Raw genomic sequence first — 230,686 nt, 5'->3', positions numbered from 1 at the left:
CCAGTACGTGCGGCTGTACACGGCTTCGAGCGAGGCCGAGTGGCGTTCAAACACGCACATCGTGCCCGGCGACACGGCCAATGCCGGGGCCACCACCCGCGCCAACCAGCGCATGGCCGCCTTCACGGGCAGCGCGGCCAACATCCAGCAGCTGCGCGACCTGCTTACGCACCGCGACGAGCTGAATGGCCTGCAGGTGAAGCAGCTCGAAACGGCCCTCTACAACGCCGCCAACAACCCCCAGACGGTGGCCGACGTGGTGAAGGCGCGCATCAAAGCCGAAGCGGCGCAGACCGAGAAGCTCTACGGGTTCGACTACAAGTACGCCGGCAAGTCCGTCACGACCAACGACCTCGATGAATTACTGCGCAAGGAAACCAACCCCGCCAAGCGCCAGCAAGTGTGGGAGGCCAGCAAGGCCATTGGCCCCACGCTGAAGGATGGCCTGCTGAACCTGCGCGACCTGCGCAACCAAACCGTGCAGGCCCTCGGCTACCCCGACTACTTCACCTACCAGGCCAGCGACTATGGCCTGACGCGCGACGAAATGATGGCGCTGGTGCGCAAAATCAACACCGAGCTGCGCCCGCTCTACCGCGAGCTACACACCTACGCTCGCTACGAGCTAGCCAAAAAATACGGCGTGCAGCAGGTGCCCGACTACCTGCCCGCCCACTGGCTGCCCAACCGCTGGGGCCAGGACTGGGGTTCGATGGTGGAAGTGAAGGGCCTGAACCTCGACGCGGTGCTGGCCAAAAAAGGCGCCGAGTGGCAGGTGAAGCAGGGCGAGCGGTTCTACCAGAGCCTGGGCTTTTCGCCCCTGCCGGCCTCGTTCTGGGAAAAAAGCAGCCTCTACCCGCTGCCCAAGGGCGCTACCTATAAGAAGAACAACCACGCCTCGGCCTGGCACATGGACCTGAACCAGGACCTGCGCAGCCTGATGAGCGTGGAACCCAACACCGAGTGGTACGAAACCGCCCACCACGAGCTCGGCCACATCTTCTACTACCAGAGCTATTCGAACCCCGAGGTGCCGCCGCTGCTGCGCCAGGGCGCCAACCGCGCCTACCACGAGGCCATCGGCTCGATGATGGGCCTGGCCGCTAAGCAGAAACCCTTCCTAGCCGGCCTGGGCCTGATTCCGGCCAACACCAAAACCGACCAGACCCAGCAGCTCCTCCAGGAAGCGTTGAGCTATGTGCCGTTCATCCCCTTCGCCTCGGGTGTGATGAGCGAGTGGGAAAACAGCTTCTACGCCGACAAGCTGCCCGCCGACCAGCTGAATGCCAAATGGTGGGCGTTGTGCAAGCAGTACCAGGGCATGGTGCCGCCCACCACGCGCGGCGAAAACTACCTTGACCCGGCCACCAAAACCCACATCAACGACGACCCCGCCCAGTACTACGACTACGCATTGAGCTACGTCATCCTGTTCCAGCTGCACGACCACATTGCCCGCAAAATCCTGCACCAGGACCCGCACGCCACCAACTACTACGGCCACAAGGAAGTGGGCGACTTCCTGCGCGACATCATGCGCCCCGGGGCCAGCCGCGACTGGCGCGTGGTGCTGAAAGAGAAAACCGGCGAAGACCTCTCGGCCCGCGCCATGGTCGCCTACTTTCAGCCGCTGATGACCTATTTGCAGCAGCAGAACAAGGGCCGTAAATACACGATGTAAACTGCTGCCTGGCAGGCTTGTCAGCAGCGCATCGTCCAAAGCAGAACGTCATGCTGAGCTTGTCGAAGCAGCTCTACCGCGCAAGTAATTTGATTTAGTACTGCGGTAGAGCTGCTTCGATTGCGCTTAGCAGGACGTTCTGTTTTTCTTTCTTTTGCTCCGTCTACTGCCGACTCAGCCCCAGCACCCAGTCGCGCACCGCATCGAGCATGGCGGCCGAAACAACCGGGTCCACCGTGCCGTCGGCGTTGGGGATGAGTTCGGCGGCGGGCGTCTGGAACCAGTGCTGCACGCCGGGCAGGCGGCGCGTCGTTACGCGCTTGTTGGTTTTGAGGCCTTTTTCGAGGGCCGTGAGGTTGGTAGCGGCATTCACCTCTGCGTCGTCGGTACCGTTGAGTAACAGTACCGGGCACTGCACTTGGGCCAGCGTGGGTTGGGGGTCGAAGGTGAGGTAGTAGCGGTACCAGGGCGTAGTCAGGCCCTCTACCCGGCTGCGGGTTAGCGCGGCATCCTGCTCCGGATAGCGCTGGCGCAGCATGTTGGCCACGATGGCCTGGGCCTGCTCGCGGTTGGCCGTTTGCCGCACAATTTCGAACATAGCCCGCCGAAACTTAAGCATGGCCTCGGCCTGCTTGCGCTCGGCACTGCGCAGCTTCAGCGTCTGCTGGGCTACGTAAGTATCTATCTGAGCCGAGTTGGAACCGCTGGCCCGCAACTCTTTGGCCTTGGCAGCAATATCGGCCAGAGCCTGCCGACGGGCCACGCCGGCCCGGGCCGTATCGGCGGGCGTGGCGGGCTCGGCTTGGGCGGCCAGCAGTTCCAGCCCGCCCAAGCCGGCTGCCGCCAGGCCCACCACGAAGCTGGGCGGCTGCGGCTGGGCGGCCGCCAGCAGCGCCACGTTGCCGCCCTCGCCGTGGCCGATGAAGCCCGTGCGCGCCGGGTCGATGCTGGACCGCACACGCAGGTAGCTTAGGGCGGCCTGGGCATCGCGCACCAAGTCGGCAGTAGTAGCCTGGCGGCTGTCGCCGCCGCTCTGGCCCACGCCCCGGTCGTCGAGGCGCAGCACGGCAATGCCCTGCCGGGCCATGCTAGTGGCAATATCGGCAAACAGGCGGTAGCGGCCCTGGCGGGCATCCCGGTCCTGCCCCCCCATATCGGATAGCAGCACGGCGGCCGGAAACGGCCCGGGGCCGTCGGGAATACTGAGCGTGCCGGCCAGCGCCACATTTCCGGCCGGGCTGGTCACCGTCACCGCTTCAATGTGGTAGGTAGTCGCTACCGGGGCGGCAGCCGTTGCGCCGGCACCAGCCGGCTGCACGGCCGCGCGGCGTAGCGCCAGCGGCACGCGCAGGCCCGGCTGCACCCAGGTGCCGCGCAGCTCCTGGCCGCCATTGGCCAGCACGCAGGCGTAGCGGCAGTTGGCTTTGGCCGCAAAAAACACCACCGAATCGCCTTTCAGCGTTACCGAAACGGGCAGCCGGCTCATGCGTCGGGCCGGCAGGTCAAGCGTGGCAATAAGCTTGTTGGCCGCCGGCTGCTGCACGGCAAAAGCCACCGGCAGGCTCCCGCCCGGAATCGACAGCGGCCCCTGCCACAGGCCTGCCAGCCCGGGGGCATCGGTGGCCGCAGCCGGGGCGGCCGGTGTTTGGGCCAACCCAGCCCGGGCAATGGCCAGCAGCGCCAGCAAACAGGTGTACTTCATTTGGAATGCAGGACCATTGCCCGGTAGCGGAAACTGGCTTCGCGGGCCGGACAAGGGCGGGCAAACAGGTTTAATAGCAGATAACAGAGGCCGGGTTAGGGCCGCAGCACGCGGTCGATGACGTGCACCACGCCGTTGGTGCACTGCACGTCGGGAATGGCCAGGTTAGCGGGGGTCGAAATTCCCCTCGATTTAATTGTGAGCACACCGTTGCTGAATGTGCCCAGTTGCAGGCTGCCGCCTCCGAAGGTGGTAACGCTGGTACCATCGGGCAGCTCCGGCGAGAACTTGTTGCCTAAGTTGCCCGCCAGCACGTGGTTGGCCAATACGCCCGTCAGGGCCGTTACCTGCGCCGGGGTCAGGTTGTTGATGTAATCGACGGTGGGGTAGCCGGCATCGCGGAACGCCTGGTCCGTTGGCGCAAATACCGTGTATGGCCCGGGCTGCGACAGCAGCCCCGCCAAGTTGCACTTCACCACGGCGGCCACCAGCAGCGTCAGCTCGGGCTGGGTAAACACCTTAGCTGACTGCAGCGCCACGGCCGATTCCACCACGTTGCCGCCGGTGGCAATCATCACCTTATCAATGGGATGTACCAGCCCATTAGCCGCCTTCACATCCGTGCCCAGAATTTTCGAGCCGTTCACGTATTTGCTGCCATCGGCGCGCGTGATGATGCGGCGCGTGGGCCCGAGCAGCGAGGCCGACGTGCTGCCCGCCGCGAGGGCGCTGCCCGCCAGCGAACCACTGTACACGTGGTAGAGCAGCGTTTTGGTGAGAAAGTCGGGCTGCAAAGCCGTCAGGTCGACGGCCTCGCGGACGCCGAGGCGGTTGAAGGCCGCGTTGTTGGGCGCGAAAACCGTGTAGTTGCCCTGCGGGTCGTTGGGGTTTTTGTTGCCCAGCGTGATGGCCACGCCGCCGCGAATGGCGGCATCTTCGAGCAGCTGAAAATCGGGGTTGGTAACGGCGATGTTGGTGATGGAGGGGTCGACGTCTTTATTTTTTGCGCAGCCGCCACCGGCCAGGGCCAGGCCGAGCAGCAGCACACCGGTTTTCAAAGGGGTAATAATTTTCATCGGGTAAAAAGATGGGTTGGTCGAAGATATTGGAGCGTTGAACTCAATTCACTGATTACAAACGGCTTTCCGGGCGCTTCGGATTGCGCTAAGCTAAATCCAAAGTTTCAGATTGCGCCGTAAGTTGCGCACTCTGCCCGTTTTCGGAACCCATTTAAATAGTTCCCAACCGGTTTTCAGCTGCCGCTTTTCCGCTACTTTTTATTCCCTCTGTACGTTTTATATGAAACAATTTTCCACGCTGCTGCTGAGCACCCTACTTATGGCCGGGGCCACCCCGGCGCTGCGCGCGCAAAGCATCGTTAGCGGCTTCATGGCCGGCAAAGGCCACGGCTCGGTGGTCGTATCGGGCACGGCCGAGCAGTACACCAGCGCCTACCTGGCTCCCGATAAAGTATCGGGCGTGCCCGTGTTTCAGGAAGTGCACGTCAACTCCGTCAACCTGTACGGCACCTACGGCCTCACCGATAAGATTGACGCCATCGTGAGCCTGCCCTATATTCAATCGAAAGGCCAAGCCTTCGGCACCACCATCAGCGACCTCAACACCCTCTACCCGGCTCAAGGCTTCGCCAATACCCGCCAGGGCTTCCAGGACCTGACGGCGGTGCTCAAGTTCAAATCCTACACCCGCGAAATCGGCAGCAGCATCCTCGACCTGCTGGGCGTGGTCAGCGTGAGCACGCCCGTGAGCAACTACCAGACGAACACCGGCCTGGGATACATCATCGCCATCGGCAACCGGGCCACCAAAACCACGGCCCTCGGCGTGGCCCATCTCAAAACGGCCTCTGGCGTGTTCGCCACCGGCCAGGTGGGCTACAGCCTGCGCACCGGCGACGTGCCCAACGCCCTCGTGGGCGAGGCCAAGCTGGGCTACGCCGGCCCCAAAAACTACTTCGAAGGCTACGCTTCGTTCCAGGAATCGAACGGCGGCACCGACATCACCGAGCAAGGCTTCGACGGAACCTTCACCGCCACCCGCGTCAACTACGTGCGCATTGGTGCCAGCGGCTACCGGCCCATCACCAACGGTTTCGGCCTCACGCTGGGCATCAGCACCTACGTGGCCGGCCGCAACATCGGCAAGTCGACGGGCGGCTCGGCGGGCATTACCTATAATTTCTAGTACCATTCAAGCCACAAGCTGTAAGCTCCCGGCCGCAAGCTTCTTGCCCAATACATCGGACGAGAAGCTTGCGGCCGGGAGCTTACAGCTTGTGGCTTGCCTATAGCTTATAGCTTAATAGTTGGCTTCCGACGACGGCAGGTCAATCAGGATGAACTGCGCATCGGTGGAAGCGCGGATTTGCACCACGTCGTCGTCGGTCATGCGCGCCTGGTCGTTGGGGCCAAGCTCGGTACCATTCACGAAGATGGTGCCCTCTTTCACGTAGATGAAAGTGAGGCGAATGGGGAAGGTTTTGAATTCGATTTCCTTCTCGGCGCTCAGGTTCGACCAGTACACGGTGCTGTTCGAATTCATATACACCACGTCTTCGAGCACTTTTTGGCCGGTTACCAGCGGCACCAGCTCGTTTTTATTGCCGCTGAGGAAGCCGAGGTCCTTCTGCTCGTAGCTGGGGGCTAGGCCGCGCTGGCCGGGCAAAAACCACAGCTGGTAGAGGTGCAGGGGCTTGTCCTGGCGGTTGAATTCGGAGTGGGCCAAGCCGGTGCCGGCCGTCATGCGCTGCACCTCGCCGGCCTTGATGGTCGTTTTGTTGCCCATCGTGTCCTGGTGCGTGATTTCGCCGTCGAGCACCAGCGTCACAATCTCCATTTCGGAGTGCGGGTGCTGCGGAAAGCCCGATTGCGCAGCCACGCTGTCGTCGTTGAACACGCGCAACGGGCCGAAGTGCATGTTGGTACGGTCGAAATAATCGGCAAACGAAAACAGGAAGTAGCTGCTGAGCCAGGCAGCAGGCGCGGCGTGGTGGCGGTCGGCGGAGGAGATGTACTTGAGCATCAGAAAGGCGTTAGAAAGTGAAGGAAAGGGCCGCGCGCAGGGGCGGCGAACTCCATACGCAGGTGGCCGGCCGGGGTTGGCTTCAGCAACTGGGCGCAACAAAGCCCGGCCGTAACGAACGGCCGGGCTTTGTTGATGTGGGAAAGCAGACAATTTTATAGGAATCCGCCGTTTTGGCGGCCGAATTGAAAATATCGGGGTACTCCGTCCTAAGCCCGCTTGAGGAGGGCCACCTGCTGCTGCAGGTCGAGCACGAGGCTGGCCACGCGCTCGAGCGAAAGCTCGGCAATGGGGAAGGTGCTGCTGATGTAGCTTTTAGCTTCCCAGATTTCGAGCACGTCGTCGGCCTGCACGTCGTATGGCGAGAAGTGCGGGTTATCGGAATGCAGCACGAACATGGAGCCCGAGCGCAGCTTGTTGTACACACGCTTGAACACGATGCCGTCGCGCGAACTCACCACGATGCACGGCGTGCCATCCTTGATGCTCGACCAGTCTTCGACGTAGCGGCCCACGATGACGGTACCGCTGGCAATGGGCAGCATGGAGTCGCCGGCAATTTCGAAGGCCCGGTACGTGCCCGTGTTCGAAAGCATGGGCAGGCGGAACTTGGGCAGCACCTCCAGGTATTCGCGGTCGGCGTAGCCGTTGAGGTAGCCGGCGGCGGCTTTCTGGGGCACCAGTTCGATGTTCTCGTTCTGGTCCTTATCGACGGTGAAGGCCAGCACACGGAGCTTGCCGCCGGCGGCCGGGGTAGGCGGCTCGGGGTTGTCGTCGGCATCGGTGGCCAGCGCATTGGGGTCGGGCTGGGGCAGCGAGCCAATAATCTTGGTGTTCTTCTTCTTGCTGAAGTCGGTGGTGACAAGCTGGTCGAGCGTGATGCCGAACAAACGGGCCATGTTCACCAGCGTGGCAATGCGGGGCTCGGCGCGGCCTTCTTCGTAGGCCCCCACCAGCGAGCGTTTGATGCCGAGCTTTTCGGCCATCTGGGCCTGGGTGAGGGCAAGCTCGCGCCGGCAGAATTTCAGGTTCGTATTAATCATGGGGAGGGGGCAGCAGCCGGGAATAGCGTTTGCTTCAACGCAGATTCGGCTGGTGAAGTTAGCAACGCAGGCGCGAAGATACTAATTCACTTAGCTAATAATTTTCTGCCCACCACTTTAGCGTTTAGCCACTTGCTTTTCGGCCCACCATTCGTCGTTCTGCCAGTAGGTATTCCAGCCCACGCGGGCGTAGCGCGGGTTGAGATGGGCGTCGCGGTCGCCAATCTGAAAGCGGGTGAGGACCTGGTGCGCCACGGCCATGCCCTGCTTCCAGACGGCCGGCACGGGGTCGCCATCGGGGCCGTCGCGCCACTCGCCGTCGAAGAGCAGGCCGCCGCGGCGGGTGAGGGCGTTGGTGGTGTATTCGGCCAGGGCGGCGCGCCCGCTGCTGCCCACTTGAAAGTCAACGCCCAACCGCCCATCAAAGCGTCCGCCCAAGCCGTGGCTGCTGGTGGCTTGTAGCGCGAAGCTCCCCGTGGCGCAGTACACGGCCCGCGCTTTGCCGGTGCCGTCATCGCCCACCGCTTCGGCCGGCAGGCGCTGTACCTGCTGCACCTCCACGCTGCCCCGAAACGGCGTCACGTCGCCGTAGCAGCGAAACTTTCCGGCCACCAGGTAGCGCCCGGGGCTTTTGGCATCGGCCTGCACGCTCAGGAACACGAATTCGAGCCGCCGTCCATCGTAGCCAAAAACGCCATTGAGCACATCCTCGGTGCCATTACTGGCCTGATGCTGCCACAAGCGGCCTAGGCTGGCGCGGGCCAGCAGTGCCGTGCGAGTAGCATTGGAGAGCACCGCGCCGGGTGCGACCAGCGGAGCAGTAGCGTGGGTGGGGCCGGGAGTGGCCGGCCGGCGAAGGGGCCGCGCCGCGCCGAGCAGCAGCGCAGGAGCCGCCAGCAGCAGGAAGTATCGCATGGGAACCGTGAAAATTGGAAACGCGCAGGACGGATATATTGCCGGATAGCGCTTCTGTGTTTTCAACGGTGAGCGGGTTGGTTTTAGTATCAAAGGCTGAGCTGGGGCTTGGGGGATTTGGCCCACCACTCGTCGTTTTCCCAGTAGCTATTCCAGCCAAAATGGGCCAGGTTGGGGCTTACTTCATCTCCGCGACCACCTGGCCGAAGGAATTGAAGTGCATTGGGAATGGCCGCCCAGTATTCTCCGGCGAAGGCTACGGGTTGACGGCGGCCAGTGGCATTGCTCACCTGTGTTCCCCGGAAGAGCAGTCCGCTGCCGAGCGTTGGATTTTTGGCGCTGGTGGTTAAGTTGGCAGTAGCCTGCACAGGTTGCTTGTGCTGATTGAGGTAAAAGTCGAGTAGCGCTTTTCCCGAATAACAGCCTGCCCCCTTCGTTGTCGGGTCTTCACGCAGGATAAATTGCCCGTTCGCTGTGAAGGCATTAATCAGCGAATCGGGGTCATCCAGATAAGGAGCGTATGTAAAAGGATGAATCTGGCGCACCGTAATGGTGCCTCTGAAGGGCGTGATGACTTTTTTGTAGCGGTCGAGGCCGGTGACGTGGAACAGATTGGGCTGGGCCGGGTCGCGTTCGACGCTGCTGAAATAGAAGGAAATGCGGTAAGGCGAAGTCCCGAAGAAGCCCTCCATGGCCGACTGAGCCGCTTTGCCTTCGGCCCGGTTGGCCCAGAGCGGGGCCAAGTTGTATTGGCGCAGCATGGCTCGCGTAGTCGGCGACAGGGAGTCGGTGGCAGCGGTGGCTAGCGCAGCGGGTTGAGGCGTTGGCCCCGCGGCAACCACAGCATCGGCAGCAGCCGGAGGGGTGTGCTGGCAGGCGGTAGCGGCCAAAGCCAGCAACAGGGCGAAACCTTTGGTTTTCATGATTGGAAAGCAACTAGTGTTACAAAACAAGTTTGGGCTTGGGAGAGTCGGCCCACCACTCGTCGTTTTCCCATTTTTCGGTCCAGCCCAGGTGGGCATATTTGGGATTCATCTCGCCCCCGCGGTCGCCAATTTCGAAGTCCTTGTACACGTCTGGCGCGGCAGCAAACACGTTGTCGGCCAGCACAAACTGCTTCACTTGCCGGGTACTGATGTTGAGGCGGCTGCCGTTTATCAGCAGATAACCGGCGTTGTACAGCCCGTCGGTGCTCCGAAACGGCGACCGCAGGTAGCCCAGGCGCTGGTTGGATTTCACGTAAAACTGCAGCGCCGCCGCGGCCAGCATTTCCCCGGCATTGGCCAGCGGCGCTTCCTTGATGCGCAGCTCGGCCCGCACTTCGCGCGGGTGCGCCAGCAGGACCTTTTGCTCATACACCGTACCGGCCGAGTCGGAACCAACGGCTTCGGACTGATTGGGCGCATCGTTGTCGGCGTCTTCGAACTCGTAGGGCGGCTCCAGGTCGGCTACCTGCCGGATGAGGAGCGTGCCGGTGAAGGGGCGCACGTTTTTGCGGTAGTGGCATTTGCCGCGCACGTGGTAAAGCGCGGGGTTGGCGGCATCGCGGTGCACTTCGGTAAAGGCCAGTTCAAACCGGTAGTGGTCGGGGCCAAAAAACCCTTCCAGCACCGAAGTACTCTGTGGCCCGCTCGTGGCGCCCTGCCACAGCGCGGACAGGTCGTAGCGGCGCAGCATTTCGCGGGCTGCGGCTGTTAGGGTGTCGTGGGGGGCAAACACGGCGGGCAGCACCGCCGATACAGCGGTGACTTCGGCTGGCGGCGGGGTGGCAGCTACCGGCTGGTGGGCGGTTTGCGCCTGAGGCTGACAGGCGGCCAGGCCCAGCAGGAACAGAAAGGCAGGAAGTTTCATGTGAAGTGCGGACGAACTCACAGGTTGAGTTTGGGCTTGGGCGAGTCGACCCACCATTCGTCGTTTTCCCAATAGTTATTCCAACCCAACTTGGCATACTTGGGATTTACCTGTGCCCCCCGGTCACCGATGCCAAAGTCCTTTATCAGACCAGGCGACAGTAGGAAAACATCACTGCTTACTAAGAATGGCCGGCCAACCTTGTCGGCCGCATTCTGCCAACGACCCGAAAGCAATAAGCCGCTGCCTTTAGTTGGCGCTTTTTCGAGTATTGCACCCTCAGCAGGAGAATGTATCAAGCCGGTAATGCCTTTATCCGTTAGCCAGAAATCAAGTAAGGTTTCACCCACAAGCACGTAGGATGCTGGGGCCTCGCTCAGCAGTCGGAAGGTAGCCGAAGCAGAATAGGCGCGGGCATTAATAATGTTGCCCGCTTCGCCAACTGTATCCTGAACAAAGCTTTCTTCGCCTTGCGACAGCAATAGACCTTGGTCGAAATAATCGGATAGACGCGTGAAGCAGATGTCTCCCGTAAAGCTGGTCACTTGTTTTTGCCAGCGCGCCTTACCCCGAATGTGGACCAGTTCGGGCCGCAGGCTGTCGCGCGAGGCCTGCAGGATGGCTAGTGACAGCCGTTGTGGATTCGTACCAAAGAACCCATCGAGGGCCATGCTAAATCCGGGCTGCGGCGCTAGCAACAGCTTGCTTAAGTCTACCTGCCGGAGTGTGGCGCGCATTTCCACAGTCAACGAATCAGCAGGAGCTACTGCCTGAGCCACTGGTTTAGAAGCAGCTGCCGATAACCCTGCATCAGGCGGGGCTAGTGAAGCAGAAGCAGTTTGGCCAGTTGGCTTTTGCTGCTGGCATGCGGCCGTCAGCAAGGTCAATAAAAACGGGTAGAACGTTCTTTTCATACCGCCAATTTAGCCCGCAAATCCGGCATAAACTCCCGCAGAAAATACCGCCCCAGCCCCACTTCCAGCAGGATTTCGACCAGCACCAGATTGCCCACCCACGACAGCCACGTTACCGTCAAATATGTCTCAATGGGCTTGGTTTCGAACACGTAATACATCACGTAGCTCTCGCCGCGCAAGGCCAGGGCGGCCAGCGTCACGGCGAAGGAGCGCAGCATCCAGTCCACGTGCAGGCTCCACTGGCGCTGGCGGGCGGCGCGGTAGGCGCGCCAGGTGCACAGCCACCACACAAGGCATTGCAGCGTGAAGCCGACCTGTGCCGCCAGCCCGCCATTAGCAAACCGCGCCAGCACGAGGCCCGACGGCGCCGCCAGCGCCAGAATGCCCACCACGTAGCACTTGCCCAACTGCCGGTGCAGCCCCGGCCCGCGCCGCGCCAGCACCGGCAGAAACTGCAGCAGCCCGGCCACCAGCACCAGCAGGCTGGTGGTGATGTGCACGTAGAAACCAGCCCGAAAAACCGGGTTGTCGTTGGTTTCGTCGCTCTTGGTAGTGAGGAAGTGGATGCCCTTCTCGAAGGTGTAGTAGGGCAGCGTTTTGGTGAGCATCAGGCCCGCAAAGGCGGCGATGAACAAGGCCGCGAGGGCGAGGAACAGTTTGCGCAGCATGGGGGTCATGAACCAGAAAATGATGCCGTTATCTTGCAAGGAAATTCACCGTTTTCCATTTCCACATGTTTACTCCTCGTGCGTTAAAAATTGCGGCCATTCTAGCCATGGCCCTCTCAGTAATTGGACTGCTTTTAAGCCTTTTGTTGATTGGCAAATCGGGCAGCTTTATTATGGGGATTGTCTCGTGGAGCTTGTTGATTTGGGCTAGCTACATTGGCTTCCAGCTCGCCTCTTACAAGCTATATGAGGAAGAATACAAGAAAGTGGGCTTCCGTATTTACGCCATTATCGCCGCCTTTATTGCCTTCCTGACTTTCGGATTTATTATCGGATTGGTATTGGCAGTCGTATTACTTGCCAGCCTCTGGGGGCTCAAAAAGAACTACGACGAGTGGACCAATACCCAGCCCATTGAAGACCCAAACGCGGAATCCGTTTAAACTAACGGGGTACTCCTAACCCAGCCGTTTTGGCCGTAAATGTGGCCCGGATTCGCTTGTCGTGTTATGCTCAGCATCTGCAAGTAAAGAAAGCCCGCTTTGCATACCGGCGGGCCTTCTTTACTTGCTACTGCCCGCGCAAGCGCTTGTGGTACAGCGCGGCCATGCGCAGCTGGAAGTAGTCGTACTTCTCGCGTAGGTGGTCGAACAGGTCACGCAGCGTGGGGTCGCCGCCGAGCTGGGCGCGGGCAGTGAAAATTTCGGCCAGCTCCGCGTCGCTGACGAAATCGTGGATGCGCAGCTCGCGGCCCTTGGCGTAGGCATTGTAAAGGTGCGTTTTCACGGTGCTCAGGGCCAGGCCGCGGCGCTCGGAAATATCCTCCGGCGTGAGGCCCATCTGGTGGAACTGGATGGTGGCATCCTCCGAGTCGCTCACGGTTTTGTCGGCCTTGTTGGGCAGCGACAGGCGCGGGCGCGGCTCCTGGAACAGGTTGTCGGAATCGGAGGGCACGGCCCCGCCGCCTTCCTCCAGAATGAGCTTGATGAAGGCCTCGCCGTACGTTTCGAACTTCTTCATGCCCACGCCCGACACGCCCAGCATGCCCACGCGGCTCACGGGGCGCTCAGCGGCCATTTCCTGCAGCGTGGCATCGCTGAACACCACGTAGGGCGGCACGCCCTGCTCATCGGCAATGGCTTTGCGAAGCTTGCGCAGCTTGTCGAACAGCTGCGCCTCGGGCGAGCCAATAGTGGCGCTGGCAGCAGCACTGGCGGCTTTTTTGCCGGCACGGGTGGGCTTCTCGGCCTTCTCGCTCGGCTGGAACTTGCGCAGCGGCAGCGTCAGCTCGCCTTTGAGCACCTGGTGGCCGCGCTCGGTGATTTTCAGGGCGTAGCCTTCCTCGTAGGCGATGTAGAACAAGCCGTCGTTCAGCATCTGGTGAATGTAGCTGTACCAGTCGAGGTAGGGCAGGTCGCGGCCCGCGCCGTAGGTTTTTATCTGGTCGTAGCCGCCCTGCAGCACGGCCTGGTTGCGCATGCCGCGCAGAATGTCAATCAGCAGATTGATAGCCACTTTCTCGCGGCTGCGGAACACGGCTGACAGCGCTTTCTGGGCAATGAGGGTGCCGTCGAACGTGGTGGGCGGGTTGCGGCAGATGTCGCAGTTGCCGCAGTCCTCGGCCAGGGTTTCGGAGAAGTAGTTGAGCAGGATTTTGCGGCGGCAGCTGGCGGCTTCGGCAAACTGCTGCATGCGCTCGAGCTTGGCGGTGTTGAGCTGGGCCTGGCGCGCGGGCACGTCCTTTGTTACCATCTCGCGCATCTGCATCACGTCGGCGAAGCTGTAGAACAGGATGGCGGTGCTCGGCGCGCCGTCGCGCCCGGCCCGGCCGATTTCCTGGTAGTAGCCTTCGATGTTTTTGGGCAAATTGTAGTGCATCACCCAGCGCACGTTGCTTTTGTCGATGCCCATGCCAAAGGCAATGGTGGCCACAATCACCTGCACGTCGTCCTGCAAAAAGGCTTCCTGGGCCTTGCCGCGCTGCAGGGGCGTGAGGCCAGCGTGGTAGTGCGCGGCCTTAATGCCCTTGGCCAGGAGCTTGGCCGAAATCGTTTCGCAGGTTTTGCGCGAGAGGCAGTAGATGATGCCGGGGTCCTGCGGGTGGCGGCCGATGTAGTCGATGACGGAGCCCACGCGGTCCTGCCCAGGGCGCACGTTGAGGTTGATGTTGGGCCGGTCGAAGCTGGAGAGGAATACTTTGGGCTCGCGCAGGTTGAGCTGCGTGATGATGTCGCGCTTCGTCAGGCGGTCGGCCGTGGCCGTGAGGGCGATGATGGGCGTGCTCGGGAAGTGGTTCCGCAGCTGGCCCAGCTGGGTATACTCGGGCCGGAAATCGTGGCCCCAGCTCGAAATACAGTGCGCCTCATCGATGGCAAACAGGCTGATGTTGACCCGCGTGAGGAACTGCATAAACCCGTCGCTCAGCAGCTTCTCCGGCGATACGTAGAGCAGCTTGAGGTAGCCGCCGGTGGCGGCGCGGGCAATGTCGTTGGCCTCGTTCTGGCCCACGCTGCTGTTGATGTAGGCGGCCGCGATGCCGTTGGCTTTCAGGGCTTCCACCTGGTCCTTCATCAGGGCAATGAGGGGGGAAACCACCACGCAGGTGCCCTCACTCACCACGGCTGGAATCTGAAAGCAAACCGACTTACCGCCGCCGGTGGGCATGAGCACCACGGTGTCTTTCCCGTTGAGAATGTGCTGGATGATGTCGCCCTGCATAGGGCGGAAGTTGTCGTAGCCGTAGTACCGTTTCAGGGCCTGGCGGGCGGCTTGCAGTTGCGGGGCGGGGGCGGTAGTCGCGGTATCAGACATGGGACAGGAAGAGGTAAGCTAAAATAACGATGCTGGTCGGGAAGTTCCAAGCAGATTAGTTTCCGGCCGGCGCCGAGTCCGTCCGGGGTTCCCGCCGGCTCCCCCGGTACAGCTCATACTTCAGCAGCCGGCAGTCAATCGGCCCGTTGAACAGCGGCGTCCGCCGCGCCGGCTTCAGCCCGATGCTTTTGGCAGCTTCCAGATTGCCGGTAAACACAAAGGCGCTGTATCCCTGAAAATTCGACTTCAGCGAGTCGCCAATCGTCTTGTATAGCGCGGCCATCTGGGCCTCCTCCCCTATCCGCTCGCCGTAAGGCGGGTTGGTGAGAACGATGCCGGGCGCCTCCTTGGCAGGCGCGGTGGCGTCCTTCACGTCGCGCACCGACAGACGGATGCAGTCTTCCAGGCCGGCGGCGGTGATGTTGGCGGCGGCCATGTCGATGGTTTTGGGGTCGAGGTCGGAGCCGGCGAGGTAGGCCTGGGGCTCCTCCAAGCGCTGGGCTTGAGCTTCTTCGCGCACCTGGTTCCAGAGCTCGGGGTCGAAGTCGTACCAGTTTTCGAAACCGAACTTGCCTTGGTGAAACAAGCCGGGCGCAATGCGCTGGCTGATGAGGCCGGCCTCGGTGAGGATGGTGGCCGAGCCGCACATGGGGTCGATGAGGGGCTTTTTGCCATCCCAGCCCGAGAGCATGACCAAGCCGGCGGCCAGCACCTCGTTCAGTGGGGCTTCGTTGGTGTGCTGGCGGTAGCCTCGGCGGTGCAGCGAGTCGCCGGCCGCGTCGAGGCTGAGGATGACTTCGTTCTCCGTCATGCGCAGGTGCAGGCGGATGTCGGGCGTGCGGGTGTCGATGCTGGGCCGCTCGCCGGTGCGGGCCCGGAACTGGTCTACGATGGCATCTTTGGTGAGCTGGGCCACGAACAGCGAGTGCTCAAACGTGGAGCGGTTCACCACGGGCGTGATGGCGAAGGTCTGGCCGGGGCCGATGAAATCCTGCCAGTCGATGCGGCTGACCTCACGGTACAGCGCCTTTTCATCGGCGGCGTAAAAAGCGGCAAAAGGCCGCAGCAGGCGCATGGAAAGCCGGCTCCACAGCGCCGTTTCGTAGAGCAGGCGGTGGTCGCCGATAAACTCCACGGCACGGGAGCCCACGTGCGTGATGTCGGCCCCGAGGGCGTAAAGCTCGTCGGCGAGCAGTTCTTCCAGGCCGAACTGGGTGGTGGCGGTGAGGTGCATAAAGTAGCGCGGACTTTTAGTCCGCGTCCGCAAAGGTCGGGAATAGCGCGCGGGTACAGTTCCCCGGCCTTGCGTCTTCTTTTTTTCTCTACCTGCGTGCCCCGGCCATCGTCAGGCTGGTTCAGATAATTCGCTGCAACTTGTAGCTTTAGCAGCCCACCGACTAACCTGAATGCTGATTGAATGGGCACGCGTTTAATTACCACCCTAAAAATGCCCTGCAGAATCCCGCTGGTTGCCGTATCACTAATGGCTGCCACGCTTGCAAGTTGCGGCAATTCGCCAACTTCAAAACCAACCGCTGTAATCATCCTCCAGCAGCAAGCAGGCGCTGACAGTGCCAGGTCCGCATCATTAGTAAGCTCGCCAAAATCCGGCACCGCGCCCCGCCTAAACCCGGACAGTGTTGAACTCACGGCGTTGGTGAGAAACGCCTACGAGTGGCACGTAACCAAAGACCCAGGTTATGGATTCCCGCTAAAAATCACCAATCCCGCCGATAGTCTGTTCACCGGCATCGACTGGGCCGCATACAACAAGGATTATGCAGTCTTAAAGAAGACCGGCTTTTTCTCCGATGATTTTCTGGCCAGGCACCGGGCAATTGCCATGACGATTGATTCCTCGGTCAGACAAGCCAGTGCTGACTGGCGAAACGCAAACGATGGGATTCCACTGTGGTACTCCGATTCGGATGACTGGTGTAACTGCCAAGACAATCCTGACAATTACTGGCAGCGGCTTACCCTCAGCAATTTGAAGTTTGGCGATAACACGGCCGCATTCAACTGGACCTGGGATAAAAAAGACGGCATCGACCCGCCTCTCAGCTATGCGATGAAAGCGAAAAAAGTGAACGGTGCCTGGAAAATAAGCCACCTGGAAGGGTTCCAGAATTACGGTACGGTGGCCGATTACAACAAGAGAATGAAGCCTAGCCGGCGGTAGTGCAGTTGCCGGCAGCTGCTCGCCAGCAGCAGCCATTCAGCAGTTATTGCTTGTACGTGGGTTGGATTTGCAAAGCCGGCTCGCTCGCTTCATCACTTAATCCTTCCTGACAGCCGGCCCGATGTGGCCGGCTTTTTTGTACCTTCCGCCGCGTATGGCTATTCCAGTTTCTTCAGCGGCATCCACCGCCGCACCCGCTCGCTCCTACGCCGGCCCCATGGTGCTGATGACCACCCTGTTCTTCCTGTTCGGGGCCGTCACCAACTTCAACGACGTGCTCATGCCCTACCTCAAGGACGTGTGCCAGCTCACCGATTTGCAGTCCTCGGCCGTGCAGTCGGCCTTTTTCGGGGCCTACTTTCTGATGTCCTTGCCGGCGGGCTGGGTGCTCAAAAAGCTGGGCTACCAGCGCGGCATCGTGGTGGGCCTGCTGGTGATGGCGGCCGGCGCGCTGCTCTTCATTCCGGCCGCTGATTCGCGGGCCTTTGCGCTGTTTCTCACGGCGCTGGCGACGCTGGGCGCGGGCATTACGCTGCTGCAGGTGGCGGCCAATCCGTACGTGAGCATTCTCGGCCCGGCGCGCGGCGCGGCGGCGCGGGTGAGCGTGGTGGGCGTGGCCAACAACTTCGGCGGGAGCCTTTCGCCGCTGGTGGGCGGGCTGGTGCTGTTCGGCGGTTCGGTGGCCCTCAAGGCGCGGCTGGCGGCGCTGCCGCTCAACGAGCGGCTGGCCGAAGAATCACAGCTAGTGAAAGGGCCTTACATCGGCCTCGCGGTGTTTCTGGTGCTGCTGGCGGCGCTGTTTTTCTTTCTGGTGAAGCTGCCCGACATTGAAGGCATTCCCGAAGAAGCCGCCGAGGAGGCCCGGCCCATGGCGGCGGGGCGCACGTCGGCGCTGTCGTTTCCGCACCTGGTGCTGGGCGTGGTGGCCATTTTCGTGTACGTGGGCGTGGAGGTGGGCCTCGGCTCCTTCCTGATTCGCTACGGCGAGTCGCAGGGGATTCAGCAGCTTTCCAGCTTCACCCAAAGCCTGGTGCGGGGCCTCAACGTGGCCACCAACTACGTGGGCGTGCTGTTCGGCCAGCAGCCGGCCCCGATTGATACCGCGGCCGGCTTCACCAAAGCGGTGGGCGCGGTGCTGGTGTCGTCGTACTGGTTCGGCTCGCTCATCGGGCGCGTGGTGGGCATTCCGCTGCTGCTCAAGTTCCACAACCGCGTGCTGCTGGTGGCGGTGTGCGCGGCCGGCACGGCGCTGGTGGGCGCCAGCATCCTGAGCACCGGCGAAACGGCGCTCTGGCTCATCGTGCTCTGCGGCTTGATGAACTCCATCATGTGGCCCGTCATTTTCCCGCTGGCCATCACCGGGCTGGGGCCCTTCACCAAGCAGGGCTCCTCCTACCTGATTATGGCCATTGTGGGCGGGGCGCTCATTCCGCCACTCATGGGCTGGCTGGCCACGCACGGCGGCGGCTTGCGCGTGGCCTTCGTGGTGCCGGCGCTGTGCTACCTGTACCTGCTGTTTTATGCCGTGAGCGGCTACCGGGTGCGGTAAGTCTGGGCAACGGAACAATAAAAAAGCACGTCATGCTGAGCGCAGTCGAAGCATCTCTGTCGGGGAAGTAATCATAATTTACTGCTGCGGTAGAGATGCTTCGACTGCGCTCAGCATGACGTGCTTTAACCCTCTTGCCCCGACCCATGCCCACTCCGCCCGCTCCCCGCTCTTACCGCCTGCTCAGCGCCGGCAACGTGGCCCTGGTTTCGGCGGCCGTGGTGGTGGTAACCACGGTGGCGGTGTGGCTACTGGGGCTGGGGCAGCACCGCACGTTATTTGCCAATTCACTGATTTCGACCAGCATATTATTTGGCGCCTTTTTCCTGTTCACCGCCGTGGGCCTCTACCACGGCGTGAAGCTGCGCGACGACGTGGGCCGCCTCACCGACCGCATCAGCCGCAAAAACTTCCCCGGCACCAGCGGCCTCGAAAGCCTGCCCGATTTCGATTTTTCCGAAGGCCACGGCATTCTCGGCATCCTGGCCGCTATTGTGATGGCCGTGGTGGTGGCCATTCTGGCCGTGTTCGTCATCTGGCTGGTGGGCGCGCTGCTCTGGACGGGCATTCTCATCTTCGCCGCCCTGCTGTACTGGGTATTTTTCCGGGCGTTGCGGCTGGTGTTCAAAAACTCGAACCGCTGCCGGGGCCGCTTAGGCGCCAGCCTTTGGGAGGGCTTCTGGTATGCCTCCCTCTACACCTGCTGGATTTACGGCATCATCATGGCCGCACATTATCTGGGCTGAGCGTATTTCGCACTAAGCCGGCAGCTTATCCGTTAAAAGCCGCACTGCCATGCCTCACCACCACGCCGGCAGCTTGTTTCTCATGAAAAAATCCCTGTTCGCCCCTGTCCTCTTTGTGCTGGCCCTGCTGCTCGGCACCGTCGGCTGCAAAAAAATTGCCGACCTGCTTACCTTTCAGATTAACGATTCCAGCACTTTTCAGCTGCCGGCCACCGGGCCGGTGCCGGGCGGCGTGGGGCCGGTTATTACCCTGCCGGGCGTCACGGTCAACTCCACGTCCAACAGCACTTTTCAGAACAATAACACGGCCGCCGAATACATTCAGGACGTGACCCTCGACCGCCTGGCCCTCACCATTACCGACCCGGCCGGGCAGAATTTCGACTTCGTGAAGAGCATCAGCATTTCGATTGCTTCCGATGCGGCTGGCACGAATAAAGTATTGCTGGCCTCGCTCAGCCCCGTGCCCACCGGCCAGACCACCATCAACCTCACGCCCTCGGGCCAGAAGCTCGATGCCTACCTGCGCAGCGGCAACTACACCCTTTTCACCACCGTGGAAATGACCCAATTGGGCCTGAGCAAGGCCACCACCGTGCGCGCCGACTCGCGTTTCAACGTGAAGGCTAACCCGAAGTAGCGCACTGTAGCGTGGGCTCTGCGAGTCCGCGTTTGCATGGAATAGCCTCGCCCAGAAGCAGACTGGCAGGGTCCGCGCTACAGTGCGCTACGGCCCGGCCGCTACCTTTGCGGCATGATGCCTACGCTCGAAGAAAACGTTTCCCTTCGCCCCTACAACACTTTCGGCCTCGATGTGCGGGCCCGCTACTTCGCCCGCTTCGCCTCGGCCGATGCGCTGCGCCAGCTACTGCAGCTGCCGCAGGTGCGGGCCGCCGACAAGCTCATCCTCGGTGGTGGTTCCAACCTGTTGTTCACGCAGGATTTCCCGGGCGTGGTGCTCAAGAATGAGATTCGCGGGCTGGAAATTCTGAGCGAGGACGGCGACAGCCAAACCGCACTGGTGCGCGCCGGGGCCGGCGAGAGCTGGCATGGACTCGTCGAATACGCCCTCGACCAGCAGCTGAGCGGCATCGAAAACCTTTCGCTCATTCCCGGCACGGTGGGCGCCGCCCCGTTGCAGAACATTGGGGCCTACGGCGCCGAGCTGCGCGACACCTTCGACCACCTCGAAGCCGTGGAAATTGCCACCGGCGCATTGCGGGTATTTTCGGCGGCCGACTGCGGCTTTGGCTACCGCGAAAGCGTGTTCAAGAACGTGCTCAAACACCAGTTTGTGGTGACGGCCGTGGTGCTGCGCCTGCACCGCCAGGCCCGCCCCAACGTGCAGTACGGCGCCATCACCGAAACGCTGGCCGAGCTGGGCATCGGGGGCGAGCCCACGCCGCAGCAGGTGAGCCAGGCCGTGGTGCACATCCGCCGCTCGAAGCTGCCCGACCCGGCCGAAATCGGCAACGCAGGCTCGTTCTTCAAGAACCCCGAAATTTCCCAAGCCGCCTTCGACCGCCTCAAAAGCCAGTACCCCGACCTGCCCGGCTACCCCGTGCCCGGCGGCGTGAAAGTGCCCGCCGGCTGGCTCATCGAGCGCGCCGGCTGGAAAGGGCTGCGGCGCGGCCCCGGCGCGGGCACCCACGGCGTGCACGCCCGCCAGGCCTTGGTGCTGGTGAACCACGGCGGGGCCACGGGCAGCGAAATCCGGGCGCTGGCCGAGGAAATCATTGCGGCCGTACGGCAGCAGTTTGCCGTCGAGCTTCACCCGGAAGTTAATATTTTGTAAAGATTGAACTGAACGAATCCAAGCAAGAATTTTGCCTTTGAGGTAGCGGAAAATGAATATTTTATCCTGAACTTTGCGAGGGCAGCCTCGTTGTCAGTCTGTTTATTTTCCAATTACCCCGAGCATGACTTCATTCTTACTTCTCGCCGGTCTCCTCACCGGGTTTGCATCCGAAACGCCCACTCCGCCCGGCCCGGGCACGCCCCCGGTGCTCACCATCAAGGCTGCGCGGGCGCTGCCGCCCGGTAGCACCGTCACGGTGCGTGCCGTGGTGATTAACGGGCCCGAAATGGGCAACATCCGTTACGTGCAGGACGCCGACGCGGGCCTGGCCCTGTATGCCCAGCCCACCAAGCTCGCGGGCTTTGCCGAACTGCGTTCCGGCGACAGCATTCAGGTAACCGGCCAGTTGAAGGTGTACAACGGCCTGACCGAGATGGACCCCATTGCCTCCTTCCACAAGCTGGCCAGCGGCGTGCGCGTGCGCGCGCTGCAGGTGCCCGTCGAGCGCGCCACCGAGGCCTTCGTGGAAGCCAACGAAAGCCGCCTCCTGGAAATCAAAGGCGTGACGCGCCTGACCACGCCCACCGGCACAGTGGCCACCACCCTGGCCGGCAACTCCAACTACCTGCTCAACGGCCAGAGCGGCGGGCTGGTCCGCGTCATGTCGGCCAGCAGCGGCCCCGAGGGCTTGGTTGATGCCACGCCGCCCACCAGCGAGCCGTTCGACGTGCGCGGGGTGCTGAGCCAGTTTGCCCCCAGCGGGGTGGGCGGCTACCAGCTGATGCCCCGCCTGGCCACCGACCTGGTGCGCGGCGGCGGCCTGCCCCGCCTCACCGAAGAGCCGGTGCCGGTGAACGTGACGGGCAACGGCTTCACGGTGGTGTTTTCGACGCTGAACCCCGGCGACACCCGCGTGCGCTACGGCCTCGACCCCAAGCAGCTCAAGGAAAGCCTGGTTGACCCGGCCCTGACCACCCGCCACAGCCTGCCCATTACCAACCTCATTCCGGGCACCACTTACTACGTGGAGGTGAGCTCGCGCAACGCCGCCGGCACCGAAACGGCCCCGCCCGTGCCCTTCATCACGGGCAACGGCAAGCGGGTGCGCCTGAGCGGTAAGAATTAAGAGCCGCAAAAAATCAACTTCTTGCAAAGCCGGGCACTTCCGGCGGCTCTTCACGGTTCGTTCAGCTGAAGTTCAGCATCTTTGTCCTTCGGCTTCGACGCAACCCTATTTCATTTCATTCCCACTCAGTTCTTTTTACGCATGAAAAAATTTACTCTGCTGGCGTTGCTCGCAGGTATGCTCACGGGCGGCTCGGCGGCTGCCCAAACAGTTATTACCATTGCGCAGGCGCGGGCCCAGGCCCCCACCGCCAACAACGTGGCGGGCCCCACGGTCACGGTGCGCGGCATTGTGACGAACGGCGCTGAGCTGGGCTCCTCGGTGAGCATCATCCGCTACATTCAGGATGGTACGAATCCGAACTCGGGCGTGGGCGTGTACTCGACCGATGCCGGCGCGTTTGCCAGCACCCTCAACACCTTGTCGCTCGGCGACAGCATTCAGGTAACCGGCGGCCTGAAAATGTTCCGCGGCCTGCTCGAAATTGACCCCATCACCTCGCTGACTGTGCTGGCCGGCAACCGGCCGCTACCGGCCCCCAAGGTCTTCACGGCGGCCAATGCGGCGTCGGCCTACGACGAGCAATACGAAGGCATGCTGGTGCGCATCAACGGCCTGACGTCGGTGAACACCACGGGCGGGGCTTCGGTGACGTCGTTTGCGGCCAACACCACCTACCGGCTGAACAACAACTCGACGCTGGTAACCTACGTGCCCACCAACTCGAACGGGGCCGATGGCCTGATTGGCAAGCCCAGCCCCACCGGCACGTTCGATGCCGTGGGCATCGTGAGCCAGTATTCGGCCTCGGCTACCGCAACCACCGGCGGCTACCAGCTGCTCAACCGCAAGTACGCCGACTTCATCCAGGGCCTCACGCCCAACCTGACGACGACGCCGGTGCCGAGCAACATCACCACCACGGGCTTCACCGTGTCGTTCAACACCTCGAACACCGGCGATACGCGCCTCTCGTACTCGACGGTGCCCAACCCCACTAGCGCCCAGATTACGACGATACCGGGCAGCACAACCCTCAGCAACGCGCATAGCCAGACGCTGACGGGCCTGCAGCCGGCCACCATCTACTACGTGCAGGCCGTGTCGGTGAACAGCGTGGGCCGCTCCGAGTCGCGCCTCGTACCTATGATTACGGCTTCGCTGTCGTCGGGCGTTATCAAAAACTACTTCAACAATCCCGTGGATGCCTCCCTGGCGCTGCCCGGCAACACGGCCGTGTACACGCCCAACGGCAGCGCGGCCGATACGCTGGCGAAGTACATCAACCGCGCTACCCAGACGCTGGATATTGCCATCTACAACTGGAACAGCACGGTGATTAAGGATGCCGTGATTGCCGCTAAAAACCGCGGCGTGCGCGTGCGCATCGTGTACGAAGACGACAACGCCAACGTGAGCGTGGGCCAGTTGCCCGCCAACATTCCCCGCGTGGGGCGCCCGGCCCAGGCCGGCAGCAGCGGCAGCGCCATCATGCACAACAAATTTGTGATTATTGATGCCGAAAACGCCAACCCCAACATTCCGTGGGTGTGGACGGGCTCGATGAACTGGACCGGGGCCCAGTTGGCCACCGACCGCAACAACGTGATTGCCTTGCAGGACCAGGCCCTGGCCCGCGTGTACACCGTAGAGTTTGAGGAGATGTGGGGCTCGAAAACCGATGTGGCCGGCACCATCCTGTTTGGCTCGCGCAAGACCGACAACACGCCGCACTTCCTGATGATTGGCGGCCGCTCGGTGGAGTCGTACTTCTCGCCCACCGACAACGTGAACGGCCGCCTGCTCACCGCCATTGCCTCGGCCGATAACGACCTGCACTTCGAGTCGATGCTCATCACCCGCGCCGACCTGGGCCGCGCCCTGGCCAGCCAGGTAACGAGCCGCAACATTGCCGCCTGCTCCGACGGCCTCGTGAACGACACCAGCGGCACGGCCGGGTACGCCTTCCGCCTCATCAAAGCGGGCATGGGCAACCGCGTGCTCATCAAGAAAACCAGCGGCATCATGCACCACAAAACCCTGATTGTGGACGCCGGCGCCAGCCAGTCGGACCCGACGGTGTTCGTGGGCTCGCACAACTGGACCGCCTCGGCCGATACCGAGAACGACGAGAACACGCTGGTGGTGCACGATGCCAAAATCACCAACCGCTACTACCAGGAATACGCCGCCCGCATTGCCGAGCAGGCTGTGCCCGGCGTGGTGGTGTGCCGCCTCACGCTGGCCACCAAGGCCGGCAGCATTCAGGCCAACACGCTGCAGGCCTACCCCAACCCGACGCGCGGCAGCTTCCAGCTGCACCTCACCGGCACGGCGGCCCGCACCGCCACGGTGGTGCTGCGCGACGTAACCGGCCGCGTGGTGATGACCCAGACCCAGCCCCTGAACGGCGCAGACCTGACCATCGACGCCACGACGCTGAAAGCCGGCCTGTACATGGTGCAGGTAACCACCCCCGAGGCCGTACAGACGAGCCGCGTAGTGGTGCAGTAAGCAGGTAGTTAAAAAATGAAAAGGCAGCTTCCGAATCGGGGGCTGCCTTTTTTTATGCCGAAGGGGAAGGGTTCAACGGCGCCTTTTCAGGCAGGATAGCGGCGGTCGAGTAAGTTCAGCGCCGGGCCGGCCATGCAGGTGGTGGCCAGGGCCATGATGACCAGCATGGCGAAGATGGCCGGGGTAAGGATGCCAAGGTCGTACCCAATGTTGAGCACCACGATTTCCATGAGGCCGCGCGTGTTCATCAGCGCGCCGATGCGGAGGCTGTCGGGCCAGTTGTGGCCCACGAGGCGGGCCGCCAGGGCGCTACCCAGCAGCTTGCCGGCCACCGCCACCACGATGATGAGCCCGCAAATGCCCCACAGGTAGCCAGAGTTGAGCAGCCCGATTTCGGTGCGCAGCCCGGTGAACACGAAGAACAGCGGCAACAGCAGCACCACGGCCACATCCTGCACCTTGCTGCTCACGAACTCGCGCAGCTGATTATCGGTGGGCATAATGGCCCCGGCCAGAAACGCCCCGAACAGCGCGTGAATGCCAATGGCTTCGGCCGCAAAAGCGGAGAGCATAAGCGTGAGAAAGAACACCGGCAGGGCCGCTTTTCTGGGGCGGCCGCTGGCGTGGTGCGGCAGGCCGATGCGGGCCAGCAAGGGGCGCACGCCGCCCACCATCAGCAGCACGTAGGACAGGGCCAGCAGCAGCAGAAAACCGGCACTGCCCGGCGAGCCGGCCTTCACCGAGGCAACTACGGCGGCCAGCAGGCACCAGGCGGTCACATCGTCGGCGGCGGCGCAGGTGATGACGAGCGTGCCAAGCGGCGTGCGGTGCAGGCCGCGGTCGCGCACAATGCGCGCCAGCACCGGAAACGCCGTGATGCTCATGGCAATGCCCAGAAACAGCCCGAACGAAGCAAACCGCACGCCGGCCGGCGCAAACCCATCGTAGAGAAAATACGCCAGCCCCAGCCCCAGCCCAAACGGCAGCGCAATGCTGGCGTGGCTGATGATAACGGCCTGCCGGGCCTTGCCGCGCAGGGCGCGCAAATCCAGCTCCATGCCTACCACGAACATGAACAGAATCAGCCCAATCTGACTTAGAAACTTAATGTTATCGAGCGAAGCCACCGGAAACAGCCGGGCCGAAAACTCCGGAAAATAGCGCCCCAGCAGCGACGGCCCCAGCAGAATACCGGCCGTCATTTCGCCCACCACCGCGGGCTGGCCAATGCGGCGGCACAGGGCTCCCAGCCCCCGGGCGGCCAGCAGAATGGCGACCATTTGGGCCAGCAGCAGGGCCAGGGGCGAATGCCAGCCCTGGTGCAGCGCGGCCACAAAATCGGCCCAGGCGGTGCCGCTGCTGGCCGCCGCGGCTTTTACGCTGGCCGTTTCGAGGTGCGCACCGGCCCGCAACAGCCCGGCAATGAGCGTCAGAAAACCCAGTAGTACGGCCGCGTAGAGGCCCGTTTCCCGCCGCTGGCTCATAGCGAGCGGCCGGCGGCCGGCCGGCGGTGAAAGGCGGGGACGAAAACAGGTTGACCGAGAGACATAAGAAGGCAGCGGCGGCTTAAAAATAGCCCGCCCGCAGCCCGCAAAAGTAGCGCGAACGCTGCCACCATTGCACTCCTCGCGCCCGTTAGGCCTGCAGGCGGTGGGCGGCGGTGCGCATACGCCGCAGGTGCCACCCGGCCAGCAGCAGCCCGGCCGCCAGCAGCAACAGCGCGCCGCTGTCGATGGGTGTGGCGGTGGGCTGCACCTGGTCGTTTTCCACGGTATCGAGCGAGGCGTTGGCGGCCAGCGTCTGCTCTTGTTTGCGGTGCAGTGCGGCTTTCTGGGCGTCGTTTTCGAGGGCCAGGAAGGAGGTGAAGGGCGTGAGAATGCCCGCCCGAAAGCTGGCCTGAATGAAGGGCACCCGCTCGCGGTCGGTGATTTCGGGGTGAAAGCTTTGCCACTGGCCGTAGCCGCGCAGCAGCAGGCCCGCCAGCCAGCGGCTGGGAGCTGGGGCTTCGGCCGTGGGCACGGTGGGGCGGCCGGTCACGACTACGGCCGGCTCGGGCGTGGCGGGCAGGTAGACGCGCGGGTGGGCGGCATCGGGCCAGGCGCGCACCGGCGTGGATGCACCCGGCGCAGGCAAACCGGCCGGCGAGGCTGATGAAAGCGGCTGCCGGGCCGCGTGGCGCAGCGAGTGCGGCACCAGTTGGCCGTCGGCGCCCAGCACGTAGAACACGTCGCTTTCGGGATAAGCACTCTGGAAGTTCTCGAAATCCGCATCCAGCACGGCGTTGTTGAAATCGTCGGTTACGACTACCAGCACCGGGTAGGTGGCGCCGGGGTGCTCCTGGGCCTCAAACAGCACCCGCCGGATGGCTCCGCCGAGGTAGAAGCCGCCGGTGCCGGTTTTGCCCACGGCCGCGGCCCAGTCGTTGCCAGCGGGCACGGGCGTGGTGGCCGCGTTCACCAGGCTGAACCGGGCCGGCGCGCCGTTGGGCAGCGGCCGCGCCAGCTGGCCTGCCAGACGCTCGCGAAAGGCGTTGGCCGGGTCGGCCTGACTAGCCGAAACATCGAGCAGAAAATGGTAATAGGGCCGGCGCTGCACCAGCGGCAGCTGCTGCTTGGCCACGCCGCTCACGTAGGCCACGCCGCTGCCGGGCACGGTGATGGGCGCCGTGACGAGCGCGGCATCGGCGCTGTCGCCCAGGGCCAACGTGCGGCCATCTACTGTCAGCGCAATGGGCTCTTTGTGCAGGAACTGGATGCTGGTATGGCGCGCTTCGGCCGCCGACACGGGGTAGACGCGCACGGCAATTTCGTGGGGGCCGCGGTAGGCCAGCAGGCCGGGGTCGCGGGAGCTGTTTTCGCTCAGAATCTGGGCAAACACCCAGGTGGCGGCCTTTTTCTCAGCCAGGATGCCGTGCTCCTGCCGGTTGCCGATGGTGAGGGTATAGTCGCCCACCCAGCAGCCCTCGGGCAGCCAGATGGCGGTGCTGTACTCGCGGTTCTGGAAGCCGGGGTTGGTATTGGCCACTTCCAAATCGACCCAGCTTACCCAGGCCTGCTGGCGGGCATCGTAGCGGCTGCGCACGGCGGCATTGCGCAGTTGGGGCGCGCCAGGGTCCGGCGCGGGGTCGTCGAAGCCGTCGAGGTTGGCGCCGGAGAAGCGCCGGGTGGTGGGCGACGTGCCGGGCGCGGGGGGCGGCGGGGGCGGCGGGCCGTTGAGGTTGGCCCACAGGTAGCTGCGGTTTGCCGCCACATCGCCCGTAAAAATCAGCTCCAGCTCGTTGATTTTATGCTCCGAAAGCATCAGGTTGTCGAGTACCAGCCAGTTGAAATACGTGGACAGGTACGGCTGCTGCGAACCGAAAAACAGGTCAAAATTTCGGTCTTTGTTGAGCCGCACCTGGGCCAGCGTGGCGGCCAGCGCCTCGGCATCGACGCGCGGCGGCTGGGTGTAGTCGGGCGTGTATACGTAGGCCAGGGCCTCGTGCAGCACCTGCCGCCGGTGCCAGAAGCTGCCCGTGAAGTACAGCGGCAGCACCGCCAGCCCGGCCAGCAGCGCCGCCGTCACCAGCCGCGGGCGATACACGGTGCGCAGGGCGGCCACGTCGTCGGCCAGCTGGCGCACGTGCACCACGAACAGCAGCAGCGGCGCCAGCAGCAAAAAGCCCGTCCCAATCAGAATAATGGCCGGAATCGCCAGCGGCAAAAACGGCAAGAATACCAAGAAGAAGTAGAACGTGAAGCCAAACAGCGCACTGCGGCCCAGCAGCTGCGCCAGCCGCAGGCCGGGCTGCTCGCTGTCGGGCAGGCACAGCAGCGCCCCGTTCACGATGGTGAGCACGTAAAACCACGGGCTGCTGAAATTGCCGAAAATGCCGCCCGCCTCGTGAAATCCCTGGCCGAAAAACAGGCCGTTGTTCAGCCCCAGCCCCAGCAGCGGCAGCACAATCGTGACCACCAGTTTCCACACCAGTCCGCCATCGGCCCAGCTTCGCTCCCGCCGGCGCGAGCTGATGAACAGCGCCCGCGTGAGGAAAAAGAAGAAACTAAGCGTGCCTACCACCAGCGACGCCACGATGATAACCGTGCCCACCGTTTCTGTGCGCGATGGCCCGGTGTATACCTCCGGGCTCGTGCCACGCAGCAGGCGCCCCAGCCACGTGAGCACCTCGAACACCAGCGCCCAGCCCATGGGCACCACCACCGCGAACAGAATGTTGGGAGCCACCTGGTGAGGCCGGTCGTCGGGCGTGAAGCGGGCCACCAACGCCAGCATGGCATGCGCCAGCGTGGGCATCAGGAAGGTCCAGGCCATAAGGATGGGGTTGGTGGGCACCATCCAGGCGGGCACGCTGCGAGGCAGCAGCGCCTCGCCGTGCGTGGTGAGCAGGCACAGCCACAGGCTGAACGCCAGCAGCACCGCCCCACTGTACCACGCCGCCACCGGTTGCCGGCGCGCCAGCTGCCAGGCCGCATAGCCGGCCCCGCCCAGGCCCAGCAGCGCCAGCGCCGCCCCAAACGCCTGCCACTCCCCCACGCTAGCCGCCGGCAGCAGCGTCCGAATTACCGAAAACTCGCCGGCGCACACCAGCAGGTACACCAGCAGCGGCGCGGTGCTGGCCAGGAAAATCCATTTGGGAGAACGCAGACTTTGCATAAGCGGGCGGCCGAAAACCGCGGATTGAAGTTGGAAAATGGCGCAGGCAATTCTGCCCAGCCACGCAACGCGGCCGGCAGCAAAGCCCATCTATCGGGGACACAGCAAATGTATTTTAAAGAACTTTGTATTTCAAAGCTTATGGCTAAAAAGCAGTTGCCAATTCACGCAAAATGCCGTTTCTGAACCAGAAACGGCATTTTAATTTTCACCCATTGAACAGCTTATGCCGTTTTATCGGCTTGCCCTGCCGCAGCCGGGCGGCGTGCCAGGCGGTGGGCACGTCGTTGGTCCACCGCCGCAGGAGCAGGATAATGGCCCCGATTTCCAGCCGGCTCAGCACGCCGAGGTAGAACGAGGCCTCGAACAGCGCACCGGCCTGGCAGGTAACGATAATCTGAACCAGCGCGGCAAACGACACCAGCACCCAGGCCTTGGCCGCCCACGAGTGCGTGGCAATTTCCTTGCGAAATTTCAGGTAGCACAGCGCGTAAGTGAGCACCTCCAGCCCCAGCAGCAGTAGTAGCTGCGGGGCGTGCTGGCGGAAAAAACCGGGGCAGGCCAGCCAAGTTGCGCCCACCACCGAAGCCCAGAAAACCTGGTCGATGGTAGAATCAAGCCGACGCAGCTTTTCCGTCGACACGCCCAAGTGGCGGGCAATGATGCCGTCGAAAACGTCGGTGAGCAGGCCCACCGTAATCAACGCCACGGCCAGGGCGGCAAAGTGCGACACGCCCCCCGCCGCCAGCGCCAGCAGCAGCAGGCCCAGCGCGAGGCGGGCATACATCAGCCCCAGCGGCAGGTGCCGGATGGCTCCGTAACGAGCTTCCATGAAAAATCCGGGCCGTTGCAATTAGCCCAGCGAAGCCGGTTCCGCAGGCTCCCGCTTCAGGGTGTCGCGGGTATTTTTCTGCACGGCGATAGCGGCAAACAAGCTCAGCACGAAAGCCATAGCGTAGAAGCCTTTCTCGCTGAGCGTGAGCGTGGCATTCCACAGCCCTACGGCCAGCAGCAGCACTGTGAGCAGCACCGACACCCAGCTGATGCCGTAGTACAGGTTCGTGACCGGGATGCCTTCGAGGCGGTCGCGCACACTTTTCTGCACCGAGATGGCGGCAAACAGGCCGTACATCAGCACCGTGAAGTAGTAGCCTTTCTCGTTCAGCGCCATCGTATTGGCATTCCAGAGGCCGATGTTGAAGGCCACAACGCCCAGCAGCAACGCGACCCAGGAGGCGGCAATAAAGGCAGCGGATGTTTGCGGAGGGTTCGGCGTGGTGGTTTGGGGGTTCATGCGACGGGAAGGTTGGGAAATGATGCGGACGGCGGCAAGCTACTACGGCCACTGCCGGAAGCCGCTGCAAACGTAGCGGCCGCAGTTGCGGCGGCCCAACCAATATTCGCGTCTATCAGACTTTTCAAAATTTAAATCTGCACACCTCTCACCTCCCGGAATCTTCCTAAAAACAAACCCAGACCTTGTTTGGGCCTGGGTTTCGCTTATAAACATGGGACTTTACTCCTCGCCCAGCACCACACTAGGCACTCGAAAAAAGGAGTGCAGCGGTTGCTACTGCGCTTCGCCAGCCTCAAGCTTTCGCCGCCGAAACTTCGAAATGCCCCACCAGCCGGCCGCCAACCCCAACGTCAATTCCAGCGCAAACGTGAGAAAGGCCTCCTTTACCTCCAGATGCAGGCCCGGATTGGCCGACAGCGCGGCCCGCAGGCGCAAGGCCTGAGCCAATGCCTTCAGGCTATTGGAGAACATGGCCAGAGCCACAAACAAACCCAATAGCCCGGCCAGCACCCGTCCTGCTTTTCCGTTGCGGCCAGCCACCTACTTCAGCACGGCAATGGTGACGCCGTCCCCGCCCCTATCGGCGTGCTCGTCGGCCACGCTGGCCACGGCGCGCTGCGAGCGTAGGTAGTCGCGCACCACTTGGCGCAGCACGCCATTGCCGCGCCCGTGCAGGAACTTGATTTCGGGCATGCCCAGCATCACGGCGTCGTCCACGAAGCTCATGGTTTTGGTGAGGGCGTCTTCGGCGCGCTCACCGCGCAGGTCGAGCGTGGGGCTGAAGCCGGCCATGCGGTCGGTGATGTTGACGCTGTTGCCGCCGTTGGTGCCGCTCCCGCCGAGGCGGCCGGCTTTGGATTTAGCAGCCTGCTCCCGCTCTCGGATTTCGGCCCGGCCTAGCTTTTCGAGCTGGCTGAGCTTGGTCAGCGTCTTCATGCCGCCGAACATGACTTCGGCCGTCTGGCCTTTCACGCTGAGCACTTCGCCGTGGCCGTCCTGGCCGAAGAGGGCCACTTTGTCGCCGGGCTGCACGGCACCGGCCACGGCCCGCTCCCGGGTGGGCTTGGGCTTGGGCGGCTCAATCTGCAGCTCCTTTTTCACGAAGTTGTCGAGCTTCTCGCGGGCGGCTTTGTTGGTTTCCTTCTCAGCGTTGCCCCGGCGGATTTCGCCGATGGTAGCTTCGATTTGCTGGTTGGTGTTTACCAACAGGGCCTTGGCCTGCTGCTTGGCGGTGCGCAGGGTTTCGAGCTTGGTGTCTTCGAGGTGCTGCTTGAGGTCCTGGTACTCCTGGGCGGCGCGCTTGAGGCGCTTTTCGGCCTTGGCGGCCTCGGCGGTGCGGGTTTCGAGCTCGGTTTTCTCCTTTTCGAGGCCTTCGAGTAGGCGGTCGTAGCGGATTTTATCCTTGCCCACGAGCTGGGTGGCGCGCTCCACGACCTCCTTTGGCAGGCCGATTTTGCGGGCAATTTCGATGGCGAACGACGAACCCGGCTTGCCCACTTCGAGGCGGTAGAGCGGCTGCAGCTTCTCGGGGTCGTAGCGCATGGCCCCGTTCACGAGGTGCGGGGTGCGCTCGGCAAAGTTCTTGAGGTTGGTGTAGTGCGTGGTGATGACGCCGTACACGCGGGCCTTATTCAGCTGGTCAAGCACGGCCTCGGCGATGGCGCCGCCGAGGCTGGGCTCGGTGCCGGTGCCGAATTCGTCAATCAGCACCAGGCTTTTCTTGCCGGCCAGCAGCATGAACTGCTTCATTGCCAGCAGGTGCGAGGAGTAGGTCGAGAGGTCGTTTTCGAGGCTCTGCTCGTCGCCAATGTCCAGGAAAATGTCCTCGAACACGCCGGCTTCGGAGTTGTCGGCGCAGGGAATGAGCAGGCCCATTTGCAGCATGAACTGCACGAGGCCCACGGTTTTCAAGCTCACGGATTTGCCGCCGGCGTTGGGGCCGGAAATGACGAGGATGCGCTGCTCGTGGTTCAATTCTAAATCGAGCGGGACGACTTCGCGCGGGTCGCCGTTGTCGCGCTTATGCTGGGCGAAGGCCAGCTGCAGCAGCGGGTGGCGCACTTTCTCCCACTTCAGCAGGGGCTTGTTGTGCAGCAGCGGCAGGCGGCAGTCGAGCGTGACGGCCAGGCGGGCCTTGGCGCGGATGAAGTCAATCAGCCCGAGGTAGGAATAGGCCTTGCGCAGGTCCGGAATGTGGGGGCGCAGCTGGTCCGTGAGGGCCGTGAGGATGCGAATGAGCTCGCGGTGGTAGGCGTTGTCGAGGTCCTTGATGTCGTTGTTGAGCTCGAACACCTCGGCTGGCTCGATGTACACCGTCTGGCCCGAGGCCGACTCGTCGTGAATCAGGCCCTTCACCTTCCGCTTGTGCTCGGCAATGACGGGCAGCACCAGCCGCCCGCCCCGGATGGTGGGTTCCGAGTCGCTGGGAATCCAACCTTCGTTTTTGGCGTGGCGCAGGATGCCGGCAATCTGCCGGCGCAGCTGGCCCTGGCGGGCAATGAGCTCCTGCCGAATCTGGCGCAGCAGCGGGCTCGCGTCGTCGCGCACGGCCCCGTCGTCGTCCACCACCTTGTCCATCGCGGCCAGCAAATTGCGGTCGACCTGGATGCCGATACCCAGCAGCCGCAGCGTAGGATACAGGCCGGGTTCGGCGTCCGAAAAGAAGCTCAACGCCTGCCGAATGGTGCGCAAGCTCATCTTCACCTCGAAGAAGGCGGCTACGTCGAGGTAGGCCCCGGGCAGGGCGGCGCGCTTGAGGTGCACCTGGGCATCGTGGTAGTGCGAGGCCGGAAAATCGGCTCCCGAGCGCAGCAGATAGGCAAATTCGTCGGCCTGCTGCAGCAGCTTCAGCAGCGGCTCGTGCTTGGTCTGGAACTCCATGCGGGCCACGTAGTGCCGGCCGAGCGCCGAGAGGCAGTTGGCTTCGAGCTGCTCGCGCAGGGTGGTGAAGCCGATTTTTTGTTCGAAGTGTTGGGGTAACAGCAAGTAGGTCGTCTTTCGGTAATTGGGTACGAAGGTAAACAGCTAAGCGGGCGGGAAGATTCGCCCGTTTGCCAATACCGCATTCACCGAAGTGCTACGATGACAGTTTTCGCCGCTCGTGCTGCCACATCAAGGTATAAATCGTGAACAGCAGACCGGTCAGCAGGAAGCCGCCCCACGCGCCTTCGCTGGCAAACGGCTGCCACGCCCGCCACCCCAGCCAGCCTACCAAGACCGCAAACACTACCAGCCAAACCGTAGCCAGCGGCCGGTTGAAAAACCCCAGCTTCCGAATCGGCAGGTTTTCGGGGCGCTGCCGCTGGTATTCGGCGACGGCCATTTCGAAATGGCGCTGCATGGCCAGTAGGGGCATCCAGCCCTGCGGATGAATTTTGTGGTTCAGATGCAGCACCAACTTCGGGCCGTGGTGCAGGCGCACGTTGAAGTCATCGCCCAGGTCGGTGTAGTAAGTGGCGATATCGGCAAAATTGATTCGCCGTGAGGTTTCTCTTTCCCCGTACTGCACCGTGAGGCCTGCTTCATCGATGGTGACCACGGCAAAATCAGTGGCAAGCTTTCGCATGATGATTTCGGGCAGAAAAACCAGCCCGGCCATTACGGCCAGCCCCATCGGCACGCCCAGCCAGAACCAATGCGCGAGCAAGGTTGCGGAGCCGACCAGCAACAACACGGTAGCGGCAACAAAAGCCAGCGCCAGGCCGGTGGCTTTCCAGCGGTTGGTCAGAGTCAGATGGAATTGCTTTTCCATTGCGATTTTCTTTCCACCAATTTGTTTGGCAGCCCTTATCTACTTCATGATTTTTGCGAAGGCCTGGCAACGGTATACCATATTCCTAAAAAGGAAATATAGCTGCCTACCAAATTCAATAGATTGGCATAATTGGGTACCTCCCGGCAAAGCACTACCCCAACGCCGTAAACCACGCCGCAGGTTGCCAGCACTGGAACGAGTTTCGCAATGGGCTTTTCGAAAAACGTTCTTATCCGCGGCAGTTCAGGCAGGCCCTGTGCCTTTCGGTAGTGTTGCAGCGCATTTTTTACTGCTTGCACAATGCCATCATCCGCGGGTTCATGGTTCACCCAGGTATAAGCGTCAAGCCGTAGCGTCCGGCCATCTGATTGCATTAAGTATAATTCTTGCGAACCGCGGTACACATTGACGCGGTAAGATGCAATTGCCGAAAATGGCACTACCTCCCTTGCGCCAGTCTTTTGCACTTCGATTATCAATTCATTAGGAGAAACTAGGAGCAAAATCGCCTGACTAGCCCATTTCTTCTGTAGCACAGTCGCGCAAAATATTCCACCGCCTATTGTTGCAAGCAGCCAAGATATGCTCCACCAAAACCCGTGCATAGGCAGCAGCCACAGCAACCCGGTCACGGCGAGCGTAACACCTCCAATTATTCCTCCCAGAATACAGATGACAGCTACTGTCTTATTAACCCGCAATAAATTAAACTGCTGGTGCATGTATTTCGGCTTTTACGAAGGCGTTAACCCTGTCTTTATCGAGCAACTCGCTCGTGCATTACCAGCCAAGCGTCAGAATTAATACTTAATTTTTAAACAGTTAATTATTATCCACCCCGCTCCAAACAGCGCGAAGTCGTAATTCACCGGGCGCGAGCGGCGGGGCCGGTTCTTCTACCACCGCCTCACGCGAGGGGCCGAAGATGCGCTGCTGCTGGTGGTGGCGGGGCCGCAGGGGGCGGGCTAATGGCGCAAAACTGTGTACGTAATTTAGCGCAATGTCCTTTCTGCGCGTTACGACGACTTTTCTTGCCACCCTGCACGATGCCCGCGTGGAGTATTTCGCGTTTGATGACTCCCGGGGCCGCCTGCTGCTAACGCTTCTGCTCGATGCCGATGCCGGCGTTGCCCATTGCCAGCAGTTGGTCGTGCTTTCCGGCATTCGCCATAAGATGAACGTAGCGCGGGTGCAACGGGCAATTGATGCTGAACTGGCCGCTACGAACCGGCCGAGCCTGGGATACCGGCTGAACGAATTCCATCTGCTGCCCAAGGAGGCTTCAGCAAGCCCCACCGGCCTGCTCAGCATACGGCTTGCCATCGACCATCTGCCCTCGCTGCAATTGTGCTGTCAGAAAATCACGCACCGGCAAGTAACGCCCCCCTAAAACCGCCCGCCGCCAGCCGATTCCACTACCCACTATGCGAAAATAGAAGTCCTGCAAAATACCGGCGCGTAGCTATTGCATTATCTGGCACGCCGCCCGTAGCTTTGGCAGGTCTACCATTGCGCATACATGAAAAAACTATACGGGTTGTTGAGTCTGGGCTTGCTGGCAACGGCCGGCTGCCAGCAGGATAAATACATTTTCGACTCCTACTCGACCATGCGCTTCGATGCGCTGAAGCTGCCTGCGGCGGCCGATACCATGGCGCTGCGCACCGTCGATTTCGTGTCGGCGGCGCAGGGCTACGTGGGCGGCGACCAGGGCGCCTTCTTCGCCACCACCGACGCGGGCCAGACCTGGACGCGGATGGCCTCGCTCGGCACGCGCACCGTGCACAAATTGCTGTTCACCTCGCCCACCGCTGGCTGGGCCGGCACCGACGCCGGCCTCTACCGCACCACCAATGGCGGCCAGAGCTGGGCCTACGTGCCCACCTACAACGGCTACGGCTCGGCGGGCGGCAGCATCCTCGACGTGCAGTTTGTGACGCCGCAGGTGGGCTACGCCGTGGGCACGCAGGGCGCCATCAGCAAAACCACCAACGGCGGCGCCACCTGGACCACCACGCACCGCTACTACTACAAGGTCTACACCTTCCGGGCCGTTTCGTTTAGCTCCGTCGATTCGGGCACCGTGGTGGGCGACGAGTACGCCAAATGGACCACCACCAACGGCGGCCAGACCTGGAGCGTGCTCGACGGCTCGCCGGCCGGCTCGGGGGTCGACCGGCAGTACGACGTGCTGCGCTTCAACGAGAAAAGCTACCTGCTGGCGCTGGCCGGCGGCCTGCAGGCCTACGCCCCCGCCTACTCCTACGGCCAGCGGCCCGACGACGGCTTTGGCTACCCGGCCTACGGGCTGGCCACGGCCGGGCCGCGCGGGCCGGTGGTGGCCGTGGGCGAGCGCACCATCATCCGGCAGCGCGCCGCCGATGCCGCGCCCGACAGCGCCCCCTGGGTATACGTGCACGCCCCCGACGGCACGAGCTTCACCGAGAAGTTTTACGCCGCCGACTTTGCCGACAGCGGCACGTTCTACGCCGTGGGCGCCCGCGGCCTCATCTACCGTTTTCACTACCAGTAAGCCATGAGGGCACTTTTTATTGCGCTGGCGCTGAGCGTCGGCGGCGTGGCTGCCCCCGGGGCGCAGGCGCAGGTCAGCAAGTTTCACGGCAGCCTGGGCGGCAGCGCGGTGCCGCTGCACGCCCACTACATCGAGCAGGCCAACCCCTACGGCTACTCGGGCACGGCCCCCGGCTACGTCATCAAAAACATTGATGCCATGCCGCTGGTGCTGGTGGGCAACCTGGGCTTTGATGCGCCGCTGCTGCAGTTTAGCGGCGGCGAGCAGTCGCTGGGCGTGTCGCTGAACGCGGCGGCCGGCCTGATGGGCTCGAAGCAGGAAGGCACCGACGGCTTCAACGAGCAGGTTATTCTCGATTTTCCGCAGTACGCCACCTACCGGTTCGGGGCCAAAGCCAGCAAGCACTCGAAGAAGGATTTCGGCGTGGGCGTGGGCGTGGGCTACCGGTTCTGCCGGTTTTTCCTGCCCTTCAGCGCGCCCAGCGCCATGCTGGAGGGCGTGTACGCCACTTCCGACACCGACTGGTTTCTGCGCGTGAGCGCCGACCTGCGGGCCACGCGCTACTACACCTACCTGTCGAGCGAAGGGCCGGTGGAGGCGCTGCGGCTGCGCGCCTTCACCGTGCTGGTGGGCAAATCTTTTTAGGGCGCGCCGGCTCTTGCCGAAAAGAGCGTCATGCAGACAGAGCGCAGCATAGAAAAACGTCATGCAGAGCGCAGCGAAGCATCTCGCGTGCAGTCACTAATCCTGCCGATTGAGTTGCGCTGCGCACGCGAGATGCTTCGCTGCGCTCAGGATGACAGGCTTTTCAAAACCAGTCTCTCCCCCTCCTACCCCAAACCATTCCATCCCCACGATACCCATTTTCTCCATTTCCTTTTCCATGAAACACCTTTACCCTTCGCTGGCGGCGCTGCTGCTGGCGGCCGGTGGGGCCGCCGCGCAGGCGCCCGTTACCCTGCAAACCGTGCAAACCGTGAGCCTGCCCGCGCGCGGCCTGCTGGGCGGCACCGTGAACCTGCCTAACCACAACACCCTGCTACTGCTCACCGATGCGGCCACGCCCGACGTGACGGCCCAGTGCCTGGCCCCCGACGGCCGCACGCTCTGGAAAACCACCGTGTCGCGCATTCAGCACGCCACCGAAAGCAGCTATTTTCTGGATACGCGGCAAATTGCCATCGGCAGCCAGGCCCGCGAAGACAAGCAGCGCCGCAAAGACCGCACCGCCGCCCAGCTGTTCCCGGTGAACGTGTTCAGCGACGGCAACAGCGTGGTACTGGCCGAGCGCCTCGACGGCGACGCCATCAAGGGGCTGCCCAAGGACCAGGCCCGCCTGCTGAAAGAAGGCCAGACCAACGTGCAGCGCATCGACGAGCAGGGCCACCTCACGCAGGTGCTGTTCGACCCGCGCCCGGCCCCGGAATCGAAAAAGACCGAAGCCATTGCCTTCGGCCGCTACGCCGATGCCAACGGCTACGCCGAAGTGGTGCGCGAAACCAACAAGCGCGAAGAAACGCTGGTGTTCTGCACCATGCACTACGACCTGAAAACCAAGGCCGTGCGCCGCACCCCCCTGGAGCTGCCCGCCACCCCCGAGCACATCAGCGGCATGACGCGCTTCCGCTACTGGTACCAGGAGTGGGCCTACCTGGGCCACCGCCCTAACCAGACGTACTTCTGCCGCCGCACGCTGGTGAGCGGCCCCAAAGACAAGCCCGGCAAGCAGCCCATCACCTACCAGGTGTACATCGTGGACGACCAAGGCAAGCAAACCGGCGGCTTCAGCACCACGCTGGGCCTGAACACGGGCACGCTGCCGGTGTTTTCGGGCCGCATGCCCAACCCCGGCGAGCTGAATCACATTCCGAACTACTACACCGTGTCGGCGGGCCGCAACAGCTACGTGACCTACGACGAGTGGAACACCTCGTCGGGCGGCACCGGCTCGTTCTACCTCGACCATGCCACCGGCGAAGTGCTCATCTACGGCGAGTACGGCGCCGGCGACCTGCCCGACCTGACCCAGGACGAGCTGCTGGGCTTTTTTGAGCGCCGCTACACCCCCGATGGCCGCACGGTGGCCCAGGTGCAGGGCCCCTACAGCGAAGCCATGCGCGCCAACAAGAAAAACGCCAGCTTCCGGGGCCGCTACACCCGCAGCACCCGCTTCCACCTCGACCCGCTCACCGGCCAGAGCCAGTTCAGCTTCTCGCCGCTGGTGATTTACGGCCGGGGCGAAGACTTCGACCTGCTGATGGACCGTGACCTGAAGCCCCAGCGCTACGACTACCTCTCGGCCAAGGACAAGGACGAACGGTCGTACTCCTACGTGGTGTACGCCCAGCCCTTCAACATTACCTCCGGCTACGGCCTCACCGACGACATCCGCATTTACGAGCACGCCGGCAAGGGCGACCACCCCGTGTACACGGCCATCGAAAAGCTGCGCCGTTCCACCGGGCCCGACGCCCCCAACTACCAGTTCTACCTCAGCCCCACGGGCCCCGATTCGGGCCTTATCATCGAGCAGAAGGACTCACCCGGCGGCACGCTGCAGGTGTATAAATTCTAATGAGGCAGCTGGTTGCCGGCCGTGGCTATTCCCAATCTGTTTTTATGAACCTGACCTTTCCGCTGCTGTTCGGGCTGCTGGCTGCCGGGCCGCCCCCGCCTCCCGCGCCGCCGGCCGCTCCGGTGCGCACCCTTGAGCTGGCCAAGGGCGAGATGCTGCACGCCACCATTACGCTGCCCAACCACAACACCCTGCTGTTTATTCCGGCGCTGCGCAAGAGCACCGTGCGGGTGGTGGCCCTGCAGCCCGATGGCGCGCCCGCCTGGGAAACCACCCTGCAAAAAGCCCAGGTGATGCGCACCAGCGCCATGTCGGTGCTGTCGAGCAACATGCCGCCCGAGGAAAGCCTTATCACCACCATGCCGCTGTTCCTGACCAGCGCCGAAAACACGGTGTACACCGTGGAGCCCATCAGCGACGGCGCGCCCGAGCAGGGCGTGCCGCGCAATGCGCTGGTGGTGCAGGCGCTGTCGCCCACCGGCGACACGCGGGGCAAGGTCTTTACCGTGCCCGAAGTGTCGGCCAAAACCGGCCGCGCCGTCATCACGGTATTTGCCGAGCCGGGCGTGGTGTACGTGCTGGCCCGCGAAAGCAGCATTCGCGAAAAAACCTCGCAGCTCTACCTCGACCGCTGCGACCTGGCCACCGGCAAGCTCACCCAGCTGGCCCTGAACCTGCCGCCCGCCGCCAAACCTCAACACGCCGAGGATTTTTACCTCGACTGGGTGTTCGCGGGCTTTCGGGCGGGCACCTGCCACTTCTACCGGGCGCTGCGCGGGGCCGATGCCAAAGCCGATGCCCGCCGCACGCCCGTCGAGTTCGAGGTGCTGCGCGTGGCCGTGGCCGACGGCCACGCCCTCGGCGGCTTCACCACCCGGCTGCACCAGAACCTGCCCGAAGCCCACTACCTGCAGGGCGGCGTGTACCTGCCGCACACCGGCATTGCCTGCGCCCCGCCCACGCTCGACGCGGCCGGCAAAACCGTCAGCCTCAACCGCACGCTCAACCTCGAAACCGGCGGCGACTGCGAAGTGCTGCTCGACGAGGCCACCGGCGACTATGTGTTTGCCGGCTCCTACACCAACCACGTGGCCTCGCTGGGCGGCAACGGCCTGCCCGGCCTGGGCACCTTCGCCCAGCGCTACGCCGCCGACGGGACCTTGCTCAAAGCCAGCATTGCCCCCTACGCCGGCGTGCGCGGCTACGACGAAGAGCAGCTGCGCCCCCGCAGTGTGATGCTCGTGCGCATTCCCGGCATGCTGCTGCCCTCGCCCTTCACCCAGGAGCTGAGCTTCGGGTTCAGCACCCGCGACGGCGACCTGATGACCTCAAGCTTCGATGCCCAGCTGAAAACCAGCCCGCCGCAGCTGCTCTCGTTCGAGGGCCACAAGAACTACCGCGACCCCGTGTTTTTCAGCGGCCCCACCTACCTCGAAAGCCCCGACAACACCACCGGCGACGCCCAGCGCCACCTGCTGGTGGGCGGCCTGCTGGCGTCCTCGTCCGAGATGTACCGCAAAATCGGCCAGGTAGCCGAAGACTACGCCACCGACAAGGCCCACAAAAGCCGCATGTTCTACCAGTACACCGCGTCGGCCACCGGCCCGGCCTCGGCCCTGGTCATCGTGCAGCCCTACGAGCAGGGCCGGGCTATTGACATCTACCGGGTGCAGTAGGTTTGGAGGAACCTGAGAAAAAGCCGTCCAACTGCAGTCATTGCGGTTGGACGGCTTTTTTTGATGGCATCTCACGTGCGCGAGCGGCGGACTTAGAACTTCTATTATCGCCCTGCACCGCCGAAGCTGCGCTGCTAGTGGTGGCGGGGCCGGCGGGCGACATAATAACCTATCCATCGATAGCCTATATGATTTCATTTTCCTGACACACGTCCACTATTTCATTATTTGCGCCCATTATTTTAATTAAGTAGTGGTCAACAAAATGATGGATTTTATACACTTTAATGTATGTGTAGGAGGCTCCGTCAGAACCAACAACGGCGCGATAAATTCGAACCTGTAATCGACCTTTTTTGGAAACAGCCGATTTTTTAAATAAAGAAAACTCCCGATAAGCAATTAGCACGATGGCGACTCCATTCGCATGTTGGCTACGCCAAAACGCTGGAAAATCAGTTCCTGGAAAGCATTTCCAGAAGGGTCCACTGATATTCGCTTCTGCTTCGCTCTGTCCTGTCAGATAAAAATGCTCGGCTTGCGGGTAACGCTTCGCTACCACCTCGCTCGCAAAATAATTGAATGCGGTTTGCTCCAAAGAAGGAGTATCAACCGACGAGAACGCAGAAGCAAGAATGAAGAAGTACATGGATTGTTGATATGGGCATAAACGGCTTCAGTAAAAATGATGCACACCGCCGCCCGTTTCCATAACTCTCCCTTTTCCGACGCGCGCCAGCTTCTACCCTACTTATCCACCCCCGCCCCAAACAGCGCGAAGTCGTACTTCACCGGGTCGGTGGGGTCGAGCAGGCGCAGGTTGGCGGTGAGCTCCTCGGCGGCTTGCCAGTCGACGATTTGGCGGGTGAGCAGGCCCAGCGGGCGGGCCTGGCGCTCGACGTGCACGTCGATGGGCATGATGAGGTCGGCGGGCGAAAGGCGGGTCCAGAGGCCGAAATCGACGCCGTGCTCGTCGCGGCGCACCAGCCAGCGCAGGTACATGTTCACGCGCTTGCAGGCCGATTTGCGGGCCGGCGTGGCCGCGTGCTTGCGGGTGCGGGCGGGCGCATCGGGCAGGCTGAAAAAGCGCTGGTGGAAGTTGATGAGCCGCTCGCGCTGCGAGTGCCCCACCAGAAACGCGGTTTCGAGCGAGTCGTGCTGCCCGTACCAGTCGCGCAGGAAATGCACGAAGTACAGCAAATCGGTGTCGCAGAACGTGCGGTGGCAGAAGCCCAGCAGGCGCTTCAAATCTTCGTCCTGGTGCTGCGTCACGAACTGATGGGGCGCATCGTCCATGCGCCGCAGCAGGTCATTGCACTTGTTGATGATGGTGGGCCGCTGCCCCCAGGCCAGCAACGCCGCAAACAGCGCCGCAATCTCAATATCCTGCCGCTGCGTGAAGCGGTGCGGTATTTGAATGGGGTCGTTTTTGATGAATTCCGGGCGGTTGTAGCGCAGGTACTGCGCATCGAGCTGCCGACGGAGCTGGGGAATGTTCATGGCAAGTGATAGGGTTTGGGGTAGATTGAACTGCTAAAAGCAGAACGTCATGCTGAGCGCAGTCGAAGCATCTTTACCGCAGTAGTAATTACTTACTCTTCGCGGTAGAGATGCTTCGACTGCGCTCAGCATGACGTTCTGTTTCTCCAATAGCGGCCCTGCCTATTGCTCCGGAATGTAGTTCGTCTCGACCCGGAAGCGGGCGTCGCCGGTGCCGAGCTTCTGCACGGCGCGGGGCGAAAGGCGCACCAGAATGTTGTTGTTCTCGCCGGTATTGGGCAGCTTGCCGATGACGCGCACGTACACGTACAGCCCGTTCATGGCGTTTTTCACCTGCATGATGGTGCCCACGGGGGCCGTTTTGTGCAGGGCCAGATACTTCTCGGTGGTGCTGTTTTCGATGGACGCGCCCAGGCCCGACTCCACCACGCGGCCCAGCAGCTCGCCGGCGCGGGTGGGCGTGCGCTCGGTTTTTTCCTCACGCTCCTCCTTCTTCTCCTCGCGGTCGGCCGGTTTTTCGGGCGTTACGGTGGCTACCTGCGCGGGCTTGTCGGGGGCGGGTGCACCGGGCGTTTTGCCGGCGGGCACGGCTTCGGTTTCGGCCGGACGCGCGGCAGCTTTGGCCGGGGCGGCCGCCTCTTCGGTAGCGGCCAGCAACAGCTGCTGCCCCACACGCACGGTGCCGGCGGCGGGCAGCTTGTTCAGCTTAATGAGTTCTTCGGGCGACAGCTGGTAGCGGTTGGCAATGCCAAACAGGGTTTCGCCCTTGCGCACCGTGTAGCGGGCCGGTACCGGGCCGGGCGCGGTGGCCGTTTTACTGGTTGCAGCAGCCGGGGCCGATGCACCGGCGCGGGCCGCCGGGCGAGGCACGTACACAATCTGGCCGATGCCGAGGCCGTTTTTAATCTGCGGGTTGGCGGCGTTGAGCTGAGCCAGCGTGACTTTGTAGCGGCGCGTGAGGGCAGTGAGGGTTTCGCCCGGGCCCACGCGGTGCTTCACGAAGCGCTGGCCGCCGCGCATTTCCTGGCCAATGGAGTCGGGCGGCGCGGCGTGGGCGGCGGCGGGTTTGCCGGGGCCGGGGCTGTTCAGGGCCAGCACCGTCAGCAGCGAAAGAATTACAGTCATGATTTGTAGCCTTGCAAAAGTCACGTTCCCCCCGCCCGGGAGGGCCGGGCGCGCCGCCCGACAAGGCAAAATAACGCAAAAACCGGCGGGAAATTGGCTGGCGATGATTGAAGGGCCATCCAGCGGGCTTTCTTTGCGGCCGCAAGGCAGTTTTATTCGCCTCGGCGGTCATTCCGACGCAGGAGGAATCTGAGTCAATTCGGCAGTGACCTTTTCCCAAATTCCTCCCGCGTCGGAATGACAGGCAGCTTCACTTTCCTACTTCCTACTCCTCTCCTATGGTTCTCGGCCTCATTCCTGCCCGCTACGCCTCCACCCGCCTGCCCGGCAAGCCGCTCGTCGACCTCGGCGGCCAGAGCATGATTCAGCGCGTGGTGATGCAGGCCCGCCAGGCCAACCTGGCCCGCGTGGTAGTAGCCACCGACGATGAGCGCATCCTGCGCCACGTGCACGACTTCGGCGGCGAAGCCGTGCTCACCCGCCCCGAGCACCCCAGCGGCACCGACCGCCTCTGGGAAGCCTTCCAGCAGCTCGGCGCGCCGGCCGACGTGCACTGCATCGTCAACATCCAGGGCGATGAGCCATTCATCCACCCCGCCCAAATCAACGCTTTGGCCGATTTATTCACCAATCCGGCCACCGCGCCCGCCATTGCCACGCTGGTGAAGCCCGTGGTTTCGGCCGAGGAATTATTCAGCCCGCACCTGCCCAAAGTCGTGCTCGATGCCCGGGGCCACGCCCTGTATTTCAGCCGCCACCCCCTGCCCTACCAGCGCAACCGCCCCGAAGCCGACTGGCTGGCGCACCACCGCTACCTGCGCCACCTGGGCCTCTACGCCTACCAGCCCGCCGTGCTGGGTCAGCTCACGCAGCTCCCCGTGTCGCCGCTCGAAGCTGCCGAGAGTCTGGAGCAGCTGCGGTGGCTCGAAGCCGGCTACCAGATTCGCTGCGCCGAAACGGAGCTGGATGCGTTCGGAATTGATACGCCCGAAGATGTAGCGAAAGCGCGGGCAAGGCTGGGGGTGTAGCGTGGACGCTGCGAGTCCGCGCATGCACGCAACCGTTCAACGGCTCCTAAAACGCGCGGACTCGCAGCGTCCACGCTACGGCTAATCGGCCCGCTCCACCACCGGCTTCTCGGCGCTGTGCGTTTCGCCCCGCTCCTCCTTCATTTCCCGCGACAGGAAATAGTTGAGCGCCGTGCGAATCACGGCAATGGCGCCGAGCTTGCCAATCTGCTCCCAGCTTGGCGCAATGGCCGTGCTCAGAATATCTGCCCCGAGCTGGAATTCCAGCGCCAGGGCCAGATAGCGCGCCAGCGCCAGCCGGATGGCCGTAAAATCGGCCGTTTGCCGCCGCAGCAAAGCCTTCACCAGCAGCCAGCCAGCGCTGAGAATGCCCAGCGCGATAATTGTCGCGCCCACGGTTTCCACGCCCAGCTTCAGCCAGAGCACGCCCTCAATCACGGCGCTTTCGGCCCGGCCGTGCACGGAGGTCACGTCGCGGGCCGTTTCGGGCAGGGCGATGAGCAGGGAAATCAGAAGCGGAAATACGGCCACGATAGAACTGAGAAAGGGTGAATAAGCGGCATGATTGCGAGTTAGCCGCCGGCTTTCTTGGCCTTGTAGCCTTCTTTCAGCAGCACTTCCAGCACCTTGTCGCGGAAGTCGCCCTGCACCACTACTTCGCCGTCTTTGGCGCTGCCGCCCACGCCACATTTGGTTTTCAGCAGCTTGCCCAGGGTTTGCAGGTCGGCCTCGGTGCCCACAAATCCGGTCACGAGCGTCACCTGCTTGCCGCCGCGCTGCTTTTTGTCGAGCTGCACGCGCAGCTGCTGCTGCTGGGGCGGCAGCGTGGTGGCTTCGGCGGGCTCGTTGTTCTGGTAGGTGAAATCGGGATTGGTGGAGTACACCACACCGGTACGGTTCTGTTTCATGGTTTTAGTTGTCAGTTGCTCGTTGTCCGTTGTTAGCGCTATTACAGATTCATCGAGTTGCTGACAACGAACAACGAGCAACTGACAACTAAAAATCTACACCGCCACGGCCAGCGCCAGCGGCAACAGGCTCACCTCGAATGCAGTAGCATGCCCCAAATAGTCGCCATCGACGTGAAAGCCGATGGGCGCTTCGGCCACCACCCGCCCGCGCGGCACCCGGAAGTATTCAGCGGCCTTGCTTTGCGGCAGGTTGCCCAGGGCCATCGCCAGGCTCACCCGCAAGGCCCGCATGGCGGGCAGCGCATCAATCAGGCACACGTCGAGCAGGCCGTCGCGCAGGTCGGCGCGGGGCGCGATGTAGGCGTTGTTGCCGTACTGCGAAGCATTGGCGAAAGCCAGCACGTAGCAATCAGTCGTGATTTCCTGTCCATCGAGGTTGGCCTGCACCGCCACCGGCCGGTAGCGGCGGTACTCGCGCAGCGTCACCTGCAAGTAGGTGCTTAGGCCGCGCGAGCCGGCCATGGCGAAGTGCTGGCTCACGTGCGCATCGAACCCCAGCCCGGCCGTGCAGAAAAACTCGTGGCCGTTGATAACGCCCACATCCATGCGGCTGAAATCCGGCGCGGCCAGCCGGCGCAGCGCGTCGGCCAGGCCCAGCGGCACCTTCAGGTGGCGGGCCAGGCCGTTGCCCGAGCCCTGCGGAATGATGCCCAGGGCCGTGTCGGTGCCCAGCAGGCCGCGGCCCACTTCGTTCACGGTGCCGTCGCCGCCCACGGCCGCCACCACCGCGAAGCCCTCGGCGGCGGCGGTGCGGGCCAGCTCCACGGCATGCCCGGCGTACTCGGTGGGCCGGATTTCGTAGTCGGCCTCCCGCGTGCCGAAGTAGCGCGCAATCAGCGCCGGCATATCGTGGCGCTGGCTGGGGCCGGCTTTTGGGTTCAGAATAAAGCAGGTTTTGGGCATAATGCACACCCGGCGCGGGCTTGGCGGAATGTTGGTTTTTAGTAGGCAGTAATTCGATTTACGAAGCTATGGTGCAAACATTTCTGACTGCTGACTCTCTACTTCCGACTACTTATAAATAAAAGCGCCGCCCGCCTGCCACAAAAAGGCAACGCGGACGGCGCTTTTTACGCGAGCGGCAATTAACCGTTCATCTGCTCGCCGAGCTTCTGAATGAGGTCGGCGGTGCGGGTCGAGTAGCCGGTTTCGTTGTCGTACCAGCCAATTACCTTGGCCAGCGTCCCGTTGGCCGACGTCAGCTCCGAATCGAAGATGCAGCTATGGGGGTTGCCCACGATGTCGATGCTCACAATCGGGTCGGTGGTGTACTCAATGATGCCTTTCATGGGGCCTTCGGCGGCCGCCTTAATGGCTTCGTTGATTTGCTCCTTAGTCACTTCCTTTTTCAGGATAACGGTCAGGTCGGTCATCGAGCCATCCGGCACGGGCACGCGCATGGCGAGGCCGTCGAGCTTGCCCTTCAGCGTAGGCAGCACCAGGCCCACGGCCTTGGCAGCACCAGTGCTGGTGGGGATGATGCTGTAGGCAGCGGCGCGGGCGCGGCGCAGGTCCTTATGGGGAGCATCCTGCAGGTTCTGGTCGGAGGTATAGGCGTGCACCGTGGTGATGTAGCCTTTCTCGATGCCGAAGGCGTCGTCCAGCACCTTGGCCATCGGGGCCAGGCAGTTGGTGGTGCAGCTGGCGTTGCTCAGAATGGTTTCCGAGCCGGTGAGGATGTCCTCGTTCACGCCCAGTACCACAGTCGGGATGTTGCCGGTAGCAGGAGCCGAAATCACGACTTTCTTGGCACCAGCGGTGAGGTGCTGGCCAGCGCCAGCCTCGTCCACGAAGCGGCCGGTCGATTCGAGCACCACGTCAACGCCCATTTTGCCCCAGGGCAGCAGCTTGGGGTCGCGCTCGGCGAGGGCGGCAATCTTCACGCCGTTCACGGTGAGGCTTTCCTCGTCGTAGCTCACGGTGCCATCGAAACGGCCATGTACGGAGTCATACTTCAGCAGGTGGGCCAACGTTTTGTTGTCGGTCAGGTCGTTGATAGCAACGATTTCCACGTTGTCGCGGCTCAGCAGCGACTTGAAGGTGAGACGGCCAATGCGGCCGAAGCCGTTGATGGCGACTTTAATTTTTGCCATTAGTAAAACAGAGAAAGATAGGTGGCAGGCTCCCACACTGGCAGCCCTTGAAACGCGGGGCGAAGATAACAGCCCGGCGCGGGTTGGCCGCATGGCCCGGCGGCACGACGGGTTCGATTCGCCCACGGGCTATTGCAGGGACCGAAATCACCCGTATTCCGACGCTGATTTACCTCTGCTTGGGCTGCTATAGCAGGACGGGCAAAATCTTTTTCCCTGAAAAACAGCACCCTTTGCTTAATTCGGCACTTTTTTTTGCCCCGATACTTGCGCAGCAACAAGCGCGCCGTACCTTTGCATCATCAAAACGAACAACGGTCCGTTCGTCTAGGGGTTAGGACAGTAGATTTTCATTCTACCAACAGGGGTTCGATTCCCCTACGGACTACGATAAAGGCCCTCACGGCAGCGTGAGGGCCTTTTTTATTATTCCCTGTGGCAGTTCGGATTAAGCAAAATACTGTTGGGGCTTTTGTTGTGCTGTTGTAGGTGAAATACAGACACCACCCAGTGCGTAAGCCTCATTACGTGGTGATGTGCTTTCCGGGTAGCAATTCTACCCATAGCTGTAGAGCAAGTACTTAATGCCAGCGCCCGCATGATAGGCAGTAGTAAGCCTTTTATCCTTCTTGCTGGCTTTACGCTTCCCATTCGAAATCATACCGGAACTGTACGGCCCCACAACGCCCCAGGGCGCTTTGCGGTGCGGTAGTAGTTTCCTTACTTCCGAAACGAGCGGACCAAATGGTCCGCTCGTTTCGGTTTCCCCTCCGTCCAAACCTCTCGACGACACCAGCCGACAATGCTGGGCAGCAACTATTGGTCTAGCGCTGCCAATTGTTTGGATTTTATAATTATCGGTTTGATTCCTGCTTTTACCAGGCTGCTGGCCGAGGGACCTTTGTAGTGTAAACGGCACCGCGCTGAATGATGCAACATCTCCCCCTCAATGAAAGACCGAGAAGCAGGCACCAGCGGCCCAAATCACTAACCATCGGCTTGGGCTGCATAGGCCTGATCGTTGGCCGGGGAGAGTCTGCCGACGGGCAGCACGGCACCGCAGTTATCCGCGCTGCCCGGGGCGCGGCATCACCTTTTTGGACACAGCCTTGGGCTACGGCTCCTGGCCGAACGAAGAACTGATGGGATACTCCCGCGCCTCAATTAGGAGCCCGCACCGCTCTCTTGCGTTTTTAGCCTGCTAATAGCATGAATGCCTTAACCCAAACCGCCACGGAAACCGAAATTCTCAGGCTGTCGCAGGAGAAGTTTCGCTGGAAAACTGAAGGGCAGATTGACCGCCTCGCAGACCTGTTCGACGACGCATTGGTTTTTGTCCACCTCAATGGCCATTTCTCGTCCAAGCAGGAGTGGATTGAGGAGCTCCGCACCAAACGGTTTATCTACAACGCTATCGACCTGCAAGAGGCCTCGGCCCGGGCATATGGCGACACGGCCGTGCTGGTGGGCAAAGCCCGGTTCCGCGTGACCATGCACGGGGCTGCAGGGGCCTGGACCTTAATCTACACGGAAGTGTATGCCCGGAAAGGCAAGCACTGGAAGCTGGTGAACCTGCACACCACGGCTGGCTGAGCACCGTAAGGATAATGCCAAATACCCCCCGTCAATTACCAAACTTAAAGAAACAAGCTATGAAAACCAGACAATTAGGCACGAGTGGCCTCCACGTATCAGCCCTGGGACTGGGCTGCATGGGCATGAGCCACGGACTGGGCCCCGCCGCCGACACCCGGGAAATGGTGCAGCTGATTCGTGCCGCCGTGGAACGCGGCGTCACGTTCTTCGACACAGCCGAAGTGTACGGCCCGTTCACCAACGAGGTATTGGTAGGCGAAGCGCTGGAACCCCTCCGCGACCAGGTGACCATTGCCACCAAGTTCGGCTTCAACACCGCCGTGGCCGGTACGGGGGGCGGGCTGAACAGCCGCCCCGAAAACATCCGGGCCGTGGCCGAAGCCTCGCTCAAGCGCCTGCGCACCGACCGCATTGATTTGTTCTACCAGCACCGCGTCGACCCGGCCGTGCCCATCGAGGACGTGGCCGGCGCGGTGAAGGACCTGATTCAGGCAGGGAAAGTGAAACACTTTGGCCTCTCCGAAGCCGGCGTCGACGTTATCCGCCGTGCCCACGCTGTGCAGCCGGTAACGGCCCTGCAAAGCGAGTACTCGCTCTGGTGGCGCGAGCCGGAGCAGGAAATTCTGCCGCTGCTAGAAGAGTTGGGCATTGGCTTTGTGCCCTTCAGTCCGTTGGGTAAGGGCTTTCTGACCGGCAAGATTGACGAGAACACTGAGTTCGACAAGTCAGATTTCCGCAACACCGTGCCGCGCTTCGATGCCGAAAACCGCAAAGCCAACCAGGCCCTGGTGGACCTGCTGAGCCGGATTGCCGGCACCAAAAACGCCACCCCGGCCCAGATTGCCCTGGCCTGGCTGCTGGCGCAAAAGCCCTGGATTGTGCCCATTCCCGGCACTACCAAGCGGCACCGCCTCGAAGAGAACCTGGCCGCAGTCGACCTGGAACTGTCGGCCGACGACGTGGCCCAACTGGAGCAGGCCGCCGCGCAGATACCCGTGCAGGGCGACCGCTACTCGGCGGCGGCGCAGAAGATGATAAACCGCTAAGCTGCTGCCGGAGCAGGGTGGGCCTGCCTGGCCCACCATGGCTCTTTTTTACACCGGTTCCGGCTTTCGAGTCTCATGAAAAACGTACTTATTCTTGGTGCTACCGGCAACATTGCCCAACACGTGACGGGCCTGCTGGCGGGCAAAGCAGCAATCCAACTCACTTTGTTTGTGCGCAGTGCCCGCCGCCTGCGCCACGCGCCCGCTACGGCCCGCGTGGTGGAAGGCGACGTGCTGAACTACGACCAACTCAGCGCTGCCGTAGCGGGCCAGGATATTGTTTACGCCAACCTCTCGGGCGACCTGGAGCGCATGGCTCAAAACATTGTGAAGGCCATGAACGAAACCGGCGTGCAGCAGGTCATCTTCATCAGTTCCATTGGCATTTACGCGCAGCCACTGAAGCCCGTGCTAAAGCCTTACCGCGGGGCCGCCGACGTGCTGGAAAACTCCACTCTGGCCTATACCATCCTGCGCCCGGCCTGGTTCACTTCCGCCAACGAGGTGGACTACGAAATCACCCAAAAAGGCGAGCCCGAACGCGGCTCCGTGATTTCGCAGAAAAGCTTGGCCACGTTCATCACCCAGATTATTGAGTCGCCCGAGCAATACGCCCGGCAAAACATGGGCATCAGTAATCCCAATTCATAAAGCGGGTTGCCGGCCGCAACGGTCGGGTTGGTGCACCGATAGCGCGACCAACAAAGGCCCTGCGACGGGCGGCTGCTTTGGCACCTCTGAAACGCCAGGAATTGCTGGCCGGAGCATCGAGGTTGCAATGGTAAGCTCTTGGCGTGCCCGACATGGGCCCTCTTTCTTCATCCCGCAACGTTGTGGATGCGATACGCTGTTCGATTACCTTTCACCCCATGAGCAACCCCGTGGCAGCTACTGCGGCTGAGGTCAACACCGCTGACCTCAAGCTGAAAGGCTTCAAAGCCTACCCCGTCGACACGGCCGTTAATCCCGTGCCCACTTACGCGCGGCGCGACTTCTATAAAGTGGCCCTGCTCACCGGCCACAGCATCCTGCACTACGCCGACAAAAGTATCGAGCTCAGCGGCACCTGCCTGTTCTTCGCCAACCCGCACATTCCCTACTCAACGGAGCTGCTATCGACCAGGCAGACAGGGTACGCCTGCCTGTTTACCGAGGAATTTATCAGAGCCCCCGACCGGTCTGAGAGCCTGCAGCACTCGCCCTTGTTTCAAATCGGCAGCACGCCCGTTTTCAAGCTCAGCAACGAGCAGGCCGTCTACATCACCGGCATTTTTGAGAAGATACTCGCCGAGCAAGGTGCTGATTACCACTTCAAAAACGACCTGATTCACACCTACCTCCAGCTGCTCATCCACGAAGCCTTGCGCATGCAGCCCACCGAGACGTTTTTCCAGCACAAAAACGCGTCCTCTCGCATCACCTCGCTGTTTCTGGAACTGCTCGAACGCTTGTTTCCTGTCGAGAGCCCCCAGCAGGCCCTGCCCCTGAAGTCGGCCCAGGATTTTGCCGACCGGCTGGCCATTCACGTCAACCACCTCAACCGCGCCGTGAAAGAGGTAACCGGCAAGCCCACCACCAGCCACATTGCCGACCGCATCATCGGCGAAGCCAAAGCCTTGCTGCACCACACCAACTGGGACGTAGCCGAAATAGCTCAGAGCCTGGGCTTTGAGTACGCATCCTATTTCAACAACTTTTTCAAGAAGCACACCGGCAGCACCCCACTGGCTTTCCGCAAGGCGGGCTAAGCAGCTTGTTCACGCTTGTAAGCCCCCAACCCAACCCAACCCAACCCAACCCAACCCAAATGAACCATTGGGCTTATTGCCAACAGCGCTTCGTGGAGTCCACGAACGTAACGTTGGCAGCGGGGCGGGGCCAATGGACTGGCAGTACCACGATAAGGTGAGCCATGGCTTGGAATTGAAGCACCTGAAACCTTCTCCGTTCAGGCATACGCAACTCTGCCCCGCTGTTTGAATTGCGTACCTTTGCGCCATGTCCATCAGCGCACCTATTGCCGCGGCCCACTCGCCGCACCCCGCCCCCGCCCCGCCCCAGCTGACGGCGGCCAGCAGCCGCTTCAATGTGTTCGAACGGGGCCAGTTCTGCCGGCAGCCGGTGAGCTACAGCCGGCGCGACTTCTACAAAATTGCGCTCGTAACGGGCACCGGGCGCCTCGACTACGCTACCCGCACCGTCTTGCTCGACCGGCCGGCCCTGATGTTTTCCAACCCGCTCGTGCCGTATTCCTGGGAGCCGATTTCGGCCGAGCAAGGTGGTTATTTCTGCTTGTTCAGCGAAGATTTTCTAAGCACCGACCGCTCGGCCGGCTTGCAGGAGTCGCCCTTATTTAAGCGCAACAGCGACCCGGTGTACTTCGTGAACGACGAGCAGTTCAGCACCTTCAGCCAACTGTTTGGGAAGATGCTGGCGGAGATGGAATCCGGCTACCTATACAAGCAGGATTTGCTGCGCACCTACGTGCAACTGCTACTGCACGAGGCCCTAAAGATGCAGCCCCACACCACGTACCAGCAGCCCCACAACGCCGCGGCCCGCCTCGTGTCGCTGTTTCTGGAGCTGCTGGAGCGGCAGTTTCCCATCGACGCGCCGACGCCCGGCTTACAGCTGCGCACGCCCGGCGACTTTGCCCGGCAACTCTCGGTGCACGTCAACCACCTCAACCGCGCCGTGCGCGAGCTGACCGGCCAAACCACTTCGGCCCACCTGGCCCGGCGCGTGCTGGCCGAAGCCAAGGCCCTGCTGCTGCACACCGGCTGGGGCACGGCCGAAATTGCCTACGGACTGGGCTTCGAGTATCCGAACCACTTCAACAGCTTTTTCAAGAAGCACACCGGCCGCACGCCCCTGGCCTGGCGCGAGCAGGCCGCCCCCGCGGCGGGTGCGCCGGGCGCGGTGCTGGTGGCCATTACCTGAGCCTGCGCAATATCGGCGCGGCTCAGCTGAGCGGGCACTTGTTTGAATTCTTTCGTCATTGGTTTGATTCGGGTAGTTCTGGCGGCGGCCTGGGCCCGGACCTTTGCTTGGCCGGGTCGGCCAGGGCCGACGGGTGTGTCGTAGTAGAGAAGCAACCTACCGCGGCCAGAAAACCAGTAATCGAAAGAATATGCAAACCGTCACATTAAATAACGGGGTGAAAATGCCCCTGCTGGGCTTTGGAGTGTTTCAGGTGCCCGACCCGGCCGAGTGCGAGCGCAGTGTGTTGGACGCCCTGCGCGTGGGCTACCGCCTGCTCGACACCGCGGCTTCTTATATGAACGAGGAAGCCGTGGGCAGCGCCATCCGGAAAAGCGGGGTGCCGCGTGAGGAGCTGTTCGTCACGACCAAGCTGTGGGTGCAGGATGCCAGCTACGAAGGCGCTAAAGCAGCTTTTGAAACCTCATTGCGCAAGCTCGGGCTCGATTACCTCGACCTTTACCTCATTCATCAGCCCTTTGGCGACGTGTACGGGGCCTGGCGTGCGATGGAAGAGCTGTACCACGCCGGTAAAATCCGGGCCATTGGGGTGAGCAATTTCCAGCCCGACCGGGTAATGGATTTTCTGGTACACCAGCAGGTGAAGCCGGCCGTGAACCAGATTGAAACGCACCCCTTCCACCAGCAGCTTGAAACGCAGCAGTTTCTGCAAGACAACGGCGTGCAGATTGAGGCCTGGGGGCCGTTTGCCGAGGGCAAGAACGACTTGTTTCACAACGAGGTACTGGCCGGAGTGGCGGCCAAATACCAGCGTAGCATTGCGCAGGTGGTGCTGCGCTGGCTGACGCAGCGCGGCGTGGTGGCCATTCCAAAATCGGTGCGGCCCGAGCGCATGGCCGAGAACTTCAACATCTTCGACTTCGAACTGAGCGCCGAGGACCTGCAGACGATTGCCACGCTCGACAGCAAGACCAGCGCCTTTTTCGACCACCGCGACCCCAGCATGGTGAAGTGGATTAGCGAGCGTAAAATTCACGACTAGCCCTGCGGAAGCCGGTTGGCAATGAGCGAAGCCGAGCGGAATCCATTTTCCCAAGGCCATGACGAATGTTGTAGTGATGGTTGGCGCGGGCTACCGGCGCCTCAGGCAGAGCTGGCGCAACAGCTTGGTATGCGCTCAGCAGCTGAGCAGGAGGCAGCCCCAGCCCTACCCGCATTTTTTTACCTGAAAAAAAGCTTGCCGTATGGAAACCGAACCGCAGTTTTTCGCTACCAACCCGACGCAGGGCGTGGTAGGTCAGCCTTTGAGCCGCGTCGATGGCTGGGCCAAGGTAACCGGCCAGGCCAAGTATTCGGCCGAGTATAACCAGCTGCCGGGGCTGGTGCACGCGGTGCTCAGAACCAGCGACGTAGCCAAGGGGCGCGTGACTGGCATCGACACCAGCGCGGCCCAGCAGCTGCCGGGCGTGCTGGCGATTCTCACGCACCAGAACCTGCCCAAACTGGCCAAAACGCCCAACTCGCCCGACGACCGAAAAGCCTTCGCTTCCTCGCCGATGAGCTTTTTCCCGATGGAATCGGACCAGATTTTTTACGCCGGCCAGCCCGTGGCCGTGGTAGTAGCCGACACGCTGGAGCACGCCCAGCACGCGGCCGCGCTGCTGAAGGTGAGCATTGCGCCGGAGGTACCCGTGGCTTCGTACCAGGCCCCCAATGCCCAGCTCTACATTCCGAAAACGGTGCGGGGCTACCAGCCCGGCGTAAGCAAGCGTGGCGAAGCCCAGGCGGCTTTCGCCAGTGCCCCGGTGCAGCTCACGGCCACCTACACCCACGCCACCACCCACCACAACCCCATGGAGCCGGGCGCCACCACGGCGCACTGGGAAGCCCCCGACCGCCTCACCGTGTACGACACCACCCAGGGCGTATCGGAAACGCAACGGACGCTGGCGGCCATGCTGGGGCTGGCCACGGAGCAGGTGCGCGTCGTCACCAAATTCTTGGGCGGGGGCTTCGGCTGCAAGGCCTGGGTGTGGCCCCACGTGGTGCTGGCCCCGCTGGCGGCCAAGGCGGTGGGCCGGCCGGTGAAGCTGGTGCTCACCCGCCAGCAGCAGTTCACGGGCATGGGCCACCGCGAGGAGCAGGAGCAAACGCTGCGCCTCGGCGCAACCAAGGAGGGCAAGCTGCTGGCGCTGGTGCACGAGAAAACCTCGACCACTTCGCCCTGGGAGGACTGGGCCGAAACCAACAGCCGCATCGTAAACATGCTCTACGCCTGCCCCACTTTCGAGTCGACGTACCGCATGGGCCGGGCCAACGTGATGACGCCCACCTCGACCCGCGCGCCCGGCGACATGCCCGGCTCGTTCGCCATCGAGAGCAGCCTGGACGACCTGGCTTACCAGCTCGGCATCGACCCCATCCAAATCCGCCTGCTCAACTACGCCGAGCACGACCCCACCACCGGGCACCCCTGGAGCAGCAAAAGCCTGCGGGAATGCTACCAACGCGGGGCCGAGCTGTTCGGCTGGAGCCAGCGCAACCCCAAAAACGGCCAGACCCGCGACGGCAAGCACCTCGTGGGCTGGGGCATGGCCACGGCCAGCTACCCGGTGCACAGCTCGCAGGGCAACGCCCGCGTGCGCCTCTACGCCGATGGCCACGCCGTGGTGCAGGCCGGCGCCACCGACCTGGGCACGGGCACCTACACCGTCATCACGCAGGTAGCGGCCGATGCACTGGGCCTGCTGCCCGAGCACATCCGCTTCGAGCTGGGCGACACGGTGCTGCCGAGTACGCAATGGTCGGGCGGCTCCACGGCGGCGGGCCGGGTGTCGTCGTCGGTGTACCTGGCCGCGCAGGAGGTGTGGCAGAAACTCATCAAGGTGGCCGTGGGCGATAAAAAGTCGCCGCTGTACCAGGCCAAACCCGCCGACGTGGTGGTGGAACGGGGCCGCCTGCAGCTAAAAGCTAATCCTGCAAAAGGCGAAGCCTACGGTGAGGTGATGAAGCGGGCCAGCATGAGCGACCTCGAAGGCAGCGCCCTGGGCCGCTACGGCGCGGGCTACGAGGCCCCGCAGGCTACCGCTAACGCCAACATGAACAAAAAGGAAGAAGCCGCCCCGCACTCCATGCACGCCTTCGGCACCCACTTCTGCGAGGTGCACGTCGACCCCGAGCTGGGCACCGTGCGCGTCACGCGCTGGGTGAGCGTGATGGCCGCCGGCCGCATTCTCAACCCCAAAACGGCCCGCTCGCAGGTAATCGGGGGTAGTATCTTCGGCATTGGCGCGGCGCTGATGGAGCAGACCGTGCGCGACCCGCACCTGGCCCGCTACACCAACGCCAGCCTGGCCGACTACCACGTGCCCGTGAACGCCGACATTCCGGCCATGACCGTCGAATTCATCGACGAGCACGACCCCTACGTGAATGCTATGGGCGTGAAGGGCATCGGCGAGATTTCCATTGTGGGCGTAACGGCCGCCGTAGCCAATGCGGTATTCCACGCTACTGGCCGGCGCCTGCGCTCGCTGCCCATCACGCCCGCCAAGGTGCTGGCAGCCATGCGCCAGTCATCGTAAAGCCGGCGGGCGTTTGCCTGGTGCTGCTCCGCGTTAAGCAAATCGAGAAACTGCAGCAAGAGGGTTGCCCTCTGCCAATGCCGTTGCTCCGCAACCAGTTGGGCAGGCAGGAAACTCAATCAGTTTACCACCACGCGGCGGCTGAATACGACCTGGCCCGCCTGCCCGCGCAGCTGGTACACCCCAGGAGCCAAGCCGTGTAAGTCCAGCGTAAGTGCGGGCGGCACGCCCTGCTCGGTGCGCACTTCGCGTCCCAGGGCGTCGTGCAAAGACAGCCGCAGCAGGCTACCTCCCCAAGCCGCCGGCACGCGCACCGTTATGCTTCGCTGGGCGGGATTCGGAGAAACCTCGACCCCTGCGGTGTTCGGCCGACCGGCAAGGCTCAAAGGCGCGGTAACGGTGAAGGCAACCGTCGGACTCGTGCCATTAGCAGTCGCAATGGCGACCGTGTAAGGCCCCGGCGCCAGACTGGCTGGCACCAGCAGCCCGATGGTATTGGGCGTAGCAGTGTAGTTGGTGCTGGTAAACGCGCTGGCGGGAACACTCGCCACCAGCTGATTGCCGCGACGAAAAGCAACGGCCGTGGCCCCCGCCAATCGGCGGCCCGCCAGCGTAAGCGCCGCGCCGGCACTGCCGCTGGGCGGGCCGGTCAGCGTCAGAACAGGCGCTTGGCTCAGCATCACTCCCACCGCGGCTGCATTGACGTTTGCCGAAACAAGGTCGGGCGCGCCGTCGCCGTCCACGTCGCCAATGGCGACGCTGATGGGCGCGCTGGCGGGGCCGGTGGGGTAATTCTGCCCGGTGCCAAACGTTCCGGCCCCGGCTCCGGGCAGCACCGAAAGCACATTGCCGCCAAAACCAGCCGTTACCACATCGGGCAGGCCGTCGTTATTCACGTCGCTCAGGGCAATGCCTACCGGGTAGCTCCCGGCCAGGTACTGGCTGGCCGGGCCCAGCGCGCTACCGGTGCTCAGCAAGATGCTGACGTTGCCGGCGTTGTTGGCCGTGGCCACATCAAGGCGGCCGTCGTTGTTGAAGTCGGCCAGCGCAACCCCCAGGGGGGTGGTGTTGGGCCCGAGGGGGTAGTTAGTAGCGGGGCCGAAGGTACCGTTGCCCTGCCCCAGCAGCAGCCCAACCGTGTTGTTGCCCGAATTGGCGGTGGCCAGGTCCGGATACCCGTCGCCGTTTACATCGCCCAGGGCCACCGCTTCCGGGTAGCTGCCCGTGCTCAGGGAATAGACCACGGCGGGCGCAAACGTGTTGTTTGGGCGCCCCAGTAGCACCTGCACCTGGTCGAAGCGGCCGCTGGTGGTGCTGGCCCCGTAGGCGGTGGCAATGTCGAGCCGGCCGTCGCCGTTCACGTCGCCAAGGGCCAGCGCGCCGGGGTTGGCGGTCATGTTCAGCGCAAACTGGGCCATGGGCGGCGTGAGGGTGCCGTTGGGCATGCCCAGCAGCAAGCCGCCGGAACTGCCGCCGGCCATCACCACGTCTGGCCGGCCGTCGCGGTTCACATCCCCTACCTGCAGGGCCACGGCGCCGGCGGTGCCCGTGGGGTACACAGCCGGGGGGCCAAACGTGCCGTTGCCCAGCGCCAACAGCAGGCTTACCTGCGCGCCATCGTTGGAAGTCAGCAGGTCGAGGCGGCCGTCGCCGTTCACATCGGCCAGGGCAATGCCCAGCGGCGCGTTGTTGAGCCCAACGGCGTGAAACGTTATCGGGCCAAAGGTTTGGGCCTGCAACGGGGCAGTAGCCGCGAGCAGCAGCGTGGCGGCAACAACCGGGCGAAGGAGGCAGCGGTAGCGAAAGGTCATCGGTTTACAAGGTAAGCACACAATTAACTCAGCCAGGTAATTTTCTGCCCCCGCCGCCTGCTTTGTATTGATAGCATTTCCGCTATTCTGGTACGCCGTGCCTGCGGGTTGCTACCCTGCCCGGCGGCAGCCGGCCCGGCGGGGCCCGCGCGTTGCTTATCTTGCTGGCATGCGAGCCCTGGCTGTCCGCCCTGCCAAGTTGCTGCGCCTGCCGGCTGCCTGGGACGACGCGGACCTGCTGGCCGCCCTGCCCGCCAGCCACGAGGGCGCATTTGCGGAAATTTACCGGCGCTACGGCCTGCAGCTGCTGGAGCAGGCCAGCCGCAAAACCGGCTCGCGCGAGGCGGCGGAGGAGATTGTGCAGGACATTTTTACGGCGCTGTGGCAGCGGCGCGACCAGGCGGCCAGCATTCAGAAGCTGCCCGAATACCTAAGCACAGCGGTAAAATTCCGGGTCATCAACCTGATAAAGAACCGCTACACCCACGAGGGCTACGCCGCCTACTGCCGCACTGTGGCCACCGAGGCCGACCACCATACCGAAGACGACCTGGACGCGACCGACCTGGCCGGTGCCCTGCACGCGGGCCTGACGCACCTGCCCCAGCATACCCGCGAAATTTTCCAGCTGAGCCGTTTTGAGCACCAGACAGTGCCCCAGATTGCCGGGCGGCTGAAGCTCACGCCCAAAGCTGTGGAGTACCACATCACCCGCGCCCTGAAGCTGCTGCGGGTGTCGCTGAAAGATTTCCTGTTGCTGTTGCTGCTTTTACTAGGCCTCGCAAATAGCTGATTTTCAATTCATAATTATCCCCATTTCCTGACCCAATGCTTCGCTGCTGCCGAACTGTTCGCTTTTTTTAGGAATGGGCCTTAGGGGGTAGCGGGGGTTGGTTGACTTATCAGGTAAGCACCCTTTCCGGCATGGCCTCCAACTCGTCCGAATTCCGTCAGCTATTGCAGCGTTACCAGCAGGGCGAATGCTCGCCGGAAGAAGTGCGGTGCATCGAGGCCTGGTACCGCCAGCTCGGCAACGAACAGCCCTTCGACCTGACCAGCCACGAAAAAGAGGCCTTGGCGGCAACCGTGTGGCAGCGCATTGCAGGCAACACCACCGGCGGCAACGAGCGGAGCCCGAAGTCGACCGGCTGGGCCTCGTGGCCGACCAGCGTGCGGGCAGCCGCCGTGGCCGCCGGCGTGCTCGCGGCCGGTGCCATTGGGATTCAACTGGCCCATAGCCCACTGCCGCAAGAAGTGGTTCAACAGCCCGCGACTGTGGTGCCCGCCCCGGCAACCTGGCTGGTGTACTCGGCGCCCGCCACCGCGCCGGAGCGCCGCGTGGCCCTGCCCGACGGCAGCTTCGTGACGCTGGCCCCGGGCGCCACGCTGCGCTACCAGCGCGCCAATGCCACGGGCCGCCGCATTGCCTACCTCAAGGGCGAAGCCTTTTTCGACGTATTCCACGACGAGCAGCACCCGTTTTCGGTGCTGACCGACCAGGTGGTGAGCACCGTGCTTGGTACCAGCTTTCGGGTGCGGGCGGTGGCCGGGCAGCCCGACGTGCAGGTGCAGGTGCGCACCGGGGCCGTGCGGGTGCGCCCGCGCGTGGCGCTGGCCGGGGCCGCGCCGGCGGCGGGCATCGTGGTGCGGCCCAACCAGCAGGCGGTGTATTCGCCCACGCGCCGACAGTTGTGGCGCGAGCTGGTAGCCGAGCCGGTGCTGCTGGCCCCGCAGTCGTTTGTGTTCAACGACCGGCCGGTGGCCGAGGTGCTCCAGACGCTTTCGGCGGCGTACGGGGTTGCTATCAGCTACGACGCGGAGGCGCTGCGCAACTGCACTCTCAACCTGAGCCTGGGCAACGAGCCGCTGTTCGATAAGCTAAACCTGGTGTGTGAAGCGCTGGGCGCGCGCTACGAAACGGCCGATGGCCGCATTGTTTTTCACGGCCAGCCCTGCGCGGCCGAGTGAGTTGATTTTCCATTGTTCTGCCTCTCTCCATTCCCGCCTATGAAACAACGCCCACAATCGATTCCGGAGTTTCCGGCGGCCGCCTAGCGCGGCCTCATCCGTTCCCTAATTCCCACCAACTCTTTCTTATGACAACTCCCTTACCAACCTCCTGCGTGCCGGGTCGCCTGTGGCGGCTGGCGCTGCTCCTGCTGCTGCTTGCCGGCCCGGGCCTGGCCCAGGCGGCAGCTACGCAGCCGCTGCTGGACCAGCCCATTACCCTACGGGCAACCGATGAGCGCATGGCCACGGTGCTGAGCAAAATCGAAAGCCAGGCCAACGTGCATTTCCAATACAGCCGCCAGCTCATCGGGGCCAGCCGGCGCGTGAGCCTGAACGCCGTGGGCCAGCCCCTGGCCCAGGTGCTGACGCAGCTGCTCGCCCCGCTGCGCATCGACTACCGGGTGATAAACGATGGCATTCTGCTGAAGCCGGCCGTAGCTGCCAGCGCCATTGAGGCGGCTGCCGACCCGACCGTGACCGGCCGCGTGGTGGACGAGAAGGGTGCGGGCCTGCCCGGCGTGAACGTGGTGATTAAGGGCGGTACCAACGGCGCGCAAACTGATATGGACGGCAAGTTCTCGCTGGCGGTGCCGGTGGGCAGCACGCTGGTGTTCAGCTTCGTGGGCTACACGTCGCAGGAAGTGGTGGTGGGCGAGCAGACGACCATCAACGTGGCGCTGGTGCCCGATACCAAGGCGCTGAGCGAAGTGGTGGTGGTGGGCTACGGCACCCAGCGCCGGCAGGATTTGACCGGCGCCGTAGCGCGGGTGGATGCGGCCGAAATTGTGAACCAGCCGGTGCAAACGCCCACTCAGGCCCTGCAGGGCAAGATTGCCGGTGTGCAGATTATCAGCGACGGCACGCCGAACTCGCAGCCGAAAGTGCGGATTCGAGGTACGGGCACGCTGCTGGGCGGGGCTGAGCCGCTGTACGTGGTGGACGGCGTGCAAACCACCGACATCCGCAACCTGAGCAACGCCGACATTGCCTCGATTGACGTGCTGAAGGATGCTTCGGCGGCGGCTATTTACGGCGTGCGCGGGGCTAACGGCGTGATTATCGTGACTACGAAGCAAGGCCGCCTGGGCAAGCCGGTGCTAAGCTACAGCGGCTCGGTGGGCTTCAAGGAAGCCGCGCACTTGGTGAAGATGGCCGACGCCGGCCAGTATGCGAACTATATTAAGGATACGGCGCCGGGCACGGTGCTGCCGTCTTACTCGGGCTCGACGGATTTCTACAACGCCATTCTGCGGCGCGGCACTTTCCAGAACCACAACCTGGCCGTGTCGGGCGCTTCGGAGAACGTGAAATACTACTTCTCGGGCAACCTGCTGGAGGACGACGGCACGGTGATTAACAACAAGTTTCAGCGCCTGACTATTCGCTCGAATACTTCGTTTGCGCTGTCGGACAAGGTCACGATTAGCTCGCAGGCTTCGTACAGCCATGCTAACACGCGCGACGTGAACATTGGCACCGCGTATAACAACGCTTACCGCGCGGCCCCGATTTTCCCGGCCAAGCAGGACGGACTGTATGGCAACACCTCGTCGTTTGGCAACGTGGGCAACCCGGTGCTGGACATTGAGCAGAACGACAACCGCTCGCTCGAAAACCGTCTGCAGGGCAACATCGGGCTCGATGTGCGGCCATTTGCGGGGCTGACGCTGCGCTCGGCTTTCAATGTGGATTTGAACTCCGACAACCGCCGCGTGTACGATTACCAGTACGGCAATGCCGGCCTGACCAACGTGTTTCTGACCAGTGGCGGCAACCAGCGCAACGACTTCAGCAACCTGGCCGTGACGCAGGTGAACGGCTACCGCTACCTCTGGGAAAACACCGCCACCTACCAGCGCACCTTTAATGAGAAGCACAACCTGACGCTGCTGGCCGGCACCGTGACCGAGGAAGGCCTGCGCAACCAGTTTTCGGGCTCGCGCAAGAGCGTGCCCGCCGACCCCAACCTGTGGTACCTGAACACCGGCGACCCCAACACCGCCGTGAACGACGCCACCGCCGCCAAGGACCGCCGCCTCTCGCTGCTGGGCCGCATCAACTACGCCTACGACGGGCGCTATTTGCTGACCACCAACCTGCGCTACGACGGCACGTCGAAATTCAACAGCAGCCAGCGCTGGGGCTTTTTCCCGTCGCTGGGCTTAGGCTGGGTGATTTCGCAGGAAGACTTTCTGCGCGACAACAAGACACTGAGCTTCCTGAAGCTGCGCGCCAGCTACGGCCAGCTCGGCAACGACCAGATTCCGGCCGACGCCTATATCCTGACGGCCGATTCCAACATTCCCTACGTGTTTGATGGCAAGCCCGTGCTGGGCAGCGCCATCCGCCAGATTAAGGACCGCAACGTGCACTGGGAAACCACCACCGAGTACGACGCGGCCGTGGAATTTGGCTTCCTCGAAAACCGCCTGACCGGCGAGGTGACCTACTACGACAAGCGCACGACCAACGCCCTGATTCCGGTGAACATTCCGGCCTTTTTTGGCGACCCCGACGGGCAGTACATCACCAACGCTGCCGATATCACCAACCGCGGCGTGGAAGCGGGCCTGAACTGGCGCGCCGCCATCGGCAACAGCCCCGACTGGAGCTACAACCTGGGCGCCAACGTCACCTTCAATACCAACCGCATTGCCAACCTGAACGGCGGCCAAGCACTGATTGGCGGTTATAACGGCGTGACCAAATCGGACAACGGCGTGGCCGCCGGCAGCTTCTTTTTGCTCGATGCCATTGGCGTGTACCAGAATGCCGAGGACATTAAGAATTCGCCGACGACCGACTTTCCGCACGCCATCGGTGATTTGAAATATGCCGACACCAACGGCGACGGCAAGGTTGATTTGAAAGACCGCGCCTACTACGGCTCGTACCAGCCACCGATTTACTTCGGCATCAACGGCGGGCTGAACTACCGCAACGTGGACTTCTCGTTCACCTTCTCGGGCAACCTGAACAACAAGGTGTACAACGCCAAGAAGCAGGCCCGCAGCAGCAGCCTTAACAACGTGGAGGCCAGCTTTGCCACCGACCGGTTCACGGCTGCCAACCCCTCCAACACCAACCCCAGCGCCCTCAAGGAAGGCATGCCGAACTCGACCTACTTCCTCGAATCGGGTTCCTACCTGCGCCTCACCAACCTGGTGCTGGGCTACACCGTGCCGGTGGCTGCGCTGGAACGCGCGCACCTGGCGTCGGTGCGCATTTATGCGGCGGGCCAGAACCTGTTTACGAGCACCAAATACACGGGCTTTACGCCGGAGCTGTCCGGCGGGCCGCTCGATTCGGGCATCGAGCTCAACACCTACCCCACCAGCCGCACGCTCACGCTGGGTCTGAACGTCAACTTCAAATAAGCACGCCGATGAAACCCTTTACCAACGCCTTCTTCCGCCGGGCCGGCACGGCCGCCCTGGCCGCGTCGCTGGCCCTCGTCAGCGGCTGCAAAGACTACCTCGACGTGCCCCCGCAGGGCCAGCTCAGCGGCGACACCGTGGACCCCGCCACCGCCCAAAAGCTCGTGGATGGGGTATATAACTCCATGTACCAAGGCGGTTTCGGCAACGACGTGCACGGCCTGCAGTTCGTGATTCTGACGGACATTGCCTCCGACGATTCCGACAAAGGCAGCTCGCCGAATGACTACCAGGATGCCTTGAACGTGGACAACTTCACGCTGAACTCGACCAACGGCAACGTGAACAACGTGTGGAAAGGCTACTACCAGGCCATTGCCACCGCCAACCAGGCCCTCGACAAAGTGCCACTGAGCACCGCACCCACCGCCACCAAAAATGACCTTATTGGCCAGGTGCGCTTCCTGCGCGGCTACTTCTACTTCAACCTCGTGCGCCTGTTTGGCGGCGTGCCCAAGCTCGACCGCGTGCCGCTGCCTTCGGAGGCTAACAGCCCCGCCTTCCAGACGCGGGCTTCGGCGGCCGACATCTACAATCTCATCATCAGCGACTTGCAATTTGCGGTGGACAACCTGCCGGTGAAAAGCGCTACCCAAGTGGGCCGCGCCACCAAGGCCGCCGCGCAGGCCATGCTGGCCAAGGTATACCTCTACCAGAAGAACTACCAGAAAGCCTACGACCTAACTAATGAGATTGTAACCGGCAAATCGGGCAGCTACGGCCTGTTCCGGCCCTACGCCGACATCTGGCGCACGGCGGGCGCCAACAGCATCGAGTCGGTTTTTGAGGTGCAGACGGGCGTGAATGCGGCTTGTAATAACTCGGCCATCGAACTGTACGTGGTGAGCCAGGGCCCGCGCTCGGGCGGCAAGGGTGGCTGGGCCGATTTGGGCTTCGGCTTCAACTCCCCGACCCTCGACCTGGCCAATGCCTACGAAACCGGCGACGTGCGCCGCGCCGGCAGCATCATCTTCATTCAGCCCACCGCTCCGGCCGGGCAGCGCTCGACGGGCACGGTGCTCTGGGACGGTTTCCGCATCCCAAGCAAAGACTCGGTGGAGAACTCGCGCTACAGCTACAAGGCCTACCACAGCCGCAAGCAGGAGCCCAACTGTGGCAACAACGACTTCTTGCCCAAGAATATTCGGGTGATGCGCTACGCCGAGGTGCTGCTCATTCATGCCGAAGCCGCGGCCCAGCTCGGCAACGCCGGCGCGGCCCAAACCGACCTGAACCTGGTGCGCGACCGGGCCGGCCTAACGTCCAAGCCCGCCACGGTGGCCAACATCTGGCAGGAGCGCCGGGTGGAGCTGGCCCTGGAGCACGACCGATTCTTCGACCTCGTGCGCCAGGAAAGCGTGACGCCGGGCCGCATCGTACCCATTTTCGCGGCACAGGGCAAGACGTTCACGAAAGGCAAGAACGAGCTATTCCCCATTCCGCAGCCGCAGATTGACCTCAGCGGCGGGCTGCTGACACAGAACCCGGGATATTAAGTTATAGCCCCAGAGTTAATCAAAAATAACGTCATGCTGAGCTTGTCGAAGCATCTCTACCGCAGTAGTAATCAACGCTACAGAGATGCTTCGGCAAGCTCAGCATGACGTTCCATTATTACGACGTTCAAATCCAAACCGATGAACGCAAACCTCCTGCTCCTTGCGCTGCTCCTGCTGCCCGGCTACTGCCAGGCCCAGCCGAAGCCCGCGCCCAAGAAAGCTCCTACTCCCACTGCCAAATTCGACCCGCGCCAGCGCCCCCGCAACCTCACCGACGAGCAGCTGCTGGACTTGGTGCAGAAGCAGACCTTCCGCTATTTCTGGGATTTCGGGCACCCGGTTTCGGGCATGGCACGCGAGCGCAGCAACGTGGCCTACGACTACGGCAACGAGGTGGTGACCACCGGCGGCACGGGCTTCGGCATCATGGCCATTGTGGTGGCCGCCGACCGCAAGTGGATTACCCGCGAGCAGGCGGCCACGCGCCTCTACAAAATGGTGCGCTGGCTGGAGAAAGCCGACTGCTACCACGGCGTGTTCCCGCACTGGCTGAACGGCGAAACCGGCAAGGTCATCAAGTTCGGGGCGAAGGACGACGGCGGCGACATCGTGGAAACCTCCTTCCTGATGGAAGGCCTGATTTGCGCCCGCCAGTACTTCACCGCCGACACGCCGCTGGAGCGCGACCTGCGCAACCACATTGGCTGGATGTGGGACAACGTGGAGTGGAACTGGCAAACCCAGGGCGGCCAAAACGTGCTCTACTGGCACTGGAGCCCCAACAACGGCTGGAGCATGAACCACCAGATTCACGGCTGGAATGAGTGCCTGATAACCTACGTGCTGGCCGCGTCGTCGCCGAAGTACGCCATCGACAAAGCCGTGTACGACCAGGGCTGGGCTGTGGGGCCGGAGTTTAAAAACGGCAAGGAATACTACGGCATCAAGCTGCCGCTGGGGCCGGACTTAGGCGGGCCGCTGTTTTTCACGCACTACTCCTTCCTGGGCCTGAACCCCCACGGCCTCAAAGACCAGTACGCCGACTACTGGCAGCAGAACCAGAACCACACACTCATCAATTACCAGTACTGCGTCGAGAACCCCAAGCACTACAAAGGCTACGGCCCCAACACCTGGGGCCTCACCGCCTCCGACAGCTACCAGGGCTACGCCGCCCACAACCCCAAGGAGGACCTGAGCGTGATTTCGCCCACTGCCGCGCTCTCGGCCTTCCCCTACACGCCGGAGCAGTCGATGCGGGCACTGAAGCATTTCTACTTCGACCTCGGCGATAAAATCTGGGGCGAATACGGTTTTGTCGACGGCTTCAGCGAGGAGCACAACTGGCAGGCCAAATCCTACCTGGCCATCGACCAGGGCCCGATTGTGGGGATGATTGAGAACTACCGGACGGGGCTGCTGTGGAAGCTGTTTATGAGTTCGCCCGATGTGCAGCGCGGGCTGGGCAAGCTCGGGTTTGAGAGTGCGGCGGAGAAGAAGTAATCAACAATTACGCCTGTCATCCTGAGCGGAGCGAAGGACCTTATCACGCCAAAACGACTTGCAGTAATTCCAAATGAAGCGGCCGTGATAAGGTCCTTCGCTCCGCTCAGGATGACAGACGATTTTCCATTCATGCCCCAATTCTTTAGCTTCTTCTGCCTCTTCTCGCTACTCAGCTTCGCCGCCCAGGCGCAGCCGAAAGCCGCCCAAACGCGCCCCACCTACTGCAACCCGCTCAACCTCGACTACGGCTACACGCCCATCCCCAATTTCGCCACCGCCGGCCGGCACCGCGCCACCGCCGACCCGGTCATCACCCGCTACAAGGGCGACTACTACCTCTTCTCCACCAACCAGTGGGGCTACTGGTGGAGCCACGATTTGAGCAGTTGGAAGTTCATCCCGCGCCATTTCCTGCGCCCCGAGCACAAGGTGTATGATGACTTGTGCGCCCCGGCCGTGTTCGTGCTCGGCGATACTCTGCTGGTATACGGCTCGACGCACGAGAAGAATTTCCCCATTTGGATGAGCACCAATCCGAAAGTCGATGACTGGAAGGAGGCCGTGCACAACTTTCAGGTGGGTGCCTGGGACCCGGATTTTTTCCTCGACACCGATGGCAAGCTGTACCTGTATTGGGGCAGCAGCAACAGCCTGCCGCTCTACGGCCAGCAAATCAGCCGCAAAACATTCCAGCCCATCGGCGAGCCCAAAATCATGTTCGGGCTCAATGACAAGCAGTTCGGCTGGCAGCGCTTCGGCGAATATTTGGATAACACCTTCCTCGACCCGTTTATGGAAGGCGCGTGGATGACCAAGCACGGCGGGCGCTACTACCTGCAATACGGCGCGCCCGGCACCGAATTCAGCGGCTACGCCGACGGCGTGCAGGTAGCCGACGCGCCGTTGGGCCCGTTCACGCCGCAACCGCACAACCCGTTTGCCTACAAGCCGGGCGGCTTCGCGCGGGGCGCGGGCCACGGCAACACCTTTCAGGATGCCTGGGACAGCTGGTGGCACGTTTCGACGCTGGTTATCAACGGCAAGAACAACTTCGAGCGGCGCCTGGGGCTGTGGCCGGCCGGCTTCGATGCCGAGGGCACGCTTTACACCAACACCGCTTTTGGCGACTACCCGCACTACCTGCCCACCGGCCCGGCCAACCACCTGCAGCCGCAGTTCACGGGTTGGATGCTGCTGAACTACCAGCGCCCGGTGCAGGTATCGAGCACGCTGGGCGGCCACCTGCCCAACTACGCGGTCGATGAAAACATCAAGACCTACTGGAGCGCCGCCACGGCCCGGCCCGGCGAGTTTATTCAGACCGATTTGGGCAGTGTGAACACCGTACGCGCCATCCAAATCAACTATGCCGACCAAGATGCGGAGTTCCTGGGCAAGTCGCTGGGCGTGTTTCATCAATATAAGCTCTACCACTCGCTGGATGGCAAAACCTGGCAGTTGCTAGTGGATAAAAGCCGCAACAAAACCGACGTACCGCACGACTACATCGAACTGGCCAAGCCGGTAAAAACCCGCTTCATTAAGCTTGAAAACCAGCACATGCCCACCGGCAAATTTGCCATCAGCGGCTTGCGCGTTTTCGGCCTGGGCAGCGGCGCGAAACCGGCGGCGGTGAAGGACTTCGTGGTGTTACGCACCGAGAAGGACCCACGCAGCGCCTGGCTGCGCTGGGCCCCGGTGGATGGCGCCTACGCCTACAATATCTACTTTGGGCTGGCGTCGGACAAGCTCTACTCGTGCATCATGGTGCACAGCGCCAACGACTATACTTTCAAAGGCATGGACAAGGACCGTCCGTACTATTTCACCATCGAAGCTATTAATGAAAACGGCGTTTCGACCCGAACGCCCGTAGTATTAGCGAAGTAATTAACAGAACAATGTAGAGACGCAATACTTTGCGTCTCGTCGTTGAACAACCGCAACTGAGCCGAACTGCGCAACTTAAACAACATCAGCAACGACGAGACGCAAAGTATTGCGTCTCTACATCGTTCAAAGCCCACCCTTCCGCATGAAACAAATTCCCCTTGCCTCGCTCCTCCTCGCGCTTTCCCTCGCTCCCGTTGCTCAGGCCCAGAAAAAACCTGCGCCGGCTGCTTCCGCCACCGATGCCAAGATGAAGCAATACATCGACGGACTGATGGCGAAGATGACAACCGAGGAGAAAATCGGTCAGCTAAACCTGGTATCAGTTGGTTTCGACGTGACCGGGCCGGTGGTGAGCAAGGATGTGGATGCCAACATTCGCAAGGGCCTGGTGGGGGGCGTGTTCAATACCTACACGCCGGTGGCCGTGCGCAAGCTGCAGGAAATGGCCCTGAAGGAGTCGCGGCTGCACATTCCGCTGATGTTTGGGTATGATGTGATTCACGGGCACCGCACCGTTTTCCCGATTGCGCTAGGGCTGGCGGCCAGCTGGGATTTGCAGGCCATTGAGCAAAGCGCCCGCATCGCGGCCGAAGAATCGACCGCCGACGGACTCGACTGGGTGTTTTCGCCGATGGTGGACATTGCCCGCGATGCCCGCTGGGGCCGCATCTCCGAAGGCTCGGGCGAAGACCCTTACCTCGGCTCGCGCATTGCCGAAGCCATGGTGCGCGGCTACCAGGGCCCCGGCAACGACCTCACCCAGCCCAACACCGTAATGGCCTGCCTCAAACACTTCGCCCTCTACGGCGCCGCCGAGGCCGGCCGCGACTACAACACCACCGACATGAGCCGCCAGCGCATGTACAACGAGTACCTGCCGCCCTACAAAGCCGCCATCGATGCCGGCGTGGGCTCGGTGATGTCCTCGTTCAACGACATCAACGGCATTCCGGCCACGGCCAATAAGTGGCTGATGACCGACCTGCTGCGCAAGCAGTGGGGCTTTCAGGGGTTTGTGTGCACCGACTACACGGCCATTCCGGAGATGAAAGAACACGGCATGGGCACCGACGAGCAGGTGGCCGCGCTGGCCCTGAACGCGGGCATCGACCAGGACATGGTCGGCGAGGAATTCCTGAAATACACGGCCAAAAACCTGCAGTCCGGGGCGGTGAGCAAGGCCCAGCTCGACGCCGCCTGCCGCCGCATTCTGGAGGCCAAGTACAAGCTCGGCCTCTTCGCCGACCCCTACCGCAAGGTGAGCGCCGAGCGCGCCAGCAGCACCCTGATGAAGCCCGAATTCATCGCCGCCGCTCGCGACATTGCCCGCCGCAGCATGGTGCTGCTGAAGAATGACCGCAACGCCCTGCCGCTGAAGAAAACCGGCAGCATCGCCCTCATCGGCCCGCTGGCCAACCGCCAGCGCGACGTGATTGGCAGCTGGAGCGGGGCCGGCGACTGGCACCAGGCCGTATCGGTGGAGCAGGGCCTGCGCGCCGCAGCGCCCGGCCTCAAAATCACCTACGCCAAGGGCGCCAACATCGCCGACGACCAGCAGATGCTGGACCGCCTGCAGGCCCACGGCGGCGAGCTCGAAATCGACAAGCGCAGCTCCGAGGAAATGATAAAAGAAGCCGTGCAGGTGGCCCAAAGCGCCGACGTGGTGGTGGCCGTGGTGGGCGAAAGCCAGGGCATGAGCGGCGAGGCCGCCGCCCGCGCCGACATCACGTTGCCCGGCCAGCAGCTGGCCCTGCTGAAGGCCCTGAAAGCCACCGGCAAGCCGCTCGTGCTGGTGCTGATGAATGGTCGCCCGCTGGCCATCAGCTGGGAAAACCAGAACGCCGACGCCATTTTGGAAACGTGGTTTGCGGGCACACAGGCGGGCAATGCTATTGCCGACGTGCTGTTTGGGGCCTACAACCCGAGCGGTAAAATCACGGCCACTTTCCCGCAAGTGGTGGGCCAGGTGCCGCTCTACTACAACCACAAGAACACCGGCCGGCCCTACGGTGGTGTGAAGCTCGACAAGTACAAGTCGCGCTACCTCGACGTAAGCAACGACCCGCTCTACCCCTTCGGCTTCGGCCTGAGCTACACCACGTTCACCTACGGCAAGCCCACGCTCAGCAAAAGCACCATCGGCCCCGCCGAGACCTTAACCGTAAGCGTAACCGTGCAAAACACCGGCAACGTGGACGGCGAGGAAGTGGCCCAGCTCTATCTGCGCGACATGGTGGGTTCCAGCTCGCGCCCGGTTTCGGAGTTAAAAGGCTTCCAGAAGGTGATGCTCAAGAAAGGCGAGAGCAAAACCCTCACTTTCCGCCTCGCGCCGGATGCGCTGAAGTTCTACAACAACGACCTGAAATTCGCAGCCGAGCCCGGGGATTTCCAGGTGATGGTGGGCGGCAACTCGCGCGACGTGCAGATGGTGCCGTTTAAGCTGGTGGCGCAGTAGCATATCTGGCTCATCGGCGGAAAATCAATAAGCAGAACGGTCATGCTGAGCGCAGTCGAAGCATCTCTACCGCAGCAGTAATTGATTTACTATTGCACGCGAGATGCTTCGACAAGCTCAGCATGACCGTTTTTCCGTATTGCCCTCCCGCCCTAGCGTTTCAGCTGCACGCTGGCTGCTTCGCCCAGGCGCAGCGGGGAACGCGAGGGGCAACGAATTTCGAGATTTTTGCCGCCGGTGGTGTCCTCGGCGAGGGCGGCCACGCCGGTGACCACGCGGGTGGGGCGGCTGGTGGCCCACACGCGCACCGAGTCGCCGGGCTGCACGTGGGCGGGGCTGCCGGCGGGCACGGCCACCGGCACCAGCAGGTAGCCTTTGCGCGAGATGCTCGTGACTACAGTGCCGGGCTTCACGTACTCGCCCACCGAAACCTGCCGCGCCCCCAGAAAGCCGTCGTGCGGGGCCGTGACGAAGTTGTAATCGGCCAGCTTGGCGATGATGGTGCCGCGCCGCACGTACTGGCCCGCGTCGAAATACACGTTGCGAATGCGGCCGGGCTTTTTGGCCAGTACCGGCTCGGTGCCGCCCGCGCCCACGCGGCCGGCCAGCACCACCGAAGTTGAGTCGGGAATGATGGCGGCGGGCGCGGGGCCGGCAGCCAGCGCGGCCACTTCGCTGTCCGATTTCACCCACCAGCGGCGGCCCAGCACGCCCACGGCCACCAACACAACGACCACCGCAATCAGCGTAGATTTTTTCATAAAAGCAAAGGCAAGCGCCGGGCAAACTGCGCCGGCGAGGGTGAGCGGCATTGGCAGCCCTCGCTCCTGCTACGCCAATTCGGGGCGCAGGTTCGATGGCACGAAGGTAGCAGGCTGCTTTTGGCTAGCTGCCGCAGCCTCCACAGCCGCCCCCGCCACAACCGCCGCCGCCGCAGCCCGAGCCGCCATCGCCCCCGCTGCTGCTATCCGACGGCGGGGGGGCCAAGTAGGCCGCCAGGGTACTATGCCCCACGTATTTCAGCTCATCGATGCCGAAAATGGCGACGGAAAGCGCCACGACCTGTCCGGAAAACGGCCGTTGTTTACGCTCTCGCCGCACCGCCGCGCCCAGGTTGGGCAGTAGCCGGGCTCCGCTACCGGTGGCCCAGCTGCCATTAGCGCGCAGGTAGCTCCAGGAAGTAACAATCAGCACTACTAGCAGCAGCACCAGAAACTCAACCGGCCGGTACCGGCTCAGGCCCACGAATACTTTTACCAGGCCAAATAACACGAGGCCAACAGCCGTAAGCCGGGGAATGCGGTCGATGCGCTGGCGGGTTTCGGGTGCCAGCAGCAAGCCTTTATCAACCAGTGCCTGGTCTAGCTTGGGAGTTTCGCCAAAGGCAGGCGCCGAAACTCGCTCGCGCAGTGTATCCAGGTCAGTTTCGCCGTTGGCATGCATCAGGTTCCACACGGCCAGTTCGCAGGCATCGGTGGGGGCAGCGGCTTCCGTGCGGCGGATTTTGCGACCGGGCACCAGCTCGGCCTGGCCGTTGTGGACTAGCGCCGCTACCACGCTTTCGGCCAGGCGGCGGCCGTTGTCGGCCAGGCGCACCGCCTCATATGTGCTCAGCCGCTCACCGTCGTACACCTCAGGTGCCCCCACGAGGCGGCGGCTCCACCACACGGCCGCCGGCAGCAGCACCACACACAGCCCGCTGAAGAGCAGCAGAAACTCGGTTCCATACCAGTCAAAAGGGTTGAGCGGAGTGCGGGCGGTGCAGCCCAGCAACAGCAGCACGGCAGCCAGCCCCAGCGCTTCGCGGCGGCCGGGGCAACCCCAGCGCCAGCGCAGGCGCGGCAGCAGCCAGTGCCGTCGCAGGTTCACGCGCCGGAAGTAGGGCGCGTCGCCAAATCGTTGCGTGGCCGGTGGCCAGACATCAGCAGGCGGCAGCGTATCGAAAGCGTCCTGATACGATTGCAGGGTGCGGGCGTACCAGTCGCCAAACTTCCGGCCCTCGGCCGCGCCGCCGCGCGTGGGGCCGTGGTGCAGAGCGAAGCCCAGCACCTGCCCACACAGCTCGTCCCAGTACGAGCGGGTGTACACCAGGTGCAGGTGCCAGGCCTGGTCAACTTCATCGGAAGGCGTGACGGGGTGGTCGCAGGTAGCGGCCAGATATACGAAGCGCTTGTATTCGCGCACCACCCGGCGGGCGAAGGCAGGGCTCCAGCCGTTGTCGCGGGCCAGGCGCTGCGAAAACGGGAGCGCGGCCCCGGTGGCGTCGAGGTCGAAGGCTTCGAGGCGGGCCCACAGGTCGGCGGCGGGGACCGGGCGGGGCGTGGGGGGCAACATGGCGGCTGCGGGCAGTCGGTGGTTTTTCAGTACCGAAAGATAAGGCGGCGCGGGGAGTTGCTAGAGCCAGGTGATGAGCCGTTACCGTCTTTGGGCTCAAAGCACAAAAGCCCCGACTGCTTGCGGTCAGTCGGGGCTTTGCCAAGCGCCCGCAACGGGCGGCAGTCGGCTGGTGCCAGCAGCCTACTTGGGGTCGATGTCGCCGGGAGGCGTGCTGGTGCAGGAACCCAGCTTGTCGCCATGCGCCAGGTGGGCGGGCACCGCGTGGGCATCAACCGTAATTTCGCGGCCTTTGTGGCAGATGAGCACCGCGTCGTGCGAAACATTGGCGCTGGCGGCAACCGCTACGCTGCTTTGCTGGCGGCCAGCCAGGGCCGACTTGCCGGGCAGATTCGTTGAGGCAAAAGCCGCCGCGCTTAGCAGGCAGCAGCCCACAATTGTGAACATGTTTTTCATAACTAACCAGAATGGAAAAGAAGATAATGTTGGCAGCAGTTCCTTCCTGCCGATGAAGGGCAGCCTGAAAATATATTAAACTATTTCAAGCGGCATTCACAAACATAGGCAATAGCCATCGCAAATTCAATTCATTTTTAAGCAAGACTATCAATTAGTTAATTTAATAACTTTAGCAATATTTCATTGCACAGGTAAATTCTCAAATTGATTTTTTATTATATTCACACGCAATTACATTCTTTTAATGACCTTGCCCAGCGCCCGCACCAAATCGGGCACGTCGTAGCAGAGCAGCACGCCGGGCAGCACGTCGGAGTAAACGTCTTTAGTGGTTGGCTGGCTCAGTATTTCCTGCCAGGAAACCGGTAGGATTGGCAGCCGCACCTGCCGCATAACCGGACCTAACCCGGCGGCTAGGTGCAACGCCACCAGCGATGACGACCGCCCCAGCGCATAAACATCCACGGAGCGGCCGCGCGTCGGCCCATCGGTGGCATAGCGCGCCAGCTGCGCGGCATCGGCCATGCGCTGATACAGCAGCGGCAGCCCCAGGTGCAGGCCCTGCAGGGCCGGACGGTACTCGCGGTTGTAGTACTTGGGGTCGAGGGCAGCACCGGGGTCGGCGGTTTCGCCCTGGCCGCGCAGGTCGGCCAGCAGCACCGCATCGTAGTTTTTCAACTGCGCGCGCAGCCAGGCGGTGCTGTCGGCCAGCGTGGCCTTGCCCGCATCGGCGAAGCAGATGAGCACGCGGCCGGTTGCTTTGCGGGCGGCGGGCGCATCGAGCCGCAGCACCGGCAGGGGCAAAAACTGGCCTCTGCGCAGAATGAGCTTCTGGAGCAGCAAGCCGTCGCGGCGCAGCGTGTCGCGGGGCTCCATGCGCAGGGCGTGGCCTTGGTCTTCCCGGGAAAAAAGGACGTCGAAGGCAGCGTTTGTGGGCTGCCAGAATTCCAGCCGCCCCAGTTTTTGGGCGGTGAGCGGAGGGCGAGCAGCCACCAGCCGTTTCGCTTCGGCCTGATAAAACGCCGACAGGTTTTCTTCGTCGGCGAAGCTGGTATTCACCTGCCCGGTGGTTGTGCATTGCAGCTCGCGGGCAGTGGCAACGGGCAGCGGTCCTTCCTGCACGGCAGCGGGGGCCACCTCCCCTTTTAGCCACTTCAGAAAGAAGCGCACTGCTACTTCGCGCTTGGGTTTTGAGATGCCGTGGCCGTCCTCCGCCGTGAATAACTGATGCTGCCGCAACTGCCCCAGCGCCTGATAGATGCTTCCTATTTCGGCGTGGGCAGTTTCGATGCTGTTGAAATCGACGAAGTCGTAGCGGCCGGCCAGCAGCAGCAACGGCTTCGGGGCAAAGGCAATGGGCCAGTCGGCAAGGTCGAGGCGGGCGCGGCCGGCATTGGGCAGCATCACGCAGCCATCGGCGGGGCCGGTAAGCTCCAGGTTGCGCTCGCCGGCTGCTACGTAGCTGCACAGGGCCGCTACTTTCAGGCGGGGCTCGACGGCCAGCAGGTAGGCGGTTTGGGTAGCACCGCCCGAGTTGCCGATGCAGCCGAAACGGGCCGTGTCCACGTCGGGCCGGGTGGCCAGGTAGTCGAGGCCCCGGATATTGTCCCACAGCTCGGCGGCGGGCAGGTTGTGGCCCACCAGCGCGGCCTGGGCGTTCAGCAGGGTGTGTTCGGTAGTGCCGCCACGGGCCAGGGGCTTGCCGGCCGCGTCGGTTAGCTGCATGCGCTCGCCCTGCGAAACGGGGTCGGGCACCAGCACCGCGAAACCGTGCGTGGCAAATAGCATGGCCGTTTGCTGGTAGCTGACGGTGGCTTTGGCCTCGTTCTCGTGGCCGCAGGGCAGCAGCACGGTGGGCCACCGGCCGGCCCCGTTGGGCACGTACAAATTGGCCGTGACGTGGTGCCGCGGTGTGCTTTCGTAAATGATTTTCTCAATGCGAAAGCCCGGCCGGACCAGCTGGTCCACCACCTGCGCCCGCAGCGGCGTGCAGGCCGGCAGCGGCCCCAGCACCCGGCGGCAGCGGGCGCGCACGCTGTCGCGGTAGGCCGCAGCTCCGGCCGCCGACTGCGCAGCGCGGGCCAGCCCGGCGGGACGGCCGGCGTACTGCGCGTGCAGCTGCTGATTGAGGTAGCTGGTGAGGGTGGTATTGGCCTTCCAGTCTAGCACGTTGGTACCGGTTTGGGCGCGGACCTGGGCGGTAGCAGCCAACGCGGCAAGCAGCAACAGGAGGAAGGTTTTCATCAATGGATGTTTTGGTAATTGAATACGTCTGTCATCCTGAGCTAGCGAAGGACCTTATCACGCCTGAACGAGTTGCCGTTACGCAACCGACGCTGCTGTGATAAGGTCCTTCGCAAGCTCAGGATGACAGATGTATTTGAGGACTGCCCATCAAAACCCCACTCCTACCGTGCCGCCACGGCCTGCAACTCCTCCACTAGCTCGGCCGAGCCCACGAAGAGCGGGGCGCGCTGGTGCAGGTCGGCGGTGGGGTGCACATCGAGCACCACGTCGGCCCCGGTCACAGCCACACCGCCGGCCTGCTCGATGATAAAGGCCAGCGGGTAGCCCTCGTACAGCAGCCGCAGCTTGCCGGTGGGCTTGTCGACGGTGGGCGGGTACAGGTAAATACCGCCCGTGAAGAGGTTGCGATGGTAGTCGGCCACCAGCGAGCCCACGTAGCGGGCCGTGAGGCGACGCTCCTTGCAGGTCATCAGAAAGGTGCGCACGAACTCGGGGTAGTCGAACCAGTTGCCTTCGTTGCAACTGAACACGGGTCCCTGGCGCGGAATTTTGATATCGGGGTGCGAGAGGAAGAATTCGCCCAGCGAGTTTTCGTAGGTGAAACCCGCCACGCCGTGCCCGGTGGTGTACACGAGCATGGTGCTGGAGCCGTACAGGATATAGCCCGCGGCCACCTGCGCCCGGCCGCCCTGCAAAAAGTCTTCCGGCCGGGCCGGGCCACCCACCCGCGACACCCGCCGGTAGATGCTGAAAATGGTGCCGATGCTCACGTTTACATCGATGTTGCTGCTGCCATCGAGCGGGTCGATGGCCACCACGTACTTGCCGAACACGTTGCCCGTCTGGATGATGTGCTCGTCTTCTTCCGAAAGCACGGCGCAGGCCTCGCCGCCGTTGGTGAGGGCGCGCACGAAGCGGATGTTGGCCTCCACGTCGAGGCGCTGCTGGTGCTCGCCCTGCACGTTCTTCTCACCCATCGCGCCGGTGATGCGCGAGAGGCCGGCGCGGTTCACCTCGCGGTTCACAATTTTGCCGGCCAGGGCAATGTCGCGCAACAGTTGGCTCAGCTCGCCGGTAGCGTAGGCAAACTCGCTCTGCTTGCGCTTAATGTAGCGCTCGAGCGTGGTGCCCACGGGCGTGGCCAGGGCGTTTTCGTGGGTGGGCGTCATGGGTGAGATTATGCTAGGACGAATCAGAACGTCATGCAGAGCGCAGCGAAGCATCTTGCCCGCCACCACTGATTCTATTGAATGGATTGCGTTGCGCACGCGAGATGCTTCGTCTCTGCTTGATGCGCAGAATGCTCTGCATGACGGGCTAGCTCGCCTGTTTCTGCGACTGCCACAGTACGACCTGCCAGCCTTTCTTCTTGTCCTTCACCTGCACCACCACGTACTTGAGGTGGGCCAGATTGGGCTGCCCGTCCTTGGGCGGCAGGGTGATGAGGATGGTGCCGTTCACGACGGCCGTTTTGCCGTCGTTGTAGGCGCGCACATTCAGAGTTTCCACGTCAATTTTGTCGTATTGGCTTTTGCCGTCGCGAATGGATTGCAGGTACTCCGTCTTGTTGTTCTGCTTGCCATTGGAGTGCGTGTAGATGAGGTCGTCGGCGAAGGCTTTTTCGAGGAAAGCGTAGTCCTTGCTCACCTGGGCGGCGAAGCGCTGGCGCTCCAGGTCTTCCACTTCTTTTTCGGTGGCGTTCATGGGCTTGGCGACGGGAGTTTGAGCGCGGGAGCTGGCGCAGCCGAAGAGTAGCAGCGCAGCAAAAAGCAGCAGGTGTTTCATCTAAATCACGTTAAATAATGGCAGGAAATGGCCCGAAACCGGCGGCCGGCCCGGGGCACTACTCGTCGCCATCGAGTTTGATGGGCTCCATGCGGGGAACGAGCGTGAACATCAGCACCCAGGCCAGCAGATAAGCCGCGCCGCAGATGAAAAACATGATGTAATAGGCCTTATCAATCTGCCCGATGCTCTCAAAATGCACGAACAAGCGCTTCTGCACCAGCGCCGTGAGGGCAATGCCGCCCAACCCACCGGCCATGCCGCCGATGCCCGTAACCGAACCCACCGTGCGCTTCGGAAACATGTCCGACACCGTGGTGAAAATATTGGCGCTCCAGGCTTGGTGGGCCGCCGCCGCAATGCCGATGACCAATACCGCCAGCCACATGTTTAGCTGCCCCAGCCATTGCGCAAACACAATCGGAAACACGCAGCAGGCAATGATGAGCATGGCGCGCTTGCGGGCCTGAAACGCCGGCATGCCCCGCTTAATGAAGCCCAGCGGCAGGTAGCCCCCGCCCACGCTGCCAATGCTCGACAGGATGTAAACCGCCGCCACGGGCAGCGCAATGGCTGTGCCTTTCAAATTGTATTGCTTGCCCAGAAAATCGGGCAGCCAGAACAGGTAAAACCACCACACCGGGTCCGTCAGGAACTTGCCAATCACGAAGGCCCAGGTTTGCCGAAAGCCCAGCAGCGTGGCCCACGAGGCCTTAGGCTTTTCCTCCGTCACGCCCTCGGTGGGCAGGCCCGCCGGAATATCGGCGTTGATGTAGTCGAACTCGGCCTTGGAAAGCCGGGCGTGCTTGGCGGGCGTTTCGTAATACACCATCCAGAGCACCAGCCAGATAAACCCTAATGCACCGGTAATAATGAAAGCCCATTTCCAGCCAATGGTTTCGGCAATGAGCGGCACCGTGAGCGGGGCCACAATGGCCCCCACGTTGGAGCCCGAGTTGAAGATGCCCGTGGCCAGCGCCCGCTCGCGCTGCGGAAACCACTCGGCCGTGGTTTTGATAGCGGCCGGGAAGTTGCCCGCCTCGGTAATGCCCAGAAAGCCGCGTGCAATGCCGAAGCCAAACGTGCTGCTCACCAGCGCGTGGCCCATGGCCGCGATGCTCCACAGCGCCGTCGAAAGCGCGTAGCCCAGCTTGGTACCCAGCTTGTCGATGATGCGGCCCGCCCCCACCATGCCCACCGCGTAAGCCAGCTTGAAGGCGATTTCGATGTTGGCGTAATCGCCCGCGTTCCAGTGAAACTCCGTTTCCAGGTAAGGCTTCAGCAGCGAGATAACGGCCCGGTCGAGGTAGTTAATCGTGGTAGCGAAAAACACCAGCGCGCAGATGGTCCAGCGGAAGCGGCCCATCACGGCATTGGCCGTATCGAGCGGCGAAGCGGGCGGGCTTTGGGTGGCGAGTGGGGTCATCGGGTGGGTGGTTTTAGGCGGAAGTAGGTATTGGGCAGCCAGTTAATCCGGAACGTCATGCTGAGCGAAGCGCAGCGGAGTCGAAGCATCTTGCTCGGGGCAGTAATTCAATCGTGAGGACGATACGAGCGAGATGCTTCAGCTACGCTCAGTATGACGTTATTTTCACTTACAATCAACTCTTTTTCAATTCACTGACAAACCCCATCAACTCGCCAATGCTGGCGGTCAGGGCGTCGGTATCATCAGCATTCTTGAACAACTGCGAGCCCATACCCACGGCATTCACGCCCGCCCCAAACCAAGCCGAAACGCTTTCGCGGGTGGGCTCCACGCCGCCCGTCACCATGAGTTTGATGTGGGGCATGGGACCGCGCAGGGCCTTCACATAATCGGGCCCGACGAGGTTGCCGGGGAAGATTTTCACCACGGCCGCGCCCAGCTCGCTGGCGTTGTAAATCTCGGTGGGCGTCAGCGCGCCGGGCAGCCACGGAATGTCGTGAGCGCGGCACACCTCGGCCACTTCGGCCGTGGCCAGTGGCTGCACTACAAACTCGGCCCCGGCGGCGATAAACTGCTCGGCCTCGGCTGCCTTGTAAATCGTGCCGATGCCCAGTACCATATCGGGGCACTGCGCGGCCACAAACTCCTGCAGCTGCTTGAACACCGTCAGCGCCTGCTCGCCCCGGTTCACGAATTCGAACACACGGATTCCGCCCGCGTAGCAGGCCTGCACGATGCGCTGCGCATAAGCCGCGTCGGCGTGGTAGAATACCGGCACTACCGGGTAGCGCAGCAGCGCGGCAAGAATTTCTGTTTTTGAGCGGTTAGCCATTAGCTGCTAGCTGTTAGCATTTAATTATTGAGAGAAGGCTAACAGCTAATAGCTGCCAGCTAAAAGCTTATCGTACCAGCCGGCCGCTGGTGTTGCCTTTCATGATTTCCTCCACCTCGGCCACCGTCACTAGGTTGACATCGCCGTGGATGGTGTGCTTGAGGGCCGAGGCCGCCACGCCGAAGTTGAGGGCCTGCTGCGGGTGTTCATAGGCCAGCGAACCGTAGATGAAGCCAGCCATGAAGGCATCGCCCCCACCAATGCGGTCGACAATGGGGTTGATTTCGTGGCTGACAGTTTCGAGGAGCTGCCGGCCATCGTAAAACACGCCTTTCAGGCCGTTGTGCGAGGCGCTGTGCGTTTTGCGGCGGGTCGTGATGACCTGCTTGATTTGCGGAAACCGCGCCATCACCTGCCGGGCTACCGACACGAACTTGTTGTCGGTGCCGGGCTCGGGCACGATGCCGAACAGGTCCTCGGCGTCGTTTTCGGAGCACACCACCACGTCGCAGCCCTGCACCAGTTCGCTCATCACGCTCTGGGCAGTATGGCCGTATTGCCAGAGGTTGCGGCGGTAGTTCACGTCGGCCGATACGGTGAGGCCCAGGCGACGCGCGGCGGCAATCGCCTGGCGCGTGGCCTCCGCGGTGCTGGCCGAAATGGCGGGTGTGATGCCCGTCCAGTGCAGCCAGCCGGCATCTTTCAGGATTTCATCCCAGTTGAATCTGGCCGGGTCGAGGTTGGCGAAGGCCGAGTTGGCGCGGTCGTACACCACTTTGCTGGGCCGCATCCCCGCCCCTACTTCCAGGAAATACAAGCCGAGGCGGTCGCCTTCGTACACCGTGGCGTCCATGTTCACGCCCAGCGCGCGAAACTGCTGAGCCGCGGCACGGCCCAAGTCGTTATCGGGGAAGCAGGTGACGTGGGCGGCGGGCACGCCCAAGCCGGCCAGCGAAGCCCCCACGTTGGCGTCGCCGCCGCCGTAGGTGATTTCCAGGCCGCTGGCCTGCGCGAACCGGTAATTCAGCGGCGGCGACAGCCGCATCATGATTTCGCCGAACGTGACAACTTGCTTTATCATTGGGGTCTTAGGGACTTGGGGTCTTGGGGAATTGGTTGGCCGCGTGAACGTCATGCAGAGCGCAGCGAAGCATCTTGCCCGCCACCACTAATCACCAGCGCCCTCACGATTGGTTTACTGCCTCGGGCAAGATGCTTCGCTGCGCTCTGCATGACGTTCTAAAAACTCAACCAGCCACGGCAGCGGCAGGTGTTTCTTTCGCTACCTGGCCGAAGCCGAAATACGCCTTCGCGTTGCCGTAGCAGATGTTCTGCACCATGCCGCCGAGCAATTCCATATCGGCCGGCAGCTCGCCGTTTTCCACGTCATTGCCCAGCAGGTTGCACAGCACGCGGCGGAAATACTCGTGACGCGGGTACGAGAGGAAGCTACGCGAATCCGTGAGCATGCCCACGAAGCGCGAGAGCAGGCCCATGTTGCTCAGTGCGTTGAGCTGCTTCTCCATGCCGTCCTTCTGGTCGAGGAACCACCAGCCGGAGCCGAACTGCACCTTGCCCGCCACCGAGCCGTCGTTGAAGTTGCCAATCATCGTGGCGATGAGCTCGTTGTCGGCCGGGTTCAGGTTATAGATGATGGTTTTGGCGAGCTTGTTCTGCCCGTCGAGCCGGTCGAGGAAGGTGGAGAGGGCGCGGCCCTGCGAAAAGTCGCCGATGCTGTCCCAGCCCGTGTCGGGTCCCAGCTCGCGGAGCATGCGCGAGTTGTTGTTGCGCAGCGCGCCGAGGTGGTACTGCTGCGTCCAGCCCTTTTCCCAGTCCATTTCGGCCAGCAGCACCAGCAGGGCCGATTTCAGCTGCGTGTTCTCCGAAGCCGTCAATTCGCTGCCGCCGCGGATTTTGGCGAAGCTGGCCGCCACTTCCTCCGGCGTGTAGGGCGCCGCGTAAATCTGCTCCAGCCCGTGGTCCGACAAGCGGCAGCCGAGACTGGCGAAGAAGTCGTGGCGGCGGCGCAGGGCCGTTTCCAGGTCGGCCAGCGTGCGGATTTCCACTTCGGCCACGGCGCCCAGCTTGTCGAGGTAGGCGCTGTAGGTGGCGGCATCGTCCACGGCCATCGCCTTGTCAGCGCGGAAGGTGGGCAGCACGGCGGTGGCGAAACCCGAAGCAGCAATGGCCTGGTGGTGTTCGAGCGAGTCGGCGGGGTCGTCGGTGGTGCAGAGGGTTTCCACCTGCATCATCTTCAGCAAGTTGCGCACCGAGTATTCGGGCGTCTGCAATTTGGCGCTGCACTCGTCGTAGATGCGGCGGGCGCTGTCCTTGTTCAGCAGCTCGGTGATGCCGAAGTAGCGGCGCAGCTCCAGGTGCGTCCAGTGGTACAGAGGGTTGCGCAGGGTATAGGGCACGGTTTCGGCCCATTTCTCAAACTTCTCCCAGTCGGAGGCGTCGCCGGTGATGTAGCGCTCGGGCACGCCGTTGGCCCGCATGGCGCGCCACTTGTAATGGTCGCCGTAGAGCCAGATTTGGGTGATGTTGTCGAACTGCTTGTCCTCCGCAATCTGGTCGGGCAGCAGGTGGTTGTGGTAGTCAATAATGGGCATCTGCTTCGCGTACTCGTGGTAGAGCACGCGGGCCGTGTCGGTTTGGAGCAGGAAATCGTCGGACAGAAAAGGCTTCATAAGTAGCGCGAATGACGAGGCGAAAAATCGGATAGACTAAGTATCGGCCAGATGCCGAAGGTAGCGGCTGAAACAGGCCCTATGGTTACAAAAACCGGGTTTCGGGCGGGTTTTATTTACGCAAACGCTTGCGGTAGCTATGCGAAAACGGTTGTGATAGGCGGGAGTCGTCTGTCATCCTGAGCGCAGCGAAGGACCTTATCACGTCGGCGGTGCAATTGCTTGTTAAAACGGCTCGTTCAACCGTGATAAGGTCCTTCGCTGCGCTCTGCATGACGTTCTGTTTTTTGTTACCTACTTCTTTCCCCTACTACAAACTCACCCCACGCTTCCAGGGGATAAAATCGGTCTGGTCATGGCGGACGGCAGCAATTTCCTCCTCGCCACTGGCTACGCGAATGACGTAGTCGAGAATGCGCTCGCCGGCCTGCTCGATGGTTTCCTCGCCGTCAATCACCGTTCCGGTGTTCACGTCGATGATGTCGGGCATGCGGCGGGCCAGAGCCGTGTTGCTAGCTACTTTGATGACGGGCGCGATGGGGTTGCCAGTGGGCGTGCCCAGGCCGGTGGTGAAGAGGACGATATTAGCCCCCGACCCCACTTCGGCCGTGGTTGATTCCACGTCGTTGCCGGGCGTGCAGAGCAGGTTGAGGCCGGGCTTGGTTACCAGCTCCGGGTAATCGAGCACCGCCACCACCGGCGACGAGCCGCCCTTGCGGGCCGCGCCGGCCGATTTCATGGCGTCGGTAATCAGGCCGTCGCGGATGTTGCCGGGCGAGGGGTTCATGTCGAAGCCCGAACCCACGGCCACGGCCGAGTCGCCGTAGGCCTTCATCAGGCTGCTGAACCGCTCGGCAGTGGGTTGGTCCACGCTGCGGTCTACCAACTCCTGCTCCACGCCGCACAACTCCGGGAATTCGGCCAGGATAACCGAACCGCCCAGCGCCACCAGCAGGTCCGAAACGTGGCCCAGGGCGGGGTTGGCCGAAATGCCAGAGAAGCCATCGGAGCCACCGCACTCCAGCCCGATGTTCAGGGCCTTGAGCGGCGCGGGCTCGCGACGGGCCTGGTTGGCCAGCATCAGCCCGGCAAAAGTCTGGCGCAGCGCAGTGCTGATGAGGGTTTCCTCGGTTCCGAGCTTCTGCTGGTCGAGGATGTAAAGCGGCTTGCTGAAATTCGGGTCGCGCTTGGCAATTTCCTCCTGCAACATGCTGGCCTGGGCATTCTGGCAACCCAGGCTAAGCACGGTGGCACCGGCCACGTTGGGGTGCGTGATGTAGCCGGCCAGCAGGCCGCACAGCGTCTGCGCATCCTGCCGGATGCCGCCGCAGCCGCCCTCGTGGCTGAGGAAGCGAATGCCGTCCACGTTCGGGAACGGGCGGGTGTGGCGGGCGGTGTTTTCGCCGGCTTCGAGGTCGGCACTCAGGATTTCTTCGACCGACTTGCCGGCCTGCATTAGCTCCAGCAGCTTGCGGGTTTCGGGCTGGTAGCTCTTGCGGCGGCCATAGCCGAGGTCAGTTATTAAAGCATCCTGCAGCACCTGGATGTTGCGGTTTTCGCAGAAAACCAGCGGAATAACGAGCCAGTAGTTGGCGGTACCCACGCGGCCATCGGCCCGGTGGTAGCCCTGGAAGGTGCGGTCCTGCCAGGCGCTCACGTCGGGCGCCTGCCAGGTGGCACGCTGGTGGGCGTGCTCGTCGTAGGAGTTGGTGGCGTGCTGAATGTTGGCCGTGGTGAGGCGGCCGCCGGGGCGAATAGCTTCACGAGCGGTGCCCACGAGTACGCCGTACATCGTCACGGGCTGGCCGGCGCTCAGGCCCAGGGGCGCGAGCTTGTGCTTGGCCGGAATGGCTTCGGTGGTAATGATGAACCCGTTGTCCCAGGGCACTTCGGTACCGATGGGCAGGTCCAGCAGGGCCACGAGCACGTTGTCGGCGGGGTGAATGCGGGCTACTTGGTGTTTCACGGGGATAGAATATTTAGTGTAGGGAGTAGTTAGGTTTCGTCTGTCATCCTGAGCGCAGCGAAGGACCTTATCACGGATGCATCATCTGATATTACTGCAAACCGTTCGGTAGTGATAAGGTCCTTCGCTCCGCTCAGGATGACAGACGGTTTTCAAGTGCCGACTGCCACCGTTTTACGGGCGAAAAACGCGGCCAGCGTGGCCGATGCGCCTTCGCCCAGCAGCTGCTGCAGGTAGTGCGTGACGCTGGCGGCAAAGCCGGGCAGGCGCGACAGGTCCTGGCCCCAGAGGGCGGCGTTGTGCAGGGCGGCGGGCACCAACTCGGCGGGCGTGTGGTGGGCCCAGAGGTCGGCAAAGTAGCCGGCACGGTCATCCTGAATTTGGTAGGGCTGGCCGTTGGCCTCGCCCTGGCCGCCCACGTTGCGCATGAAGCGCAGGTAGGCCGCAAAGCCGAGCGCCACGTAGTGCGGCACGGCCTGGTGCTGCTGATAGTAGTGCAGCAGCGTGGGCACGTTGCGCAGCTGCATTTTGGCGGTGCCCTGCACGGCAATGGCCAGCCAGCGGTGCTCCAGGTAGGGGTTGCGGAAACGGTCGAGCACCTGCATGCCGAAACGCTGACCCACCTTTTCGTCCACCGAAAATGGGATGCCGGGCAGCAAATCGGCCAGCATCAGGTTGTGAATGAAGCGGGCCATGTGCTCGTTTTCGAGCGACTCGCGCACCGTCACGCAGCCCATCAAATGGGCCAGGGCGTAGCTGAGCGTGTGCGTGCCGTTGAGCAGGCGCAACTTCAGCTCGCGGAAGAGCGTGATGTCGGGGCGGATGATGACGCCCTGCGCGGCGGCATGAAACGAGAGCACCTCGCGCACGTGCTCGTCGCCCTCAATAGCCCACAGCGCGTAGGCCTCGGCCATGGTCAGCAGCTCATCCTGATAGCCCAGCTCGGCCTGCAGAGCGGCGTAGGCATCGGGCTCGGGGCGGCCGGGCACGATGCGGTCGACCAGCGTATTGCAAAAGTGGTTGGCGGTTTCGAGCCAGTCGATGAATTCGGGGCCAAGCTCGTTGCGGTGGGCCAGCTCCAGCACAATGCCTTCGAGCTTGCGGCCGTTATCGGGAATCAGCTCGGTAGGCACAATGACGAGGCCCTTGCTCACATCACCATCAAACGCCTTAAAGCGGGCGTGCAGCACGGCCAGCAGCTTGCCCGGAAACGAAGCCGGCGGCATGAGCTGAATGTCCTCCGTGACGAGCTGAATACCGACCTCGGTGGTGTTCGACATCACCACTTGCAAGTCGGGGCTGGCGGCCACCTGCAGTACTTCGGCCCACTGGCTTTTGGCCGAGAGTACGCGGCTGATGCTGGCGCACACCACGTTTCCCTCTACTGGCCGGCCGTCGTCGACGCCGCGCACGCACACCGTGTAGAGGTTGTTTTGGCGCTCGAAGGCACTGGCGTCGCCGCCGTCGGTGCTCTTCACCACCACAATGCGGCCGTTGAAGACGCCCTGGCGGTTGGCCTGGTCAATCTGGAAATCGGGCAGGCCGCGCAGCAGCACGCCAGTGCCGAACTGCAGCACCTTTTCGGGCAGCTCGAACAGCGCAGGCGCGGGCCAGGCCACCGGGCCGGCGGGCGCGTTCAGGGCCAATGATTTAGTTAGCGTGTCCATTGAGGCTGGAACTGAATAGGCGGTTGTTGGGGCGAGGCGAAACGCGGCTACTTGTGCGCAGCGCTCAGGCGTTTCTGCCAGGCCGGAAAATCTTTGGTGAGGAGCTTTTCGGGCCAGGTGCCGGCGTAGAGGTAGCCGGCGCGGCGCTCGATTTCGATGTCGGCCAGTTGGTAATGCACCTGGCTGTCGCGGCCCACGAAAATGGGCCGGTCGGTATTCAACTCGTAGAACCGGGCCCAGACCGTAGCACCGGCCTGGGGCACCAGCTTGCGGTCGAGCACTTTGTGGGTTTGCGGGTCGGTTACTTCCTGCACGGTGGTGTTGGTCAGCTTCACCTTCTGAAACCAGTCGATGGCGCATTCCACGGCCTGTTTCTCGGCGGCGCTGGGCTGCTCGATTCCCATCAGGAAGCGCACAATGTCCACCGACTCATCCCCGCTCAACGAGGCCAGCTCGAAGGCGCGGGCTTTGGCGGGTTGCAGGGTTTTTTCGTCGTACTGGGCGCACCAGGCCGTGGGGTGGCCGCCGCGCACGTACTGCGTTTTCAGCATGCACTGCACGCCGCGGGCCACCGCTGCCTGGGCCTGCAGGGCCAAAGCGGCATCGAGACCCACATAGGGCGCTTTCTGCTTGGCCACGTCGCGCAGCACCTCCAGCGCCCGCACCATGGCGTTGTCGTTGTAGGTAATCTGGTGGCGGTAGTTGCTGAAATCGGGGTAATACTGCGGGAAGCCGCCGTTGGCGTACTGCATTTTCAGCAGGTAGCGGATGCCGGTTTCGGCGGCCTGGCGGTAGGCGGCGTTGTTGGTCGTCTGGTAGGCTTTGGCCAGGTAGGCGATTTCGCGGGTGGTGGCGTTGTTGTCGATGGTCGCGTCGGTCCGGCCTTTGTCGGCCAGGGTGGCGACGCGCTCAGCGGCGTTCAACGGGTGCTTGTAGTCGACTTTCTTGCTGCCCACCGCCTTGGGCCAGCCGCCGATGCTGCGCTGAAACACGAGCATCTTATCGGCGGTGCTATCGGTGAGGGGCGCGGCCTGGGGAACCCGGCCAGCGGCCAGGTTCCCCGCGCCACGCTCCGGCGTTGCCGGCGGCAGGGTTGGGCTAAGTCCCACCTCGCTTAGGCCCGTGGCCAGCAACAGGAGCAACAAGGGCAGCTTCATGGTATTGAGTTGTTCTAGCGTTGCGCCTCACCCCCGGCCCCTCTCCGATGGAGAGGGGAGCCACGGCGGGCACTTTTAATGAAATCGTCAGGCTCCCCTCTCCATCGGAGAGGGGCCGGGGGTGAGGCCCCACGTCTGGGCAGCTTAGTAGCCCGAGTTCTGCTTCAGGGCGGGGTCGGTGTCCAGGGTGGTTTGCGGGATGGGGAGCAACTCCTTGCCCTGGCCGGGGATGTATTCGGCGGCCATGCCGTTGCCGGCGCTGATGGTGGTGGTGGTGCCGATGGTGACGCTGGTACCGCTGGGCTGCAGGTTCGAAACGTAGGCCGCATCGATGGACTGACGCCAGTTCACGCGGGTGGTGCCGGCGGGTGTGGCGGCGGGAGAAGGGCGGTAGAACGAGCGGGCCCACTGCACCTGGCCGTTCACCACGCGGTAGAACTGGTACTGCGGCACGTTCTGGTACGGAGCGGCGTTGGTGCGCAGCAGGTTCAGGGCAGCCTTGGTCTGGGTAATTTTCGTCTCGAGCAGGTTCCAGCGCAGCAGGTCGTACTTGCGAATGCCTTCCGAGCCGAACTCCAGCAACCGCTCGTTCACGATGGCGTTGAACAGGTCGGCCTTGGTGGCCGTGTTCAGGCCCAGCGCGGCGCGGGTGGCGTTGCCGCCGAAGCCGCGGGTGCGTACTTCTTTCAGCGCGTTCACGGCCGCGGCCGAGGGGGCACTGGTGATTTCATTATCCGCCTCGGCAAACATCAGCAGCACGTCGGCGAAGCGGATGATGGGCCAGTTGTAGCCCAGGTAGTTGTTGGTGCCGGGCAGCGGCGGGTTGTGCCAGTCGCGGCGGAATTTGCCGTCGTAAATCGTGTTCAGGGCCACGCCCGCCTGGTTGTTGTTGGCCGGAATCTGGTAGGGCGCGATGGTCACGTCGCGGCGCACGTCGAGCGAATCGAAGGCGTAGAAGTAGGTCGGCACCACGGTCACGGCGCCCTGCGTCGAGCCGTACACGGTCGAGGCGTTCAGGCGCGGGCCGTTGTAGTAGCCCAGCTTCGAGTCGCCGGTGGCCGAAGAGCCGGCCATGCCCACTTCAAACAGGATTTCGTTGGCCACGTCGCGGCGCTGTTCGTTCACCCCGCGCCACAGGTCCGTGAAGCTGGGGTTCAGAGTGTGCTCAGTGCGGCGGGCCATGATGTCGGCGCACTCCTGGCGGGCAATGGCGTAGTAGTCGAGGTAGTCGCTGGCGCGGGTCATCGTGCGGTCCTTCAGCGCGTAGCCGCCGCGCTGCAACGCCAGGCGCGCACGCAGGGCTTTCACGCCAGCTTTGGTGATGCGCTCATTGCCCAGGCCGGCCTGCGAGCGCCAGGGCACCAGCTTTTCGGCAATCAGCAGGTCGGCAATCAGCTTGGTCAGGGTCTGGTTGCGGTCAGAGTTGGGCAGGCGGAAATTCTGCTCGGGCGCGGTGGGCGTAAACTGCGCCGGCACGTCGCCCCAGTTCCGAATCAGCTCGTAGTAATACTGCGCCCGCAGCGCCAGCGACTCGCCGTAGAGGCGGTGCAGGGCGGCGGTATCGGCGCTGCTGCCGGTGGTGTAGAGCGCCATCGTGGGAATGTTGGCGATGCAGATGTTGGCGCGCTCCACGCCCTGGTACAGGTTGTTCCAGGGGTTGATGATTTCGGTGTTGCTCGAAAAAGCCTTGTAGCGGGCAATGCCCCGGCGGCCCGTGTCGAACGTGCCCGACGAGCCAATCAGCTCGTCGGTGTCGTAGGGGTAGTACATGCTCAGGCGGGTGCCGTAAGTGTTGTCGCCCGAGAGCGGGTCGTAGGCCCCAAGCACGGCGCTGGTGGCGCCGCTCACGGTGCTGAACTGGGCCGCCGTGGTGGTGAGGGCCGTCGGCTCCACGTCGAGGTAGTCTTTGCACGACGACACCAGCCCGGCGCCGGCAACCAGCAGCAGGGCAGCCGTGGCCGCGCGATAACGAGAGAATAAGGAAAACGCTTTCATGACAAGAAGAAGGCTAAACGCGGGTGGGAATAGATGAAGGCAACAGCGGGCTTACAGGCCCAGGTTGATGCCGAACAGGAAGGCCCGGCTGCGCGGGTAGGCGGCGTAGTCGACGCCCGGCGTGAGCGGGGTGCCGCGGCGCGTGTTCACCTCCGGGTCGTAGCCCGAGTACTTGGTGAAGGTGTACAGGTTGTTGAGCGTCACGTAGAAGCGCAGCTGCGAGGCCTTCACCCGGCTAATCACCGACTTGGGCAGCGAGTAGCCGAACGTGATGTTGTTCACGCGCAGGAACGAGCCGTTCTCCACGGCGTAGGAGTGCAGGAAGTAGTTGCCGCGCACGGGGCTCCAGATGCTGGCGTTGGCGTTCACGCGCTCGAAGGTGGCCTGGTCGGTAATCAGCGCGCCCCGCTCGTCGATGTAGCGCACGCGGTTGGTCATCTCGCTCAGCAGGTTGGCGTAGGAGGTGTTGGCCGTGCTGGTGGTGAACTCAATCTTGTTGGCGTTGTAGATGTCGTTGCCCAGCACGAAGTTCAGGAACACGCTGGCGTCGAAGCCCTTGTAAGTGAACTGCTGGTTGAGGCCGCCCACCACTTTGGGGTTGGCGTTGCCGATAATCGTTTTGTCGGTTTCCGTGATGTTCAGAGCGCCGTTGGCGTCGCGCACGCCGTCCACATCTTTCAGCTTGATGCTGCCGATGGACACCGGCGAGCCCGTGATGCTGGCGTTGTTGGGCACGTCCTTCTTCAGCACGCCGGTGCGGGTGGCGTAGTTATAGGTTTCGAAATCGTTGGCCGTGTAGTAGCCGTCGGTGATGTAGCCGAACATCTGGCCCACCGGCGCGCCCACGCGGGCCACAAAATCGGGGCCCGACAGCGCGGTGCCGGCCCAGCCCGACTGAATGCTCGGAATCTCGTTCAGCCCGTCGCCAAGCGACTCAATCCGGCCGCGGTTGAAGGCGGCGTTGGCCGTGGCCGACCACGTGAAGTCGGGCGTCTGGATGATGGTGCTGCTCAGCTGCAGTTCCAGGCCGCGGTTCGAGGTCGAGCCGATGTTGCGGAACTGGCTGGTGTAGCCCAGGAACGCCGGAATGGGCTGCGGAATCAGCAGGTCGTTGGTCGTGTTGTAGTACGCATCGGCCGTAAACGTTACCCGGTTGTTGAACAGGCCCAGGTCGAGGCCGATGTTGCGGGTGGTTGTGACTTCCCACTTCAGCTTGGGGTTGGCCAGCACCGAGGTCGAGGTGGCGGGCGTGGTCACGTGGTTCAGGGCGTAGCTCACGTTGCCGGCCTGAAACAGCTGGTCGGTCAGGAAATCGGGCACGCGGTTGTTGCCGGCCTGGCCGTAGCTCAGGCGCAGCTTCAGGTCGCTCACCGTGTTGGCGTAGGGCTCGAAGAAGTTCTCACGCGAAATGCGCCAAGCCGCCGAAGCACCGGGGAAAATGCCGGCCCGGTAGGCCGACTTAAACTTCGACGAGTTGTCCTGGCGGGCCGTCAGGGTCAGCAGGTACTTATCGTCGTAGGAGTAGTTGATTCGGCCAAAGCCCGAAAGCAGCGTGTAATCAACCGGAATGGCCGTTTGGGGCAGCACCGGCTGGGCCACCGTGCCCACCGGCAGCACGGCCTGGTTGATGTTGGCCAGGGCGCGCTCGGCGGTGATGTCGGCCGGCAGGAAGTTCACCTGCACAAACTGCTGGGTGGTGCGCTGCTGGTAGGCTTCTTCGCCCAGCAGCACGTTCAGCACGTGCTTGTCTTTCTTAAACGTGTAGTCGAGCACGTTCGAGTTGTTCAGCGTGGTGGTCACGCCGTTGGTTACGGTCACAAACGGCAGGTTCTGGTAGCCGCCGGCTGCCTGCCGGATGGTGGGCGAGTACAGGCCGTTGAAGGTGCTCAGGTCGCCATACGTCAGGTCGAAGCCACCCGTCGAGCGGAAAATCAGGCTGTTGGTGATGTTGAAGGCCACCGTGCCGCCCATGTTGAACGTGCGGCGCTTGTCGGCCCGGTACTCGTTGTTGATGGCCAGCACCGGGTTAATCAGGCTGGAGTTGGTGAAGAAGTCGGGGTCGAAGTTGGCGGTGGGGTCCACGCCGGCCGAGTTGGGCAGGTTAAAGGGCACGTACTGCACGGCATTGCGCAGGCGCGAAGTCACGCTCGAGCCCGTGTTTACCGTCTGGCCGATGCTGCTGGTGCCCAGCGCCGCGCCGGTGCCCGCGCCCATGTTGGTCTGGTCGTTGAAGCGCACGTTCACGCCCAGGCGCAGGCGGTCGGTGGCCTTGGTGTCGAGGCGGAAGTTAATCAGCTTGCGGTCGTAGCTCGAGCCCAGCTGAATGCCGTCCTCCTTGTTGCTGGTCAGGCTCAGGGCGTAGGTGGTGGACTTGCCGCCGCCGCTCACCGACACGTTGTGGGTTTGCTGGAAGGCGCGGCGACCAAACACCTGCTGCTGCCAGTCCTGGTTGGGCGAGTTGCGCAGGCGGGCCAGGGTGTCGCTGGTGAAGTTGTTGCTGCCAAACACGCTCTTGAACGTGCCCGTGCCGCCCGACAGGCCGGCCGTCGAGCCCGTGAGCTGGGCGCGCTCGTATTCCCAGTCGAGGTAATCGGCCGGGCCCATCACGCTCAGCTTCTTGCTGATTTCGCGGAAGCCCGCAAACCCGTTGTAGCTGATGGCCGTGCGGCCTTCGCGTCCGCTTTTGGTCGTGATAATTACCACGCCGTTGGCGCCGCGCGCGCCGTAGATGGCCGTGGCTGAAGCATCCTTCAGCACGTCCACCGACTGAATGTCCTGCGGGGCAATCACGCCTAGGGCGTTTTCCACCTGCACACCGTCCACCACGTACAGCGGCGAGTTGTCCTGCGTGATGGAGCCGCCGCCGCGCACGCGCACCTGCACGCTGGTGTTGCCCGGCGTGCCTTCCGACGAGGTGAGCTGCACGCCCGCTAGGCGGCCGGTCAGGGCCTCGGCGGCCGAGTTCACCGGAATGTCCTTCAGCTGCTTCGCCCCTACCGACGACACCGAGCCCGTCACGTCGCGGCGCTCTACCGTCTGGTAGCCAATTACCACCACGTCGTCGAGCTGCTTGTTATCCGTGGCCAGCGTCACGTTGATGGTCGTTTGCGAGCCCACCGTCACGGCCTTCGTGGCGTAGCCCACGAAGCTGAAACGCAGCGTGGGGTTGTTCACGGTGGCGGGCAGCGTCAGCGTGTAGTCGCCGTTCACGCCGGTCGAAGCGCCCACGGTGGTGCCCTCCACGAGCACCGTCACGCCGGGCAGCGCCTCGCCCGTATCCGATTTCACGACGCCCTGAACCTGACGGCTTTGTGCCGCCGCCAGCCCAATGCTCCCCAGGAGCAGCAGCCAGAGCAGGAGAAAATGTTTTTTCATGGGTTGAATGGAGTGTTGGGTGGGAGTTTTATTTAGTTGTTAGTTGTTAGTTGCTGGTTGTCAGTTATCAGCCCGTTTAGCAAAGCGTCATTGTCAGGGCATCAAAGACAAACAACTGACAACGAGCAACTGACAACTAATCAATTAGCGCAGGGCCTCCAGGGGCACGGCGTCCATATCGGTGTATTCGCGGTTCTCGCCGGCCATGCCCCAGATAAAGGCGTAGGCGGCCGAGCCACAGCCCGTGTGAATGGACCACGGCGGCGACAGTATCGCCTGCTCGTTGCTCACCCACAGCGGACGGGTTTCGGTGGGCTCGCCCAGCAGGTGCAGCACCCGCTGCCCGGCGGGCAGGTTGAAGTAGAGGTAGGCTTCCATGCGCCGGTCGTGGGTGTGGCTCGGCATGGTGTTCCACACGTTGCCGGGGGCCAGCTGCGTGAGGCCCATCACCAGCTGGCAGCTTTGAATTCCCTCGGCGTAGATGTATTTGTAGATGGTGCGCACGTTGGCCGTTTCGGCCGCGCCCATCTGCACGGGCGTGGCCTCGGCCTGGGTGCGGCGGGTGGTGGGATGCACCGCGTGCGCCGGGGCCGACAGCAGGTAAAACTTGGCCGGGTTGGCCGCGTCGGCACTGGCGAAGCGCACGTCTTTCGAGCCCATGCCCACATACAGGCAATCTTGGGTGCCCAGCTCGTACACCGTGCCGTCCACCGTCACGGTGCCGGCGCCGCCCACGTTCAGTGCGCCCAGCTCGCGGCGCTCCAAAAAGAAGTTGGCCTTCAGCGACTCGGGGCAGGGCAGCGCTAGGGCGGCACCGGTGGGCTGCGCGCCGCCCACAATCATGCGGTCGTAATGCGTGTAAGTCAACTCGATTTCGCCCGCCGTGAAGATGTTCTCAATCAGGAAATGCGCCCGCAGCCCGCTCGTATCGAGCGTAGCAGTTTCGCGGGGGCCAATGGCAAAGCGCTGAGTCATGGAAGGGTTGAGTTTTGAATGTTGAGAGTTGAGTTATCGGATTTGATTTTGCCAGAATTGAATGAGATTTTAATTCAACACTCAACCCTCAAAACTCAACCCTTCATCTCCCCATCCAGCCGCCATCGACGGTGAGGATGGTGCCGTGCACGTAGTCCGAGGCGGCCGAGGCCAGAAACACAGCCGGACCTTTAAAATCGTCGGCCTCGGCCCAGCGGCCGGCCGGAATGCGCGCGAGGATGGCAGCACTGCGCTCGGCATCCTGGCGCAATGCAGCAGTGTTGTCAGTAGCCACGTAGCCCGGCGCGATGGCATTCACGTTCACGCCCCGGCCGGCCCACTCGTTGGCCAGCGCCTTCACCAGCGAGCCGATGGCGCCTTTGCTGGCCGCGTAGCCCGGCACGTTGAGGCCGCCCTGAAACGTGAGCAGCGAAGCCGTGAAAATGATTTTGCCGCGTCCGCGCTTCAGCATCTCACCGCCCAAAGCGCGGGCCAGCCGGAACGGCGCATCGAGGTTCACGCTCAGCACGGCGTCCCAATCTTCGTCGGAATGCTCGGCGGCCGGCGCGCGGCGGATGATGCCGGCGTTGTTAACCAGAATGTCAATAACGGGGAAGTCAGCCTGCACTTCGTTAATGAAGGCTTTGAGTTGAGCAGCATCACCCAAGTCGGCGCGGTAGGCGCGGAAGCCGCGGCCCAGGGCGTGCACGGCGGTTTCGGTTTCGCCGCCAGCCGGCAGGCTGCGCGACACGCCGATGATGTCGGCTCCGGCTTCGGCCAGCGCAATGGCCATGGCCTGGCCAATGCCGCGGTCAGCACCCGTGACGAGGGCGCGCTGACCGGCGAGACTGAAAAGAGCGGGAAGCGAGGCCATAAGCGGAACGGTGAGCTAGGACTTTAAGCGGGAATTAGCCAGATATTTCCTACTCTTGTGGAGCGGTTGGCTAGTTAAAGGTTCCGGGCAGCGCCGGCCGAAAGCAAGAGTTGGACAATGTTTTTTTGTGCAATCGTTGCCGGGAACGATGTCACGTTGCGCCCGGCGAGCATTCGCGGGGCTATTTAAGCCCGTTGCAGTACCTTACGGGCCGTTAGTCGGCACTCACCTAACCCCGGCCAGTTAGTTGCCGTTTATTGAACTTTAGAAAGAAAGTCGCTTGGACCCCGTTACCATCAAAGACATTGCCCGCGCGCTGAACCTGTCGACCTCGACCGTGTCGCGGGCCTTGCGCGACAGCTACGAAATCAGCCCCGAAACCAAGCGGCTGGTGATGGAGTACGCCGAGCGCCTTAACTACCGCCCCAACCCCATCGCCCTCAGTCTGAAGGGCAGCAGCAGCAAGGCGCTCGCGGTTATCGTGCCGCAGATTGCCAACAACTTCTTCTCGCAGGCCATCAACGGCATCGAGGCCATTGCCTACAACCGGGGCTACCACGTCATCATTTTCCAGACGCACGAGAGCTACGAGCGCGAAATGGCCAACGTGCAGCAGGCCGTAGCCCGCCGCGTCGACGGCCTGCTCCTCTCCCTATCCAGCGAAACCTCCGACGTGGCCCACCTGCACGCCCTGCACGCGCAAGGCGTGCCGCTGGTGCTGTTCGACCGCGTGGCGCCCGACCTGCCCGTGACGCAGGTAGTGGCCGACAACTTCGGCGGGGCCTACGCGGCCACCTCGCACCTGCTGCAAACCGGCCGGCGGCGCATTGCCCACCTCACCATTCCACCCTACCTCAGCATCACGCAGGAGCGCCTGGCCGGCTACCGCGCTGCCCTGGAGCAGTACGGCGTGGCCTTCGATGAAAACCTGGTGCGCTACGGCACCTTCGGCCCCGACGAGGCCGACGAGCTGGTGGAGCAGCTGCTGGCGCAGGAGCCGCGCCCCGACGCCTTCTTCACGGCCAGCGACCGGTTGGCGCTGGGCTGCCTCACGGCGCTGCGCAAGCGCGGTATCCGCATTCCGGAGGATATTTCGCTTATCGGCTTCACCAATCTGCCCGCCGCCGAAATGCTGAATCCGCCCCTCAGCACCGTAACGCAGCCGGCGCAGGAAATCGGCCAGCTGGCCGCCGAACGCCTCATCGAGCTCATCGAGCGCAAGCAGAAAGCCTCGCCCCCGGCCACCGTGAAACTGCCCACCACGCTGCTGGTGCGCGAGTCGTCGGCGCCGCCGGTACGGGCCGAAGCAGATTTCCGGATTGGGCTGTAGTTGTTTGCAATAGATATAGGGGCAGTACTGTCATGCTGAACGCAGTGAAGCACCTTATCACGTTGGAACGACTTGTTCTGGCGTGATAAGGTGCTTCACTGCGTTTAGCATGACAAACGTAACCGTGCGTTACTTCCCCAGCAGCCAGCGGCCCAAATCCTTGCCGGCCTGGAAGTTCTGAAACGAAGCCGGAATCTTGCGGCCGTCTACGTACTCGTTGTACAGCCACGGGTCGCCGAGCACGAAAACCTTGCCCTTGCCCAGCCGCGCCGTGGCCATGATGATTTTGCCATTATTGGAGACCAGCGGCTGGGCGGGGGCCGCCACGCTCAGCACCGCTAGCTCTTTGATGTAGGCGGAAGTGGCATTTTTGAACACGGCTTTGCCCGAGGTTAAGTCCACTCGGCCCTGCTCGAATTGACTGCCCTGCACCATGTTCACGCTCTGGGCGGTGAACTGCACGCCGAAATTTTTAGCCAGCTCATTGAAGTGCTTGATTTCGCAGTTGGCCGTGTCGTTGGCCAGCAGCACCAGGGTGCCACCGCCACGCACCCACTCGGTAATCATCTTGCTATCAGCGGGCTGGATGTAGTTGGGCGCGGGCGATTCCTTGCGCGTGTCGGGGTCGACGATGACGTACACACTTAGCGGCTTGAGGTTGGCGGCCGTGGGCGCGGCGGGCACGGCCACGGTGCGCGCGCCCAACTCGCGCAGCTGGTTGCCCCAGAGCCAGAAGCCGCCGTGGGTTCGCTCCTCCCAGGTGTAGTGCCACTGCTCGGGCTGGCCGGTGAAGGTGCTTTTGCGGGTTTCGTGGTTGAAGTAGTAGTCGAGCCCTACGGTTTTGCCCTGGCCGAGAGCGTCCTCAGCAGCAATTTCCATTTCCGTGCTGGCCAGAATGAACGGGCCCACGCCCTTCAAATCGTTCTTGCGCAGCGGCTCGGTGAGGTAGTATTCGTAGCTGCCGTCGCGGTAGGGCTTGCCGCCGAGACCGCCCACGCTCACGGTGCCGTTGAAGGCCAGCGCGCCGTTGGCTTCCGTGGTCACGAAGGTTTTCAGCAGGCCGTCGTAGCCTTTGCGGGCCACGGCGGCGTACTTTTTATCGAGGTAGCCGAGGCGCACACCCTTAGCCAGCGCATACACGAACATGCTGCTGCCCGAGGCTTCGGCGTAGTTGCCCTTGCGGGCTTCCTGGGCCATCACCAGGCTCCAGGTGCCGGTTTTGGGGTCCTGGTACTTCGCCAGCGCGGGGGCCAAACGTTGCAGGGCCTTGACGAGCACGGGCCGCTGCGGATGGTTTTCGGGGAAGTAGTCGAGCACATCGACCAGCGCCATGGCGTACCAGCCAATGCCGCGGTCCCAGAAATTGGGGCTCTGGCCGGTGGATTTGTTGGCCCAGGCCTGCTCGCGGCTTTCGTCGTAGCCGTGGTAGAGCAGGCCGGTTTTGGCGTCCACGAGGTGCTTTTCGACCAGCGCAAACTGCTTGGCCACGTCCTCCAGGCCGGCGGGCTGGCTGAATAAGCGGCTGTACTCGGCGTAGAACGGCTCGGCCATGTACAGGCCATCGAGCCACATCTGGTTGGGGTAGATTTTCTTGTGCCAGAAGCCGCCCTCGTTGGTGCGCGGCTGGGTATCGAGCTGCTTGCGCAGCAGCTGCGCGGCCTTGATGTACTTGTCCTGGTTCGGGCCCGACACCTGGGCCAGCAGCAGCACGGCGTGGCCAGTGGTCACGTTGTCGAGCAGGTAGTCGTCGGGCTTGTAGGTGCGGATGCTGCCGTCCTTCTGCACGTACTGGTCGAGGTCTTTCTGGATGTATGTGAAATATTTTGCCTCGCCGGTGCGCTGCCACACGCGCTCCAAGGCCTTCAGCATCAGGCCCTGCTCATAGTCCCAGCGCGCGGTTTTACGCGAGCCGATGACGATGGAATCCGGATGCCAGCTGATGAAGGCATCGGCCATGCGCTGCGAGTAGGGGGCCGGGGTTTGAGCCGAGGCGGTTTCGGCCAGTAGCACCAGCAGCGGCAGGAAGAGTCGTTTCATAGGATTTTCAAAAAGATTTCACGCAGTGTTTCGCGGTGTTAAAGCGCAGTGTCTCGCAGTGAACCGTTGGACGACACTGCGGAACACTGCGCTTTTAACACCGCGAAACACTGCGTGAAACAACTACCGCGTGGCCAGCGTCACGGTCTTTTTCGCCATTTTCGGGCCCAGCTCCACGCCGCGCTTGGCTTTCTTCGTGTCGGTATTCGTCAGGCGAATGTCCTTGCTGCGGTCACCCGTCACGCGCAGCAGCAGCTCGGCCCCATCGGCATAGCGGATGCCGTCAAGGGCAATGTTGTGGCTGTTCTGCACTTCCAGTACGGGCGTGGTTTCAGCTGAGAGCAGCGTCACGTTTTTGAGGCGAATGTTCTCGGCTTCCTGGCACACAAGGCCCTTTTTGCTTTCGATAACGGCGTTTTCGATGCTGATGTCCTTGATGCTCATTTCGGGCAGGCCGCGCACCAGAATGCCGGTGGTGGCGCCCTTGCAGGTGATGTTCGAAATGCGGAAGCCCTTGAACTGCGGCGTGCCTTCGTTCAGCGGCTGCGCGGCAATGACGGGCGGCGCGGTGCTTTCGCCGGCCAGCGGCACGGGGTCTTTGGCGGCGTAGTACATGTCGAACAGCACGGCCTCGCCGGCAATGTCGGTCATGTCGATGCCATCCACGAAAATGTTCTCGACCACGCCGCCGCGGCCGCGGGCCGTTTTGAAGCGCAGGCCCACGTCGGTGCCCATGAAGGTGCAGTTGCTCACGTAGAGGTTGCGCACGCCGCCCGACATCTCCGAGCCAATCACGAAGCCGCCGTGGGCGTGGTACACCCGGCAGTCGCGGATGATGAAGTTCTCGGTGGGCACGCCGCGCCGGCGGCCTTCGGCGTCGCGGCCCGATTTGATGCACAGGCCGTCGTCGCCCACGTCAAACGTGCAGCCCTCAATCAGACCGTTACGGCACGATTCCACGTCGATGGCATCGGTATTCTGGCCGTACCAGGGGTTGCGGGCCGTCACGCGGCGCACGGTCAGGTTTTCGCACAGCAACGGGTGGATGGTCCAGGCCGGTGAATTCTGAATTACGAAATCCTCCAGCAGAATCTGCTTGCAGCGGGTGAGGCTGAGCATGTTGGGCCGCAGGAAGTCGCGAATGTCATCGAAGGCCGTCACATCGAGGCTTTTGCGCGGGGTGCCAGCGGCGGCCAGCTGGTTGCCCTTCAGCGAGCTGGCCGAAGGATACCAATAGTCCTTTTTCTCACTCAGCACGCCACCCGAGGCCACCAGCTTCTGCCACTGCGTTTCGTTGAGCTTGTTCTTTTTCACGGGTCGCCACGCGTCGCCGGCCCCATCAAACGTGCCGTTGCCGGTGATGGCAATGTTGGTGAGGCCCACGCCCGAAATCGGGGCTTGGCTGCGAATGGCGTCCTCCCCTTCCCAAGTGGTTTTGATGAGCGGGTACTGGCTGCGGTCGGCCGTAAACTGCACGAGCGCGCCGGTGGCCAGGTGCAGGTTCACGTTGCTTTTCAATTCGATAGGTCCCGTGAGCCACAGGCCGCGCGGCACCAGCACCGTGCCGCCGCCCACCGCGCAGGCCGCAATGGCTTTGCGGAAGGCCTCGGTGTTCAGGGTCTGGCCGTCGGCCACACCGCCGTATTTGGTCAGGTTAAAGGTATCCTTTTTGAAAGCGGTTTGCAGCACCACGGGCAGGTCGGCGGCGAGCTTGCCGGCGTAGGCGGCCGGGCGCAGGTGGCTGGCCAGCCCGAGGTGCTGGGCCTGCACGTCCTGGGCCACGAGCTGCGCCACGCGGGTGGCGCCGTATTCCGAGAAGTGCGTGTTGTCGTTTTTGGCGGGCGGCACGGGGTTTTCCTGGTAGTAGCCGTTCTGGTAGCTCCAGAACAGCGGCCGGGTGCCGGCCTCGCCCAGCGCCGAGTACATCGCCCAGCTTTGCTCGTGCAGGTCAATCAGGGGCACTTTCTGGGTTTTGGCTACTTCGCGCACCACGCCAGGGTATTCGCCGTGGTCGTCCTTGCGCTTGCCGGCGTCGTCGAAGTAGCGGCGGCCCACCGGCGTAAGCAGCACCGGGTTGGCGCCCTTGGCCTTGGCTTCAAGCACGAACTTGGTGAGGAGCTGGCGGTACAGCGTCTGGGCCGGGGCCGAGCGCACGCTGTCTTCCGTTTTGGAGTCGTTGTGGCCGAACTGGATGAATACCCAGTCGCCGGGCTTCAGGTCTTGCAGCACCTTGGTCCAGCGGCCTTCGCGGTAGTAGCTTTTGGTGCTGCGCCCGTTCACGGCGGTGTTGCGAATCACCACGCCGTTGTCGAAATACTGGCCGAACTCCATGCCCCAGCCACGCTCGGGCTTGTTTAAATCGGCTTTTTCCGACATCGTGGAGTCGCCGACCAGGAAAATCTGGGTGGGCGGCGCGGCGGCCGGCCGGAAAGCCGTGGCCAGCAGCGCCGTGAGGCCCGCCAGCAGCAGCGTGGCACTTGTTTTCATCAGCATCAAAGCCCGTTAAGTCGGTGGCGAAAGGCGGGCCGGCCGCGTGGCGGGCCCCAACAATATTACCCCCCAGCAACCGTGAAAGCCGCCTCAAACGGCCATTTAAGTGCGTTTTATTTGTGCAATCGTTGCCGGGAACGTTGGCACGGCAGCTACTTTTCCGGCACGGCGTGGTCGAGCTCGACCTGCGTACGCGTGCCCTGACCGGGCGCGGTGCGCTGCACCAGCCGCGCCCCCAGCAGCTGCACGCGCGCACCAATGCTGCGCAGGCCCACCCCGGCGCCGGCCAGCGCGGCGGCCCCGGGCTGCTCCGGCACAAACCCGCAGCCATCGTCTTCTACCGCCAGTACCAGCCGGGCGCTTTCCTGGCGCAAGCCGATGCGCAGAACCCGGGCCCCGTGCGCGTGTTTGAGGGCGTTGTGTACCAGCTCCTGGCAAATGCGGTAGAGAGCGAGCTCGGCGGCGGGCGGCAGGGTGTGCGGGTAGTGCGCTTCGAACTGCACGTTCAGGTTTTCGGAATGGCGGCTGAGGTCGGCCAAGCGCTCCAGGGCCTTTACCAGGCCCACCCGGGCCAGGCTGGCGGGGTAGAGCTGGTGCGAAGTGCTGCGCACGTCGGCCACGGCGGCCGCCAGCACCTCGCGGGCCACGGCAAAAAGGGCCGCCGGGTCGTCGGCCGGGTCGGGCACGGCCAGGCGCTCCACCAGCATTTGGGCCATGGCCACGGAAGAAGCCACGTCGTCGTGCAAATCGCGGCCGATGCGCGCGCGCTCGGCCTCCTGCGCTTCGATAACGGCCGCCAGCAGCGCCTGCTGGTGGGCCGATTCGGCTGCCCGCTGCACCAGCTGCTGGCGGTAGAGGCGCTGCTGGTAGCTCACCACAAACCACACGAAAGCCCCCGCCACCAGCACCATCAGGCCAATGCCGCCCAGCAGCAGGGGGGCGAATGTTATTTCTGCGGGCGCAGCCATATAGCCCGAAGATAGCACAAGTACAGCACGATAGTTAGCAGGCCATGAATTGTCCAAACCATCAGGCTGAGCTGCCGCGAATAATGCTCCAGCATGTAGTTGCTAAACAGCGAGATAAACAATTTGCTAAGCCCATAGAGCAGCACGCCTGTCGACACCCAGAACATGGGCTCCTGTGCGAGGCTCGGCACCCGCAACTCGTTGAGCAGCTTTCGGAAATACAGCCCCACCATGGCCAGCTCCAGCAGGCAGCCGGTGAGCAGGATGCCGGGCTTGAACCGGGCCATTTCCGGGGCCAGGCCGCTGCTGAGCGCTACGTACACGGCAAAGCTCCCGGCTATCCACGGCTGCCACCGGCTGAAGCCCGGTGAGCCCAGCGCCCGGCTATAGGCCCACGACAACAGCGCCACTTCGCCCAGGGCATCGGCCGGCATCAGCCACAGGTTGGGCTTGTGCTGGAAAAGCAGCACGTGGGTGGCCGTTTCCATGGCAATGCCAAACCATACCAGCCAGACCACGCAGCGCAGCGCGGGCTCTAGCTGCCGGTACCGCCACCCGCCCACGATGCCCACCAGCACCAACATCCCAAACGACAGCCGCTCCGTCAGGCTGAACCAGAATAATGCCGTGTTCATGGGCGTGGCGTGGCCAATACATTAGGGAGCCGGTGGGCTGGGCGCGGCCACGTCATACGAGGGGTCGTCTATATCAGCCGTCCCGGCGCTCACGGGGGTTTGCACCATCAGGCCAAACGTCGTCATAACGGCTTCGCCGTCGGGGCTAGGGCCGAAAAAGGTGTGCAGCCCCAGCAGCACCGACAGGTTCTCGTCGTCTTTGCTGATGCGCATGAGCGGCTGCATAAAATCGCTCAGGCTGAAATTGAAACCCTGCAACGGGCCGTAGCTGGTGGCAAACAGCTGGCGCGAAAGGGGGAATTTTTTGGTATCGGCCCAGTTGCTCACCCAGTGCTGGCGCAACGTATCGGGCAGCTCCACGTCGACGATGGGGGGATGGAATTCCATTCCCGACTGGTAGTCCGATAGATAATACGACGTCTGGCGACGCCCCTGCGCATCGACGGCATAGAGGACCAGGGCGAAATTAGGCGCTTTCTTCTCGGGGTTCACCACGAAACGGGCCCTCACCTGGGCAATGCCCGGGGCCGAAAGCACTTCCATAATCTGCGCCACCGTGAAACTGACAGCTATCAGCCGGGCAACGGCAGCCGAGCCCGTGTCGGGCATGTTGAAACAGGCATCCAGGGCGGCTTGCTCGCCGCCTTCACTCACAATTTTCAGCCAGTTGGCGCTGTACGCGTCAAAGGTGGGTTGGTCAATCTTGCTGGCAGGGTCCAGAAACGGGGGCTGGTTGGCGGGCATGTTTTCTTGCAGAAAAGACGAATAAAGTATGTTAAAATTGACTTATGCGCACATCACTGGCAAAACTACATTAGCCGCTCCCAGGCTGATACCCCCCTATTGAAATAAATATTTACTCTAGCCGGCGCACGCGCAGGTAGTCGAGCATGGCCTGGTTCACGGCGATGTTCATGTTCTGATTGGCAGGCTCGTAGGCCAGTACAAGGCGGGTAGTGCCCTTGTCGAGACGCACGAGAATGGGGTTCGAGAAGCCCCAGTTGCTCCACTCCTCCACGCCGCGCTGGGGCAGCACCACGGTGCCCAGCAGTTCGGGGCCGTGCCGCAGCGTACGAATCGCGCACTTGTTGTTGGTGTTGATGGGGCCGTTGCCGTTGGCGTAGCGGAAATCGAGTGCGTAGAGGCCCGCCTCGGCCACGGTGACGGGGATGGTGAGCGTGGTGTTTTTGGTAGTCGAGGTTTCGACAAAACCCTTGCTGGTGAACCCCTTGTAAGGCAATGAGGACTTGCCGGCCACGGTTTCGAGCTGCACCTGCTGGCCGCCGCTGGCTTCGCGGCCCAGCTCCAGCAGCTCTGAGGCGAAGGACTCGCGGCTGGCATCGTCCACGGCCACTACCTGCCAGGCAGCAAAGCCTTCGGCCGGCACGGCGTATTCGGTTTCGCGGACGGTAGTAGCCAGCTTGCCATTTTTGAGCACCAGATACTCGTCGGCCCCTTCCACGGCGGCCCAGCGCAGGCGGCCGTTGGCAAATGTCACGGCCGGCGTTTCGGGTGAGGTGCGGTTGGCCACGCGGGCTACGGATGCGGGCGCCGGAGCCATTGCCACCTCGGGAGCGATGAGCGTGATTTTGATGGCGTGGCGGCCCGTGAGCGCGCCCGATACGGCCGCGTCGGGCAGCGGCGCACCGTCCATCGTGATGCTGCCGATGGTACTGCCGCTACCGTCCATTTCAATATCAAGCACGGCGCGGCGGTAGCGGAAGCCCTCCAGGCGGCGGTGCCCGGCGAAGGCCGTGGGCACGAAGGGCCGGAACACCAGCCGCTCGCCCTGGTACTGCATGCCAAACAGCACCTTGTATACTAGGCTCAGGCTGCCCGAGAGGCTCCAGAGCATGTTCGAGGAATTAATCTGGGTGCCGGCGAAGTCGCCGTTGCGGGCCACGAAGTTTTCCTTGTTGGTGAGAAACAGCGCCGCCGGCCGGTAGATGGCGGCCATGCTTTCCATCACCGAAGCCTCGTTACCAGCCTTGGCCCCCGCCAACGCCCAATAGCTCTGCACGAAGGGCCACACGGCATCGTTGTGGTAAGGCGGGATGCCCGGAATCTGGGGGTAGATGCACGGAATGCCGTAGGGCGTGACAGGGGTTTTGCTCACCACGGTTTGGGCCCGCTCGCCTTCGGCAATGCCGAACAGCACGCACAGGCCCTCGCCCAGCGCTTCGGCTTTAGGCGACAATGACAGCGCCGTGCGCCCGTACAGGTACTGGCCGTAGTAGCCCTTATCGGCCTGCCACAGATGCTCGTTGATGCCGAACTTGATGGCCTCGGCCTGGCGCTTGTAGAGGGCGGCCTGGCCGGGCTGGCTCAGGCGGGCAGCCATCTGGGCCAGCACCACGTTGGCCTGGTAGTGCACGGCGTTGGTGCCCAGGTTTTCGCTCTGGTAAATGTCCACCGGCTGCATCCAGCGCGGGTAGGTTTGCTCGCGCCAGTCCAGAAACGACGACTCGCCGCGCACCAAACCCGTTTTCTGGTCGTAGGCGTTCTGCACGTCATCAGAAATGCTTTGCTTAATGATGGGGAACACCTTGCGCAGCCAGGCCAGGTCGCCGGTAGCCTGGTAGATTTCCCAGGCCGCCACGGCCCAAATCATGCGGTCGGTCGAGCACGGGTAGGCCCCGCCGGTGCCGGTGTCCTGAATGATGCGGCCGTCGGCACTCACCTTGCGCAGCAGGCTGTTCATGGCCACCTTGGGCTGCAGGCTGGCCTGCGCCAGAATAATGCTGTAGCTCACGTCGCGCGTCCAGACGCCCGCCCACTCCTTGCCGGTTCGGAAGGTGCTGTCGGGCTCCACGGCCCGGCGGGCTTCTTCCAGGGCCAGGTTGTAGAGCGCATCGGCCAACGGATAATCGGAGCTGTACTGCGGAAAGTCGGCGGTATTCACGCTTTTCTGCCAGCTGGTGGCGGTGGTTTTGGCCGCGGCCGGCTGGTTCAACGTGAGGGTGGCTTCGTAAATGCCGTCACCGTCGGCATCCTTCAATTCCAACTCGGGCTTGTTGGTGAGGTTGTCGAAATCCCAGCTCAGCGGAGCCGTGCCGCCGGCCACGTACACGTGCTTGAAGTCCTGCTGGTAGATTTTATCGCCCTTGAAGGTGGTGAAGTAGCCGTCCTTTTTGAACGCTGCCAGCACCGGCCGCATGTCGAGCCGGATGCGTACCGGCGTACTCGGGTCGAGGTATTGGTTGGCAGCTACCGGCGTTTTATCCTCGTAGCGCTGGCCGAACACGATGGGCGGCGTTTCGATTGCTGCGCCGCTGGGCCGGGGCACGGCCAGTAGCAGGTGGTTCAGGCCGGGGGCCATCTCATTATCCTTACCATTGATACTGAACTTGAACTCGATGCGCGGACTCAGCCGGTCGTTCACCGGGCTCACGTAGTTGGAAGTCAGCTGCGTGGCCGAGAGGGCGCGGCCTTCGTGCTGGCCCTGCACCACGCGGTCGGGATACAGGGTGTAAGCGTCGGATTGCCAGATGGGTTTCATCACAACGGGAGCGGCGGTGGTGGCGGCGGGCTTGGTGGTTTGGCAGGCGTTGAGCAGGCCCAGCGTGAGCAGGAAGCCGGTGGCGAGATGCGTGGGTTTCATCAGAAGGAATAAGCAGCGAATGGCGCGCGGAAGTGCAAATTACGCGCTTCGGGCCGGTGCCGGACGAACGTAGCGCCACAATCACGCGTCTCTATGCCATTATTGGGTTTTACTGCTGCCTCATGAAAATTTCCGCGCTTTTCGCCGCTCCGCTCCTACTTGCGCTGCTACTCATCAGCACCGCCCAGATTCCCAAACCCAAGCCCCTGGCACAAACCCTGCGCGAAAGTCGCGACCGCAAACGCGTGCTACTCATCGCCGCACCCAACGCCGAACAAGCCGATTTCAAAACGCAAAAAGCCCTGCTGGCCGCACACCCGCAGGAGCTGGCCGACCGCGACTTTCTGGTACTGGAACTGCTCTACGACCAGATTTCAGCCACCGACCGGCAATATCTGATGCAGCGGACAGGGCTCAAACTGCCCACGTTCTCCGTCGTCCTCATCGGCAAAGACGGCGGCGTGAAAGAAAAAAGCCAGCGCCCCATCCCACCCGCCGACCTGTTCGGCACGGTAGATAAAATGCCCATGCGGCGCGCAGAAATGCGCCGGAAATAGGCCCTGCCCCTACCCCAGCGACTTTGTGAATCCGACTTTAATTTTCAGCTGAAAATCGGCAATCACCTTGAAAATCTCCTTCAGCGTCACCTGCTCTACTTTGGTGAGGGATTTGGGGTCGAGGTAATTATCAGGCACGGTGTGGTCGCGGATGATTTGGGCGGCCTGCTTTTTCAGGCGCACCCCCATCAGGTAGTAGTAAGCCTGCAGCAGCTCCTGGGTTTCGCGCTCGGTGAACACGCCCTGGGCGCGCAGGGCGTCGAGGCGCTCGCCGGTGTTGGTGGCGAAAATGCGGTGTTTAAGGGCGTACATGCGCACCAAATCAACGATGGGCGACATGGTTTTTTTCAGGTTGAAGACCTGCTGGTCGCCGTGCGCGAAGGTGCGGATGTTGCGGAAGAAGGTGAGCGGCGGCTCGTATTGCAACGCATTCACGGCCAGGTAGTGGAAGAATCGGTCGGTGGGCTTTTGCAGCTCCAGGGCCAGGAATTCGTGCAGCTCGTCCATGATGGTGGCGTCGCCGTAGAGGTAGCGGCAATCGAATGAGGCGGCGAACTGCATGCCGGTTTCGGGGTTGGCATCGCTCATCCACTCCACGTAGTTGCGCTTCCAGTGCGAGAGCGAGTGCGTCCACTTCGGGTTTTTGGCCATGAAGCCGCCGTCGCAGTAGCTAAAGCCGATTTCGTTGAGCTGGTCGCTCACCATGCCGGCGAATTTCAAGAAGTAGTCGCGCACCAGCTCGCGCTGCTCGTTGGCCTTGTCTTCATAAATGATGGCGTTGTCCTGGTCGGTGAGCAGGGTTTGCTCTTTGCGGCCCTCGCTGCCCAGCACCATGTACACGAAGCGGGCCGGAGGCGGACCCAGCTCGGCAATGGCACCCTCAATCAGCTTCAGCGCAATGGTATCCGAAACGGTGGTGATGACCTGATTCACGATTTCGGGCTTCACGCCGCGGTTCAGCAGCTGGTACACCATTTCGGGCACCTGCTCCCAGCGGCGGCGCAGCTCGGGCACGGCCTGCGCCTGCTTGACGGACTGAATGAATATGAACGGCGACTGGGCCTGGTCGTCGGTCAGCAGCTTATTGCGGCTGATGAAGCCCACGTACTCGCCATCGGTTTCCACCAGCAAGTAGCGCGTCTTGGTCCGAAACATCAACAGAATGGCCTCATACACAAAGGCCCGCGAGCTGATGCTGACCACCGGCGCATCCACGATGGTTTCGACGGGCAGACGCGCATCGGCCAAGCCGGCCACCACTTTGTCGCGCAGCGTAATATCCGTCACGTAGCCAATGACGTGGCCGTCCACGTCGGCGTTGGTGATGAAGTAGCAGCTGGTGCGGGCGGCGGCCATGCGCTGGGCCACCTCGCAAATGGGCACGTAGGCCGCGCACAGCAGCACCGGGCGCAGCTCCAGCGTCTCGATGCGGCGCGAAAACAGCTGGTCGGAAGCCAGGTAGCTGGAGCTGGAGCTGCCGCCCGTGGCGGGCCGCACGAAGTTGGCGTATTCCTCGTCCAGCATCCGCCGTCCGTAGCGCGCCGTGAAGAAGTGGAAGAAGCTCTCGTAGCCCTGGCATAGCGCCAGAAACTCGCGCCGGTGCAGGAAGTACACGCGGGTATCGCGCTTGGCCACCACGGTACGCAGCGAGCGTTTCTTGTTCAGCAGCAGCGATATACCGCCGTAGCACTCGCCGCGCCGGGTGTATTCCACCACGCGCCGGTGCTGCTGGCTGTCATAGAAAAACGTCTCGTACTCGCCCTGCACGATGATATCGAGCCCGCGCAGCTTGGTTTCATCCTGCAGGTAGATGGTGGTTTCGCGCGGGTGGCGCACCTCCTGCAAGCCCTCGGCGACTTCAGCCAGCACGTCGTCGGGCAGCAGGTCAAAGGGTGCCACGGTGCGGAGAAAGTCGAGCTTATCGGACATGGATGGGGTAGTGAGTAGGTGTAAGTAAAAGTAGAACGTCATGCAGAGCGCAGCGAAGCATCTTGCCCGCCACCACTAACTCAATCGTTGTAACGTCATGAATTACTACCTCTGGCAAGATGCTTCGCTGCGCTCTGCATGACGTTCTTTTTTATGCTGTTCTGGATGTTAATACTTCCCCCTCACCCAATCAGCAAAAACGCCAGCAGCACCAGCAGCACCGTGCCCACCGCCAGCCACGGGGCCACGCCAATCTGGAGGCGGCGGCTGGCGGGCATGGGCGGCTGCAAACCCACCGGCGGGCCTTGCTGGCGCATAATTTCCGGCGTGATGAGGCCCTGCCGCTGCATCTCAAAAAAGCTGCGGGCGGTGGCGTACGCGTCGGCCAGGGCATCGTGCTCGCCGGGCTGGGGCTCTTTGAACAGTCGTTGGTATAGCTCGGGCAGCCGCAGGAAGCCCTGCGTGGAGTGCCGCAGCAGCGGCCCGGTAGCGCGCATGGTGCAAAACGTGGGCAGCCCCAGCATGGGGTTGGTGAGGCCGGCGCGGTGAAAGCCCACGCCCACCATGTGAAAATCAAGCTGCATAAAATGCGCCACCACCAGCGGCTGGTAGTGCGTGAGGTCGCGGTGCAGTAGCTGCATCACAGCGTGGCGCGACTCGCCATTGGCCTGCAAAAACTCCGGCGTGAGGCCGTGGACGCTTCCGGCGGCTGGGTCGAGGTCGTAGTCGTTGGGCTGGATGTAGTGGTTTTCGGCCTTCACCTCCACACCTTCGCGGGTGTAGACCACCCAGGCCAACTGTGCGATGTGCGGCCAGTTGCCCCGGCTGGAATACGGCTTGTTCCAGTCGCGCGGGATGCCCGAGGTTTCGGTATCAACGAACAGGAGGTAGTCTTTCACAGGTTGGAGCAAGGTTCAGAACGGGTACCGGAAGGCCGTCATGCAGAGCGCCGCGAAGCATCTTGCCCGCGCAACGCAATTCAATCGTGTTACTGCCTGCGGGCAAGATGCTTCGCTGCGCTCTGCATGACGTTCTATTTTATTCCAGACGCACCCGACTGGCCTACTTCTTTCCCTTCATCGACGATTCCCGCTTCATCAGCCGGGGCTGGATGACGACTTTGCGCGGGGCCACGGCCACGTCGCCGGTGTCGTGCACCATTTCCATGAGCAGCTGCATGGCGGCTTGGCCCATTTCCTCGGGGCGCTGGTCGACAGAAGTGAGGTTGGGCTCGGTGAGCGAGCAGAAGCTTTCGTTGCTGTAGCCGGCCAGGGCCACGTCCTGCGGAATGCGCAAGCCGCGCTCCTTGAGCACGCGCATGGCGCCGGCAATGGTGAAGTCGCTGGCCGAGAACACGGCGTCGGGCGGGTTGGGCAGGGCCAGCAGCTGCTCCATGCCGGTGCGGCCGTCGGCCTCCCACATGTCGCTGAAGATGACCAGGTCATCCTCTACTTCAATGCCAAACTCCTTAAGCGCCTGGCGGTAGCCGCCAAACCGATTAATGTAGATGCGTAGATGCTGCGGGCCGCCGAAGTGGGCAATGCGCCGGCAGCCCTGCTCCAGCAGGTGCTTCGTGGACTGGTAGCCGCCCTGGAAATCGTCCAGCTCCACCGCGTTCAGCTCGGGGCTGTCCACGATGCGGTCGAAAAAGACCAGCGGGATGCCGCGCTTCTGGATTTTATCGAAGTGGGCGAAATCGGGCGTGGGCCGGGCCACCGACACCAGAATGCCATCGACCTGCGCGTTTATCATCGTCACCACGTTCTTCTGCTCCTGCTCGTAGTCCTCGTTCGACTGGCAGAGCAGCACGTTGAAGCCGGCGCGGTTGGCCACCGATTCAGCCCCCTTCATCACCTGCGAGAAGAAGTGGCCGTCGACGTGGGGCACAATCACGCCCAGCGTGTTGCTGTGGCCTTTGCGCAGGGCGGCGGCCAGGTGGTTAGGTTGGTAGTTGAGCTGCTCGGCCAGCGCCTGCACCCGGTCGCGGGTGGCTTTGCTGATGCGCGAATGCCCGCTCAGGGCCCGCGAAACCGTCGACACGGCCAGGTTCAGCTCCTTGGCGATATCCGAAATAGAGGCTCGTTTTTGCGACAAAGCGGTGGGATTTTGGTGATGGTGGTGGTTCAAATGTAGCAGCCGGCCCGTGATAAACCGATGAGTCCTGCTTGAAGTTGGTGGCTGGAGTTGGGCTTAAAATTTGGTCGTCATGCTGAGCGCAGTCGAAGCATCTTTACCGCAATAGTAAACCTAATCGACAGGAATACTTACGCGGTAAAGATGCTTCGACTGCGCTCAGCATGACCGTTTATTTCCAACCAAGCGCTTACTCTACTGCACCCTTGTAGTGCACTTCCGACTGCTCGCGCAGCCGGCCGGCGCTGAACTCGGGCGTGACGTCGCGCTGCGGGTCGCCCAGCATCTCGTAGCCCACCATGAACTTGCGCACCGTGGCCGAGCGCAGCAGCGGCGGGTAGAAGTGCATGTGCAAGTGCCATTCGGGGTGCTCCTGGCCATCGGTCGGGCGCTGGTGCAGGCCGGCCGAGTACGGGAAGCTGATGCTGAACAAGTTGTCGTAGCGAATGGTGAGGCGGCGCAGAATGTCGGCCAGCGCGTCGCGCTCGGGGTCGGAGAGCTGGGTCACGTCCTGCACCGGACGGCGGGCGATGACGATGGTTTCGAACGGCCACACGGCCCAGAACGGCACCAGCACCACGAAATGCTCGTTTTCGAGCACCACCCGCTCCTTTTTCTCCAGCTCGACTTTCAGGTAATCGGCCAGCAGCGTGCGGCCGTATTCCTGGTAGTAGGCCAGCTGGCGCTCGGTTTCCTTGGCGGGCTCGCCGGGCACGGTGCGCTGCGCCCAAATCTGGCCGTGCGGGTGCGGGTTCGAGCAGCCCATCATCGGGCCCTTGTTCTCGAAAATCTGCACGTAATTGATATCGGGCCGCGCGCCGAGCGTCGCAAATTCGCTCACCCATAAATCCACCACCTTGCGAATGGCGGGTGTGGTCATCTGCGGCAGCGTGAGGTCGTGGCGCGGCGAGAAGCAGATGACGCGGCAGATACCCGACTCGGCCTCGGCCCGCAGCAGCCCGCCCTCGTCGATGCCGCCGGTGGGCACGTCGGCCGTCAGCGCCCCGAAGTCGTTGTTGAACACATAGGTATCGGTGTACTTGGGATTCACCTCGCCGCCCACGCGCGGGTTGCCGGGGCAGAGGTAGCAGGTGGGGTCGTAGGCCGGGCGGTGCTCCTGCTCGGGTTCTTCCTGCTGGCCCTGCCAGGGCCGCTTCGAGCGGTGCGGCGACACAAGGACCCACTCGCCCGTGAGGGCATTGAAGCGGCGGTGCGGGTGTTCGGTGGAATCGAAAGACATGGCGTTGGATTATTTAAAACGATGTAGAGACGTGACACTTCGCGTCTCGGCGTTGAACGATACGGCTTAAACGGCACCCGCATTGCGCGGACGCCGAGACGCGAAGTATCGCGTCTCTACATCATTCAAACTGCCCCTACCCCGTCCACAATTGTAGTTTGGTAGGTTTCGGGCCGGCGGCCGAAGCGCTTTTCATACGCGGCGCTCACGCTCTCTATGAAGGCGTCTACTTTATCGGGCGCCACCAGGTTGATGGTGCAGCCGCCGAAGCCGCCGCCCATCATGCGCGAGCCGAACACGCCGGGAGCGGCCAGTGCGGCCTCGGCCAGCACATCGAGCTCCACGCAGCTTACTTCGTAGTCATCGCGCAGGCCGGCGTGGCTGGCGTTCATCTCCTTGCCAAAGGCAGCCAGGTCGCCGGCTTCGAGGTGGCGGCAGGCGGCTTCGACGCGGGCGTTTTCCTGCACCACGTAGGAGCAGCGGCGAAACACCGTGCCACCCAGCTCGCTGCGGTGAGCTTCGAGCTGCTCCATGGTGGCATCGCGCAGGGCCGTGATTTCGGGGTAGTGCTGCTGGAGCACGGATACGCCGCGCTCGCACTCCTTTCGGCGGGTGTTGTATTCGGAGGAAGCCAGGCTGTGCTTCACACCCGAGTTCACGAGCACGATGCGGCAGGCCTGGGTATCGAAGGGGAAATACTGGTAATCGAGCGAGCGGCAGTCGAGGCGCACGACCTGGCCGGCGCGGCCGAACACGCTGGCAAACTGGTCCATCAGGCCGCATTGCACGCCGGCGTAGGTGTGTTCGGCCAGCTGGGCCATGCGGGCCAGGTCCATTTTTTCGAAGCCGGTTTTCAGCAGCTCATTCAGCGCATAAGCCAGGCCGCACTCCACGGCGGCCGACGACGACATGCCCGCGCCCATCGGCACGGTGCCGGCCAGCACGCAGTCGAAGCCCGGCACGGCCACGCCGCGCAGCTGGAATTGGGCCGCCACGCCCAGCAGGTAGTTGGCCCAGTGCGTTTCGGTGGGGCTGATGTCGGCCGCGTTGGGCAGTTCCAGGCTTTCGTTGAGGTCGTGAGCGAAGAGGCGGATTTGCTCGCCGCCGTTCAGGCCCACGGCAAACACCATCTCCTTATCGACGGCGGCGGGCAGCACGAAGCCGGCGTTGTAGTCGGTGTGCTCGCCGATGAGGTTGACGCGGCCGGGGGCGCGCACCAGCAGCGGCGCGTAGCTGTAGCGTTGTTGGAAATCGGCCTGCACGGCCTGGGCCAGAGAATCGGACATGGAATAGCGGGAAGAAGAGCGGGAAATAGCAACCAGCCAGCGGCCGGTTAGCTTACGCAAGAAGGCGCAAAAATGCCGGCCGGCACTCAGCTGCCGCGCCGAAAAGTACGGCTGATTTACTGGAATCGCGCAATCGTTTGTGTAGACGGTAGCAGCCGTACCTTCGCCGTTGGATTTTCCTTTTGCCTTTTATCGTTGGTTTCTATGCCCGTGCGTTTGTTGTCGCTGCTACTATTCAGCCTTAGTTTTTTATTGAATCCGTGGCTCGTAGCGGCCCAAAAGTCAGCCACCGCGCCGGGCGGCGACGTGTTTGTGGACAAGGCCGGTGTGCTGCGCTGGCAGAAGAATAAGCAGGAAGTGGCGCTGTTTGGGGTGAACTACACCACGCCGTTTGCCTACGCCTACCGCGCGCACCAGCGGCTGGGGGTGAGCCACGAGCAGGCCATCCGGCAGGATGTGTACCACCTGAGCCGACTGGGCGTGGACGCCTTCCGGGTGCACGTCTGGGACGTGGAAATCACCGATACGGTGGGCAATTTGCTGGAAAATGAGCACCTGCGCCTGCTCGATTTCCTGGTGAACGAGCTTAAAGCGCGCGGCATCAAAATCATCCTCACGCCCATTGCCTACTGGAACAACGGCTACCCCGAAAACGACTCAGGCACCGGCTTTTCGAGCATCTACTCGAAGGGCGCAGCCTACACCAACCCGCGCGCCATCGCGGCGCAGGAGCGCTACCTCACGCAGTTCCTCAACCACCGCAACGCCTACACGAAGAATCTGAACCGTGAAGACCCCGATATTCTGGCTTTTGAGGTGTGCAACGAGCCAAAGTATGGCAAGCCCGAAGCGCCGATAACCAGCTTTGCCAACCGCATGGCCGGCGCCATTAGGGCCACGGGCTGCCGCAAGCCGGTGTTCTACAACGTGTCGGAAAACCCCGATGTGTACGAGGCTATTCTCAATGCGAAAGTGGATGGACTGACGTTTCAGTGGTACCCGCAGGGGCTGGTGGCGGGACACACGCTGCGCGGCAATTTCCTGCCCTACGTCGACCAGTACCCGATTCCGTTCAGCGGCGATGCGCGGTTCAAATCGAAGGCCAAGATGGTGTACGAGTTCGAGTCGGCCGACATTCTGCAGCCGATTATGTACCCATTCATGGCCCGCAGCTTCCGCACCGCCGGCTTCCAATGGGCCACGCAGTTTGCCTACGACCCGCTGGCCCTGGCCCACGCCAACACCGAGTACCAGACCCACTACCTGAACCTGGCCTACACGCCGGCCAAGGCGTTGAGTATGCTCATCGCGGGCAAGGTTTTTCGCACGGTGGGGCGCGGGCAGCAGTTCGGCCGCTACCCGCAGGATTCTGTGTTTAGCGACTTCCACATCAGCTACCGCCAGCAACTGAGCGAACTGAATGCGCCCACCGAATTCTACTACACTGCCAATACCGCTACGGCCCCGCAGCAGCCCGCGAAGCTGGCGCATCTGGCCGGCGTGGGTTCCTCCAAGGTGGTGCGCTACGGCGGCACCGGTGCGTATTTCCTCGATAAGCTGGCTTCCGGCGTGTGGCGGCTCGAAGTTATGCCCGACGTCGTGGCCATCCGCGACCCGTTCGAAAAAGCCTCGCCGGAGAAAGTGGTAACGCAGATTTTGTGGAACGAGCAGCCGCTGCAGGTGGCGCTGGGCGACTTGGGCTCGTCGTTTTCGTTGCGTGGGCTGAACGAGGGCAACGCAGCCCAGGCCACGGCTACCAACGGCAACGTGCGGGTGCGCCCCGGCGTGTACCTGCTGGCTGCGTCCGGCAAATCCACGTCCGCCTTCACCGCCCAAACCACTTTCAACCATATTAAGCTGGGCGAATTTGTAGCGCCCGCGCCCACGGCCCTAGGCCCGCAGGCCCGGCACACGCCGCCGGTGCAAACCACCGCCGGCCAGCCGCTCAGCCTCACGGCCACCATCACCGGGCTGGCGGCGGCCGACAGCGTGTTTCTGGTGGCGCAGCACTACTACGGCCGCACCCGCACCGTGCACATGCGCGCCACGGCCTACGCCACCTACGCGGCCCGCGTGCCCGATGAATTGCTATATGCCGGCGAGCTGCGCTACTGGCTGGTGGTGCAGCAGGGCAGCAAAGCCACTACCTTCCCCGGCGCATTTGCCGGCCAGCCGCGCGACTGGGACTTTGCCCACGCCGAGCATTTCGCGGTGCCCATCGTGCTGGCGAACTCGCCCCTGCCCCTCTTCCGCGCCGACCGCGACCAGGAGCGCATTGAAGCCCGCGGCCTAGCCCCGAATGCCTGGACGGACTACGTGCCCGCCCCCGACGGCACGCTGGCGCTGCGCCTGGTGCAGGGCCCGGCACGCGCCGGGCAGCCTGCCGCTACCGGCCCGGCCGCCAGCCTACGGGCATTTTTTGGCGACCGATTGGTGGGCCGGCCCGAGGACTTGGGCCGATTTACGCAGGTGGTCATTCGGGCGCGCTGCAGCCAGCCCGACGCGAAAATCACCCTGCAGCTCACCACCAAAGATGCCGTGAGCTACGCGGCCCCGGTAGCGCTGACGGCGGGCGCGGCCATGCAGGAAGTGGTGGTGCCGCTCAACGCCTTGCGCGCCGCGCCGGGCCTGCTGGTGCCCCGCCCCTACCCCGGCTTCGGTCCGCTCAGCTACCAAGCCGCTACCACGTCGCCGCTGAAACTGGCCGATGCGGAGGTGTTGCAGCTGGTGTGGGACGCGGCCTCTGTAGCAGGCAGCCCGGCGAGCGTGGACGTGGAGTCGGTTGAGCTGCGGTAAATAATGAACTGTTGAAGGATTTAGGGGCGGGGCTTGCCCCCGCCCGCACGTTCGCACCACTGCAACGAGCTCGCTCAAATGGAAACCAACGAAGCCAACGACCGGGCGGGGGCAAGCCCCGCCCCTACACCGCTCGGGCGTCGCGCATCAACTCACTCTGGCATTCGCCCCGACCTTTGCCATCCATTTTTAGAAAAACACCACCCAGGATGAACGCGACGGAAAAAGAAGAACGAGAATACCTGGAAGAAATCAAGGAGAAGCTGACGCTAGCCATTCGGCGGATTGACGGCGACGTGCGCCAGGCTTCGGACGAGCTGCGGGAGAAGAAGCAGTACATCCACGAGCAGCAGTCGGGTATGGACGAGGCCGATATGGTGGCCGCCGAGCAGTCCATCAACCGCATGGCGTTTACGGGCGAGGCGGCCGTGGCCCGCAAGCGCAAGCTGCTGAAGCTGGGGCAGTCGCCTTACTTTGGGCGAATCGATTTCGTGCCGCAGGGCAAGGAGAAATGGCCGGTATACATCGGCATCTACTCCTTTCTGGACGAGCGGCAGCGGCAGAGCCTGATTTACGACTGGCGGGCGCCCATCTCGTCGTTATTCTACGATTATGAGCTGGGGGAAGCTTCGTTCGTCACGCCGGCCGGGCCGATGCAGGGCACGATTGAGCTGAAGCGCCAGTACAAAATCCGTGACGGGCGCATGGAGTTCATGATTGAAAACGGTGTGAACATCCACGACGACGTGCTGCAGCGCGAGCTGGCGAAATCGTCGGATGATAAGATGAAGAACATCGTCGCTACTATTCAGCGCGACCAGAACGCGGTGATTCGCAACGAAACCGCGCCGGTGATGGTGATTCAGGGTGTGGCCGGCTCGGGCAAAACCTCGATTGCGCTGCACCGCATTGCGTTTCTGTTGTACCGCTTCCGCGAGACGATTCGGGCCAAGGACGTGCTCATCATCTCGCCCAATAAAGTATTTGCCGACTACATCTCGAACGTGCTGCCGGAGCTGGGTGAGGAGCACATTCCGGAGCTGATTATGGAGGAGCTGGCCGCCGATTTGCTCGAGCACCAGCACCCGTTCCAGACGTTTTTCGAACAGGTTTCGATGCTGCTGGAGAAGCCGCACCCAGCCTTCATCGAGCGCATTCGTTACAAGTCGTCGTTCGATTTTCTCACGCAGCTGAACCAGTATTTGCTGTACGTGGAGAACAACTACCTCGTGGTGAAGGAGCTGCGCGTGGGCAGCACGCTGGTACCGCTGCCATTCATGCTGGCCAAGTTCAAAACCTTCCATCGGGTGCCGCTGCTGAAACGCTTCGCGCTGGTGGCCGAGGAGGTGCGCGCTTTCGTGCGCGACGCCACCAAGCGCAAACTCAGCAACCACGAGAAAAACGTCATCGGCGAGGCCATTCCGCGCATGTTCAAGTTCCACCAGGTGATGGAGCTGTACCGGGATTTTTACCGCTGGGCGGGCAAGCCCGATTTGTTCCGGCTCGACCACCGCCAGCGCCTGGAGTACGCCGACGTGTTCGCCTTCATCTACCTGCGCATCCGGCTCGAAGGCATGTCGGCCTACGACCACGTCAAGCATTTATTGGTAGATGAAATGCAGGACTACACGCCGGTGCAGTACGCCGTACTGGCCCGCGTGTTCGCCTGCCGCAAAACCATTCTGGGCGATGTGAGCCAGACGGTGAATCCGTACAGCGCGTCGTCGGCCGAAACCATCGAGCGCGTGTTTCCGCAGGCCGAGGTGGTGCGGCTCTACCGCAGCTACCGCTCCACGATGGAGATTACGGCCTTCGCGCAACGCATCACCCCCAACCCCAACATCATCCCGCTGGAGCGACACGGGCCGGAGCCGGCGGTGTTGCACTTCGGCAGCGAGCAGGAGGAATTACAGGCCATCAAAGGCCTGATTGCGGATTTTAAAAGCTCGGGCAACCAGTCGCTGGGCATCATCTGCAAAACGCTGCGGCAGGCTGAGCAGGCACACCGGGCGCTGCAGGCCGAGGGAATTTTTCTGCTCACCGAGGAATCCACGCACTTCAAAGAGGGCATCATCATCACGACGGCCCACCTCGCGAAAGGGCTGGAATTTGATGAAGTCATCGTGCCCTTTGCTTCGGCCCGCTCCTACCAGACCGAAGTCGACAAAAGCATGCTATACGTAGCCTGCACCCGCGCCATGCACCAGCTCACGCTCACGTACTCGGGCGAGGTGGCCACGTTTGTGAATAGTTGATGCTTACTATGTAGAACGTCATGCTGAGCGGAGTCGAAGCATCTCTACTGCGCAAACTAATCATTTACTACTACGGTAGAGATGCTTCGACTCCGCTCAGCATGACGTTCTTTAGGCCGATTACACAATCGTTTAACTAAAATAACTACCTCAATTCGATTGTCATGAAACGACTTCTATTCTTCCTGAGCCTGCTGGCAGCCCTCGCCCCCCAAGCCCGCGCCCAAACGGCCGCACCCTTCGCCAAAGGAGCTGACGTGAGCTGGGTGACGCAGATGGAGCAGTCGGGCTACCGCTTCTATACCGAAACGGGCGTGCAGCAGGACCTTTTCCAGGTGCTGAAGGGCTACGATATGAACACCATCCGGCTGCGGGTGTGGGTGAACCCGGCCGGCGGCTGGAGCAACCCGGCCGACGTGCTGGCCAAGGCGCAGCGGGCGCAGGCGGCGGGCTACCGCATCCTGATTGACTTTCATTACAGCGACGAATTTGCCGACCCTGGCCGCCAGAACAAACCCGCCGCCTGGGCCGCCTACCCTTTTGCGCAGCTGCTCACGGCCGTGTACGACCACACCTTCAGCACGCTGGAGCTGCTGAAAAACAACGGTATCACGCCCGAATGGGTGCAGGTAGGCAACGAAACCAACGACGGCATGCTCTGGCCCGATGGCAAGGCCTCGACCAACATGGCCCAGTTTGCCCAGCTGTTCGACCGCGGCTACGCGGCCGTGAAGGCCTCGAACCCGAATATTAAGGTGATTGCGCACGTTTCCAACGGCTTCAACGTGAACACCTCGCGCTACATTTTCGGCGGGCTAGTGGCTAATAACGCGCGGTTCGACGTGATGGGCCTGTCGCTCTACCCCAGCATCACCGACTGGCCCACGCTCACGGCGCAGTGCCAAGCCAATATGAACGACCTCGTGGTGCGCTACCCTGGCAAAGAGGTGATGGTGGTGGAAACCGGCATGCCCGCCGACGCGCCAATCCCAACCCAGCAAATGCTGCTCGACCTGCAAACCAAAACCCGGGCCGTGCCCGGCAACAAGGGCCTCGGCGTACTGTATTGGGAGCCCCAGGCCTACAACTGGATGAACTACGGCCTGAGCGCCTGGAACACCGCCGGCCGGCCCACGGCCGCCCTGCAAGCCTTCCGCAACGTGCCGCCGGCCGCCGGCCTGTTGGTGAATCCCGGCTTCGAATTCACCGGCCCCACCCAAACGCCGCTGGGCTGGAGCACCGCCTCAACGGCTGATGCGGATGCCGATTTTACGCAGGCTCCCGGAGCGGCGGGCCTCTACCAACTCACCCACCAGAAGGCCACGGCCTACCAGGTGCGCACCTACCAGCTGCTGGCCAACGTACCCAATGGCACCTACATGCTGCGCGCCCGCGCCCAAAGCAGCGGCGGCCAAACGCAGTGCCAGCTCTACGCCAGCGGCTTCGGCGGTACGGAGCTGGCCACCACGTTGCCCACCTCGGCCAACTGGGTGCCGGTGCAGGTGCCCAACATTGTGGTGAGCAACGGGCAATGCGAAATCGGGCTGCGCTCAACGGCCGGCGCGGGCCAGACCGCCCGGCTCGACGAGGTAGAATTCGTGACCAGCACCACGGCCGCTACGGCGCAGTTCACCGTCGACGGCCAGGCTTCGGCGGCCGAAATCGGCACCGGGCCAGGCCAATATCAGCTCGCCGCCACATATACCGGCCCGCACTCCGAAGCCGACCGGGGCTTGCAGGCACTGTACGTGGGCAGCACCGCCACCACGCTGAATTTGCTGCTGGCCGGCTCGGCCGAATCGGCCGGTGGCAGCTACCGCGCCCTGGTGCTATACCTGAACACGGCCGGGCAGCCGGGCGCGCCGGCCGGGCAGCAGCTTATCGGCGGCAACAACGGTCCGTCGCCCCTCAAGCACCGCCCCACGCTCGATATGCAGGCCGACTACGGCTTCCGAGTATCGGTAGGGCCAACGTCGGCCACGGCCAACGACGTGTATTTCAGCCGGGTTTCGTACGTGACGGGTGCGCCCATCGTGCCGGGCAACGATACGTACCTCGGGGCGGGCACCAAAACCGGCGGCGTGGTAGTGGCCCCGGCTACGCTCGATTTGGCCGGTGCGCGCTTTGCCTACTTCAACACGCCGGCCCTCACGGCCAACACCGGCAACGTGGGGCTAGAGATTGAGATTCCGCTGGCGGCGCTGGGCGCGGCGGGCGTTTCGGTGGGTGCGGGCAGCCGCATCGAGCTGTTTGCCGGCTACACCGATGCCGACGGCGTGTTCCTCACCGATGTGCTGCCGACCATTCCCGGCCGTACCACGGTGCTGGGGGTCAATCCCGATTTCACCGCCATTCCCGGCAACCAGTACGTGGCCTTTCAGCTGGGCAGCGGCGTGTTGGCCGCCCGCAGCGCCGCCGATAAGGCGCTGGACGTTTCGATATACCCCAACCCCACCGCCGCCGCCGCCACGCTGGCCTACACCGTGCCCGGCACGCAGTCCGTGCAGCTGAACGTGTATAATGCCACCGGCCAGCGCGTGCGCACGGTAGCCCAGCGCCAGACCGGCCGCCAGGAGCTGGTACTCGACCGTCTGCCAGCCGGCATGTACCTGCTGAAATTGCAAGTGGGCGAGCTGACGACCAGCCGCCAGCTGGTGGTGCAGTAATTATTCAGCGCTCCACAAAAAAGGGCCGCCCCACGTTGGGACGGCCCTTTTTCGTTGCGACTGGCGGCTGACTAAGCGGCGGGCTGAATCTCGAAGCCAGCGGCTTCCACAGCCTGCACGACTTGCGCGGCGGTGGCTTGGTCAGAAGTCACGGTGAGGATTTTGGCGGGGTTGGCGGTATCGACCTGCCAGTTACCGGCCCCGACGGCCTGGTTGAGAGCGGGCGTAACAGCTTTGATGCAGCCGCCGCAGTTGATGGTGGTTTTGAATTGAAGCGTGGACATGGCCAGAGTGAGTTTAGGGAAGAAAAACCGCACGGCCTTGAGGCCGAACGCCCAGCCGGCAATCAGGCCGGCAGTGGAGTAAAATTACGTTTTGTCCAAGCCGAAGTTCGCACAGAATTCACCCAAAAACCTGCGTAATTATGCCCGAAACCAGCCTTTACTAACCAGCGGCTACGACTTCTTTTCCAGCTCCATCTCGCACACGGGGCACTTGCCGGGCTTGGCGCTCTGGCTGCCGGCGCAGCCCATGGGGCATTCGTAACGGGCCTCGGTTACGGGCGCGGCGGCGGGCTTGGCGGCGGGTGCAACCGCAGCATCCGGGCTGGTTGAAGCGGCCGGTTGCTGGCTGTCGCCGCAGCTGCTCAGGCCTAGCATGGCGGCCCCGCAGGCCGAGAAAAGAAACAATCGAAACGATGCAAACATGGCAAATAGAAGAAAATAGCGTCGGTGAGGCAACAATCGTAGCCGCTGCCAAACCACAAATTTAGGGCATATGGTTCGGGCGCAGCCTGCTACTACTCGAAGCCGCGCTCGTCGGCCGGCTCCTCGCGGCGCTTGGGGCGCGGGGCGGCGGTGCCACTACCGAAGCGGTAGCTGAAGCCCAAGTAGGCAATGCGTGACTCGCGCTTGTTGCGCGCCACCGACTCGAAGCCCGCGCCGGCGGCGTTGAAGTTGAATTGCAGGGTATTGAAGATATCGGACACCCGCAGCGTGAGGCTGCCTTTGTCTTTGAGCACACTGTATTTGGCGGCGAAATCGGCGTTGAACTGGGTGAGGCGCTGGCCCTGGGCCGACACCACCGGCGAGCGGTAGTTGGCCGAAAGCTGCAAATCGAGCGCCTTGGTGGGCGACACCGTGGTATTCAATCGACTCGTGTACACCACGTTGCTGGTGTTGAAATCGACGTTGGTCGGGGCCGAGCCCTTGATGATGCGCCGAAACGCCGAGGCGTTCAGACTCACTTTCCAGATGCTGGTAACCGGTGCCGACACCACGGCTTCGAGGCCGTAGTTGGTTTCCTGGCCCACGTTCAGGCGGGTGGTGTTGGTGACGGTGGAGTTGGTGACGACATCATAAAAGAATGGGTCGCGGATGTTGGTAATCGTGTTTTCCTCGAGCCGGTAAAACGCCGTGGCGCTCACCGAGCTGCCGCCCCCAAAAAAGTGCTGGTCGCCTAACTCCAGCGAGTGCACGAACTCGGGCCGCAGCGAGGTGTTGCCCGCGCGCAGGTTCAACGGGTCCGAACGGTCAGGAAACGGGTTGAGCTCGTCGGCGCTGGGGCGCTGGATGCGGCGCGAGTAGCTGAGTTGCACGCGGTGCTCGGTGCTCACATCGTAGGCCAGCACAGCGCTCGGAAACAAACTGAAATAGCTGCGCGTGAAGCTCGGGTCGGTGATGCCGGTGGCCACCAGGTCGCCGCGAGTGTTGGTTTGCTCCAGGCGCAGGCCCAGCTGGTAGTTGAACGCGCCGAATACGTTGGCATACGTGCCGTAGGCCGACTGAATGAACTCGCGGTAAATGAAACGGTTCGAGGGGTTGTAGGCCAGCACCGGCTGGCTGGTGTAGCGGTAGTCGTCGTCGGAGCGGCGCGAAATACTTTTCGCGCCCAGCTCGTAGCGGCCTTTCTCGCCCACCGGCCGCACGTAGTCGAGCTGGGCCGAGGCCAGGTCGCTCTGCGTGTCGGACCGCTGCTGCTGGTACTCGGTGGGCTTGTCGCGGTAGTTCACCGTCGAGTTCACTCCGAGGTTGATGTGTACCGGCGTATAAATGACGTTGGCCGTCAGCTCGCGGCCTTTTTCCTCGGGCCAGAGGCGGCGGTAGTCCACACTGAAATCGGCCTGTTTGGCGTAGCCGGCATTGGTATTGTAGCGCAAGGTGTTGCCCAGCGAAGGCAAGTCGCCGGTCGTCAGGTTCGTTTGCGCGGAGGTGATTTCCTCGCGGTTGTCCTGCGAGTTGTAGCGCGGCTGCACGGTCAGGGTCAGCGTCTGGTCGGGCGTGAGGGCGTAGTCGAAACCCAGGCGCACAGCGTGCGACACGCCCCGGAACACGCCGGTGCGGTCCTGGTTCAACTCTACGGGGCCGGTGGCGGTTTGGCTGCGCTGGCGCACCGAGCCGTAGCCGGTGCGGCGGTCGTCGCGCCAGTCGTAGGAGCCAAACACGTTGAGTTTGCCCTTGTGGTAGTTCAAGCTCAGCGAGGTGTTGTACTTGTCGCCGGTGCCGGCCGTGGCGCTGGCCTGGCCGTTCAGGCCGTCCTGCCGCTCCTTTTTGAGCACGATGTTGATGATGCCGGCCGAGCCTTCCGCGTCGTAACGCGACGACGGGTTCGTCACCACCTCAATGTTCTGAATTGAGCTGGCCGGCAGCTGGTCCAGCGTCACGCCCGTGGGCTTGCCGTCCACCAGAATGCGCACGTTGGTCGAGCCGCGCAAACTAACCGCCCCGCTCTGGTCCACCGTCACCGAAGGCACGTTCTGGAGCACATCCACGGCGGTGCCGCCGGTGGCGGTCAGGTCCTTGGTCACGTCGATGACCTTTTTGTCAAGGTTGTCGGTCACGATGGCGCGCTCGCCCTTCACCACCACTTCGGCCAGCTTGGTGGCGGCGGTGCGCAGGCGCAGCGGGCCCAGGTGCAGCTCGGGCGCGGCGCTGGTCAGGGCCACGGCGCGACGGCCGGTGCGGTAGCCCACCACGGTGGCTTTCAGCACATAGCTACCCAGCGGGATTTTTTCGAGGACGAAAGCGCCGCTTTCCAACGACTGCGCGCCGGTCACGAAGGTCGAATCCGAAGCCCGCAGCAGCACCACGCCCGCAAAGGGCAGCGGCTGCTGGCTGGCCGCGTCGAGCAGCATGCCATCGATGCGGCCCGTGGTTTGGGCCCGCGCGCCCAGCGTAGCGGCCAGCAACAGGAGCAACGGCAGCCACAGTTTTCCCCGGCGGCCTGGTGGCCGGGCATTCTTTCCGTACTCTTCAGTCATCATCAAAAGGTCGTTTTCGCGGGCCCGTCACTCATTGCCCCGACAACCCGACACGGGTTGCCGGGCCGGGTTGCAACCGGCGCCGCAAAGCTCTCCCGCAACTTTGTCGTAAAGCTGTGGCGCCCGGCTTCACACCTCCGCATCGAAGCTGATAATGGTGCCCCGCCCCCGCTGCGAGCGCACCGACAGCTCGCCGCCCAGCAGGGCCACGCGGTTGCGCACGCCGGCCAGCCCGATGCCGGCCAGCGGCTCGGTTGCCAGCAAGGCGGGCTCGAAGCCGCGGCCGTTGTCTTCCACGCTCACGTAGAGGCGGCCGTTTTCGTGGGCCACGTGCACCTCAACTTCGGTAGCGTGGGCGTGCTTCATCACGTTGTTGAGCAGCTCCTGCACGGTGCGGTACACGGCAATTTCGACCAGGGCGGGCAGGCGCTGGTCGAGGTTGCGCAGGTGCAGGTGCACGGGCAGGCGGGCCGGGGCAATGCGCTTCACCAGGGTTTCGAGGGCAATGCGCAGGCCGAAATCTTCCAGAATACCGGGCGTGAGCTCGAAGGAAATGGTGCGGGTGGTCCGAATAGCTTCCTCGAGCAGGCGCAGCGAATCGCGCGGGGCGGGCGGCAGCTCGCCCCGGTTGTCGAGGCTGAGCTTGGTGGCGTAGAGCAGCTGGCCCAGGCCGTTGTGCAGGGCTTCGGCAATGCGCTTGCGTTCGGTTTCCTGGGTTTCGAGAATGGCCGCCAGCACCTCCTGCTGCTGGCGCAGGCGCAGCTGGGTGGCTTCTTCGGCCAGGCGCTCGCGCTCGGTCACGTCGCGCAGAATGACGAGCACGCCGCCCGACTGGCCCTCGACCGGCGACGGCAGGGGCACGAGGTGGGCATCGTAGCGCCCGGCCCGCAGCTGAAACTCGCGGTTGAAGCGGTCGATGCGCTCGCCGGCCAGCGCCCGGGCCACCTCGCGCAGCGAGTATTCGCCCAGCATTGGCACCACTTCGGCCAGCGGCCGGCCCAGGGCCTGGGCCGCGCTCAGGCCGAAGTAGCGGGCCGCTTCGGCGTTCCAGACGGTGACGCGGCCCTGCGCGTCGAGCGAGATGATGCAGTCGACGCTATTTTCGAGCAGGTTGCGGGTGAAATCCTGCTCGGCCTGCAGCTGCCGGCGCTGCTGCTCGGCGGCCGTTACATCCACGGCCAGCACCACCACCTGCTGCCCCTGCTCGTCGAAAAAGGCGTAGTTCTGAAAGGCCACCGGCAGACCGGCGGCAGTCGGAATCTCAGCCAGGAACTCGGCCTGCCCGCCTTGCAGCACCTGCACCAGCTCGGGCTGCACGTTGGGGTACATCTCGTGCACATTGTGGCCCACGAGGCTGCCCGGCTCAATGCCCACGGCCTGCAGGCCGGCCCCTTCCGATTCAATATATGTGCCGTCGGGTTTAAGGCGGGTGAGCACCATGGGCATGCGGTGCAGCATGCGCTCCAATACCAGGCTTTTGTAGTGCAGCTCCTCGTCGGCGGCGCGCTGCCGGGTCACGTCGCGCAGCACGCCCGTGAAGCCCGTGGCGTGGCCCGGCTCGTTGGTAACCACCCGGCCGGCCAGGCCCAGGTGGTGCACCGACCCGTCGGCCCACACCACCCGAAAGCTGACCTCCAGCGGTTCCTGCACGGCAATGGCCGCCTGCAAGCCGCCCCACAGCCGGGGCAGGTCGTGGCGATGGATGCGGTTTTGCACGTCTTCCAAGGGGAAAAAGCCCGGCCCCGACGCGCGCCCAAACATGGCCTGCACGGCGGGGTCGCCCTCCACCTGCCGGGTGGCGAAGTCCCAGGTGAACACGCCGGTTTGCGAGGCGGCCAGGGCCAGGCTCAGGCGGGCCTCGCTGGCGCGCAGCTGCTGGGCGGCGGCGCGGCTGGCCGTGATGTCGCGCCACAGAATGTGCACCAGCGGGGCCGGGCCGCCCACCTCGATAGGCGTGAATACGGCCTCGACCCAGATTTCATCTCCCGACACGCGGCGCATCAGAATCTCGCAGCGCGTCGAGCCGGCGGCCAGCGCCGCGTCGAGGCAGGCGCGCAGCTGGTCGATGGTGCGGCTGCCATCGGGCTGAAACTCGGGGGTGTGCGCCCAGGCCGGGTGGCCCACCAGCTGGTCGCGCCGCTCGGCCCCGAGCAGGCGCAGGGCGGCGGCGTTGCAGTCGACGTAGAGGGAACCCTGCAACAGGGCCACCGCGTCGTGGCTGTCGGTGAAGAGCTTGCGGAAGCGGGCCTCGCTGGTGGCCAGCGCGTCGGTAGCGCGGCGGCGGTCCGTCACGTCGAGCACGGCCAGGCGGCACTGCGGGCCAGCGGGCGTGAGCACGCGCAGGCCCTCCAGCAGGCCGTGGAACAGGGTTTCGTCTTCGCGCAGCAGGCGCACCTCGGCGCGTTGGGTGGTGTCGGTGCTGAACACGCGGGCCAGGAACTGCCCGAACTCCAGTCGCTGGGCCGGGGCCACAAACAGGGCGAAGCGCCGCCCCAGCAGCCGCTGCCGCACCGGCCCCAGCAGCTGGCTGCCGCACAGGTTGAGCTGCTCGATGGCCCCGACTTCGGACAGCGAGAAGTAGCCCACCGGGGCAAACTCGTAGAGGTCGACGTACCGGGTGCGGGCCTGCTCGGCTTCGGCCTGGGCCAGCAGCAGCTCTTCGTTCTGCATTTCCAGCTCAATCTGGTGCACCTGCAGCTCCTGCACCAGGCGCTGGGTTTCTTCGGGCGCGAGCGGGGCGGCGGCCTGCGTCACGAGGCGGCGGTGGGCTTCGGCGCGCGCGCGCAGGGCCTGCTCCTGGGCGTGGGGGCTGGTGGGGTCGGCGGGGGTAGCGGCAGGCATTGCAGAACAGGTGAGGTGGATGATGTAAGGTAGGCATAACCGGCGCGGCACACAACCGGACGAGTGGGTGGGATGTTTTTAGCAGAATAACCCAGTCGTGAGGCCCAGAACTACTCTACCGCCCGCTATGCAGTGCCGCCTGAATTCCGACCAGCACTGCCTCCAACTCGCCCAGCACTCGCGCGTTGGCAAAGCGCAACACCCGAAAGCCCATTTCGGCCAGCAGCGCCGTACGCCCGGCATCGTAGTCGCGTTGGTCGGCATCGAGGTGGCTGCCGCCATCAATCTCCACCACCAGCTTCGCGTCGATGCAGACGAAATCCACGATGTAGCGGTCGATGGGATGCTGGCGGCGGAACTTTGCCCCTACCTGGCCGCCGCGCAGGGCCTGCCAGAGGTCGTCTTCGGCGGCGGTGGGCTGGTGGCGCATGGCGCGGGCGCGCCCTTTCAAATCGAGCTTGCCATATTGCCTTTTATCGGCGCTAAGGATATAGTCTTCGCGGTGGTGTTCCATCACGATGAAGATAGGAACGGAGTTTGGCTTTGTTCGGGCAGAGCAGGCGGAGCGCCTCACCCCCCGGCCCCAGGGGGAGCCGAGTAGGGTCGTTCTGACGGTGCGCCTCACCCCCCGGCCCCCTCTCCCTAGGGAGAGGGGGAGCCAAGTAGGCGTTAAAGGATTTAGCAGGCTATAATGCAGCGATTGTCGGCTGGCTCCCCCTCTCCCTGGGGAGAGGGGGCCGGGGGGTGAGGCGCAACGTAAGAACTGCCCCTACCCCTCCGCCACCCCTAGCAGCAGCCTTCCCGTCTGCATCCCGTGGCTCACCAGCGCCCGCCCATAGAGGCGCAGGCGGCGCGGCCCGGCCCCGGGAAAATCGGCCGCGTAGGCGAAATCGGCGAAGGGCTGGTCAGGGTGCTCCAGGGCGTCCTGCAGGCGCTGGCGCAGGGCCGGCTGCTGCCAGGCCCCGCCGTCGAGCTCGCGCAGCGGCAGGCCCTTGGTGCGCTCGGCATCGAGCCCGAACAGCTGCGCAAACGCCCCGCTGATGGCCAGCACGCGCTGGTCGGCATCGAGCACGAGTAGGGGCTCGCGCATGCTTTCCACAATGCTTTCGGCGAAGCGGGTGCTTTCCTGGAGCTGGGCTTCGAGGGTTTTCAGGGCCGTGATGTCGGTGAAGGTGATGACGGCGCCGCTGATGTAGTTGTCGAGGGTGCGGTAGGGCAGCACGCGCATGGCGTACCACTCGCCCTGGGTGGTCTGGATATTGGCTTCGATGGGCGTGAGGCGGTCGAGCACCTGGCGCAGGTCCTGGGCCAGGTTGTCGTAGCGCAACGAGCTGGCGAAGTGCGTGATGGGCCGCCCCACGTCGGACGGCAGCAGCGGGATGATGCGGTGCACCGGTGGCGTGAAGCGCTTGATGACGAGGTCGTGGTCGAGAAACACAGTGGCAATTTCCGTGGCGTCGAGCAGGTTCTTCATGTCGTTGGCGGCCTGGCCCAGCTCCTCCGATTTGCTCAGGTACTGCATGTTCAGGGTCATCAGCTCCTCGTTCAGGCTCTGCATCTCCTCCTTGTTGGTCATGGCCTCCTCGTTGGTGCTTTGCAGCTCCTCGTTGGCGCTCTGCAGCTCCTCGTTGGTGCTTTTGAGCTCCTCCAGGCTGCTTTCCATCTCTTCGATGGTGGTTTGCAGGCGGTGCTTGGTGTACTGCAGCTCCTTTTCGAGCCCCTGGGACTGGGCATCGGGCGCGTCGGCGGCGGCGGCTTTGCCCTGGCGCAGCCGGCGCGGCGTGGGCTGCTCCTCAAACACCACCAGCAGCAGGCCGGCCAGCGGCTCGCCCTCGTTCAGCAACGGCTTCACCGTGAGGCGCAGCAGCTGCACGCCGCTGTCGAGGCGCAGCTTCACGCCCTCCAGCACCACGGGCTCGCGGGTGGCCTGGGCCTTGTGCACGGCGGCGCTCAATTCGTAGTTCAGCTCCTCGCGGGCCATGTCGAACACGTTCATGGCCCCCAGCCCGGGGGCCGGCTCCAGGAAGCGGCCGGTGCGGCCGTTCACGTACAGAATGTCGCCTTTGGCATTCACCACCACGGCGGGCGGGGTGTACTGGCGCAGCAGCACGCGCTGCACCAGCGCGGCAAACGGGCCTTCTTTGGGGGTGGTAGCGGGTAGCATGGGGCCGGGCAAAGGGGCAAGGGGCAGGGCCGACAGCGGCTGCCGGCCCAGCGAAAACGAAAAATTGGAAAGCCGCGTGATGGACGACGGCAGCTCGGTGCGGCGCGAAAGCTTCCACTTCACATCGAGCGGTTGAAACAGGTCCTGAAAGCCCGTCAGGTTCTCGCTCGGGCCCAGCAGCAGCAGCCCGCCGGGGTTCAGGGCGTAGTGGAAAATCGGAATCAGGTTTTTCTGCAACTCGGCGCTCAGGTAAATGAGCAAGTTGCGGCACACCAGCACGTCGAGCTTGGTGAAGGGCGCGTCCTTGTTCAGGTCGTGCACGGCAAACACCACGGCGTCGCGCACCTCCTTTTTCACGCGGTAGCCGCCCTCGGTTTTCGCGAAAAAGCGGCGCAGGCGCTCCGTGCTCACGTCGGCCACCAGGCTGCCGGCGTATTCGCCGGTGCGGGCCGCGTCGATGGCGTCGGGGTTGATGTCGGTGGCGAAAATCTGGATGCTCAGGTGCTTGCCTCGCTCCACGCCGTCCAGGGCTTCGAGCAGCACAATGGCCAGGCTGTAGGCCTCTTCGCCCGTCGAGCAGCCCGGGGCCCACAGCCGCACGGTACTGCCGTCGGGCTTGTGGCGCAGCAGCGGCAGCAGCCGCGCCTGCAGCTGCTCAAACGCTTCGCGGTCGCGGAAAAACTTGGTCACCCCAATCAGCAGTTCCTTGAACAGGGCCGTGACTTCGGCCGGCGTTTCCTGCAAAAACCGCACGTAGTGCGTAAAATCGGTAATCTGGTGCGCGTTCATGCGCCGCTCGATGCGCCGGAACACCGTGTTGCGCTTGTAGAACGAGAAGTCGTGCCCCGTCTGGGCCCGGATGAGGTGGAAAATCTTCTGCAGCGCGTGCGCCGGCTTGGTCTGGCCGGGGTCGTCGTCGGGGCGGCGGGGGCGGTGCGGCGGGTGGCGCACATACTCCAGCAGGCGGGCCGGCAGGTCGGCGGCGGGCAGCACGTAGTCCACAAACTCGGTGGCCAGCGCCGCGCGCGGCATCGAGTCGAACTCGGCCGTGGTGGGGTCCTGCACCATCACCATCCCAAAATTTTCCATCACCATCTTCAGCCCCAGCGAGCCGTCGCTCCCCAGCCCCGAGCAGATGATGCACACCGCCCGCTCGCGCGCATCCTTGGCCAGGCTCTGGAAAAAAAAGTCGATGGGCAGCCGGCGGCCCGGCGGCTGGGTGGGTGCAAACAGCAGCAACGTGCCGTGCAGCAGGCTCATGTCGCGGTTCGGCGGAATCACGTACACCTGGTCGGGCCGCACGTGCAGCCCGTCCGTCGCTTCCTGCACCGGCATGGCCGTGAAGTGCTGCAGCACCTGCGCCAGCTCCGAGCCCTGGTCGGGCGAGAGGTGGGTGATGACCACGAACGCCATGCCGCTGCCCACCGGCATGGCCCGAAAAAACTGCTCGAACGCCGTCAGCGACCCCGCCGAGCCGCCCAGCGCCACCACCGGAAACCCGGTGCCGGGCGCGTTAAAGCGGGCCGCCTCGCGGCGCAAGGCGGGCGCGCGGAATTCGTCGTCGCGCATTTTTTTTTCGGGCGTCGTGGGGCCGGGTTCAGGCTCGTCAGCCGGCGCAGCAGGTTGTTCAGATTCAGTCATGGAGCTTCGGAACAGGAGAGAACAGGCCGGCCACGCCCACCACGCCGGCCGCCGCAGCCGGGCCGGCGCGGTGGGCAAATCTACCGCAAATCCCGGCCGGATTCAGCTATGCAGCACTAACCGCCGTAGGAATACTCCCTCGTTCTCTTTCGATTTCCCATGCCCGCTCCTTCTCATCTGATTGTCGTGGGCACTTCGGCCGGCGGCATGCCTGCCCTGGTCCAGTTCGTGGCCCAACTGCCGGCCACGCTGCCCGCCGCCGTACTGGTGGTGCAGCACTTCGCCCCCGACTCCGACGGCCAGCACCTCGTCGACCGCCTGGCCGGCCACACCGCCCTGCCCTGCCGCCTGCCCGCCGATGGCGAACTCATCGAGGCCGGCACCCTGTATTTGGCCCCGCCCGACCGCCACCTGCTGGCCAAAGACGGCTCGGTGGCCCACCTGCTCGTCACCAAAGGCCCGCGCGAAAACCACTACCGCCCCTCGGTCGATGCGCTGTTCCGGTCGGCGGCCGTGGCCTTCGGGGCGCGCACGGTGGGCGTGGTGCTCACCGGCATGCTGCACGACGGCACCGCCGGGCTCGAATTCATTAAGCGCTGCGGCGGCATTGCCATTGTGCAGGACCCCGCCGATGCCGAATTCCCGGGCATGCCCCAAAGTGCCCTGCAAAACGTGGCCATCGACTACGTGGCCCCGCTGGCCCAGATGGGCCGCCTGCTGGACGAAATCATCGGCACGCCCCTCGGCCGTGCTCCCGAAATCCCCGCCGACCTGAAGCAGGAAGCTGCCATCGCCGAACGCGTCGTGAGCCTGGGCACCATCGAAGAAGCCAACCGGCTGGGCCACCTGGTGCCCCTCACCTGCCCCGACTGCGGCGGCAACCTCTGGGAGCTGAACGAAGGCAAGGTGCTGCGCTTCCGCTGCCACACCGGCCACGCCTTCACCGCCGATGCCCTGCTCCTCAACTCGCAGCAAACGCTGGAAGAAACGCTCTGGGTGGCCCTGCGCATGATGGAGGAGCGCAAAAACCTGCTCGGCAGCATGGCCGCGCGCGGCGAAACCCCGTACTCGGCGCAGCAAACCGAGCGGCTGGAAGAAGTCACCAGGCACGTCAACCGCCTGCGCGAGTTCCTGCTCAACGGCAGCAGTTCCGAGAACTAAGCGGCGAGCGAATAACCCGGTACGACTGTGCTGATATACATCTGAAAGTTAGTGGTGTACCAGCAGCCGCGCCCGCGCCTCGGCCCGCAGCGTAGCCGGGGCCTGCCGGGCGGCATCGAGCAGCGTGGGCACAATGCGCGGCGTGGGGCCCAGGTGCTGCGCCAGCAGCACCTTTTTCACCGGCTCGGCCACGTGCACCAGCACCAGGCGCGCAAACTGCTCCTGCAACTGGTAGTGAGAATCCCACAATAGGCGGGCTGCTTCGTTCGACAACTCCTCGAGCATGCTGCAATCAACCCATACTTCGGGCTTGCCGCTGCGCTCGGCGCAGCGCAGCCGGTGGGCCAGGGCTGCTTCGGAATGCTCATCCGAGCCGGGAGCGAGGATAATGAGGTAGCTATCAGGCAATAACTCGTGGAAAACTGTTGTCATATCGTAGGGTGGGCTGACGAGCAGCAAACTGGGTGGTAACAGAGGCAGGAATTATCAGGCGAACGACTGTATAAAAATAATTATTTCCGACACAAATTTCGTAATATTTAATCGAATTTTAACCTGAACAAGTACGGGTTCTATCAGAGATAAATACTGACATTTCACCTGTCCTAAATCCTAACACGCTTTTAACCAATACCCGCCAAGCCGGCTCCCGCCCGCTCCGTCCCGAAGCAGGCAGAAGCCGATAAAGCAGGAACCGGCTCTCCACCACGATACCCGGCCCCGGCAGCCGCCGGCTACATCACCGCCCTAGCTGCCGCCGCAAAGCGCCCGCGGCTCAGGCCGAGCAATCCGCGTCAGCCGGTATTTTTCCTCCGTGGCAGCCCGGATGCCGGGGCCCCGGCTGGCAACCCGTAAAGTATTCGGGCTCGCCAACCGTCTGCCGCAGGCAGTTACCTGCGCAGCTATTCGCTACTTTGGGGGCCTGAACTCATTTTCACCCTTTTCCTGATTCCTTATGAGCCCTTCCGTACGCAACATCATCGCCTGGATTTTGCAGGCCCTGCTGGCCGCCATGTTCATCTTTTCCGGCGGCCATAAGCTGATGGACCTGGCCGGCACCACCAAAATGTTCGAAAGCATGGGCATGCCCGGCTGGTTTGCCGGCCTCATCGGCGGGGCCGAAGTGCTGGGCGGTATCGGCCTGCTGGTGCCGCGCACGGTGCGCCTGGCTGCCATGGGCCTCATCATCATCATGATTGGCGCGGTGTATATGCACGCTGCTAAAATCCCCGGTGGCCTGGCCAAGGGCGTGCCGGCCATTGTGTGCCTGCTGCTGCTGGTAGTGGTGCTGGTGCTGCGCAGCCGCACCGAAGCCCGCGCCGTGTAGGCTGTCATTCCGATGCAGGAGGAATCTGGGATAATAGCTTCAACGGCATAACCCAGATTCCTCCTGCGTCGGAATGACAGCCTACCTCCCGGCTGCCAGCCGGGCCTCCTCCCAAACCATTGCCGCCCGGCCGGGTTGCTTGCCTTCTGGCCGGCCCGGCCGGGCTACTTGTGTATTCCCTTTCATGAAAATTCTGTATAGCTACCTGCGCAACTACTGGCCGCTGCTGGTGCTGGCCCTCGGGCTGGCCGCCATCAACCAGGTGTTCTCGCTGCTCGACCCGTATTTTTTCCGTCAGCTTATCGACCACTTTGCACCCAAGGATGCCAGCCTAGCTACCTTGGCTGCTAGTGTACGCGAGGTGCCATTCTGGCCTTTTTTCTGGATGGCGCTACCATTTATACTGAAAATGCTAGGCGCGGCAATGGTGTCGCGCATCGCCAAAAACTTCCAAGACTATTACGTTAACGTCATTACCCAGCAGCTGGGGGCGAAGATGTATGCCGACGGCCTGCGCCACTCGCTGGAACTGCCCTACCAAGTGTTCGAAGACCAACGCTCGGGCGAGACGCTGGGCAAGCTTCAAAAGGTGCGTATTGACGTTGAAAAGCTCATCCAGAGCTTTGTGAACGTGTTGTTTACGGCATTGGTAGGCATCATTTTCGTGATGTGGTACGCCATTACGGTGTATTGGCCCATTGCAGTGGGCTACTTCCTCACCATTCCGCTGCTCGGTATTTTAAGCTTCTTTTTAAGCAAGCGCATCAAGGTTATTCAGAAGACCATCGTGGCCGAAACCACGGCCTTGGCCGGCTCCACCACCGAGAGCTTGCGCAATATTGAGCTCATCAAAAGCCTGGGCCTAGCCCAGCAGGAAACCGAGCGTCTGAACGCTACCACCAGCAAAATCCTCAAGCTGGAATTGCGTAAGGTGCGCTACCTGCGCTCGCTCAGCTTCGTGCAGGGCACGTTTGTAAATTTGCTTCGCAACATTATTGTGCTGCTGCTGCTGTATCTGCTGGTGCAGCACCACATTAGCCTGGGGCAGTTTTTCTCCTTCTTCATCTACTCGTTCTCCATCTTCGGGCCGCTGCAGGAATTGGGCAACATCATCGGCGTGTACCGCGAAACCGAGATTTCGCTGGGCAACTTTCAGACGATTCTCGACACGCCCAAGGACGTGAAGCCGGCGCACCCCAAGTCGGTAGCGCACATCGAAAACCTGGCTTTCGACCACGTCAGCTTCCAGCACCTCACGGCCAAGGGCAAGGCACTGTCCAACATCTCCTTCGGGGTGAAGCTCGGCGAAACCATTGCCTTCGTTGGCCCCTCGGGCTCGGGCAAAACCACGCTCGTGAAGCTACTGGTGGGCCTCTACCCGCCCCTCTCCGGCGAGATTCGCTACAACGGCATCCCCGGCTCGGAAATAGACCTGGATGAGCTGCGCGAGCAAATCGGCTTCGTGACGCAGGACACCCAACTGTTCGCCGGCACCATCCGCGAAAACCTGCGCTTCGTGGCCCCCAACGCCACCGACGAGGAATGCCTGCACGCCCTGCACCAGGCAGCGGCCGATACGCTGCTGGCCCGCGCCCCTCTCGGCCTCGATACCGTCATTGGCGAAGGCGGCGTGAAGGTTTCGGGCGGCGAAAAGCAGCGCCTCAGCATTGCCCGCGCCCTGCTGCGCAAGCCCACGCTCATGGTGTTTGATGAAGCCACCTCGGCTCTGGATTCGCTCACGGAAGAGGAAATCGGCAAGACGGTGCGCGAGCTTTCCGGCTCGCGCCAGCACATGACCATCCTCATTGCCCACCGCCTCAGCACCATTCTGCATGCCGACCGCATCTTCGTATTGGAGCGCGGCCACATTGCCGAGCAAGGCGGCCACGCCGAGCTGCTGGCGCAGAAAGGCCTGTACTACGCCATGTGGCGCCAGCAAATTGGCGAGCGCAAGGAGCCCGAAACCTCGGCGGCACTGGCTTAGCACCGGGCAGCAAAACCTTGGCATTGCGCAACCCTGCCCGCCGGCCGGGGGTAAGAGGGAAGTGAATACTCTTTCACCTCAACTACTCTTCCATCTCATGGCGCATATCAAGGCAGGCAACGACAAGGCCGGGCATCCGGTTAATATTTTCTACGAAGACTGGGGCCAGGGTGCGCCGGTCGTGCTCATCCACGGCTGGCCCCTCGACCATACCATGTGGGAGCATCAGGCCGTGGCGCTGGCCCAGGCCGGCTACCGAGTTATTGCTTACGACCGCCGCGGATTCGGTCGCTCGTCGCGCCCCTGGGGCGGCTACGACTACGACACGCTGGCCTCGGACCTCAACGCCCTGCTTACTGAGCTTGACCTGACCGGTGTGACGCTGGTGGGCTTCTCGATGGGCGGCGGCGAAATTGCCCGCTACATCGGCAACTACGGCCAGCAGCGTGTGGCCCGCGTGGCCTTCGTCAGCGCTGTGACGCCCTATATGCTCCAAACCACCGACAACCCCGACGGCGTACCGCAAAAGGTGTTCGACCAGATGCACGAAGGCATCAAGAAGGACCGTTTCGCTTTCCTCGAAGGCTTTGCCAAGGACTTCTACGGCCAGAGCCTCATCAGCCACCCCGTAAGCCAGGCCGTGCTGAACTGGAACCAAACCGTAACCACGCTGGCCGCCCCCAACGCCACCGACGACTGCGTGACCTCGTTCTCGGGCACCGATTTCCGCGACGACCTAAAGAAAATCACCGTCCCCACCCTCGTCATCCACGGCGACAAGGACCAGACCGTACCCTTCCCGGTGAGCGGCGAGCGCACCGCCAAAATGGTGGCCGGCGCTGAGCTGAAAGTGTACGAAGGCGCGCCTCACGGCCTCTTCTTCACCGACAAAGACGAACTAACCAAGGACTTGCTGGCCTTCGCAGGCGGTAAGTAATTGGTCGGTTCCCGCACCAAACAAAAAGCCCCGACGTAGTTGGGGCTTTTTGTTTGGCGAACGGAGTAGAGACGCATAATTGCGTCTTGTCGTTAGCGCCGTTCCTACGTTCTCGTTCAACGACGAGACGCAATTATGCATCTCTACGCGGCGCGACCCATCTGGCGCAGATACATCACGTGCGACAGCATGGCCGTGCGAGTGTGCTTGTAGTTGTTGTAAGTAACGTCAAACTCGGCGCAAACCTGCTGCACGATTTTGCTGATGGCCGGGTAGTGCACGTGCGAGATTTTCGGAAACAGGTGGTGTTCAATCTGGAAGTTGAGGCCGCCTACCAGCCAGCTCACCACTTTGTTATCGGTAGCGAAGTTGGCGGTAGTGCGCACCTGGTGGATGGCCCACTCGTCTTCGAGCTTGCTCGTGACGGCGTGAGGCACCGGGAATGCAGCATCTTCCACGGTATGGGCCAGCTGGAACACCATGCTCAGCACTAGGCCGGCTACGGCCGTGCTCAGCATAAAGCCTGCAAACCAGGGCCAGAAACCCACAAAGTAGATGGGCAGGGCCACGTACAGCACCAGATTCAGGGCCTTGAAACCCCAGAAGCTCACGTGCTCGCCGGTGTTCATCGGCTTAAGGCCGATGGCTCCAATCTGGCGCGAGAAGTACTTCTGGTAGTCCATCGCGAAAATCCAGGAGATGTAGAGCATGCAGTACAGCGCCCAGAAATAGAAGTGCTGGTAGCGGTGCAGGGCGTGCTTGGGCTGGTCGGGCGTCATGCGCATCCAGGGCTGGATGTTGATGTCGTCGTCGTGGCCCTCGATGTTGGTGTAGGTGTGGTGGATGAGGTTGTGCTTGGAATTCCACATGTAGGGGCTACCGCCGAGCACGCCCAGCGTGTAAGCGGCCAGCTTGTTCACCCACGGAAAGCGTGAGAAGCTGCCGTGTGCCCCGTCGTGCATCACATTGAAGCCGATGGCCGCAATTACGCAGCCCAACAGCGCGCATTCGAGCAGCGCCCACAGGGCGGGCGGCGTGAAGAACACCAGATGCACGTACAGGCCAACCATCACGCCGACCAGTAATACGGCCTTGAAAAGGAGGCTGAAATCGCCCGTCATTCGCTGCCCCGATTCTTCGAAGTATTGATTGATTCGAGTTTTGAGCTCGGTGTGAAACGAGCGGGTAGCAGCAAAGCGGGGAAGGGCCATAGGCAAGGGGTTGGGGGGATGGTGAGCCGTAAAGGTACCCTCCCCCAACGCCATCGGCCTGAACTTAGTTGGCTTAGGCCAAAACTTAATTCAAATAGGCGTGCCAGTTCTGGTCAATCGTGCCCGCCGACAGGCGCAGGAAGCCGGCCAGCGTAGGCTTTTTGGGCTGCTGCCGGATGGTCAGACCCGCCTCATTGGGCGTGTGGTGGCCTTTGGCGTGGTTGCAGCGGGCACAGGCCGTGAGCAGGTTCGTCCACGAAGATTCGCCGCCGCGCGAGCGGGGCAGCACGTGGTCGAGCGTCAGGTTTTTGGTCGAGCCGCAGTACTGGCACTCGAAATGGTCGCGCTTGAAGATGTTGTGGCGGCTCAGGGCAATGCCTTTGTAGGGCACGCGCACGTAGCGCTGCAAGCGGATGATGCTCGGCTTGGGGTAAGCCTGCGAAATCGTGCGCAGTGTGCCGTGCTCCGACTTCGCCACCATCTCGGCTTTATCCAGAAACAGGAGCACAAACGCCTTCTGCACGCTGCACAGGGTGATGGCGGTATAGTCGCCATTCAGCACTAACACTTTTTGGTCCATACACGCTTTTGGGTTCGGATAACCCGCCGAAAGCTAGCGGTTTCCGACCAGATAAACAAGCAGGTAAGGGTTAAGTTCAGCGCGGTAGCGGCTGAACTTAAGCAATGTCATGCAGAGCGCAGCGAAGCATCTCGCCCGCCACCAGTAAACCTGTTGATTGGATTAGTGGTGGCGGGCGATATGCTTCGCTGCGCTCTGCATGACGTTCTTCTCTGTTAGTCTACCCCCGCTCCTACTCCGGCAGCAGGCGCTTTATCAGGCGCAGCTGATGCGAATACTTCTGGCGGTCGCGGTTGAAGATACCGTTGTGGTCGAGCGGGTCGAGGCGCACTTCGCCGTGGGCGTGCAGAATCTGGCCCTCGTCCAGCACCATGCCTACGTGCACGATGCGACCTTCGGCGTTGTCGAAAAAGGCGAGGTCGCCGGGCTTGGCCTGCGTCACGAAATGCACCGGCCGGCCATGGTCGACCTGCTGGCGGGCATCGCGCGGCAGTTGAATGCCAATTAAACCGTACAACTGCTGGCACAAGCCCGAGCAGTCGAGGCCAAAAATGCTTTTGCCGCCCCACACGTAGGGCGCTTTCAGGTACATGAGGCCGATTTTGCGCAGCAGGGCCACTTGGCGCGCTACTTCCGTAGCGGCCGTCGGGTTGGTAGCGGTGCCGTTGTAGAAGTACGACTTGTCGCCCATGCGCACGTTCATGCCGTCGAAAAACGGCAGGCGGCAGCCCAGCGTGAGCGGAATTTTGGTGGTGGCATCGCTCACGGCCTGCACCACGTCGAGGGCGCGGGGGTGGTCCTGGGCGTTCCAGGCGGCGTAGTACTCGGGCGAGACGGGCGTGTGCTGCTTGAAATCCATCCAGCCCACGTAGTCATCGGCGGCCAGCTTAATCTGGAACCAGCTGCCCTGCGTGGCCAGCACCTGGTAGCATTCGCCGAAGAGCAGCTGGGTAACAAGCTCGGCCCGGTCGTTGGGCTCGGCGCGAACGGGGACGGCGCTGAGCGCGCAGATGCCGGGATTCAAGTGGTAAGTTGGTAAATGAGTAAATGAGTAAATGCAAAGAACGGCAGCAGCGCCTTTACTCATTTACTCATTTGCTATTTTACATCCGCTCCATGTCGCGCTTCTGGGCTTTTTCTTTGAGGTCGTTGCGCTTGTCGTAGAGCTTTTTGCCCTGGGCGAGGGCAATTTCGATTTTGGCAAAGCCGCGGTCGGTCACGAACAAGCGCAGCGGGATGATGGTCAGGCCCTGGTCAACGCTTTTGCCGGCCAGCTGCTTCAGCTCGCGCTTATTTAGCAGCAGCTTGCGGGCGCGCATGGCGTCGTGGTTGTTGTAAGTGCCTAAGGAATAGGGCGCGATGCGAATGCTGTGAATCCAGAGGTCGCCGCGCTGGTCGAAGGTGCAGTAGCCGTCGGTCAGGTTCACGTTGCCCTCGCGGATGCTTTTTATTTCGGTCCCTTGCAGCATCACGCCCGCATCGTACTTAGCCAGGAACGTGTATTCGTGGCCCGCGCGGCGGTTTTTGATGTTGATGATGACGGGTTTAGCTTCTTTGGCCATTGGGCTAGTGGTCGGTTATTCGTGGTCAGTTGCTAGGCTAACGGCGGCGGATAGGTCGGCAAAGGTAGGCTCGTTCGAGCACGGGATGTTTTAACAGAACGTCATGCTGAGCGCAGTCGAAGCATCTCGCGTGCAGCAGTAAACGAATTACTACTGCGGTAGAGATGCTTCGGCTACGCTCAGCATGACGGCCTTTACTAAGTTCCTACGTCAGCTTCAGGCGCGGGTTGGGGCTGGTGAGCTGGTCGGCAAAGTCGCCGGCCTCGTACTGGAAGTGCGCCGTCATGGCCACCATGGCGGCATTGTCGGTGCAAAACTGAAACTCCGGGATGAACACCTGCCAGCCCTGGACTTCGGCCTCGGCCTCTAATGCAGTGCGCAGGCCCGAGTTGGCGGCCACGCCGCCGGCCAGCGCCACCTGCGTGAGGCCGGTATCGGTGGCGGCGCGGCGCAGCTGGCGCAGCAGCGTGGCCACGATGGTGTGCTGAATGCCGGCGCAGAGGTCGGTCAGGTTTTCCTGCACAAAATCGGGGTTGGCGGCGGTTTGCTTTTTCAGGAAGTAGAGCACCGCCGTTTTCAGGCCGCTGAAGGAGAAGTCGTAGCCGGGCATGGCGCCTACCGGGAAGGCGAAGCGCAGCGGGTCACCCTGCCGGGCCAGCTTGTCGAGGTGCGGGCCGCCGGGGTACGGCAAGCCGAGCAGCTTGGCCGTTTTGTCGAACGCCTCGCCGGCGGCATCGTCGATGGTTTGGCCGATGACGTCCATTTCCAGCGCCGACTTCACCACCACCAGCTGCGTGTGGCCGCCGCTTACCGTCAGGCACAGGAACGGGAATTGCGGCTTGGGGTCGCGGATGAAGTGGGCTAGGATGTGGGCGCGCATGTGGTTCACGGCCAACAGCGGCTTATCGAGCGCCAGCGCCAGTGTTTTGGCAAACATGCCGCCTACCAATAAGGAGCCCAGTAGGCCGGGGCCCTGGGTCACGGCCACGGCATCGAGGTCGGCCTTGGTGATGCCGGCCTGCTTGAGCGCGGCCGTGACGACGGGCAGCAGGTGTTGCTGGTGGGCGCGCGAGGCCAGCTCGGGCACCACGCCGCCGTACTGCTCGTGCACTTTCTGGGTAGCCACCACGTTGCTCAGCAGCTCGCCGCCGGCCAGCACGGCCGCGCCGGTGTCGTCGCAGGATGATTCGAGGGCGAGAATGATGGGATGAGCGGGCATGGGGTTTAGAACAGAGAAAACAGAAAAAATGCGGTCATGCAGCGCGCAGCACAGCATCTTTCTTCGTCTGTCATCCTGAGTGCAGCGAAGGACCTTATTATGCTTGAACGGCTTGTTCTTACGGGATAAGGTCCTTCGCTGCGCTCAGGATGACAGACGAAGTGGGAAAGCAAGCGGTGTTGCATGACGGGCAGACAGCACAAGCTGCCACCGTTTGGCCCAACCCTTGCGGGGGCGCAAAGTTCGGCCGTAGTTCCCGAACCTGGTTCGGGCCCCGGCCGTTCCAGTTGTTAGCTCAACATAGGCGTTTGGCCTAACCCGCTAAAAAGCCGCAACTTTGCGGATTCTCCGCCTTTTTCGTTTTCCCCCACTCCTGCCCCGGTGCGTCGTTTCCTTGCCGTTTTGCTGAAAGTACTGCTGGGCCTCGGGCTGCTGCTGGTGCTGGCCGTGGTGGGGACGCTGCTGGCGCTGCGGGTGCCCAGCGTGCAAACCCGCATCGCGCACGAGGCCGCCGACGTGCTCACCAAAAAGCTGGGCCAGCCCGTCACGATTGGCAGCGTGGATATTCGGCCCTTTTCCAGCGTGCTGCTGCAGGGCGTGCGGGTGCAGGACCGGCGCGGCGGCGAGCTGTTCAGCATCGGGCGGGCCGATGCGGACATTTCGTTGTTTTCGGTGTTCGACCCGCGCCACCTGCACGTGGGCACGCTCACGCTGAACGAGCCGCGCTTTGTGCTGCGCAACCTGCCCGGCCAGCCCGATACCACCACCTTCAGCCAGTTTATGCGGGCCGTGAAGCGGCTCATCGGGCCTTCGATGGATACGACCAAGTCGGCCCCATTCGATTTTCAGGTGGCGAAGGTGGCGCTGCGCAACGGCTACTTTGCCATCCAGAAAGACGATGTGCCGCGGTCGAAAACCTACGGCAAGAGCATCGACTACGACCATCTGGTGGCCGACAGCATCTACGCCGACGTGTCGAACATCCACCTCGGCGACACGCTGGCGCTGCGCATCAGCCAGCTGCACGCCGTGGAAACGCCTTCGAAAACGCGGCTGCGCGAAATCACGGCTGACATGACGTACGGGCCGCATTTCTGGGAATTCAAGAATTTGAATCTGCGCGTCGGGCGCAGTCAAATCAAAGACTACGTGCGGTTTGAATTCCGGGTATTCACCAATTTCGTCGACTACAATGACTCGATGAAGACCATTGCGCGGCTGCGAAATTCGAAGGTGTATTCGGAGGACATTGCCAGCTTCGCGCCGCAGCTCAGCGAGTTGCACGAGTCGGTGGCGCTGTCGGGCGATGCCTCGGGCTATGTGCGCAACTTCAAAGTGAACAACCTCGATTTGCGCTACGGCTCCGGCACGCACATCGTGGCCAAGCGCGTTTATGCCGACGGCCTGCCCAACTACAAGGAGAGCTTTTTCGATTTTCGCCTGCTGCCCTCGGTGGTGGAAGCCCGCGACCTGAAAAAGTGGCTGCCGGCCGCCGCCAACAAGATGGTGCAGCCGCTGGGCCACGTGAAAGTGCAGGGCCAGCTGCTGGGTTTCTACAGCGACTTCGTGGCCAACGCCTCGTTCGATACCGCCCTGGGCTTCGTGGCGACGGACGTCAACCTCAAGACCAAAACCGACCTCACGCACGCCGCTTACGAGGGCACGGTGCGCAGCAATTCCTTCCAACTGGGCAAATTTCTGGGCGATGAAAGCATCATTCGGGACGTGACGCTGAACGGGCGGGTGGCCGGCACGGGCTTTCTGCCGGCGTTTGCCACGGGCAAGGCCAAGCTCACGGTGCCTGCCATCTGGCTGAACGGCTACCGCTACCGCAACATCACGTTCGATGGCGACTTCCGGCCGCAGCATTTCAACGGGCACGCCAGCATCAACGACCCGGCCGTGCGGCTGGTGGCCGATGGCCACATCGACCTCGAGCGCAAGCACGAGAACATGGACGTGCAAACCAAAATTGACTACGCCAACCTGCGCACGCTGGGCCTGCTGAGCCAGCCGCTGACGGTGAGCACCACGGCCAACGTGAAGTTCAAGGGCGTGCAGCTCGACTCGCTCATCGGCTACGCCTACCTGCGCCACTCGCGCTTCGGGCTCGATGGCCGCGTGCTCAAGCTCGATACGCTGGATGTGGTGAGCACCCGCAACCGCCTGAACCAGCGCCGGGTAACCATCCGCTCGGAGGCGGTGAATGCCAGCGTGGCCGGCACCTTCAACACCTCCGACGTGGTGCGCGACGTGGAAACGCTCATCACCGAATACCGCCTCAATTTCGAGAGCAACGCCGCCGCCACGGCCGCCTACTACCGCCGCAAGCAGCAGCGCACGCTGCCGGTGTATCAGGTTGACTTACTGCTCAATCTGAAAAAGCCCAACCCGGTGCTGCAGCTGTTTGTGCCCGACCTGGAGGTGGCCAACGGCAGCCGCATCGACGGCTCGTTCCGGAGCGGAACCACCAGCATTTTCCAGCTCGGCGGGCACTTGGACAGCCTGCGCTACGGGCCAGTGCGGACGGTGAACGACGATTTCGACTTCCTGACTTCCAAGCTGCCCTACCAGCCCGATATTCTGGCCCAGGCCAGCATCACGAGCGACCGGCAGGTGCTGCCGGGGCTGGGCCGCACCGAGAAGTTCATTGTGGAAGGCGTGTGGGACCAGCAGCACATCAACTTCTCGACCTCGCTGGCCCAGACGGGCACCACCAACCGCGCCACCATCAACGGGGCGCTGGGCTTTTTGCCGCGGGCGGTGGAGGTAATTTTCCGGAAATCGGACGTGCACTTGCTGGATAAGGACTGGACCATTGCCGACAACAACTCGGTCACGATTTCCAATTTCGGCAAGGAGTTCGACATCAAGAACTTAACGTTCAGCAACGGCGAGCAGTTTGTGAGCGCGCAGGGCTTCATCTCGCCCGATGCGGCCAAGCCACCTTTGCAGTTGCAAATCAAGGATTTTGAGCTAGCTAACCTGAAAACCCTAACCGGCCAGAACCTGGCTGGCCGCCTGAACGCGCAGGGCACGGTAAGTGGCATCTACGGCCCGCTCACCATTGCCAGCACGCTGGGCGTGGACTCGCTGAAATACGACAACACGCTGATTGGCCAGGTGGCGGGCCGCGCCGACTGGGACAACGCCGCCGGCAAGCTGCGCACCAACCTCGACGTGGCCCGTAACGGGCAGTCAGTGCTCACGGTGCTGGGCGACATTGCGCCGGGCAGCAAAACCAACCAGTTCAACCTCACCGGCACGCTCAATGATGCGCCCATTGTGCTGGCGCAGCCATTTCTGGGCTCACTGTTTAAAAACATCAGCGGCACGGGGCGCGGCGAACTGCGCCTTACGGGCATGTTTGCCTCGCCAAATTTGCTCGGGGCGGTGGACGTGAGCAACGGCCGCCTCACCTTCGTGTACCTGGGCACGACGTACACGTTTGCCGACCGCATCAGCTTCACTAACAATTCGATAGAATTCCGCAATGTGAAGCTGCGCGACGTGCTGGGCAATACCGGCACCGTCGATGGCATTGTGCGCCACCAGGGCTTCCAAAACATGAGCTTAGATATTGCGGCGAACTTCCGCAAGATGCAGGTCCTCAACACCACCCGCAAGGACAACGAGCTGTATTTCGGCACGGCCTACGCCACCGGCACGGCCCGCGTGACGGGCCCGACCGACGACCTCGACATTACGGTGCGGGCCAGCAGCGAGGCCGGCACCCGCGTGAGCCTGCCGCTCGACAACGCCGCCAAGGCCGAGAAAGCCAGCTACATCAAGTTCGTGAACAACAACCCGTTGCTGGACACCGCCCGCACCAAAAAAGCTGTGGTGGCGGTCAACAACAAAGTGGACCTGTCGGGCATCAAGCTGAACATGAACCTGACCATCACGCCCGAGGCCTACGTCGAGATTCTGCTCGACGAGAGCACCGGCGACGTGATTCGGGGCTCGGCGGCCGGGCAGCTGCGCCTGGCCATCGATACGCGCGGCGAGTTCAACATGTACGGGCAGGTGGAGATTGTGCGCGGGGCTTATAACTTTACCCTGCAGGGCCTGGTAAACAAGGAGTTCGTGGTGCGTCCGGGCGGCATCATCTCCTGGAACGGCGACCCGCTGGCCGGCGAAATGAACATCACGGCCACTTACACGCAGCGCACGTCGCTGGCCCCGGTGCTCGAAAGCGGGGCCTCGGGCAGCGTGGCCGTGGTGCCCGTCACGGCCGTGATGAACCTGACCGGACCGCTGCTGCTGCCCGCCATCAAGCTTAACCTCGAATTCAACGATGCGCCCGGCACTTTGCAGGGCGATTTGGCTGCCTTCACCGCCTCGCTGCGCAACGACGAGCAGGAGCTGAACCGGCAGGTATTCAGCCTACTGGTGTTCAAGCAGCTGTCGCCGCGTGGGTCGTCGCTGGGCAGCACCATTTCCATTAAGGGGCAGGATAATACGGTGTCGAACAGCCTAGGGCAGATTCTAAGCACACAGTTGGGTCTGCTCACTTCGCAGATTGACCAGAACCTGGAAATCGATTTTAATATCAACGGCCTCACGGCGCAGCAGTTGCAGGCGCTGCAGGTGCGCCTCAGCTACTCTTTTCTGAACGGCCGCCTGCGCGTGACCCGTGAGGGGGGCTTCACCAACAACCCCAACCTGGTGAGCCAGGGCACCACTACCGGCACCACGCCCACCACCGCCAACACCGCCGGCCAGGCGTCCCTGCTCGGCGACCTGAGCCTGGAATACTACCTGCGCGCCGATGGCAAGTTCCGGGCGAAGCTGCGCTACGAAACCACGCCGCGAGATTTGGAAACCATCAACCAGCCCCGCGCCGGTTTCTCACTGCTCTACACCGAGCAGTTCAACACGTTCGGGGAGCTGTTCACGCGCCTGATTCCGAAGCGCAAGGAGCGTAATACGCAGAAGGCCCGTGAGAACAAGGAGGTGCTGAACGTGGAAGACGACCCGCGGACGACGCTGTGATGCGGCGGCATTACAAACACAGTGGAACGTCATGCTGAGCGCAGCCGAAGCATCTCTACCGCACAACGCAATTAGTTACTCCTGCGGTAGAGATGCTTCGGCTGCGCTCAGCATGACGTTCTTTTTGCTTAGAAACATCATCGCCCGAAGTACCTTTGCCCGAATATGGCTGCCCCCTCCACCCCGCATACCCGCAAGAAAAAGCTCGGCTCCTACCCCACGCTGCTCGTGGTGTTCAGCATCACGCTGGCCCTGGTGGTCATCGGCTTGTTCGGCCTGCTGCTGGTGCACGCCCAGAAACTGAGCGAGGTGGTGCGCGAAAACCTGGAAGTGCAGGTGTACCTCGACCGCGACCTGCCCGAGACCGAGCTGCTACGCCTGCAGCAGGATTTGGGCCAGCAGGCTTTCGTGGCCGAGCGCAACGGCAAACCTCAGATTCGCTTCGTGAGCAAGGAAGAGGGTGCCCGCCAGCTGCTGCAAAGCACCGGCGAGGACTTTCGCCAGTTCCTCGGCGACAACCCGCTGCGCGATGCCTACGTGCTGAAAATCAAGCCTGAATTCACCGATACGATGCACCTGCGCCAGCTCAACCGCAGCATCAGCACGCAGCGCGGGGTATTTGAGGTGCAGTACCCGCAGGATTTGTTCGCCAGCATCAACAACAACCTGACGCGGGTGAGCCTCGTGCTGCTGGGTTTCGCGGCGGTGCTGGTGCTGGTGGTGGTCATTCTAATTAACAACACGATTAAGCTGGCGCTGTTCTCGCAACGCTTTCTTATCCGGTCGATGCAACTGGTGGGCGCGACGCGCCTCTTTATTCAGCAGCCGTTTTTGCGGCGCGCTACCTGGCAGGGCCTGGCCAGCGGCGTGTTGGCGGCGCTCATCCTCATTGCTTTGCTGCAATACGCCTACCTCGAAGTAGAACCGCTGCGCCTGCTGCGCGACGACCTGCGCCTGGGCCTGCTGCTGCTGGGCGTGGTGGTGCTGGGCGTGGTTATCGGCTTTTTCAGCTCGGCCCGCGCCGTGCACAAATACCTTCAAATGTCGCTCGACGACCTGTATTAATTTTTAGTTGTCCGTTGCTGGTTGTCAGTTGTTAGCCTGAATGGATAGCATCGGAATAACCTAACAACTGACAACGAGCAACGGACAACTAACTATGCAACCCACCACCTTCCGCTTCGCCTTCGGCCCCCGCAACTACCGCCTGATGTGGGCCGGCCTCGCCCTGCTGGCCGCCGGCTTCATCACCATGATGTTTGGCGATAAGGCCAACTACGGCGAGGACTTTGTTGGCATCACGCTGGGGCCGCTGCTGCTGCTGGCCGGCTTCGCGGTCGAGTTTGCCGCCATCATGGTGCGCGATAAGTCGCTGGTGGTAACGCCCGCGGCGCCGGTTGCCACGCCCGGCCTTACGGCCGACACCGTAGCTGCGGCCAGCGCGCCGGTTGCGCCCGCTCCGGCCACTGCGCCCACCTACAAGCGCCTTTAGCGCTCTGCGTATCTCTGCGGTTAATCTCCGCGCACCTCTGCGGTAACTTGCAGAACGAGACCGCAGGCTGGTTTTTTGAATACCCTTTTCTCAACTAATGACTTACTGGCACGCGCTGCTCCTCGCCATCGTGGAGGGCATTACGGAGTTTTTGCCTGTTTCCAGCACCGGGCACATGATTATTGCCTCGGCGCTGCTGGGTATTCCGCCCACGCCGTTTTTCAAGCTCTATCTGGTGCTGATTCAGCTGGGGGCCATCCTGTCGGTGCTGGTGGTGTACTGGAAGCGCTTTTTTCAGAACATCGACTTCTACCTGAAGCTGCTGGTGGCTTTTCTGCCCATTGTGCTGGTGGGCCTGCTGTTCAAGAAGCACATCGATGCGCTGCTCGAATCGGTGACGACCGTAGCCGTGATGCTGGTGGTAGGCGGCGTAGTGCTGCTGTTCGTCGACCGCTGGTTTCCGCAGGAAGACCCCAAGGAAGGCGGCCACCCGGTCACTAATCCGAGTTTCAAGGAAGCGCTGATAATCGGGTTGTTCCAATGCCTGGCGGTGGTGCCGGGCACCAGCCGCTCGGCGGCCACTATCGTGGGCGGCCTCACCCAGAAGCTGACGCGACAGACGGCGGCCGAGTTTGCCTTTTTCCTGGCCATGCCCACCATGGCGGCGGCAGCGGTGAAGGACATCTACGACTATTACAAGGAAGCCAAGGCGGCCGGTATTGACGTGGCGCACCTGTTTTCGGGGGCTGAAATCAAGATGCTGGTGCTAGGCAACGTGGTGGCGTTTGTGGTGGCGCTGCTGGCCATCCGGCTGTTTGTAGGCTTCGTGGCGAAGTACGGCTTTCGGGCCTTTGGCATCTACCGCATCATTGCGGGCGGTATCTTGCTGCTGATGCTGGCGTTGAAACTTCCCCTCACCATCGTATAAATCTGATGACGAAGACCCTGGCCGACTACGATTTTGAAACGGGCGAAGTGCTGCTGCTCGACAAGCCCCTGACGTGGACCTCGTTCGACGTGGTGCGCAAGGTGAAAAACGCCCTGCGCATTAAGAAAATCGGCCACGCCGGCACCCTTGACCCCTTGGCTACCGGCCTGCTGATTCTCTGCACCGGCCGCAAAACCAAGGAAATCGACCAGATTCAGGCCCAGGAAAAGGAGTACGCCGGCACCTTCCGCCTGGGCGAAACCACGCCCAGCTTCGACCTCGAAACTGCCGTGGACCTCGTGCGCCCCTACGCCCACCTTACCGACGAGCAGATTCGAGCCGCCACGGTGCAGTTCACCGGCCTCATCCAGCAAACGCCCCCGATTTTCTCGGCCGTGAAAGTGGACGGCAAGCGCGCCTACGAGTTGGCCCGCACCGGCCAGGAAGCCGAAATCAAAGCCAAAACCGTCGAAATCAAAACCTTCGAAATCACGCGCATCGCACTGCCGGAAGTTGATTTCCGGGTGGTGTGCTCGAAGGGCACCTACATCCGCAGCCTGGCGCGCGACCTGGGCGTGGCCCTCGGGTGCGGCGCGCACCTCACGCGGCTGGTGCGCACGCGCATCGGCGAGTACCGGGTAGAGGACGCGTTTTCGCTCGAAGCCATTGAGGCCCTGCGCCCGCCCCGCCCGGCCGGCGATGGCCCCGCACGTCCGCGCCACGAGCGGCCCAGCACCGCCCCCAACCGCGTGGGCCTGCAATACTTCGCCGCGCTGCAAGCCGATGCCCTGGCCGCCCAGCACCAGCAAGCAGCTGGAGAAACGCCCGAAGCGAAACCGGAGTAGGGTGCGGGGCTTGCCCCCGCCCGTTGTTCAACCGTTCACGCTGGACGTTTAACGACGGGCGGGGGCAAGCCCCGCACCCTACAGCAAATAGCTACCTTCGCGGCTCGTTCCGCTTCCTCTTATCCCGCTTCCCCGGCGCCTTATGCACGTCATCCGCGACCCGGCTCAGTTTCTGTTTCTTGGCAATGCTGTCGTCACCAGCGGCACGTTTGATGGCGTGCACGTGGGGCACCAGCGCATTCTGGCGCGGCTGCGCGAGGTGGCGCAGGCCAGCGGCGCGCCCACGGTCGTTATCACCTACTGGCCGCACCCGCGCCTGGTGCTGGGGCCGCCGCCCTCCCACCCCGAGCTCTTGGAGCTGCAACTGCTGAACACGCTGGAAGAACGGATTGAGCGGCTGGCGGCGCTGGGTGTCGACTACCTGCTCATCGTGCCTTTCACCAAGGAATTTGCGCAGTGGACTTCGGAAGAATACATCCAGAACCTGCTGCTGCGCACCGTGGGCGCGAAGCAGTTGGTGATTGGCTACGACCACCGCTTTGGCAAAAACCGCGAGGGCGGCTTCGACTACCTCCGCCAGCACGCCGACCGCTACGGCCTGACTGTGGAGGAGATTCCGCGCGAAGACGTGGATGCTGTGGGCGTGAGCAGCACGCGCATCCGGCAGGCGCTGCGGCAGGGCGATGTGGCCACCGCCAACCGCTACCTGGGCTACTACTACCCCCTCACCGGGCGCGTGGAGCACGGCCAGAAACTGGGCCGCACGATAGGCTACCCCACCGCCAACCTGCGCGTGGAGGAGCCCTTGAAACTGGTACCGGCCCGCGGTATTTATGCCGTGTGGTGCACCACGGCGGCGGGAACGCGGCATGCGGGCATGCTCAGCATCGGCGTACGGCCCACGATTGGAAACGATTTGGCGCAGACCATTGAGGTGAATTTGCTGGATTTCAGCGGCGACTTATACGAGCAGCTGCTGACGCTGGAGTTTGTGGCCTGGCTGCGGGCTGAAGAAAAATACGACGGCCTGGACGCGTTAACGGCCCAATTGGCGTTAGATGCGCAGAATACCCGCGCGGCACTGGCAATCGGCTGAGTTTCGCGCCGGGTGTTGTAGAGACGCATCATTGCGTCTCGTCGTTGAACGAATTGTGGCAGGACTGTTGAATAGCGCCGCCCAACGCCGAGACGTCACTATGCGTCTTTACAAACGTTCGCCGACCCGGCCAATCAATATCAACCTATTTACTTCCAATGAATTATTTCCGATTATTGCTGATGTGCTGCGGCGTGTTTTTTTCCGTAGCTGCGCAGGCGCAAAGCAAAATCACGGGCATCGCGCTCGACTCCGTGACGCACGAGCCACTGGCCTTTGCCAGCGTGTTTCTGGCCAACACCACGCTGGGCGCGACTACCACCGAGAAGGGTGAGTTTGAATTCCCGCGCGTGCCCAAGGGCACCTACGACATTGTGGGCTCCTACGTGGGCTACCGCTTGGGCAAGCAAACCATCACCGTGGAAACCACGCCGCTGAAGCTGACCATCAACCTCGCGCCCACCGGCAACCAGTTAGGCGAGGTGGTGGTGAAGCCCGAGCCCAACAAGCCCGAGCAGTACCGGCAGTTTGCCGAGCTGTTTCTGGGCGGCAGCACGTTTTCGGAGCAATGCCACATCAGCAACCCCGACGATGTGCGCGTGATGCTCGACGACTCGACGCAGGAGCTGTCGGCCCGCACCAAGGAGTTTCTGCAGATTGACAACGATGCCCTGGGCTACCGCCTGAAATACTACGGCCTGTACTTCGCCTACGACAAGGAAGCGGGCTCGATTACCTACTACGGCCAGCCAGTATTCGAGGAGATGAAGCCGCGCGACGAGGCCCAACGCCGGCTGTGGGCGGCCAACCGCCTCACGGCCTACACGGGCTCGTTCATGCACTTCCTGCGCTCGGTGTACACCAACCGCCTGGAGGCCGGCAACTTCCTCACCCAGCAAATTAAAGTAGCAACCAACCCGCGCTACGAACGGGCGCAGCAACAGCGCGAAGCCCTGCTGAAAGCTGGCGCGGCCGGGGCCTACTCGCCCGCCGAAAAAGACTCGCTGCGCCGCTGGAGCCGCGAGCAGCCCGAGCTGGCCACGCTTTATTCTGAGCCCCGGCCCATCGACAGCATCCGCTATGTGAAGCCCAACGGCCGCACCTACTTGCGCTACACCGGCGAGCTGCAGGTAGCGCATTTTGGCGAAGCGCCCGACCCGCGCTTCAAGCAGCCGATGAACACGCTGGGCTACGCGCGCACGCCGTTTCCGCCCCTGCGGCAGGTGTCGCGCCTGCAGCTGGTGGATAACGAGGCCGAGATTCAGGCCGACGGCTCGCTGCGCAACCCGCTGTCGGTGGCCATTGGCGGCTACTGGGGCTTCGAGAAAATCGGCGAGTTTTTGCCCTACGACTACGTGCCCACGGGCATGCCCAGCCCGGCGCGCACGCCGGCCGCGCGGCCAGCGGCGCGCCCGGTGCGGCGGTAGGCAAAGGAAGGGTTGGCATTCGGCGACTACCTTGGGCGCGGTCTTTCCAATGGCCTCCATTCCGCATGGCTTTTCCTGATTTTGCCGCTTCTCTGCCGACGCTGCGGCGGCTGGCGTTGCTCCCTCTCCTGTTGCTGCTGGGGTCGGTCGGTGCTCGGGCGCAGATTTCCATCTCGGGGCAGGTGCGCGATTCACTGACGCAGGCGCCGCTACCGTTTGCCAGTGTGTTTCTGGCCAATACGACGCGGGGCACTACCACCGATGCCGAAGGACGCTTCCGGCTGACTAACGTGGCTCCGGGGCACTACGACCTGGGCGTGAGCTACGTGGGCTACCGGCTGTTCAATCAGTCGGTAAACCTAACCGGGCCGCTTGTTATCAATCCGCTAGTTGCTCCGCTGGCCCAGCAGCTGGCCGAAATTGTGGTCCGGCCCGAGCCCAACCGCGAAGACGACTACCAGCGGTTCCGGGAGTTGTTTCTGGGTAATTCCACGCTCTCGCGCCAGTGCCGGATTTTGAACCCCGACGGCGTGCGGGTGCGCTACGACCCGCAGCAAAACGTGCTGACGGCCACCGTGCCCCACGCGCTGGAAGTGGAAAACCCGGCGCTGGGCTACCGCCTCACGTTCTACCAACTCGATTTCCGGGCCGAGTTCGCCGACCAGAGCGTGGGGCTGACCTTGCTCACGCAGGTGGTCTTCAAGGACCTGCCCGGCACCGCGCGCCAGCAAAAGCGCTGGGCGGCCAACCGCCAGAAGGCCTATCTGGGCTCCTACCAACACTTTTTGCGTAGCATGTATGCCAACCGCGTGGCCGAAGAGGGCTTCCGGGTGCAGAAGCTGCGGCGCGTGCCCAACCCGCGCCGCCTGGCTGCCGACGCAGTCCTGCGCCAACTGCAGCGGCAGCACAGCACCGCCCAATTGCCCGATTCGCTGCTGCAAGCCTTACGCGAGCCCCGCGAGCTGGCGTTCCTCTACAAGCCCACGCTGCCGCCCGACAGCCTACGCCGTACCGAGCCCGGCACCGACCGCGTGTGGCTGCGCTTCCGCGACCTGCTGGCCGTAACCTACGAGCGCGAAACGCCCGACGCGAACTACCGCCGCCCGGGCCCCAACTTCACCTCGGTGCGGCCGCGCTACGAAGAATCGGTGGTGCACCTGCAGCAGCCCGAAGCCGAGGTAGAGGCCATTGGGGCACTGGTAGTGCCGCTGGCCGTGCTGAACGAGGACTACTGGGGCTTCGAGAAAATTGGTGAACTGCTGCCACTCGACTATCAGCTGCCCGCCGGCGCGGTCTCCACGACGGCCAAGCCCGCGCCGTGACGTAATTTTCGGCCCCCAACGGCGCACGCGCGCCGCCAATTCCCACCCCATGATTGACAAAACCGTACTCAACGCCGAAGCCGCCCTGCAGGGGCTGGCCGATGGTATGACCCTGATGCTCGGCGGCTTCGGCCTGTGCGGCATCCCCGAAAACGCCATTGAGGAAATCCTGCGCCTCGGCGTGAAGAACCTGACCTGCATCAGCAACAACGCCGGCGTCGACGACTTTGGCATCGGTCGGCTGCTGCAAACCAAGCAGGTGCGCAAGATGATTTCGAGCTACGTGGGCGAAAATGCCGAATTCGAGCGCCAGCTCCTCAGCGGCGAACTTGAAGTGGAGCTGATTCCGCAGGGCACCCTGGCCGAGCGCTGCCGGGCCGGCGGCGCGGGCATTCCGGCCTTCTTCACCCCCGCCGGCTACGGCACCGAGGTGGGCGAGGGCAAGGAAAGCCGCGAGTTCAACGGCAAGATGTACCTGCTCGAAACCGCCCTGCACGCCGATTTCGCCTTCGTGAAAGCCTGGAAGGGCGACACGGCCGGCAACCTCATCTACAAAGGCACGGCCCGCAACTTCAACCCCATGATGGCCACGGCCGGCAAAATCACGGTGGCCGAAGTGGAGGAGCTGGTGCCCGCCGGCGAGCTCGACCCCAACCAGATTCACACGCCGGGCATTTTCGTGCAGCGTATTTTCCAGGGCGAGCAGTACGAGAAGCGCATTGAACAGCGCACAGTGCGGGAAGCAGTTAAAAGGTAAAAGTGAAGAGTTAAAAGCCTTTTGGCACTTCCTCACGCTTTGTTTTAACTCTTCACTTTTAATTTTTAACTCAACCACATGCTAGACAAACACGGCATTGCCCGGCGCATCGCGCAGGAAGTTCAGAATAATTCTTACGTCAACCTCGGTATCGGCATTCCGACGCTGGTAGCCAATTACATCCCGGCCGGCATCAACGTCGAGCTGCAATCCGAAAACGGCCTGCTCGGCATGGGCCCCTTTCCGACCGAAGACCAGGTCGACCCCGACCTCATCAACGCCGGCAAGCAGACGGTAACCACGCTGCCCGGCTCCAGCATTTTCTCCTCGGCCGACTCATTCGGCATGATTCGCGGCGAACACGTCGACCTCACCATCCTCGGCGCGATGGAGGTGTCGGAGCGCGGCGACATTGCCAACTGGAAAATTCCGGGCAAGATGGTCAAGGGCATGGGCGGCGCGATGGACCTGGTGGCTTCGGCCAAGAACATCATCGTGGCCATGCAGCACGTGGCCCGCGACGGCAGCAGCAAGCTACTGTCCGACTGCACCTTGCCCATTACGGGCCTGCGCTGCGTAAAGAAAATCGTGACCGAGCTGGCCGTTATTGACGTTACGCCTGACGGCTTCGTGCTGCGCGAGCGCGCGCCGGGCGTGAGCGTGGAGCAGATTGTGGCCGCCACCGCCGGCAAGCTCGTGGTGCCCGCCGGCGAAGTACCCGAAATGCAGGGCGTGTAGTAAATGCTTCCAAAGCGGTTCGGCGTATCTTCGCTACCGCACTTTTTGCCCCGAAGCTATGCGCCGACTCCTACCCTTTTTGCTGCTAGCTACCATGCCGGCGCTGGCCCAAACTACCTCGCCGGTTATCGACCGCACCGATTTTCCGTCGCTGACGGCCGGCGTCGACAGCCTGCGCCTGAGCGTGGCCGGCCCAGTACTGCCGGCCAGCGCCCCTCCCCTGAGCCGGCGCGGGGCCAACCAAACCTGGAACTACGCCGCGCTGGTGCCCGTGAGCCAACGCGTGGAATCGTACGTCCCGGCTAGCGTTGTTACGGCGACTTCGCTGTTTTACTCCTTAACATTTGGCCCGTTTGGCGGCGCAAACCGGGCCACTGTGGCTTCGCCCCAGGCGCTGCCCGTGCCGGCGGGGGCCAATTTGCCCATCGCCGTCACCGATACCTACCAGTTCTATAACCTGGCCGCTGCCGGAGCCACGCCGCAGGATTTCCGCTCGGTGGGCTTTGGCGCTTCGCTCAACGGCACGGCCATTCCGGTTACCTATGCCAGCGCGGCCCAGCAGGATGTTATCTACCGCTTCCCGCTCAGCTTCGCCAGCCTGGCTGATTCCAGCAACTCGTTTTTCTCGACGCCGGCCGCCATTGCCTCGGCCGGTTACCTCAGCCAAAAGCGCAAGCGCGTGAACAAGCCCGATGCCTGGGGCACGCTCACCACGCCCTTCGGCACGTTCCAGACGGTGCGCGTCGTCACCAAGCTCATCGACCACGACAGTGTGGCTTTTGGCGGCATGGCCGGCCAGGGCTTCGATATCCCGCTGACGCGCGAGTACAAGTGGCTCGCCAAGGGGCAGCACGTGCCGCTACTCACCATCACCACGCGCCTGCTGGCCGGGCAGGAAACCATTACCGGCGTGGAGTACCGCGACATTTACCGCCGCATCGTCCGCCTGGCCACCCGCGACGCGGTCCTCGATGCCGGGCTGGCCGCCGCGCCCAACCCTTCGGCCGTGGGCAGCGCGCTCACGCTCAGCGTGCCGGCGGGCAGCGGGCCACTCACGGTATCGGCGACTGATGTGGTGGGGCGGCTGCTGTTCCGGCGCAGCTACGCCGGTGGCGCGGGCAGCGTTAGCATCGGGGCCGAGGCTTTCGGCAGCTTCCGCGGCGTGGCGCTGCTGACAGTGCAAACGGCGCGGGGCACGGCCACGCGCCGGGTGGTGCGCGAGTAGGCCGAGGCCGAACATTGCACCGTTTTGCCGGTTTTGCCGTTTGAGTACCCGTTGGCGAACGCCGCCAACGGGTTTTTTCATGGGTAAATTTGCGGGCCCGATGGCCGTTGCCGGCCGGCCGGGCTGGTGACTGAACTGACTTTTATACCGCGTTATTCGATAGTATGGCAACTTCTTCCAACGGCAAATCTGCCGCGTCTTCCGCCGCCAACGGCAAAGCCTTGCCCGGCGGCGCGCATGCCAAAAAAGTGGGCAAGCCCGCTCCGGCCGTCGTGGCCGAGCGCCTCACGCCCACCGCCGTGCCGGCCCACAAGCTGGTGCTGCGCACGCTGCGCCGCTCCGATTTTAAGGCCATCAAGGACATCATGGACAAGGTGTATTCCAACATGGAAGGCGCCTGGGCGGCCGATGAATTTGCGGCCCTGCTCCGCAAGTTTCCGGAGGGCCAGATTGGTATTGAGGACAACGGCCGGCTGGTAGCCGCCGCGCTGGCCATCATTGTGGATTACAGCAAGTTCGGTGACAAGCACACCTACGCCAAAATCACGGGCAACGGCAAGTTCGACACCCACGACGACGACGGCGACACGCTCTACGGCGTCGACGTGTTTGTGGACCCCGAATACCGCTCGCTGCGCCTGGGCCGCCGCCTCTACGATGCCCGCAAGGAGTTGTGCGAGAACCTGAACCTGCGCGCCATGGTGGCCGGCGGGCGCATCCCCGGCTACGCCGCTTACGCCAACGAGATGACGCCGGCCAAGTACGTGGAGATGGTGCGCAATAAGGAGCTGGTCGACCCCATCCTCACGTTCCAGCTCTCGAACGAGTTTTACGTGCGTAAAATCATTCGCGGCTACCTGCCTTATGATTCGGAATCAAAGGCTTACGCCACGCTGCTGGAGTGGATTAACGTGTACTACGAGGAGACGGAAAAGCTCATCGGCAACACCAAATCCAACGTCCGCATCGGCATTGTACAGTGGCAGATGCGCGCCACCCGCTCGCTGGAAGATTTGATGCAGCAAATCGAGTTTTTCGTGGACACCGTGAGCGGCTACAAGGCCGACTGCGTGATGTTTCCGGAGTTTTTCAACGCCCCGCTCATGGCCCTTACCAACGAGGACTCGCCGGCGGTGGCCATCCGGGCGATGGCAGCTTTCACCGAGCCCATCAAGGCCAAGATGATGGAATTGGCCGTGAGCTACAACATCAACATCGTGGCCGGCTCGATGCCGGTTTACCTCGATGAAAAGCTGCACAACGTGGCCTTCCTCTGCCGCCGCGACGGCACCGTGGACGAGCAGTACAAGCTGCACGTAACGCCCGACGAGGCCAGCTACTGGGGCATGCGCGGCGGCGACAAGCTGAAGTGCTTCGACACGGATTTCGGCAAAATTGGCATTCTGGTGTGCTACGACGTGGAATTCCCCGAGCTGAGCCGCATGCTGAGCGACGAGGGCATGAAAATCCTGTTTGTGCCGTTCTGGACCGATACCAAGAACTCCTACCAGCGCGTGCGCCTCTGCGCCCAGGCCCGCGCCATCGAAAACGAGTGCTACGTGGCCATCACCGGCTCGGTGGGCAACTTGCCCCGCATCGAGAACATGGACATTCAGTATTCGCAGTCGGCCGTGTTCAGCCCTTCCGACTTCGCCTTCCCGCACGATGCCATCGTAGCCGAAGCCACCCCCAACACGGAGATGACCCTCATCGCCGACCTCGACCTGGACCTGTTGAAGGACCTGAACACCAGCGGCGCCGTGCGCAACCTGCGCGACCGCCGCAAGGACCTGTACTCGGTGAGCTGGGTGAAGAAAACCGAGCGCGACGACGAGCTGCTGGCCCAGGGCGAGGAGCGGCTGCCCAAAACCGGCTCGCGCCGCAAGGCCATCGCGGCGGGGTAGCCAACTAAACAATATATAGTTGCGAAAAGCGCGGCCACTTACATGGCCGCGCTTTTTTGGTTGCGGCAAACTGGTGCGGTGGACGCGGCTGCTTATTGGCGCACCGTCAGGTACGCCGACAGGGAAGCGCCCGGCTCCCGCTTCCAGGCGCCCAGGCTGCTGCTGCGCGAAATGGCCGCGCCCCCAAACTGGCCGCCGTAGCTGAAAATAGGCTGAGCAAACTTGCTTTGCGTAACCGGGACGGCCGGTTCCTTGCCGGGCAAAAACTCGAAACCGACGAAGAAGTCCGTTTGCAGCCGCAGGTCGTATTTGGTGAGGTCGATGGTGAGCCAGCCGTTTTCAATGGGTGTGCGCACCAGAATGGCTTGTTCGATAAGTCGCTCGCCGGGCAGGCCCTCGGCGACGCGGTAGAAGTTGAGCCGAAACGCCAGGGTATCGACGGTGGGGTAGCGCAGGAAAATGTGCGCCTGCACCAGCTCCGCCGGTCGGCTGCCCAGCGAAATAAGCTTCGCAAATTCCCGGATATCGTGCGTTTCCCGGTCCCTCACCTGGCCCCAGATTACGGGACTGTGGGTGGTGGTGCCGATACGACGCGTTTTCGGGGTGCGGCCCAGCACCACTATTTCTTTCAGCGCGGTGGCCTTTTCGGCTAAAACAACGGTGTGTTGCTGGGCACCGGCGATGGCCCGGGACTGCTCCTGAAAGCCAACGGCTGAAAACGTGAGCGTATCGTGGGCCAGTTGGGCCGGAATGCGTAGCGAGAAGCCGCCATTCTCATCGGCAATGGTGCCGACATTTTTTCCTCTAATGCCGATGTTGACGAAGGGAATAGCTGCCTTGGTGGCCTGAGCCTGTACGCGGCCGGTGAGCAGGATGTCCTGCGCAAAAGCAGGAAAAAAACTAACCGCTAGCAGAGCCAGCAGCGTGAATAGTCGAAGAAGAAGCATCGCAGGAAACTGAGTGGATTGAGTTGACTGGATACTCAAACCCTGCTGATGGTTGCTATGCCACTTAACCGCTTACTCAATCGGCGAGCAGCTTATAATACACGGCCGTGGCGTGCGGCAACCCGTCGTGGTTGATGAAGTACGCCGGAATAGCTCCCACAAATTGGTACCCCATGTTCTGATACAGAACTTCGGCCCCGTCGCCGTGCCGCGTATCGAGCACCAGCGTGCTGCGGCCCAATTGCCGCGCCTGGGCTTCCAGCGCTTCGAGCAGCTGGCGGGCCACGCCCCGCCGACGTGCCTGCGTGTGCACCAACAGTTTCGATACTTCGGCGCGCAGCAGGGAGTTGGGGCGGGTAGCGAGGTCGAGTTGCACGGTGCCCAGCAGTTCGCCGGTGCCCGATTGTTCGGCAACCAGCAGCACCCGGTGCCCGGCCTCGATGGCCGCAACGACACTCTGCCAGTATTCGTCGGCTTCGGCAGCAGGCAGCGGTGGCAGGAAGCCAACCGAGGCGCCCGAGTCGACGGCATCGCGCAGCAACTCATACAGCTGCGGCAGTAGGGGGCGGGCTTCGGCCGCGCTGAGGGAAGTGATGATGTATTCCATAAGTGGCACAAGAAAACTATGCCACCGCAAATCAGCCCGCGCAGAAGATTGGATGGGAGCCAACCGCGCTTTTGTGCGTAAACTGCGCATTCGTTTGCTTACCCGTTGTTCCAACTCAATCCCGTAAAAGACACATGCGCGCTTTCATCACCGGAGCCAACCGCGGCCTGGGCCTCGAGCTTACCCGCCAGTACCTCGAGCGCGGCGACCAGGTTTTTGCTGCCTGCCGGCAGCCCGCCGCCGCCACCGAGCTCCAAACCCTGAAGCAGCAGTACGCCGACCGCCTCGTGCTGTTGCCCCTCGACGTAACCAGCGCGGCCTCGATTGATGCCGCCGTGGCCACCACCCAAGAGCACACCGAGGCGCTCGATGTTCTCATCAACAACGCCGGCGTGTACCCGCACGCCGGCTCGGGCGATGACCACCAGCGCCTGGGCCAGCTTACCCACGATGATGCCATGGAAACCATGCAGGTGAATGCCATCGGGCCGCTGCTGGTGTCGCAGGCGCTGCTGCCGCTGCTGCGGGCCGGCCGCAAGGGCCGCATCCTCAGCATCTCGTCGGGCCAGGGCTCCCTCACCTGGAAAGCTACCGGCGACCCCTACCACTACAGCGCCAGCAAAGCCGCCCTGAACATGTACATGCGCAGCCTGGCCGCCGAAATCGGCCACATGGGCCTGATTTCGGTGCTCGTGGACCCCGGCTGGATGCGCACCGAAATGGGCGGTGAGCACGCCACCCAGGAGCCCGCCGACTCGGCCCGCGGCATCATCCGGCTGGCCGAGCAGCTGCACACCGAAGAAAACGGCAGCTTCGTGACGTGGCAGGGCCAGGCCGTGCCGTGGTAGGGCGCACAGCCATTTTTGGCGGTTGCTTCGGGGTGGTGGCCAGTGGGCTGCCACCCTTCTTTTTTGCCCCACCACTCGTGGGATTCGGCGTGTGCGGGGAGCTTACTTTCCGAAAATCAGGGAATTAAAAGCGAGTTAAAATGAATTTCTGATGAATCCATTCGGCCGGCTATTGACGTAGGACAAGGCAAGGAGTCTGCCCAAGGGTGGGCGCTGAAGGCTAATTTCCATCACCTAACCTTACCAAAAGCATGCTTCGGAAAACTACTTTCTACCCTGCTGCCCTGCGCCGCACCCTGCTGGGACTGGCCGCGCTGGGGCTTTCGGCGGCTGCGGCCCAGGCCCAAACCGTTTACGGCCTGGTGAGTACCGCCGGCGCGGTTAGCAGCCTGGCCACGTTTCAGGCCACGGCCCCGGGCACTTTTACGGCCACGGTGCCCATTACGGGCCTTGCAACCGGACAAACGCTGGTGGGGCTCGACACCCGCCCCAACACCGGCCAGCTGTTTGCACTGGGCTATACTGCCACCGGCACCCAGGCGCAGCTCTATACCTTGAACCCCACCACCGGTGCCCTGACGACCGTGGGCGGGGCTATCACGCTGAACCTAGGCACGGTGCTTAACCGCATCGGTTTCGACTTTAACCCCACCGTGGACCGCATTCGGGTGACGGGCAGCAACAACAGCAATTTCCGCCTCAACCCCAACAACGGGGCCGTTGCCGCCACCGATACCAACCTGGCCTACGCCACTACCGATGCCAACGCTGCCCAAACGCCCGGCGTAGGCGCGGTGGCCTACGGAAACTCCTTTATCGGGGCCACTACTACGGTGCTCTACGACATCGACGAAGCCAATAGCCGCTACACCACCCAGGACCCGCCGAACAACGGTACGCTTAACAGCCGCACGGCTCTTACGGTGAATACGGCCACGGCCCTGGCCACCGACCTCGACATTTATTTCGACCCCACGGCCCGCACCAACGGCGCTTACCTGACCATTGCCACCGGCACCACGGCTGCCCCCACCACGCAGCTTTACACCCTGGACTTCATTACCGGTGCCAACATGACGGCCGTGGGCACCGTGGGCCCGGCCGGCACGCTGGTGACCGATATTGCCTTCGCCATCAGCCGGCCAGCTACCTTGCCGGCCATCACCGGGCAGCTGGCCTACGCGCTGGCCGGCACCAACCTGCTTACATTCGATACGGGCCAGGTGGGCCTGATTCGCACTTCCGTTGGCATCACCGGCGTCGATGCCGCTCAGACCCTGGTAGGGCTCGACATTCGGCCGGCCACCAACACCCTATACGCACTGGGCTACAACGCCACGGCCCAGACCTACACGCTGTACTCGCTGAATAACCTCACCGGCGTGGCCACGGCCGTGAATGCCACGCCCATTGCCCTGGCGCTGGGCACGGGCAAGGTTGGGTTCGACTTTAACCCCACGGTCGACCGCATTCGGGTAACGTCGGGCAACCGCGCCAACTTCCGCCTCAACCCGGTTGATGGCACCGTAGCCGCCACCGATACCCAGCTGGCCTACGCCACCACCGACGCCAACGCCGCCGCTACGCCCAACATCGGGGCCTCGGCCTACACCAACAGCGTGGCCGGGACTACCGCCGCCACCACGACCCTTTACAACTACGACCTGGGCCTGAACATCCTCGCTACCCAGAGCGCCCCCAACACCGGGGTACTGGCCACCGTGGGCGCTACGGGCATCGTAGCCAATACCACCACCCCCAGCCTCGACCTGGACATCTACTCGTCGGCAGCTGGCACCAACACAGCCTACCTGGTGGCCAACCCCGGCACTGCCACCAGCACCAACCTTTACACCGTGAACCTGACTACCGGCGCAACAACGCTGGTGGGCGCCATCGGCAACGGCCTGGCAGCCCGCGACATCGCCGTAGCCGGCTCCGGCGGCGTGGCTACGGCCGTGCGCGAGCGCGCCGACCTCGCCACCGGCTTCGGCCTCTACCCGAACCCGACTACCCGCCAAACCAACGTCGTTTTTGCGCTGGCCCAGGCAGGCCGCGTGCAACTTGACGTGTACGATGCCATGGGCCGCCGGGTGGCCACCACGGTCGCTGGGCAGCTGGCAGCCGGGCCCAACACCCTGCGCTGGGAAGCCGACGCACTTCGCACCGGCCTTTACACTATGCGCCTGAGCGTGAACGGCCAGGCGACTGCCAGTCGCCAACTGATGCTGGAGTAGACTGCCAGCCAAGCCCCGGCGCTGATGCGCCGGCAGGGTCAAGCACCAAAAGGCCCCGAAGCAATGCTTCGGGGCCTTTTGGTGCTTGACCCTGCCGGGTAGCTACGCTTTACCGCTAGCATGAACACTTCGATATGCAATTCTGAACCGGGCGGCATCACCCTATCGAAAGCCATTAACCTGCTAATTGGCACCTTTTACCGGCATATTGTACCCTATTCAGCCACTGGCTGCTTATCTACGTGCGGTTTGCTTATATATTGCCCGCTGCATACACCGTTTTTTCACCAACCCCCACCAAATACTATGCGAAAACATCTACTTTTTCTCTTTTTTTGGGTCTTTGCCCTTGGGGTGCATGGCCTGCACGCGCAAAACCGTACGGTTAGCGGTACTGTGAAAGCTGCTGACGGAGGGTCCATCCCGGGCGCAACCGTTATTGTGAAAGGTGGCAATCAGGGCACCTCGACCGATGCCAACGGCCAGTATTCGCTGGCTGTGCCGGCCACGAGCACAACCCTGGTGTTTTCGTTTGTGGGTTATGATAAAAAGGAAGTAACGGTTGGCGAACAGTCCGTTATCAACGTCACGCTGACCGCCGCATCAACCGGCCTCGACGAAGTGGTAGTGGTGGGCTACGGCACCCAGCTGCGGCGCGACCTCACGGGCAACGTGGCCACCATCACGGGCAAGGAAATTGCCACTTCTCCGGTGCAAAGCTTCGACCAGGCCCTGCAGGGCCGGGCTCCGGGCGTGAACATCACCACCCCCAACGGCGTGCTCAACAACCCGCCCGTTATTCGGGTGCGCGGCACCAACTCCATCAACCTGAGCTCGGCACCGCTGGTGGTGATTGACGGGATTCCGGCCTACAGCGGCAATACCTCGGCCGTGGGCAGCGTGCCCAACAACCCGCTCAGCAACCTGAACCCGGCCGACATCGAGAGCATGGAAGTGCTGAAAGATGCTTCGTCGACGGCCATCTACGGCTCGCGGGCCGCCGGGGGCGTGATTCTGGTGACCACCAAAAAAGGCAAGAAGGGCCAGAGCCACCTCAGCTACGATACCTGGGTAGGCTGGTCGAAACCCGTACGCCTGTACGACGTGCTGAACGCGCAGGACTACATTGCCGTGAAAAACGAGGCCGTGCGCAACCTGAACGCCAACCGGGCTTCGGTTGGGGCGGCCGCTACCAACATTGAGGGCTTTAAGGCAACGGATGCCAATGGCGTCACCGCCGACACGCGCTGGTACGACTACATCTACCGCACGGGCTTTTCGCAAACGCACAACCTGAACTTTTCGGGAGGCAACGAAAAAACGAGCTTCTACTCGTCGGTAGGCTATTCGAAGCAGCAGGGCATGCTGGTGCGCAACGATTTCGAACGCGTTTCGGCCCGCATGAACATCGACCATAAGCTGTTCAATCCGCTCACGGTGGGTATGCGCGTGGCGTATTCCAACACCCACAACTCTTCGCCCAACTCGGGCTCGGTGGCCAGCGGTGCCTTCGGCACGGCCGGCCTGGGCCGCCTGCCGCTGGTGCTGCCGCCCAACATCGCTCCCTACAATCCCGATGGCAGCTTCAACACCAGCGGGGCCGGCGTCGGCCCGGGTCCCAACATCAACCCGACGACCGGCGCGCCCCTGCTGCCGGGCTACTACAACCCGCTCGTTGACCTGACCTACAACTACTTCCATTCCGACGGCAACGAGATTCAGGGCAGTGTGTACGCCAACTTGGAACTGGTGAAGGGCCTGAACCTGCGCACCAACTACGGGGTGAACAGCATTTCGCTCGAAGACAAAACCTTCTACACGGCCCTGGCCGGCGACGGCTTTTCGACGCAGGGCCTGGCCGCCAACTACTACCGCACCAACAAGCGCTGGAACTGGCAAAACACCATCCAATACGACCACACCTTTGGGGAGAAGCACAACCTGTCGGTGCTGCTGGGCAACGAACAGCAGAACACCAACATCGTGCGCTGGGGCGCTTCGCGCACTTCGGTGGCTGACCCGTACTTCACCACCTACGAAGGCAACTTCACCAACATCACCGCCGATGGCAACTACCAGGGCGCCGATTACCTGGTGTCGTTTTTCGGCCGCCTCAACTACAATTTCAGCCGCAAGTACCTAGCTACGTTGAATGTGCGGCGTGACGGCTACTCGGCCTTCGCCAAGAAGTACGGCAACTTCTACGGGGCCTCGCTGGGATACGTGGTGTCGGAAGAAGATTTCTGGAAAAACTCGTCGTTTGCCCAGGCATTCTCCTTCCTGAAAATAACCGGCAGTTACGGCAACGTGGGCAACAACCAGGGCATCGACCCCTACGTGTCGCTCCAGACTTACGGCTCCTCCCTATATGGCCCGAATGCCACGCTGTTTTTCGCCAACGCCGGCAACTCCAACCTGACCTGGGAAACCAGCAAAAAGACCGATGTGGGCTTGTCCTTCGGCTTCCTGCAGGACCGCCTCACGGGTGATTTCGCCTACTACCGCAACCTGGTCGATGGCGTGATTCTGAGCGTGCCCCAGGCCCCGTCGAAGGGTATTCCGAACACCGGTTCTGGCCCCGGCACCGTGGGCAACGCGATTTTCTCCAACGTGGGCTCGATGCAGAACACGGGCATCGAACTGAACCTGCGCTTCAACGCAATCCAGGGCACCAACTTCAGCTGGACGGTGAGCGGCAACGTTACGACGCTGAAGAACGAAGTGCTGCAGCTGGCCTTTGACGGGCAGCGCATTCCGACGGCTACGTCGGGCCTCGAAACGGCCAACTACACCCAGGTGGGCCATTCGGTGGGCGAAATCCTGGCCGTTCCCTCGCTGGGCGTGAACCCGGCCAACGGCCGCCGCATGCTGCAGAAGGCCGACGGCACGGTGGTGCAGTACGAGCACCTGGGTTCGGGCTGGACCACCCTCGATGGCAAGCCCGCCAGCGCCCCCAACCAGCTCGCCGACGGCATCTACTACGGCCCGGTGCTGCCCAAGTGGTACGGCGGCGTCGACAACACGTTCCGCTACCGTTTCCTCGACCTGGGCGTGTTCGTGCAGTTTTCGGGCGGCAATTACATCTACAACGGCACGAAGGCCGGCCTGCACGACCAGCGCTTCTGGAACAACCAAACCGACATCAAGAACCACTGGACGGCTGAAAACACCAACGCGCTGTGGCCCCGCGTCGTGTACGGCGACAACGTGTCGAACGGCTCGGCCATCGTAATGTCGTCGAACGTGGAGAAAGGCGACTTTGCCCGGTTGCGGCAGGTATCGCTGGGCTACACTTTTGCCCCGACCTTCCTCTCCCGCCTGAACGTTGCCAACGCCCGGCTCTACGCGCAGGTCCAGAACGCCTTCCTGCTGACGAAATACTCGGGCATCGACCCCGAAATTTCGACAAACGGCGGCAGCAACACCGGTGCCGGGGTCGACCGCAACTCCGTCGGCCAGGCCCGCACCTACACTTTGGGCTTCAACATTGGCTTTTAATCGACGCTATTCTAATGAACTCGCTATTCCATCATTCACGAACCGTTGTGCTTTGCACGGCCCTGCTGGCGCTGGGTACCGTTTCCTGCCAGAAAGACCGGCTGAACCCAATTCCCGACACTGCCCTCTCCGACCAGGTGGTGTTTGCTTCGCCAACCCGCATCCTGGCCCAGGTCAACAACCTGTATAGCTACGTTAAGGTCGGCGGCTTTTACGGCGGCCGCTTCCAGATTTTTAGCGACATCCGGGCCAACGACTTTATCAACCGCACGTCCAATGCCGTAACGGGCCTCACCGTGTGGAACCACACGCTGACGGAAGCCTCGCAGAACGACGTAATCAACACCTGGGGTTTTGGCTACGCGGCCATCAACCAGGCCAATGTTTTTCTGGATGGATTGGACGCCAACGAATCAAAGTTCGTGGCGCCCCTGTTCCCGGCCGGCTACACCGCCACTGCCAACAACTACCGCGGCGAAGCCCGCCTGTTGCGCGCCCTGAGCTACTACGCCCTGCTGCAGCTGTATGCCCGGCCCTACGCCGACGGCAACGGCAGCAAGCCCGGCCTGCCGCTGCGCCTGAAAGGCGAAACCACCGATGCTAATAACAACCTGGCACGCAGCACCGTAGCCGAAGTGTACACCCAGATTCTGGCCGACCTCACCTTTGCCGAGCAGAACCTGCCCGCAACCTACCCCGCGGGCGCCAACCCGAGCCTGAACGTAACGCGCGCGCACCGCAACACCGCCATTGCCCTGAAGACCCGGGTATACCTGAGCATGGGGCGCTACGCGGATGTCATCACCGAAGCCAACAAGCTGGTGCCGGCCGCGGCCCCGTTTGTAGCGCCTACCGGGGTGCCTCATGCGCTGAGTGCTTCCATTGCCACCGTGTTTGCCCCAACCCAGGAAACCGCGGAGAGCATCCTGTCCTTCCCCTTCACGGCCCAGGACGCTCCCGGCACGCAAAACCAGCTGGCCTACTACTACCTGCCCACGTCGCTGGGCGGCAACGGCGAATACGGCCTGAACACGGCAGCGGGCGGCATTCTGGCCGACCCTGGCTTCGCGGCAACCGATGCCCGCCGCACGGCACTCATCGCCACCTCGGGCACCGAGTCATTCCTGAAAAAATACCCGACCGGCACCCCCTACACCGACAAAGCCCCGGTTATCCGCTACGCCGAAGTACTGCTGAACCTGGCCGAAGCCCGCGTGCGCACCACCAATTCCGTCGACCCGCAGGCCCTGGCGCTGCTCAACGCCGTGCGCGGCCGCTCGAACCCCACCGGGGTATACACGGCGGCCAGCTTTGCCTCGGCCAGTGCCCTTACGGATGCAATTCTGTTGGAGCGCCGCATCGAGTTCCTGGGCGAAGGCATCCGTAATTTCGACATCATGCGCCTGAATGCCACCATCCCGGGCAAAGGCTCGGTGCCGGCCATCCCCAACACCAGCACCAATTACGTTTGGCCGATTCCCTCGTCCGAACTGGCCGTGAATACCCTCATGACCCGCAACTAGCATCGGTGCAGCTTGCCCACCCTGCAACCGCATCAAAAGGCTTGCTCCGCAACGAGCAAGCCTTTTTGCATGAGCCAACCTGCATCCAGACATCACTGCCCCAGGCAACCAAACCAGCCTGCGCCCCGAGACACAAAGAAAATGCTGGCCAAAGCTAGCATTTTCTTTGGTTGCCCCCTCGGCTGTCCACCGGCTGAGCGACGCCACCAAGCAAGCGCCATGCGGTTAGTTACCAATTATTTACAGTGCTGTTATGTTTTTTTTACATAGGCCTTCATTATTCATTCAATATTCATTCTTGCCGATGTGTTAAAGAAAATGTGTGCAATTGTTAAACTTCCTGCATCATAGTCTGCAGTAGATGGCTTATTTTTGACGATAGTTGCTATCTAGCGACGTTTTTGCTCCCACCTAAAACCTCTGTTTTCATTTCAAACCTTAATTTTTTACCCATGAAAAAATCCTTACTCATGAGCTTGGTGCTCATGTTTACTTTCCTCACCGGAGCCTTTGCGCAAACACGCACCGTCTCGGGCCGGGTAACCGACCGGAAAACGAACGAAGGCCTGCCGGGGGTAACGGTCCTGGTGAAGGGCACGACCAACGGCACCTCGACCAACTCCGATGGTGGATTTACGCTCGACGTTCCCAGCACTACCAGCACACTCATCTTCAGCTCGGTAGGCTACATCTCGCAGGAGCGCCCCGTTGGCAGCGATGCCAGCATCAGCATCTCGCTGGTGCCCGATGTGAAGCAACTGACCGAAGTAGTTGTAACCGGCTACGGTGGTTCGCAGGATGTGAAAGACCTGACCGGCTCGGTGGCCCAGGTGAAAGAAGAAAAACTGCTGCTTCAGCCCGTTGTCAGCGTCGACCAAGCCCTCACGGGTCGTTTGGCGGGTGTGAGCATCAACACTACCAGCGGTACCCTGGGCGACCAGGCCGCAGTGCGCATCCGCGGTGCTAACTCGATTTCACTGAGTTCGCAGCCATTGTATGTGCTCGATGGCGTTCCCCTCAACACTGTTGAACAGGCTAACAACCTTAGCACACGCTTCAATCCGCTGGCTGATATAAACCCTAATGATATCGAATCGGTGAACGTGCTGAAAGATGCTTCGGCGGCGGCCATCTACGGTTCGCGTGCGGCTAATGGAGTTATCGTTATCACGACCAAGCGTGGTCGTAATGGCCAGAACCGAGTTTCTGTTAACTCCTACTATGGAGTGCAGCAAGCCATTCGCAAACCCGTCGTGCTGAACGCCACGGACTTCATGGCCATCAGCAACGAGAAGGCTTACAACAGCCGTTTCGGCAGTTCCAACGGCGTGGTGAACACGACTTACCCCATCGACATTGCCAAGCCCATAGACCTGAATGGCGACGGTGTGAACGACGAAACCAACTGGATTAACGAGATTTTCCGCAACGGTACGCAGCAGAACTACCAAGTGGCGCTTTCGGGCGGCAACGAGTTTGCCAAGTATTATGGCTCGGGCGACTGGAACGACCAGCAGGGTATTATCCTTCAAAACCGTCTGCGTCGCGGCTCGGCTCGTCTGAACCTGGACCTGACGCCCAAGAAATGGCTGAAAGCCGGCGTGAGCTTGAACTACGCTAAAACCTACAACCAAGGCATCAACGGCGAAGGTGCGCTGGCGGGTGCTACGGTATCGGGCTACACGGCTCCCCCGAACGTGCCGGCCTACCTGCCCGATGGCTCGTACTACCTGAACAGCCTGGGTAACCTAGGCAATGGCAACAACCTGATTCCGAACTCGGCCATCGCCCCCAACGCCTACTACCACATTCCGGCTACGCTGAACCTGAACAAAAACGACAACACGTCGCAGCGTATCCTGGGCAACGGTTACTTCACGGTAGAGCCCATCACCGGCCTGCAGCTGACCACGAAGTACGGCATCGACTACAACACCAACTTCGAAGAGCAGTACAGCAGCGGCATCCTGGGTGGCCTGGGCCGCAACATTCTGGGTGCTGGCCAGCTGGGCCTGGTGCAGGACTACAACACCGACCGCACCCAGTTCAACTGGCAGAACTACGCCAACTACGACCGCACGTTTGCTGAAAAGCACACCGTTGGCGTTACGGCTGGTGTAGAATATCAGGAAACACGTCTCCGTCGTATCTACACGGTGGCAGGTGGCTTCTCCGACGACAAGTTTCAATCTATTATCGACAACGTCTTTACCTCGCAGGCTCCTGGCGGCGGTAACCTCTCTAATTATGGCTTCCAGTCGTACTTCGGCCGCTTGAACTACAATTTCGGCAGCAAGTATTATGCTTCGTTCACCCTGCGCTCGGATGCCTCGTCGGTATTTGGGGTCAACAACCAGCGCGGCTTCTTCCCTGGCGGCTCAGTGGGCTGGCGTATTTCGGAGGAAAGCTTTATGAAGAACATTAGCGCCATTAATGACCTGAAAATCCGGGCCAGCTATGGTAAAGTAGGTAATTCGAGCGGCTTGGGTTCTTACGCAGCCCGCACGCTTGTAGGCGGTGGCCTCTATGCTGACGCTAATGGATTCACCATCTCGCAGGTTGGGAATGTTGAGCTCGGCTGGGAAAACTCTAAGAAGTTTGATATCGGCTTGGATGCTGCTTTGCTGAAGAACCGCATCAACGTGACGTTTGATTTCTTCAACAACGACGTTAGCGGCCTGCTCCTGCTAGCGCCTACGCTGCGTACGACCGGCGTTCCGGGTGCCTCTATTGCCCGCAACGTTGGCTCGATGTACAACCGCGGCATTGAATTGACGGTAAATACTGTAAACGTGAAGCTGGACAACGGCTTTACTTGGACGTCTTCACTTAATGGTTCCATCATTAAGAATCGGATTACGTCGCTGTCTACCCCGACGGATATCATCTCCGGTGTTCAGCGCGCCAGCGTGGGTCGTTCGCTTGGCGTGTACTACCTGCCCGAGTGGGCTGGTGTGAACCCTGCCAACGGCAACGCGCAGTTCTACGATAAGGACGGCAACATCAAGCAGTACGATGCGGCTTACGCCGTAGCTGCTGGCACAGGCTTCACCGTAGGCCGCTGGTTGAACGCCGCTGGCGAGCCCACTACTGCCCTCAGCACTGCTGACTACAAATACCAGGATAAAACCGGTTACCCTACCTTCTCGGGTGGTTTTGATAACACCTTTGCTTTCAAAGGCATCGACTTGGGCATCTTCCTGCAGTACAGCGGCGGCAACTACGTGTACAACGGTTACCGCTCCGCCATGCTGAGTTCGGCTTTCCAGAACAACATTGAAGAAGTGAAAGAGCGTTGGACTACGCCTGGCCAAGTTACCAACGTTCCGAAGCAGGTACTGCGCGATGCCCAGTCGAACCAAGCTTCGACCCGTTGGTTGGAAAAAGGCGACTTCCTGCGTCTGCGTCAGATAAGCCTCGGCTACAACCTGCCCGACCAGCTAGTGAAGCGCTTCGGCATGAACAACTTCCGCATCTACACCTTGGTGCAGAACGCGTACACGTTCACCAAATACAAAGGCCTGGACCCAGAAGTGAACTCAAACATCACTTCGAACATTGCATATGGTACTGATGGCCGCTCGGTTCCCCCGATTCGCAGCTTCACCTTCGGCATCAACGTGGGCATTTAATCCTGTTCTCTCTTCGAATCATGTATCAAAATATAACTCTACGGCAGCTCGGGCTTTGCGCGCTGTTGCTCGCCACCGCCACTGGTTGCGATAAAGTTCTGGACCAGACGCCGCCTTTTGCGTTGACGCAGGAAGACGCCTTCGCTAATGCCGACCGTATCCAGAAAAGTGCAGTTGGTATGTACGACCAATTGCAGAATGCTGAATTCCTGGGCGGTCGCGCGCTGATTTACAGCGATATTCGCAGCGATGACACCAACCCGGCTGGTTTCTTCGGCGGCATTGGAACCTTCAATCCGCTTGCAAACGATGGCACGGTTACCAACGCTTGGACCGGCGGCTACCGTACGATTTACGGTCCTAACTTCTTTCTGCAGCAGATTGCTAAAAACCCGGGTAAAGTTTCTCCCACTCTGGAGCAGAATTACATTGGAGAAGCCAAGTTCATTCGTGCCTTGACTTATTTCCACCTAGTAAACCTGTTTGCGCAGCCTTACAACTTCACAGCGGATGCTTCTCACCTTGGCGTGGTGCTGCAATTGGATGCGCCCGATGCTGCTACCGCCTTTGATGCATCGCAGGCGAAGCCCCGCTCGACGGTGAAGGAGGTTTACACCCAAATTGAAAAGGATTTGACCGAAGCCATTGTTGGCCTACCGGAAACGTATACCACGACCTTCGACAAAACGGCTCGCGCCACCAAGGATGCCGCTCGTACCCTGCTGTCGCGTGTGTACCTCTACGAAGGCCGCTACGCTGATGCTGCCCGCCTTGCGGGTGAGGTAGTAACGGGGGGGCGCCACTCGCTGACGTCTACGCCGGCGGTACCGTTCACGCTCGCCACATTCTCGAACGTTGAGTCGATTTTCTCGGTGGCCATGAACGTGTCGGACAACCCAAACACCAACAACGCCTTGGGCCAGCACTACGGTCGTCGCTTCGACATCAGTGTTAACCCTTACGCCCTGATTCCGGTGGCGCAGTTCCCGGCCGATGACCGTCGCCGGTTGCTACTACTGACTCCGAGCACCATTCCTACGTCGACCAGCTCGCCGCTGGTTTACACGAAGAAGTACAATGAGGCCTCAGCCGACTACGTGCCCATTACGCGCTATGCCGAAACGCTGCTCAACCGTGCAGAGGGCCTGGCCCAAACTACGGGTGTAACGGCCGAAGCAGTTAGCTTGCTCAACTTGGTTCGTGACCGTTCAAAGCCCGCTACCTCGGTTTCGTACACGATATCCAGCTTTGCGAATGCCCAAGCTTTGGTTGATGCTATCCTGCTGGAGCGTAGGTTGGAATTGGCTTTCGAAGGCCACCGTTACTACGACCTGATGCGTTACAAGCGCAACTCAAGCCGTATCACTTACGGTGCTGAAAAAGCCATTCTGCCCATTCCGCAGGTTGATATTCTGCAGAACCCTAACTTGGTGCAGAACCCTGGCTACTAAGCCTCTCTGTTAATAATAGAGTGAGGCAACCATGTTGCCTTGCTTTAGCACTAAGGTTAACAAAAAAGAGCCGACCATTTTGGTCGGCTCTTTTTTGTTAAAAAATACTTAACACACTTATTAGTAAAGGTCTCTATTGCCTGGCATTACAAAATATACTGGCTCAGGTCGCGGTTCTTAACCATGTCGCGCAGGCGCTCATCTACCAAGGCGGTTGTGATTTGGATGTGGGCGTTGGGGCCAATCTTGTCGGGCACGTCGTAGAGAATATCGTTGAGTAGGCGGCTCATCACGGTGTGCAGGCGGCGCGCGCCGATGTTTTCGACTTCGCCGTTCACTTCGAAGGCAATTTCGGCCAAGCGTTCCAAGGCGGCATCATCGAAGGTCAACTCCACTTCCTCGGCTTTTAGCAGGGCTTCGTACTGCTTGGTGAGGGCATTTTTGGGGTCTTTAAGGATGCGGAAGAAGTCGTCCTTGGTGAGGCTTTGGAGTTCGACGCGGATGGGGAAGCGCCCTTGCAGTTCGGGGATGAGGTCGCTGGGCTTGGAGACGTGGAAAGCCCCGGCGGCAATGAACAGGATGTGGTCGGTGTTGACGATGCCGTACTTGGTGTTCACGGCCGAGCCCTCCACGATGGGCAGCAGGTCGCGCTGCACGCCCTGGCGGCTCACATCGGGGCCGGAGCCACCGCTTTTGCCGCCGCTGCTGGCTACTTTGTCGATTTCGTCGATGAAGATGATGCCGGCGTTTTCGCACTGGCGAATGGCCTCGTCCTTCACGTCGTCCATGTCGATGAGCTTGGCGGCTTCTTCATCGAGCAGCAGCTTGCGGGCCTCGGCCACGGTTACTTTGCGCTTGCGGGTTTTCTTGGGCATCATGTTGCCCAGCATGTCCTGCAGGCCCGACATGGCGTTTTCATCCAGTCCCGGCGCGCCCATGAGGCCGATGCTGGGTGCACCCTGCGCCACCTGAATTTCGATTTTGCGGTCTTCGAGCTCGCCGTTCTTGATTTTCTGGCGGAACCGCTCGCGGGTGCGCTCGTTCAGCTCAGAATCGGACGAGGGCATCTCATCCCCTCCCCCGCTGCCGAAGCCTACCCCGGATTTCGCACCCGCAGGCTGGCTGATGGGTGGGATGAGCGCATCGAGGATGATTTCCTCGACGACTTCGGCGGCCTGGGCTTTCACGGCTTCCTGGCGGCGGGCTTTCACACGGTTCACGCTTTGCTCGGCCAGGTCGCGCACCATGCTTTCCACGTCGCGGCCCACGTAGCCCACTTCGGTGAACTTGCTGGCCTCGACTTTCACGAAGGGCGCGTCGGCGAGGTGGGCCAGGCGGCGGGCAATTTCGGTTTTGCCCACGCCGGTGGCCCCAATCATGAGGATGTTGTTGGGGACAATTTCGGCTTGCATATCGGCCGGGGCGTGTAGGCGGCGCCAGCGGTTGCGTAGGGCGATGGCCACGTGGCGCTTGGCCTCGTGCTGGCCGATGATGTACTTATCGAGTTCGGCCACAATCTGGGCCGGGGTAAGGAAGTTTTGCATGGATGGTTATTTGGCAGAATACCGTGCGACGCGCCCAAAGGTTTGCCGGGCGGTAGGTCAGGCCCCGGCTTTGCGGTACCGGGTTTTGGCGCCGTCGGGCGTGGCTTTGGGCGGGCTCGGCGTGGTGCTGGCGTCTTTCTTCTTGAACAGCGAATCGAGGCTGCGCGAAACGGTGATGTACTGGCTGGAGCCGGCAGCCTGCAGCGTGGCGTACGTATAATCGAGCTGGAAGGCGCTTATTTTCACCATCGCCCCGAAGCTGAGCCCGGCGCTGCCGCTGGTGTTGTCGAGGCGCAGCTCGCGGCGCTGCAGGTGGTTGTAGCCCACGCGCAACTGCAGGCCCGGGCCGAGTACCAGCGCCGCGCTGGCCGTGAAGTGCCGGGCCAGGTTGTCGCCGAAGCTGCGGGTGGGTTTCTTCTCCTGACCGCTGGCGTCGAGGGTGCCGCGGGCGTTGGGGTCGAGGTACTGAATGTCCCACTGCTGCAGGTGGTGGGCTGTGAGGGAGAAGCGCACGGGCATGTGCTCGGGCTTCACAGTGGCCCCGAGCTGCACGTCGAGCGGCAGGCGGCCGCGGTCGGTGCCGGGGTAGGTGATGAACTGGTAGCCGGCATTTTTTACCACCAGCCCGGCCGTGAAGTCGGCGGTGGGATGCTTGTACACCACGCCCGCATCGGCCACGCCGGCCAGCGAGCGGCTGCCCGCAATGCTGCTCACGGCCAGCTTGGCAGTAGCGCCAAAAGTGAATTTGCCCTTGGTATAAGCATCCGAGAGGCCCACGGTGTACTCGTTCACACCGAAGGTGCCGAGGCTGTTGCCGGCCGCGTCGTAGCTCTCGAAGCTGCCGTAGTTGAGGTAGCTGATGCCCAAGCCCATCCGGCCCAGCTTCTCGGTGTTGAAGACGTAGGCGGCGGTGCTCTGCTTGATGTCGGCCACGTAGGCCACGTAGCTAAGGGACAAACGACCATCCATGGTGGGGTTCAGCAAGGCCGGGTTACCATAGAGCATGCTCGGGTCGTCGGTGCGGGTCGACGGATTCATGCCGCCCAGCGCGGCTAGATGCGCGCTCGGAGGCAGGTCCAGAAACGGAAATACCGTGCGGCCGCCCAACTGCTGCGCTGCCGCCGGCCGCAGGCCCAATCCGCCCAACATCAAACCCAAACCAGCCAGCCGATACGCGGAAAAATGCTTCATATAACTAAGGTACGGCGGGAGGATAATCCGCCGCAGCAGTAACGCTGACGCAGGCCCAAAAAGTACCTGGCGGCCTGATTTCAGTTCATCATTGACTCAAGAAAAGAACGTCATGCTGGGCTTGCCGAAGCACCTCTACCGCGCAACGTAATTAGTTACTGCTGCGGTAAAGATGCTTCGCTGCGCTCTGCATGACGTTCGTTTTTGCTTACTGCACCTCCACACTTGGCCCAGCTACCGGCACCGGCTCATCGCGCACGGGCAGCTTCTGCGGGTGCGGCACCAGCTCCTCGAGCAGGGCCACGCGCAGCACGTCGTCCACGCGGTCGCAGTAGTGGATGGTGAGGCCCTTGAGGTAGTCTTCCGGGATTTCCTCGATGTCCTTGCGGTTTTTGGGGCAGAGGATGATGTCCTTCATGCCCGCACGGCGGGCGGCCAGCAGCTTCTCCTTAATGCCACCGACGGGCAGCACCTTGCCGCGCAGCGTGATTTCGCCCGTCATGGCCAGGTGGGCGCGCACCCGGCGCTGCGTGAAGGCCGAGGCCATGCTGGTGAAAATGGCAATGCCCGCGCTGGGCCCGTCCTTCGGCACGGCGCCTTCGGGGAAGTGAATGTGTAAGTCGTACTGCTCGAACAGACGGTAATCGATGCCGATTTCGTCGGCCCGCGAGCGCAGGTAGCTGAGGGCCGTAATGGCCGATTCCTTCATCACATCGCCCAACTGGCCGCTGAGCGTGAGCTTGCCGCGGCCCCGGCTCAGCAGGCTTTCCACGAACAGAATGTCGCCGCCCACCGAGGTCCAGGCCAGGCCGGTTACCACGCCGGCGGTATCGTTGTCCTGGTACTGGTCGCGGTCGAAAATGGCCGCGCCGAGGATTTTACGGATTTCGGCCGGCTCCATCGTGGCGGGCAGTTCTTCTTTGCCGGCCTTGCGGCGGGCGAGGTTGCGCGTCACGGCCGCCAGCTTGCGCTCCAGGCCGCGCACGCCGCTTTCGCGGGTATAGTCGTCGGCCACGCGGTGCAGGGCCGCGTCGGTAATTTTCACTTCGGCCTCGCCCAGGCCGTGCTCCTTCAGCTGCTTCGGCCAGAGGTGCTTGCGGGCAATCTGCACCTTCTCGTCTTGGGTGTAGCCGGTGAGGTCGATAATTTCCATGCGGTCGCGCAGGGCGGGCTGAATGGTATCGAGCGAGTTGGCGGTGGCAATGAACAGGACCTTCGAGAGGTCGTATTCCACCTCCAGGTAGTTGTCGGTGAAAGTGGCGTTCTGCTCAGGGTCGAGCACTTCGAGCAGGGCCGACGAGGGGTCGCCGCGAAAGTCGCTACTCACCTTATCAATCTCATCGAGAATGATGACCGGGTTGCTGGTGCCGGCCTTCTTAATCTGCGAAATGATGCGGCCGGGCATGGCGCCCACGTAGGTTTTGCGGTGCCCGCGAATTTCGGCCTCGTCGCGCACGCCGCCCAGGCTCATCCGGATGTACTTGCGCCCCATGGCGTTGGCGATGCTGCGGCCGAGGCTGGTTTTGCCCACGCCGGGCGGGCCGTACAGGCACAGAATCGGCGCTTTCAGGTCCTGCTTCAGCTTGAGCACGGCGATGTACTCCAAAATCCGCTCCTTCACTTTTTCGATGCCGAAATGGTCGGCGTCGAGGATTTTCTTGGTCTGCTTGAGGTTGAACTTGTCCTTGGTGAACTCGCCCCAGGGCAAATCGAGCAGGAATTCGACGTAGTTCATGCTCACCGAATAGTCGGGAGCCATGGGGTTGGTGCGCGACAGCTTTTCCATCTCCTTTTTGAAGTGGAGCGCCACGCTTTCGGGCCATTTCTTGGTTTCGGCGCGGGCACGCAGGCGGTGCACGTCTTCCTCGGGGCCATCCTGGCCCAACTCGTCCTGCAGGGTTTTGAGCTGCTGGCGCAGGAAATACTCACGCTGCTGGGCATCGATGCCGGTATGCGTTTTCGAGCGGATATCCTGCTTGATTTCGAGCAGCTCGGCCTGGCTGAGCAGGGCTTCGAGCAGCTGGCGGGCCTGCTCCTCGGGGTCGGCCAGCTCCAGCAGCTTCTGCTTGGCGGCCAGGTCGAGCTGCACGTTGCTGCTCAGGAAATGCGTGAGGAAAGCCGGCGACTGAATGCCATCGAGCATGGCCCGGGCCTCCATCGGAATCTCAGGCGTGAGCTCCAACACTTTCGTGGCCGCCTCGCGCAGGGCTTGCAGCAAGCCAAACTCGCCGGGCACGTCCGGGTTCAGCGCCACCTCGGAGAAGTAACTGACACGGGCCACGAGCGGCGAAAACGACAGCTCCTCCTCGATGCGGAAGCGTACCTGCCCCTGCAGGATGATGGTAATCTGGCCGTCGGGCTGCTCCAGCAATTTCAGGATGCGGGCCAGCGTGCCCACGGGGTGCAATTCGTCGGTGGCGGGCTCGTCGGCGTCGGGGTTAAGCTGGGCCACTACGCCGAGGAGCTTGTCGGCGGCGTAGGCTTTGCGCACCAGCTTCACGCTTTTTTTGCGGGCTACCGTGACCGGGAGCACGACGCCGGGGAAGAGCACGGTGTTGCGCACGGGCAGCAGCGGCAGGGTGGCCGGGGCATCGTCGCCGCGCAGCAGGTGGTCGGGGTCAGCGGCCATAATGGCGATGGCTTCGGGTTGGGAATGGGAATCGCCGAGGGCCTGAACAGGAAACTGGGCGGTGTATGGAAAGGATGCCGGATGCATGAACAGAAATAAGGCCAGGGCGCGGGAACGGGTGCCACAATGGCAGCCCGGCGCCGCGCCGCGCGAGAGATACAAGGTACGGCGAACCGCGCCGAATGGCTTTCAAGGGCCGTGCCAGCGGACGATTTCGGCCAAAGCGGCGCGCTGGCGGACGCATCCTGGCCTCTAACAGACTGAATTTCTGGAATCGATTTCGGCAAATCGGCAAATTGTAGGCAACTTGCGCAACATATTATATTCAGTACTCTACCAATGCCCGATTTATTGCGTCGGTATTTGCAAATCCTGCTGGTTGTGCTCCTCGGCGGAAGCCTGGGGATAAACGCGGCCGTGGCCCAACGCCAGCCGGTAAAGAAAGTCCCGGCCGCCGCCTCGCCCTCGGCCGACACCACCAGCGGCGGCGCTTCGGCCGCGCCACGTAAGATGCCGACGGCCAGCCCCGCCAGCACGCGCCCCACCTACCGCGTGCGCGCCCTAAGCGGCCGCACCAGCCGCAAGCTGCACCTGCGCCCCGATGGCACGCCCGACTTCGTCAACATTAACAAATACCCGTTTTTTGAGGATAAAAAAGCCCTACGCGCCATTGCCAAGGCCGAAAAGAAACGGCAGTACCACCAGGCCCGGCTGCTGCTGGAAGACTACGTGGCCAAGTTCGGCCCCACCAACTTCGCGAAGAATACCGACATGATTTGGCACCTCGGCCAACTGCTGCAGCGCGACAGCCAGACCGTGAAAGCCAAGGCCTACTACCGCCTGGCCCTCAAGCACAGCCGGGCCGATACCAAGCGCATTCAGCTCTACTACGACTCGCTGGAACAGAAGGAAACGCCGCTGTACGTGCCGCTGAAGACGTACTACGACCTGGTGGAATACCGCAAGAACCTCAACACGTTTCACCCGCCCAAGGGTGTGTACACGAGCATGGGCGACGCCATCAACAGCAAAGCGCCCGACTACGGGCCGGCGCTGGGCGGCAACGATTCACTGCTGATTTTCAGCAGCAAGCGGCACCGGCGCGGGCTCACGGGTGTGGTGGATGAGGATTTGTACACCTCGCACCGCGAGGGCGTGAGCTGGACCGATGCCGAGCCGCTGCCCAAACCCATCAACTCGCCCAAAAACGAGGGCTCAGCCTGCCTGAGCAAGGACGGGCGCACCATTTTCTTCGCCCGCTGCGAGTGCGCTACCTGCCACGGCAACTGCGACCTCTACACCGCCACGCGCGGCAAGGACGGCAAGTGGAGCACGCCCAAAAGCCTGGGCCCGCTGGTGAATTCGCCGGCCTGGGACTCGCAGCCCACGCTTTCGCAGAACGAGGACACGCTGTATTTCGCCTCCGACCGACTGGGTGGCTTTGGGCTGTCGGACATCTACTTCACGCACAAGCTGCGCAACGGGCAGTGGAGCCCGGCCGAGAACATGGGCCCGGTCATCAACACCCGCGAAAACGAGGTGAGCCCCTTCTATCACCCGCTCTACCACGTGCTGTACTTCAGCTCGCGCGGGCAGCTGCTGAATTTTGGCGACTTCGATATTTACAAGACCTACAAGGTGGGCGGGCGCTGGCAGGAACCCAAGAACATCGGGCCGCTCGTGAATGGCAAGGGCTCGGAATACTACTTCACCATCGACCGCGAAAGCAAAAACCTCTACTACGCCCGCTCGGAGGCGCAGGAGCTCAACAACCTCGACCTCTACTCCTTCCCGTTGCCGATGGAGGCCCAGCCGCTGGCTACCACTAAGGTAGAGGGCACGCTCATCGACTCGGTGAGCAATAAGCCGCTGAATGGCATCGTGAGCATCATCGATACGGATAACGGCGTGGAAGTGGCCAGTAAATTCATCCGGCCCGACGGCACGTTCGACTTTGAGCTGATGGAGGGCTCGCACTACGCCATGCTGATTCAGAGCCCCGATTTTTTCTCGGTGGAGAAGCAGTTTGCGCTGCGGGGCGACACGGTGATGACCCTGCTCACGAACAGCATCGACTACAAGCTGCCGCTGATTTTCAAGAACCTGGAGTTTGAGGCGGGCAAGTCGACCGTGCTGGCCAGCATGTACCCCACGCTCGACCGCATCGCGGTGTTTATGGTCGACCACCCCACGTTCCGGCTCAGCATCGCGGGCCACACCGACAGCCGCGGCGACCCGGAAGTGAACGAAAAACTCTCGCAGGACCGCGCCGAAGCCATCCGCAAGTACATCGAACGCAAAGGCAAGCTGCAGCTCAACCGCATCGAGAGTTTCGGCTACGGCTCCTTCAAACCGCTGAAAGACGAGCTGACCGAGGCCGACGCTAAGGTGAACCGACGGGTCGAATTCCGCCTAATAAAGCCCGACGGCGACAAGCCCGCCGACGGCGGCGGCGACTGGAAATAGCCTTGTAGCGTGGACTCTGCGAGTCCGCGCGTGGAAGAACATTCGCTCGGGCGCGGACTCGCAGAGTCCACGCTACAAGGCTATTCCACCGCCAGCACGCGCACCGTTTTGCCGTTAAAAACGGCCTCCTGGCCCGCCCGCAGCCCTTTCAGCGCCACGGCGACGGGCGCGGCGGGCGAGACGGCGAATACATCCGTCCCCTCCAGCTTGCCGGCGCTGATGCTGATGTAGAACCGGCCCAGGCTGGTGCCAACGAGGGCGCCGGGGCGCACGGTGTCGCACGCGGCGTCGGGATTGATGCGGGCGAGCTCGGCTTGGAGCTGCTGGGCCTGCTGCATGTGGGCGGCGTTGCGGTCGCGCTCGGCGTTGGCCATTTCGCGGCCGGTTTCATACTTATCGCCGGCGCTGCTCTTGGTTTCGGACGAGGACGATTCCTGAGCGGCCTGCATGGCGGTGCGGGCAGCAGCAATGCGCTGCTCGATGAAGGCGTGGCAGAGGGCGTGGAGGGCGGGTTTGATTGTCATATAAGCCTAATAGCAAAAGAAAACGGCCGTTCCACCAAGCGCACTAATCGTAGAAACCAGTACCGCTTTTTGTGCGAAACGGTAAGCAGCGGGCATTGGTATCGACGTACGCCAGCATATTAAGGCATTGATTAAAATGGGCAGAATGCTTAATACAATGCCGAACAATGCAAAGGAGAAGAAGCGCAGGCAGAAGTTTCCTACTGCGTGTTGCTTCAGCAACTCATGGGTTTCGCGGTCGCCTAGAAAAAAAGCACAAGACAGGAATCCGACAACGACAAAAATTACGACAGTAACTGCCGTGTTGAATATTTTGAGGAACAGAAGCAGCTTGAGCATCGGGCTAAATTAGAACGAATCCAGCGCGGCCCGTACCTTTTCGGCCCAACGCTCATCCTCGGGCGCAATCACCAGCACGCGAAATCCGTGACGCTCGCCTTCAATCCGCACGCCTTCCGAATCGTCAATCAGCAAGTCGATGCTAAAGCTGGGCGGATGCTTGGTGCAGCGGGCGCGGGCTTCGTGGTCGTGCCGCTGCTGGTTCACCACGCCATCAAGTCGAATTCCGTGCAGCCAGAATAGCCGGCGAATGCGCCAGGCGCTGCGGTAGGAAGTGGTGTACACCCACACTTCCCAGCCGCGTTGGCGGCACGAATCAGTCAGTTCCTTGATGCCTTCGCGGAGTTGCTCGTTGCCCAACAGCCACGCCAGGATGCGCCGTTGGGGTGTGGCCAAGGGGAAGTCGTGGCCGCAGCGGATGAGGGTGTTGTCGAGGTCGAAGGCGAGGCGCATTAATAGTCCGGTTTCTTCAGCTCGCGGTAATTCTCCAGCGTCTGCTGCATCAAGTCGATAAACGAATGGTACCGTACAGCGCCAGGATGCCAGTTGGCGAAATGCCAGGCTTCCCATTCGCCATCATTTTCTACCGCCGGGTTCAAAGCCAGGAAACCGGCATCGCCCCAATCTGAAACCATCAGGCAACGCCGAAAATACCGGCTGCGGGTATATCTCGCGTCCTGCCGGCTCTCCGGGTCGAAGTACTGCTCATCCGTAATATCCGCGTCGTCGTCCTGCTCCCAAATCTCCACTATCTCTTTATCCTTGTTCACCAGCCAGTCGATTTCCGCCACTGGAAAGAGGCGCCAGATGAAGCAGTCGACGGGGCCAAACCCGTTCGAGGCCGCCAGAAAGGCCCGGTAAGAAGGTGGCAGCGGCACACCCAAGCGCTGTTCAAGCGCCTGCAAGTCACTTTCAGCGGCTCCCAGAAATCCTAGCCAGCCGCTTTCCTTTTGCGCGGGCGAGACGAAACCGTGCCAATCATTGTCGATGAAATCAGGGTCGTTCAGCACTTCCTGACTGATTTGCTTCAGCAGCTCAGGCCAGATGTCAACACGTTCGGACGAAGTAATCATAATTCTTACGCTGATTGATTCAATAGCCCCTCCGCCACTTTCCGGTCGTTCCCCAGGCGCGGCACCTTGTTCTGCCCGCCCAGCCTCCCCAGGCTTTTCATGTAGCGCTGAAAGGCCCCGGCGGGCAGTGGCGTGAGCTGTAGCGGCACGAGGATGTTGCCCCGGCGCAGGTCGTCGTAGTAGGTGTTGCGGCGGCGCAGTGCGGTATCGAGGGCGGCGGCGAAGGCGGCGGGGTCGTTTGGCACTCGCCCGAATTCCACCAGCCACTCATGGCGCGAGGGCGTGGCGGGGTCGTCGCTCACGAGCGGGGCCACGGTGAATTCGGTGACTTCGACCTCAGGCGTCTGGGCCATGACTTCGCGCAGGGCCTGCTCCACCTCCTCCCCTATCACGTGCTCGCCGAAGGCCGAGAGGAAGTGCTTGATGCGGCCCGTGACCACCACGCGGTGCGGCCGCAGGCTCACGAAGCGCACCGTGTCGCCGAGCGAATAGCCCCACAGGCCGGCGTTGGAGGTGAGGACGATGGCGTAGTTGCGGTCCAGCTCCACGTCGGCGATGGCGAGGCGGGGCGCGTCGGGCTCGAAAAACCGCTCGGCAGGGATGAATTCGTAGAAGATGCCGCTGTTCAGCAGCAGCAGCAGGCCCGGGTTGCCGGGCTCGTCCTGGAAGGCCAGGAAGCCCTCGGAAGCCGGAAACAGTTCGATGCTGTCTACCGGCCGGCCGATGCTTTCGAAGAGCTTGGCGCGGTAAGGCTCGAAGTTGACGCCGCCGTAGACGAACAGGTTGAAATCGGGAAACAAGTCCTTGATGGGCCGGCCGGTGCGGGCCGTGAGGCGGTCGAAGTACATCTGTACCCACGGCGGAATGCCGGAAATCAGCGTCATCTTCTCGCCCAGCGTTTCGTCCACGATGCGCTCCAGCTTGGTTTCCCAGTCTTCGATGATGTTGGTTTCGTAGCTGGGCAGCTGGTTGCGGCGCAGGTAGGCCGGCACGTGGTGGTTGGCAATGCCCGAAAGCCGGCCCGTACGGATGCCGTGGTGCATTTCCAGCTCCGGCGAGCCCGACATAAATATCAGCTTGCCATCCAGAAACCGGCTGCGGCCGGTGCGGTAGATGTAGTAAAGTAGCGCATCCCGGGCTCCCTCAATATGGTTGGGGATGCTGTCCTTCGTAATCGGGATGTACTTGGTGCCGGAGGTGGTGCCGCTGGTTTTGGCCAGGTAGAGCGGGCGGCCGGGCCAGAGCACGTCGGCCTCGCCGGCCTGGGTGCGGTCGAACCAGGGCTTGAGGGCCTCGTAGTCGCGCACGGGCACCTGCCGGGCCAAATCGGCCGGCGTGCGGATGCCCCCCAGCTCGTGCGCCCGGCCGAAAGCAGTGCCAGCGGCCGTGGCGGTCAGCTTGGCCAGCAGCTCGCGCTGGGTGGTTTCGGGGCGGTGCTGCCAGCGCTGGTAGCGGCGGGCAATGTAGCGGGCCAGCGGCTGGCTCAGGGTGGCTTTCAGTCCCATTGAATTCGAGTAAAAACGCCGTTGGAGAGGCTGCGAAGGTACGTTGGCGGGGTTTGGCGCGGGGTGCGGCCGTAACCTGCGGCGCTGGCCTTCGTTAGGCTTTGCAGGGCGGGCCGCTGCGGCGGCAAGCTACATCTTCCCTCACAATCCACCATTTCACCAACTCCCCATCATGGCAGACCACAAAGGCACCGCCGCCTGGACCGGCGACATCAAAGGCAGCGGCATTCTCACCACCGAAAGCGGTGCGCTGAACGCTCCCTACTCCGTTGGCAGCCGCTTCGAAGGCAAGCAGGGCACCAACCCCGAAGAGCTGATTGGCGCCGCCCACGCCGGCTGCTACACCATGTACCTCACCAGCGTGCTCACCAAGCACGGCCATTCGGTGCAGAACATCAAAACCACCAGCACCGTGACGATGAACCCGAATAATGGCCACCCCGTCATTGAGCACATCCACGTGAGCACCGAAGGCCACGTCACCGGCGGCAACATCACGGCCGACGACTTCCAGAAGCACGCCGAAGACGCCAAGGAAAACTGCCCGGTATCGAAAGTGCTGAGCGCCGTGCCTAAAATGACGCTGGAAGCTAAGTTCCTGGGCTAAATTTTGCCTGCTTAACAGGTAGTATCGCGTCATGCAGAGCGGAGCGAAGCATCTTTACCGCAGTAGTAAACTTGATTACTTACTGTGGTAAAGATGCTTCGCTCCGCTCTACATGACGTTTGTGCTTTTGCTGACTCTCTTTCTTTTCGCCCCCTGACAACCGACAACTAACAACTAGCAACTAAATTTGTCGCTATGCCCACTGGTACCACCCGCATCCGCCTCCGCCCCGCCAACAACTCCCGCGTCCCGTTCTGGGGCCAAATTGCCATTGGCTTGTTCTGGCTGGCCTACGTGCTGTTTGGCATCCTGAGCAACACCGGCGCGACGGACTACCACTTTTTGCACTGGGTATTCCTGGTGTTCACGTTCGTGTACCTCGGCTACGTGCTGGTAAACAACGCGCCTATTTTCGGCACCCAGAGCTACCTTGAGTTTACGCCCGGCTACATCGTGCACAAAAACGGCCTGTTCCGCCCCAAGCAGGTATTCGCCGCCGAAAACATTGCTGCCCTCGAACTGAAGCCCGCTGTGCTACGCGTGCGCCAGAAAGACGGTGAAATCTACGCCCTCAACCTGCGCGAAGTGAAAGGCAAGCGCCGCAAAATGAGCTTCCGCGAGCAGGTGCGCGAGTTTGCCGCCAAACACAGCCTGCCCCTGCAGGAAGTGAGCCCAACGGCGGCCGCTTAAATTATAGTCATTAGCAACGCAAAGGGGCTCCAGATACTAATCTGGAGCCCCTTTGCTATTGATGCTGGTTGGACCAAAAGGTCTATTTCTTAGCGAACTTCTTCCGTAGCTCATCCACCTGGTCGCGGAATTTCTTGTCCGAATCCACCAAATCCGACACGGTTTGCACCGAGTGCATCACGGTAGTATGGTCGCGGCCACCGAAGTGGAAACCAATGGTTTTCAGCGTGTGCGCGGTATGGTGCTTGGCGAAATACATGGCGACCTGCCGGGCCGTCACCACTTCCTTTTTGCGGGTTTTGTCCTTCAGCAAATCGACGGAGATGTTGAAATAGGCGGCCACGGTCTTCTGGATGAAGTCGAGGTTGACTTCAGCCTCCACTTCTTCGATGATGTGGCGCAGAGCCTGCTTCACCATTTCCAGGTCGATGTCGCGGCGGCTCAGGCTGCTCTGGGCCACCAGCGAGGCAATCACGCCTTCCAGCTCGCGCACGTTGGTGTGCACCGAGTTGGCGAGGTAATCCACCACGTGGTCTGGCGGAATATCAATTCCATCCTGCTCCATCTTGTTGCGGATGATGGCCACGCGTGTCTCGAAATCCGGGCTTTGCACATCGGCCGTCAGGCCCCACTTGAAGCGGTTAAGCAACCGGTCTTCCAGGCCCAGCAGGTCCTTGGGCGGCCGGTCAGAGGTCATCACAATCTGCTTGCCCGACTGGTGCAAGTGGTTGAAGATGTGGAAGAACATCTCCTGCGTTTTGCCTTTGTTGGCCAGAAACTGCACGTCGTCCAGAATAAGTGCATCAACCTGCAAATAGAAGTTCGCAAAGTCCTGCACCTGCGCGCGCTGCACGCTGTCGATGAACTGGTTGGTAAACTTCTCGGCCGATACATAGAGCACAAACCGCTCGGGCGCAGTGGCCTTGATGTGGTTGCCGATGGCCTGTACGAGGTGCGTTTTGCCCAGCCCCACGCCGCCGTACACCATCAGCGGGTTGAAGCTGGTGGTGCCGGGCTTGTTGGCCACGGCGAGGCCGGCCGAACGGGCCAGCCGGTTGCAGTCACCCTCGATGTAGTTGTCGAAGGTGTACGAGCCGTTGAGCTGCGACGGCACGAGGTTGCCGTCCATCGGCCGGGCCTGGTCGAAGGGGTTGCGAGGCGGGGCCATTGTATCGGCTCCGCCGCCGTTGGCGAAGTTGTTGCCACGCGGCGTGGTGCGCACGGCGCCCGAGTTCACGTAGCGGGCCGAGGCGGCGCGGGCACTGCCGGCCAGCGGGTTGCCGACGGGCGTACCGGGCAGCGGCTGGGGCGCGTCGCGCGGGTCGGGCGCGGCCTGCTTGCGGGTGGGCGGCAGGTGCAGGGCGCGCGGCGGCGTCTGGTCGTTGCCCTGGTCCACCACCACGCTGTATTCGAGGCGGCCTTCGGAGCCCAGCTGCTGGTAGAGGGCGCGGCGCAGCTCGTCCACGTAATGTTCCTCCAGCCAATCGTAGAAATAGGCGCTCGGCACCTGAATGGTGAGCACGTTGCCCTTCAGCTCGACCGGCACAATGGGCTGGAACCAGGTTCTAAAGCTCTGCTCCCCGATTTCCGCCGAGATGCTGCGCAAGCAGCCAGCCCAAACCGTGCGAAAATCCTTGAGCATTTGAACTATTGAAAGGAAACCGGTAACAAACCGGGAGCAAAAAGAGGACCTAAATCAGCCGCCCGGCCTGGGCGTTATTTTTTAGAGGGGGACAAAATTGTGGAAAACTTCGCAGTTAAAAAAGCCGAAATGGCCTTGCGTATGTCCTGCTTTTAGCAGGCCGCCCGAACCGGCACCACGGCGGCACTTGCCAAGCCGGCGCGCTTGTTTTTTGCTGAAAATTCATAATCCAGCCTTCCCAAATTGATGCCCGACCAGCCCACCTGATTGATAAGCGTGGCGTGGCCGTCGGGGCTGGCAATGGGTTCGGGCGCGTCCATGAACGTGTGGGTGTGCCCGCCCAGTATGAGGTCGATGCCGGAAACCTGGGCGGCCAGCTTACGGTCGTCGAGCTTGTTGCTTTCGTACTTATAGCCGAGGTGCGAGAGGCAAATAACGAGGTCGCAACGCTCGGGGCCGCGCAGCTGGGCAGCCATTTCCTTGGCCTTGGCCACGGGGTCGAGGTACACAGTTTGGCCGAAATTTTTATCCGCCACCAACCCGCTCAGCTCAATCCCGATGCCAAACACGCCAATGCGGATGCCCTGCTTCTCGAACACCTTGTACGGCGCAAATCGGCCGGCCAGCGGCGTTTTCGAGAAGTCGTAGTTGGCGATGAGGAAGGGGAAGGTGGCGTTGGGCAACTGCTTCATCAGGCCTTCGAGGCCGTTATCAAAGTCGTGGTTGCCGAGGGTGCTGGCATCGTAGCCCATCTGGCTCATGAGCTTGTATTCCAGCTCGCCGCCGAAGAAGTTGAAGTAGGGCGTGCCTTGGAAGATGTCGCCCGAGTCGAGCAGCAGCACGTTGGGCTCCTTGGCGCGAATGTCCTTGATGAGCGCGGCGCGGCGAGCCATGCCGCCCAGCCCGGCCCACTGCCCGCCATTGTCGGGAAAGGGCTCGATGCGCGAGTGCATATCGTTGGTGTGCAGGATGGTGAGCTTGAGCGGAGCCTTGGCGGTTGCGGCGGCTGCGGCCGAGTTGGCCAAGCCGCCGAGCACGGTGAGACCGGCGGTACCGAGGAGGGAGTTGCGGAGGAATTCGCGACGTTGCATGGTGGTTCGACAGTTAGCGACTGGCAATTAATTGGCTTTCACGCGGCCTTCGACGCGGGCCGTGACGGGCTGGCCGGCTTTGGTGAGGGCGCGGATGTGGTCGGCGATGGCGGTGCGGAGCAGCACGTTGGTATGGCGCGGCGTGAGGGCCTTGAAGAACGAGAGGTTGTCGCCGCCGGTAGCCAGGTAGTCGGAAACGGCGATGGCATAGGTGCGCGAATCGTTCACGTCGAAGGGCTGGCCGCCAATGCGAATGTCCTTGGGCATGCCGTCGAAGGTGACGCTGTAGGTAGCGCCCGACACGGCCATTTTGATATGGGCGGCATAGTCGAACAACTGCTGCACCACCGGGCCGGGGGCATCAAGGACGACCAGCTCGTTCTCAAACGGCATCAGCTCGAACACCGAGCCCAGCGTGACGGGGCCGGCCGCAAAGCCGGCGCGCAGGCCGCCGTTGGTCATCACGCCCAAGGCGATGGGCTGCTTTAGCTCGGCGCTGGCGCGAGTGCGCTGTAGGTCGGCTACGAAGTTGGAGAGCGGGTTTTCGCCGGGGTTTTTAGTGAGGGGTTGCGGAGCGGTGCCGAGTACCTCAGTCATCTGGGCCGTTACCTTGTCGTGGTAGGGCGCGATGAGGGCGGCCACGGCGGGGTCTTCGGCCTGGGTTTTGCCCACCGGCTGGCTCGTGACGGGCGCAAAGTGGGCCGTGGGAGCGTAGGCGGCACGCTGGCAGCCGGTGGCCAGCGCCAGCAGAATAACTGCGTAGCGCAAGTTTTTTTGTATCAGCAGCATTAAAAATTTCTGTTGTGAATCAGAACCATTTTGGGAAGAACCTTGTGCGTGCAACGCAAACGCGGCTCCGCGGCTTTAGTGCCCAAAGTTATAGCCGGCTAGCAAGGAGAGGGTGCGGGCACCGCCTATAACATCTGCCGACTGGGAGGTATTGTCCAAGTAATTGTAACGAACCTCGAACTGAATTGAACCAACGGTTCCCGTCGGAATGAGCAAGCCTAGGGCACCAGTCGGCCCGTATCCTAATTTGCGTACCGCAAGTTCGTAGGTAGTGGTCATATACGACGAACGGTTAAGCTGCTCTTCCGTTGATATAACCAGCGCTTGATGCGTATCTAGCAGAATGGCCACTTCCACACCGGCTTGCACATACGGCCGGAGCGAGCGGGTAGGCAATGCATAGCGCAGTAGCAGCGGCACACGCAGGGTAGTCAATTTAATTTGGGGCGTACGCGTGGTTTTCAGTGCCGAAAATGAAATACGGGTATACGGTTCGCTTTCGTGCAGTTGGGTTTGATACAGCGCTTCGAGGCGTAAGGTCAGCGCGGGACTGAAGGACGCCGGATGGACTGTAAGGCCAATACCGGCCACTGGCCGAAACCGGGAGGTCAGAGCAATTTCGCCGTCATCGCTGAGTTCACTGGTGGCGCGTTGCGCCCCCGCCAGCAGGCCAATTCTGACCGTTGTAGCGCGAGTAGTTAACTGCTTGGCGGCCGGCTGGCCCGGCCCGCAGGTATTGTACCGATTGAAAATATTTCTCAATTGCGACTCGTTTAGCTCGGCCCGCACCAGCATGGATTGCACGGCCGGGCAATCGACAAACGCCTGGCTGAGTACTTTGCGGAACGGGTAGAGACGCTCCTGCACGGGCAAGTTGTCCACTTTAACGGTCTGCACGGTTTGCACCAGTTCCGCGGGGTTTTCGGCGCCAATCTGGTAGTAGTAGTGCGGCCGGTCGTCGGCATCCGGGTAAGTGTAGAGGGTGGCTTTGCCCTGGGCCAGCAAGCGCATAAAACCTGGCTTGGCACCCACATCGGGCGTCGCAGCCGGCACTAGTGCGGCTTGGTATTCGTCGCCGCTGGCAATGCCGTAGGCTTTGATGTCAGCCGGGGTATACTCAACGGCAGGGGCGTCCTTGCCGGGCCGAAACAGGCAGGACTGCGCCATGCGCTGATTGTTGCGTACCGATACTTCGCCCCGCAGAGTGTCGCCCGCGGGCCGAACGAGGTAGCCGGGATGGTATTTTTTCTGGGCTAATGCAGGATGCGCCACGGCCGTGGCCAAAAGCAAGCTAAAAAGTAGGAATGGGTACTGCTTACACATCAAGGCCAAAAGTTGAAAAGTATCGAAGAAGGAATGCACACAACGGAGTGCGACGGGCAAAGCTACGTCGGCCACCCAGCCCATTGGGCTTCTACTGGGCGTGTGGTGCGGCTTGGACGCTGCGGCAGGCAGTGGAGACAATGTGTTGCCGGTCACTAGGCAATTAAAACAGATTGAAACTCAACAGCGCCGAATACCGGAAAAACGGGGCCGCATAGTTGCTATTTGACACATAGCCACTGCTACGCTCGGCGCGTGCTTCAAGGCTTACGCTGTGTTCCCGCATCACAGGCACTGCCAGCCCGGCGCCGGCCAAAAGCCCGAACTCGTATTTATTGATATCCCTATCGGGCACGGCAACGCCATTGCTTACTACCGGCCGGCCGCCTGCTGGGTATTCCGAGCGCAATTCGCGGACGCTCGACAGCAGGTAGCTGCCGCTCACTCCTCCCATAATAAAAGGCCGCACGCCCGCGGTGCGCAGGTGGTAGCGCAGCTGCAGTGGCACGTGCAAACTATGCCACTCAAACGTAGCCTGTTCGGTAAGGTCGACGGAAGAAAACCCGCGAGCCACGTAAGAACTGCTGTATTTCAGTTGCTCGTAGAGGACTTCCAGCCGCAAATGAAACCGGTCGTTCAGGGGCGACAGCAAAGCCGTGACGAACAGGCCGGCCGTGGGCGAAGCAGTGCTTTTGAACGTGCCGTTTTTCAGCGTGATATTGCCTTGAAAGCGCATTTCGCTGTTCACCACCCCACCAACCAAACCGCTTCGGAGACGGATGCGGTGCGTGGCAACCTTCGGCGCGTCGGTGGGAACGGCCGAGCAACTATTGTAGCGGCGTACCACTTCGGTGAGGTTACTGGCAGTGAACGGCAACTGCGGCAGCAAAGGCTGCACAGCTAGGCAGTCGCGGAAAGCCGCCGAAAGCGTGCTGCGGTACAATGGCTTGGTTTCACCCTGGATGCCCATGTATCCCTCCCGCGATATAAGCCGGTTCTCCAATTCCTGCACGGGGCCGGCAGGGGCGGCGGCCATGCGCAGGTAGTAGTGCGTGGCATCGTTGGCATCGCGCCGGGTGTAGAGACTGGCTCGCCCCGATTCCAGCACCTCGAGAAACAAGGGGCGGGGCGTAAGGTCCTGCGGCTCCGAATGGGTTTCCAACAATTGCGTTGGCGGCACCGGCTGCGACTCGTAGCGGGGGCCGTCGGCAAAAGCATAAGCGCGCAAATCGGTGGGCGAGTATTCTACAGCGGCCGCATCCGAGGTAGGCCGGAAACGGCACTGCTGCGAGTTGCGCAGCGAGCCTCGCGTGAACAGCAAGCCGCGGATGGTATCGCCGGCGGGCCGCACTATATACCCTGCCTTGTATCCTCCTTGGGCCTGCGCAGTGACTATACTACCGCACAATAGCAACGTCAGGGCAATGTAATGATTTCGCATGTAGCTGCTTGATGGGTGTTAATTTAATACTCAATAAATACTTGGCAACGATGACTAAGCTGCAAAACTACATGCATCTGGGCCGACTACATGCTGGCCCGGGCCGTATCTTTCGGCCTGTTTGCGACATGCGCGCCCACTGTGCCGTAGTTGTCGTATTCCTTGGCTTCAGCCCCCAGAATGTATGCCTGATGTTACCGCGGCTTCGCCCGTTTCCTTCGCCGAGTTTCCGGCCGTGACTACCGCCGAGTGGCAGGCCCGCCTGGCCCGCGAGCTGAAAGGCCGCGACCCGGAAACCCTGCGCTGGCCCCTGCCCGATGGTTTCAGCCTGGAGCCTTTTTACCACCGCGAAGCCCTCGCGGCCCTGGGCGGCCCGCCCGCGCCCCTGCCCCACCCCGTTGCGCCCTGGCTGAACGTGCCCAGCCTGAACGTGCCCGCCGGCCAGGATGGCCGCCTGCAAATCGAGCAGGCCGCCGATGCCCTGCAACGCGGGGCCGACGGCATGCACTTCGTGTGCAGCGACGCGGCGACGTTCGACGTGGCCTACCTGGCCGAGCGCCTGCCGCTGGCCAGCACTTTCATCGGCTACACCACCACCACCGACCCGGCCGCCCTGCTCAGCCGCCTCGTGGATGCCGCGCCCGGCACCGCTTTGCGCGGCTTTTTGCGCTTTGCGCCCGGCCCCGTGCCCGAAGGGGCCGAGCTGGCCGACTACCGCGCCGGCCTGCGCCGCTGTGTGCGCCTGGCCGTTGGCATGCCTGATTTCCGGACGCTGGCGGTGAATGGCGCCTTTTTCGGCAATCGCGGCGCCACGGCCACCCAACAGATTGCCTTTAGCCTGAACACGGCCGCCGCGCTGCTGGCCGAGCTGCCCGATGCCGAAACGACCGCCGCCGAGGTAGCCGCGGCCCTGCACCTGCACGTGGCCGTGATGCCCGGCTACTTTCTCGAAATTGCCAAGCTGCGCGCCCTGCGCCGCCTGTGGGCCACGCTGTTGCACGCCTTCGGCCTGCCCGCCGCGCTGAATGCCAACCTGCGCATCCACGCCATGACGGCGACCTGGACGCAGACGACCCTCGACGCGCACACCAACCTGCTGCGCCACACCACCGAGGCCATGAGCGCCGTGCTCGGCGGGGCCGACTCGCTGAGCGTGGCCCCGTTCGACTGCCTGTTTGCCGACAGCAACGAGTTTTCGGCCCGGCTGGCCCGCAACCTCTCGGTGCTGCTGCGCGAAGAAGCCGGCCTGGGCCGCGTGCAGGACCCGGCCGCCGGCTCCTACTACCTCGAAACCCTGACCGACCAGCTTGCCCGCGAAGCCTGGACGCTGTTTCAGCGCACCGAAGAAGCCGGCGGGCTGCCCCAGGCGCGCGCCCAAATTCTGGAGGAGGTCAAAACCGTGGCCAACGAAACGTTCCGGCGCATTGCCAGCGGCCAGCAGGTGGTGGTGGGCACCAACCGCTTCCAGAACCAGCACGAAAACTTCAGTTTCCATCCCAAAAAGCTGCTGCGCTCGGCCGAGTTCGACGTGACGCGCGCGGCCTACCCCACCGAGGTGCTGCGCCTGGCCACGGCCCTGCACTTCGAGCGCCGCGACCGCAAAAGCAAGCGCGCGGCGGTGGTGCTGCTCGGGGCCAATACCAACCAGGTGATTCTGGAAAGCTTCCTGCAGCTGCTGCAGGAGCACGAGCGGCCCGAGCTGGCGGCCAGCCACCCGGCCGGCACCATGTCGCTGCTTTACTCCTCGGCCGAGGAAGCTACGCTGATGTACGCCACGCCCGAGCAGTTCCGCCGATTCGCCCGCTTCATCTTTCAGATTCCGACCGAGAAGCAGCACTTCATTCCGCCGGCTCTGCTGTCGGCCGATTTGGCCACGATGCACGAGGCCGTGCGCGTATTCGGCTTCCAGGAGATGAAGGTACAGGGCTACACGACCGAGGAAGTGCTGGCCCGCCTGCAGGGCCGGAAGCTCAATTAAAAATGCTTACTAAAAACGTCATGCTGAGCCTGTCGAAGCATCTCTACCGCGCAATGCAATTGTTTACTTGCGCGGTAAAGATGCTTCGACCCGCTCAGCATGACGTTCTGGACGTACTTAGAATTCCCTTAAATGAAGCCTGACTTCTCTTCGATTCCTTACGACGCGGCCCCGGCACCAGCAGCGCCCGCTGCGCCCGAAACGGCGGCTACGCTTATGCCTGAGGGCATTGCCATTAAGCCCGTGTACACGGCCGCTGATGTGGCTCACCTCGACCATCTGGGCTTCGGTGCAGGGCAGGCACCTTATTTGCGCGGGCCCTACGCCTCGATGTACACCCAGAACCCGTGGACCATCCGGCAGTACGCGGGCTTCTCGACGGCCGAGGAATCGAACGCGTTTTACCGCCGCAACCTGGCCGGCGGGCAGAAGGGCTTGAGCGTGGCGTTTGATTTGGCGACGCACCGCGGCTACGACTCGGACCACCCGCGGGTGCAGGGCGACGTGGGCAAGGCCGGCGTGGCCATCGACTCGGTGGAGGACATGAAAATCCTCTTCGACCAGATTCCGCTCGACCAGATGTCGGTGAGCATGACCATGAACGGGGCCGTGCTGCCGGTGCTGGCCTTCTACATCGTAGCGGCCGAGGAGCAGGGCGTGCAGCCCGAACAATTGGCGGGCACCATTCAGAACGACATTTTGAAGGAGTTCATGGTGCGCAACACCTACATCTACCCGCCCGCGCCGAGCATGCGCATCATCGCCGATATTTTCAGCTTCACGGCGGCGCGCATGCCCAAATTCAACTCCATTTCCATCTCGGGCTACCACATGCAGGAAGCCGGCGCTACCGCCGACCTGGAGCTGGCCTACACCCTGGCCGACGGCCTGGAGTACGTGCGCGCCGGCCTAGCCGCGGGCATGAAGATTGACGAGTTTGCCCCGCGCCTGAGCTTTTTTTGGGCCATTGGCATGAACCACTTCATGGAGATTGCCAAGCTGCGCGCCGGCCGCCTGCTCTGGGCCAAGCTCATGCAGCAGTTCAACCCGACTAACCCCAAAAGCTTGGCCCTGCGCACCCACTGCCAAACCTCGGGCTACTCCCTCACCGAGCAGGACCCCTACAACAACGTGGCCCGCACGGCCATTGAGGCACTGGCGGCCGCGCTGGGCGGCACCCAGAGCCTGCACACCAACGCACTGGACGAAGCCATTGCCCTGCCCACCGACTTCTCGGCCCGCATTGCGCGCAACACGCAGTTGTATCTGCAGCACGAAACCGACATCACCAAGGTAGTCGACCCCTGGGGCGGCAGCTACTACGTGGAGACCCTGACGCACGAACTAGCCGACAAGGCCTGGGCGCTGATTCAGGAAGTGGAGGCGCTGGGCGGCATGGCCAAGGCCATCGAAACCGGCCTGCCCAAGCTGCGCATTGAGGAAGCCGCCGCCCGCAAGCAGGCCCGCATCGACTCGGGCCAGGAAATCATCGTGGGCGTGAACAAGTACCAGACCACCGAGAAAACGGAGGTTGAAGTGCTCGACATCGACAACGACGCCGTGCGCGAAAGCCAGATTGCCCGCCTCAAAACCGTGCGCGCCAGCCGCGATAATGTGGCTGTGAAAGTGGCCCTGGCTGCCCTCACCGAGGCTGCCGGCGTGCGCATTGATGAGTTGAAAGTTAAAAGTGAAAAGTTAGGAGTTGAGGCAGTAGAATCTGCAGAATCAACTCCTAACTCTTCACTTTTAACTTTTAACTCAACTAACTTACTGGCCTTGGCCATCACCGCCGCCCGCGCCCGCGCTACGCTGGGCGAAATCTCCGATGCGCTGGAAGCGCAATACGGCCGCCACCAGGCCACCACGCGCACCGTGGCCGGCGTGTACAGCAGCGAGATGCACCACAACGAAGCCTTCGAGCGCGCCCGCGCGGCGGCCGAGGAATTTGCTACCCGCGAAGGCCGCCGCCCCCGCATGCTCGTCGCCAAGATGGGCCAGGACGGCCACGACCGCGGCGCCAAAATCATCGCCACCAGCTTCGCCGACGTGGGTTTCGACGTCGACCTCGCCCCGCTCTTCCAGACGCCCGCCGAAGTAGCCCGCCAGGCCGCCGACAACGACGTGCACGTGGTGGGCGTGAGCAGCCTCGCTGCCGGCCACAAAACCCTGCTCCCCCAGCTGCTGGCGGAACTCAAGCAACTGGGCCGCGAAGACATCCTGGTGATTGCCGGCGGCGTGATTCCGGCCCAAGACTACCAGTTCCTCTACGATGCCGGCGTGGCCGGCGTGTACGGCCCGGGTACGGTCATCGCCACGGCCGCACTGGAGATTCTGGGGAAGCTGGGGGCGTAGTTTTTATTAGCCAGAAACCAATGGGCCTTATACTACAGCAGCAGTTTACTGCTTCAATCAGCACCCTACGAAAGTGTGGTTTCTTTGAGCAATACAGTAGTATGACAGATGCTCAGGCGGCGACGGCATTGCTTGAGTGGCTGCATCAACAAACACCTCAGGATGCCTTCTACCAGGCGCACCCGGAATTCAGCTTTGATAAAGCGCTGTTGCGCCGGGTTGCGGAGGGTACGGGCCCCGACACCTTCAAGGAAATAGCCAGCTATGATTTTGCCCGCGTTTGGTCGGGCGATTTGGAGGCCGATGTGATGAAAGACAACGATATATATGTAGGCGTTGTGGAACAATACGCCCGGCTCTCGATGGGTTGCCTACAACCCACGAATATTGTGGAAACGTGGGCATCCGAAACAGGACCGGTTACGCTTTCTTTTGAGCAGTACGGTCAGCAGTTCACGACCCAGCTCGCTTACTACGATGATTGGATAGACGGCGAAGTTTTTTCTTTTCTTGATGCAGCCATGAAAAGCCAGGGATTCACGTCGTCCATTCATGCAGAAGTCGACACTGGCCAGGACGTATTTCTCGTTCGGGCCAACGAAGAAGAGAAAGCTTGCATGGAACGGGAATTAGGCTGGTCATTCGATTGGCAGCCACTCATGGGGGAGGAAACAGAATAAGCCCACCCTTAGGCCCGCCCCACCCGGCGGGCCTTTTTTATCCCCATTTTTACATTTACCAAACGCCTCTCCCCCATGTCCCTCTTCACCGAAATCGACCGCCTCAAAGCCGACCTTGATACCCTGCGCCCCTTGGCCCCGGAACAGGAGCAACGGGTGTTGCAAAAGTTTCGGCTGGAGTGGAATTACAACTCCAACGCCATTGAAGGCAACTCCCTCACCCTGGGCGAAACCCGCTCGCTGCTGCTGCACGGCCTCACAGCGGCCGGCAAGCCCATGCGCGACCACCTCGACATCAAAGGCCACAACGAGGCCGTGCTGGCATTGGAAGAATTTGTGCGCAGCGAATACCCGCTCACCGAGCAGTTTATCCGCGAGATGCACCAACTGCTGTTGGGCGAAGCCTACCTCACACCTGCCCAAACCGCCGGCGGCCAGCCTACACGCAAGCTCATTGTTCCCGGCCGCTACAAAACCAGCCCTAACAACGTGCTCACCGCCACCGGCGAGACGTTCTACTTCGCCTCGGTGGAGGAAACGCCCGGCCGCATGATGGACCTTGTAGACTGGTATCGGGCCGAGGAGGCTGCCCCCACGATGCACGCCGTGGCGCTGGCCGCCGAGTTTCACTACCGTTTCGTGCGCATCCACCCCTTCGATGACGGCAACGGCCGCATGTCGCGCCTGCTGATGAACCTGATTTTGCTGCGCCATGGCTACCCGATGACAGTTATTAAAGCTGCCGACCGCAACCCCTACCTCGCCGCCCTCTCCGCCGCCGATGCTGGCGACCCCGAGCCCTTCCTGCGCTTCATCATCGATAACGTGGAGGCCGGCCTGCGCCTAATGATTCGCGCCGCGCAAGGCGAATCCATTGATGAGCCCGCTGATTTGGATAAAAAGCTTGCACTTCTGAAGAAGCAATTAACAACTCGCGAAGATTTTGGTAAAGCAACTTGGAATCCAGTAACTCAAAAAAGATTATATGAGTCACTTATAAATTTTTGGTTTGAGAATCTCGGATTGGAAATGGCCCGCTTCAACGACCTGTTTATTGAGTCAAAAATATTTTGCGAAGCACGAGATACAAACAGAAAATCATTCAGTGGGCATAGCGGGCCCAAATTAGAGAATGCCCTAGAATTCACAACTAATGTGTTTACAAATGGTAAACGTGTTGTAGAAGAGGTTAAGTTTTTTTTTCAATGGGATGATTTTACAAGCCTAGTTATTCCGTTTAGTCAAGGTGCTGAGTTGAAATTAGTGTTTCATCAACACAGCTATCAAGCTGAATTCTCGACATATGAGCGCAAAGATGGAGGATATGGGCATTCTCCGGAAAGAGTATTTGAATCGACTTACATAGCGGCTTATGATTTCGACCGAATCAAAATACTTAATCACGAGTTCGCCAACAAAGTCTACGACTTCATCGCTGCCAAAGTAGCCGAAGCCGACTCCTCCCCCAGCTAACCCCAAGCCCGCCCACCCGGCGGGCCTTTTGCGTGCCCGAAGCCCCTACCCGCCCCGGCCGTAGCGGACTGCGCCGGCAGTAATTGAGTAAGTTAGCCGCTGTTTCTTACGCTTTTCCCAGCCGCCATGCACCTGCTCGCCCAAGTTCTTATCGGCCTCGTGGCCCTTATCCACCTGTACATCCTCTGGCTGGAGATGTTTGCCTGGACCACGCGCGGGCCGAAAACCTTCCGCTCGCTGCGGCCCGAGCTCTTCGAGCCGACCAAGGTGCTGGCCGCCAACCAGGGGCTGTACAACGGGTTTCTGGCCGCCGGGCTTATCTGGGCGCTGTTGATTTCAGACCCTAGCTGGCAACGCAACGTGGCCAGCTTTTTCCTGGGCTGCGTGGCGGTGGCGGGCATGTATGGAGCGGCCACGGCGGGCACGCGCATTCTGCTGGTGCAAACTGTGCCCGCACTGCTGGCGCTGGCGGCTGTGTGGCTGGCGTAGCGGGTGCGTCGCCGGGCTACTCAGCTGCGGGCAGCTTTGCAAATTCAATCACCCACACCCACTCGTTGCGGGCCCAGGCGGTGGGGTAAATGGAATCGAGCAGGCCCTGGAAAGCGGCGATGGGACTGCCGTACCAGTGAAAGGCACCGGGGTGGGCAGCATCGGATTCAACCCCACCCCAGTATGGCGGGCCGGGCTCGGGTCGGGCGTATATCCCTTCGGCCGCCGCATCTTCTTCGGTTAGGTCACGCACCTGCTCGGCACGCAGCCCGACGATTTTCAGCACGAGTCCCGGGTCTTCTGCTACGATTAGGTGAGTGCCGACCGGGCCGAAGGGCAGCGGCACCAGGGGCAGTAAGGCAGGCGGCTGGGCGTGGTAGTCTTCGAACAGTGCGCCACGGTCCGACAAGCTGATAAACCGATACCGGGCCGGCTCCTGCTGCATGGGCAGGCTGGTGGGCAGGCGGCGGCGGGTAACGGTTTTGCGGCCAGCCCGCACCGCTGCCAGCATGGCCTGGTTGAATGAAATACTGCGCATACGGCAAAGTAGCGTGCCGCCGGCTTGGCCAGCGGCACGCTCCGCAAGGTTTGGGCCTACTGCGCCTCGCCGCCGAGCAGCGCCCAAGCGGTTTCGTTGCCCTGCTGGCCAGCCAGGGCCAGGGCAGTGAGGCCGCGGAAGTCGGCGATGCGCTGGTTGGCCCCGGCTTCGAGCAGCAGCTTCAGCACGTCGTGGCGGCCAAACATGGCGGCGAACATGAGGGCGGTGCCGCCGTTGCCGTTTTGCCAGTCGAGACCGGCGCCGCGCTCGATGAGCAGGCGGGCGATTTCGGGGTAGCCTTTAAAGCTGACGCCCATCAGGGGCGTATTGCCGGTGTGGTCCTGGTGGTTGGGGTTGGCCCCGGCATCGAGCAGAAAGCGGACGGCCTCGAACTGGTTGCCATAGCTGGCCAAAATGAGGGCGCTGAAACCCTTGTCGTTGGTGGCATCGACGGGTACGCCAGCGGCCAGCGCGGCTTGCAGGGCGGGCACATCGCCGCGGCGGGCGGCATCAAATAACTGGTCTTCGGAAGGAGTGGAAGCGGAATCCATGTAAGAAAAGAGGGGGCTGAAGAAAGGCGGCTACGCACCGCGGGCTACTGTACGGCCCTAAACCGCAAAAGTGACTGCTGGGTTGGGCGCGGGCCTCAAAACCACAACAGCACCACGGCCGTGAGGACGGCCAGCAGGACGGCCACGCCGGCTGCGTTCACCACCAGCTCGGGCGAGCGGCCGGGCCAGCAGCCCACGGCGGCCACACCCGCCAGCAGCAGCGGCAACAGAAAAAACGTGCCGTAGATGGTGCCACCGTAAGGCTGAAACGGGGCCGGGCCGTCGGGCGAGGCGGGCGCGCTGATGCGCTGCACCACGCCCAGCAGCGGCGTTTGCCACACGTGCAGGGCATCGCCCTCGCGCACGCGGTAGCCAATGGCGCTGGGCAGCCGGAAGCTGGTGTGCGGGGTGTGCACGCGGTAGGCCAGCTGCGGGTCGGAGAGCGACGACGACACGGCGATGGGAAAGCGGCTCTGCACGGTTTCGGCCGGGTACTCGCGCAGCGGCAGGGCCCAGTCGAGGCCCAGCAGCAGGCACAGCGCCAGCAGGGCCGCATTCAGGCGGCGGGCCCAGGGGGCCAAAGCCAGCAGGCGGGCTTCGGAAGCGGGCGGCGGCGGGGCGGGCTGCTGGGCCAGCAGCTGGTCGTACATCAGGCGGCGGCGCGGGTGGGCCAGAATGCCGTAGCCGGCCTCCACCTCGGCCAGGCGGTGGCGCAGGGCGGGGTCGGCGGGGGCGCGGCGGCGCAGGCGGTCGCGCTGCCGGGTGTAGGCCTGCGCAATTTGAGCAGGCGAGGCGTTGGGGCCGATGCCCAGGAGGCGGTAGTAGTTCAGCATAAACCCGAGCGGGGCGAAAACCCTAAAATACGATTCGGCCGCCGGTATTGGAAACGGCGCGGCCGGCCGGCATATTGCGCGGGTTCTGGTGTTGCTGTTGGCATCGGATAACCGCTGCTTGCCGTTCTTAGACCCCCAATGACGACTCCTGCTGCTGCCCTCGCCCTGCCCACTACGTCTGCTTCGGCAAGGCCACCGTCGTTAGGAGCCCCCGAATGGAGCACGCTGGAAGTGGCCCAGGTGCGCGGCAAGTCGCGACTGGTGGCCTGCAAAAACATGCAGCCGCTGAAGATGCTGCAACCGGCCTCGCACCACTACGCCGTGCATGTGGTGCTGAGCAGCTACGGCGGCGGCATGGTGGCCGGCGACGTTATTCAGCTACGCATTACTGTTCAGGCTGAAGCACAACTTATCCTTAGCACCCAAGCCAGCACCAGGATTTTCCGCTCGATTGACGGGGCGGTGGCAGCGCAGCACACCGTTGGCGAGCTTAAAGAAAACGCGCTGGCCGTGGTATTCCCCGACCCGGTGGTGCTGCAGGCCGAGAGCCGCTACCGCCAGGTACAGGAGTGGCACCTGCAGCCCACTTCTCTGCTGCTGCTGGTCGACTGGTTCCACTCCGGCCGCATGGACCAGGGCGAGCGGTTTGCCTTTACCTCGCTGCACTCGGAGCTGCGCGTGCGAGTGGCGGGCCGGCTGGTGGTGCTGGACCGATTTGGCTTTGAGCCCGCTGAAAACATTGCCACCTCGCCCGCCAACTTCGCCGAGTATCAAACCTTCTTCTCCGTCTTCCTGGTGGGCAGCCCCGAGGATGCGCGGTTTCAGTTTTTGGGAGAAATGCTGGCGCAGCAGAAGATGCCGGGCGGCACGGGCCCGCATTTCAGCATCAGCAGCCAGCCGTACGTGGTGTCGGTGGCGCGGGCGCGGGAGAATGTGTGGGTGCTGCGGGCGGCGGCGCACAGCCGCATGGCCCTGCAGCCGCTGTGCGAGGAGCTTCTGGCAGCGCTGGCCGATGAACGGCTGCTGGGCTATAACCCATTGGCGCGGAAGTATTAGCAAAACAGCCTGTCATGCTGAGCGCAGTCGAAGCATCTCTACCGCAATACTATAGCCGGTCGATTGGATTAGTTGAACGGTAAAGATGCTTCGGCTACGCTCAGCATGACGAACGGGCTTCTTCTAATTCCCCACGCGGCCTTCCTCGTCGGCGCTGGCGGCGGCGTGGCGGGCCTGGGTTTTGCCGCTGCCGATTTTGCAGGTGAAGGTCAGCGTCACGCGGCGGCTTTCCCACTGGTTGTTCCAGGTCTGGTTCACGTTGGCGTACTGAATGGTGCTGCGGAAGCGGTTGGTGTTGAACACGTCGGCCACTTTGAGGCTGAAGCTGGCGCGCTCGGCCCAGATTTGCTTTTTCAGGCCCAGGTTCACCAAGCCGCTGGCTTTGGCGCGGTAGAGGCCCTGCACCACGGGCGAGCTGTAGCCGCCGCCCACCAGCAGCTTGTAGCGGCGGGGCAGCAGGAAGGTGTGGTCGGAGCTGGCCTCCCAGCTGTAGCTGGCCAGGCGCACGGGCTGGGCCTGAATCTGAGTTTCGACCTGTGTGTAGCTGCCGCTCAGCTGGTTATCCACGCCCCACCACTTGGTGATGTCGGTGTGGCCGCCCGAGCTCAGGATGAGGGTGCTGGTCTGGGCCAGGTTTTGGGGGGTGCTGGTAGACACTTTGGTGTCGTCGTTCTGGGTCAGCACGTTGTTCACCGAATTGGTTTCGTGCAGGTAGCTCAGGCTCAGCACCTGGAAATCCTTGTGCAAATAGTTCAGCACGAACGACTGCGAGAGCGAGGGCGCCAGAAAGGGGTTGCCCTGCATGGCCGTATAAAAGTCGCTGTAGTTGAGAAAGGGGTTCAGGCTTTGGTAGTTGGGGCGGCTGATGCGGCGGCTCACCGAGGCGCTCACCTGGTCGTGCTCCGTAATTTTGTAGCTGGCGAAGGCGCTGGGAAACAGCTGGAAGTAACTACGGTCGACCTGCTGGCCTGTGGTGGCCGAGCGGCCGGTGGTTTGGGTCAGCTCGCCGCGCAGGCCGGCTTTCAGCTCCAGGCGGCCGTAGCTGGTGTTGGCGCTCACGTAGCCCGCCGTGATGTGTTCGTCGTACTGAAACTGGTTGGTGCGCAGGGCATCGGGCAGCCAGCCACTGTCCATCAATTTGTCGAACTGAATATTGTTGCGCGAAGTCACCCAGCTGGTTTTGGCACCGGTTTCGGCCCGCCACTTGGTGCCGGCAAAGGGGTGCACGTAGTCAATTTTGGCGGCCCGGATGGTGGTTTCCGACGACGTAGCGTTGCGCAGCTGCTCGGCCGGGCGGCCCTGCTCGCTGCTCGCGGCAAACACCACGTTGTTGAAGCTTTGGTCGTTGTTGCTGGCGTAGCGCACGTAGTCCGCGTCGGCGCTCAGCTCGCGGCCGGTGCTATCGAGGGCGAAGCGGTAGTACAGGTTCAGGGCCTGGTTGGAGTTGGTGCCGTTGCTGGGGTTGGTCAGCTGGCGGCGGCTGCCGGGGTTGCCGGCTAGGTCGGTGGTTACCGAGTTGCTGGTGCGCAGGGCGGTGGTTTGGTCGGCGCTGCCGCGCAGCTGCAGGCCAATGTTCTGGCGGGCGGTCAGGGCCACGTCGGCTCCGGTGGCGTAGGTGCCGGAGTAGGTGAGCGGCCGCCACAGGTTTTCCTGGTTGAAGAGGCTGTCGCGGATGGTGCGAATCATGGTCAGGCGGTTGAAGGAGTTGTAGCGGCCGCCATCGAGGCGGGCGAAGAGGCGCACCTTGCCCACGTTGTAGCTCAGGTTGGTGCCGGCCCAGCTTTTCTCGTATCGGCCGTAGCCCAGGCCCAGGTTGTAGGTGCCGCTCAGGCCCGGCAGCTGGCTGCGCTTTAGCTTGATGTTGAGCACGCCGGCCGTGCCGGCGGCGTCCATCGAGGCGGGCGGGTTGGGCAGCAGCTCAATCTGGCTGATGGCCGAGGCGGGCAGCGACTTGAGGTAGTTGCTCAGGGCCGCGCCGCTCATGTAAGTGAGCTTGCCGTCAATCATCACGTTCACACCGGTGCTGCCCCGGTACACGATGTTGTCGTCCTTGTCGAGCGTCACGCCGGGGGCTTTTTTCATGATTTCGAGGGCGGTTTCGCCGGCCGTGTTCAGGCGGTCCACGTTCACCACGGTGCGGTCGGCGTGCTGCTCCAGCATGGGCGTGGTGCCGGTTACGGTCACTTCTTTCAGCGCCGTGGCGGCGGGGGCCAGGCGCAGGGCCGGCACCATTACCGGCTCCCGGCCCACCACGAAGGCGGCACTGCGGGCGCTGCGGTAGCTCATCAGCAGGGCCTTCACGCAGTAGTGACCGGGCTTCACATTGTTGAAAGCGTAGCCGCCCTGCTCGGTGGTAGTCTGGGAGTTGGCGATGGCCGAATCGGGCAGCGCCACGAGCACGGCGGTGGCGAAGGCCAGCGGCTGGCCGGCGCGGTCGAGCACGGTGCCGGTGGCGGTGGCCTGGGCGGCGGCCCGCTGCGAGAGCATCGGCAGGACCAGCAGCAACAGGATAAAAAAGCGGCGGAAGCAGAAGAAGGCGTGCATCGAAAAAGGCGTTAGCGGTTTGATGGCTCAAAGGTGAGCCGGGCCTTTTTCCGGGTAAAAAACATTATTCCAACGCCTCAAAACCCGCTGTTACCGGCCGTTTCAGCCCTTTTCCGGTTTCGCATTCCAAAACCGGGCTTTCGCATAAAAAAGGTGCGGGCGCTGGCGGGGCGCGGTAGGTTTGCAGTCGTCTTCCAATTCCTTTCCGCACCTGCTTCAATGCCTCCGTTATGACGATGCCCCGTTTTGTGTGCCCGGCGCTGCTTCTGGCAGCCAGCTTCCTGGTTTCTTTCCGGCCGCTGGCCACCGGCCCCGCTCCTACTGCAGAGGTGCGCGAAGTAGCCGTTTTCAGTGGCGTGGCGCTGGCCACTTCGGCCACGGTGCTGGTGCGGCAGGGCAGCCCGCAGCAGGTCACAGTTGAAGCGTCGGCGGAAGACCTGGGCCGCCTCGAAACGCTCGTCAACAACGGCCAGCTCATCATCCGCGTCAAGAAAGAAGCAGGCTGGAAAAGCTTCTGGGGAAATCTTCCCCGTTTGGGCAAGGTCACGGTGCGCCTCACCGTGCCGGCCATTCAGCGGCTGGCCGTGAGCGGTTCGGGCGTGCTGCAAGCCGACGGATTTCAAACCGGCCAGCTCGCGTTGGCCGTTTCCGGCTCGGGCCGGCTGGCCACCGGGTCGGTGCAGGCCACCACGGTGCGGGCGGCCGTGTCGGGCTCCGGCCACTTGCTCATCGCCCAGTTGCGGGCCGATACGCTGCGGGCGGCCACGGCGGGCTCGGGCAGCATCACGGTGGCGGGCAGCTGCCCGCGGCTGTCGGTGGGCATCAGCGGCTCCGGGCACATCCGGGCCGCCGGGCTGGCCACCGAAACCTGCCTGGCCCGGCTTAGCGGCTCGGGCGGCTGCCAGGTGCAGGCGGCCCGCACCGTGGAGGCCCGCATCAGCGGCAGCGGCTCGGTGCTGGTCACCGGCCCGGCCCGCATCAATAGCCGCACCAGCGGCAGCGGCCGGGTGCGCCGGGGCTAGCTTTACCACGCTTACATTGCTTTTTTCGCATGAAAAACAAGGTCATCCGCTGGCATATCCTGGGCTGGCTGCTTTATAGCAGCTACGAGCTGCTGGGTGTGTTTCTGCACAACAGGGCGCACCTGCGCATTGCCCTGTGGCTTACGGCTTCCATTCTGTTCATTCGTTTTATTGAGTTTTACTTGTGCTACCTCGTGGTGTACCCGCGCCTGCTGCGCTCGGGCCGGGGGCCGCAGCTGGTGGGTGCGCTGGCGGGCGTGGTGGCCTTATACATCGGGGCACGGGCCCTGATTGAGGAGGTAATTTACCCGGCCGTGCTGGGCTTCCATAACTACACGCCCGACACGACGGTGACTTATTACATCTTCGACAACCTGTTTTTCAGCAGCCCGATGATTGTGCTCAGCGCGGCCGTGTGGAGCGCCGAAGCTGCGCTGCGTCGCGAGCGCGAAAACCGCCAGCTCCGCGCGGAAAAGCGCGCCGCCGAAGCGGCTTTTCTTAAAACCCAAATCAACCCGCACTTCCTCTACAATACCCTCAACATGCTGTTCAGCATGGCCTACCCCGTGGCCAAACCGGTCGCCAACGCCATCCTGAAACTCTCGGAGCTGATGCGCTACATGCTGCACGACACGCCCGACGGCCTGGTTGATTTAGACAAGGAAATCGACTACCTGCGCAACTACCTGGCCCTCTACCGCCTGCGCTTCCCCGACAGCTTCCACGTCGACTTCACGGTAACCGGCGACCCCGTCGGCCGCCGCGTGGCCCCGCTCGTGCTCATCCCCTTCGTCGAAAACGCCATCAAGCACGGCGTACTCGACGACTCGGAAAACCCTGTGCGCATTCACCTGAACATCGAAGGCGAGCAGCTACAATTTGAAGTCGAAAACCAGCGCAGCGACGATAACAAGGATACCACCACCGGCATCGGCCTGCCCAACCTGCGCCGCCGGCTGGAGCTGCTGTATCCGGAGCGGCACGCGCTGCAAGTGGCGGCGGAAGATGGACAGTTCACGACTTCACTGCGGCTGGTGGGGTAGAATCGTCTGTCATCCTGAGCGGAGCGAAGGACCTTATCACTGCCGAACGAAACGCAATAATCGACTTATTCACTGCAAATTGCTCATTGGTGATAAGGTCTTTCGCTCCGCTCAGGATGACAGATATGCACTTACACGCCGTTCTTCACCCTTCCAAACCACTCCGCCCATGATTCGCTGCCTCGCCGTCGATGACGAAGCTCCTGCCCTGCTCATCCTGGCCGACTACATCGGCCAGCTGCCCTTCCTAGAATTGGTGGGCACCACCACCAACCCTATTGAGGCGCTGACCATGGTGCAGCAGGGCCAGGTCGATTTGGTGTTTCTCGACATCCAGATGCCCAAGCTCACCGGCCTGCAATTCCTCAAGCTGGCCGGCAATAAGTGCAAGGTCGTCCTCACCACCGCCTACCCCGAATACGCCCTCGAAGGCTACGAAAACGACGTGGTGGACTACCTGCTCAAGCCCATTTCCTTCGAGCGGTTCTTCAAAGCCGCCCAAAAAGCGCTGGCGCTGCTGCCGGGGCCGGTGGCTCCTGCGCCGGTGATTGCTCCGGTTGCCGTAGCCGCGCCCGTTTCGATAGCCGCGTCGCCCGCCGCGGGCCACATGTTCGTGAAAGGCGAGAGCAAGAACAAATTTCTGCGCGTCAACTACGCCGATATTCTTTACATCGAAGGGCTGAGCAACTACGTGTCCATTCACCTGCCCGCGCAGCGCGTCGTCACCTACCAAACGCTGAAAGAGCTGGCCGAAACGCTGCCGCAGCCGCCGTTTCTGCGGGTGCATAAGTCATTCATTGTGTCGCTCGACAAGATTCGGATGGTGGACGGCAACACGATTTACATCCAGGACAAGGAAATTCCGGTGAGCGACACGTACCGGGAGCAGCTGTATAAGTTGATTCGGGAGCAGTAGCGCGGTCTTTTAGTCCGCGCTACTACCGCCTATCCTCCCGCACGGCGGCCAGGGCGCGGGCTTTTGCCGCTTTGATGTGGCCGATAATTTCCTCCAGCCCATGCCCGTCGATGGCTCGGGCAAACAGAAACGGCCCCTCGCCGCGCATCTTCTTCGAGTCGCGCTCCATCACGCCCAAATCAGCCTTTATCAAATCTTTGAGGTCGATTTTATTGATAATTAGTAAATCGGACTGTGTAATACCTGGCCCGCCCTTACGCGGGATTTTATCCCCGCCTGATACGTCGATGACATAGATGGAATAGTCGACCAGCTCACGGCTGAAGTGGGCGGCCAAGTTGTCGCCGCCGCTTTCCACGAATAGGTAGTCGAGCCCGTAGTCGAAGCGCTGCATGAGACCTTCGAGGGCGTCCATGTTCAGCGAAATGTCCTCGCGGATGGCAGCGTGCGGGCAGCCGCCGGTTTCGACGCCCACAATGCGGTCTTCACTTAAAGCGCTGTTGCGGATGAGAAACTCAGCGTCTTCGCGGGTGAAGATGTCGTTGGTGACCACGCCCAGCTCGAACTCGTGGCGCAGCCGCTCGCACAGGGCTTTGAGCAGCGCCGTTTTGCCCGTGCCCACCGGCCCGCCGATGCCCACCGTGAAAGCACGCTTGCGGAAGTTGCGGTAGGACGGCAAGCGGCGGGTTTCGCGCTCGTTAAAGTCGCCTGGCGACTCGTAGGCTTCGTGCTGGTGGCCGTGGAGGAGCAGGGCGAGTTTTTCGACAAAAGCCATAAGGAGGTGATGATGTAGCGTGGACTCTGCGAGTCCGCGTGTAGCGGCGTGGTTTAGGCGCGGACTCGCAGAGTCCACGCTACGTTAGTTCTGGAACAATTTAGAATAAATATCCTCGTGCAGTACCTGCGCCGCATCAAGCAGAAATGCCGAACGTGTCGCCTCGCCGTACCTCTTCCCTGCTTGCGCCGCCAGAATGTGCTCGAACACTGCGTAGAAATCGTGTTGCAACCGATGCCCCTCCAGCGGCCCTAGAAACCCGAGGCGAATGGCGGCGCTGAGCTGGTCGCGCAGGAGCATGTGCAGGTACATGGCCTGCAATTCTTTTAGCTCGAAGCCCACCCGCTGCAGGGCCAGCGTGAAAACGACCGTGAAATGCGGCGGGATTTTTTGCGTTGCGAACCACTGCGTGATGGTTTCCAATGCAGCTTCCGGGTAGAAGGTGGCCAGTAGTTTCAGCCAGTTGCGGCCCTGCACGGCGCTGGCTTTGTAGAGGCCGGGGACAAGTAGTTGGGCATCGTATTCTTCGGCTACAGTTTGGAATTCGGGGCTTTTCTCAGTGAGGTGGAAGGTGGAATTGATGAAAGGCAACTCCGCGCTGCCGGCTTGCTGCAAGTAGGAATACAGGTAATTCCGTAGCGCAAACGGCGTATTCACCAACCCGAACGTGATGCTGCTTTCCAAGCCGTATGAATAGGCGAACGAGCCGGTGGGAATGGCCGAATCGACGAGGTGCAGGAGGCGGGCGAATTGCATGCGGGACGTTCTAGCGGGCGCCTCACCCCCCGGCCCCCTCTCCGAAGAGGAGAGGGGGAGCCGAGGTGGCACGGAGAATTTTCAAGAAGCAAAATCGAATAAGACTGGCACCCCCTCTCCTTTTTCGGAGAGGGGGCCGGGGGGTGAGGCGCCCGCTAGAACAAATTATACAGCTGCGCCAGCGGCAGCACCTCCGCCGGCTCACACGTCAGATGCACGCCGTCCACCATCACGCGGTACGTCTCCGGGTCGACGGAAATGTTAGGTAAATAGTCGTTCAATGCCATGTCCTTCTTCCCAATATTCCGGCAGTTTTTCACGGCTACTACCTGCTTCGTCAGGCCATAATCAGACCGCACCCGTTCCACCGACGCGCCCGACACAAACACCATCGAACTCTTCCCGATGGCCCCGCCCAGCGCGCCGAACATGGGGCGCGAGAACGAGGGCTGCGGCGTGGGAATGGAGGCGTTGGCGTCGCCCATCTGCGATTGGGCGATGATGCCGCCTTTGAGAATCATCTCGGGGCGGGCGCCGAAAAAGGCGGGTTTCCAGAGCACCAAATCGGCCAGCTTGCCGATTTCGACGGAGCCGACTTCGTGCGAGATGCCGTGGGCGCGGGCGGGGTTGATGGTGTACTTGGCCACGTAGCGGCGCACGCGGAAGTTGTCGGCGATGCCGTGGGCGTCTTCGGGCAGGGGGCCGCGCTGCTGCTTCATTTTGTGGGCCGTTTGCCAGGTGCGGGTGATGACCTCGCCCACCCGGCCCATGGCCTGCGAGTCGGAGCTGATGATGCTGAGCGCGCCCATGTCGTGCAGGATGTCTTCGGCGGCAATGGTTTCGCCCCGGATGCGGCTTTCGGCGAAGGCCACGTCTTCGGGGATGTTGCGGTCGAGGTGGTGGCAGACCATGAGCATGTCGAGGTGCTCGTCGATGGTGTTCACCGTGAAGGGCCGCGTGGGGTTGGTGCTTGAGGGGATGACGTTCGGCTCGCCGCAGATTTTGATGATGTCGGGCGCGTGGCCGCCGCCCGCCCCCTCGGTGTGGTAGGAATGGATGGTGCGGCCCTTAAACGCCGCCGTGCTCGTTTCCACGAAGCCGCTCTCGTTCAGCGTATCGGTGTGGATGCAGACCTGCACGTCGTATTCCTCGGCAATGCTCAGGCACATGTCGATGGCCGCCGGCGTGGTGCCCCAGTCCTCGTGCAGCTTGAAGCCCAGCGCCCCGGCCTCGGCCTGCTCGCGCAGCCCCTCGGGCTTGGAGGCGTTGCCCTTGCCCAGGAAGCCGAAGTTGAGCGGGTAGGCCTCGGTGGCCTTCAGCATGGTTTCGAGGTAGAAGGCGCCGGGCGTGCAGGTGGTGGCGTTGGTGCCCGCGGCCGGCCCGGTGCCGCCCCCAATCATGGTGGTGACGCCCGAAGCCAGCGCCTCCGGAATCTGCTGGGGGCTGATGAAATGGATGTGGCAGTCGATGCCGCCGGCGGTGAGCAGCTGGCCTTCGCCGGCAATGACTTCGGTGGTGACGCCCACCACCATGCCGGGCGTGACGCCGGGCATGAGGTGCGGGTTGCCGGCCTTGCCGATGCCTACGATGCGCCCGCCCTTGATGCCGATGTCGGCCTTGAAAATGCCGGTGTAATCGACCACCAGCGCGTTGGTGATGACCAAATCCAGCGCATCGGCCGGGCCGATGCCTGCCGCCTGGCCCATGCCGTCGCGCAGCACCTTGCCGCCGCCGAACTTGCATTCCTCGCCGTACACGCAGTAGTCGCGTTCAACTTCAATCAGCAGGCCGGTATCGCCGAGGCGCACCCGGTCGCCGGTAGTGGGGCCGTACATGTCGGCATACGCGCGACGGGAGATGGGGAGGGACATGGTATTAAATGTTTTAAAAGCAGCCTTTCCAGTTATTGATATTTTATCGGTCTATTTCCGACTGAAATAAAACACTTGTCTAATTCGAAATTTCAAACTGTCACTGAGTTCATTTGAGTGCTTTGCCAATGCTTTTTCCAGAATCAATTTGGATTGAATTGAATCTTGCTCTTCTGACAAGATTGTATTGTCAGGCATAACCATCTTAGGAAATACTAAAGGAGTTATGAATCGGGCCCCATTAATGATATAATGTTTACTTCTATGTGAGACATTGCGCCTTTCCACAGAAATCAACCCTACATTTTTATTATTGACTGCTTCCACATCGAAGCAATACTCCTCGATGACGTTATACTCTTTCCTGCGGTCATTTAAGCCCTCTTGTTGAGCCACGAATTTTTTAATTTTCAATAATTTAACAGCTCCTAAATGTATTGTTTTAGGTGGAAGGCAGTAACTGGCAGGCCTATTGGCAATACACCCACTAAGGGAGATAATAATCCAGAAGCAGAAAGCAGCTATTTGTTTCATTTGTAATTACGAGTCACTGATTCCTAGTTTCTCCAGCGCCTGCTGCTTCTTTCCAGCCTCATCCAGCTGCCCATCAATGAGCCCATTGCCGCCGTACACGATGCGCTCGCCGGCCAGGGCCACCAGGCGCACGCGCTTGCGCTCGCCGGGCTCGAAGCGCACCGCCGTGCCGGCCGGGATGTTGAGGCGGAAACCGTAGGCGGCGGCGCGGTCGAAGTGCAGCGCGGCGTTGGTTTCGAAGAAGGGATAGTGCGAGCCGACCTGCACGGGCCGGTCGCCCATGTTCACGACGTCCACGTCCACCGTAGCGCGGCTTTCGTTGAGGATGATGTCGGTGGGGTGCAGCTGGTATTCGCCGGGTTGGGGGTGGCTGACGTTGGCGGGCGCGGCGCCGGGGGCCGGGGCTTTGCTGAGGCCGGAGCCGTAGAGGGCCAGGGCGGCATCGCCGGTTTCGCGGCAGATGGGGTGGTGCACGGTCACGAGCTTGGTGCCGTCGGGGAAGGTGCCTTCGATTTGGACTTCGTGCAGCATGTCGGCCACGCCGGGCAGCACGTCGGCCAGGCCCAGCAGCTGCTTGCCCTTGTCCATGAGCACGGCCACCCGCTCGCCGTCGCGGATGAACTCCAGCAGCTGCGTGGCGATGAGGGCCAGGGCTTCGGGGTAGTTCAGGAGCAGGCCGCGGGCATAGCGTTTCTGCGCCACGAAACCGGCCTGGTGGAGAACGAGCTTGTCGAGGTCTTTGGGACTTAAATGCATAAGTAGGGAGCAATAAAGAACGTCATGCAGAGCGCAGCGAAGCATCTCGCGTGTGGCAGTAACTCAATTGTTAAAAAGATTAGTGATGGCAGGCGAGATGCTTCGCTACGCTCTGCATGACGTTCTTTTCGTTGACCTTCTACCATCGCACATTCCCATAAATCATCCACCCGCCGTACCCGATGCACAGCAGCGACGACAAGGTAACGGTGCTAAACTTCAAGGTCCGGCTGATTTTCATTCGCTTGGTGAACGGCACGCTGCACAGCCCGGCCACGATGAACATACCCAGAATGGAGCCCGCGCCGAATACCGCAAAATAGAGCACGCTCAGCCACGGGTCGCGGATTTCGCTCATTACCAGCAGCACCAGCGCGCCGCTGCCGGCCAGGCCGTGGAGCAGGCCCACGGCGTAGGCGGCGCGGGAGGGCGATGCACCGGGTCGCACCTTGGCGGCCGGCCGGCGCTGCTCCAGCAGGCGGCTGATGCCCATGACGACGAGCATCAGGCCTACGGCGGCTTCGAAATAGCCGGAGGTGAGGAACATGACGCGGCCCAGCAGGATGATGGCGCCCACGAAAACCTGCGTGGTGGTGTGGCCCAGGCCCCAGTAGATACCGTCGCGTAAGGCTTCGGCAAGGGTGTCACGGCGAGAAATGAGGTTGCCCACTGCCAGCAAGTGGTCGGGTTCGAATGCATGGCCCATTCCAGCCACAGAAGCGAATAAAATGGGCAACAGGCCTTGCATTTATTAGGGGATTTGAGGAGAAATAGTTGTTGGAAACGTTTGGGGCATCCAAATTATAGGGCGAGTCGGAATTTTTCGAAAAAGTAACCCAAACTTCTTGGATTAGCTGCTGAATCCGGAAAAAGCGCCCGTAACTTGGAATCCGGTGCTGCCTGACAAAGGGCAATCAAAAGCCCTATGCCATATTGATAACCGATTTTGACATTGTACAACCCCTATACACAACCTACTAATTGCCAATAATTTACTAGCCAATACCACCATGTGGAAATAGTAAAGCTGCTGCTACAACCATTTTGCCAGCCAGCGGCGGGACGTTTCTTGTAAACGACTGCGCGCCATTGGCTGATTTTACGCCGGCCCTTGCTAATGTTCCCGCTGAACGGCGGCCCCTCCCCTATGACTTTCAACGCCCCGATACCATCCACCGACGCTCCGCAGGGCCTGTACCGCCCCGAATTTGAGCACGATGCCTGCGGGACCGGTTTCATCACCTACCTCAACGGCCGCAAGACCCACCAGACCATCACCGACGCGCTGACCATGTTGGAAAACATGGAGCACCGCGGTGCCTGCGGCTGCGATTCCGACTCCGGCGACGGGGCCGGGCTGCTCATCCAGATTCCGCACTGGTTCCTGCTGGAAGAGTGCGTGGCCCTGAATATTCGCCTGCCCGAACCCGGCAGCTACGGCGTGGGCTTTGCCTATTTGCCGAAGGACGAAAAGCTGCGCGAAGCCTGCCGCGAGGTAATCAACGGGGCTGCGGCGCGGCTGGGGTTTCCGCTGCTGGGCTACCGGCCTGTGCCGGTGAACCCGACCGGCATCGGCCCCACGGCACTGGCGGCCGAGCCGGTGATGGAGCAGGTGTTTTTTGGCCGGCCGGCGGGCATCACCAAGCCGGATGATTTTGAGCGCAAGCTGTACGTGCTGCGCCGCCTGATTTTCAAGACGGTGCGCGAGACGGTGACGGCCGCGATGGACGTGTTTTACTTCGCCTCGCTGTCGTGCAAAACCATCGTCTACAAGGGCCAGCTCACCACCTACCAGGTGCGCGGTTACTTCCCCGACCTCAGCGACGAGCGGGTGACCTCGGCGTTTGGGCTGGTGCATTCGCGGTTTTCGACCAACACGTTTCCGAGCTGGAAGCTGGCCCAGCCGTTCCGGTTTTTGGCGCATAATGGGGAGATTAACACGTTGCGGGGTAACCTGAACTGGTTTTACGCGGGCTTGCGCAGCTACGTGTCGCCGTACTTCTCGGCCGAGGAAATGGACATGCTGCTGCCGGTGGTCGATGCCGGGCAGTCGGATTCGGCCTGCCTCGACAACGTGGTGGAAATCCTGCTGCACTCGGGCCGCCCGCTGCCGCACGTGATGATGATGCTGGTGCCCGAAGCCTGGGACGGCAACACCCAGATGGACCCGCTCAAAAAGGCCTTCTACGAGTTCCACGCCACCTTTATGGAGCCCTGGGACGGCCCAGCGGCCCTGCTCTTCACCGATGGCAAGCTCATCGGAGCCATGCTGGACCGCAACGGCCTGCGCCCCCTGCGCTACCTCGAAACCACCGACGGCCGCGTGCTGGTGGCCTCCGAGGCCGGCGTGCTGGGCATCGACCCCGCCACGGTGGTGCAGAAAGGCCGCCTGCAGCCCGGTAAAATGCTGTTGTTGGACACGGTGGCCGGCCGCATCATCACCGACGAGGAACTGAAGGCCCAGGCCGCCGGCCGCCAGCCCTACGGCGCCTGGCTGAACGAGTACCAGATTCGGCTGGAGGAATTGCCCGAGCCGCGCCAGGTGTTCACGGAACTGGCCGCCGATTCGGTGTTCAAGTACCACCAGGTGTTCGGCTACACCCGCGAGGACATCGACGTGCTCATCACGCCCATGGCGCTGGAAGCCAAGGAACCCATCGGCTCGATGGGCGTGGACGTGCCGCTGGCCGTGCTTTCCGACCAGCCGCAGCACCTGAGCAGCTACTTCAAGCAGTTTTTCGCGCAGGTCACCAACCCGCCCATCGACCCCATCCGGGAGCGGCTGGTGATGAGCCTGGCTACCTTTCTGGGCAACAACGGCAACATTCTGGACGAGGACAAGCACCACTGCCACTGCGTGGCGCTGCGGCAGCCCATCCTCTCGAACCTGGAGCTGGAGAAGCTGCGCAGCATCGATACGGGCCTGTTCAATGCCAAGACCTTGCTGACTTACTTCAAGGCCGACGAGCAGCCCGGCGCGCTGGAACGCGGCCTCGCCCGCCTCTGCCGCTACGCCGAAGATGCGGTGAACGACGGCTACGAAGTCCTGATTTTGTCGGACCGCGGCGTGGATTCGCTGCACGCGCCCATCCCGTCGCTGCTGGCCGTTTCGGCGGTGCATCACCACCTCATCAAACTCGGTTGTCGGGGCACGGTGGGCCTGGTGGTGGAGGCCGGCGACGTGTGGGAGGTGCACCATTTTGCCTGTTTGCTGTCGTTTGGGGCCACGGCCATCAACCCCTACTTGGCGCTGGCTACCATCCGGACCATGCACGAGGCGGACCAGTTCAACACCAATCTGGACCATGAGCAGTTGAATTACAACTACATCAAAGCCGTGTGCGACGGCCTGCTGAAGATTTTCTCGAAGATGGGAATTTCGACCCTGCAGAGCTACCACGGCGCGCAGGTGTTCGAGATTCTGGGCCTGAACCAGGCCGTGGTGGACGCTTATTTCTGCGGCGCGGTCACGCGCATTGGTGGGCTGGGGCTGGATGAAATCGCCCGCGAAACGCTCTACAAGCACTTTCAGGGCTTCAAATCGACCACGCCCGAGGAACAAACCCTGCTGCCCGACGGCGGCCTCTACCACTGGCGGCGGCGCGGCGAGGCCCACATGTTCAACCCCGAAACGGTGCACCTGCTGCAACTCGCGACGCGAACGAATAACTACACGACTTATCAGCGCTACGCGAAGCTGGTGAACGAACAGCCGGAGCGCATGTTCACCCTGCGCGGCCTGCTGGATTTCGCCCACCACCGCGACCCGATTTCCCTAGAAGAAGTGGAACCGGCCGAGGGCATTATGAAGCGGTTTGCGACCGGGGCCATGTCGTTCGGCTCGATTTCGCACGAGGCGCACAGCACCCTGGCCATTGCCATGAACCGCATCGGCGGCAAGAGCAACACCGGTGAGGGCGGCGAGGACCCGCTGCGCTACGAAGTCATGGAAAACGGCGACTCCATGCGCTCGGCCATCAAGCAGGTGGCGTCGGCGCGCTTCGGCGTCACGGCGCACTACCTCACCAATGCCGACGAACTGCAAATCAAGATGGCCCAGGGCGCCAAGCCCGGTGAGGGTGGCCAGCTCCCCGGCCACAAGGTGGACGAGTGGATTGCCAAAGTGCGCCACGCCACGCCCGGCGTCGGCCTGATTTCGCCCCCGCCCCACCACGACATCTACTCCATCGAAGACTTGGCCCAGCTCATCTTCGACCTGAAAAACGCCAACCGCGCCGCCCGCATCAACGTGAAGCTGGTGAGCAAAGCGGGCGTGGGGACCATCGCGGCCGGCGTGGCCAAGGCGCACGCCGACGTCATCCTCATCGCCGGCTACGACGGCGGCACGGGTGCCTCGCCCATCAGCTCCATCAAGCACGCCGGCCTGCCTTGGGAGCTGGGCCTGGCCGAAGCCCACCAAACGCTGGTGCGCAACCAGCTCCGCAGCCGCGTGGTGCTGCAAGCCGACGGCCAGCTAAAAACCGGCCGCGACCTGGCCGTGGCCGCCCTCTTAGGGGCCGAAGAATGGGGCGTGGCCACCGCCGCACTGGTGGCCGGCGGCTGCGTAATGATGCGCAAATGCCACCTCAACACCTGCCCCGTAGGCGTCGCCACCCAAGACCCCGAGCTGCGCAAGCTCTTCACCGGCCAGCCCGAGCACGTCGTGAACCTGTTCCGTTTCCTGGCCGAGGAGCTGCGCGAAATCATGGCCGAACTGGGTTTCCGCACGATAAACGAGATGGTGGGGCGACCCGAATTCCTGAAAGTGCGCGAGGGCATCACCCACTGGAAAGCCCGCCACCTCGACCTAGCCGACATGCTGCACCCGGCCGTGAACATCTCCGGCGGCACCCTCTACCACAGCGAGGAGCAGGACCACGGCATCCGCGGCATCCTGGACTGGCAGTTGCTCGACCACGCCCAACCGGCCCTGAATGAGCAAACACCGGTTTTCGCCGAGTTCGAAGTGCAGAATATCGACCGCACCATCGGCACGCTGCTTTCGAATGAAATTGCCAAGCGCTACCACGCCGCCAGCCTGCCCGACAACACCATCAACTACCGTTTCCGCGGCTCGGCGGGCCAGAGCTTCGGCGCGTTCAGCGTGAAGGGGTTGTCATTTGCGCTGGAAGGCGAGGCCAACGACTACGTGGGCAAGGGCTTGAGCGGCGCGCAGCTAGCCATCTTTCCCTCCCCCGCCGCGCATTTCGTACCCGAGCAAAACATCATCATCGGCAACGTGGCGCTGTACGGGGCCACCTCCGGCGCGCTGTTCGTGCGCGGGCAGGCCGGCGAGCGGTTCGCCGTGCGCAACTCCGGCGCGACGGCGGTAGTCGAAGGCGTGGGCGACCACGGCTGCGAGTACATGACCGGCGGCCGCGCCCTCATCCTCGGCCAGACGGGCCGCAATTTCGCCGCCGGCATGAGCGGCGGCATCGCCTGGATTTACGACCCCAACGGTACTTTCCCTCAAAACTGCAACCCCGAAATGGTAGAACTCGACCCGCTCGACGCTGACGACGAGGACCAGATTCAGGAGCTGCTCAGGAAACACGTGGAGCTGACGGGTAGTCAGGTCGGGGCGTTTCTGCTGGGGAACTGGCAGGATGAAGCCGGGAAGTTCGTGAAGGTGTTTCCGAGCGAGTATAAGAAGGTGCTGCAGAAGGCGCGGTATGCGGAGGTGGGGTAAGAATTTCCGCCAGAACGATTGTAGAGACGCGACACTTCGCGTCTCTACGTCGAACAACCGAAACCGCGTCTGAAAACCAATTTTAAACAACATCAGCAACGACGAGACGCGAAGTATCGCGTCTCTACAATCGTTCTAATAATCCTTTGGCGACTAATGCCTAACCCCACCGGTTTCAAAGAATTCGCCCGCGAGCTGCCGCCCAAAGCCGCACCGCAGGAGCGCGTGGCCCACAACCACGAATTCGTAGGCACTTATTCCGAAGGGCAGCTTACCCAGCAGGCGGCCCGCTGCATGGATTGCGGTATTCCGTTCTGCCATTCGGGCTGCCCGCTGGGCAACATCATCCCCGAATTCAACGACGCCGTGCGCGAGGAGAAATGGGAAGACGCTTACCAGATTCTCAGCGCCACCAACAACTTCCCGGAGTTTACCGGCCGCATCTGTCCCGCGCCGTGCGAGGCGGCGTGCGTGCTCAGCATCCACAGCAGCCCGGTGGCCATTGAGGAAATCGAGAAGCACATCATCGAAATTGCCTTCGCGAAGGGCTACGTGCAGCCCACGGCCCCGGTCCTGAAATCGGGCAAAACGGTGGCCGTGGTGGGCTCCGGCCCGGCGGGGCTGGCGGCGGCAGCGCAGCTGGCCAAGGCCGGCCACACCGTCACGGTGTTCGAGCGCGACGACCGGCCCGGCGGCCTGCTCCGATACGGCATCCCCGATTTCAAGCTGGATAAGTGGGTTATCGACCGCCGCATCGACTTGCTGAAGGAAGACGGCGTGAGCTTCCGCTGCAACACCGAAATCGGCCGCGACGTGTCGTTTGCCCAGCTCACCCGCGACTTCCACGCCGTGGTGCTGGCCGGCGGGGCCAGCGTGCCGCGCGACCTGAACATTCCTGGCCGGGAGCTGCCCGGCATCCACTTTGCCATGGACTACCTCACCCAGCACAACCGCCGGGTGAGCGAGCTGGACCTGTCCGACGCGCCCATCTGGGTGGAGGATGAAGACGTGGTGGTCATCGGCAGCGGCGACACGGGCTCCGACTGCGTGGGCACGGCCAATCGCCAACGGGCCCGTTCCGTCACGCAGTTTGCCCTCATGCACCAGCCAGGCGCCGAGCGTCCCGCCCACACGCCCTGGCCGCTGGAGCCGCACATTTTCCGCAGCAGCACCTCGCACGAAGAAGGCTGCCAGCGCTACTGGGGCATCAACACCAAAGCGTTTCTGGCCGATGAGGCCGGCCGCCTCCGTGCCCTGCGCGTGAGCGACGTAACCTGGGAAACCGACGTCATGGGCCGCCGCATCCGCTTCGAGGAAGTGCCCGATTCTGACCGCGAAATTCCCTGCCAGCGCGTGCTGCTGGCCCTGGGCTTCACCGGCCCCCGCGTAGAAGGCCTCCTCAACGAGCTGGAAATCGACCTCGACTCGCGCGGCAATGTGCTGGCCGACGACAAAACCTTCGTCACGAACCAGCCCAACGTCTTCGTGGCCGGCGACATGCGCCGCGGCCAGTCGCTGGTCGTCTGGGCCATCTCGGAAGGCCGCGAAGCCGCCCGGCAAGTGGATTTGCTGCTGACCGGCAAAACCGCGCTACCGAGCAAGAATGCAGTAGGGATGTTTGCGTGAGGGGAAAAGCAACTTTCTAACACCAGAATCTAAATACAACTACCTATTTGTTAGAAAGCAATTTGTCTATGTAATAGTAAGAGCAGTAATACTCAAACATATCACTGTAACAACTCCTCATGTTATCCAATTCATCTAATACAGCTGCATTGCCAATGCACTTATTTTTCAGGAATGAGCTAAACATCTCAAATTCTTGAAATCCTCTTCTTTCAACTAGTTTACCCAACTCATAGTGATATGATATTGGCTCTGACTTTTTTGCTTTATTTCCCTTTCTTGCTAGAACAATTTTTATTTTGGGGACAATGTAATTGTTTGCAGAATAATCGACGTTCGTTCTATCCTTATCAGCAAGCTGCTCGTCTATGTCAATCTTTATATCATTAATGGATTGCTTTAAATCATCGAGAAAAATTTCCGTCAAATTTTTATACCTTATATGTTTATCCTTCAGTTCAAACGCGCGCATCAGACCAGGCCTATCATACAAGTAGTTAGTTTTAACAATATTTTCAAAACTATCCTCAACGAATTTCACAATACTAGCAAAGGTGCCTTTTTCAGCAGCAACCTCAACTTGCACTATTTTTTTCCTAAAATCCCTCAGAATATGCTTCAATTTATTTATAATCTTATCAAAATAAAGATTTAGAAAATTTGAATGCCTTTCGATAATTTCCTTTCTGGAATGCGTAATTTCTTTGAACTTATAATTATCATCTGAATGATACCGAAGATATGCAATAGTAGAGTCGGAGTTTGAATTACTGAAAATCACAGAAGACAGCAACCGACTCTCTCCGTCAACTACTTGTTTTCTGATAGGATGTCCAACTAACTCATTTCTGATATTTCTATTCAAATAATAGTTTCGGTCTTGCTTCAAATCACCTTTGTCGATATCACATTTAAAAATATGCAATAGCTCTTCGACAAAATCTTGCTGAACATAAATAGCTTGTAAAAAGCTAATAGCGGAGCCTATAGATTGGGTAAACTTAGACTCTGAAGATTCTTCCGGCTTACTATCGTAATAAATCAGCCCAAACGTATCAGAAAAATATCCTGTGATATCACCAAAATAATTCGACTTAACGTCTGAAGTAAATTTAATTCTAGAGTTACAAAACTTGTACTCCCAAATGTAAGAATTCCAAATATTTGAAATCCTTTCCAGTTTCCTATCTAAGCTATTCTTCATTTGCAGGCAGTTTTGCTAATAATTCGGGCGACTTTGCCGTAACACAGTGCGGTTCTCAAATTTAGCATCAATACGCCCGCTCCTCCCCCGCCACGGTATACAGCGGGTCTTCCTCCACGTTCACATCAATAAGCGCCCCGGCTTTGCTGAGCAGTTGGCGGCAATCGGGGCTGAGATGGCGCAGGTGCAGGGTTTTGCCGGCGCGGTGGTAGCGCTCGGTCAGCTTGTGGAGGGCGTCGATGGCGGACATGTCGGCCACGCGGCTTTCGCGGAAGTCGATGATGACTTCGGCAGGGTCGGCGGCCACGTCGAACTTCTCGCCGAAGGCCTGCACCGAACCGAAAAAGAGCGGGCCGTAGATTTCGTAGTGCTTGGCACCGGCCGCGTCGAGGTGGTGGCGGGCGCGGATGCGCTTGGCGTTTTCCCAGGCAAAGGCCAGCGCCGACACGATGACGCCCAGCAGCACGGCCAGCGCCAGGTTCTGCGAAATGGCCGTCACGAGCGTCACGAGCAGCATCACCCCCACGTCGGTGCGGGGCATGCGGCGCAGAATGCGCAGGCTGGCCCACTCAAACGTGCCGATGACCACCATGAACATCACGCCCACCAGCGCGGCCAGCGGCAGCCGCTCGATGACGGGCGCGCCCACCACCACGAACAAGGCCAGCGCCACCGCCGCCACCACGCCCGACAGCCGCCCGCGCCCCCGCGATTCGAGGTTGACCATGGTCTGGCCAATCATGGCGCAGCCGCCCATGCCGCCCGTCAGGCCCGAGACCACGTTGGCCAGGCCCTGGGCCACGCAGTCTTGGTTGCCGCGGCCGCGGGTATCGGTCATTTCATCCACCACGGTGAGGGTGAGCAGGCTTTCGGTGAGGCCCACCAGCGCCATGATGAAGGCGTAGGGCAGTACCAGCGCCAGCGTGGCCCAGCTCAGCGGCACCTGCGGCAAGTGCGGCACCGGGAGCCCGCCCGCGATGGAGGCGATGTCGCCCACCGCCTTGGTTGGCAGCCCGCCAAAAATCACCAGCGCCGACGTGACGATAATGGCTACCAGCGAAGCCGGCACCGCCTTCGTGAGCTTCGGCAGAAAATACACGATGGCCATGGTAAGGGCCACTAGTCCGGCCATCAGCAGCAGCGCGGGGCCCGTGAGCCAGTGCTCGACCCCGGCCGCGTCGCGCACCTTGAACTGCTCTAGCTGCGCCATGAAGATGATGACGGCCAGGCCATTCACAAAGCCATACACCACCGGCTGCGGCACCAGCCGGATGAACTTCCCCAATTTCAGCAGCCCAATGGCCACCTGAATCAGGCCCATCAGCGCCACAGCGAGAAACAGGTACTCGGCCCCATGCTGCTCTACCAGCGCCACAATGACCACCGCCACCGAGCCGGCCGCGCCGGAAATCATGCCCGGCCGGCCACCGAACACACTCGTGATAAGGCAGATGATAAACGCCGACCCAATGCCCACCAGCGGGCTGATGTGGGCCAGCAGCGCGAAGGCCACTACCTCCGGCACCAGCGCCAGCGCGGTGGTCAGGCCGGCCAGAATTTCGTTTTTAGGATTGAGTTTGTACTGCGAGAAATAAGCGGAAATTGACGACATTAATAGCGGAGAAAAAGGCAAAAGAAAAGCCGCACGCTTCCGGCGGGAAGCGGCGGCACGAGGGTTTCGGGCCTATTCTCAGGGTGGAGTGAGTTTGAAAGTAACGCGGGGGAAAAAAGGCATAAACGCCCGCAAAGGTACGGGTGGGGTTTTGGCGTGCGAGTTTAACTGACCAAAAGAACGTCATGCAGAGCGCAGCGAAGCATCTCGCGTGCTGCCACTAATTCTTTTCATGCGATTGGATTAGTAGTAGCACGCGAGATGCTTCGCTGCGCTCTGCATGACGTTCAGATGTTTTGACGCACGAGCTAAAAGTTCACCTTCACAATTTTAAATCGCGGCGCGGTGGCGCCGTACGGATACAGCACATAGGCATCGGAGCCGCGCTTGGTGATGGTGGTGGGGCTCACTGCGCCCGTGGCGAAACTGCCCGTAGAGGTTGTCGTGGCCCAGGCATTGGCGGTAGTCATGCGGAATACCGTGCTCTGGCTGCCGGCCACTACCAGCAAGGTATTGTTGTCGAACAGTAACAGACCATCGGCGCCCACGAGGCTTTGCGTTTTGGTGACGGTGGTGAAACCGGCGGGGTTGCTGATGGGCACTTTAAACAGGGTGCCGTCGCTGGTTTTGGCCGTGAGCAGGTAGCCATCGGGGTGGTACACGATGCCATTCAGGCCGAAGCCGGTGCCGCCGCTGAACTGCGCATTTTCCAGGAAAACCGTGGCGTTGCCCTGCAAATCCACTTTGTAGATGATGGGCGACATGCTGTCGGTGATGTAGGCATTGCCGGCTGCATCGACGGCAATGTCGTTGGCAAAGTGGTTGGGGTAGGCGGCAGCGGCGGGCAGGGAGGCTAGGTTTACAAAGCTGTTCATGGCCCCGGTGCTGGTGTTGAAAGTGGCCAAGGCGGCCAGCTTGCGCAGCGTAGGCTGGTTCTGCACACTGGGGTTGAAGTTGTTGTCGGATACGGCGGCCAGCAGGCGCTGGCGGCCGGCGTCGAGGTTCAGGCCGATGGTAGAAATCAACCGATTATTGGAAATCGACTGATTATCCCGGCCGAATTCGGTGTAGGTGCTGTCGTCGCGCACGGTGCCCACGGTGCCCTTGGCGCGCGAGCTCACGTAGAAGCGCTTGTTGGCCTCGTCCCACTGGATGCCTTCGGGGAAGATGCCCGCCTGCGGCACGGAGATGCGGGCGGGGGCGGCGGGCGTGGCGGCGGCCGGCTCATCATCTTTAGAGCAGCCGGGCAGCGTGCACAGAAAGCCGACTGCCAGCGTCGTCAGGCATATGAGGCGTGCCGGGTTAGGAGCAAGGAAAGAATACATCAGCAGCAGGTTAATAAATCAATGGATTACCTGCTTGTACGTATCAGCAAAAAGAAGTCGACTGAAATCAGAATTAAAAACAAGTTAAAGTTTTGGAGCAGCCACGTAGCGGCGAGCAGTTTGTGGCCAGCGCAAGGCTTTCGCCCGAAAAAGCTGCGTAGCAGCGACCGTAGCGCCAAGCCTTTTGGCGCTACGGTCGCTGCTACGCAATTTATTAGCTAACTCATTTACCGCCAGCGAACAGGTTCACTAAATACGTCAGCGCCCCCGGCGCGTGCAGGGCTTCGGTCTGCGCCATCGTTTCTTCGGCTACGACCGAGGCACGGTGGCGCATGTGCTGCTCGTAGTGCGCAATGGCGGCTTGCACATCCGAGAATTGGCCGCTGGCTAGGCAATGGGCCAGCTCTAAGGCATCGAGCATGGCCATATTCACGCCTTCGCCGGCATAGGGAGGCATGAGGTGGGCGGCGTCGCCGAGCAAGGTGAGGTTGGGCCGGGCGGGCCAGGTCTGGTCGAGGGGCATGCAGTATTGCGGCCGCGACACGCACTGCGTGGTTTCGCTGGCAAAAAGCTCCTGCCAGATGCCGTCCCAGCCCGCAAACTCCTGCCGAAACCACGCCAGTACTTCGGCTGCACTCGAGAAGTCGATGCCGCTGTCGCGGGCCCAGGTTTCGACCGTTTTGCAGCCGGTGTAAAAAGTCAGGCTGCCATCACCTTTGGCGCTTACCACCAGGGTTCTGGAATCATCGAGCGCGAATATTTTCCCACCCTGGGTTAGGCGGTGCAGGCGGGGCGCATGGTGGGCCGAGTCGTACACGGTGCCTTCCACTATGGTCACGCCCGAGTAGAATGGCCGGATGGGCGTGAGCAGCGGGCGTATTTTGGAATTAGCGCCATCGGCTCCAATGAGAATGTCGGCCGTGGCCGTGGCACCGTTGTGAAATGTTAGCTTCCACCCCGCTCCTTCCGGCTGCACGTCGGCCAGGTGCCGGTCCCATACTACCGTACCAGCCTGCAAGGAATCGAGCAGAAGTTCACGCAAGGGCCCCCGGTCAATTTCGGGGCGAAAAGAAGCCTGGCCGAAGGTATCGGTTTGCGCCTCCTCGTGCTGGTCAAGTACCACCGTGGCGTGCTTATCGGTCAGGCGCAGCTTGTCGGCACCCGGACGGTAGCGCAGTTTAAATTCGTCGAGCAGGCCCGCCGCGCGCAGGGCCGCCAGGCCCGATTCGTCGTGCAGGTCCAGCGTGCCGCCCTGCTCCCGCACGTGGCGGTTGCGGTCCCGCTCGTACACGGTTACGGCAGCGCCGTTTTGCTGGAGCAGGCGGGCCAGGGTGAGGCCACCAGGGCCACCGCCCACAATGGCTATCTGTTTGTTTTGAAGCAACATGACTGAACAGGTTTTTGAGTTCAGTACAAAATTATTTTTCCGGCAACGCAGATAATTGTATAAATCGGTCGTCTTGGTTCCGGGCCAGTTCTTTGGGCACTACGCCTGCGTATTTTTTGATTTCCCGGATGAAATGCGCCTGGTCGGTAAAGTTTTCTTCGGGAAAAAGCCGGCCGGCTTTAAGGTGTTGGAACGACGCCCGAAATCGCAGGATGTTGCTGTAGGCCTTCAGTGAAAGGCCAAACTGCTTGTTGAAGTACCGGTTGATTTGCCGGCTGCTCCAGCCGGCGGTTTCGGCCAACGCCTCCACCGTCAGGGCCCCGCTGCTGGCGTAAAGCTGGCCGAACAGCGTGCGTTTGCGGGCATCGATGTTTGGAGGCAATGCTTGTGCAATGCGCGCCGAGGCGTTGGCGCAGAAGCTATCAAAATCCTGCAAATCGATTTCGTTCATACCCAGGAAGTCCGGCGGCAGTGGGCAACCGCTTTCCAGCAAATCGGCCAGCCCGACCGGCAGCAGGTATTCGGCTGCCAGCAACTTCCAACTGATGGCAAACACGGGCCGGTGCGGCGGAACAACCTGCGCGCTGGGCCGCGTATCCAAGCCCCGCAGCGTCACCTGATAAGCCCCCGTGGCGGCCTGGGAGAAAAACACGTCGATGCGGCCGTCGGGAATAAGCACCATGTGCTGCGCCTCCCCGCCGTGGTTGACCAGCATCCAGAAGCTTTCCACAAAAGCAGCCAGCACCGCCGGCGGCTTCACCTCCCGGTATTCGATGTCGATGAAGGCCATTTTCTGCGGCTGATTTAGGTGACTCCCTTACCCGATGGCGCGCTGCACCCACGGCTTCAGGCCCGGCACGCGGGCCAGGCGCACGGCCGCGTTCACCAGCCACGCCTTGTTGCTGAGGAAGCGCATGAGGCGGTAGCTCTTGGCCAGCTTCCGGCCGATTTTGCGGGCCACCCGCGCGTCGTACTCCCGCATGAATCCGGCGCTGAAATCCTGCTTTGCGAAACAGGCCGCTGCCTGCGCCCCGGCCAGGATGCCGCTCTGCATGGCCGTGTCGATGCCGTGGCCCTGCAGCGGGTCGATGAGCGAAGCTGCGTCGCCGCAGAGCATGAACCGGCTGCCGCTAATGCTCAGCTCGCGCCCGCCGCCCAGCGGCAACCCGAAACCCACAATGGGTCCCAGCGGCCGCGCCTGCGCGAAACGGCCGGCCAGCTCGGGGTGCGTGGCCAGCACCCGCGTCAGGGTTTCCTTGAGGTCGACTTTGTGCTTCGCTACGATTTCGGACAGCATGCCCAGGCCCACGTTGTAGCGGCCCGCGCCCACCGGAAACAGCCACACGTAGCCGGCCAGGTAGTCGCTGCTGAGGAAAAACTCGGTGGTGCCGCTTTGCGCGCCGGCCACGTTTTCGTAGTAGGCCCGCACGCCGGCGCAGTGGTGGGCGCGGTCGAGCGGCGCGGGCCGCAGCTTGCGGGCCACCACGGAGTTGGCCCCGTCGCAGCCGATGACAATGCCGCAGGTGAGCTCGGCCCCTTCGGCCAGGTGCAGGTGCACGGCATCCGGCCCCGCGTGCAGGCCCTTGAGCACCGTGTTTTCCAGAATGGTGGTGTCGGAATGCTGGCGCACCAGGGCCAGCAGCGCGGCATCGAACGTTTCGCGGGGACTATTGAAGCTGGGCAACTTCCATTGCAGCGTGAGGCTGGCGCCACTGGGCGCTACGAGGCGCGAGTCGCGCACATCGTCGCGGGGTGCCAGCTGCCAGAGCTGCTCGACGAAAGCGGGGTCGAGCTGGCGCAGGGCTTTGAAGGCCTGGCCGGGAACGGCGTCGCCGCACACCTTGTCGCGCGGGAACTCCGCCTTGTCCAGCAAGGCCACGCGCAGGCCGCTGTGGCGCAGGGCCAGCGCGCAGGCCGTGCCGGCCGGGCCCGCGCCCACAATGGCGACGTCGTAATCAAAAGCAGGCGGAGCGGGCAACACGCCCCAAAGGTAGCGGGCGGCACGGGTGCGGCCGAAACGATGCGGGCGACTTCGGAGGGCCAGTGCGGAAATCTTTTGAAGCAGGCCAACCGTAATATCCGCCAGAATCTATATATTAGACACTGGCAACGCGTGCTGCCAGCCGGCCGGCTGCCCCGGTCCCGGTACTACCCTACCCCTCCCCGGCCGTGAATATTCTACCTCCTTCCCTCCTACCGGCAGACGACCCCGCCCGCCTGCGCGCCCTCACTCGCTACCAGCTGCTCGATGCCCGCCGCGAAGCCATTCTCGACGAAGTAGTGGCTGCCACGGCCCGGCTGTTTCGGGTGCGCAACGCCATGCTCACCATGGTAGAAGAAACCACCGTGCTGCTTAAAGCGCCTTACGGCCTGCCGCCCGATTTTGAACGCCTGCCCCGCCAGCAAAGCATGTGCTCGGCCACTATTCTGCAGAACGACACGGCCGTGTTCGAAAACCTGAACCTGGCCAGCGCGCCCGGCGTCGATGTTTCGCTGATTTTGCAGCTGGGCCTGCATTTTTACGCCGGTCACAACCTGCGCACGCCCGAGGGCCACAACATCGGCACACTGTGCCTGTTCGATGGGCCGCCCCGCCAGTTTGCGCCCGCCGAGCGCCACCTGCTGGCCCAGCTCGCCGGCCTGGCCATGCACCTGCTGGAGCTGCGCCGCACGCTGGGGCCGCATTCCGGCCTCACGGCCCTGCTCTGGGAAACCATTTACCGGGGCATGGGCGAGCAGCTGGCCCGCCTCGCGGCCCTCACCGAGCCGGTGGGGCCCGCCAGCGGCGGCCTCAGCCCCGCAGTGGCCGCCGAGGCCGGCCGCCTCGTGGCGGGCCTCGACCAGCTGGTCGCTGCCACGCTGCGCCGGCAATAACTGTTCGCGCGCTGCCAACCCGCGAATTATTCGGCCCCGGCCGGGGTTGGTGTAGCTATCCGATTCGGACGGCGGGCGCAACCCTACTTCCCCGCCCGGGGTACAAGCAGGAGCTGGTAGCTCGGCGGTATCGGCATTCGCCTTTCAGCTACTCAGCGCTCCTTCTCCTTTGCCGGCCGGCTCTTCTTCAATAAGCTATTTTGGTTGATAATTCCGCTTCCCTGATACCGGCCAACGATGCCGCCCGCCTGCACGCCCTCGAAGGCTACCACCTGCTGGATGCCCGCAGCGAAAAGGTGCTCGATGACGTGGTAGCGGCCACGGCCCGGCTCTTCGGCGTGTCCAACGCCATGCTCTCCATCGTGGAAAAGGACGAGGTGCTCGTGAAAGCGCCCTACAACCTACCGGTGGCCATCGAGCGCATTCCGCGCGGGCAAAGCCTGTGCTCGGCCACCATTCTGCAGGACGACACGGCCGTGTTCGAAAACCTGAACCTGGCCAGCGCCCCCGGCGTCGATATTTCGCTGCTGCAGCAATTGGGCCTGAGCTTCTACGCCGGCCACAACCTGCGCACGCCCGACGGCTTCAACCTTGGCTCGCTGTGCGTGTACGACGGCCCGCCGCGCCAGTTTGCGCCCGTCGAGCGCGCCCTGCTGGCCACCCTGGCCGGCGTAGTAATGCGCCTGCTGGAGCTGCGCCGCACCCTCGGCGCCCACGCCGACCGCACCGCCGTGCTCTGGGAGCCCGTGTACCGGGCCATTGGCGGGCAGCTGGCCCGCCTCACCGCGCTGGCCGAGCGCACCACACCCCCCGGCGGCCCCGCCCAGCTCACCGACGGCGTAGTAACTGAAGTGCAGGCCATCGCGGCCGTGGTCGACCAGTTTGTGACGGCGACGCTCAAGCGGGTGTAAGTTGCCCTGTCATTCCGACGCAGGAGGAATCTGGGCAAAGTCCTTTCAACGGTTTCGCCAGATTCCTCCTGCGTCGGAATGACAGCGGACGTACTTTTGCGCCGTTTCCGTGTTAGTCGCATTATGCCCGAAGAAAAGAATATGAAAACCCTGGCCCTGCTCGGCGCCACCGGCTCCATTGGCACGCAGGCGCTGGAAGTGGTGCGGCAGCAGCCCGGCCGCTTCCGGGTGGCGGTGCTGAGCGCCCAGCGGCAGTGGGAGCTGCTGGCGCAGCAGGCCCGCGAGTTTCGGCCCGCCGTGGTGGTGATTGGCGATGAAAGCGCCTACCAAAACCTCAAATCCGCCCTCGCCGACCAGCCCGAAACCGAAGTCCTGGCCGGCCCCGCCGCCCTGGCCGAGGTGGTGACGCGCCCCGAAATTGACATTGTGCTCACGGCCTTGGTGGGCTACGCCGGGCTACTGCCCACGGTGGCCGCCATCCGGGCCGGCAAAGACATTGCCCTCGCCAACAAGGAAACCCTGGTGGTGGCCGGCGAGCTGATTACGGGCCTGATTAAAAAGCACAACGTACGCCTGCTGCCTGTCGACTCGGAACACTCCGCCATTTTCCAGTGCCTGGTGGGCGAGGAGCAGAATCCGATTGAGAAAATCATTCTCACGGCTTCGGGCGGCCCGTTCCGCGGCCGTTCGGCCCAGCAGATGGAGGCCGTCACCAAAGCCCAGGCCCTGAAACACCCCAACTGGGACATGGGCGCGAAAATCACCATCGACTCGGCCTCGCTGATGAACAAGGGCCTCGAAGTGATTGAGGCCAAATGGCTATTCGGGCTCACGAATGAGCAGATTGACGTGGTGGTGCACCCCCAAAGCATTGTGCACTCGCTGGTGCAGTTCGAAGACGGCTCGCTGAAAGCCCAGCTGGGTTTGCCCGACATGAAGCTGCCCATTCAGTACGCGCTGGGCTACCCGCAGCGGCTGGCCAACACCTTCCCGCGCTTCTCCTTCCTCGACTACCCCACGCTCACCTTCGAAGCGCCCGACCGGGTGGCCTTCCCCAACTTGGAACTGGCCTTTGGAGCCATGCGGCGGGGCGGCAACGCGCCCTGCGTGCTCAACGCCGCCAACGAAGTGGCCGTGGCCGCATTTTTGCGGGAGCAGGTCGGCTTCCGCCAAATGTCGGACCTCGTGGCCGAGTGCCTGGCGCGGGTATCGTACCTTGCAGAGCCGATATTGGCCGACCTGGTGGCTACCGACGCGGAAACACGGCGACTGGCGGCGCAATTAATTATGAATTAAAAATTATGAATTATGAGTTGAGGCCTAGCTGCTCCTGCAGCTTATCACCTCTTCTTATGATTCCTATTTTGCAATTCATAATTCATAATTTTTAATTCATAATTCAATTCCCCCCTTGGCTATCCTCACCATGATTGGCCAGCTTGTGCTGGCGCTTTCCATCCTTGTTGGCTTGCACGAATTCGGCCATTTCGCCTTCGCCAAGCTCTTTAAAATCCGGGTCGATAAGTTCTACATCTTCTTCGACTTCTTGTTTCCGATGCCCAACGTGGCCAACTTCGCGCTGGTCAAAAAGAAGATTGGCGAGACCGAGTACGGCATCGGCTGGTTCCCGCTGGGCGGCTACGTGCAGATTCACGGCATGATTGACGAGACGCAGGACGCCTCGGCCCTGGCCGGCGAGCCGCAACCCGACGAATTCCGGGGCAAGCCCGCCTGGCAGCGCCTGCTGGTGATGCTCGGTGGCATCATCATGAACGTGATTCTGGGCATTGTCATCTTCACGGCCATGACGGCCTACTATGGCGAGACTTACCTGCCCGCCTCGTCGGTGAAATATGGCGTGCTGCCCAATGGCCTGGCCCGCCAGGTGGGCTTCCAGACGGGCGATAAAATCGTAAAAATTAACGGCCGGCCGTTCAAGGATTTCGACGAGATTTATCAGCCCGAGGTACTGCTCGGCGACAATACCTACTTCACAGTGGAGCGCGGCAGCCAGCTTACCGACGTGAAGATGCCCGACAACTTCCTCGACCTATCGAGCAAGCAAACCGAAGACAGCGTGCTGCTGCGCCCCCGCGAAACCTTCGCCGTGGACCGCGTGACGCCCGGCGGCAATGCCTCGAAAGCCGGCCTGCAGGTGGGTGACGTGATTACAGCCGTGAGCGGCCAGCCTGTGCAGTTTTTCGACGAGCTGCAGGCCGCCCTGCTGGCCAACAAAGACAAAACCGCCCGCCTCGACGTACAACGCGCCGGCCAGCCCGTCACCCTGAACGTGCCCGTGGATGCCGAAGGCCACATTGGCTTCGAGCGCAAGTCGACGCTAGACATTGGCACGCGCAAGTATTCGTTGGCCGAGGCCCTGCCGCGCGGGGCCAAAAAAGCCTTTTCCATTGTGTGGGTGCAGGCCCGGGCCTTCGGCAAAATCT

Annotated in this window: 174 protein-coding genes and 1 tRNA gene (2 of these 175 cut by a window edge); 77 read left to right on the top strand and 98 right to left on the bottom strand. The window is 62.2% G+C overall.

The window, feature by feature from the left end; genetic code table 11:
- Positions 1–1,681, top strand: partial view of a M2 family metallopeptidase gene (locus tag MON38_RS17335; protein ID WP_241937409.1) — the 3' portion only. Its footprint begins 188 nt before the window's first position; the window shows 1,681 of its 1,869 coding nt (coding positions 189–1,869); the start codon falls outside the window, past its left edge; it ends in the stop codon at positions 1,679–1,681.
- 163 nt (positions 1,682–1,844) lie between these two features.
- Here the strand turns inward: MON38_RS17335 and MON38_RS17330 are convergent, their stop codons facing one another.
- Positions 1,845–3,383 (bottom strand): alpha/beta hydrolase, encoded by a 1,539-nt coding sequence (locus tag MON38_RS17330; RefSeq protein ID WP_241937408.1) that lies wholly within the window; start codon positions 3,381–3,383, stop codon positions 1,845–1,847.
- Between the two features lie 95 nt (positions 3,384–3,478).
- Positions 3,479–4,459, bottom strand: a complete 981-nt coding sequence (locus tag MON38_RS17325) for a fasciclin domain-containing protein (protein WP_241937407.1) — start codon at positions 4,457–4,459, stop codon at positions 3,479–3,481.
- Between the two features lie 223 nt (positions 4,460–4,682).
- On the opposite strand from MON38_RS17325, the gene MON38_RS17320 reads away from it, so the two are divergent.
- Positions 4,683–5,588 (top strand): hypothetical protein, encoded by a 906-nt coding sequence (locus tag MON38_RS17320; RefSeq protein ID WP_241937406.1) that lies wholly within the window; start codon positions 4,683–4,685, stop codon positions 5,586–5,588.
- A 114-nt stretch (positions 5,589–5,702) separates the two neighbouring features.
- Here MON38_RS17320 and MON38_RS17315 read toward each other — a convergent pair whose 3' ends face one another.
- From MON38_RS17315 to MON38_RS17285, 7 genes are all read right to left on the bottom strand, one after another.
- On the bottom strand, positions 5,703–6,425 hold the full coding sequence (locus MON38_RS17315; RefSeq protein WP_241937405.1) for a pirin family protein: 723 nt from the start codon (positions 6,423–6,425) through the stop codon (positions 5,703–5,705).
- Positions 6,426–6,634: 209 nt separating this feature from the next.
- Positions 6,635–7,468: a LexA family transcriptional regulator gene (locus MON38_RS17310; RefSeq protein WP_241937404.1), complete on the bottom strand. Its 834-nt coding sequence runs from the start codon at positions 7,466–7,468 to the stop codon at positions 6,635–6,637.
- 117 nt (positions 7,469–7,585) lie between these two features.
- Positions 7,586–8,383: a hypothetical protein gene (locus tag MON38_RS17305; protein ID WP_241937403.1), complete on the bottom strand. Its 798-nt coding sequence runs from the start codon at positions 8,381–8,383 to the stop codon at positions 7,586–7,588.
- An 89-nt stretch (positions 8,384–8,472) separates the two neighbouring features.
- Complete coding sequence (locus MON38_RS17300; protein WP_241937402.1) at positions 8,473–9,306, bottom strand: hypothetical protein; 834 nt, start codon at positions 9,304–9,306, stop codon at positions 8,473–8,475.
- Between the two features lie 19 nt (positions 9,307–9,325).
- Positions 9,326–10,234 carry a hypothetical protein gene (locus tag MON38_RS17295; protein ID WP_241937401.1) on the bottom strand — a complete coding sequence of 303 codons (909 nt, stop codon included), beginning with the start codon at positions 10,232–10,234 and terminating at the stop codon, positions 9,326–9,328.
- Between the two features lie 17 nt (positions 10,235–10,251).
- The gene (locus tag MON38_RS17290) at positions 10,252–11,148 is read right to left on the bottom strand and encodes a hypothetical protein (protein WP_241937400.1); all 897 of its coding nucleotides are present in this window, start codon (positions 11,146–11,148) and stop codon (positions 10,252–10,254) included.
- Complete coding sequence (locus tag MON38_RS17285; RefSeq protein ID WP_241937399.1) at positions 11,145–11,819, bottom strand: DUF2306 domain-containing protein; 675 nt, start codon at positions 11,817–11,819, stop codon at positions 11,145–11,147. Before MON38_RS17285 ends, MON38_RS17290 begins: the two co-directional genes overlap by 4 nt.
- Positions 11,820–11,884: 65 nt before the next feature.
- Here MON38_RS17285 and MON38_RS17280 point away from each other — a divergent pair, with 65 nt between their 5' ends.
- Positions 11,885–12,262: a hypothetical protein gene (locus MON38_RS17280; RefSeq protein ID WP_241937398.1), complete on the top strand. Its 378-nt coding sequence runs from the start codon at positions 11,885–11,887 to the stop codon at positions 12,260–12,262.
- Between the two features lie 127 nt (positions 12,263–12,389).
- Here MON38_RS17280 and recQ read toward each other — a convergent pair whose 3' ends face one another.
- Positions 12,390–14,630 (bottom strand): DNA helicase RecQ, encoded by a 2,241-nt coding sequence (gene recQ / locus MON38_RS17275; RefSeq protein ID WP_241937397.1) that lies wholly within the window; start codon positions 14,628–14,630, stop codon positions 12,390–12,392.
- A 55-nt stretch (positions 14,631–14,685) separates the two neighbouring features.
- Complete coding sequence (locus MON38_RS17270; RefSeq protein WP_241937396.1) at positions 14,686–15,864, bottom strand: THUMP domain-containing class I SAM-dependent RNA methyltransferase; 1,179 nt, start codon at positions 15,862–15,864, stop codon at positions 14,686–14,688.
- 249 nt (positions 15,865–16,113) lie between these two features.
- Between MON38_RS17270 and MON38_RS17265 the strand changes: the two genes are divergently transcribed.
- From MON38_RS17265 to MON38_RS17235, 7 genes are all read left to right on the top strand, one after another.
- Positions 16,114–16,812 (top strand): hypothetical protein, encoded by a 699-nt coding sequence (locus MON38_RS17265; RefSeq protein WP_241937395.1) that lies wholly within the window; start codon positions 16,114–16,116, stop codon positions 16,810–16,812.
- A 154-nt stretch (positions 16,813–16,966) separates the two neighbouring features.
- Positions 16,967–18,361 (top strand): sugar MFS transporter, encoded by a 1,395-nt coding sequence (locus tag MON38_RS17260; protein ID WP_241937394.1) that lies wholly within the window; start codon positions 16,967–16,969, stop codon positions 18,359–18,361.
- Between the two features lie 146 nt (positions 18,362–18,507).
- A complete protein-coding gene (locus MON38_RS17255) occupies positions 18,508–19,107 on the top strand; it encodes a hypothetical protein (RefSeq protein WP_241937393.1) in 600 nt (199 codons plus the stop codon).
- Positions 19,108–19,189: 82 nt separating this feature from the next.
- A complete protein-coding gene (locus MON38_RS17250) occupies positions 19,190–19,747 on the top strand; it encodes a hypothetical protein (protein ID WP_241937392.1) in 558 nt (185 codons plus the stop codon).
- Positions 19,748–19,861: 114 nt separating this feature from the next.
- Positions 19,862–20,902: a UDP-N-acetylmuramate dehydrogenase gene (gene murB, locus MON38_RS17245; RefSeq protein ID WP_338423785.1), complete on the top strand. Its 1,041-nt coding sequence runs from the start codon at positions 19,862–19,864 to the stop codon at positions 20,900–20,902.
- A gap of 124 nt (positions 20,903–21,026) precedes the next feature.
- Positions 21,027–22,031 carry a hypothetical protein gene (locus MON38_RS17240; RefSeq protein WP_241937391.1) on the top strand — a complete coding sequence of 335 codons (1,005 nt, stop codon included), beginning with the start codon at positions 21,027–21,029 and terminating at the stop codon, positions 22,029–22,031.
- Between the two features lie 141 nt (positions 22,032–22,172).
- Entirely contained in the window at positions 22,173–24,545 is a 2,373-nt protein-coding gene (locus tag MON38_RS17235) for a phospholipase D-like domain-containing protein (protein ID WP_241937390.1), read from the top strand.
- 86 nt (positions 24,546–24,631) lie between these two features.
- Here MON38_RS17235 and MON38_RS17230 read toward each other — a convergent pair whose 3' ends face one another.
- The 8 genes from MON38_RS17230 to MON38_RS17195 all read right to left on the bottom strand — a co-directional run bounded on the left by MON38_RS17230 (position 24,632) and on the right by MON38_RS17195 (position 34,971).
- Positions 24,632–26,029 carry a cation:proton antiporter gene (locus MON38_RS17230; RefSeq protein ID WP_241937389.1) on the bottom strand — a complete coding sequence of 466 codons (1,398 nt, stop codon included), beginning with the start codon at positions 26,027–26,029 and terminating at the stop codon, positions 24,632–24,634.
- 151 nt (positions 26,030–26,180) lie between these two features.
- The gene (locus MON38_RS17225; protein WP_241937388.1) at positions 26,181–29,198 is read right to left on the bottom strand and encodes an MSEP-CTERM sorting domain-containing protein; all 3,018 of its coding nucleotides are present in this window, start codon (positions 29,196–29,198) and stop codon (positions 26,181–26,183) included.
- A gap of 208 nt (positions 29,199–29,406) precedes the next feature.
- Entirely contained in the window at positions 29,407–30,030 is a 624-nt protein-coding gene (locus tag MON38_RS17220) for a CDP-alcohol phosphatidyltransferase family protein (protein ID WP_241937387.1), read from the bottom strand.
- Positions 30,031–30,051: 21 nt separating this feature from the next.
- Positions 30,052–30,492 carry an inner membrane protein YiaA gene (yiaA, locus tag MON38_RS17215; protein WP_241937386.1) on the bottom strand — a complete coding sequence of 147 codons (441 nt, stop codon included), beginning with the start codon at positions 30,490–30,492 and terminating at the stop codon, positions 30,052–30,054.
- Between the two features lie 276 nt (positions 30,493–30,768).
- Positions 30,769–31,035 (bottom strand): hypothetical protein, encoded by a 267-nt coding sequence (locus MON38_RS17210; protein WP_241937385.1) that lies wholly within the window; start codon positions 31,033–31,035, stop codon positions 30,769–30,771.
- On the bottom strand, positions 31,036–33,480 hold the full coding sequence (locus MON38_RS17205; RefSeq protein WP_241937384.1) for an endonuclease MutS2: 2,445 nt from the start codon (positions 33,478–33,480) through the stop codon (positions 31,036–31,038).
- A gap of 91 nt (positions 33,481–33,571) precedes the next feature.
- Positions 33,572–34,246, bottom strand: a complete 675-nt coding sequence (locus MON38_RS17200) for a hypothetical protein (RefSeq protein WP_241937383.1) — start codon at positions 34,244–34,246, stop codon at positions 33,572–33,574.
- Positions 34,247–34,290: 44 nt separating this feature from the next.
- Positions 34,291–34,971 carry a hypothetical protein gene (locus MON38_RS17195; protein ID WP_241937382.1) on the bottom strand — a complete coding sequence of 227 codons (681 nt, stop codon included), beginning with the start codon at positions 34,969–34,971 and terminating at the stop codon, positions 34,291–34,293.
- A gap of 278 nt (positions 34,972–35,249) precedes the next feature.
- Between MON38_RS17195 and MON38_RS17190 the strand changes: the two genes are divergently transcribed.
- The 5 genes from MON38_RS17190 to MON38_RS17170 all read left to right on the top strand — a co-directional run bounded on the left by MON38_RS17190 (position 35,250) and on the right by MON38_RS17170 (position 41,033).
- Positions 35,250–35,639 carry a hypothetical protein gene (locus MON38_RS17190; RefSeq protein ID WP_241937381.1) on the top strand — a complete coding sequence of 130 codons (390 nt, stop codon included), beginning with the start codon at positions 35,250–35,252 and terminating at the stop codon, positions 35,637–35,639.
- Between the two features lie 129 nt (positions 35,640–35,768).
- Positions 35,769–36,782: a WD40/YVTN/BNR-like repeat-containing protein gene (locus MON38_RS17185; protein WP_241937380.1), complete on the top strand. Its 1,014-nt coding sequence runs from the start codon at positions 35,769–35,771 to the stop codon at positions 36,780–36,782.
- A gap of 3 nt (positions 36,783–36,785) precedes the next feature.
- Complete coding sequence (locus tag MON38_RS17180; protein ID WP_241937379.1) at positions 36,786–37,427, top strand: hypothetical protein; 642 nt, start codon at positions 36,786–36,788, stop codon at positions 37,425–37,427.
- Positions 37,428–37,665: 238 nt separating this feature from the next.
- Positions 37,666–39,357, top strand: coding sequence for a hypothetical protein (locus tag MON38_RS17175; RefSeq protein ID WP_241937378.1), 1,692 nt, complete (start codon positions 37,666–37,668; stop codon positions 39,355–39,357).
- 44 nt (positions 39,358–39,401) lie between these two features.
- Positions 39,402–41,033, top strand: coding sequence for a hypothetical protein (locus MON38_RS17170; RefSeq protein ID WP_241937377.1), 1,632 nt, complete (start codon positions 39,402–39,404; stop codon positions 41,031–41,033).
- A 184-nt stretch (positions 41,034–41,217) separates the two neighbouring features.
- On the opposite strand, the gene MON38_RS17165 is transcribed toward MON38_RS17170, so the two are convergent.
- The 3 genes from MON38_RS17165 to MON38_RS17155 form a co-directional block, all read right to left on the bottom strand.
- Positions 41,218–41,682, bottom strand: a complete 465-nt coding sequence (locus tag MON38_RS17165) for a hypothetical protein (RefSeq protein WP_241937376.1) — start codon at positions 41,680–41,682, stop codon at positions 41,218–41,220.
- Positions 41,683–41,780: 98 nt separating this feature from the next.
- Positions 41,781–42,533 carry a TIGR02757 family protein gene (locus MON38_RS17160; RefSeq protein ID WP_241937375.1) on the bottom strand — a complete coding sequence of 251 codons (753 nt, stop codon included), beginning with the start codon at positions 42,531–42,533 and terminating at the stop codon, positions 41,781–41,783.
- Between the two features lie 162 nt (positions 42,534–42,695).
- On the bottom strand, positions 42,696–43,658 hold the full coding sequence (locus tag MON38_RS17155; protein WP_241937374.1) for a LysM peptidoglycan-binding domain-containing protein: 963 nt from the start codon (positions 43,656–43,658) through the stop codon (positions 42,696–42,698).
- 278 nt (positions 43,659–43,936) lie between these two features.
- Between MON38_RS17155 and kdsB the strand changes: the two genes are divergently transcribed.
- The gene (gene kdsB, locus MON38_RS17150; protein ID WP_241937373.1) at positions 43,937–44,686 is read left to right on the top strand and encodes a 3-deoxy-manno-octulosonate cytidylyltransferase; all 750 of its coding nucleotides are present in this window, start codon (positions 43,937–43,939) and stop codon (positions 44,684–44,686) included.
- Positions 44,687–44,767: 81 nt separating this feature from the next.
- Here the strand turns inward: kdsB and MON38_RS17145 are convergent, their stop codons facing one another.
- From MON38_RS17145 to gap, 4 genes are all read right to left on the bottom strand, one after another.
- On the bottom strand, positions 44,768–45,217 hold the full coding sequence (locus tag MON38_RS17145; protein WP_241937372.1) for a DUF1622 domain-containing protein: 450 nt from the start codon (positions 45,215–45,217) through the stop codon (positions 44,768–44,770).
- A 41-nt stretch (positions 45,218–45,258) separates the two neighbouring features.
- Positions 45,259–45,594, bottom strand: coding sequence for a translation initiation factor (locus MON38_RS17140; RefSeq protein WP_241937371.1), 336 nt, complete (start codon positions 45,592–45,594; stop codon positions 45,259–45,261).
- A 96-nt stretch (positions 45,595–45,690) separates the two neighbouring features.
- Positions 45,691–46,560: a diacylglycerol/lipid kinase family protein gene (locus tag MON38_RS17135; protein WP_241937370.1), complete on the bottom strand. Its 870-nt coding sequence runs from the start codon at positions 46,558–46,560 to the stop codon at positions 45,691–45,693.
- 182 nt (positions 46,561–46,742) lie between these two features.
- Positions 46,743–47,750 carry a type I glyceraldehyde-3-phosphate dehydrogenase gene (gap, locus tag MON38_RS17130; protein WP_241937369.1) on the bottom strand — a complete coding sequence of 336 codons (1,008 nt, stop codon included), beginning with the start codon at positions 47,748–47,750 and terminating at the stop codon, positions 46,743–46,745.
- 316 nt (positions 47,751–48,066) lie between these two features.
- Here gap and MON38_RS17125 point away from each other — a divergent pair.
- The 8 genes from MON38_RS17125 to MON38_RS17090 all read left to right on the top strand — a co-directional run bounded on the left by MON38_RS17125 (position 48,067) and on the right by MON38_RS17090 (position 56,916).
- Positions 48,067–48,138 (top strand) — tRNA-Glu (locus MON38_RS17125).
- Positions 48,139–48,959: 821 nt separating this feature from the next.
- Positions 48,960–49,343, top strand: coding sequence for a nuclear transport factor 2 family protein (locus MON38_RS17120; RefSeq protein ID WP_241937368.1), 384 nt, complete (start codon positions 48,960–48,962; stop codon positions 49,341–49,343).
- Between the two features lie 59 nt (positions 49,344–49,402).
- Positions 49,403–50,392 carry an aldo/keto reductase gene (locus MON38_RS17115; RefSeq protein ID WP_241937367.1) on the top strand — a complete coding sequence of 330 codons (990 nt, stop codon included), beginning with the start codon at positions 49,403–49,405 and terminating at the stop codon, positions 50,390–50,392.
- A 75-nt stretch (positions 50,393–50,467) separates the two neighbouring features.
- A complete protein-coding gene (locus tag MON38_RS17110) occupies positions 50,468–51,043 on the top strand; it encodes an NAD(P)H-binding protein (protein ID WP_241937366.1) in 576 nt (191 codons plus the stop codon).
- A 218-nt stretch (positions 51,044–51,261) separates the two neighbouring features.
- On the top strand, positions 51,262–52,140 hold the full coding sequence (locus MON38_RS17105) for a helix-turn-helix domain-containing protein (protein ID WP_241937365.1): 879 nt from the start codon (positions 51,262–51,264) through the stop codon (positions 52,138–52,140).
- Positions 52,141–52,390: 250 nt separating this feature from the next.
- On the top strand, positions 52,391–53,332 hold the full coding sequence (locus tag MON38_RS17100; protein WP_241937364.1) for a helix-turn-helix domain-containing protein: 942 nt from the start codon (positions 52,391–52,393) through the stop codon (positions 53,330–53,332).
- Between the two features lie 190 nt (positions 53,333–53,522).
- The gene (locus tag MON38_RS17095) at positions 53,523–54,374 is read left to right on the top strand and encodes an aldo/keto reductase (protein ID WP_241937363.1); all 852 of its coding nucleotides are present in this window, start codon (positions 53,523–53,525) and stop codon (positions 54,372–54,374) included.
- A gap of 202 nt (positions 54,375–54,576) precedes the next feature.
- On the top strand, positions 54,577–56,916 hold the full coding sequence (locus MON38_RS17090; RefSeq protein WP_241937362.1) for a xanthine dehydrogenase family protein molybdopterin-binding subunit: 2,340 nt from the start codon (positions 54,577–54,579) through the stop codon (positions 56,914–56,916).
- Positions 56,917–57,035: 119 nt separating this feature from the next.
- Here the strand turns inward: MON38_RS17090 and MON38_RS17085 are convergent, their stop codons facing one another.
- Positions 57,036–58,727, bottom strand: a complete 1,692-nt coding sequence (locus MON38_RS17085; RefSeq protein ID WP_241937361.1) for a T9SS type A sorting domain-containing protein — start codon at positions 58,725–58,727, stop codon at positions 57,036–57,038.
- Positions 58,728–58,896: 169 nt separating this feature from the next.
- On the opposite strand from MON38_RS17085, the gene MON38_RS17080 reads away from it, so the two are divergent.
- The 7 genes from MON38_RS17080 to bglX all read left to right on the top strand — a co-directional run bounded on the left by MON38_RS17080 (position 58,897) and on the right by bglX (position 71,527).
- Positions 58,897–59,520, top strand: a complete 624-nt coding sequence (locus MON38_RS17080; protein ID WP_241937360.1) for an RNA polymerase sigma-70 factor — start codon at positions 58,897–58,899, stop codon at positions 59,518–59,520.
- Positions 59,521–59,651: 131 nt separating this feature from the next.
- On the top strand, positions 59,652–60,695 hold the full coding sequence (locus MON38_RS17075; RefSeq protein WP_241937359.1) for a FecR family protein: 1,044 nt from the start codon (positions 59,652–59,654) through the stop codon (positions 60,693–60,695).
- Between the two features lie 128 nt (positions 60,696–60,823).
- Positions 60,824–64,114 carry a TonB-dependent receptor gene (locus MON38_RS17070; RefSeq protein ID WP_241937358.1) on the top strand — a complete coding sequence of 1,097 codons (3,291 nt, stop codon included), beginning with the start codon at positions 60,824–60,826 and terminating at the stop codon, positions 64,112–64,114.
- Between the two features lie 8 nt (positions 64,115–64,122).
- Positions 64,123–65,670 (top strand): RagB/SusD family nutrient uptake outer membrane protein, encoded by a 1,548-nt coding sequence (locus MON38_RS17065; protein WP_241937357.1) that lies wholly within the window; start codon positions 64,123–64,125, stop codon positions 65,668–65,670.
- Positions 65,671–65,811: 141 nt separating this feature from the next.
- Positions 65,812–67,176: a glucoamylase family protein gene (locus tag MON38_RS17060; protein WP_241937356.1), complete on the top strand. Its 1,365-nt coding sequence runs from the start codon at positions 65,812–65,814 to the stop codon at positions 67,174–67,176.
- 132 nt (positions 67,177–67,308) lie between these two features.
- Positions 67,309–69,069, top strand: coding sequence for a family 43 glycosylhydrolase (locus MON38_RS17055; RefSeq protein ID WP_241937355.1), 1,761 nt, complete (start codon positions 67,309–67,311; stop codon positions 69,067–69,069).
- 145 nt (positions 69,070–69,214) lie between these two features.
- On the top strand, positions 69,215–71,527 hold the full coding sequence (gene bglX / locus MON38_RS17050; RefSeq protein WP_241937354.1) for a beta-glucosidase BglX: 2,313 nt from the start codon (positions 69,215–69,217) through the stop codon (positions 71,525–71,527).
- A 152-nt stretch (positions 71,528–71,679) separates the two neighbouring features.
- Here bglX and MON38_RS17045 read toward each other — a convergent pair whose 3' ends face one another.
- The 17 genes from MON38_RS17045 to MON38_RS16965 form a co-directional block, all read right to left on the bottom strand.
- Positions 71,680–72,288, bottom strand: a complete 609-nt coding sequence (locus MON38_RS17045) for an efflux RND transporter periplasmic adaptor subunit (RefSeq protein ID WP_241937353.1) — start codon at positions 72,286–72,288, stop codon at positions 71,680–71,682.
- Positions 72,289–72,412: 124 nt separating this feature from the next.
- Positions 72,413–73,861, bottom strand: a complete 1,449-nt coding sequence (locus MON38_RS17040; RefSeq protein WP_241937352.1) for a TIGR04222 domain-containing membrane protein — start codon at positions 73,859–73,861, stop codon at positions 72,413–72,415.
- A 183-nt stretch (positions 73,862–74,044) separates the two neighbouring features.
- Positions 74,045–74,317, bottom strand: coding sequence for a hypothetical protein (locus MON38_RS17035; protein ID WP_241937351.1), 273 nt, complete (start codon positions 74,315–74,317; stop codon positions 74,045–74,047).
- Between the two features lie 234 nt (positions 74,318–74,551).
- Complete coding sequence (locus MON38_RS17030) at positions 74,552–76,564, bottom strand: alpha/beta hydrolase family protein (protein ID WP_241937350.1); 2,013 nt, start codon at positions 76,562–76,564, stop codon at positions 74,552–74,554.
- A gap of 164 nt (positions 76,565–76,728) precedes the next feature.
- On the bottom strand, positions 76,729–77,736 hold the full coding sequence (fbp, locus tag MON38_RS17025) for a class 1 fructose-bisphosphatase (RefSeq protein WP_241937349.1): 1,008 nt from the start codon (positions 77,734–77,736) through the stop codon (positions 76,729–76,731).
- Between the two features lie 148 nt (positions 77,737–77,884).
- Positions 77,885–78,352 (bottom strand): nuclear transport factor 2 family protein, encoded by a 468-nt coding sequence (locus MON38_RS17020; RefSeq protein ID WP_241937348.1) that lies wholly within the window; start codon positions 78,350–78,352, stop codon positions 77,885–77,887.
- 58 nt (positions 78,353–78,410) lie between these two features.
- Positions 78,411–79,778 (bottom strand): MFS transporter, encoded by a 1,368-nt coding sequence (locus MON38_RS17015; RefSeq protein WP_241937347.1) that lies wholly within the window; start codon positions 79,776–79,778, stop codon positions 78,411–78,413.
- A gap of 175 nt (positions 79,779–79,953) precedes the next feature.
- Positions 79,954–80,613: a beta/alpha barrel domain-containing protein gene (locus MON38_RS17010; protein WP_241937346.1), complete on the bottom strand. Its 660-nt coding sequence runs from the start codon at positions 80,611–80,613 to the stop codon at positions 79,954–79,956.
- A gap of 67 nt (positions 80,614–80,680) precedes the next feature.
- Positions 80,681–81,694, bottom strand: coding sequence for a sugar kinase (locus tag MON38_RS17005; RefSeq protein ID WP_241937345.1), 1,014 nt, complete (start codon positions 81,692–81,694; stop codon positions 80,681–80,683).
- A 166-nt stretch (positions 81,695–81,860) separates the two neighbouring features.
- Positions 81,861–83,303 (bottom strand): glucuronate isomerase, encoded by a 1,443-nt coding sequence (uxaC, locus tag MON38_RS17000; RefSeq protein ID WP_241937344.1) that lies wholly within the window; start codon positions 83,301–83,303, stop codon positions 81,861–81,863.
- Positions 83,304–83,613: 310 nt separating this feature from the next.
- The gene (locus MON38_RS16995; RefSeq protein ID WP_241937343.1) at positions 83,614–85,269 is read right to left on the bottom strand and encodes a UxaA family hydrolase; all 1,656 of its coding nucleotides are present in this window, start codon (positions 85,267–85,269) and stop codon (positions 83,614–83,616) included.
- Between the two features lie 152 nt (positions 85,270–85,421).
- Entirely contained in the window at positions 85,422–86,936 is a 1,515-nt protein-coding gene (locus MON38_RS16990) for a tagaturonate reductase (RefSeq protein WP_241937342.1), read from the bottom strand.
- A gap of 47 nt (positions 86,937–86,983) precedes the next feature.
- The gene (pelA, locus tag MON38_RS16985; protein ID WP_241937341.1) at positions 86,984–88,093 is read right to left on the bottom strand and encodes a pectate lyase; all 1,110 of its coding nucleotides are present in this window, start codon (positions 88,091–88,093) and stop codon (positions 86,984–86,986) included.
- Between the two features lie 144 nt (positions 88,094–88,237).
- Positions 88,238–90,088 carry a RagB/SusD family nutrient uptake outer membrane protein gene (locus MON38_RS16980; RefSeq protein WP_241937340.1) on the bottom strand — a complete coding sequence of 617 codons (1,851 nt, stop codon included), beginning with the start codon at positions 90,086–90,088 and terminating at the stop codon, positions 88,238–88,240.
- A 51-nt stretch (positions 90,089–90,139) separates the two neighbouring features.
- On the bottom strand, positions 90,140–93,463 hold the full coding sequence (locus MON38_RS16975; RefSeq protein WP_241937339.1) for a SusC/RagA family TonB-linked outer membrane protein: 3,324 nt from the start codon (positions 93,461–93,463) through the stop codon (positions 90,140–90,142).
- 144 nt (positions 93,464–93,607) lie between these two features.
- Complete coding sequence (gene kduI, locus MON38_RS16970) at positions 93,608–94,438, bottom strand: 5-dehydro-4-deoxy-D-glucuronate isomerase (protein WP_241937338.1); 831 nt, start codon at positions 94,436–94,438, stop codon at positions 93,608–93,610.
- A gap of 103 nt (positions 94,439–94,541) precedes the next feature.
- Positions 94,542–95,312 carry an SDR family oxidoreductase gene (locus tag MON38_RS16965; protein ID WP_241937337.1) on the bottom strand — a complete coding sequence of 257 codons (771 nt, stop codon included), beginning with the start codon at positions 95,310–95,312 and terminating at the stop codon, positions 94,542–94,544.
- 280 nt (positions 95,313–95,592) lie between these two features.
- On the opposite strand from MON38_RS16965, the gene MON38_RS16960 reads away from it, so the two are divergent.
- The gene (locus MON38_RS16960) at positions 95,593–96,642 is read left to right on the top strand and encodes a LacI family DNA-binding transcriptional regulator (protein WP_241937336.1); all 1,050 of its coding nucleotides are present in this window, start codon (positions 95,593–95,595) and stop codon (positions 96,640–96,642) included.
- Positions 96,643–96,771: 129 nt separating this feature from the next.
- On the opposite strand, the gene MON38_RS16955 is transcribed toward MON38_RS16960, so the two are convergent.
- The 6 genes from MON38_RS16955 to MON38_RS16930 all read right to left on the bottom strand — a co-directional run bounded on the left by MON38_RS16955 (position 96,772) and on the right by MON38_RS16930 (position 106,373).
- Positions 96,772–98,679: a glycoside hydrolase family 88/105 protein gene (locus MON38_RS16955; protein WP_241937335.1), complete on the bottom strand. Its 1,908-nt coding sequence runs from the start codon at positions 98,677–98,679 to the stop codon at positions 96,772–96,774.
- A 123-nt stretch (positions 98,680–98,802) separates the two neighbouring features.
- Complete coding sequence (locus tag MON38_RS16950; RefSeq protein ID WP_241937334.1) at positions 98,803–101,166, bottom strand: glycosyl hydrolase family 28 protein; 2,364 nt, start codon at positions 101,164–101,166, stop codon at positions 98,803–98,805.
- Positions 101,167–101,321: 155 nt separating this feature from the next.
- Positions 101,322–102,137, bottom strand: a complete 816-nt coding sequence (locus MON38_RS16945; protein WP_241937333.1) for a sensor histidine kinase — start codon at positions 102,135–102,137, stop codon at positions 101,322–101,324.
- Positions 102,116–102,772, bottom strand: coding sequence for a hypothetical protein (locus tag MON38_RS16940; protein ID WP_241937332.1), 657 nt, complete (start codon positions 102,770–102,772; stop codon positions 102,116–102,118). Before MON38_RS16940 ends, MON38_RS16945 begins: the two co-directional genes overlap by 22 nt.
- Before the next feature lie 21 nt (positions 102,773–102,793).
- Positions 102,794–103,516 carry a hypothetical protein gene (locus MON38_RS16935; RefSeq protein WP_241937331.1) on the bottom strand — a complete coding sequence of 241 codons (723 nt, stop codon included), beginning with the start codon at positions 103,514–103,516 and terminating at the stop codon, positions 102,794–102,796.
- Between the two features lie 112 nt (positions 103,517–103,628).
- Complete coding sequence (locus MON38_RS16930) at positions 103,629–106,373, bottom strand: alpha-L-rhamnosidase-related protein (protein ID WP_241937330.1); 2,745 nt, start codon at positions 106,371–106,373, stop codon at positions 103,629–103,631.
- A gap of 122 nt (positions 106,374–106,495) precedes the next feature.
- Here MON38_RS16930 and MON38_RS16925 point away from each other — a divergent pair, with 122 nt between their 5' ends.
- Entirely contained in the window at positions 106,496–106,930 is a 435-nt protein-coding gene (locus MON38_RS16925; RefSeq protein ID WP_241937329.1) for a DUF4174 domain-containing protein, read from the top strand.
- A gap of 9 nt (positions 106,931–106,939) precedes the next feature.
- Here the strand turns inward: MON38_RS16925 and MON38_RS16920 are convergent, their stop codons facing one another.
- The 5 genes from MON38_RS16920 to galK form a co-directional block, all read right to left on the bottom strand.
- Positions 106,940–108,859: a DUF294 nucleotidyltransferase-like domain-containing protein gene (locus tag MON38_RS16920; protein ID WP_338423784.1), complete on the bottom strand. Its 1,920-nt coding sequence runs from the start codon at positions 108,857–108,859 to the stop codon at positions 106,940–106,942.
- A gap of 182 nt (positions 108,860–109,041) precedes the next feature.
- Positions 109,042–109,758 (bottom strand): 3'-5' exonuclease, encoded by a 717-nt coding sequence (locus tag MON38_RS16910; protein WP_241937328.1) that lies wholly within the window; start codon positions 109,756–109,758, stop codon positions 109,042–109,044.
- 163 nt (positions 109,759–109,921) lie between these two features.
- Entirely contained in the window at positions 109,922–110,953 is a 1,032-nt protein-coding gene (locus MON38_RS16905; RefSeq protein WP_241937327.1) for a LacI family DNA-binding transcriptional regulator, read from the bottom strand.
- Positions 110,954–111,182: 229 nt separating this feature from the next.
- Positions 111,183–112,232 (bottom strand): UDP-glucose--hexose-1-phosphate uridylyltransferase, encoded by a 1,050-nt coding sequence (locus tag MON38_RS16900; protein WP_241937326.1) that lies wholly within the window; start codon positions 112,230–112,232, stop codon positions 111,183–111,185.
- A gap of 125 nt (positions 112,233–112,357) precedes the next feature.
- Positions 112,358–113,518 (bottom strand): galactokinase, encoded by a 1,161-nt coding sequence (gene galK, locus MON38_RS16895; RefSeq protein ID WP_241937325.1) that lies wholly within the window; start codon positions 113,516–113,518, stop codon positions 112,358–112,360.
- A gap of 252 nt (positions 113,519–113,770) precedes the next feature.
- Here galK and MON38_RS16890 point away from each other — a divergent pair, with 252 nt between their 5' ends.
- The 3 genes from MON38_RS16890 to MON38_RS16880 all read left to right on the top strand — a co-directional run bounded on the left by MON38_RS16890 (position 113,771) and on the right by MON38_RS16880 (position 121,235).
- The gene (locus MON38_RS16890; protein ID WP_241937324.1) at positions 113,771–116,314 is read left to right on the top strand and encodes a cellulase family glycosylhydrolase; all 2,544 of its coding nucleotides are present in this window, start codon (positions 113,771–113,773) and stop codon (positions 116,312–116,314) included.
- Between the two features lie 209 nt (positions 116,315–116,523).
- Positions 116,524–118,569: a HelD family protein gene (locus MON38_RS16885; protein WP_241937323.1), complete on the top strand. Its 2,046-nt coding sequence runs from the start codon at positions 116,524–116,526 to the stop codon at positions 118,567–118,569.
- Between the two features lie 164 nt (positions 118,570–118,733).
- Positions 118,734–121,235: a glycosyl hydrolase 53 family protein gene (locus MON38_RS16880; protein WP_241937322.1), complete on the top strand. Its 2,502-nt coding sequence runs from the start codon at positions 118,734–118,736 to the stop codon at positions 121,233–121,235.
- Between the two features lie 71 nt (positions 121,236–121,306).
- Here the strand turns inward: MON38_RS16880 and MON38_RS16875 are convergent, their stop codons facing one another.
- The 6 genes from MON38_RS16875 to MON38_RS16850 all read right to left on the bottom strand — a co-directional run bounded on the left by MON38_RS16875 (position 121,307) and on the right by MON38_RS16850 (position 131,140).
- Positions 121,307–121,519, bottom strand: coding sequence for a heavy-metal-associated domain-containing protein (locus MON38_RS16875; RefSeq protein ID WP_241937321.1), 213 nt, complete (start codon positions 121,517–121,519; stop codon positions 121,307–121,309).
- A 171-nt stretch (positions 121,520–121,690) separates the two neighbouring features.
- A complete protein-coding gene (locus MON38_RS16870; protein ID WP_241937320.1) occupies positions 121,691–121,942 on the bottom strand; it encodes a heavy metal-binding domain-containing protein in 252 nt (83 codons plus the stop codon).
- A 92-nt stretch (positions 121,943–122,034) separates the two neighbouring features.
- The gene (locus MON38_RS16865) at positions 122,035–124,431 is read right to left on the bottom strand and encodes a TonB-dependent receptor (protein ID WP_241937319.1); all 2,397 of its coding nucleotides are present in this window, start codon (positions 124,429–124,431) and stop codon (positions 122,035–122,037) included.
- Positions 124,432–124,623: 192 nt separating this feature from the next.
- Entirely contained in the window at positions 124,624–127,335 is a 2,712-nt protein-coding gene (locus tag MON38_RS16860; protein ID WP_241937318.1) for a PAS domain S-box protein, read from the bottom strand.
- Between the two features lie 115 nt (positions 127,336–127,450).
- The gene (locus MON38_RS16855) at positions 127,451–127,849 is read right to left on the bottom strand and encodes an endonuclease domain-containing protein (protein ID WP_241937317.1); all 399 of its coding nucleotides are present in this window, start codon (positions 127,847–127,849) and stop codon (positions 127,451–127,453) included.
- A 255-nt stretch (positions 127,850–128,104) separates the two neighbouring features.
- Positions 128,105–131,140 carry a CheR family methyltransferase gene (locus MON38_RS16850; RefSeq protein ID WP_241937316.1) on the bottom strand — a complete coding sequence of 1,012 codons (3,036 nt, stop codon included), beginning with the start codon at positions 131,138–131,140 and terminating at the stop codon, positions 128,105–128,107.
- Between the two features lie 159 nt (positions 131,141–131,299).
- On the opposite strand from MON38_RS16850, the gene MON38_RS16845 reads away from it, so the two are divergent.
- The gene (locus MON38_RS16845; RefSeq protein WP_241937315.1) at positions 131,300–132,301 is read left to right on the top strand and encodes a chemotaxis protein CheB; all 1,002 of its coding nucleotides are present in this window, start codon (positions 131,300–131,302) and stop codon (positions 132,299–132,301) included.
- Positions 132,302–132,349: 48 nt separating this feature from the next.
- Here the strand turns inward: MON38_RS16845 and MON38_RS16840 are convergent, their stop codons facing one another.
- Entirely contained in the window at positions 132,350–132,733 is a 384-nt protein-coding gene (locus MON38_RS16840; RefSeq protein WP_241937314.1) for an STAS domain-containing protein, read from the bottom strand.
- Between the two features lie 523 nt (positions 132,734–133,256).
- Between MON38_RS16840 and MON38_RS16835 the strand changes: the two genes are divergently transcribed.
- From MON38_RS16835 to MON38_RS16825, 3 genes are all read left to right on the top strand, one after another.
- The gene (locus MON38_RS16835; RefSeq protein WP_241937313.1) at positions 133,257–133,628 is read left to right on the top strand and encodes a DoxX family protein; all 372 of its coding nucleotides are present in this window, start codon (positions 133,257–133,259) and stop codon (positions 133,626–133,628) included.
- 184 nt (positions 133,629–133,812) lie between these two features.
- The gene (locus MON38_RS16830) at positions 133,813–135,612 is read left to right on the top strand and encodes an ABC transporter ATP-binding protein (RefSeq protein WP_241937312.1); all 1,800 of its coding nucleotides are present in this window, start codon (positions 133,813–133,815) and stop codon (positions 135,610–135,612) included.
- 97 nt (positions 135,613–135,709) lie between these two features.
- Positions 135,710–136,549: an alpha/beta fold hydrolase gene (locus MON38_RS16825; protein ID WP_241937311.1), complete on the top strand. Its 840-nt coding sequence runs from the start codon at positions 135,710–135,712 to the stop codon at positions 136,547–136,549.
- 143 nt (positions 136,550–136,692) lie between these two features.
- Here the strand turns inward: MON38_RS16825 and MON38_RS16820 are convergent, their stop codons facing one another.
- The 5 genes from MON38_RS16820 to tsaD form a co-directional block, all read right to left on the bottom strand.
- Positions 136,693–137,760 carry a fatty acid desaturase family protein gene (locus tag MON38_RS16820; protein WP_241937310.1) on the bottom strand — a complete coding sequence of 356 codons (1,068 nt, stop codon included), beginning with the start codon at positions 137,758–137,760 and terminating at the stop codon, positions 136,693–136,695.
- Positions 137,761–137,845: 85 nt separating this feature from the next.
- On the bottom strand, positions 137,846–138,340 hold the full coding sequence (locus MON38_RS16815) for an HNH endonuclease (protein ID WP_241937309.1): 495 nt from the start codon (positions 138,338–138,340) through the stop codon (positions 137,846–137,848).
- Positions 138,341–138,572: 232 nt separating this feature from the next.
- Positions 138,573–139,364, bottom strand: coding sequence for a C40 family peptidase (locus MON38_RS16810; protein WP_241937308.1), 792 nt, complete (start codon positions 139,362–139,364; stop codon positions 138,573–138,575).
- A gap of 79 nt (positions 139,365–139,443) precedes the next feature.
- A complete protein-coding gene (smpB, locus tag MON38_RS16805) occupies positions 139,444–139,902 on the bottom strand; it encodes an SsrA-binding protein SmpB (protein WP_241937307.1) in 459 nt (152 codons plus the stop codon).
- Positions 139,903–140,107: 205 nt separating this feature from the next.
- Positions 140,108–141,121, bottom strand: a complete 1,014-nt coding sequence (tsaD, locus tag MON38_RS16800; RefSeq protein WP_241937306.1) for a tRNA (adenosine(37)-N6)-threonylcarbamoyltransferase complex transferase subunit TsaD — start codon at positions 141,119–141,121, stop codon at positions 140,108–140,110.
- Positions 141,122–141,502: 381 nt separating this feature from the next.
- Here tsaD and MON38_RS22910 point away from each other — a divergent pair, with 381 nt between their 5' ends.
- From MON38_RS22910 to MON38_RS16740, 12 genes are all read left to right on the top strand, one after another.
- On the top strand, positions 141,503–146,116 hold the full coding sequence (locus tag MON38_RS22910; RefSeq protein WP_241937305.1) for a translocation/assembly module TamB domain-containing protein: 4,614 nt from the start codon (positions 141,503–141,505) through the stop codon (positions 146,114–146,116).
- Positions 146,117–146,281: 165 nt separating this feature from the next.
- On the top strand, positions 146,282–147,181 hold the full coding sequence (locus tag MON38_RS16790; RefSeq protein ID WP_241937304.1) for a cell division protein FtsX: 900 nt from the start codon (positions 146,282–146,284) through the stop codon (positions 147,179–147,181).
- A gap of 94 nt (positions 147,182–147,275) precedes the next feature.
- Positions 147,276–147,608 (top strand): DUF3098 domain-containing protein, encoded by a 333-nt coding sequence (locus MON38_RS16785; RefSeq protein ID WP_241937303.1) that lies wholly within the window; start codon positions 147,276–147,278, stop codon positions 147,606–147,608.
- 97 nt (positions 147,609–147,705) lie between these two features.
- A complete protein-coding gene (locus MON38_RS16780; protein ID WP_241937302.1) occupies positions 147,706–148,536 on the top strand; it encodes an undecaprenyl-diphosphate phosphatase in 831 nt (276 codons plus the stop codon).
- A 5-nt stretch (positions 148,537–148,541) separates the two neighbouring features.
- Positions 148,542–149,381, top strand: a complete 840-nt coding sequence (gene truB / locus MON38_RS16775; protein WP_241937301.1) for a tRNA pseudouridine(55) synthase TruB — start codon at positions 148,542–148,544, stop codon at positions 149,379–149,381.
- 142 nt (positions 149,382–149,523) lie between these two features.
- The gene (locus MON38_RS16770) at positions 149,524–150,477 is read left to right on the top strand and encodes a bifunctional riboflavin kinase/FAD synthetase (RefSeq protein WP_241937300.1); all 954 of its coding nucleotides are present in this window, start codon (positions 149,524–149,526) and stop codon (positions 150,475–150,477) included.
- Positions 150,478–150,635: 158 nt separating this feature from the next.
- Positions 150,636–151,904, top strand: a complete 1,269-nt coding sequence (locus MON38_RS16765) for a carboxypeptidase-like regulatory domain-containing protein (protein WP_241937299.1) — start codon at positions 150,636–150,638, stop codon at positions 151,902–151,904.
- A gap of 65 nt (positions 151,905–151,969) precedes the next feature.
- Positions 151,970–153,226 carry a carboxypeptidase-like regulatory domain-containing protein gene (locus MON38_RS16760; RefSeq protein ID WP_241937298.1) on the top strand — a complete coding sequence of 419 codons (1,257 nt, stop codon included), beginning with the start codon at positions 151,970–151,972 and terminating at the stop codon, positions 153,224–153,226.
- A 49-nt stretch (positions 153,227–153,275) separates the two neighbouring features.
- Entirely contained in the window at positions 153,276–153,983 is a 708-nt protein-coding gene (locus MON38_RS16755; RefSeq protein ID WP_241937297.1) for a CoA transferase subunit A, read from the top strand.
- 78 nt (positions 153,984–154,061) lie between these two features.
- Complete coding sequence (locus MON38_RS16750; protein WP_241937296.1) at positions 154,062–154,721, top strand: 3-oxoacid CoA-transferase subunit B; 660 nt, start codon at positions 154,062–154,064, stop codon at positions 154,719–154,721.
- 58 nt (positions 154,722–154,779) lie between these two features.
- Positions 154,780–155,946, top strand: a complete 1,167-nt coding sequence (locus MON38_RS16745) for a hypothetical protein (RefSeq protein WP_241937295.1) — start codon at positions 154,780–154,782, stop codon at positions 155,944–155,946.
- A 365-nt stretch (positions 155,947–156,311) separates the two neighbouring features.
- A complete protein-coding gene (locus MON38_RS16740) occupies positions 156,312–157,850 on the top strand; it encodes a carbon-nitrogen hydrolase family protein (protein ID WP_422388752.1) in 1,539 nt (512 codons plus the stop codon).
- A gap of 92 nt (positions 157,851–157,942) precedes the next feature.
- Here MON38_RS16740 and MON38_RS16735 read toward each other — a convergent pair whose 3' ends face one another.
- Both MON38_RS16735 and MON38_RS16730 read right to left on the bottom strand, forming a co-directional pair.
- Positions 157,943–158,797 carry a carboxypeptidase-like regulatory domain-containing protein gene (locus MON38_RS16735; RefSeq protein WP_241937294.1) on the bottom strand — a complete coding sequence of 285 codons (855 nt, stop codon included), beginning with the start codon at positions 158,795–158,797 and terminating at the stop codon, positions 157,943–157,945.
- A gap of 76 nt (positions 158,798–158,873) precedes the next feature.
- Positions 158,874–159,404, bottom strand: coding sequence for a GNAT family N-acetyltransferase (locus tag MON38_RS16730; protein ID WP_241937293.1), 531 nt, complete (start codon positions 159,402–159,404; stop codon positions 158,874–158,876).
- Positions 159,405–159,538: 134 nt separating this feature from the next.
- Here MON38_RS16730 and MON38_RS16725 point away from each other — a divergent pair, with 134 nt between their 5' ends.
- From MON38_RS16725 to MON38_RS16700, 6 genes are all read left to right on the top strand, one after another.
- Positions 159,539–160,252, top strand: a complete 714-nt coding sequence (locus tag MON38_RS16725) for an SDR family oxidoreductase (protein WP_241937292.1) — start codon at positions 159,539–159,541, stop codon at positions 160,250–160,252.
- A gap of 251 nt (positions 160,253–160,503) precedes the next feature.
- Complete coding sequence (locus MON38_RS16720) at positions 160,504–162,489, top strand: DUF4394 domain-containing protein (RefSeq protein WP_241937291.1); 1,986 nt, start codon at positions 160,504–160,506, stop codon at positions 162,487–162,489.
- A gap of 306 nt (positions 162,490–162,795) precedes the next feature.
- A complete protein-coding gene (locus tag MON38_RS16715; protein WP_277881528.1) occupies positions 162,796–165,987 on the top strand; it encodes a SusC/RagA family TonB-linked outer membrane protein in 3,192 nt (1,063 codons plus the stop codon).
- A gap of 47 nt (positions 165,988–166,034) precedes the next feature.
- Entirely contained in the window at positions 166,035–167,510 is a 1,476-nt protein-coding gene (locus MON38_RS16710) for a RagB/SusD family nutrient uptake outer membrane protein (protein WP_241937289.1), read from the top strand.
- A 452-nt stretch (positions 167,511–167,962) separates the two neighbouring features.
- Positions 167,963–171,142 carry a SusC/RagA family TonB-linked outer membrane protein gene (locus MON38_RS16705; protein WP_241937288.1) on the top strand — a complete coding sequence of 1,060 codons (3,180 nt, stop codon included), beginning with the start codon at positions 167,963–167,965 and terminating at the stop codon, positions 171,140–171,142.
- Positions 171,143–171,162: 20 nt separating this feature from the next.
- The gene (locus MON38_RS16700) at positions 171,163–172,593 is read left to right on the top strand and encodes a RagB/SusD family nutrient uptake outer membrane protein (protein ID WP_241937287.1); all 1,431 of its coding nucleotides are present in this window, start codon (positions 171,163–171,165) and stop codon (positions 172,591–172,593) included.
- 146 nt (positions 172,594–172,739) lie between these two features.
- Here the strand turns inward: MON38_RS16700 and hslU are convergent, their stop codons facing one another.
- The 3 genes from hslU to lon all read right to left on the bottom strand — a co-directional run bounded on the left by hslU (position 172,740) and on the right by lon (position 177,957).
- Complete coding sequence (gene hslU / locus MON38_RS16695) at positions 172,740–174,137, bottom strand: ATP-dependent protease ATPase subunit HslU (RefSeq protein WP_241937286.1); 1,398 nt, start codon at positions 174,135–174,137, stop codon at positions 172,740–172,742.
- Positions 174,138–174,194: 57 nt separating this feature from the next.
- Positions 174,195–175,328: a type IX secretion system protein PorQ gene (gene porQ, locus MON38_RS16690; RefSeq protein ID WP_241937285.1), complete on the bottom strand. Its 1,134-nt coding sequence runs from the start codon at positions 175,326–175,328 to the stop codon at positions 174,195–174,197.
- Positions 175,329–175,536: 208 nt separating this feature from the next.
- Positions 175,537–177,957 (bottom strand): endopeptidase La, encoded by a 2,421-nt coding sequence (gene lon / locus MON38_RS16685; RefSeq protein ID WP_241937510.1) that lies wholly within the window; start codon positions 177,955–177,957, stop codon positions 175,537–175,539.
- Between the two features lie 339 nt (positions 177,958–178,296).
- Here lon and MON38_RS16680 point away from each other — a divergent pair, with 339 nt between their 5' ends.
- The gene (locus MON38_RS16680; protein WP_241937284.1) at positions 178,297–180,423 is read left to right on the top strand and encodes an OmpA family protein; all 2,127 of its coding nucleotides are present in this window, start codon (positions 178,297–178,299) and stop codon (positions 180,421–180,423) included.
- Between the two features lie 80 nt (positions 180,424–180,503).
- Here MON38_RS16680 and MON38_RS16675 read toward each other — a convergent pair whose 3' ends face one another.
- Genes MON38_RS16675 through MON38_RS16655 form a run of 5 tightly spaced genes read right to left on the bottom strand, consistent with a single transcriptional unit; the run spans position 180,504 to position 183,864 of the window.
- On the bottom strand, positions 180,504–180,947 hold the full coding sequence (locus tag MON38_RS16675; protein WP_241937283.1) for a 3-oxoacyl-ACP synthase: 444 nt from the start codon (positions 180,945–180,947) through the stop codon (positions 180,504–180,506).
- Positions 180,948–180,953: 6 nt separating this feature from the next.
- Entirely contained in the window at positions 180,954–181,286 is a 333-nt protein-coding gene (locus tag MON38_RS16670) for a hypothetical protein (protein WP_241937282.1), read from the bottom strand.
- 9 nt (positions 181,287–181,295) lie between these two features.
- The gene (locus MON38_RS16665) at positions 181,296–181,739 is read right to left on the bottom strand and encodes a hypothetical protein (protein WP_241937281.1); all 444 of its coding nucleotides are present in this window, start codon (positions 181,737–181,739) and stop codon (positions 181,296–181,298) included.
- A complete protein-coding gene (locus MON38_RS16660) occupies positions 181,739–182,359 on the bottom strand; it encodes an SMI1/KNR4 family protein (RefSeq protein WP_241937280.1) in 621 nt (206 codons plus the stop codon). The genes MON38_RS16665 and MON38_RS16660 overlap by 1 nt, the downstream gene beginning before the upstream one ends.
- A 5-nt stretch (positions 182,360–182,364) precedes the next feature.
- Entirely contained in the window at positions 182,365–183,864 is a 1,500-nt protein-coding gene (locus tag MON38_RS16655; RefSeq protein WP_241937279.1) for a GH3 family acyl-acid amido synthetase, read from the bottom strand.
- A 172-nt stretch (positions 183,865–184,036) separates the two neighbouring features.
- Between MON38_RS16655 and MON38_RS16650 the strand changes: the two genes are divergently transcribed.
- Positions 184,037–184,471: an OsmC family peroxiredoxin gene (locus MON38_RS16650; protein WP_241937278.1), complete on the top strand. Its 435-nt coding sequence runs from the start codon at positions 184,037–184,039 to the stop codon at positions 184,469–184,471.
- Positions 184,472–184,666: 195 nt separating this feature from the next.
- Positions 184,667–185,161 carry a hypothetical protein gene (locus tag MON38_RS16645; protein ID WP_241937277.1) on the top strand — a complete coding sequence of 165 codons (495 nt, stop codon included), beginning with the start codon at positions 184,667–184,669 and terminating at the stop codon, positions 185,159–185,161.
- Between the two features lie 82 nt (positions 185,162–185,243).
- Here MON38_RS16645 and dnaA read toward each other — a convergent pair whose 3' ends face one another.
- From dnaA to MON38_RS16620, 5 genes are all read right to left on the bottom strand, one after another.
- Positions 185,244–186,803, bottom strand: a complete 1,560-nt coding sequence (gene dnaA, locus MON38_RS16640; RefSeq protein ID WP_241937276.1) for a chromosomal replication initiator protein DnaA — start codon at positions 186,801–186,803, stop codon at positions 185,244–185,246.
- 152 nt (positions 186,804–186,955) lie between these two features.
- Positions 186,956–187,894, bottom strand: a complete 939-nt coding sequence (locus MON38_RS16635) for a bifunctional metallophosphatase/5'-nucleotidase (RefSeq protein WP_241937275.1) — start codon at positions 187,892–187,894, stop codon at positions 186,956–186,958.
- Between the two features lie 27 nt (positions 187,895–187,921).
- Positions 187,922–188,683, bottom strand: a complete 762-nt coding sequence (locus tag MON38_RS16630) for a 5'-nucleotidase C-terminal domain-containing protein (protein ID WP_241937274.1) — start codon at positions 188,681–188,683, stop codon at positions 187,922–187,924.
- 75 nt (positions 188,684–188,758) lie between these two features.
- A complete protein-coding gene (locus tag MON38_RS22905; protein ID WP_241937273.1) occupies positions 188,759–190,045 on the bottom strand; it encodes an outer membrane beta-barrel protein in 1,287 nt (428 codons plus the stop codon).
- Positions 190,046–190,169: 124 nt separating this feature from the next.
- Entirely contained in the window at positions 190,170–191,327 is a 1,158-nt protein-coding gene (locus MON38_RS16620) for a porin family protein (protein ID WP_241937272.1), read from the bottom strand.
- A gap of 304 nt (positions 191,328–191,631) precedes the next feature.
- Between MON38_RS16620 and MON38_RS16615 the strand changes: the two genes are divergently transcribed.
- The 5 genes from MON38_RS16615 (at position 191,632) to MON38_RS16595 (ending at position 198,419) form a co-directional block, all read left to right on the top strand.
- On the top strand, positions 191,632–193,425 hold the full coding sequence (locus MON38_RS16615) for a methylmalonyl-CoA mutase family protein (RefSeq protein ID WP_241937271.1): 1,794 nt from the start codon (positions 191,632–191,634) through the stop codon (positions 193,423–193,425).
- Positions 193,426–193,557: 132 nt separating this feature from the next.
- Positions 193,558–195,777, top strand: coding sequence for a methylmalonyl-CoA mutase (gene scpA, locus MON38_RS16610; protein WP_241937270.1), 2,220 nt, complete (start codon positions 193,558–193,560; stop codon positions 195,775–195,777).
- Between the two features lie 20 nt (positions 195,778–195,797).
- Positions 195,798–196,457 carry a hypothetical protein gene (locus MON38_RS16605; protein WP_241937269.1) on the top strand — a complete coding sequence of 220 codons (660 nt, stop codon included), beginning with the start codon at positions 195,798–195,800 and terminating at the stop codon, positions 196,455–196,457.
- Positions 196,458–196,532: 75 nt separating this feature from the next.
- Positions 196,533–197,930, top strand: coding sequence for a Fic family protein (locus MON38_RS16600; protein ID WP_241937268.1), 1,398 nt, complete (start codon positions 196,533–196,535; stop codon positions 197,928–197,930).
- Positions 197,931–198,056: 126 nt separating this feature from the next.
- Positions 198,057–198,419, top strand: a complete 363-nt coding sequence (locus MON38_RS16595; protein WP_241937267.1) for a DUF1304 domain-containing protein — start codon at positions 198,057–198,059, stop codon at positions 198,417–198,419.
- Between the two features lie 16 nt (positions 198,420–198,435).
- Here the strand turns inward: MON38_RS16595 and MON38_RS16590 are convergent, their stop codons facing one another.
- The 3 genes from MON38_RS16590 to MON38_RS16580 form a co-directional block, all read right to left on the bottom strand.
- Positions 198,436–198,957 carry a hypothetical protein gene (locus MON38_RS16590; RefSeq protein ID WP_241937266.1) on the bottom strand — a complete coding sequence of 174 codons (522 nt, stop codon included), beginning with the start codon at positions 198,955–198,957 and terminating at the stop codon, positions 198,436–198,438.
- Positions 198,958–199,013: 56 nt separating this feature from the next.
- Positions 199,014–199,508: an ankyrin repeat domain-containing protein gene (locus tag MON38_RS16585; RefSeq protein ID WP_241937265.1), complete on the bottom strand. Its 495-nt coding sequence runs from the start codon at positions 199,506–199,508 to the stop codon at positions 199,014–199,016.
- A gap of 95 nt (positions 199,509–199,603) precedes the next feature.
- Positions 199,604–200,341, bottom strand: coding sequence for a J domain-containing protein (locus MON38_RS16580; protein WP_241937264.1), 738 nt, complete (start codon positions 200,339–200,341; stop codon positions 199,604–199,606).
- 138 nt (positions 200,342–200,479) lie between these two features.
- Here MON38_RS16580 and MON38_RS16575 point away from each other — a divergent pair, with 138 nt between their 5' ends.
- Entirely contained in the window at positions 200,480–201,397 is a 918-nt protein-coding gene (locus tag MON38_RS16575; protein WP_241937263.1) for an urease accessory protein UreD, read from the top strand.
- Positions 201,398–201,520: 123 nt separating this feature from the next.
- On the opposite strand, the gene MON38_RS16570 is transcribed toward MON38_RS16575, so the two are convergent.
- The gene (locus MON38_RS16570; protein ID WP_241937262.1) at positions 201,521–203,941 is read right to left on the bottom strand and encodes a TonB-dependent receptor; all 2,421 of its coding nucleotides are present in this window, start codon (positions 203,939–203,941) and stop codon (positions 201,521–201,523) included.
- Between the two features lie 230 nt (positions 203,942–204,171).
- Between MON38_RS16570 and MON38_RS16565 the strand changes: the two genes are divergently transcribed.
- From MON38_RS16565 to MON38_RS16555, 3 genes are all read left to right on the top strand, one after another.
- Positions 204,172–204,963 carry a head GIN domain-containing protein gene (locus MON38_RS16565; RefSeq protein ID WP_241937261.1) on the top strand — a complete coding sequence of 264 codons (792 nt, stop codon included), beginning with the start codon at positions 204,172–204,174 and terminating at the stop codon, positions 204,961–204,963.
- A gap of 29 nt (positions 204,964–204,992) precedes the next feature.
- Positions 204,993–206,006, top strand: coding sequence for a sensor histidine kinase (locus MON38_RS16560; RefSeq protein WP_241937260.1), 1,014 nt, complete (start codon positions 204,993–204,995; stop codon positions 206,004–206,006).
- Between the two features lie 169 nt (positions 206,007–206,175).
- Positions 206,176–206,922 carry a LytR/AlgR family response regulator transcription factor gene (locus MON38_RS16555; RefSeq protein WP_241937259.1) on the top strand — a complete coding sequence of 249 codons (747 nt, stop codon included), beginning with the start codon at positions 206,176–206,178 and terminating at the stop codon, positions 206,920–206,922.
- 22 nt (positions 206,923–206,944) lie between these two features.
- Here the strand turns inward: MON38_RS16555 and ureG are convergent, their stop codons facing one another.
- The 6 genes from ureG to MON38_RS16525 form a co-directional block, all read right to left on the bottom strand.
- A complete protein-coding gene (gene ureG, locus MON38_RS16550) occupies positions 206,945–207,697 on the bottom strand; it encodes an urease accessory protein UreG (protein WP_241937258.1) in 753 nt (250 codons plus the stop codon).
- A gap of 84 nt (positions 207,698–207,781) precedes the next feature.
- Positions 207,782–208,453 (bottom strand): urease accessory protein UreF, encoded by a 672-nt coding sequence (locus MON38_RS16545; protein ID WP_241937257.1) that lies wholly within the window; start codon positions 208,451–208,453, stop codon positions 207,782–207,784.
- A gap of 155 nt (positions 208,454–208,608) precedes the next feature.
- A complete protein-coding gene (gene ureC, locus MON38_RS16540) occupies positions 208,609–210,324 on the bottom strand; it encodes an urease subunit alpha (RefSeq protein ID WP_241937256.1) in 1,716 nt (571 codons plus the stop codon).
- A 51-nt stretch (positions 210,325–210,375) separates the two neighbouring features.
- Positions 210,376–210,858: a hypothetical protein gene (locus MON38_RS16535; RefSeq protein WP_241937255.1), complete on the bottom strand. Its 483-nt coding sequence runs from the start codon at positions 210,856–210,858 to the stop codon at positions 210,376–210,378.
- Between the two features lie 6 nt (positions 210,859–210,864).
- A complete protein-coding gene (locus MON38_RS16530) occupies positions 210,865–211,614 on the bottom strand; it encodes an urease subunit beta (RefSeq protein WP_241937254.1) in 750 nt (249 codons plus the stop codon).
- Positions 211,615–211,753: 139 nt separating this feature from the next.
- Complete coding sequence (locus MON38_RS16525; protein WP_241937253.1) at positions 211,754–212,284, bottom strand: urease accessory protein; 531 nt, start codon at positions 212,282–212,284, stop codon at positions 211,754–211,756.
- Between the two features lie 477 nt (positions 212,285–212,761).
- Here MON38_RS16525 and gltB point away from each other — a divergent pair, with 477 nt between their 5' ends.
- Positions 212,762–217,303 (top strand): glutamate synthase large subunit, encoded by a 4,542-nt coding sequence (gene gltB, locus MON38_RS16520; RefSeq protein WP_241937252.1) that lies wholly within the window; start codon positions 212,762–212,764, stop codon positions 217,301–217,303.
- Between the two features lie 156 nt (positions 217,304–217,459).
- Complete coding sequence (locus MON38_RS16515; RefSeq protein WP_241937251.1) at positions 217,460–218,929, top strand: glutamate synthase subunit beta; 1,470 nt, start codon at positions 217,460–217,462, stop codon at positions 218,927–218,929.
- Between the two features lie 43 nt (positions 218,930–218,972).
- On the opposite strand, the gene MON38_RS16510 is transcribed toward MON38_RS16515, so the two are convergent.
- From MON38_RS16510 to MON38_RS16500, 3 genes are all read right to left on the bottom strand, one after another.
- Complete coding sequence (locus MON38_RS16510) at positions 218,973–220,133, bottom strand: hypothetical protein (RefSeq protein WP_241937250.1); 1,161 nt, start codon at positions 220,131–220,133, stop codon at positions 218,973–218,975.
- A gap of 67 nt (positions 220,134–220,200) precedes the next feature.
- A complete protein-coding gene (locus MON38_RS16505; RefSeq protein WP_241937249.1) occupies positions 220,201–221,745 on the bottom strand; it encodes a SulP family inorganic anion transporter in 1,545 nt (514 codons plus the stop codon).
- Between the two features lie 308 nt (positions 221,746–222,053).
- Positions 222,054–223,070: an SMP-30/gluconolactonase/LRE family protein gene (locus MON38_RS16500; protein ID WP_241937248.1), complete on the bottom strand. Its 1,017-nt coding sequence runs from the start codon at positions 223,068–223,070 to the stop codon at positions 222,054–222,056.
- A 21-nt stretch (positions 223,071–223,091) separates the two neighbouring features.
- On the opposite strand from MON38_RS16500, the gene MON38_RS16495 reads away from it, so the two are divergent.
- Complete coding sequence (locus tag MON38_RS16495) at positions 223,092–223,292, top strand: hypothetical protein (protein WP_241937247.1); 201 nt, start codon at positions 223,092–223,094, stop codon at positions 223,290–223,292.
- A 1-nt stretch (position 223,293) separates the two neighbouring features.
- Here MON38_RS16495 and MON38_RS16490 read toward each other — a convergent pair whose 3' ends face one another.
- From MON38_RS16490 to MON38_RS16480, 3 genes are read right to left on the bottom strand one after another with little or no spacing between them, the layout of a single operon-like run.
- Positions 223,294–224,457 (bottom strand): FAD-dependent oxidoreductase, encoded by a 1,164-nt coding sequence (locus MON38_RS16490; RefSeq protein ID WP_241937246.1) that lies wholly within the window; start codon positions 224,455–224,457, stop codon positions 223,294–223,296.
- Positions 224,458–224,488: 31 nt separating this feature from the next.
- Entirely contained in the window at positions 224,489–225,247 is a 759-nt protein-coding gene (locus tag MON38_RS16485; RefSeq protein WP_241937245.1) for a helix-turn-helix domain-containing protein, read from the bottom strand.
- A 27-nt stretch (positions 225,248–225,274) separates the two neighbouring features.
- Positions 225,275–226,438, bottom strand: a complete 1,164-nt coding sequence (locus MON38_RS16480; protein ID WP_241937244.1) for a geranylgeranyl reductase family protein — start codon at positions 226,436–226,438, stop codon at positions 225,275–225,277.
- Positions 226,439–226,626: 188 nt separating this feature from the next.
- On the opposite strand from MON38_RS16480, the gene MON38_RS16475 reads away from it, so the two are divergent.
- The 4 genes from MON38_RS16475 to rseP all read left to right on the top strand — a co-directional run.
- Positions 226,627–227,331 carry a GAF domain-containing protein gene (locus tag MON38_RS16475; RefSeq protein WP_241937243.1) on the top strand — a complete coding sequence of 235 codons (705 nt, stop codon included), beginning with the start codon at positions 226,627–226,629 and terminating at the stop codon, positions 227,329–227,331.
- Between the two features lie 200 nt (positions 227,332–227,531).
- Positions 227,532–228,242 carry a GAF domain-containing protein gene (locus tag MON38_RS16470; RefSeq protein WP_241937242.1) on the top strand — a complete coding sequence of 237 codons (711 nt, stop codon included), beginning with the start codon at positions 227,532–227,534 and terminating at the stop codon, positions 228,240–228,242.
- A gap of 123 nt (positions 228,243–228,365) precedes the next feature.
- Positions 228,366–229,538, top strand: coding sequence for a 1-deoxy-D-xylulose-5-phosphate reductoisomerase (locus MON38_RS16465; protein WP_241937241.1), 1,173 nt, complete (start codon positions 228,366–228,368; stop codon positions 229,536–229,538).
- A 115-nt stretch (positions 229,539–229,653) separates the two neighbouring features.
- On the top strand, positions 229,654–230,686 hold the 5' portion of the coding sequence (gene rseP / locus MON38_RS16460) for an RIP metalloprotease RseP (protein ID WP_241937240.1). Its footprint extends 308 nt past the window's final position; the window shows 1,033 of its 1,341 coding nt (coding positions 1–1,033); it begins with the start codon at positions 229,654–229,656; its stop codon lies off the right edge, out of view.

Origin of the sequence: Hymenobacter cyanobacteriorum (genome assembly GCF_022631375.1) — a bacterium.
Taxonomy (GTDB): domain Bacteria; phylum Bacteroidota; class Bacteroidia; order Cytophagales; family Hymenobacteraceae; genus Hymenobacter; species Hymenobacter cyanobacteriorum.
Note: the sequence above shows the minus strand (reverse complement) of the source record. Positions and strands in the feature narration are given on the sequence as shown.

What these genes read in the sequence shown, in the direction of transcription:
- MON38_RS16700 (WP_241937287.1), top strand. Translation starts at nt 171,163, where the DNA reads ATGTATCAAAATATAACTCTACGGCAGCTCGGGCTTTGCGCGCTGTTG.
- MON38_RS17005 (WP_241937345.1), bottom strand. Translation starts at nt 81,694, where the DNA reads ATGATAAAGCAAGTTGTCACGTTCGGCGAAATCATGATGCGGCTGTCG.
- uxaC (WP_241937344.1), bottom strand. Translation starts at nt 83,303, where the DNA reads ATGAAGCCTTTTCTGTCCGACGATTTCCTGCTCCAAACCGACACGGCC.
- MON38_RS17190 (WP_241937381.1), top strand. Translation starts at nt 35,250, where the DNA reads ATGTCCTTTCTGCGCGTTACGACGACTTTTCTTGCCACCCTGCACGAT.
- MON38_RS17140 (WP_241937371.1), bottom strand. Translation starts at nt 45,594, where the DNA reads ATGAAACAGAACCGTACCGGTGTGGTGTACTCCACCAATCCCGATTTC.
- MON38_RS17115 (WP_241937367.1), top strand. Translation starts at nt 49,403, where the DNA reads ATGAAAACCAGACAATTAGGCACGAGTGGCCTCCACGTATCAGCCCTG.
- MON38_RS16875 (WP_241937321.1), bottom strand. Translation starts at nt 121,519, where the DNA reads ATGTCCACGCTTCAATTCAAAACCACCATCAACTGCGGCGGCTGCATC.
- MON38_RS17110 (WP_241937366.1), top strand. Translation starts at nt 50,468, where the DNA reads ATGAAAAACGTACTTATTCTTGGTGCTACCGGCAACATTGCCCAACAC.
- MON38_RS17080 (WP_241937360.1), top strand. Translation starts at nt 58,897, where the DNA reads ATGCGAGCCCTGGCTGTCCGCCCTGCCAAGTTGCTGCGCCTGCCGGCT.
- MON38_RS17175 (WP_241937378.1), top strand. Translation starts at nt 37,666, where the DNA reads ATGAAACACCTTTACCCTTCGCTGGCGGCGCTGCTGCTGGCGGCCGGT.
- MON38_RS17285 (WP_241937399.1), bottom strand. Translation starts at nt 11,819, where the DNA reads ATGCTGCGCAAACTGTTCCTCGCCCTCGCGGCCTTGTTCATCGCCGCC.
- MON38_RS16605 (WP_241937269.1), top strand. Translation starts at nt 195,798, where the DNA reads ATGGGCCTTATACTACAGCAGCAGTTTACTGCTTCAATCAGCACCCTA.
- MON38_RS17085 (WP_241937361.1), bottom strand. Translation starts at nt 58,727, where the DNA reads ATGACCTTTCGCTACCGCTGCCTCCTTCGCCCGGTTGTTGCCGCCACG.
- MON38_RS16650 (WP_241937278.1), top strand. Translation starts at nt 184,037, where the DNA reads ATGGCAGACCACAAAGGCACCGCCGCCTGGACCGGCGACATCAAAGGC.
- MON38_RS16705 (WP_241937288.1), top strand. Translation starts at nt 167,963, where the DNA reads ATGAAAAAATCCTTACTCATGAGCTTGGTGCTCATGTTTACTTTCCTC.
- MON38_RS17100 (WP_241937364.1), top strand. Translation starts at nt 52,391, where the DNA reads ATGTCCATCAGCGCACCTATTGCCGCGGCCCACTCGCCGCACCCCGCC.
- MON38_RS17055 (WP_241937355.1), top strand. Translation starts at nt 67,309, where the DNA reads ATGCCCCAATTCTTTAGCTTCTTCTGCCTCTTCTCGCTACTCAGCTTC.
- MON38_RS16680 (WP_241937284.1), top strand. Translation starts at nt 178,297, where the DNA reads ATGCCCGATTTATTGCGTCGGTATTTGCAAATCCTGCTGGTTGTGCTC.
- recQ (WP_241937397.1), bottom strand. Translation starts at nt 14,630, where the DNA reads ATGTCTGATACCGCGACTACCGCCCCCGCCCCGCAACTGCAAGCCGCC.
- MON38_RS16500 (WP_241937248.1), bottom strand. Translation starts at nt 223,070, where the DNA reads ATGTATTCTTTCCTTGCTCCTAACCCGGCACGCCTCATATGCCTGACG.
- lon (WP_241937510.1), bottom strand. Translation starts at nt 177,957, where the DNA reads ATGGCCGCTGACCCCGACCACCTGCTGCGCGGCGACGATGCCCCGGCC.
- MON38_RS16505 (WP_241937249.1), bottom strand. Translation starts at nt 221,745, where the DNA reads ATGTCGTCAATTTCCGCTTATTTCTCGCAGTACAAACTCAATCCTAAA.
- MON38_RS16820 (WP_241937310.1), bottom strand. Translation starts at nt 137,760, where the DNA reads ATGGCCCTTCCCCGCTTTGCTGCTACCCGCTCGTTTCACACCGAGCTC.
- MON38_RS16485 (WP_241937245.1), bottom strand. Translation starts at nt 225,247, where the DNA reads ATGGCCTTCATCGACATCGAATACCGGGAGGTGAAGCCGCCGGCGGTG.
- MON38_RS17075 (WP_241937359.1), top strand. Translation starts at nt 59,652, where the DNA reads ATGGCCTCCAACTCGTCCGAATTCCGTCAGCTATTGCAGCGTTACCAG.
- MON38_RS16670 (WP_241937282.1), bottom strand. Translation starts at nt 181,286, where the DNA reads ATGCTCAAGCTGCTTCTGTTCCTCAAAATATTCAACACGGCAGTTACT.
- kduI (WP_241937338.1), bottom strand. Translation starts at nt 94,438, where the DNA reads ATGACTCAGCGCTTTGCCATTGGCCCCCGCGAAACTGCTACGCTCGAT.
- MON38_RS16600 (WP_241937268.1), top strand. Translation starts at nt 196,533, where the DNA reads ATGTCCCTCTTCACCGAAATCGACCGCCTCAAAGCCGACCTTGATACC.
- MON38_RS17015 (WP_241937347.1), bottom strand. Translation starts at nt 79,778, where the DNA reads ATGACCCCACTCGCCACCCAAAGCCCGCCCGCTTCGCCGCTCGATACG.
- MON38_RS16945 (WP_241937333.1), bottom strand. Translation starts at nt 102,137, where the DNA reads ATGGCTGCGCCCGCAGAAATAACATTCGCCCCCCTGCTGCTGGGCGGC.
- MON38_RS16885 (WP_241937323.1), top strand. Translation starts at nt 116,524, where the DNA reads ATGAACGCGACGGAAAAAGAAGAACGAGAATACCTGGAAGAAATCAAG.
- MON38_RS17165 (WP_241937376.1), bottom strand. Translation starts at nt 41,682, where the DNA reads ATGTACTTCTTCATTCTTGCTTCTGCGTTCTCGTCGGTTGATACTCCT.
- MON38_RS17185 (WP_241937380.1), top strand. Translation starts at nt 35,769, where the DNA reads ATGAAAAAACTATACGGGTTGTTGAGTCTGGGCTTGCTGGCAACGGCC.
- MON38_RS17325 (WP_241937407.1), bottom strand. Translation starts at nt 4,459, where the DNA reads ATGAAAATTATTACCCCTTTGAAAACCGGTGTGCTGCTGCTCGGCCTG.
- MON38_RS16840 (WP_241937314.1), bottom strand. Translation starts at nt 132,733, where the DNA reads ATGACAACAGTTTTCCACGAGTTATTGCCTGATAGCTACCTCATTATC.
- MON38_RS16940 (WP_241937332.1), bottom strand. Translation starts at nt 102,772, where the DNA reads ATGAACACGGCATTATTCTGGTTCAGCCTGACGGAGCGGCTGTCGTTT.
- MON38_RS16630 (WP_241937274.1), bottom strand. Translation starts at nt 188,683, where the DNA reads ATGCTGCTGATACAAAAAAACTTGCGCTACGCAGTTATTCTGCTGGCG.
- MON38_RS16570 (WP_241937262.1), bottom strand. Translation starts at nt 203,941, where the DNA reads ATGCACGCCTTCTTCTGCTTCCGCCGCTTTTTTATCCTGTTGCTGCTG.
- MON38_RS16590 (WP_241937266.1), bottom strand. Translation starts at nt 198,957, where the DNA reads ATGCGCAGTATTTCATTCAACCAGGCCATGCTGGCAGCGGTGCGGGCT.
- MON38_RS16725 (WP_241937292.1), top strand. Translation starts at nt 159,539, where the DNA reads ATGCGCGCTTTCATCACCGGAGCCAACCGCGGCCTGGGCCTCGAGCTT.
- truB (WP_241937301.1), top strand. Translation starts at nt 148,542, where the DNA reads ATGACGAAGACCCTGGCCGACTACGATTTTGAAACGGGCGAAGTGCTG.
- MON38_RS17170 (WP_241937377.1), top strand. Translation starts at nt 39,402, where the DNA reads ATGAACCTGACCTTTCCGCTGCTGTTCGGGCTGCTGGCTGCCGGGCCG.
- MON38_RS16850 (WP_241937316.1), bottom strand. Translation starts at nt 131,140, where the DNA reads ATGACTGAATCTGAACAACCTGCTGCGCCGGCTGACGAGCCTGAACCC.
- MON38_RS16565 (WP_241937261.1), top strand. Translation starts at nt 204,172, where the DNA reads ATGACGATGCCCCGTTTTGTGTGCCCGGCGCTGCTTCTGGCAGCCAGC.
- ureG (WP_241937258.1), bottom strand. Translation starts at nt 207,697, where the DNA reads ATGGCTTTTGTCGAAAAACTCGCCCTGCTCCTCCACGGCCACCAGCAC.
- ureC (WP_241937256.1), bottom strand. Translation starts at nt 210,324, where the DNA reads ATGTCCCTCCCCATCTCCCGTCGCGCGTATGCCGACATGTACGGCCCC.
- MON38_RS17095 (WP_241937363.1), top strand. Translation starts at nt 53,523, where the DNA reads ATGCAAACCGTCACATTAAATAACGGGGTGAAAATGCCCCTGCTGGGC.
- MON38_RS16930 (WP_241937330.1), bottom strand. Translation starts at nt 106,373, where the DNA reads ATGAAACCCACGCATCTCGCCACCGGCTTCCTGCTCACGCTGGGCCTG.
- tsaD (WP_241937306.1), bottom strand. Translation starts at nt 141,121, where the DNA reads ATGCCCGCTCATCCCATCATTCTCGCCCTCGAATCATCCTGCGACGAC.
- MON38_RS17290 (WP_241937400.1), bottom strand. Translation starts at nt 11,148, where the DNA reads ATGAAAAGAACGTTCTACCCGTTTTTATTGACCTTGCTGACGGCCGCA.
- MON38_RS16855 (WP_241937317.1), bottom strand. Translation starts at nt 127,849, where the DNA reads ATGGAACACCACCGCGAAGACTATATCCTTAGCGCCGATAAAAGGCAA.
- smpB (WP_241937307.1), bottom strand. Translation starts at nt 139,902, where the DNA reads ATGGCCAAAGAAGCTAAACCCGTCATCATCAACATCAAAAACCGCCGC.
- MON38_RS17155 (WP_241937374.1), bottom strand. Translation starts at nt 43,658, where the DNA reads ATGACTGTAATTCTTTCGCTGCTGACGGTGCTGGCCCTGAACAGCCCC.
- yiaA (WP_241937386.1), bottom strand. Translation starts at nt 30,492, where the DNA reads ATGAACCCCCAAACCACCACGCCGAACCCTCCGCAAACATCCGCTGCC.
- MON38_RS16755 (WP_241937297.1), top strand. Translation starts at nt 153,276, where the DNA reads ATGATTGACAAAACCGTACTCAACGCCGAAGCCGCCCTGCAGGGGCTG.
- MON38_RS16615 (WP_241937271.1), top strand. Translation starts at nt 191,632, where the DNA reads ATGCCTGATGTTACCGCGGCTTCGCCCGTTTCCTTCGCCGAGTTTCCG.
- fbp (WP_241937349.1), bottom strand. Translation starts at nt 77,736, where the DNA reads ATGACGCCCACCCACGAAAACGCCCTGGCCACGCCCGTGGGCACCACG.
- MON38_RS17315 (WP_241937405.1), bottom strand. Translation starts at nt 6,425, where the DNA reads ATGCTCAAGTACATCTCCTCCGCCGACCGCCACCACGCCGCGCCTGCT.
- bglX (WP_241937354.1), top strand. Translation starts at nt 69,215, where the DNA reads ATGAAACAAATTCCCCTTGCCTCGCTCCTCCTCGCGCTTTCCCTCGCT.
- MON38_RS16860 (WP_241937318.1), bottom strand. Translation starts at nt 127,335, where the DNA reads ATGCCTGCCGCTACCCCCGCCGACCCCACCAGCCCCCACGCCCAGGAG.
- MON38_RS16645 (WP_241937277.1), top strand. Translation starts at nt 184,667, where the DNA reads ATGCCCACTGGTACCACCCGCATCCGCCTCCGCCCCGCCAACAACTCC.
- MON38_RS16530 (WP_241937254.1), bottom strand. Translation starts at nt 211,614, where the DNA reads ATGCATTTAAGTCCCAAAGACCTCGACAAGCTCGTTCTCCACCAGGCC.
- MON38_RS16750 (WP_241937296.1), top strand. Translation starts at nt 154,062, where the DNA reads ATGCTAGACAAACACGGCATTGCCCGGCGCATCGCGCAGGAAGTTCAG.
- MON38_RS17105 (WP_241937365.1), top strand. Translation starts at nt 51,262, where the DNA reads ATGAGCAACCCCGTGGCAGCTACTGCGGCTGAGGTCAACACCGCTGAC.
- MON38_RS16765 (WP_241937299.1), top strand. Translation starts at nt 150,636, where the DNA reads ATGAATTATTTCCGATTATTGCTGATGTGCTGCGGCGTGTTTTTTTCC.
- MON38_RS16770 (WP_241937300.1), top strand. Translation starts at nt 149,524, where the DNA reads ATGCACGTCATCCGCGACCCGGCTCAGTTTCTGTTTCTTGGCAATGCT.
- MON38_RS16655 (WP_241937279.1), bottom strand. Translation starts at nt 183,864, where the DNA reads ATGGGACTGAAAGCCACCCTGAGCCAGCCGCTGGCCCGCTACATTGCC.
- hslU (WP_241937286.1), bottom strand. Translation starts at nt 174,137, where the DNA reads ATGCAAAACTTCCTTACCCCGGCCCAGATTGTGGCCGAACTCGATAAG.
- MON38_RS17090 (WP_241937362.1), top strand. Translation starts at nt 54,577, where the DNA reads ATGGAAACCGAACCGCAGTTTTTCGCTACCAACCCGACGCAGGGCGTG.
- MON38_RS16815 (WP_241937309.1), bottom strand. Translation starts at nt 138,340, where the DNA reads ATGGACCAAAAAGTGTTAGTGCTGAATGGCGACTATACCGCCATCACC.
- MON38_RS16555 (WP_241937259.1), top strand. Translation starts at nt 206,176, where the DNA reads ATGATTCGCTGCCTCGCCGTCGATGACGAAGCTCCTGCCCTGCTCATC.
- MON38_RS16955 (WP_241937335.1), bottom strand. Translation starts at nt 98,679, where the DNA reads ATGAAACGACTCTTCCTGCCGCTGCTGGTGCTACTGGCCGAAACCGCC.
- MON38_RS16730 (WP_241937293.1), bottom strand. Translation starts at nt 159,404, where the DNA reads ATGGAATACATCATCACTTCCCTCAGCGCGGCCGAAGCCCGCCCCCTA.
- MON38_RS17040 (WP_241937352.1), bottom strand. Translation starts at nt 73,861, where the DNA reads ATGTTGCCCCCCACGCCCCGCCCGGTCCCCGCCGCCGACCTGTGGGCC.
- MON38_RS16880 (WP_241937322.1), top strand. Translation starts at nt 118,734, where the DNA reads ATGAAACGACTTCTATTCTTCCTGAGCCTGCTGGCAGCCCTCGCCCCC.
- MON38_RS16780 (WP_241937302.1), top strand. Translation starts at nt 147,706, where the DNA reads ATGACTTACTGGCACGCGCTGCTCCTCGCCATCGTGGAGGGCATTACG.
- MON38_RS16900 (WP_241937326.1), bottom strand. Translation starts at nt 112,232, where the DNA reads ATGTCTTTCGATTCCACCGAACACCCGCACCGCCGCTTCAATGCCCTC.
- MON38_RS17195 (WP_241937382.1), bottom strand. Translation starts at nt 34,971, where the DNA reads ATGCACCAGCAGTTTAATTTATTGCGGGTTAATAAGACAGTAGCTGTC.
- MON38_RS17320 (WP_241937406.1), top strand. Translation starts at nt 4,683, where the DNA reads ATGAAACAATTTTCCACGCTGCTGCTGAGCACCCTACTTATGGCCGGG.
- MON38_RS16635 (WP_241937275.1), bottom strand. Translation starts at nt 187,894, where the DNA reads ATGCAACGTCGCGAATTCCTCCGCAACTCCCTCCTCGGTACCGCCGGT.
- MON38_RS17020 (WP_241937348.1), bottom strand. Translation starts at nt 78,352, where the DNA reads ATGAAACACCTGCTGCTTTTTGCTGCGCTGCTACTCTTCGGCTGCGCC.
- pelA (WP_241937341.1), bottom strand. Translation starts at nt 88,093, where the DNA reads ATGAAGCTGCCCTTGTTGCTCCTGTTGCTGGCCACGGGCCTAAGCGAG.
- MON38_RS16675 (WP_241937283.1), bottom strand. Translation starts at nt 180,947, where the DNA reads ATGACAATCAAACCCGCCCTCCACGCCCTCTGCCACGCCTTCATCGAG.
- MON38_RS16515 (WP_241937251.1), top strand. Translation starts at nt 217,460, where the DNA reads ATGCCTAACCCCACCGGTTTCAAAGAATTCGCCCGCGAGCTGCCGCCC.
- MON38_RS17265 (WP_241937395.1), top strand. Translation starts at nt 16,114, where the DNA reads ATGGCTGCCACGCTTGCAAGTTGCGGCAATTCGCCAACTTCAAAACCA.
- MON38_RS16490 (WP_241937246.1), bottom strand. Translation starts at nt 224,457, where the DNA reads ATGTTGCTTCAAAACAAACAGATAGCCATTGTGGGCGGTGGCCCTGGT.
- MON38_RS16935 (WP_241937331.1), bottom strand. Translation starts at nt 103,516, where the DNA reads ATGCCCGCCAACCAGCCCCCGTTTCTGGACCCTGCCAGCAAGATTGAC.
- MON38_RS16950 (WP_241937334.1), bottom strand. Translation starts at nt 101,166, where the DNA reads ATGAAAACAAGTGCCACGCTGCTGCTGGCGGGCCTCACGGCGCTGCTG.
- porQ (WP_241937285.1), bottom strand. Translation starts at nt 175,328, where the DNA reads ATGAAGCATTTTTCCGCGTATCGGCTGGCTGGTTTGGGTTTGATGTTG.
- MON38_RS17225 (WP_241937388.1), bottom strand. Translation starts at nt 29,198, where the DNA reads ATGCAAAGTCTGCGTTCTCCCAAATGGATTTTCCTGGCCAGCACCGCG.
- MON38_RS16740 (WP_422388752.1), top strand. Translation starts at nt 156,312, where the DNA reads ATGGACAAGGTGTATTCCAACATGGAAGGCGCCTGGGCGGCCGATGAA.
- MON38_RS16575 (WP_241937263.1), top strand. Translation starts at nt 200,480, where the DNA reads ATGACGACTCCTGCTGCTGCCCTCGCCCTGCCCACTACGTCTGCTTCG.
- MON38_RS16560 (WP_241937260.1), top strand. Translation starts at nt 204,993, where the DNA reads ATGAAAAACAAGGTCATCCGCTGGCATATCCTGGGCTGGCTGCTTTAT.
- MON38_RS16595 (WP_241937267.1), top strand. Translation starts at nt 198,057, where the DNA reads ATGCACCTGCTCGCCCAAGTTCTTATCGGCCTCGTGGCCCTTATCCAC.
- MON38_RS17255 (WP_241937393.1), top strand. Translation starts at nt 18,508, where the DNA reads ATGCCCACTCCGCCCGCTCCCCGCTCTTACCGCCTGCTCAGCGCCGGC.
- MON38_RS17235 (WP_241937390.1), top strand. Translation starts at nt 22,173, where the DNA reads ATGAAAAAATTTACTCTGCTGGCGTTGCTCGCAGGTATGCTCACGGGC.
- MON38_RS17200 (WP_241937383.1), bottom strand. Translation starts at nt 34,246, where the DNA reads ATGGAAAAGCAATTCCATCTGACTCTGACCAACCGCTGGAAAGCCACC.
- MON38_RS16870 (WP_241937320.1), bottom strand. Translation starts at nt 121,942, where the DNA reads ATGTTTGCATCGTTTCGATTGTTTCTTTTCTCGGCCTGCGGGGCCGCC.
- MON38_RS17305 (WP_241937403.1), bottom strand. Translation starts at nt 8,383, where the DNA reads ATGCGATACTTCCTGCTGCTGGCGGCTCCTGCGCTGCTGCTCGGCGCG.
- MON38_RS16495 (WP_241937247.1), top strand. Translation starts at nt 223,092, where the DNA reads ATGGATTACCTGCTTGTACGTATCAGCAAAAAGAAGTCGACTGAAATC.
- MON38_RS17030 (WP_241937350.1), bottom strand. Translation starts at nt 76,564, where the DNA reads ATGAAAACCTTCCTCCTGTTGCTGCTTGCCGCGTTGGCTGCTACCGCC.
- gap (WP_241937369.1), bottom strand. Translation starts at nt 47,750, where the DNA reads ATGGCAAAAATTAAAGTCGCCATCAACGGCTTCGGCCGCATTGGCCGT.
- MON38_RS16580 (WP_241937264.1), bottom strand. Translation starts at nt 200,341, where the DNA reads ATGCTGAACTACTACCGCCTCCTGGGCATCGGCCCCAACGCCTCGCCT.
- MON38_RS17240 (WP_241937391.1), top strand. Translation starts at nt 21,027, where the DNA reads ATGACTTCATTCTTACTTCTCGCCGGTCTCCTCACCGGGTTTGCATCC.
- MON38_RS17045 (WP_241937353.1), bottom strand. Translation starts at nt 72,288, where the DNA reads ATGAAAAAATCTACGCTGATTGCGGTGGTCGTTGTGTTGGTGGCCGTG.
- MON38_RS17160 (WP_241937375.1), bottom strand. Translation starts at nt 42,533, where the DNA reads ATGAACATTCCCCAGCTCCGTCGGCAGCTCGATGCGCAGTACCTGCGC.
- MON38_RS16925 (WP_241937329.1), top strand. Translation starts at nt 106,496, where the DNA reads ATGAAAATTTCCGCGCTTTTCGCCGCTCCGCTCCTACTTGCGCTGCTA.
- murB (WP_338423785.1), top strand. Translation starts at nt 19,862, where the DNA reads ATGATGCCTACGCTCGAAGAAAACGTTTCCCTTCGCCCCTACAACACT.
- kdsB (WP_241937373.1), top strand. Translation starts at nt 43,937, where the DNA reads ATGGTTCTCGGCCTCATTCCTGCCCGCTACGCCTCCACCCGCCTGCCC.
- MON38_RS17280 (WP_241937398.1), top strand. Translation starts at nt 11,885, where the DNA reads ATGTTTACTCCTCGTGCGTTAAAAATTGCGGCCATTCTAGCCATGGCC.
- MON38_RS17270 (WP_241937396.1), bottom strand. Translation starts at nt 15,864, where the DNA reads ATGCACCTCACCGCCACCACCCAGTTCGGCCTGGAAGAACTGCTCGCC.
- MON38_RS16790 (WP_241937304.1), top strand. Translation starts at nt 146,282, where the DNA reads ATGGCTGCCCCCTCCACCCCGCATACCCGCAAGAAAAAGCTCGGCTCC.
- MON38_RS16720 (WP_241937291.1), top strand. Translation starts at nt 160,504, where the DNA reads ATGCTTCGGAAAACTACTTTCTACCCTGCTGCCCTGCGCCGCACCCTG.
- MON38_RS16830 (WP_241937312.1), top strand. Translation starts at nt 133,813, where the DNA reads ATGAAAATTCTGTATAGCTACCTGCGCAACTACTGGCCGCTGCTGGTG.
- MON38_RS16845 (WP_241937315.1), top strand. Translation starts at nt 131,300, where the DNA reads ATGCCCGCTCCTTCTCATCTGATTGTCGTGGGCACTTCGGCCGGCGGC.
- MON38_RS17250 (WP_241937392.1), top strand. Translation starts at nt 19,190, where the DNA reads ATGAAAAAATCCCTGTTCGCCCCTGTCCTCTTTGTGCTGGCCCTGCTG.
- MON38_RS16990 (WP_241937342.1), bottom strand. Translation starts at nt 86,936, where the DNA reads ATGGACACGCTAACTAAATCATTGGCCCTGAACGCGCCCGCCGGCCCG.
- MON38_RS16745 (WP_241937295.1), top strand. Translation starts at nt 154,780, where the DNA reads ATGCGCCGACTCCTACCCTTTTTGCTGCTAGCTACCATGCCGGCGCTG.
- MON38_RS17300 (WP_241937402.1), bottom strand. Translation starts at nt 9,306, where the DNA reads ATGAAAACCAAAGGTTTCGCCCTGTTGCTGGCTTTGGCCGCTACCGCC.
- MON38_RS16465 (WP_241937241.1), top strand. Translation starts at nt 228,366, where the DNA reads ATGCCCGAAGAAAAGAATATGAAAACCCTGGCCCTGCTCGGCGCCACC.
- MON38_RS17035 (WP_241937351.1), bottom strand. Translation starts at nt 74,317, where the DNA reads ATGAAAAACATGTTCACAATTGTGGGCTGCTGCCTGCTAAGCGCGGCG.
- MON38_RS16920 (WP_338423784.1), bottom strand. Translation starts at nt 108,859, where the DNA reads ATGTCCGATAAGCTCGACTTTCTCCGCACCGTGGCACCCTTTGACCTG.
- MON38_RS16545 (WP_241937257.1), bottom strand. Translation starts at nt 208,453, where the DNA reads ATGCAATTCGCCCGCCTCCTGCACCTCGTCGATTCGGCCATTCCCACC.
- MON38_RS16535 (WP_241937255.1), bottom strand. Translation starts at nt 210,858, where the DNA reads ATGAAACAAATAGCTGCTTTCTGCTTCTGGATTATTATCTCCCTTAGT.
- scpA (WP_241937270.1), top strand. Translation starts at nt 193,558, where the DNA reads ATGAAGCCTGACTTCTCTTCGATTCCTTACGACGCGGCCCCGGCACCA.
- MON38_RS17220 (WP_241937387.1), bottom strand. Translation starts at nt 30,030, where the DNA reads ATGGAAGCTCGTTACGGAGCCATCCGGCACCTGCCGCTGGGGCTGATG.
- dnaA (WP_241937276.1), bottom strand. Translation starts at nt 186,803, where the DNA reads ATGCTCAAGGATTTTCGCACGGTTTGGGCTGGCTGCTTGCGCAGCATC.
- MON38_RS17180 (WP_241937379.1), top strand. Translation starts at nt 36,786, where the DNA reads ATGAGGGCACTTTTTATTGCGCTGGCGCTGAGCGTCGGCGGCGTGGCT.
- MON38_RS16510 (WP_241937250.1), bottom strand. Translation starts at nt 220,133, where the DNA reads ATGAAGAATAGCTTAGATAGGAAACTGGAAAGGATTTCAAATATTTGG.
- MON38_RS17070 (WP_241937358.1), top strand. Translation starts at nt 60,824, where the DNA reads ATGACAACTCCCTTACCAACCTCCTGCGTGCCGGGTCGCCTGTGGCGG.
- MON38_RS16965 (WP_241937337.1), bottom strand. Translation starts at nt 95,312, where the DNA reads ATGGCCTCGCTTCCCGCTCTTTTCAGTCTCGCCGGTCAGCGCGCCCTC.
- MON38_RS17010 (WP_241937346.1), bottom strand. Translation starts at nt 80,613, where the DNA reads ATGGCTAACCGCTCAAAAACAGAAATTCTTGCCGCGCTGCTGCGCTAC.
- MON38_RS16665 (WP_241937281.1), bottom strand. Translation starts at nt 181,739, where the DNA reads ATGCGCCTCGCCTTCGACCTCGACAACACCCTCATCCGCTGCGGCCAC.
- MON38_RS17310 (WP_241937404.1), bottom strand. Translation starts at nt 7,468, where the DNA reads ATGATTAATACGAACCTGAAATTCTGCCGGCGCGAGCTTGCCCTCACC.
- MON38_RS17230 (WP_241937389.1), bottom strand. Translation starts at nt 26,029, where the DNA reads ATGAGCCAGCGGCGGGAAACGGGCCTCTACGCGGCCGTACTACTGGGT.
- MON38_RS16785 (WP_241937303.1), top strand. Translation starts at nt 147,276, where the DNA reads ATGCAACCCACCACCTTCCGCTTCGCCTTCGGCCCCCGCAACTACCGC.
- MON38_RS17120 (WP_241937368.1), top strand. Translation starts at nt 48,960, where the DNA reads ATGAATGCCTTAACCCAAACCGCCACGGAAACCGAAATTCTCAGGCTG.
- MON38_RS17065 (WP_241937357.1), top strand. Translation starts at nt 64,123, where the DNA reads ATGAAACCCTTTACCAACGCCTTCTTCCGCCGGGCCGGCACGGCCGCC.
- MON38_RS16660 (WP_241937280.1), bottom strand. Translation starts at nt 182,359, where the DNA reads ATGATTACTTCGTCCGAACGTGTTGACATCTGGCCTGAGCTGCTGAAG.
- MON38_RS16760 (WP_241937298.1), top strand. Translation starts at nt 151,970, where the DNA reads ATGGCTTTTCCTGATTTTGCCGCTTCTCTGCCGACGCTGCGGCGGCTG.
- MON38_RS16835 (WP_241937313.1), top strand. Translation starts at nt 133,257, where the DNA reads ATGAGCCCTTCCGTACGCAACATCATCGCCTGGATTTTGCAGGCCCTG.
- MON38_RS17135 (WP_241937370.1), bottom strand. Translation starts at nt 46,560, where the DNA reads ATGCCCAAAACCTGCTTTATTCTGAACCCAAAAGCCGGCCCCAGCCAG.
- MON38_RS17295 (WP_241937401.1), bottom strand. Translation starts at nt 10,234, where the DNA reads ATGAAACTTCCTGCCTTTCTGTTCCTGCTGGGCCTGGCCGCCTGTCAG.
- MON38_RS16585 (WP_241937265.1), bottom strand. Translation starts at nt 199,508, where the DNA reads ATGGATTCCGCTTCCACTCCTTCCGAAGACCAGTTATTTGATGCCGCC.
- MON38_RS17060 (WP_241937356.1), top strand. Translation starts at nt 65,812, where the DNA reads ATGAACGCAAACCTCCTGCTCCTTGCGCTGCTCCTGCTGCCCGGCTAC.
- MON38_RS16975 (WP_241937339.1), bottom strand. Translation starts at nt 93,463, where the DNA reads ATGAAAAAACATTTTCTCCTGCTCTGGCTGCTGCTCCTGGGGAGCATT.
- MON38_RS16735 (WP_241937294.1), bottom strand. Translation starts at nt 158,797, where the DNA reads ATGCTTCTTCTTCGACTATTCACGCTGCTGGCTCTGCTAGCGGTTAGT.
- MON38_RS16980 (WP_241937340.1), bottom strand. Translation starts at nt 90,088, where the DNA reads ATGAAAGCGTTTTCCTTATTCTCTCGTTATCGCGCGGCCACGGCTGCC.
- gltB (WP_241937252.1), top strand. Translation starts at nt 212,762, where the DNA reads ATGACTTTCAACGCCCCGATACCATCCACCGACGCTCCGCAGGGCCTG.
- MON38_RS17260 (WP_241937394.1), top strand. Translation starts at nt 16,967, where the DNA reads ATGGCTATTCCAGTTTCTTCAGCGGCATCCACCGCCGCACCCGCTCGC.
- galK (WP_241937325.1), bottom strand. Translation starts at nt 113,518, where the DNA reads ATGTCCGATTCTCTGGCCCAGGCCGTGCAGGCCGATTTCCAACAACGC.
- MON38_RS16715 (WP_277881528.1), top strand. Translation starts at nt 162,796, where the DNA reads ATGCGAAAACATCTACTTTTTCTCTTTTTTTGGGTCTTTGCCCTTGGG.
- MON38_RS17330 (WP_241937408.1), bottom strand. Translation starts at nt 3,383, where the DNA reads ATGAAGTACACCTGTTTGCTGGCGCTGCTGGCCATTGCCCGGGCTGGG.
- MON38_RS16825 (WP_241937311.1), top strand. Translation starts at nt 135,710, where the DNA reads ATGGCGCATATCAAGGCAGGCAACGACAAGGCCGGGCATCCGGTTAAT.